The following is a 230,686-nucleotide window of genomic DNA, read 5'->3' as shown; positions in this document are numbered from 1 at the left end:
CAGCGAGGCGAACGTCCATGCCTTGGCACTTGCGCTTCAGAACCTGATGATCGGCCTCAACGTCCTGTCCAAAGTGATCCGATCCGAGGAGGAACTGTGGCTTTTAACTGAGACGACGCTTAGGGGCCTCGGCCTTTACTCTGGGCCGCACGGTGATCACCCGGCATGATGCACGACATCTACAACTCAAGCCCCTCATCACCGGCAATCCCTTCAGGGTAGCCGTTCTCTAGTTCCCTGGTCAAAGCAGGGAGTTCATGTCCTAGAAAATCGAGGAAGGCACGGACGGCAGGGACGAGGCCACGCCGCGATGGGAAGATGGCATGCAACTGGTGGGCCGGGAGACTATGGTCCGGTAAAAGCCTGACCAGCCGACCATCGGCGACAGCACCGCCGCAGAGGTTGCGGGGTAATTGCGCAATGCCCAAACCCGAAAGAGCCGCCTGCGCGAGCATATAGACATCGTCGGTTGCCAACACGGGAGTATACTCAATTCCTACCCTTTCGCCCTCAGGTGTCAGAACGTGCCAGAGGTTCCGCTCACCTCTCACACCTGCCGGTCCCAGCCCTGGCTGCTTTTGCAGATTCTCCGGTAAGGAGAGAGGGCCGTTTTCGGCCACGAAAGAAGGGCTAGCCAGCAGCCATTGCTCGCTCGTTCCAAGCCGTCGTATCATCAACTGCGAGTCATCGACCGTTGAGCGCACGCGCAGGGCAACATCGTAGCCCTCCGCTATGAGATCGACTTTCCGGTTTGTCAGGTCCAGATCCAGCCGCACCGCTGGATGCGCCCGCATGAATTTCCAAAGGACCGGAGCGAAAAAAATGTGGGCGACGCCAACCGGGCAGCTCACCCGCAAGCGTCCGGCGGGAGCTTCGCCGGAACGTTCAGCGACCTCGAAGGCCAATTTGGAGGCGCCGATCATATCGTCGCAATGCACGAGGAATTCACGACCAGTATCGGTCAGCTGAACGACACGCGTCGATCGCTGCAGAAGCCGTACCCCAAGGCGTGTCTCGAGATCTGCGATACGTCGGCTCACGCGCGATTTCGGAATGCCGAGCGCTAGAGCCGCAGCGGAAAAGCTGCCATGCCGCGCGACAGAGGCAAACATCACCAACTCGTTGAGATCGTCCATACAGGCTCCGCAAATTGTCCTATTGATGGAACAATCTGTGCCAAAAGCCCCGCTGGCGCAACATAGGGCGGACATCGTAAATGTGGCGCCATCATTTGAAGGAGCTATAAGTCATGCAGATTCTTCGTCTCGACTCCAGCATCCAAGGCGACGGTTCCTCGTCGCGAGCGCTTACTCAGGCAGTGGTCTCTGATCTTATGAAGAGCCGGCCGGACGCAATCTCTATTTATCGCGATCTCGTTGAGGAGGCCATTCCTCACCTCGACGGCCCGATCGGCGCAGGCTTTCGCCCGCTTGCGTTCACTGAGTTCGACGCGGCGACCCGCAGCGAACATGTGCGCTCAGACGCACTCGTCGCCGAGCTTGTTGCGAGTGATATCGTGGTTATCGGCGCACCGATGTACAATTTCTCGATCCCCAGCCAATTGAAGGCTTGGCTCGACCGGGTCATCCAACCGGGCAAGACCTTTCGCTACACCGAAACAGGACCGGTCGGTCTCGTAAGCGGGAAGAAGGTGGTGATCATCTCGACCCGAGGCGGCTCCTATCTCGCCGGGCCGCTTGCACCTTTGGATTTTCAGGAAAACTACCTGAAGGCCGCCTTGGGCTTCATGGGGATCAAGGACGTCCAGTTCCTGCGAGCCGAAAATATGTCTCGCGGCGAAGATGCGCGACGGAATTCCATGGAAAATGCAGTCTCAGAAGTCCGTCCCCTTGTGTCTGCCCTTCTGGCAGCCTGAAAGCATTGACCGCATTTTTGCCGATCCTGCCGTATTGCACCCTGATCCAGCCATTGGGCCAATTCACACGCAATTGCAGGCTCGGCGCAAAGATCACGACAGGATTGAACGTTGTAACCAAGGCGGCTCGGCGTTGACCGTCGCCCCAGAGAGGACTCGTGTCCATGTTTTTGCTCAATAGAAGAAACTTTCTCGCTTTGACCGCCGCTGGAGCCGGCACCATTGCCACAAGCCGGCTCGCACTGGCCACGTCAAAAGAAACCAGCGTGTTCACCGCCGATGAAGCAGGCGTAATGGTCGACAGTACGGTCATCGTCGGCGAAAAATCGGTTGCGGTCATTGACGCACAATTCACGGTGCCAAGCGCCAAGGCCCTTGCGGATGTAATTGAGGCCACAGGCAAAAAGGTCGAGACTATACTGGTCACGCATTATCATCCGGATCATCTGCTCGGGCTATCAATTCTGCTCGAACGGTTTCCAAGTGCCCGACCCGTCGCCCATTCTACAGTGGTCGGAATGATCAACAAAGCATCGGTTCCAACGCTGAAAGCGCTGAATGAGCACGCCCCGAAGGGGGTTTTCCCTGATCGAGTCATCGTCCCCGATGGGTTGGCCAAGGACTTTTTATTGTTCGAAGGCGAACGGCTGGAGGTGTTAGATCCCATGCACGGGGATACCGAGTTTATCACGCCGGTCCACATCCCATCTTTGGACACGCTGATTGCTGCCGACGTCGGATATACCGACACACATCTCTGGTTGGAAGAGAACACGACGCCAGAGCAAATCGACAGGTGGCGCGATAGCACGAAGAGGCTGGAAGCCATTGGTGCCCGAACCGTCATTCCTGGTCACCGCAAACCGGACAGCAAATCCGACAACTCAATATTCAGCTATACACGGTCGTATCTCGATAGCTGGCAAACGGCTGTTCAAAGCGCAAAGTCGGCCGACGAGCTGAAGGCCGCTCTTTTAAAAGAACATCCTGGCGCAGGGTTCAACTTTGCGCTCGAACGATCAGTTGCGGCGATCTACAAGAAATAACGCCCGCTTCCAACATCGCATTCATAACCTTGGCAGCACATCAGCCTTGATACGCTGCCAAGGCATTTTCAGACAAGATAAGTCAACTGCGGGTGCAGGTTATCCCCTGCAGGAACGCCAGCGTAAGCGACGATTTCTCTAGTATGATCGGGACCGCATCCTTTGAAGAGACGTTGTGTGCTGAGGAAGGGCGTCGGGCCCGACCGTCTCTGCTGGCGGACCTGGTGGTGCGTGGCGAACACCCAACATAGTCCGGTTGGTGAGGCGTCATTGGTGCGCAGTAGAGCAATTACCTTGCGTTCGATACCTATTGCGGAGAAATAGTATCTACGACGACGCAACCTCTACGTTGCTGGAAAGGGTAGATACTTCTCAACTATGCGCGAAAGGGCGCCATTGCGCTTGCAATGATGTCTTCAGGCACGTCCGTGGCAAGCTTCCGCCTTTCGCCGATTACCGACGGCCTATATCCGATAGAATTGCGCCGCGTTGTCGTGGAACAACGCAATGCGTTCATCTGGAGAATAGCCGTCGGTGATGGACTTGAAACTTTCCATGACCTTGTCATAGCTGCCGAACAGCTTGTCTACAGGGAAATTCGAAGCGAACATGCATCGCTTGACGCCGAAGGCTGCTATCGCCTCCTCAACATACGGCTTGATGCTTTCGACGGTCCAGGTCCAATCGCCCATTCCCAAGCCTGAAATCTTGCAAGCCACATTGGGCGCCTGGGCGAGCGCCCGCATCCCATGTCGCCACCCCTCGAAATGGCTTGGGCCGTCAATTTGCATGCCCGTATGGTTCAGTATGATCTGTACGTCGGGAAAGTCGCGGGCCAGGTCCAGGAATTCTTCCATCTGCCAGTAGTAGAGCTGTAGATCGAAGCTGAGGCCCCTGCGGGCGAGCTCCTTGAAGCCCCTGCGCCATTCCGATGTCCGGCTAACTCCAGGCTCGGTCAGATATGTCTTTGCCGGATCGTCGTGGTAATTCATCGATTGCCGTATGCCGCGGAAGTTCGCGTAGGACATGTGCTCGTCGAGGAGGTTGCCGACGTCGGGCTTTCGGAAGTCGGCACATCCGACGATACCGTGAGGGAACCCGTGCTTGTCTGCCACGCCTTGCAGCCATCGCGTCTCGCCGGCCGGATCCTTCGGATCGTATCCAACGTCTAGATGGACTGCCTTTACGAGGTTCTGATTCCTGACGTCGGCGAGAAAGTCGTCGATGAGGTAGGTCTTGTTGATCGCGGTGTAGTCGCCGAAGGCAGACGGCTTCACACCGTCCGACAGCCATGGATAATAGTTTTTTTCGAGATCCCACAGGTGAAAGTGCGGATCGATGATCGGGAGGTCCTTCATAGTGCTGCCCTTCAGGAGATCGCGGAAAAAGGACACCGGCCAGAAGCCGGCGCCCATATACTTAGTTAGCCGGCGGGAATACCCGGGCGATGACGGCCTTCGCTTCGGGCGTGTCAACCTTGTCTGCCGTTACCAGCGGCATGACGAGTGCGAGATCCTTCTTGACTGCGGCGCCGGTGATCGCATTGAAGACCTGCTGCGTTCCGTCAATCCCCTGACCGACCGCCTCCTGGAAGAAGATGCCTTGGATCGCGTTCGCCTTTAGAAGGCTGATGGTCGTCGGACTACCATCCGCGACTGCGATGCCGACCTTTCCCGTCAATCCGCGCGTCTGTAGGACCTTCGCCGCGCCGGTCCCGGCTTCGTCGTACATGCCGTAGATCGCCTTGATGTCAGGATGCGCCGTAAGCATGTCGTTCGCCTGCGTCACCGCCTCGTTCACGGTGAGACCGCGCGTCTCCAACATCTGGGCGAGCGTGCATCCGCTTGCCTTGAAGGCCTCTTCCGCCCCCTTCAGATATTTCTGGGCGTTCTCGCGATCCTGCGGCAGAGATAGCATGCCGACCTGGCTGCCGCCGCGATCCTTGGCAAGCTTACACACGAAATCGCCCTGTGCCTTGCCGGTCTCGTAGTTGTTCGCCGTGACCGACGACGTGTAGTCGGTCTGGCCGGGCTGCGGCCCGATGCCGGCGAATGCGATCGGAATCTTCTGGGACTTGAGATAGGCGAGCAGCGGCGGCGTGCTGGTCGAGCTGACCGGCCCAATCACGATCGCCGAAACGCCTTTCGTGACCGCCGTCCGCGCATTGTCCATCTGCTTCGCGGGCGAATTTTCAGACGTGTACTCGACATAGTCCATGCCAAGTTCCTTGGCCTTCTGCTTCACGCCGTAACCGACCCACTGCCAATAGGAAATGTCGAGCGATGGGGCGAGATAGGCCACGGTCTTCTTTTCCTGCGCCTGGCCCGCCGCAGAGATCGCCAAGGTTGCGACGGCGACGCCGGCGAACAGCTTCAGCCGTTGTTTCAGGTTTTTCATTTTCGTTCCTCCTCCAAGAACCGACGACATGCCGGATTACGGTCAGACGGCTCCGCGCCGTGACTTGCTGAAGCGGTCGATGAGGACCGCGATAAGAATGGCAACGCCCGTGACGGACCCCTGCCAGAAACTGTTGATGCCAATGAGGTTCACGCCGTTCTGGATGACGGTGATCATCAGCGCGCCCAGCACGGCGCCGACCGCGGTTCCCGTTCCGCCCAAAAGGCTCGCTCCCCCGATCACCACGGCGGCGATGGCCTGGAGCATCAGGCTCGACCCTGCGGTCGATTCCGCATTGAGGATGTAGGAAATCGTCAGAAGCCCGGAAAAGGACGCGAGCAGCGAGGACGCGACGTAGGCCATGAATTTGGTGCGCTTCACTGGAATCCCCAGCAGATAGGCTGCCGTCGAACTGCTGCCGACCGCATAGAACCAGCGTCCCGCGACCAACTTCTTGAGGAAGAGTTCGATTACGACCAGCAGGACCACGGAGAACAGGATGTAGTTCGGAATTCCGGGTATCATGCTGCCGCTGTTGAGCAGCCAGAAGTCGGGATCGCCAATCGGCATCGATCGGCCATTTGTGACGATAAAGGCGAGAGAACCGGCGACGGCGAAGGTGATGAGCGTGACGACAAAGGGGGCGAGCCCGGCAATCGTCACGAGGAAGCCGTTGATGGAGCCGAACAGAAGTCCAACGCAGAGGCCGATGAGGCTTGCCGAGATGCCGCCGAAGCCGTGTGCCATCGCCTGCGCCGTCACCATGCCAGTCAGCGAAAAGACTGATCCGACCGACAGATCTATGCCGCCGGTAACGACGACGAGAAGGACGCCGAGGGACATAATGATAAGCGGCGCGCCTGCCTGCGTGATGTTCGCGAAATTGCCCCAAGTCAGCGCCTGGGGAACTTGGGAGCCGACCGCCAGCGCAAGAAGCACAATGGCCACGGCGATCGCGATCTCGGTTCGATACGCGCTGAAGAGGCTTTCCCTTCCCTTGATGTTAGGCGTTGTCGTATCATTCGAAGCGGTTGGTGCGTGCGTTCCGGTCATGCTGCCATTCCAGTCAATGTAACGAGTTTCTCTTCGCTGAAATCGTCCTGCTCCAGGACGCCAGCACATCGTCCTTCGGTATCGAAGGCGACGACGCGATCGCATACTTCCAGCAACTCGACGTTTTCCGTCGACCACCAGACGATGACGGTGCCGCTGGCAGCCATCTGCTGGATGAGCTGGTAGATCTCGCGCTTCGTTCCGATGTCGACGCCGCGCGTTGGTTCCTCGAGAACGAGCAGCCGCGAGGGAACACCCAGCCAGCGCGCGATCAGGAGCTTCTGTTGCGTCCCGCCGCTCAGCGTGTTCGGCAAGTCCCAGACGGAAGCCGCCTTCACTTTGAGGGCTTTCAGGAGGTTGAGGCACTCGGCGCCTTCCGACCCGCCGGCGATCGCGGCACCCCGAACGACGCGTCGCGAGGCCATGACGTTGTCGATGATGGGCAGACTGTGGAGCACGCCCTTGTGCGACCGGTCGCCTGTGATGTATCCGGCGCCAAGGCGAGCGGCCTGACGAGGAGACTGGAAGCGATCTGGCCATCCGGCCCGTATGACTGTCCATCTTTTCATCCGGGCTGCCCCGGTCAGTCCCTGGATCAGGGCAGCGGGTCCGGCCGGAGCTCCGGCGACCCCGAGGACGGTGCCAGGCCGCAGCTCCAGTTTGAACCCCTGCTCCTGGATAGTGATCGTGTCCGTCGCGGCGGAAGCGTCGAGCGTGGCCCGCGACGGGCGCGTCCGCTCGACCGCGTTGGAGGCCGCCATCTGGCCCATCTTCTCAACGATCGCCACGTCGGACAACTCGTCGATCGCCTGCCGATCCACGACCGTCCGTCCATCACGAATGATCGTGCAGACATTCGCGATCTGCCTGATCTCCTTCATTCGATGGGAGACGAACACGACCGACAGCCCATTTTCGCGGGTCAGTTTCCGCAATACCGTAAACAGCCTTTCGGTTTCGAGGGCGGTGAGATTGGCGGTGGGCTCGTCGAGGAGTATCAACTCCGCCCCTGAAGACAGCGCCCTGGCGATCTCCACCATCTGTCCCTCATGCAGGCTCAGGCTTCCGACCAATCTATGCAGAGATGTCGCGGCAAACTCCTGGTCGATCATTCGTAGGGCGTCGAAAGCCTGTTTCGCGGCAACAGAGCGCTTGAAGAGACCCATGCCTTTTCGATGATGCGGAAGCGAAATATTCTCGGCGACCGTCAGATGAGGCAGAAGCGCGAGTTCTTGGTGCACGACGGCGACCTTCGTCCTGCCCTCCGCCTCGGTCCGCTCCACACCCTGATTGTCGAAGAAACGGATCTCACCGTCGTTTCTCGAAGCCGCGCCGGTGATGATCCGGATCATCGTCGATTTGCCTGCTCCGTTTCCGCCAAGCAGGGCGTGGACCTCGCCCCGTGCAACCGAAAAGTCGACGCCTTTGAGAACCGATGTTGCGCCATAAGACTTCGTAAGCCCTCGCACAGTGATGACGTTGATTGACGTTTCGCTCATCGGCTTCTCCTCAATAGACCGTCAGGGCGGGCACGAAGCTAACCGCCAGCAGGAGCAGCATGGCCATGCCGAAGTATGGCCATAACTCGTTCGTCGTCGCCCCGAGCGGCGCCTTCGCGATGGACGACGAGATGAACAGCGTCGTCCCGATCGGCGGCGTGTAGAGCCCGATCCCCAGATTGATCACCATCATCAGGCCAAGCTGCACCCGGTCGAGACCGATGGAATCAGCGAGTGGGACGAAGATCGGACCGAGCAGGAGGATGGCTGGCGGCATGTCGAGCGGCATGCCTACGATCAGCATGATGATGTTCATCATGAGAATGATGACAATTGGGCTGGAGATGTGCGTTGAGACCCATTCCGCCATCTGCTGCGGCGCCTGATCGAACGTCAGCACCCAACCGACCGCGGCACTTCCCATAATTACGAGCATGACCACGCCCGTTGCTACTCCAGCCTCGACCATGTTGTCGCAGAAGCGCTTCCACGTGAGGTCGCGGTAGAAGATCAGGCTCAGAAGCAGCGAATAGACTACCGAAAGGACAGAAACCTCGGTCGGCGTCGCCAGACCGAAACGCAGGAAGACGATGATGAGGACCGGCAGCAGTACTGCCGGAAGGCTCTGGAGAGCCAGTCGAGCCAGCTCGCGCTTGCGCATCTTCACCGGCTGCGCGGCATAGCCCCGCCTGACCGAGATGAACCAGCATACGAACACGAAGCTGGCCGCCATGATGAGCCCCGGAATAATACCGGAGATGAAGAGGTCGCCGACGCTGACGCCACTGATCAGGGCGTAGAGGATCATCGGAATCGATGGCGGGATCAGAACGTCGATGACGGCCGAGGTGGCATTGTTTGCGGCACAGAGGGCGGGCGGGAAGCCGTGCTTTTTCTGCCATGGGATGAGAACGGAGCCGAGCGCACTCGCATTCGCGACCGCCGAGCCGGAAACGCCGCCGAATACGACCGACGAGACGACCGTGGTCGAGAGAGGACCGCCGCGCCAGCGCTGCATTGCGCGAGATGCGAGCTCCAGGAGCTGGCGCCCAAGTTCGCCGCCCAGCATTAACGTGCCCGCCAGCATGAAGAAAGGCAAGGCCAGCATGGGAAAGGACTGGGTCTGGTCGTAGACCTGCTGGGCCACGACGGAGAGAGGGACGTAGCCATTGAAGAATACGCCGAGACCGGCCGCGATGATGAGCGCGTATCCAACGGGGACGGCAAGCACCATGAGGACGCAGAAGGAAATGATCATGACCAGGGTCATAGGGCGATCTCCTCGGGTTTGATTTCGAGACGATGGTCCCAGCCCAGTCGGAGGACGCGGGCGGTCGCAGCGATCGTGACGACGGCGACAAGGACTGCACCGATCGAGAGCGAGTAGTACCCGATGCTATTCGGGAGCTGCAGGACGGCGCTCTGTTCGGCCCCGGCTATTTCGGCAACCACACTAGCCTGATAGGCCAGCGTGAGAAACGCAGCGACGCTGATCCCGTTCGCAACGATCAACACGATCGTTCTGGGCCGTCCGTCCAGCTTGTCGTAGAGCCACTCCACCGCCATATGCCCGCCAGCATGGGCGGCAATGACGATGCCGGCGATGATGAACCACGGGAACATCAGCATCGGCAGCTCCTGGGCGTAAGAAAGGCCTCCGCTTGTCGAGACATAGCGAATGACGACGTTGGCCGTTGTCACAACCGTCAGCGCGATACCGCTGAGGATGATGACAATACGCGCACACGCGACAATGGCGCCGCCGACCAGATCGACGGCAGAGTATAATCTGCTCATGAGGCCTCCGGATCGTTGAAAGAGCGTCAGCCCCGTGCTGCGGCTTCCACCTGCGCGACGAAATCGCCGAACGGCTTCTTCTTCCAAGTGTCCGCAACGGACGCCGTCGCCTTCCTGAATTCGGCCTGATCTACCTCGACGACTTCGACCGCGGAGTTCTTTTTGAAGTTCGCGAGCACCTCGGCAGATTTCTCATTCGAGAGCTTCCGTTGAAGGTCCCCAACTTCCTTCGCAGCCGCTTTGACGGCCTCGAGGTCCGCGCCCAGTCGGGCCTGTGCGATCTTCGACATCAGGAACGGCGTCGACTCCCATTTATGGGCAGTCAAGCTGACATACTTGTTCACTTCGTGAAGCTTCGAACTCTCGATGTTCGCGAGTGGATTCTCCTGGCCGTCTACGACCCCCTGCTGCAGGGCGATGTAGAGCTCGCCGAAAGCGATCTGCTCGGTCCCTGCCCCCAGTGCCTTGAAGATGTCGATCGTCATTGGGTCGGCCGGGGTCCTGATCTTCATGCCGGCTAGATCGGAGGGCACGGTGACCTTCCGCTTGGAATTGGTCAGGTGCCGGATACCGTTGTCCCACCAGTCCAGAGGCACGACCCCGACTGCCTCGAAGCGCTTGTTAAGCTCAGTTCCCACAGGGCCGTTCAGCGTGGCCATTGCCTTGTCCGTATTCTCGAACAGGAAAGGTAGTCCAAGGGCGCTCAGCTCCGGGACGATGGCCGAGGTAGCGCCCTGGCTGTTAGCCGTAAAGTCCAATGCGCCCGTTCTCAGGCTGGTCAGCATCGCGGAGTCGCTTCCAAGTGTCTCGGCACCTGCGACGTTGATCTGGATCCGGCCTTCCGTTTTCTGCTTGACGAGTTCCGCGAACTTGGCCGCGGCGACCGTTCTGGGGTTGCCGGGTGCTGCTCCATGACCGAGCGTCAGGGTCGTTGTGGCAGCACTGGCGGATCGGCTTGAGAGCACGATTGCCGGGGCCGCGAGCGCAGCAGTCGCGCTCGCCAGGAAAGATCTTCTATTCATCTGCAAGCTCATATTATCCTCCATCACAAGCTTGTTGACACGGGCCGGCTCCTCAACCGGCTGACTCTCTCAGATCGAGAGCCAGTTTTTCACTGCCTCCACGACCTTTAGAGTTGAGAGACCGTATCGGTCATGAAGCGTCGGCAATGCGCCGGCCTCCAGAAATTCGTCGGGCAGGCCGATCTGTCGGAAGGCCGGGGGTGCAACCCCGGCCCGCATAAGGGTTCCAGCGACCGCCTCTCCGAGGCCGCCAATCACAGTATGGTTCTCCGCCACGACCACTAGCCGTCCGCCCTTGCGGCACTCTGCGACGATGGTCGCTTCGTCGAGCGGCTTTATGGTCGGAACGTGCAATACCGCAACGTCGACGCCATCCTTCTGAAGCTGCTTCGCTGCCTCGAGCGCACGCATCGTCATCAAACCAGATGAGATGATGAGGGTGTCCTTGCCGTCGCGAATGAGCTTCGCCTTGCCGAGTTCGAACTTGTAGCCGTACTCGTCGAGGACCAGCGGCACGTTACCGCGCAGAAGGCGCATGTAGACCGGTCCCTTGTGGGCGGCGATCGCTGGGACCGCCTGTTCGATTTCGCTCGCATCGCACGGATCGAGGATCGTAAGGTTCGGCATCCCGCGGAACATTGCCAGGTCTTCCGTTGCCTGGTGGCTCGGGCCGTACCCTGTAGTCAGGCCCGGAAGAGCGCAGACGATCTTCACGTCCAGCATCTCCTCGGCGATCGCCAGGCAGATGAAGTCGTAGGCGCGCCGGGAGGCAAAGACTGCATATGTCGTCACCCATGGCTGGAAACCTTCGCGCGCCATGCCCGCCGCCGACATCATCAAGAGCTGTTCCGCCATGCCCATCTGATAGAAGCGGTCCGGATGGGCGGCGCGGAAGACATGTAGGTCGGTATATTTTGCCAGGTCGGCGGACATGCCGACGATTCGGTCGTCCTTGTGCGCCAAGGCGGCAAGTGCGTTGCCGAAGGGTGCAGATCTCGTCGGTTGATCCGGGCTGGCTATGGAGGCGATCATCGCCGATGTCGTCAGGCGAGGCTTGTCGCTGCCGCTTTCAAGATGCGTCGGCCGGATATACTTCGAACGCCTCATGCTTCCACTCCCGTATCGATTATCCTGAGGGCCTCCGCCCATTCGTGAGGTTCCACGCGAAGAAAATGGTTTCGATCGCGCGCCTCAAGGAAGGGCACGCCCTTCGCCATCTTGGTGTCGCAAATGATGATGCGGGGTTTCGCCTCCGGGTGGTGGCGAGCGGCGTCGAACGCCTTCACGAGAGCATCGACGTCGTTGCCATCGACCCGCTGGACGAACCAGCCAAAGGCTTCGAACTTAGGTGCCAGCGGTTCAAAGTTGAGTACGCCAATCGACGGGCCGTCGGCCTGCATCTGGTTGACGTCGACAACACCGATCAGGTTGTCGAGTTTGTAGGAGCCTGCCGACATGGCCGCTTCCCAAGTCGAACCTTCATCAAGTTCGCCGTCAGAAAACAGATTATAGACGAATGATGACGACTTCTTTCGCCGAAGTGCCAGAGCCATTCCGACAGCGATGCCAAGTCCGTGTCCCAGCGATCCGCCAGTGATTTCCATCCCAGGCGTGTATGCGGCCATGCCGGACATCGGCAGACGGCTGTCGTCGGTCCCGTAGGTTTCCAGCTCGTCCTCGGGAACGATCTTTGCTTCGATGAGGGCCGCGTAGAGCGCGATCGCGTAGTGCCCGATCGAGAGAAGGAAGCGATCTCGTCCCTCCCATTCCGGATCTTCTGGGCGGTACGTCGTGGCATGAAAATACGAGACGGCGAGCACATCGGTGACCCCAAGCGCCTGCGCGATGTAGCCCTGCCCCTGCACTTCGCCCATTCGCAGCGCGTGGCGCCGGATGCGGCGGGCGCGTTCGGTGAGACTGATGTTGTGGCCAATCTGGGTCATGTCGATGTTTCTCCTGATTGACCTCAATGGATCAGCATACCGCCGTTGACGTCGATGACAGCGCCCGTGACGTAGGCCGACAGGTCCGATGCGAGGAACAGGTAGATGTTCGCGACATCGGTCGCCTCGCCGAGGCGGCTGAGAGGAATGCCCTTGATGATGTCGTCGCGCATCTGATCGGTCAGCTTGCCCCCGGTGATGTCCGTCTGGATAAGACCAGGTGTGACGGAGTTGACCCGGATGCCGGCTGGACCGAACTCTCGCGCCATTGCCTTGGCGAGGCCGAGCACGCCGGCTTTGGCTGCGGAGTAATGCGGGCCACCGAAGATGCCACCGCCGCGCTGAGCCGACACTGAGGACATGCAGGCGATCGAGCCGCCGCCGTTATCGCGCATGTATGGGATGAAGGCCTGGCTGAGGAAAAGCACGCCGGTCATGTTGACGCCAACGACCCGTTCCCAGTCGCCTTCCGTAATGTCGAGCGTTTTGACAGGCTGGGTGATGCCCGCATTGTTGATCAGCGCGTTCACGGAGCCGAAGGACGCGATCACCTTGGATGCGGCGTCTTCACAGGAGCCTTTGTCCGCGACATCACAGCGCAATCCTACGTGGGCGCCGGCGGCCACGCGAGGCAAACTCGCCGCCGCTTCCACTGCTGCATCTGCATCAATATCAAGGATGGCGACGCGCGCGCCATGTTCGGCAAAAAGCTGTGCTGTCGCACGGCCAATGCCGCGCTTGCTCGCCGCGCCCGAAATGGCCGCGGTCTTCCCATTCAATAGCATGTAATCTCCTCCCGATGCTTCCCGCGCATCTGGCAAATCGTTGTCAAGTCAGTCGCCTTGCGGATTTGAACCTGGCCTACTTGATGAGCTCGGACAAACGCGAAGTTTACAACGGTAGGTGAATCTGCTTCACTAATCGAATGTTACAAATGGCTTCCCTATCCGCAGTTCGCATCTTCGAAGCCGCGGCGCGGCTTGCTTCCTTCCGTGCTGCCGCGGAGGAGCTGCACCTGTCGCCGAGTGCCGTCAGCCATGCGATATCAAAGCTGGAGCGAGACCTGGGCACGTCTCTCTTCGAGCGCAGCACACGCAAGGTTACGCTGACGCTCGCAGGGCAGACGCTTCTGTCCCACGCCTCCAACGCCTTCGAAGAGCTTCGCCGTGGTGTTGAGATGATTTCATCGAACAAGGCGCATCTTTTGCGCGTCCATTGCGCGCCGAGCTATGCCGCGCAGGTGCTGTCGGCACGGCTTCCGGACTTTCTCAGCAAGAACGAAGGGGTAGAAGTCAGGGTGGCGGCAAGCACGAACTACGCACGGTTTGTCGACGGCCTTTTCGACGTCGATATCGTTTACGGCGAGCCTTCTAACCGAGAGGATCTTATCGTCGTGCCGTTGGGAGAGGAAATAGTGTCGCCCCTGTGCTGTCCGAAGATGGCAGAGCGGCTGAAAACGCCTCGTGATCTTGCGCGCTTACCGCTGATCAGAAGCGATTTAAAGCGCATTCAATGGATCGACTGGTTCGAACTTAACAATCTCGGGCCCCCTCCTCTTCCCACCATGAGCTTTGACAGAAGCTTCCTTGCCGTCGATGCTGCAGCCAATGGTCTGGGAGTCGCTCTGGAATCCAATACTCTCGCACATCGGGAATTGGGAAGTGGCCGGCTTGTACGGCCGTTCAGTAACAGCCGGGACAATCGTTACATTGGGCACTATTTGGCCTATCCGAAAGCTGGTAGCCAGCGTCGCCACTCGAAGGTGTTTGCCGACTGGATTACTTCGCATCCCTGAATTTACACACCGTGGGCGACATGGGGAGCATAAGCTTTTGTGGGCAGTGCGGTTTTTGCTCTTGCAACCGGTCCAATTTGAAATGCGAAAAAGATCAAATAGTAGGATGACAACATCGTGGTCAGGCCGAGATTGATGCCGTCCGTCAAGACAGTCGTAAGGGGAGCAAACCTGTTCTGCAGTGCGTACGCCGCTTGACCCATGGGTATCTCCGACTCCGGCTATCCGAAGCGTTCCCGCCAAGCGCTCAATCAGCGAAAGCCACGAGCCCCATACCTCTGCTCACCGCCCCCTCGAAAAGGCCGCGCATCATGTCGAATGCAGCTAGCGCCTGCCGATCCCCTTGCAATTCGCGTACGTTCGCCGTGAAGGTCTCCAGCAACATCGTTACCTGCGCAGGCTTCAGCATCGAGTCTTCGAAGTATCTGAGATCGGCACCAGCCTGACGGCCCTTGTCGAACAGGGTGGCAAGCGAACGGTGCGCGCGGAGATCAATGGAACCTGCGAGTTCCAGATGACCGGGGTTCCGGGGCATGAGCGTGGTGAAGGGGCCTGCGTAGTAGATGTCCAGCATCTTCAGTCAACTCCAGAGCTTATGACGGCCAAAGCGGGAAGCATCAACCCATATGGTCGGCTGTTTCCCACGCTGCAACTGTCGTGACAAAGGCCAGCGTGGGAAGCGCGCGGTTCGCCATGAAGCGGAAGCACATGCAGAACTGAAGTCACTGCGCGCTGCGTCCGATACCTTCCAGTTCACAATCCACCGCACGTACACCTCGACCATGAAGTCCAGGTGAGCGAACAGGTGAGCGTCAGATCGGATCGAGATCTGAGCGGTCTTCCCATCTCAGCCCGCCAGAAAACCACCATCTGTTGCAAGAACATGGCCGATAACATAGCCGGCCTCGTCCGACAACAGCCAGACAACGGCTGCAGCCACCTCTTGCGGATGGCCCATCCGCCGCAACGGCAGGCCAGCGGCGACGGAACGCATGTCGGCAATACCGGCGCCAAGCATCATGTCCGTGACGACGCGACCCGGTGCTACGGCATTGATGCGGATGCCAGAGGGAGCATATTCCATTGCCGCCGTTCGCGTAAGCGAGATGGCTGCGGCCTTCGAGGCGCCGTAGAGTTGATAGGCCCGGATTGGGATTTCTCATACCGCTGACGCTGGTGTTGTTGACGATCGCGCCGCCGCCCGAACCGAGAAGTGCCGAGATTTCGTGGCGCATGGCATGGAAGAGCGCCCGGACATTGGTATCGAACACCTGCGTATAGACAGCATCGGTCTGTTCGGCGAGAGGCGCGCGCCGTTCCTGTAAACCGGCATTGTTGAATACGGCGTCGAGCCGGCCGAACCGCGCCATCGCCTGGCGAATCGTTCCGGCAATGTCTGCTTCCCGTGTCGCGTCGCCGGTGACGACTGTTACCGCCGAGATCAAGACGGGTAGACGGCGCATTCTGGAGTACGTGTTTTCGCCTGTGGTCGAAGTGGCAGAGACCGCCATGCATGAGAGATAGATCGTCTGGGTTGGACAGCAGCATTATCGGTGGTCTTGAACGGAATTGAACCAGCGACCCGGTGATCTTCAGGTATCGGCGTTCCTTCGCATCAGGGGTTGAAAGTCGATCTGTTTCCTCGAGCAGTTTGTTGGTATTCGTCTGGCTAGTCATCTTGGTGAAAGCCGGTTGACGTGAATGGTGCGAGGCACTTGCTAAGACGCCGCTCATATCGATGGATTGCAGGCTGAAGAAAATTAAACCCGATTTACCGAGCATTGCGGTAAATCGGTTTTGGCGACGCAATGGCACATAAAATCAAAATTGCTATTTTCGCGGCGACAAAATTAACTCGGTCCCGGAAATGAAACCAATAAGGGGACCACAATGAGCATGAAACTTTCATTGATCGGCGCAGGCACCGCGATTGCCTTGTTGCTTTCGAGCGAGGCTTTTGCACAGACGGCCGAGGTCATGCACTACTGGACGAGTGGCAGCGAAGCCGCGGCGATCAAGGTCATTGCCGACGACGTCACAAAGAAGGGCGGAACCTGGAAGGACAGCCCAGTCACGGGCTATGAAGCCGCCCGCGCCGCTGTTCTCAGCCGCCTTGCTGGCGGCGACGCGCCGACCTCGATGGTCGTGGACCTTGGCGAGATCAAGCCGCTGGTGGAACAGGGTATTCTTGCGCCGATCGATGACATCGCCTCCACCAAGGGCTGGCAGACATTCTTGCCCAAGCTCGTGGTCGATAAGGCGAGCATCGACGGTCACCTCTATGCCGTTCCGATCGATATCGGCACCGCCAACTGGATGTGGTACTCGACCAAGGTGCTGAGCGATGTCGGCGTCAAGCCGCCGGCAACCTGGGACGAGTTCTTTGCCTCGGCGGACAAGATCAAAGCCAAGGGCTATGTTCCACTCGCTTTCGGCGGCCAGGCTTGGCAGGAGGCGCTCGTCTTCCGGTCAATCATGATCGCAACCGGCGGCAACAAGTTTTACACGGACGTCTACACCAAGCACGACGTTGATGTCGCCGGTGGCCCGCTCATGGTGAAGTCTTTCGAGACCTTCGGCAAGCTGCGCGGCTACGTCGATGACGGCAACACCAACCGTAACTGGAACGATGCCACCAATATGGTTATTACCGGCAAGGCCGCGATGCAGATCATGGGCGACTGGGCCAAGGGCGAATTCCAGGCTGCCCACATGACGCCCGGTAAGGAATATGGCTGCGAGCTGGCGCCGGGCACGAACGGTGTGTTGAACATCGTCTCCGATACCTTCGTCTTCCCGGTTGGCGACAAGCCTGAACAGATCGCGGCCCGCAAGCTGCTGGTCGACGTGATGATCGCACCCGAAACCCAGCTTGCTTTCAACGCAGTCAAGGGCGCGCTGCCGCCCCGCATCGACGTGAACCTCGCCAACGCCGACATGTGCACGCAGAAGGCTGCGGGGCTGCTCAAAGACCCGAACGCACTCGCTCCGAACGCTGAATTATCCTTCACCAGTGAAACAGTCGGTGCCATCAAGGATCTCGTAACCCAATTCTGGAGCAACCCGTCGATGACGCCGGCCGATGCCGCCAAGCAATATGCCGACATCGTTGCACGAAACTAAGTCCTGCCGTTAGGTGTTTGCTGCTCCGGCATCGCTGCCGGGGCAGTTTCGTAATTGGTTGCGATATCGACGAACGGGGCAAGCAATGTTTAAAAAGAATCTGGCGGCCAAGCTGACGCTTGTGCCCAGTGCGGTAGTCATCGCCGTATGCTTTTACGGCACGATCCTCTGGACATTTTATATTTCGCTCACGCATTCGACGATGCTGCCGAACTACAAGTTCTACGGGTTCAGTCAGTATGCGACGCTGCTGTCCATGCCACGCTGGCACACGGCCTTCGCCAACATGCTGATCTTCGGCAGCCTGTTCATCGCCGGCTCACTCATCATCGGCACGACGCTGGCAGCACTGCTCGATCGAAACGTCAAAGCCGAGGGACTTTTCCGCGTCTTCTTCCTTTATCCGCTTTCCATGTCCTTCGTCGTGACCGGCCTTGCCTGGCAATGGCTACTGAACCCGACAACCGGCGTTGAAGCACTCGTACGCGGCTTTGGCTGGGAAAGCTTCCAGTTCAATTGGCTGGCAAGCCCAGAAAAGGCGATCTACGCCGTTTCGATCGCCGCGATCTGGCAGTCCTCTGGCCTTGTCATGGCCATCATGCTCGCCGGCCTTCGCGGCGTCGACAGCGACATCTGGCGGGCCGCAAAGATCGACGGCATTCCCGTCTGGCGATCCTACATAAGCATCGTGCTGCCCATGCTTCGTCCACTTATCCTCACCTGCGTCATCCTGCTGGCAACCGCCGTGGTCAAAAGCTATGACCTCGTCGTCGCCATGACGGGCGGCGGGCCCGGCATCAGCACCGATGTGCCCGGAAAGTTCGTCGTCGATCTGCTGTTCCAGCGGGCCAACATCAGCACGGCGGCAGCCGCGGCGATCCTGATGTTGCTGTCCGTCATCTGCGCCCTTTCTCCCTATGTCTATATCGAGCTCAAGAGGCAGAAGCGATGACTGTGCCCCCTCTCGTCCAATCCGGCGCTTCGGTAGTCCATGTGCCTCGCGCAAGCAAAACAAAGCCCGGCCGTGTCCTTCTCTATGTCGTCCTTTCGCTCGCGCTGGTCTATTACGCGATCCCATTGCTGCTGGTGATCTCCACATCACTGAAGACGGCTGACGAACTGCGCACCGGCAACATCTTCACCCTGCCCCAAAGCCTGAATTTCGATGCGTGGACGAAGGCATGGCTGACGGCCTGCACGGGTATCCAGTGTAACGGCATTCACGGGAATTTCTGGAATTCCGTCGAAATTGTCGTGCCCAGTGTGATTTTCTCGATCCTGTTCGGCGCGCTTACCGGTTTTGCGCTGTCGCAATGGCAGTCGAAACTGAGCCGCCTCATCCTGCTGTCGCTGATGCTCGGCGCCTTCATTCCCTACCAGGTCATTCTCTATCCGCTGGTCCGGATCTTCAGCACCGTCGGCCTTTACGGCACGCTGCCGGGGATCATCCTGATCCACATCATCTTCGGCCTGCCCTACATGACGCTGCTGTTCTTCAATTTTTACCAGGGTGTGCCGCCGGAGCTTTCGAAGGCGGCGAAGATGGATGGCGCCGGCTTCTTCACGATCTTCTTCGAGATCATGCTGCCGATGTCGGTCAATGTCCTCGTCGTCGCCATCATCATGCAGGCGACCGGCATCTGGAACGACTTCCTGCTAGGTCTGATCTTCGCCGGGCGGGATCACCTGCCGATCACGGTACAGCTCAACAATATCGTCAATACAACAACTGGCGTCAAAGAATACAATGTGAACATGGCCGCGACATTCCTCACCGCGCTGCCGCCGCTTCTCATCTACATTCTTTCCGGACGCTATTTTGCGCGCGGCCTCGCCGCCGGCGCGGTGAAGGGCTGATGCAATGACACAGATCTCCGTTATCAACGCAAACAAGTCCTTCGGGCAGCAGCATATCCTCCGCGATATCAACCTGTCGGTTGCCAGCGGTGAATTCATCGTCCTGCTTGGTTCTTCGGGCTGCGGAAAGTCGACGCTGCTCAACGTCATCGCCGGCCTTGAAGATCCCGACACAGGCAAGATCATCGCCGGCGACCGGGATGTGACCAACGTCGATTCCAGCCGGCGCAACATGTCGATGGTCTTCCAGTCCTATGCGCTCTACCCGACGATGACCGTTCGCAAGAACCTCGGCTTCGGGCTGCGCGTCAACAAGGTTGCAAAGGCCGAAATTGCCAAGCGTGTCGAATGGGCGGCCAACCTGCTCCAGCTGACGCCCCTTCTCGACCGCCGCCCCTCGCAGCTCTCCGGTGGGCAACGCCAGCGCGTCGCCATCGGCCGGGCGCTCGTACGCCGTAGCCCGATCTGCCTTTTCGACGAGCCGCTTTCAAACCTCGACGCGAAGCTGCGCACCGAAATGCGGCTGGAGATCAAGAAGCTGCACCAGGAGTTGCACAGCACCATCGTCTACGTCACCCACGACCAGATCGAGGCCATGACACTAGCCACCCGCGTTGCTGTCATGAAAAGCGGCAAGATCGAACAGTACGCGTCGCCGGACGAGCTCTACGAGAAGCCCGAAACCCTGTTCGTCGCCGGATTCGTCGGATCGCCCAGCATGAACCTGATATCGTCCCGCGTGAAGATCGAGGATGGCGAGCCTATGGCTGCCTTCGGCGATTACCAGTTGCCCATCGATGCATATCCGTTCCGTCAACCTGCCGTCGATGGCCAGGAGATAGTGATCGGCTTCCGGCCGGAAGACATCCAGCTTGCCGACGATCGGACGACGCTGCCGACGCTCTTCGCGCCGATTACCTTTATCGAGCCCATGGGCGCCGATACGCTGGTCTGGTTCGCGCTGGGAGAACAGAAGTTGTCGGTCCGCCTTCCCGCGGCCAAGGCCCGCGGCCTGTCCGGAGAAGTCCGCCTGGCTTTCAATCCCACCATCGCCTCCATCTTCTCGAAGGAAAGCGAGCAGCGCCTGTAGGGCGCAGTCGCAGCCGTCGCCGGATGCGGCGGCGGCCGCTCGACACCTAGCAGAGTTCGCCGATCAGACGATCCATCATGGCGTCGCAGCGCTGCAATTCCGCTTCCTCGATATATTCGTCCGGCTGGTGGCCTTGGTCCATGTTGCCAGGACCGATCACCACCGTATCAAGCCCGAGCCTCGAGGCGAACAGCCCGGCCTCCGCCCCGAACGAGACCTTTGTCAATGGTGCCTTGCCGAGCAAACGCCCTGCGAAAGCTGCTGCGGCGCTCGCGGCTGAGGTGGCGAGACCCGGATAGGCGTTGCAAACCTCGATTTCGGTCAAGGAGCCGACAGAGGCGCGGATGCGTCCCAGGATGTCTTCGACATCGTCCTCCGCCAGGTGGCGAATCTCGAAATCGACCGAGGCGCGCTCTGCTACGATATTGAGAACTTCGCCGCCGGCGATCTTGCCGGCATGAACCGTCGTGTAAGGGATGTCATAGTCCGCATCTCGGAACCCCACGCTGGCGATCTCGTCCTGCACCCTGCGCAGGACGCCGACGAAATCGCAGGCCAGATGGATAGCATTGACGAAACGCGGGGCGAGCGAGGAATGGCCTGCCTCCCCGCTGAAACGCGCCTGGGCCGCCAATTTGCCTTTATGACCCAGGGCGATCGACATGGATGTCGGCTCTCCGACAATGCAAAGCGAAGCCTTGAACTGTTCCTTAGCCAGGACATCGATCAGCGAGCGCACGCCGACGCAGCCGACCTCCTCGTCATGCGAAAAGGCGAAATGCAATGGCCGCTTCAATAACTTGCCATCGATGCGGTCGGCAGCGGATAGCGCGCTTGCAAGAAACCCCTTCATGTCCGTCGAGCCACGGCCATGAAGACGAGAGCCGCGGCGCGTCAGCCGAAATGGGTAGGAGGTCCAGGCCTGCATTGCGACCGGCACCACATCGGTGTGGCCGGAAAGGACAATGCCGTCATCCCGCCGGGGGCCGATGCTGGCAAACAGGTTCGCCTTTTTGCCAGTCTGGTCAGCAACCAGCCGGCACTCGAAACCGCGGTCGCGGAGATAGGTTTGGACAAAATCGATCAGCGGTAGGTTGCTGTCGGCGCTGACGGTGGAGAAGGCGACAAGACGATCAAGCAGGTCAAGCGTATTCAAGAAATGATACTCCCAAAACGGGCGAAGGCCCGCATTGCAGCGAGCCTCCATTATTCTCTGTCTTTGACGGCCCTCAGCGGGCTATCGTCTCTTCATCAGCCATAGTCTGGTTGATATCGGCAAGCAGTGCCGCGATATCACCCTTCGGGAAGGCTTGGCGGAAGCGCCGGTCGAAAGTCGTAAACATGCCGAAGAACGAGTTGGCGCAATGTTCGAGCATCCGGTCCGCCTCACCCTTGTCGATCGACAGGTGCTTCTGAAGGAGTTGATTGAACTTGGCTCGTGCGATCGGATTGGCGAGAATAAAGACGGGCTGCGTGTCCCACTTCACTTCGCGGTGGCGCGAGGCGCGCGAACGGATTTGCAGTGGCGCTGCCAGACGAATGTCGCGCGAGGACGAACCTATTTCGATCTGCACGGCGTCATCATCGAGGATCCAGCGACGCTTGCCAGAATCAAAGAGCGCGAAATCCGCGGCAGGGATCGTGAGTGACACGCGCTTCGATTCGCCCGGCGCCAGATGCACCTTGGCAAAGGACTTTAGTTCGCGCTTCGGGCGCTGCAGCCGCGGCTTGCCGTAGCTTACGTAGAGCTGAGCGGCTTCCTTGCCGGCAACGGCACCGGTGTTGGTAACAGTGAAGCTCGCGACCACCTCTTCGCCGACATTCAGCGTCGAGCGATCCAGCTTCAGATCGGAATAGGCGAAGCTCGTGTAACTCAGGCCGAAGCCGAAGGGGTATTGCGGCTCGATCTCGCGCGCATCGTACCAGCGATATCCGACATGGATGCCTTCGCTGTAGTAATGGCGACCATTCTCGCCGGGGTAGCTGAGATAGGAAGGCATATCCTGCATGCGCTTCGGGAAGGTTGTCGTCAGCTTGCCGGAGGGATTGGCGACCCCGAAGAGAATGTCGGCGATGCCACCGCCGGTCGCCTGGCCGGAGAAGAACATCTCGACGATCGCCTTCACTTCCGGAACCCACGGCATGACGACTGCATCAGGGCTGGCGATGGCAACGACGACATTCGGATTAACGGCTGCAACGGCGCTGACGAGCGCATCGTGACCCGGTGCAAGGTCGAGCGTCGTACGGTCAGACCCCTCGCCGTCGTAACCATTCTCCGTGCAAACAAAGATGACGACCACGTCGGTGCCCCGCGCGCCCTCGACAGCCTCGGCAATGAGTGCAGCGCGCTCACTCTCGACTTCGCTGGTACCACGATACTGATCGACCTTGATGGTGTCGCCAGCCAACTTGACGATCTCGTCGATCGGCACATCCACGAGCGTTGGCGTCGTGGTCGCGCAGCCCGAGCCCTGAATGACCGGAACGCCGGCGCCTTCGCCGATGACGACCATGCGCTTGACCTTGCCGGGTGTGATCGGCAGCAATTGATCATCGTTCTTCAGGAGAACCATGGATTCGCCTGCCATGCGGCGGGCGAGCTTATGATGCGCATCGCGGTCGAACACGATGTCGCGTCGCTCGCCGAGCTTGCCGGCACGTACCAGCGCCAGAACGCGAACACAGGCCTCGTCCACGACGGCCATATCGACCTTTCCGGCTTCGATGGCTTCAAGCAGGTCGCTTTTGCGGGTTTCGCTTTCCGGCATGTCGAGGTCGTTGCCGGCTGTGAGCGAGGCAGGGCGATCCTTGATGCCGTGCCAGTCGGACACGACGAGGCCTTCATAGCCCCATTCCTCGCGCAACACCTTGGTCAGCAGCCAGTGATCCTCTGCCGCTTGCACACCGTTCAGCCGGTTGTAGGAGCTCATGACAGTCCACGGCTTGCTCTTTTCGATCGCGCGCTGGAAGCCCTTAAGATAGATTTCCCTCAGCGCACGCTCGTCGACGACAGAGTCCATCGAGGTCCGCTCGACTTCGGAGTTGTTACAGGCGAAATGCTTGAGCGATGCGCCCACTCCATTTTCCTGCAGACCGTTGATGACGCCTGCGGCGAAGTCGCCGCTGATGACGGGATCCTCGCCGTAATACTCATAGGAGCGGCCGCCCAGTGGCGTACGGCGAATGTTGATGCCGGGCCCGAGGAGCAGGTGCACTCCGAATTCCTGGCATTCCATCGCCAGCGCGGTGCCGAGTTCATGGGCAAGATCGACATCCCAGGAGCAATCGAGGCTGGAACCGTTCGGGAAGCAGGTCGCCTGCTTCATCGCACCCCAGGCTACCTCGACATGGCTTGCCCGCTGGCCGACGACATTGAGGAAGGCAGAGAAGTCGACGCCACCGGCCTGGTCGTTGTCGATCTGGTGGATGGAATAGCGTACGCCGTAGGTGCCATCGGTCATCACCATGTTCGGGATTCCTAGGCGCTCTATGGCCTTGGTCTTCCACATCCGGTGCCCTGCCAGAAGGGCGACCTTCTCCTCATTCGTCATTTCCGCGATGAGCGCCGCGAAGTCGCCGTTCATAAGCTTGTCTGAATTCACGTCATGTCTCCAAAATGCCTTATGCCGGTGTCTATGCCGAACGGGCCGTCTTGGCCGTTCGATAACAGACCACGGCCAGGTATGGGTTGCATTGAGTAATCATGGCATTCACCCAACCGCAGAGAAATAATGCATTTCCGAGGCGACGCTTCGTCAAAAGCTTGGTAGATCCTGTCATCGAGCCTTGGCATAAGATGCTGCTGGTGGATGTCACTTCTGAAATTACGCCGTGCCTCTATAGCTTGCGCCGCTCCATAATAGGCGCGACCATTCCTGGAATGTAGGAATCCGACACAAATGACTTGCAGTGTTGCTCGAACATCTCGATGAGCCGAGGCCTGCGATTCTGCTTCAGCGTTAGGACGCCGATGACCATGGGTTTTTGGTTACCAGAAATTGGGACGCGCACGACGGTCCGACCATCCATAGCCAGTTGCGACCGCGGCCTAACATTGGCGATTGTGTAGCCGTAGCCATTGGCCACCATAGTGCGGATGACATCCTGATACGCAGAGCGCATTATGATCGTCGGCTCCACGCCCGATTTTGCAAACAGGCCAAGGAAATATTCACGGCTGATGGGCAGATCCAGCAAAATGAGTGGCTCGCTGGCCAATTCGTCTAAACTGATAGAGGAATAGTGTGCGAAGCGATGGGATTCGCCAATGAGGATATGCGGCGGCAGCGTTGCGAGTGGCGCAAACTCGAAGTCGTCCGTGATAAGAAGGTCATAGCTGATCGCAACATCGATTTCGGCGCGCTGCAGCTTTTGCAGCAGCTCCTCATGGTCGCTAACGGTCTGGATGATGCGGGTTTCAGGGAACGCCGAGGTGAAGGAGTGCGAAAGCTCTGGCATGATCATCGAGGCCAGCGTGACCATGCATCCGAGCGAAAGCTGGCCGCGAATCTTCTCATTGACCTCGGAAGCGACGGTGTAGATATTTTCGGCCTGCTCGACCAGTTGCTTGGCCTCTGCCAGCATCAGGCGGCCGGCAGGCGTCAGCGAAAGGCCCTTCGCATGATGGCGTACGAAGAGCTGTGTCTGCAGCTCTGTTTCCAGATGGGTGATGGCCGTCGAAATCGACGGTTGGGAGATATTCAGTCGCTCGGATGCGAGCGTGATGCTTCCTGTCTCCGCAGTCGCAATGAAATATTCGATCTGGCGGAGCGTGTATCTCATTGCCTTTTTATATCTCTGCTACCTGAAAGAACAAGCAGCGGGCGACGTATTATTCATCGCCCGGCACCCCGAAGGATGGGGCCGCGTTGGGGTCGAGAGCGCGCCTGACGTAGTCTTCCATCTGGGGCTCATAGACGGCCCAGAGATCCTGGAGAGCCCGTATCGGCTGCTCATGCCAATCGACGCGGAGATCGGCAATCGGCCAGGCCACGTTGCGAACGACCTTGAGCCCTGCCGAGCGGACGGGCCCCGCCTCGCCGCCTGCATCGAGGCCGGCGGCGAGGGCCTTCAGCAGCCTCGAAGGAAGGTCGCCGACGGATGCCTCGAACGCGGCGACCATACGCTGCGGGACATCGGTATTGGAAAGAAGATTGCCGGCGGCGATACAACCCTCGCCCTTTGCCATCGCATGGATACCGAGCGTGCGCTCGCCGGAGTGACCGGCGACGTGTCCGCGTGCATCGACGATTGCCAGTTGCCTGTAGGCGGCAAACGGGGTCGATGCCACCAGCCGGCCAAGCGCCTCTTCCGCCGTCGCCCCCATTCCGAGCATCTCCAGACCCGAAATTCCAAGGCCGGGATCCGTGATGTTCTGGCTGGCCACCACCCCCGCGCCTGCTCGGGCATGCGAACAGCGTGCGGCGACTGCCGGAGAGGAGGAGGAGATGGCGATACCGAACATGCCGGTTTCGGCGCAGCGGGCGGCGATGGAAAAGGTCATGGTCTCATGGCACCTTATTCGGGAATGACGGCGATGGCGTCGACTTCCACCAGCCACTCGGGCCGGGCAAGCGCGGAGACCACAATACCCGTCGAAACCGGGAAGACGCCCTTCAGCCACTTGCCAACGACGCAATAGACGGCCTCGCGATAGCGCGGATCCACGATGTAGATCGTGATCTTGCAGACGTGATCAAGGGACGAGCCGGCTTCATCGAGAAGCATCTTGATATTGGCCATAGCCTGTTCAGTCTGGCCGGTGACATCGCCGATGGCAACGCTGGCGGAAGTGTCGAGGTCCTGGCCGATCTGGCCACGCACGAACACCATCGTGCCCTTGGCAACGACAGTCTGGCAAAGGTCGTTATCCAGCTTCTGTTCCGGATACGTATCCTTGGTATTGAACTTGCGGATGCGGGTATGGGCCATGTCGAATTCCTTGAATTGGGGGATCTGTATTAATGGACTCCGGGAGCTGGCCTCAGCCAACCTTCTGACTCGAAGGCCGGTATTCGTGATACTTGCGCTGTGTCGAGATACGGTCGGCAAGATACTTCGCATCATGCCAGACGCCCCAGATGAAGCTCGAGCCGCGGCGCGACTGCCAAGGCAGGCCGAGAAAGTATATGCCGCGCTCACCCGATACACCGCGCTGGTGCTTCGGACGGCCACGCTCGTCGAAGGCATCCAGCTTCAGCCAGCTGTAATCAGAGGAAAAGCCAGTTGCCCAGATGATCGTCGTGATGCCGGCCTGCGCCAGGTCGAGATTAAGGATCGGGTTCGCGACGCAATCCGGCTGCGGCTCAATACGGCGCGCTTCCGGATCCTCCGGCAGGTCGAGGCCGTTTCTTGCCACGTAGGCATCCGCCTCATCAAGCAGCGCCGTGTAATTGGCATCGCCACGATCCAGATTCATGGCAAGATCGTCGGAGAAGCTGAGGCTTGTTCCGTTGAAGCCCGTTGTACGGCCGAGCAGGGTCATGCCCTTTCCGGCGAGACGGCGAAAATCGATCGTATAGCCCCCCCGCGCGCCACTGACGGCGATGGTCACATGCTCCGTGTCCGGACCGGGCGTTTCCATGTCCCATTTCCCTAGAACGCCGAGCCACCAGCAGAAATCACGACCGCGGTAGGCCCGCGGCGGACGCTCATGCGGGCCGACGGAGAGATAGACCTTGCGGCCGGAAAGCATAAGCTCCTCCGCAATCTGGGTTCCGGAAGAACCGGCGCCGATGACGAGAACGGCTCCCTCGGCGGTCTGCCCTGGATTGCGGTACTTGGTCGAATGCATCTGGGTGATGCCGGGCGCATTCTCGATCAAGTCGGGAATGACAGGCACCTGGAAAGCGCCCGTCGCTGCAACGACGTTCTGCGCCTCAATTATGCCTTCCGAGGTTTTTATCCGGAAGCCGGGGCGGCCGACGTGCCGCTCGACACTCTTTACCTCGACGCCACAGCGGATGGGCGCATCGATCTGGCGCGCATAGGCCTCGAAATAGTCGGCAACGGCTTCCTTAGTAGGAAAGTCGTCCGGGTCGAGGTCCGGAAACTCCATTCCGGGGAAACGATCGTGCCACGCAGGGCCATTGGCAACGAGCGAGTCCCATCGCTCGGAACGCCAGCGCTCGGCGATACGGCTTCGCTCAACGACGAGGTGGGACACTCCGGCCTTGCCCAGGTGCTCGCTCATTGCAATGCCGGCTTGACCGGCGCCAACCACCAGAGTGTCCACGGTTTCAACTGACATTGCTTGCGTCCTTTTCCCATCAGGGCTGTGTGCGGGTCGTGACTTCGGGTGTAATTCACACTTCCGGCAGGGAAAATTACGTTTTTAGTTTGCGTTGATTAGGCTGCCGCTAAGCTGTTGAATTTGGATGGGGCTCCAGCGGATCAGAAGGCTCTGTTGCAATAATTCTAATTGGCCGTGAAGAGGCCTTCCTACGCGACGGTCAAGCGGTTTTTGCGTCGAGATTCTGCGCGAGCATTGCCACAATTTCGATGAGCGCGCTGGGCCCAATGCCGAAGGCTCGTTCAACGATGCGAGCTTCGCCACGGACGCCACCGGTCAGGCTGAAGATCGCAGCCTGCCCCTTGCGCAAAGCCCGCATCACCTCGAATCCCTTGATCGTCGCATATGCCGTTTTCAGCGTCTTGAATCCTCTGACCGGCTTGATCAGCTGTTTCAACTTGCCATGATCAGCCTCAACGACGTTGTTCAGATATTTGACCTGTCGGTACGCAAGTCCTTTCGGGCATTTGCCTTCAGCTTTCAGTTCTGAAATCGCAATGCCATAGGTCGGCGCCTTGTCAGTGTTGATGACTGTTGGCTTTTCCCAATCCTTCAAGCCATTCAGAGCCTTGCCCAGAAATCGCTTGGCTGCTTTGGCATTGCGCGTCGGCGACAGATAGAAATCTGATCGTGTTGCCGAACTTGTCGACGGCTCGATACAGATATGTCCATTTACCTCGAACCTTCACATAGGTTTCATCAACCCGCCAACTCGTCGATTGCGGCCGGCGCCAGTGCCAACGCAACCGCTTCTCGATTTCCGGCGCATATTTCTGGACCCAACGATAGATCGTGGAATGATCCACTGACACACCCCGCTCGCCCATCATTTGTTCAAGATCGCGGTAGCTCACCCCATAGCGGCAATACCAGCGAACCGCCCATAAGATCACTTCGCCCTGGAAATGCCGCCATTTGAAATCGCTCATCAGAAGTCTCGCTGAAAATTGTCAGCGCTCTTTCGGCCTTCAATCGATTTTTTGCAACAGAGCCGTCGAGTATCTCGACACCAGTGACGGACAGAGCATCCACATTCCGTCAATTCTTGCAGCTTGAGATATCGCACGCGACCAAAAGATCAAAGTGCTCTCAAATAGAAAAGATTGGGGGCCAATTTCATGGCCCCCGTTTTCTGGTTGTTGTCGAACTGATCAGACTCGTCTGCATAAAGTCAAGCTACGCAGTCGCATCAACGCCGTTCTGTTGCCCCGCTAGAAAGTTCGCCCGCTGCTGCTTCAGGTTTTCGAGCTGCTTATACCAAGGGTCATTTTTCATAGCCTCGTAGTCGATCTTGGGTTCTGGTGCTGCGGTTGGCGGAAGTGCGTTAAACTGGCTCTGCGTCATGGCCGTGGAGGCTTTTTCCACCCTGCCGCCAGACATCTTCGCGATGACGTTTGAAATGGCCTGTGCCAGGTCCGGGCCATTTGTGCCGTTTAAGCTCTCAGGCAAGTTGCCCTGAATTTTCTTGGCGAGTTCATCGGAGCTTGTTACGACGCCTTGGTTGTCGATCGTGGCAATGACGACCCCACCAGCAACTACCGTTGCATAAGGCTGCGTAGCGGGGCTCACAGGCATTCCCTTAAGCGACCCTTCAATGGTATCCGTCCAAGACCAGTCACTATATTGATTTTTTAAGTTGGCCACCATGCTTTCCATGGCAGACAAATGTTCCTGGTACTCTGCTTCGGGGAGTTCCGAAATCTTTGTCGCCTTGAGGTCTGAGACGTCGATGCGACTTGTAGTGAACAGCTTTCCTTGCAACATCACGGTGGCAGTCGATGGCCGGCTGTCAACAATGGCCTGGGAATGATCGGTGGCCGCCTTGTCGGTCTCGGTTTCTTGCTGTTCAGACAGAAGAGCAAATGCGTCGTCGGCATCGGCGGTATCTGATCGATCATCGCCGGTGTAGCGAGTGGCTGAAGTATAATATGATGTCGACGCGATTGTCGTCATGGCAAATCCCCCACGGTTGCTCTCGCTATCTGCCACGGCATCCTTGTGCCAACCTAACCTTGCAGCGAAAGATGGCCACAATCTAAAGATTGCAGCAGCGACCGCAAAAATCGGTAAAACTAATATTTTGCACGGATCACCCCCCGAGGCGGAGTAAATGTGGCTTCCAAATCTGGAGTCGTCAACGAGCCATGGAGGTAGAGGTTTGCAATTTCCTTCGATGTCGGCAGAGACATAATTTTCTCCAAATTGAAATCGGACTAATCTATGGGCGTCCAGTGGCTTAAGCAGTTGGGTGCATAGAAATATCCGTCAGGGTGCAGGCTGCGACCGTCGTCCATCCACGGATTGTAGAAATGAATTAAGGTGGCTGATCGCCCCATTAGTTTGTCTAAAAAGCTGGCGTGACTGTAATGGTCGCCTGGAACCGGCCAGAGTTCCGGAATTGAATAAATAGTCTTAACCCCTGCCTTCGATCCGCCCTTCAGCGTGAGGTAATCAAGGAGTTCACCGCTGGTTACCTGATGCCATTTCGTGACATTTATGCCTACGGTGCAGACACCCGCATAATTCAATCCAGCTTTGAATAAAAGGATTGCCAGAACCACGATCCCGGCCAAGCTGAGCCCCAATGAAGCTTTTGAAAACATCTCGACCTAGCATAGCAACTAATAGCCTTTGAACGGTAGAGATGCTTATGAAAAAAAGCAGCTCAAGACTGTAGAAAGTGCGATTGTTTATTAACAATGAACGAACGCTCGATCGTCGTAAATTGATATGACATGGGACCCTCTGCGTGTGAAATTTAATTCAAATAGAATTCGATGATGTCTGCAGAAAAGCTCTTGAAATCTTCCAAGTCTTTTGGATTTTCATTTCGTCTGTACAGGTCTATCGACGCCAAAAAGGTGTTATCGATAAGAAAATTGTATGAGCATACCCGACCTTCCGGGAGACATTTAAGAAAACCATCCTGTCGAAGTTCTTGTATTTTAGTTCCACTTTTTGTAATTACGCCGTTTCCAATTGGATTTATCCATGCTTGATCATTGTTATCCTGCGAAAAATTGGAGAGTTTCTTATTCAATTTTCCAGGTATACTAAGACGGACATTGTAGATGTGAAGACTTTTGCCGTCACCCACTCCAACAAATTGGCACCACGGCTTTCCGCGAGCTATGGCGTTGCAATCGATCGGGATGTCAAAAGAAACGTATTCCAGAGGGAGAGAAGCGACTTGTTCATAGCGCGAGAAGTATTTCTCAAGTGCCTTTGAATTTTGGTCTGATGATGTGCCAATTGAGACCGTTTGATCCGGCTCGGCAAGGGTGATTGACAGGGCCCCTTCTGCGCGAAAATTGAACCTCACGCCATTCATCGTAGCATCGAAAACTCCGATGTGCGAGCCCAAATCACGTAGCTTTGCAATGCTCGCCGCTGTCACTTTCCAACTGAATAATGCGAACGGAGCTGTCAAAACGATGATCGCAATAGTTGCCCAACCTCTCAAATTTATCTCCGTATAAAATCAGAAGGAATGGCCTGCTGCCGGTCTATCGGACACGAGGTTGAGCTAACCCCACCTTGGTTCCAAAATCATTGGGGCTGAGATAGCCCAGTGTCGAGTGGCGCCGCTTTGGATTGTAGAAGCGCTCGATGTAATCGCACACATCCGCTTTGGCGTCATTCCTCGTGCGATAAACCTTCCGTGCCGTTCTCTCCGTTTTCAGTGATGAGAAGAAGCTCTCCATGGCGGCATTGTCCCAGACATTTCCAGAGCGGCTCATCGAGCAGGTAATTCCGTGGTCTCCCATGAGGCGCTGGAACTGCTCGCTGGTATACTGGGCAGATTCAACCGGTCGTCGCAACGCCTTGAATTAGGAGGTTACGATGCATTCCAAAAATCGACGCTCGGCGCGATGCACTCGAAGCAAATTGGCTTCACCTGCCCTTTTCCAGGAAAGGACTGGCTGGGACTGACCAGCTTCACCGCTTCAAGCTTATACTCGCGGCTGAATATTCGTCTTTGCATTCATGCTCTCCGGTTTCAGGAAAAACACCTTAACTCGATGTCCATGAAACCGGCAGTGGGCCAAATACCTTGGTCTTGATGCGAGTCAAACCCGCGATCCGCCAATTGAATTGTGAGGCGTGATAAATACTAACCATGACAATTTGGTATATATTGTTTTATAATCAATGAATTATCGATGAAATCGACACGATTGGAAATTTTCATATTTGAAACTATCGCGTATCTGAACTACGCGAAAGTTACATATATGCCTCTTCATCTCGTCGGCGAAAACATTGATAAAATGCGTGGTCACCGCCAAGCGGAGGCCGGTAAGCTCGTGCAGCTCATGCGCGGCATCTATGTCGACGCCGACGACGATATAGACCAGACAATACGGACCCATGCTGTACAAATCGCCAAATATCTCTATCCGAATGCCTACCTGTCGGCCGCCAGCGCCGTCCTGCTCGGCCCGATGCGCGATGGCCGCCTATTCCTGACTGGCCGCCGTGTGCAGCGACAGCGCACCAGGACGCTCGAAATCATTCAGAACAAAGCGCCTGACCACCCTTCCATCGCGCAGGCGGCGATCGGCGACGACATGGGCGAGTTCCGCGTGGACGTGTCTTCGCTGCGCCAGCGTTTTCTGGAAGCCTTCCGCATCCGTAGTGAACATGCGGCCTCGTTCAACGAGGACATGAAAGAGGCAATCGCCGCGCGGCTGATCGAAGAATACGGGAGTCCGCAGAACGCAGCCGATGCAGTCTTCAAGCTTGCGCGCGACAATGACTGGCTTGACGAAGGGAGTGCTGCTGAACGTTTCCTCAAACGGAAGCCGGCGACCGCCGTCGCCGTTGCCAACCAGGCCGCACTCGACCTGATCGTGGCATGGCACGGCGTGCCAATCGGCAACCTGGCGCATGATGGCTTCGAATGGCGATGGAAGGCGTCCGATCCGGACAGCCCACCGCTTGTGCGCAAGACCACGCCGAGCAGATTGCCGCCCTTCATTGAAGCACTGCTCCCGGAAGGCTGGCTCAACAGGGTGCTGAACAGTCCGGACGAGCGGGCGGAACTGCGTACCGCTAAGCGGTACATGTCAAACATCGCAATTGTGGAGCGGGCAAGCGAACTGGCGGCCTTACCACCCGATATTCTGCTGACAAGGCTGAGCAGCTTCACGGCAAATCACCTGTTCACAGGGACCTATGCAGGTCCCGGCCGCGGTGACATCCAGGACACGTTCGAACAGAACCTGGCAAGAATCTTTGCGACTGGCGCCACACCACGACTGTCGGGCGTACAGATCAAGGCGCCAATGTTCCTCGATGCGGACGGCACCCTGATACCGAGCATGAACAAGCCGTTCACGCATATTCTGAAGCCCGCCGGCACGTCAGGATTCGAGGCGCTGCCGGCAATCGAATGGCAATCCATGGAGCTTGGCCGAGCGGCTGGATTCATTGTGCCCGCCATTGCGCTCGTCGTTATGCCAGATGGCATGCCGCATGCGCTTGCGGTTGAGCGCTTCGATATCCGCACCAGTCTTGACGATGTCCGCCGTCTGGCACTCGAGGACATGACATCCGTTCTGGGCGTGCGTGCGGAAGACAAATACACGGGCACCATGGAGCGGATCGCGGCCGCCCTGCGCCCGCTCTCCACCGACGCCGGCGCTGATCTGCTGCTGGTCTTGCGGCGGGCACTGTTCGCGTGGCTGATCGCGGATGGCAATATGCATTTGAAGAACATGGCTGTCCTGAAAATCGCAGAGCCAGGCAGGGGAGATTTTAGCTCGGTCCGCCTGGCGCCCCTCTATGACGCGGTGACGACGCGGGTGTTTCCGAATCTGCAGAACGACCATATGGCGCTCAAAATGAGCGGTAAGGACGAACGGCTGAAAAGAACGGATTTCAGGCGTTTTGCGGCGACGGCGGGTATTCCCGCGGCGCTGGCAGATACGGCAGTTGATGATCTGGTCGCGGCGCTTGCGCACGGCCTGGACACTCTCGCTCTGCCGACGCCGCTGACGGACGGTTCAGTTGGCGCTGAACGGGCGGCGCTGATGCGGGAAGTTGTCCGCGAGCGTCTGGCCACGTTTGAATAGCGTCGAGCGATTGCAGTTCGGCTTGACCGTGTTGCACGGATCGTGTTGGGGAGCTATTGCCGAATTTTTCTACACTGCGAGCCGGTCCGATGCCCTACAAGTTTCACGATAGCCATCGTGGCAAATTCCAGAAGGGGCGTTACCGGGTTACGAACTGGCGGACGTATAACGAAAGCCTTCGCCGTCGAGGCGATCTGACGATCTGGGTTTCGGAGGATGTGGCGCAAGAATGGATGGCGGCACGGCGCCGGACGCGAGGCGGACAGCGCAGGTATTTCGATCTTGCGATCGAGATCTGCCTGACCCTGCGAGTTGCGTTCCGCTTGGCGCTGCGCCAAACTCAGGGCTTTATGCAGTCGATTGCCAAGCTGATGGGGTTGGCCCTGCCGGTGCCGGATTTCTCGACCCTTTCACGGCGCGGCAAGAGCCTGAAGGTGGCACAAAAGGGCCGTGTGTCCGACAAGCCGATCACTTTGATCGTGGACAGCACAGGACTGAAGGTTCACAGCGAGATTGGTTGGAACGGTCACAAGCACGGTGCCAAAGGCGCTCGTAAGACCTGGCGAAAGCTGCATCTTGCCCTCGATCCTGACAGCGGAGACATTCTCGCATCCGAACTGACGACCGAGCACGTTGGCGACGAGACTGCGCTGCCAATCCTTCTTGGACGTGTCGACGCACCAGTAGGTCGGTTTCTGGCAGACGGCGCCTATGATGGCCCTGGCGTTTCAGATTGCCTGGCGGCCGCTTTCGGATACGAGGTCGATGTCGTCGTCCCGCCTCCGAAGAACGCTGTTCCCGGCGGCAATTGCCAGCGGAACCAGCATATCGAGCATATCGCCAAACACGGCCGGATGACCTGGCAGGCTGCGACCGGCTACAACCAGAGATCCCGGATCGAAACTCAGATAGGGCGCTGGAAGTCGGTCATCGGCGATCGCCTGCATGCCAGGAACATCGAAAGCCAGACCACCGAAACGCACATCGCCGCCAACGCGCTGAACCGCATGTCCGACTTCGGACGGGCAAACTACGAGCGTGTCAGTTGATCATTTGCTGAAAGGCTAAATGCTGATTACGACCTGATCCGTGCGACACGGTCGATCGACGATGCCATTGACACCGAGCTCACGGCAATAGTGCGTTTCGCCAGCGTTTTGCGCCGGGACATTGATGCCGTGAAAAATGCAATCGAACTCCCTTGGAGCAACGGTCAAGCCGAAGGGCAGATCAACCGCCTCAAGATGCTGAAGCGAGCAATGTACGGCCGCGCCGGCCCAGAACTGATGAGGGCGAGAATGCTGCCACTGAATCACAGAAATTGAGGATGAACCGTTAAGGATGAGAGCCGTTTTTCAACAAATTCAATCCGTTAGTTACGGTTCCAAGTTCATGAGCTCAAACGTTTAACGGCTCGCGCGGCAATTCCTCATGCTCTCCCAGCTGATTGTTCCAAAATCAAGCTCTCGACGTCTTTTGTCGTCGGTAATGCGGTTCGCGCACCGACTGCTGACACGGCAATGCTTGCGGCCGCGCAGGCAAAGGCGAGGCTATCCTCAAGTGTGCGGCCGTTGAAGCAAGCGGCGAGGAAAGCGCCGTTGAAACAGTCGCCCGCACCTGTCGCATCGACCATTTTGACCGGAAAGGCCGGATGTTCGGCCGATGCGGTACGGCTGCAGGCGATAGCGCCGGCAGCACCCATGGTAACGACGACCAGTTGCGGTCCTTTGTCCAGGAGTGGGCGTATGGTTTCGACGGCGATGTCCGCGTCCGACGTCGCGCGAAAGCCGCCTTCATTCATGAAGACGATATCGGTGCATTCCAGCAAGGCATCAAGACGTTCGCGGGTCGGCGCAACAGCCGCCTCGATATCGATGGCAATGGCAACGCCGGCGGCACGCGCGAGGGCCGTGACCTGCCGGAACTCGGCAAGATCATAGGGCATGGCGTAAAGCAGCCGACTTTGCTGGAGCGCCGTCGAGAGCGCCACCTCGTCTATCGGTTCGCCAGGCATCGGCGCATAGACCAGAGCCTTTTCGCCGGAAGCATCGACGATGATCGTTGCCGCCGCCGTCGGCTGCTCGACGACGCGCAGGAATGTATTCGAGATACCAGCCTCTTCGTTGGCCGTCAGCAGCAGCTGGCCATCCGCATCGCGGCCGACGCGTCCAAAACCCGCGACACGAGCACCCAGCCGGCTCGCGGCGCAGGCAACGTTGGCGGCAGTACCGCCGGCAAAAGTGCCAAGACGGCGGCCGAGAAGTTTTTCGTCAGCCAGAGGCACCCGCGCGGTCTCGAAGACATAATCGATGTTCGGATCGCCATAGGCGAGCATATCGAAGGGGCGGTCGGCATTTTTCGTGAAGAATGTCGCGGGCTCGGTGCGGCTGTTAGCCATGGCTGGCATTCTCCAAGGCGATATCGGCCAATCCGGCCGCCAGGCTCTGCAAATGATACTCGGCATCATTGACCGCGATGAACTCGCGGTAAAGCATTTGCGGCAGCTTTGCCGTACCGGCCATGGCACCCGCCATCGCCCCGGCCATGGTGGCAACCGTGTCGGTGTCATTGCCCGCACTTGCCGCCAGCGCCACCGTGCGCAGCGGATCGCCCTTCGCATAGGCAAAAATGGCAATGGCCGTCGGTACGGATTCGCAAGCGAGCATTGACGCGCCGATGGCGGCATCAAGATCATAGAGAAACCGACGGCCATCCGTGGTGCGTGCTGCAATCTCCAGTGCCATATCCAGCCGGGTCGAAAAACGCGGACCCGGCGGCACGCGCGCATGTTCGGCCGCCAGTCGCGCGCCGATCACACCGCCCTCTCGGCAAGCCTGGATGACTGCGCCGGTATCGCGCTCCACAAGGGCCATGGCTGTGCCTGCGGCAATCGCGCAGGCTGACGCAATAGCAACATCGGTGTCATGCGACGGCAGGCACGTCACCAGCGCCTGTTCGCAAGCAGCAGCGATATTGCCAGGATGCACGAGACCGGCGGGGGCAACGCGCATGGCGGCGCCATTAGTATTGCCCATGGCCGGCAACTTGCGTTTGGATGTACCGACGACGCCGACACGGTCCAGGCTCTCTCCTGCCCGCAAGGCGGCGACGATCGCCGCTGTCGTCGGGCCCATGAAGCCCGCCTTCGGCGACGTGTCGGCCCAATCAAGCAGGCAGGCGATCCAGCCCCTCTGATCGAGACGCCCGCCGGCCTTTATCAAAGCACGGGCGAGATAATACATCTGACTGGCATCGTCCGTGACCTCGCCGCGCTTACCGCTATTGGCGCCCGCGAATGTATCCGGTGTCGGCTCCTCGAAGCGTTCAGCGAGGCCGCCGTAACGCGCGAAAATCTCATCTATCCCCCAAAGCTCCGTCGGCGCGCCGAGCGCATCGCCAATACCGGCGAGCGCAAGAGAGGCGAGGATCGGATCGTAATACTTGTTTGTTGTCATCCCTTGTCCGTTTCTTATTGTTTATTTTGTGAAAACTCTCGGCATCAGGTGTGGCGCAAAGCGCCCGCTGCCCGGGTGATCCGTCTGGCTATTCGGCGTCTCTGCTGGATGTTGAAGAACACCAGAGCGAGGATGGTCAGCGCCGGCGGGATCATGAAGACGATTTGGCTCGGCACATTGTAGCTGCCAAGCTGAGCGGCAAACACGGTAGATGCACCGAAGACGACAGCCGCAATTAGCGTGCCGAGCGGGCGGCGACCGCCGAGAAACACCGCAGCCAGAGCTAGGAAACCACGCCCGCCAATCATGTCGGCCTGGAACAGGGTGAGATAGCCCATGCTCAGGAACACACCGCCAAGGCTAGCCAGTAGCCCACTCAACAACAGCGCCGCATACTGCACGCGCTTGACCGAGATGCCGGCGGCAAGGGCCGCATCCGGGTTCTCCCCGACGGCACGAAGCCTCAGCCCGAAACGGGTGCGATAGAGCAATAGCGACAAGAGCGGTGTGGCGAGAAGCGCTGCGTAGACGACAATGTTGTGGCCGGCAAAGCCGTCACCGTTCAAGATCGTCCCGATGACCGGGATGTTGTTGACCAAGGGAACATGCAGCGACGGCAAGGCGTAGCTGGTCAAGGTCGCGGTCGAGCCTTTATCGCCGGTGATCGAGACGAGCAGGAAAACCGTCAGACCGGAAGCCAGAATATTGATGCCGACGCCAGCAACGATGATGTCGGCGCCCAGCTCAAGGTGAAATACCGCGAGCAGTCCGGCGATCATGCCGCCCGCGAGCAGTCCGGCAAGGCAACCGATCCACGGATGCAGCCAGAGCGGTGCTTCGGGAAACCAAATCGCCGAATAGGCCGACGCGACGACGCCGAAGAAGGCGGCCACCAGCATGATACCTTCCAGCGCGATGTTGACGCTGCCGGCAAGGTCAGAAATCAGGCCGCCAAAGGCGGATAGGATGATCGGCGCGGAGGCCCTCAATATGGCGGCAAGCAGCGTTCCAAGGAATGTGCCCCAAAGGACGAGTTCGGTGCTCATATACGCACCTCCTTCCCGGCCCTAGCCGATGATCGCGCCCGCAGCCAGCCTGTCAGCAGAGCCGGGCCGAAGCGCTCGGCAATGACGAACAGGATGATGAAGGCCTGAATGATCATGACCATCTCGCGCGTGACATCGGAGTTGCGCTCCATCACCTGCGCCCCGATCCGGAGATAGGCATAGAGGATCGCCACGATCGGAATGACGAGCGGATTGTTGCGGGCAAGCAGCGCCACGACGATGCCTTCGAAGCCGAGACCCGGCGTCAGATCGACCGGCAGGGCTTTCAGAAGCGCATTCGATGTATGGAAGCCGGCAAGACCGGCGAAGATGCCGCCGAAGGCCATGGAGAGTGCCGTCGCGCGTTTCACGGGGATGCCGGCCTGTTCGGCAAATCGCGAATTCTCGCCGACAAGGGTGATCTCGTAGCCGGCCGTCGTCCGATTGATCAGGAACCAAGCGGCCACGGCGGCCAGTATCGCCACAAAACCCATGACCGTCACATTGGTGCGGGCGAGTAGCGCCGTCAGCACCGCCGCGTCTGGCAATGGCGGCGTGGTGATGAAACCGGCGGATTGGTCGCGGAGCCAATAGGTGATGACCAGGCGATAGAACTGCACGGCGATGACGTTCAGCATCAGGGTAGTGACGATCTCGCTGGCGCCGAAGCGGGCTTTCAGCACGCCCGGCAGCAGACCCCAGAGGAAACCGGTCGTCATCGCCGCCAGGCAGGCAGCGGGAATGACGATGATCGCCGGGCCGCCCAGCGCAAGACTGACGGCCGCGGCTGCGATCGCGCCGAGGAAAAGCTGACCATCCGCGCCCATGGAGAATTGCCGGGCGCGAAAGGGAATCGCAACGGCAAGACCGAGCAACGTCAAGGTGGTCGCGTCTTCAAGCAATGAGCCCAGCCGGGTCATCCGGCGGACGGTGAACTGTCCCGCGCTGTTCCAGCCGAAATCCGGCCATGCGCCGGTGAGCAGCGCACCATAGGCCTTCAACGGCTCGGCGCTGACCAGAGCCGTCAGCACGAAACCACAGCCGAGAGCGGCGACGAGTACGAAGACGAGGCGCAGGATCTGAGTGCCGAGGCCGGAGGCAGAGCTTGACGATGCACTCATGCAATTGCCTCCAATGGATCGGAGGCAAAGGCGGCGTCGAGCGTCGCTGCCGCATGCGGCTGACGCTTCAGGCCGGTCATATAGAGACCGATCTCGCGTTGATCGGCCGTGTCGGCACGAACATGCGCAACGATCTCCCCCTTGAAAAGCACGGCGATCCGATCGGAAAGGCTCAAGATTTCCTCCAGGTCGGCGGAGATCAACAGCACGGCCGCGCCGCGATCGCGCAGTGCCACCAGTTCGTCCCGCAGCGAGCCGGCAGCACCGACGTCGACGCCGCGCGTCGGTTGCGCGGCGACGAGGAATTTCGGCTCGCCCGATATTTCGCGCGCCATGACGACCTTTTGCATATTGCCGCCGGAAAGCGCGCCGACTGGCGTCTTGGCTGAGGCTGTCTTGATCTCGAATTGCTTGATCAGATCCTTGGCCCATTTGCCGATCGTGCCGGTCTTCAAGCAGCCGAAGGCGGAGAAAGACGGTTGGTAGTAGGTGGTCGCGACGACGTTGTTCTCGATGTCGAGATTGACCGCGACACCCTCGGTCAGACGATCCTCGGGAACCGTCGCCACACCGGATTTCCGCGCGACCCGAACGCCCCGGCCGGTAAAGGTCACGCCATCGAGGTCACCTGTTCCCGCATGCGGCGCGGCCAGTCCGCTCAGGACGCGTGCCAGCGAATTCTGCCCATTGCCTTCCACGCCGGCAATGCCGACAATCTCGCCGCCGGCGACATCGAAATTGATATCGGACAGACGCACGCTGCCCTGCGCGTTGACATAACCAAGCTGGCGCACCCGCACGCGCGGCTGCCGATCGCGCGCATCGACACGCTTGACGACCTGCGGCGCCAATGGCCGGCCGACCATCATTTCGGCAATGGTCCTGTGATCGATGTCGGCGGTATCGGCATACCCGGTCACGCGGCCATCGCGCAGCACCGTCAGCCGGTCGGAGATCGCCTTCACCTCTGAAAGCTTGTGGGTGATAACAATGACCGTAACGCCCGATGCCACCAGTCGGCGGATCGCCGCGAACAGCTCGTCCGTCTCCTGCGGTGTGAGAACGGCGGTCGGTTCATCCATCAGCAAGATCTGCGCGCCGCGATAAAGTGTCTTGAGGATCTCGGTGCGCTGCTGCATCCCGATCGAAACATCCCCCACTCGTGCAGTCGGATCGACATCGAGCCCGAAGGATTTAGCCAATTGCTGGACCGCCGCAACGGCAGCGTCCCGGTTCAAGAGCCCGCCTCGTCCGGCTGGCTCCTGACCGAGCACGACATTCTCGGCGATGGTAAAGGAGGGCACGAGGTTCAGATGCTGCGCGACCATGCCGATGCCGGCGGCAATTGCCTGGCTTGGATGGGTAAAATGACGCTCAATGCCGTCAACAAGGATCGTGCCGGCGCTCGGCTGGATCAGGCCGTAGATCATCTTCATGATCGTCGACTTACCGGCGCCGTTCTCGCCGCAGATCGCGTGAATCTCCCCGCGCTCGATCGTCAGCGACACGTCCTCATTCGCCAGGGTGCCATTGCCATAGCGCTTGCTGATATTGCGCAGCTCTATGGCTGGCGCCGTTCTGTCGGCGCCAGAAGGATGATGCTCCATCGAAAGAAGCTCCTCGCAAGAGATGAAACCACACCCTATCAGAAGGCGGTCGGAACCTTCACCTTGCCGGCGATGATATCAGCCTCGACCTTGTCGACCTCGCTCATGACAGCCGGCGGAACGATGGCTTGGGTGAACTTGTTGTCCGCCAGACCGATCGCGCCTTCCTTGAGGCCAAGCGATTCCGCCGTGCCGAGCGGCAGCTTCCCGTCCTTCATCAGGGAGATCGAGCGGACGACAGTATTGTCGACATTCTTCATCACCGACGTGACGATGCGCTTGGCCGTGTCCGGACGGGAGGTTTCGTAGATCAGAGCCTGATCGGAATCGACACCGATGGCATACCGTCCGGCCTCGGCCGCCGCCTCTATGACGCCTTGTCCGGTCGCGCCGGCGACCTGGAAGACGATACTGGCGCCCTGGCCGAACTGCGCCTTGGCGACCTCCTTGCCGGTGGCCGGATCACTGAAGGAATTGGCATATTGCTTCAATACCTTGACATCGGGCAGAACGGATTTGGCCCCGGCCTCGTAGCCGACCAGGAAATCATCGATAACGGGGATCTGCATGGCACCGACGGTGCCCAATGGGCTATCGGCGGCGATATCGGCAATACCCGCTTGCGTCAGACGTGCGGACAGGACACCAGCCAGATAGGCCCCCTCATTCTGTCGGAAGAGAATGGAATAGACATTGCCGCATTTGCACTTGGAATAGTCCACCGCGCCGTCAAAAAGGATGAAGCGGATATCAGGAAATTGTGGTGCGATCTTCTCGACCATGGGCACCATCGTATAGGTGCCGAGCACGATCGTATCGTAGTCACCACCTTCGGCGAGGTCGATGATCGCGCTTTCCCAGCGGGTCGGATCGACACCGCCTTCAACCGTCTGGATCGAAACCGACAGCTCCTTCTTGACGCGCTGAATGCCGCGCTCCGCCGAGTCGAAGAAGGATTTGTCGCCGAGTGTGCCGTTGACGAAATAGACAATGTTCTGCGGCGGCCGGTTAAGGTCCTCCGCATGGCCCACCGTCATCGCGGCAAGGACCATGCCTCCAGACAAAGCAATAGCACGCATGCGCCGCAGAGCGGCGCCCAATCTGATCATTCCCATAATGTAACCCTCTGAGGTTGCTCTATTTTTATTTTTGACTGAATTTGTTGACGCGTGTCGTGTAGCGATAGCTCGACACGTATTTCATCTCGCAATATTCCATCGGCTGCCTGCGCTCGGAAAGCGTGATGCGCTCGCACAACAGAAGGGGGGCGCCGATGGCTACGCCGAGCTGGGTCGCATCCTCGGCATTCGCCGCAACCGAGCTGAGACTTTCAAGGCCCTCCGCCGCGTTTAGACCAAAACGATTGCTCAGCAGCCTGTAGAGCGACCCCGACCGAACCAGATCTTCGGCCGTAAAGGCGCCGCCCGGTGGAAGCGCCAGATAGGTATCGTGAATGCCGACCGGAGCACCGTCGATGGTGCGAATGCGCTTCACGCGCGTGATTATCTGGCGCGGCTCGATCTTGAGAACGCCCGCAATCGCGAGGTTGGCCGGTGCCTGCTCAACGAGGATAATGGCCTGACCGGCAACGCCACCGCGCTTTTCGGTGTCCTGCGAGAAGCTGTCGAGAAACCGCGACATTTCCCTGACCGACGACGGCGCGACGAATGTTCCTCGGCCATGTTCACTATAGAGCAGCCCCTGCTCTTCCAGCAGCCGGACGGCCTTGCGCACCGTGTCCCGGCTCATCGCATAGTGAACCGCGATATCACGCTCCGAAGGCAAAAGCTCGTTCGAGCCTCGCGAACCACTCTCGATTTCCGTCCTGAGCTTGGCCGCCAATTGCCGGTAAAGCGGCGCGCTTGACTGGATCACTGCCGACCCCGCCAGTTCAAGATCGCCCGTTTCGTCCAGCAAGTCTGACATCGCATCCAGTTCCGAAGTGACCTTCGATACAACTATATGGTACGTACCAGTGTGTCAACAAAAATTCACAAATCTGTCCTTTTCCAACCGTCCATGACCAAATTGACATATCTGGTACGTACCAATATGCTTCTGAGAAGCTTACATGCACGGGCACATGCTCGCACGAACAACAAATCGAGGAACATCCATGGCTCAGACCCCTGCCTTTATCGCCTTCACCGGATTAGATGACCCGAAACTCATCGGCGATCTGCAGAGTCTTTCAGTACGCTATCCCATTGAGTGGGGCATGCTTATCGATGATGCGCAGGAGGAAAAAACGCTGTTTCCGGATGCGGTAGCACGCAAAGCTTTTCTAACAGCAGGAAACCTGCGGCTCGCCGCCCATGTCTGTGGCGCGGAGGCATCAAAGATCGCCAACGCGCCCGACACCGTAACGCTCGACCTCACAGGCTTTCAACGCATTCAGGTCAATCACAGCTTCTCCGGCAGTTCACCCGCACAGGTCGACAATACCTGGCGCTTTGGTCGTCGGCTGGGCGTACGGATCATGCTTCAATGCAAGAATGCCTTTCCGGATGAAACTCGCCTGGACTGGCTGTTTGATACGTCTTTCGGCACCGGAACTGCGCCAAAGGCATGGCCGGCGCTTCCCAAAAACGGACCATTTTGCGGCTACTCCGGTGGCATAAAGCCAGAAAACGTTGCCGACGTCATTACAACCATAAGCGCATCTGCCAACGATCTATACTGGATCGATATGGAATCGGGTATCCGCACGAATGGCTGGCTCGACCTGGACAAATGCGAGGCTGTCTGCAAGGCGGTCTATGGATAATCGAGATTTTTGGCCGGAGAGCTTCACCTATTTGATCAGCGATCGCCACCCGAGCCTGAGCGGCATCTAGCCAGCCTATTGTCTGAGAAGACGCAAAGCATCCGCGTGAAGCTTTGGCGTAGCGGTCGCAAGAATTTGACCATCCGAATGAATGGACAGTGGATTTCCCTGCCAATCCGTAATGCAGCCTCCCGCGCCCTCGACCACCGGGACGAGAGCCATGTAATCGTAAGGCTGCAAACCGGTTTCCAGCGCGATGTCGCAATATCCTGACGCCAGGAGACCGTAAATATAGCAATCGCCGCCGAACCTCCGCATTCTCGCTGCCCGTGACACTGTCTCGTAAGCATTGATTTCAGAACCGCGGAACATGTCAGGTGAGGTCGTGTAGAAACACGCCTCCGAAAGGCTTTCGCAACCGCTTGCAATGGCGGGCTTGCCGGCAAACAGCGTTTGGCCGGGCTTCGCCTGCCATCGCTCGCCGGTAGCGGGCACATCGATCAGGCCGCAGAAGGGCGTCTCCCGATATGTCAGCGATATGAGCGTGCCGAAGAGCGGGAAGCCCGTGATGAAGCTCTTGGTGCCATCGATCGGGTCGAGCACCCAGGTGAAGTCGTCGCCTTCCTTAACGCCCATTTCTTCGCCGTAGATTCCATGGGTCGGAAACCGAGCCTCGATCATGTCACGGATCTGCTTCTCGATCGTTCGATCGGCGATCGTGACCGGACTCTCGTCCAGCTTCGAGATGACATCGAGCGGGGTACGGAAATACGAGAGCGCAAGCGGTCTTGCCGCATCCGCAAGTTCATTTGCAAACGCGATGAAGGTATCGACTTCGCAGGTGGGAATATCGAGAAGGGACATTATAGGGCTTTCAGATGAAGCGGCCAACGCGGATCCTGGATGATCGAGCGGGCGCGCATGTGTTTCCAGATTCCGTACTTGTAGAAGTCGAAATCCAGCGTCGAAATCCTGTTCTGGACCATCGCCCAGGTGCTCCATTTGATGTCGGCCAGCGCCTTATGAACCATGAAGCGGGCGTGCTGGCCCTTGTCGTAACGGCCGAAGTATTCCTCGATAATAGTGCAGTCGATGTCCTCGGAGAAGAACATCTCGCCGCTCCAAATGGCGAGATCATAGAGCCGTTCATTGTTTGAGGCATACTCGAAGTCGATCAGCTTGATCGATTTGTCCGTGCCGATCAGATAATTGCCCGGCATCGGATCGTTGAAGCAGGGCACGAGGTCGAGGCCCGAAGCCTCAAGCGCTGCTCGTGCCTGGGTGTAGGACCGATACAGATAGTCGTGATCCAGTGGCCAGTAGCCTCCGAGGTCGCGGACCTGTTGGTAGTGCTCCTCGATCATGTCGAAGACGGTCTTCGTCAGCGGCAGCGCCGGAGCGGCATGGAATTGCTTGTAGACTCTTACTGCCTCCATGCGGATGGCTGGATCCGTGAAGTCCTTATGGGTCGACACGCGCCGGTCGTCGATGAATTCCGCGATCTCGATCTCGAGGTGATCGAGGTAATCGAAGGTCCGCGGCCCTATGCCGATGGTCTCGGCTTGCTTGCTGGCTGCCGCGGCGGCCTTCCGGTCGATAAACATTTCCGTTCCTCGCCCTGGGATCTTCAGGAAGTAGCCGCGTGGATCGCCTTCGACCTCGATCCGGAAGTTGGTGTTGCTGATGCCGCCCGAAACCGGCCGGTAGCGAAGGCGACGCCCTTTCCAGGGCTCCACCTGCACGATTGCGGCTTCGACCGCATGCTCGGCGTCCGTCCTTGCCATCCCCAGTTCGTTCATGTCTTTCGTTCCCCGCATATTCTTGTTGTCTAGATTGCCCGCAGACGGCTTTCGAAATCCGGATGTCCCAGAAGCATGCGGCAGCGCAGGAAGCGCCAGCCAGCATACTTCAGGAACTCCACACCGCTGGGCGGGGATCGCAGCTCAAGCACGAGGCTGCGCAATGCCCAATAGAGATCATCCGCTGCCGCATAGGCGCGGCAGCGATTGAAAGTCTTCTGCGAGAATCCACCGTCGTGCATTTCCAGAAGCGGCTTCATCTGGCTGTCGAATTGGTAGAGCTCGTTCATCTGGACGCCGAGCTGGTAATAGGGGTCCATATCGCCGGCCATGTCGAAGTCGACGAGCTGTATCGCGCCGTCCGGTCCGAGCATGACGTTCGAGGCGTGCGGATCGCCATGAGCGGGCTTGTAATCCACACCCGATGCTTCGATGGCGTCGCGGATCGGCCTCATCCAGCCCAGCATCCAGTCCGCGTCGCCGGGAAGCTCCCCACCGCCCGCCTTCACGATCGGCCAGAGTTGAGCGATGCCGGCGAACACCGACCACCGCCGACCGAACGGATTCCCGCCGGCGACGGCAGTCTGCATTCCGATCAGCCGCCTGACCGTGTCCGGATCCATGAGATCATCGATCTTGGCCGTGCGCCAATCGTCGCCGAGGCGGCGAGACAATGTTCCGCGGGTTAAGGGGTCGAAGTGGAGTGGCTCCGGAGAGATGCCCAGTGAATGAAGCTGCCTGGCTGCAGCGAAAGCCGTTTCGGCGTCGACGAAGTCGGCGACCTCATCAACACCAAGGCGCAGAAAGTATTCGGGCTCACCCCCTGACGCCGAAACATCGAAGCTTCTCGACTCGACCGCGTTGTAAGAAGGTGAAGCAACTGCTGGCCTCGAAGGCCTATAGGTTGGCGTGCCGCCATTCAGAACTGGGAAGGCTGACAGCGCCGTCACAACCCTGGCTTCGATTGGATTATCCGGTGTTCTGACTGCTCTCATTCGGCTGCCTCGCTGAATTGTGCTGCCTGCACTCCCTCGCTGGCGAGTCTGTAGAGCATGTCGGCCAGGATCTGGGTGCCAAGTGCCTGGTCCTCGGGCGACGTGTACTCCGTCGGATGGTGGATCACGCCATCCCTGCTCTGAACTGCAAGTACGACCGACGGGCAGGCATTCGATAGGGCGACGGCATCGTGACCGCCGATCGTATCGAGGTGACGGGATGTCTGGCCGTGGTTAGCCGCAGCGTCCTCCGCCAGCCTGATGAGGCCTGGAGCAAAACTGCCCGCCTTGCGGCGATCAATCGACCGCACCTCGTGGGTAACGCCGGCCTTCAGCGAGGCCTCTTCAATCTTCATCTTCATTTTGTGCTCGGCTTCGGCCAGAACCTCTGGCGAGCCGGAGCGCAGTTCTATGAACAGAACGGCTTCCGCAGGCACCACATTGGGCGAATTCGGGAAAACCTCGAGACGGCCGACGGATGTATGGAGGTCGAGGCCATGCTCGTTTGCGATATCTTTTAGATCGACAATCAGATAGGCGGCCGCCAGAACCGCATCCTTGCGCTGTGCCATCGGCGTCGCACCGGTATGGGCCTGCCGTCCGAGGAACGCCAGACGGTACTTAGTTGCACCCCAGTAGCGCGTAAAAATGCCGAAGCGTTCACCTGCGTCGAACAGGTGGCTGTCGCCCTCGATGTGCAGTTCAACGAGCAGGTCCGGTATCTCCACCTTGTCCTTGCCTGCATATCCAATCGCCTCGAGCGACTGACGCACGGTGACACCGTCACCGTCCGCGCGGTCGAGCGCCCAGTCAAGTTCGGCCACGCCGGTGAAGACGCTGCTTCCCAGCAAGCTCGGCTGGAAACGTGCGCCTTCCTCGTTCGTCCAGTTAACGACCTGGAAGTTGCAGGCCGACAACTTGTTCTCGGCCTTCAGCCTTTCCGAAACGGACAGAATAGCCTCGCAGGCCGCGATGACGCCGAAAGCTCCGTCGAAACGACCGCCGTTCGGCTGGCTGTCGATGTGCGAGCCTACCATGACGACAGGTGCGTTCGAACCAGCCAGCGTCACTTTGCCGAACTGGTTGCCGATCGCGTCGACGGCCAACTCGAAGCCGTTTTGCGAGAACCACTGCCCGAGCCAGTCGCGTGCTTGGCCATCCTCCTTGGAGAGCGTTAGGCGGGTCATGGCGCCGTCAGGACCGCCGCCGAATTTCGAGACGTCTTCCATCATTATCTGAAGACGCTTGGCGTTGATCGGAGCTTGAGAAGGGGAAGAGACGTCAGGCATGTATGATTTCCACGTTGGATTGATTGAAGTGATCAGAAAATTCCTTGGCGATAACGCCGCTGGTCACAACGGCATCGATCTCGTTGAGGGCAAGCGTATGGATGGAGCCAAGGCGACCGAATTTCGAGCTGTCGGCCACGATGACCGAGCGCTTGGCCTGGGTCCTTGCTATACGACGCAGGATGGCTTCATCCTCGCCAAAGTCCATAAAGCCGCGCTCAATATGAATGGCGCTGATCGCGATGATGGCCAAGTCGAAGAAGTGCTCTTTCAACGCTGCAATCGTCTCGTGCCCGTAGGTTGCCTGGTACTCGGGACGCAGCCGTCCGCCAAGAACCCGCACGCTGGCCTGCGGGACGCTGAAAAAATGGGAGGCGACCGCCAACGAGTTGCTGACGACGGTGATGTCCTTGCGAGCTTCCAGATGCTTCAGGCATGCGATAGTGGTCGTGCCGGTATCGATGAAGACTTTCATCCCATCTTCAACGAGCGCTGCGGCCGCCTCTCCGATGCGGGCCTTTTCACGGGCGCTGACGCGAAGACGCTCCGGAAACGGCTGGTCGCTTTCCTGCTGATCGATGACCGCGCCGCCATAGACCCGGCGCGCGTAGCCTCGCGTCTCAAGCTCCTTGAGGTCACGCCGGATAGATTCCTGGCTGACGTGGAGTTGATCGGCAAGGTCCTTCACGTGGACACGCTGGCTCTGCTTCAGCATATCGAGGATGACCTTTAGTCTATGTTCCGTGAAACTCATGGATGTCCCTTGAATCAAGAAGTTCACTCCGGCCTCGATGTGTCTGGGCCGGAACTGTGGCTATGCCGGAGAGAGCTGGCGCGCAGCAGTCTCGGTCACAGGTGCCTCGATAAGATGGCAGGCCGCGAAGTTCGCGCTGCCGCGCACGGTCAGGCTGGGGTGCAAAGCTCCACATTTTTCCATCGCACGAGGACAACGAGATTTGAAGGTGCAACCTGCTGGGATATTGATCGGGCTTGGCGGCTCGCCCTCGAGCAAACAGTCTTCAGGCTGATACCGCCGCTCTTCAAGGGTGGGCATCGCACTGAGAAGAGCCATCGTGTAGGGATGGCCGGGATCGAAGAACAGCCGCTCGTTATCGGCAAGCTCGAACAGCTCGCCGAGATACATGACCGCCACACGGTTGCACACCTTCCGGACCATCGCCAGATCGTGGGAGATGTAGATGTAGGTCAGATTGTACTCGCGCTGCAGCCTTTGAAAGAGATCTAGCAGCTTGAACTGCTCGGTTTGATCGAGCGCCGAAAGGGTCTCGTCCATGATCAGGATTTCCGGCTCGAGCACAAGCGCACGGGCAACGTTGATACGTTGACGTTGCCCCGCGCTCAGGCCGAGCGGCAGTTCTCCATAGAGTTCGGCCGGCAGCCCTACCTCACTCATGACTTTCAAAACACGCTCTCGAATCTTTGCTGCATCGCGCCATCCATGTGTGCGGAGAGGATCAGCAAGCATCTTGCCGATCGAGGTTCGAGGCGGAAGCGAGCCGAATGGATCTTGAAGAACCATCTGCAGCTTGTTCCGGAAGGAGAGAAGAGTCTTTCCCTTCAGGGCGCCGATATCTCTATCGCCGTGCAACACCTGCCCCCCACTTGGCATTTCCAGTCGTGACAGGAGCCGCATGAGTGTGGACTTGCCGCAACCCGACTCGCCTACGATCGCAAAACTGTCGCCGCGTCTGATATCGAACGAGACGTTGCGCACAGCGCGAACCAAATTGACGCCGCCAAAGCTGTTCTTCTTCTTAACCTTGTAGGTCTGCGACACATCGCGAAGGCTAAGCACGACTTCCTGCAGCTCACCGGGCGTCGTCGCCACGGCGCCGTCAACCCAGATTTTCGGGGTCTGCCCAACGAGCTCCTTCGTGTACGGATAAATCGGATGACTGATCAGCTTCTCGGTGGCCTGTTCCTCTACGATCCGGCCCGCTTCCATCACCAGAATGCGCGAACACGCCTCCCGTGCCACCGGCAGGGACGAAGAGACGAACAATACAGCCGTGTTGAAGCTGTCGGTCAATTCCTTCATGAGCCGGATAACCTGGGCGGCCACAGTGACATCGAGCGGCTGCGTGACATTGTCCGCGACGAGCAGCGCCGGATTGGTGATCAGCGCATCGACGATCAGAGCCCGCTGCATCATGCCGCCGGAAAATTGCGACGGATAGTCGTGGAAACGACTGCGTGCGGAAGGAATCCGGACCGCTTCCAACAATTCGATCACCCGCTTTTCGGCATCCGCCCTTGATGTACCTGGAATAACGGCCCGCATCTTTTCAACGATTTGAGCCCCGACCGGAAGGGTAGGATCGAGAGCTCCCATGGGATCGGCCCCGACATAGGATACCCGACGCCGCAGGACGCGCATCTCGCCCTCGTTCATGGCATAGATATCGCGGCCCTCGATCAGGACCCCGCCCGAGGTTCGTATCAGAGGCGCTTCCAGCCAGTTCACCACTGCTTTCGAGAGGACGGTCTTGCCCGCTCCGCTCGCTCCGACGATGCCAACAATCTCGCGAGGCGCGAGCGATAGGGAAACATTGTTCAGAATGATCCGTGGTGCGCTGGCTCGCCCCACCGCGACGGTCAGATTTTTGAGTTCCAACAGGGACGACGCCGTCATTCCGCACCTCCATGAATGCTGTTGCGCGCGCGTTCGAGCGAAGCACCAACGAGGTTGATGCTGGTCAATGTCAGGCCCAGAAAAATCCCGGGCATCGTAGCGATCCACCAGGCGTTCAAGAGATACTTGCGGCCGTCGGCTATGATGTTGCCGAAGGTTGGCGTCGGCGGTTGGACGCCGAGTCCGAGGAAGCCAAGGACTGACTCAAAGATCATCATTCGCGCAATATCGAGCACGGATGTGAAAAGAACCGGCGGCAGGAGCAAGGGAGCTAGCAGAGAGAGGATGATGCGGACGTCTGTCGAACCACTCAGCTTCGCGGCCCGCACGTACTCCCGCTGGCGCTCCGTCATAACGATGCTGCGCATGATGCGGGCGTAGATCGGCCAGCTCGATACGCCCAGAACGAGGATGATGGCCGGAATTGTCGGTCGGGAAACCCCGAGCACCGCAATTGCGAGGATGATCATGGGAATCGACAATTGTGCGTCTGTCAGACGCATAATGACGGTATCCGTCCGTCCGCCGAAATAGCCCGCGATTGTTCCAAGAGCACAGCCGATAAGCAGCGTCACGGCGACTGAGCTTACACCGATCAAGAAGGAGTACCGTAGGCCGACCAGCGACCGGACGAGCATGTCGCGACCAATCTGGTCGGTACCCAGCGGATGGATCCAGCTCCACTTGTCGCCGATGAACAACGGGCCGAACAGACGTGCTTTTACGTCCATCTTGGTAGGATCGATACCACTCAGTTCCGGATAGGTCGCTGTTGCGACTGCAAGGAGGATGAATATTACCAGCCCGATCTTGAAACCGGGTGTCGCGGTCGCGCGGTGGATGATGCGGCTCGCGAGCGAACGCGACACTTCTTTTTGGGGAACGGGAGTGCTGGTTGAAGTCATGACGGCCATCAGTATTCGAGCCTCGGGTCGATGAGGGTTGCAACGAGATCAACTGCGATGTTGATCAGCACGAAGATCGCGCTGGTGACGATTGCAATGCCCTGAATGAGTGGAAAATCGCGCTGCAGCACCGCGTTGATGGTCAACAGGCCGAGACCTGGGTAGTCGAAGATGTACTCGACGATGATAACTCCGCCGAGGAGGCCGGAGAACTGGACGCCGAGCAGGTTGAGCAGGGGGACAGAGGCGTTGCGAAGCACATGGTTGGCGATGATCCGTGTTCTGCTCAAGCCGCGGACACGGCCGACCAAAGCATAAGATTCCATCATCTGCGTTGACACTGAGGTCACCAGCGTCCGGATCAGGACCGGAGACAATTCCACAGCGAGTACGATGGCCGGCAGGATCGTGTAGCTGAAACCACCATAGCCAATTGCCGGCAGCCATCCGAGTTTCACAGAGAGCAACAGCGCCAGGACGATACCCAGCCAGAAGTTTGGCAGGGAGATAAATATCGAGGAGATGTAAAACGCCAGTTTGTCAGGCCAACGTCCAATCGCAAGGCCACCCGCGATACCGATGATCGACGAGAAAACGAGAGCAATGACCAGGGTGACGGCGGCCAACTGGAGCGTCATTGGAAGTGCGTCGACGATGAGATCGAGCACCTTTGCACGTTCGCCACGCGTCGTGTCGTTAAAGGACGAGCCGCCCGTCGCTGCGCCATTCGCTGGGCGCACGAAAGACTGACCGAGATCGCCCCGTACCACACCGCCCATATAGCGTCCAAACTGCACGATGATCGGGTCGCGCAGACCCATGTCCTTGGCGATCTTTTCGATCAACTCTTCGGGTGCCATGCCACCCGCCATAAGGCGCACAGGATCGCCCGGAACAACACGCAGCAGGGTGAAGATCAGCAATGAAACAACGAAGATGATGCCAACGCCCTGGATCAGCCGCCTCACCAAAAAACTCAACGCGAACATCAATCCGCTCCACTTCGAAAGTCAGGGAAGACCGCACGCCACCTGGCGGCGTGCGGTTGTCGGGTCAGGCGGTCTGCGACGCGTCGATCGAGCCATCCGGATAGATGTAAATGCCCTCGAATTCCTTCTGCATGGCGTGGATCATGACGGAGGTGAAGAGCGAGAGGGCCGGCATCTTCGAGGCGATGAGCGGCATCGTCTCTGTCTGCAGGATCTTCTTGCGCTCTTCGAGCGTTGGGGCACTGCGCTCCTTGTCGAGGCTGGCATCGATCTCCTTGTCCTCGATGCCGCAGATGCGGTGCGAGGTCGAGTAGAAGTGCGTGCGAAGGATCAGATCCGGCTCTGGCGAACCGGTCGACCAACCGCAATCGACCATGTGGCCAGGACCGCCGCCCGGACGATGGTACAACTGCTCGTTCCAGGCTGCGGGCTCTAGCACGGTCAGGCTGACGTTAAAGCCCTGATCGTTGAGCATCTGGGTGATGACTTCACCGTATTCCTTGGTCTTCGGGTAGAAGCCGACCGAGGTTATGTACTCGAGCGGCGGCAATCCCTGGCCCTTAGGGAAGCCGGCTTCCGCCAGCAGTGCCTGGCACTTGTCTGGATCGAACTTCGGATAATTGTCGAGATCTTCGTAGCCGAACTTGACCGGCGAGACAAAATTGGATGACGCGTGGCCAGCGGTGCCGAGGAGTTCAAGTACCTGATCACGGTCGATCGCGTGGCAGGCAGCAAGACGTAGGCGGGGATCGTTGAAGGGCGCTTTGGAGCAACGAAACCAGAGATACTTGTTTTCGACCGAAACGACCGTATTGACATGGATATTGGGCTTATCCTTGATTGAATCGACCTGCTCGGGCTCGAGACGCTCGACGATCGATGCTTCACCGTTCATCAGCGACAGCATGCGGGTGGTGGAATCGCCGGTGAAGGTGAAGTTGATGCCAGGAATTGCTGGCTTGCCTTTGAAGTAGGTATCAGACGCCAGCATGACTGTCGTATTGCCGCGCTGTTCGACGAACTTGAACGGGCCGGTACCGTTCAGGCGCTGGGACAGAACGCCGCCGGAACCGCCTGCGATGTCCTTGGCGGACATAATCGGCAGGAATGCCGCGAGGAAGATGAAGAGATGGGCCGGGTATCCACCCTTCGTGGTATCGACAATGACCGTATAATCGTCCGGCGTTGTGATCTCCAGTGTCTCGGTCGGACCAGGATACCATTGCGCTGGGCGATCCGCTCTGGAGCCGTATTCGAATGTTGCCTTGACGTCTTCTGCCTTGAACGGTTTGCCGTCATGGAAGATGATGCCCTGCCGGAGCTTGATCTGCAGCTTGTGCGGATCGAGAAGCTTGATCTCTGTGGCAAGCTCGTAGTTTGTTGCGCCCGGATCTTCGAGCTTCATCGGCGTCCGTGTCAGGAAGCCCATGACATAGCCTTCGATGTTCTTCTGCGACAAGGTCGTATGGGCCGTCGGATCCCAGTTGCCTGTGATGTTCTCAGCCGACAGGAAGGTCATCGTCTTCCTGGTCGCCGCGTAGGCCGACGAGATGAAGAAGTCCGGATTGATCTGTGTAAACCCGGCAACGGCCGCAGCGCCCGCGGCTCCCTGCAGAAAGCGGCGACGATTGATTTCTGAACACATGAAGTTCCCCTTCTTATAATTCACAAAACCGTCAGAACGGTCAGAACGGTCAGAAGCAAACGTCGTGCCAATTACAATTTCGCCGGTTACAGTGAGCTTTGCCCACAAAGATATGTGGTTTCTGACCTGTTTGTGGCTTTCTGTCTAAGTTTTCGGCATAGACTGGATGCTTTAGCGCCAGGAGGACTTGCGGGGGCAATGCATCCGCGCGGATCCGGGCTCAGTGACCCATGATGAAACTCATCCCCTCGCCCACCTGCAGCGCCCTTTCCCGGCAAAATGCTTGTCATCGTCGAACCGCCTTGCTCCGTCTCCGGCAGAAGCCTTGCTGTTGTCACGTATCGCTCGTTTCAGAGGCCGCCGAGGGAATGCCACCGAAATCGCTGAGATCGTGGGGTTGTTGCTGTCCCCGATGTTTCCCGTTCAGAAGGGAGATCGATTACTTGGCGTAACACTTTTGTCTCTCGATGCGGTCGACAATGAAAATGAACCGCAGCTCGCTCTTGCCCTGTGACGCAATCAGCCCAGACGCATACGTCTTGCCAACCGGAAAACCCGTCAGTCAAAGACTGCCGCCGATCGTTTTGCTATGCGTTCGGGTCGACGTAAAGCATCCACAATTGATCTTTGCTTCACGGAGGCGCCAATTCCTGACACATTTGTGCGAAGGCGGTTCACGCCATCGTGGAAATCGCTTCGTGGATTGACCAGCATGGAGGAATGCAACATGCGCGCGCCGGCAGGTTCCGTTACAGGGCTTTGCTCTGCCTCTGCAACCATGTTCGCAGTGGGGATGGCGTTCCTGGGGTACTGGGGTGTCTATGAGCCAGGCCACTGGCGCGGCTCCGATTTTGTCGTCGTGATTTTGGCACTCGTCGGATTTGCGGCGCTTGGCTCGGTACCCTGGATTGTGACGACCCCTGTTGCAGAAGAAGGCGAAGAGAAGGTCGTAGCCGCCAGGCGAGCATTGGCGGTGGGAGTAGCCTTGATCTGGCTGTCCGTTCTCATCGCGGTATTTGCCTAGCCTCGTCCCGGTACTGGTTAGGGTGACCAAGGTTCAAATCATAGGGCATCCATCGAGTTGACAGCTTTAGCGGTCTCATATCCGAGGCACGTCTGATCTGCCATGGAACTTTCATCCACCAGCGAATAAAGCCCCCGGTTCTGACTACTCAAGTCAGGTCCACTCCTCGGAGCCATCATTTCGGTGTTGTCATGTCTGGATGGCGCCCGTTTGGCAATGTGATTTCTAGTCGAAGCGGCCGCCGTCGCCGACGCAGTTGACATCACTGCGCTACGGTGGATGGCGTGGCAATATAGCCGACAGTCAATGACGCGCCAGCCCAGCAAGCCTGTTCGCGTTGCCTTTTCGGCAACCAAAACATCGAAAATCAGCGCTTTTTCGCAACGCTTCCGTTTGTCATACTCGTTTCAAACTGAAATCGAGGTGCCGCTGGATGGCTTATGTCATTACCGATCCCTGTATTGACGTTAAGGATGGCGATTGCACCACCGCCTGTCCCGTAGACTGTATCTATGAAGGGGGGCGTATGTTCTATATTCACCCTGCCGAGTGCATCAATTGTGGCCTCTGTCTGTCGGTCTGTCCGGTCGACGCAATTTCCTGGGACGAGGAAATTCCGGAGGGCCGGATTCAGTTCAAATCCGTCAATCAGGATTTTTTTGGCCCCGATGTGACCAATTGGGGCTCGCCCGGCGGTTGGGACAAGAGCTACACGACGGAGCGGGACCATCCGCTCGTCGCCGCCTATGAAAGAACCTGACTAGGCGAAATTTAGGCCTGGGGTCACCCACCACCGCTTCTTGACCGGGGCAGAGCTACGACATGATCGATGTGCTCATCCTCCTTATCTCTGGATCACAGTCTTGATCTTGTCGCTGAACTTCTTCAGCTCGACGCTCATAGACTCGATTACCACCTCGGTTGCATGCGTAAGCTGGCGATGACGCGGCACGACGATGCCGACTTGAAGATTATGCAATCGTGAGCCCGCAATCGGCAAAGCGACGACTTCTCCGGCCTCAAGCTCTTCCAAAAGGCCAAGCGGCGTGAAGAAGGCGATGCCCTCACCCGACAGGATCAATGGCTTCAGCATCATCTGATTGTTCGTTGCCACCAGCGTGCGCCCAACGCGATTGAGCGCGCCGAGCTCGACGGCGATCATCGAACTCATGACCTCATTGTCGAGCTGCAGCAGCAGCTTGAACTGCGCGCATTCCTGCAGCGTGACGGATTTCTGCCGCGCCAGTGGATGATAACGCGATACCATCGCCATCAGCGGCATCGGAACGCCATAGACCAGCTTGATGTCATGCGGCCGTGCAAGATCGAAGGTCACGCCGATATCGGCGTCACCGTCGGCGAGGAAATGGAAAATACTGGTGTAATTGTCATAGCGGATGCGGAAATCGACAGCCGGGTGCCACCTGTGAAAACCCATCACGAATTCCGGCAGGAACTGGATGGCGAGACTGTCGAGCGAGGCGATATGGACCCGGCCGGCGCACTTGCCCTGCAGATCGCCGAGATCGGATTTCATGATCTCATATTTCAGCAGCGTATCCTTGGCGTGTTTCAGCACGATCTCGCCTGCCGCCGTCAGGCGCAGGCCATCGGAGAAACGTTCGAACAGCGGCGTGCCGAGCTCGTCCTCCAATTTCTTGATCTGACGGCTGACGGCCGAGGTTGCCACATGAAGTTCATCAGACGCTTTGCGGATCGAGCCTGAACGTGCGACTTCAGCGAAATATTTCAAGATACTAGCGTGCATGGGAGCCTCTCGATATGCCGGAAGCTATATCACGCTCATCGCCCCCGCCAAACGGGCGCTCTCTTCTGCTGGAAGGCAGCGACACCCTCCAGCGCATCCTCACTTTGCAGCGCCTTGATCAGCGCCGGCGTACGCAAGGCTTGCGCCTCCGTAGGGCTCAGATGACCAGTCCGGTTCACAGTCTGCTTGATGGCGCGCAGTGACAACGGCGCGCAAGCGACGATATCGGCAACCCAACGATCGACGGCAGCGTCGAGTTCGGCACTAGGAACGACTTCATTGACAATCCCGAACCCAGCCATTTCAGCGGCGCTGAACTGCCGGCCCGTCAGCATGACGGCCATCGCCCGGTTGAACGCGATCTTTCGCTGCAGGAGCACCATGCCGCCATCCAGCGGCATGCGCCCGACGCGGGCTTCCGGCAGGCCGAAGCGCGCGGTTTCCGCCGCAATGACGATATCGCAGCCGAGCACCATCTCAAAGCCGCCGCCGAGCGCAAAGCCGTTGACGCGGGCTATGACAGGCACGTCGAGAGACCGGCGAAACGCCAGTCCACCAAAGCCGTTTTCCCGGCTCGCCGCCCAATAATCGAGGCCAGAACTCCCGCTCCCGCCCTTCAGATCGGCGCCGGCGCAAAAGGCACGCTCACCCGCCCCGGTCAGGACGACGCAACTGATGTCGTCGCGCGCTTCGATCTCACGCCAGATCCCCTCCAGCTCCTGCTCTGTCGCGGCGTCCACAGCATTCATGCGATCGGGACGATCCAGGGTGACGCGGGCTACGCGATTTTCGACCGAGAAGCCGACACTCATGCCGCATCCCCCCGCAGGCTGCCGAGAAAGCCGAGAATCTCGTCATTGTGCTGGCCAAGCTGCGGTGGCGAAATACGCACCGTCACCTGCGCTGCCGACATGTCGATCGGCGAGCCGATCAGACGGATCGGTCCGGCCGCCGTTTCACCAGCTTCCAGGATCATCTTGTTGATGATCGTCTGCTCGTCCTTGAGCGCTTCCGGCAGGGATCGAACCGGTGCGCAGAGAATGTCCACATCCTCCAGCCGTTGCAGCCAATGCGCCGTGGTGTGCCTGGCGAAACTATCGCGGAAGATCGCTTGCAATTCCGGCCGCCGCACCATCTGCGCGTCGAAATCCTTGTAATGCGGATATTGCGACAGGTCCTCGATCTCCAGCGCGTTGCAAATATCCTGCAACGGGTTCTGCTTGAAGGCGCCAACCATGACGATGGCGCCGTCGGTGGTTTCGAACACGCCGGTCAGCGGGAAAGCACCCCAGTTGAGATCCTTCTGGCGCATCAGGTGCGTGGTACCTTCCTGCATCTGCATGGCAAGCATGGAGTTGTAAAGGCTAACGGCGACCTGCTGGCCTTCACCTGTCTTATCCCGTTGCAGCAATGCCAGAAGAATACCCTGAACTAGGTGCATGCCAGCGGAATAATCCGCAAGCGGCGTGGCATAAATCGAGGTCGGGTGGCTGTTGTCCGACTTGCGGCGCATGACACCCGACACGGCCTGTGCCAGCACGTCTTGTCCGCCCTTGTGCTGGTATGGGCCGGTGAGGCCGAAACCGGTACCGACGGCGTAGATCAATCGCTTGTTGATCTTCTTCAGCTCCTCGAAGCCGAAGCCCATACGCTCCATGACACCAGGACGGAAGTTGTTGACGACGACATCGGCCGTCTCGAGCAGGGTGAGCACGGTATCGCGTGCCTCGGGCTGTTTCAGGTCGAGCGCCAGGCTCTTTTTGTTGCGGTTCAGCGAGCAGAAGACCGGGTTGTTCAGGCCATCCGGATCGGAGCCGAGCGACCAGCGGGAGAGATCGCCGATGCGTACCTTCTCGATCTTGATGACCTCGGCGCCGTAATCGGCCAAAACCTGGGTGCAGGATGGTCCCAGCATGACCTGGGTGAAATCGATGACGCGGATGCCGTCGAGGGGAAGACTGGTCATTCTGCGGCCTCCAAATAGGTAGCGTTTTCGGACGGTACGTCGCCGGGATCGGCCCCCTGCGCTCGCATCTGTTTCTGAATTGCCTTGATATCGGCCCTGCGCACGGTCGTGCCGGCATTGAGTGCGACAACGGCGGCAACACCCGCCGCCTCGCCCATCGCCATGCAAGGCGGGATTTCGCGACTGGATTTCTGTGCCTGCGGTGTCGCCGAATAGTGGCGGCCGGCGACGATCAGCTGATCGATCTCCTTCGGCAGCATTGCGCGATAAGGTGTGTAATAATCGCGGCCACGGCAGACCGTGTCGGCAAAATGTCTCCTGGTCATCACATCGTCTTTGGTCACGACATAGTCGCCTTCCAGAAGCCGGGTTTGGCGCACGCCGGTCTGAGGCGCGAAATCAACGACATAGGCTTTCTCAAAGCCGGGCATCTTTTCACGCGCGAAATCCAGCAAGCGGGCGATGCGGGCACGGCCTTCCAGCTCCGCCTGGGTCAAATCCTCAACCCTGAGGCCGCTCAATTTTGGCATATGCGGGCAATTGAGCCAGACGATACCGGGCAACGGCGTCTTCAGCCACCAGAAGGACCAGCAACCGCCGATCAGGCGCTTGGCCTCGTGATCGACCAGCTTGAAGGCCTCCGGATCCTCACGCTCGAACCGCTCCGCCGCGTCTGTGTCGACACCGCCCCAGCGCGATACCGTCGTCAGGATGAAGTTGGATTCGACATGCGAAGCGCCGGCGCTGGCGGCAACATCGAGATCGCCGGTGGTGTCGATGACGACATCGCCGAGGATCGCCTCCATCCCCGCCTTGGTCTGGCAGATCACACCCTTGATGGTCTTGCCTTCGACGATCGCCGAGGAAAACCAGCTATGGGTTCTGAGCTTGACGCCGGCAAGCCCCAGAATGTCATAGGCTGCACGCTTGAAGCCATCCGGATCAAAGGCGGCCGAAAAGCAGATCGGATGCGGCATGGACTGCGTATGGAAATCGAACAGGCCCCAGCGTGCCCAGCGCTGCCAGGCTTCCGGCGTTTCGCGAAACTCGATCAGGCGATCGCGGTCTGTCGGTGTGACGCACAAGCCCCAGACCTTCATGCGCTCGATCATTTCCATGCAAATGCCTCGCACGGTGACCTCAAGCTCGTTGATCATGTCGTCTAGCACGAGCACCATGCCGCCGGCGGCGAGACCGCCGACATAAGGATAGCGCTCCAGTAGGGTTACGCTGGCGCCGTTGCGGGCCGCCGACACCGCCGCGGCAATCCCGGCAGGGCCGCCGCCGACCACAACGACGTCGGAGCGATCGACCACTTTAATGTCGCGCGCGGGCTGATGGATTATCTCAATCATTGTTTTTCTCCTGGTTACGCGCTCAATGCGATCCGGCAGGCTTCCAGCGCACCACTTTTGCCTCGACGATCGAGACAAGGACGAACAGGATCACCGCCAGAAGCGCTGCGATCACCACGGTTGCGTAGAGAAGCGGCGAGCGGAAATTATAGGTGGCCTCGATGATCAGGGCGCCGAGACCGAAACTTGAACCGATCCATTCGGCGACGATCGCCCCCATGACGCTGCTGGTTGCAGCAATCTTCAGGGCTGCGAACAGGAAGGGCAGCGAGCTTGGAAGCCGCACTTTCCAGAGAATCTCCGAATTGGTGGCGGAGAGAACGCGCATCAAGTCGAGCATGGCGGGACTTGCCGCCCGTAGACCCTGCACCATGTTGACCAGCGTCGGAAAGAAACAGATCAGGCCGGCAATGATGATTTTCGGCGCCAACCCATTGCCGAAGATCAGCACGAGAATAGGTGCAAGCGCGATGATCGGGATCGCCTTGATAAAGACAGCAATTGGGTAGAACGCCTTTTCCGCCGTTGTGCTGTGCACGAACCAGACGGCCAGCAGGATGGCAACGAGATTGCCGAACAGAAAGCCGAGAGCAGCCTCCAGCAGGGTCGGCAGGAAGTTCCGCCACAGCGTCGCGGCATTGTCACGGAAGGCAAGCACGACATCGGCCGGGCTCGGCGCCATGAAGGTCGGAATCTTGAAGATCCAGATCACCAATTGCCACAGTACCACCAGCCCAATACCGGCCAGGATAGCCGGCAGGTTCTTGGACAATATGCCGACGGTGGCGTCGAGGATCGCGAGTTTGCGCGGCATGGATGGTGGCGCGGAGCGCGCTCCGGAAGAGACCACATTGCTCATAGGCATTCCTCCAGCAAAGCACGCAGATGCGCCGTCACCCGAATGAACTCCACCGTGTCGCGCATGGCGAGCGAACGCGGATAGGGAAGATCGACCTTCATGAACTCCTTCACACGGCCCGGATGCGCCTGAAGCATCAGCACATGCTGACCGAGAAAGGCAGCCTCGGGAATAGAATGGGTGACGAAGACGATCGTCGTGCCCGTCTCCTGCCAGAGCCGCAGCAATTCTTCGTTCAGCTTGTCGCGGGTGATTTCGTCGAGTGCGCCGAAGGGCTCGTCCATCAAGAGGATGCGCGGCCGCGTGACCAGCGCCCGGGCGATGGCGACGCGCTGACGCATACCACCGGAAAGCTCATGCGGCAGGGCGTTTTCACGTCCCTTGAGGCCAACCATCGCCAGCAGCTCCGCCGGATCGGCAAAAGAGCCGGCCGCATGCTTGCCGACCTCTATCGGCAGGCGAACATTGTCGATGACGCTGCGCCAGGGCAACAGCGTGGCGTCCTGGAACACGAAAGCGAAATCGCGTCCTTCTCGTGCCTCGCGCGGCGGGCGCCCGAGCACTGAGATCGAACCGCCGCTGATGTGCACGAGATCGGCGATGCAGCGCAGCAGGGTCGATTTTCCGCAACCCGATGGGCCGAGCATCGTCACGAACGCCCCCTCGGGAATATTCACCGACACATTGGAAAGAGCGGTGATCTGATTGTCCTTGTCACCGAAGCGGACATCCAGATTGGCGACGGATACGGCGAGCGGCGATATGTTTGATAACGCATCGGGCCGTTTGACAGTGGCAGCGGCAATCATGACCATTTACCCAACCTGTTTGCGGATATCAGCTGTCGCGTCGAGAATGGCGAAACTCGCGACGTCGTCCACGGTTGGGACCGTACCGGTAAACTGTTTGAGATCGGCATAGGCCTTGATCTGCGCCGCCCAGTTTTCCCTGTTCATCGCGCCCCATCCAAACTGCTTGGTGGTGTCGCCGAAGGAGAAGTTCGCGATCGGTCCGACGGCTTTGAGTTCGCTCGCCTTGTCGAGGTTCGGATAGGTCTCGACCAGCAGGTCGACGGCCTCTTCTGGATGGTCGCGAACATAGCCCCAACCCTTGGCGGCCGCCGTGGTGAAGCGCATCAGCACGTCGGCATGTTTGTCGAGCTGTTCGTCAGTGGTGTAATAGACATTGGCGTAAAGCTGCAGCCCGGCGTCCCAAAGCATCATGTCAATACGGTCGTCACCCAGGACCTGCAGGGCATTGATGTTGGTGACCCAGCCGGTGACAGCGTCGGCCTGACCGGTCAGAAGCTGGTTCATGTCCGAGCCCATATTGACCATCTTGACCTGATCTTCTGCGATCCCGTTCTTGGCGAGCAGGGCGCGGAGCAGAATGAAGGCCGTCGGCTGCGTGGCGATCGTCTTGCCAATCATGTCCTTCGGCTCGCGGATGGGCGCTTTCTTCAGCGAAAAATAGGTAAAGGGATGTTTCTGATAGCCGGCGAGGAAGGCTTTGACTGGGATGCCCGCGGAGCGCGCCAGCATGACCGATGGGCTGGAGGAGATCTGTCCGAGCGTCGATTGCCCGGCGGCGACACCGGCGACGCCGTCGACATTCGGGCCGCCTGGAACGATCTCCAGCTCGACACCCTGCTCCTTGAAGAAACCCTTCTTCTGCGCAACCACTTCGCCGATCACGCCGTTCGAGGCCAGCCAGCCCAATTGCATTCTCACCTGGGCGACGTCCTGAGCTAGGCCAGCCCGCACGCCGATCAGGGTCTGCGCTGCGGCCAGACCGCCCACCGTTGCAACATTGGATATGAAGCGACGGCGGTTCATCATGAAATGAGACATAATAGTTCCCCTATTTGTTCCCGCGGCCCGACTTTATCGTCGTGTACCGAAGCTCATTTGCCGAATGAGAGGGAGGATGGGGAATTTTTGCGTTCTAATAAAGAACAATTATTCGCTATATGAATTGCTAAAAAGGCAACGCAATCGGACAGGATGCACGGAGATCACTGCTGTTGATTTCCACTGAGAGCTAACCCAGCGGTGGATGCCGGAGATTGATTTTTTGGATAGCCTGCAAAGGGCAGCAACAAAATAAGCGGCCTATCAAAGACTGAATTCCGCACATTTGCTGATCCCCGCACCACCGCTGAGCTGAAGCTGATTTGTCGTCTTGCAGTTAACCAGGTTCTGCCTCAATTCGTGTGACGCTGTTATCCTATGGGCTCAACGCCGGGCAAGGATGGTCATGCGCCCGATTAAATGCAAAACGACATGCGTGTTGGCTCACCCCCAACCACTGACGGACTTCGTCTCCAGATATTCTTCGATCCCCCAGATGCCGCCTTCCCGGCCGTTGCCAGATTGCTTGACCCCGCCGAAAGGGCTGCCGGACGCCCTGGATGCGCCGTTGATCTGCACCATTCCAGACCGGATCGCGCGAGCCACCCGGCGTGCCCGCACGAGGTCTTTTGACTGGACCTGCGCGTTGAGGCCGTAAGGTGTGTCGTTGGCGATCCGGATGGCTTCCGCCTCACTATCGAAAGGTATGATGCACAGCACGGGGCCAAAGATTTCTTCGCGGGCGATCGTCATGTCATTGTCGACATCGGCAAAGACCGTCGGGCGAACATAAGCGCCTGTGGCAAGCCCCTCCGGTCGACCGGGGCCGCCGGCTGCAAGCCGCGCACCCTCGGCAATGCCTGCCTGGATCAGCCCCTGGATCTTGTCGAACTGCTTCATCGAAATGACCGGACCTATATGCGGCCCCTCGGCATTGGGCGCTCCAACCGCAAGATCATGGGCCACCTTCACGGCAAGCGCCACCGCTTTTTCATAAATCGGTCGCTCGACGAGCATTCTCGTCGGCGCATTGCAGGATTGCCCGGCGTTTGAGAAACAGGCTCTGGCACCGCGCGTGATCGTCTCCTCGATATCGACATCGGCAAAGACGACGTTCGGCGACTTGCCGCCAAGCTCCAGCGTCACGCGCTTCACGGTCTCGGCCGCCCGCTTCATGACGGCAACGCCGGCACGCGTCGAGCCGGTGAAGCTGACCATATCGATGCCGGGGTGACCGGAGATCGCCTCCCCGACGGTGGCGCCGTCGCCATTCACAAGATTGAACACGCCTGCCGGATAGCCGGCTTCATCGATCATCTCCGCAAACAGCATGGCCGAAAGCGGGGCGATTTCGGACGGCTTGAGGACGACGGTGCATCCGGCCAGCAGGGCCGGCACGACCTTCAGCGTGATCTGGTTGATCGGCCAGTTCCATGGCGTGATCAGCCCGCAGACGCCGATCGGCTCGTGCAGGATCTGATCGCCGGAACCGTCGGCGCGCATGGCATGCTCGAACTGATACTCCTTCGCTGCTGCGAGGAAATTGCTGATCTGACTGCGCCCGGCATCTGCCTGCGACTGGCGTGCAAAGGTGATCGGCGCACCCATTTCGAGCGAAATTGCCTGCGCCATCTCCTCGGAGCGAGCGGCATAGATCTGTTGCAGCCGTTCGAGCAGCCCTACCCGCCGTTTGAAATCCGTCTGGCTCCAGTATTCGAAGGCACGACGCGCGGCCGCGACTGCCCTGTCGACATCATCGGCGCTCCCCAGCGAAATGGTCGCGGAAATCGTTCCGTCCGACGGCGAGACGATATCGTAGGGATGAGGCCGCGCGGGCTGAACCCAGGCGCCGTCAATATAGAAGTCGGTCTTCTGCATGGGAATGATACCTCGATTTCCGCCGCTCATTGCCAGCGGGAGCGGAGACGATTGATAGGCCCGCGCAACAACGGCACGAGGGTGGACAAAAGAGGAGCGGTCGAAAGGCTTTTCAGCTCCGAAATCTCCATGGGCAGTTCCCGCGCCGCCATTCCGCAGCCCGCTTCGCCCAGCACTTCGCCGAGCGCGGTTGCCGTCGGCACGCCACGTCCGGAATAGCCGACGAGCGCGAAAAGACCCTCGGCTGGATTGTAGAGATGCGGTGTGCGATCCAGGTTGATCGCAATCTTGCCGCTCCAGTGGTGGCGCCATTTCAAGTCATGAAGTTGTGGAAACAGATTTTTCATCCGTTTTGCCATGAAGGCCGTCGTCTTTTCGAAATTAGTTCCCAGCACAGGCTCCACGAGCCCGCCGAGAACAAGACGATTTTGCCTGTCGAAGCGGAAATAGCGCACATCGGGCCGCGTATCGCCGACACTCTGGTTGCCCGGAAGGATCGTTCGTCTGAGCTCTGGATCAATCGGTTCGCTGGCGATCGCATAGGACGACATCAGGAAGAACGACCGCCCAAGTGGTGCAAACAGCCCGCCCGTATAGGCGTTAGTGGCAATGCCGACACGCTTTGCCCGCACCCTGCCTGCCGGGCAGGTCACCACCCATACGTCGCCATTACGCTCGATCGATGTTACGGGCGAGTGCGTATAGATCCCGGCGCCCTCGCCTATCGCGGCAGCAGCGAGGCCGCGGACGAAGGCGAGCGGATTGAGATGACCGCCATCCGGGTGCATCCAGCCGCCGTGAAAGCTCTCGGAACCGGTCATCGCCACCGCTTGGGCACGGTCGAGCAGAACCGGATTCTTTCCCAGGCGCTCATAGAAGGCATGCTGGCGGGCCGAGACAGACATTGCCTCAGGACTATGGGCAAGCTGCAACGCGCCCGTCTGTGCCGCCTCGCAATCGATGCCGTATTCTCGCACCAGCGAGAAAACCTTCGCGGCGGAATCCGCGACGATCTGCGTGAAGCGGCCCCCGCGCTCCTTGCCCAGTGTCTCGACCGCTTTCTCGGGATTGATGAAGCCGAGAACCGGAACGCAGTGGCCGTGATTGCGGCCGGAACCGCCGTGACCCACACCATTCGCCTCGACCACGATCGTCCGGACACCGCGCTTGGCGGCATGGATGGCGGCATTGAGACCGGTGTAACCAGCACCGATGACGACGAAATCGGCGTCATGGTCGCCCTGCAGGCGCTCCGTTGACGGCGGTGGCGGCGCCGTGTCTTCGTACAGGCTTCCGATCTTGGTCATAGCGTGCTCTCGTCAACTTGTGGAAAGGTGGCGCGGCGAGGAGGCTCGCTCGATACCATTGTGCTTGTTCCATATGCTTGCACGCGCCGAGGCGAGGTCGCCCAGAGCGTCCGTCAAACGGTCACTCCATTCCGATCGGCCTTCCGGGGTTGAGAGAAGGTCGTTGGTGACTTCGAGCCCGCAAGCGGGAATGCCCGTGCTCCAGCTGTGGTAGTCGATGGTGAAGGTGCCGCCGATCCCGGAATAGGGTTGATTGTCGCCGAGCTTCAGGTCGCCGCGTTGCGCAAGTGCCGCGATCAGTGCATCTGAGAGGACATTGCTCTCGTGCCATATGGTGCCTGCATCCCAAGGGCGAAGCTCTTGCCCCAGCCTGCGCGTGCAGCTGTGCAAGGAGACGATGAAGGGATGCTGTTCGCGGACGACGAGGTTCGTCAGCGCTTCGCTCACCGCTCCATGATAGGGCCAGAAGTAGGCTTCAGCACGCTGCGCTTTCTCCGCCTCGGTCACATCGGAGTTCCCCGGAACGAGGATCCCATCGCTCTCCGCAAGGATCAGCCTCGGGTCCTCGATCCAGCGATTGCAGTCGAGCAGCAGCCGCGAATAGCGGGTGAGCACGGCGGTCGCATCCAGCCTTTGGCAAAGCGTTCGGACGACGTCCGCAATGCCGATATCGATCCCGATATGCTTGTCGAGATCCTCTTCGCCCAGACCGAGATTCCGGTATTTTGCAGGCACTTCGCTGCTTGCGTGGTCGCAGACGATAAGTCCTGGAAACGAACCGCCGGGATTAAGCACTTCAAAGCTGCACTCTGTTGGCGCCGCATTGTCAGGTTTTCTTGTCATCGTTTACTTCTGTCTGGTGTATTTGCGTTTCGCCCTTGCGGCGAAGGGCTTCGATCGTCGCAAGCCGCTCGCGGATCTTGTCGGGGCTGCGCTTCACAAGAGAGGCGATGATCGCTTCGCATTGCGCGAAGGCCACGACCTTGGAATCATAGGCCGACAGCGTCTCGACCGGCGAGACAAGCACATGGTCGGCAAAATTGCTGATCGGCGACATCCAGCGATCGGTGAACAGGACAATCCGCGCCCGCGCTTCCTTGGCAAGCCGGGCAAACTCGACCACATCGCTCTGATAGCGGCGGTAGTCGAAAACGATGAGCGTCGTTTGGCTGTTGAAATCGATGACACGATCGAAAAGCCGCGCCGAAAGCGTCTCGATGAAAGAGACACCGGGGCGAAGCTGGCTGAGATGCATCCAGAGCCTCTGCGCGAGAACCGAACTGAAGCGTCCACCAATACAATAAACGGCGAGCCGTTCGTCGCTGAGCAGATCGAGAAGCGCATCGAAATCCTGCTTACGATACGCCGCCGCGGTCTGGCGTAGCGCATCGGCCAGATTGTGCATGATGCTGACATAGATGTCGTCGGAGCCTGCGGCGGCAGCGCGGGTGTCGATCATTGATAGCGGCGAATTCAGCTGCTCACTGACATCCTCGATCAGGTCTTTCTGGAACGCCGCATAACCGCCATACCCCAGCTTGGTCACGAGACGAAGGATCGTGGGAACGCTGACGCCTGCGCGCGATGCAAATCCGGCGACCGTCCCCAGGCCGGCGGCCGGATAATTGCCGAGCAACGCCCTGACGGCCTTTTTCTCGGCCGACGTCAGCTTCACTTCGTTACCGCTGAGAATATCCTTGATTGTCACGCTCGCCTCATTTTCTTTTAGAATATGATAGATTTTCGCATCGTCAATCGATTTTGATATTATTTGCTACAGAAATCCGTTGACGATGATGCAAACTCTCTTACTATAATCGCAAAATATAGGAAAATATCCATCGGTGCGGCCCTGTCCGCCACGGTGCAGATGTTTCCGCAAAGAGGGGAATGCGAAATGCAGAAATTCAGAATTTACGCCATATTGGCGGCCAGTCTGCTTGCCAGTTCAGTCCTGCCCGCGCATTCCGCGACATTGCGTTTCGGCGCACAGGGAGACGTCACCTCCTTCGATCCCTACGTCATCGACGAGACCTTTAGTTCGGGCTTTCTCGGCAATGTCTACGAGGGCCTTGTCCGGCGCGCAGCTGACCTATCGATCGAGCCGGCACTGGCCGAAAGCTGGGAAACGCTTTCACCAACTCATTGGCGCTTTCATCTCCGCAAGGGTGTGAAGTTCCACGACGGCAGCCCGTTTACAGCCGATGACGTCCTTTTCTCCGCGGCGCGCATCCGCGCCCCCGGTTCGGATTTCAAGAACCGTCTTTCGCCGGATACCAAAGTTATCAAGGTGGACGATTACACCGTCGATTTCGTCACAGATGTGCCGAACCCGATCATCTATTATCAGTGGGGCAACTGGTACATGATGTCGAAGGCCTGGGCCGAAAAGCACAACGACCATGGCCCGCAAAAGGCCGGCGGCGAGGAAAGCTTCGCAACGCTGAACGAGAATGGAACCGGAGCATTCAAGCTTACCTCGCGCGAACCGGGCATCAAGACGGTGCTGGTTGCCAATCCCGACTGGTGGGGGGCATCGTCGCGACAGGATAATGTGACGGATGTGATCTTCACGCCGATCCCGAATTCAGCGACACGCGTCGCGGCTCTGCTTTCCGGCCAGCTGGACATGATCACGCCGGTTCCTCTCCAGGATATCGACCGCATCAAGGCCAATCCCGGCACCACGGTGATCACCGGTCCGGAGTTGCGCACGGTCTATCTCTTCATGGATCAATTCCGCCCCGAACTTCTCTATTCCAACATCAAGGGCAAGAACCCGCTCAAGGACCATCGCGTCCGCGAGGCGCTTTACCGCGCAATCGACATCGAGGCGCTGAAGAGCAAGGTCATGCGCGGCATGTCCACCCCGACGGCCCTGATGGTCGCGCCCGGCATCAACGGTTCGGACCCGAGCTTCAAGCGCATCCCTTACGATCCGGCAAAGGCGAAGGCGCTTCTGGCCGAGGCGGGTTATCCGGATGGCTTCGAAATCGGACTGGATTGCCCGAACGACCGTTACGTGAACGACGAAGCGATCTGCGTCGCCGTCGGCAACATGTTCGCGAAGGTCGGCATCAAGGTGAAGGTCAACGCGCAGACCAAGACGAAATTCTTCGACAAGGTTCTGGCGCCCAAGCTCGACTTCAGCCTCGGCCTCATCGGCTCGACACCCCCGAGCTTCGATAGCTGGGCGCCGATCAACTCGCTGCATCAGTGCCCGCGCGTGTCTCCATCCTCCGAGGTTTGGGCCGAGGGCGAACGCGACAAGGTGACGAACGGCAAGTCGAACTATGGCGGCTATTGCAATCCCGAAGTCGACAAGCTCGCCGATCAGATCCTCAAGGAGACCGATCAGAAGAAGCGCAACGACCTTATCAAGCAGGTCTGGACGATCACGACCGGCGATATCGCCTATCTGCCGCTTCATCAACAGTGGCTCGCCTGGGGCGTGCGGGACGGCGTCGAGCTCAAGCAGCGCGCCGACGATGTCTTCGACTGGCGTTACGTCAAGATCACCAAATAATGCCTCAAAGCTTCCGCCCGGACTTTTACCCCGGGCGGAAGCCGCCGCTTGATTTGCTTCCCATTCCGCCTGACGACAGGCAAGGAAGCGCTACACAGCGAGGCTGTGATGATGAACTACTTTCTCCGCCGGCTCCTGCAATCCGCCATCGTCCTTTTGGCGGTCGCCATGCTCGCCTTTCTGATGTTTCGCTATATTGGCGATCCCGTCGCGCAAATGGTCGGGCAGGAGACAACGCTGGCCGAGCGTGCGGCGTTGCGTCAGCAGCTGGGTCTCAACGATCCCGTGCCTGTCCAGTTTGCTCGTTTCGTCCTGCAGGTGTTGCAGGGTAATTTCGGCATATCCTATCAGATGGGCCAGCCGGTGGGGTCGCTCCTGGCCGAGCGGCTGCCAGCTACCCTCGAACTTAGCGTCATGGCTTTTCTGTTTGCCGCAGTCGCGGGAATTCCGATGGGGATCTATACGGCGCTCTATCCCACAGGCTGGCTGAGCCGCGTCTTTCTCGTCGTCTCGCTTGCAGGCATTTCGCTGCCGACCTTTTTCATCGGCATCATGCTCATCCTCCTCTTCGGCGTCGAACTCGCCTGGCTACCCACCTTTGGGCGCGGTGAGACCGTTCATTTGGGCTGGTGGACGACCGGGTTGCTGACCTTGTCCGGATGGAAGTCGATCCTGATGCCGGCCTTCACGCTCGCTCTTTTTCAATTGACCTTCATCATGCGGCTCGTCCGCTCGGAAATGATTGACGTGCTGCGGGCGGATTTCATCAAGTTCGCCCGCGCCCGGGGATTGAGCGAGCGGTCGATTAATTTCGGCCATGCGCTCAAGAATACGCTCGTGCCAGTCATGACCGTCGCCGGCATGCAGCTAGGCTCCATCATCGCCTTCGGCATCATCACGGAGAGCGTATTTCAATGGCCAGGTATCGGCCTGCTTTTCCTACAGTCCATATCCACCGCGGACATCCCGGTGATGTCGACCTATCTGCTCATGGTGGCGCTGATCTTCATCGTCATCAACCTCACCGTCGACCTTCTCTATTATGCCGTCGATCCGCGCCTACGCGTCGACAATGCTGGCGGGAGGGCATCGTCATGATCGCGCGACGCATGAGCGGACTTCTAGGCAGGCTCCGGCGCTCATCCGCATGGCACAAATTCGTCTTTTCTCCGGTGACCGTCGCAGCGGCGGTCGTGGCTGGGACCATGATCATCTGCGCTCTGTTCGCCCCGCTCGTCGCCCCCCATGATCCCTTCGACCCGCTGTCGATCGATCTCATGAATTCCCTCATTCCTCCGGTGTGGTCGGCCGATGGCAGCTGGAGCTTCATCCTTGGCACCGACGACCAGGGGCGCGACCTGCTCTCGGCAATCATCTACGGGACGCGGATCTCGATGATTGTCGGCTTCGTATCGGTCAGCCTTGCGGTGCTGATCGGATTGGCTGGCGGACTGGCCGCCGGCTATTTCGGCGGCATCTGCGACGCTATCATCATGCGCCTGGTCGATATCCAGATGACGTTTCCGGCGATCATGGTCGCCCTGCTCGTCGACGGCATCAGCCGTGGCATTCTGCCGAAGGACCAACATGACGCACTCGCACTGTTCGTCATCGTTCTTTCGCTGGCTCTATCGATATGGCCGCAAGTGGCCAGAACGGTTCGCGCGTCCGCCATGGTCGAGAAGAACAGGGAATATGTGCAGGCCGCTCGCGTCATGGGTTGCTCGTCCCCTGTCATCATTTTCCGCCATGTCATGCCCAATGTGCTTGGACCGGTGCTGGTCATCGCAACGATCAATCTCGGCACCGCCATTCTCGGCGAGGCCACGCTGAGCTTCCTGGGCGTCGGCGTGCCAATAACCGAACCGTCGCTTGGGACCCTCATCCGTATCGGCAACAATTTCCTGTTTTCCGGCGAACGCTGGCTCGTGTTCTTTCCCGGCATCACGCTGGCGTTGCTGGTCGTGGCGGTCAATCTGCTCGGCGATTGGCTGCGCGACGTGCTTGATCCGAAACTGCGTTGAAGGCTTAAGATGACCGCAGAAATCTCAGACAAGCCTCCGCTGCTCTCCTTGTCCGGCATCAAGGTCGAATATCCCGCCTGGAACCGCACCTTCGTCGCGGTCGAGAACATCGACCTCGTGGTTCGCCGCGGCGAGATCCTTGGTCTCGTCGGGGAATCCGGCGCGGGAAAGAGCACGATCGGCAGCGCTATCATGGGCCTGCTCGACCAGCCGGGCCGCATCACGGCCGGAACGATAAAACTCGACGGCGAGGTGCTCGATCCTTCCAATGAGCGGCGCATGCGCGCGATCCGCGGCACGCGCATTTCGATGATCTTCCAGGATCCGATGACCAGCCTGAATCCGCTCTATACGATAGGACGGCAACTAGTGGAAACCATTCGCGCCCACAAGCCGATGAGCGCCAAAGCCGCCAAGTCGAAGGCGGCCGAGCTTTTGACTGCCGTTGGGATTTCAGGTGCCGAGACGCGGATGCGGCAATATCCGCATCAGTTTTCAGGCGGTATGCGTCAGCGCGTGGTGATCGCACTCGCTCTCTGCACGGATCCGGATCTGATTATCGCAGACGAGCCGACGACGGCCCTTGATGTATCGGTGCAGGCGCAGATCCTTGAGCTGATCAAGCGACTGGCCACCGAGCGCAATGCCGGCGTCATCCTTGTGACGCACGACATGGGCGTCATCGCCGAGACCACGAACCGGGTCGCCGTGATGTATCGAGGCAACATCGTGGAGACCGGCGAAACGCACCAGATCATCCACGCGCCCCGCCACGATTATACCCGCAGCCTCATCGGCGCCGTGCCGCGCGCCGATATCAAGCTGCACCGTTTCCCGGAAACGAGCTATGGAAAGACCGAGACTTCGCAGCCTACTGGTTTCGACGTCAGCACCCATTGGCTCGGCCGTAAAACGGATGACGCCATCGAACAGGCGGACAACAGACCGCTGATCTCCATCGAGAACCTGGGCGTGACCTTCGTCACCCGCCGTGCGCTTCTGGCGCGCGACAGGACCGTTTTTGATGCGGTGAAGGAATTCAATCTCGATATCCGCACAGGCGAGGTTCTGGGGCTGGTGGGGGAGTCCGGCAGTGGCAAATCGACGGTCGCGCGCGTTCTTTCCGGGCTCTGCCGCCCCTCCTCCGGGAGAGTAACATTCAAGGGCGAGGATTTGACGGCTATCGGCGGGGGCAGCGTGCGCCAGGCCTTTCATCGCCAGATCCAGATGATTTTCCAGGATCCCTACTCCTCGCTCAATCCCCGCATGCGGGTGGACGCGATCGTCGCCGAACCGATCCAGCATCATCGCCTCGCGGCGAATGGCGCCGAGACCCAAGCCATGGTCGCCGACCTCCTCGATCTTGTCGGCCTCGGCAAAGAGGCGGGCCGGAAATTCCCGCACGAATTCTCCGGCGGCCAGCGCCAGCGCATTTCCATCGCCCGCGCATTGGCGACGAGACCGCGCTTTCTGATTTGCGATGAACCCACCTCGGCGCTCGACGTATCGATCCAGGCGCAGATCCTCAACCTCCTGAAAGACCTTCAGGAGACGCTAGGTTTGACGATCCTGTTCATCAGCCACGATTTGCCCGTGGTCCGCCAGATGTGCGACCGGATCGCCGTCATGAATCAGGGGCAGCTCTGTGAAACGGCCTCGGCGGATGACCTCTTCCAGAACCCACAACACCCCTACACGAAGCAACTTTTGCGTTTGATACCCAAACTGTGAAAACCGCCATACTCGTGCCCTCTTGATGAGGGTTCGGTGTTGAGTTCTTCGTGATTTTCACCTGGATTCTCATTTCACAGTGACCCGCTAATGGAGTGATCATGTGGTATTCCATACTAAACTCACCCCGTATCTCCGAAACCCCTGCCGTTGCAGGGAACAGACCGACGTTGGCGTCTGAAGAAGCCCATGCCGATTTCGCAGCGACTCTCAGATGGATGGGATTCTTGTCATCCGGTCAGTTCACCACCACACCAAGCCGCAGCACCGCAGCCGTGTCGGCTCTGTTACAAATTTCCCTTTTGGTTATGATGGCCGTTGGTTGGGACGTCGATTACTTGGCAGCCTCGCTGTTTTCGAGATTCTGAGCGAGCAGTGCTATTGCCTCCGTCAGTGCGCTCGGTCCGAAGCCAAAGGCTCGTTCAACGATGCGTGCTTCTCCGCGGACGTCGCCCGTCAGGTTGAAAATCGCAGCCTGTCCTTTGCGCAAAGCGTGCATGACCTCAAAACCTTTGATTGTCGCATAGGCCGTTTTCAGCGTCTTGAACCCTCTGACTGGTTTGATCAGTTGCTTCAGCCTGCCATGATCTGTCTCAACGACGTTGTTCAGATATTTGACCTGTCGGTGCACAAGCTCTCCGGGGCATTTGCCTTCGGCCTTCAATTGCGCAATCGCAATGCCATAAGTCGGAGCTTTGTCGGTGTTGATGACAGTTGGCTTTTCCCAGCCCTTCAGGCCATTCAAGGCCTTACCGAGAAAGCGCTTGGCCGCTTTGGCATTGCGCGTCGGGGACAGATAAAAATCTGATCGTGTTGCCGAATTTGTCGACGGCCCGGTAAAGATACGTCCATTGTCCGCGGACTTTCACATAGGTTTCATCAATGCGCCAGCTCGTTGACTGCGGCCGATGCCAGTGCCATCGCAACCGCTTTTCAATCTCCGGCGCATATCGCTGAACCCAACGATAAATCGTGGAATGATCGACTGGCATACCCCGTTCGCCCATCATTTGTTCAAGGTCACGGTAGCTCACCCCATAGCGGCAATACCATCGCACCGCCCACAAAATCACTTCACCCTGAAATTGACGCCACTTGAAATCGCTCATCAATAGTCTCGCTGAAAATTCCGGCGCTCTTTCGGACGTCAACGCGATTTTTGCAACAGAGCCGATCCTAGGCCTGCTGCCCGATCCACGAGACCTTAAGGGCATACGGCCGCTGCTGCTAAGAACAATTTTTAGCCATAGCCGATGCCCGTTTGGCATCATCATCATACAAAGTTGAAGTGGTCAGCTCGGATCGCTGTGGCCTTTTGGGCAGACGGTCCCAGAGCGCGTTGCACAAGCAGTGGAGGTCGCCGACTTCATGTCCCTCGCTCGCCATGCGAAGGTTTTGGATGATGGAACGAAGCCCGCAGGACGCGAAAGGGAGATCGATCCTGAACGAAAACCAATTAGAAGCGAAGGCACGTGGGGCTTCAGGGCGTCTGGCATCGTGCCGGACAACGGCGAACATGCCCTTCCGGAAGACGTTTAAGCGCGGAGACTACCCACCTCAAGCCAGTGGTCGGGCGCCCACTCAAGGGTAGCATTGCAGCGGGCAGTTCCTCGATACCGCTACATTTTGTCGATGACAGACGGAGTGTCGTTGCCGGACATATCAACTTCCTCGGCCGCCGCCACGATGGCGGGAATGATCGCCTCGACGCGATCAACTACAATGGGCTGCATCAGATGGCCGCTATGGATAAAACCCGTACGGCGCAAATGATCAAGCATGCCAAGCATAGGATCCCAAAAGCCATTGATGTTGGCGAACACCATCGGCTTGCGGTGTTGGCCGAGTTGGCCCCATGTCATGATCTCAACGATCTCTTCTACGGTGCCAATACCGCCCGGCAAGGCCACGAAGGCATCGGAGCGCTCAAACATCTTGTGCTTGCGCTCGTGCATGGTCTCGGTGATCGTTACATCACTGAACGTGGTCAGCGCCGCCTTGGTCGTTTCGCGATTGATAAGAAAGCTCGGAATGATCGCACCGACCTGGCCACCAGCACGCAATGTTCCATCAGCGACGGCACCCATAACGCCGGTTGTTCCGCCGCCATAGATCAGCTTCACTCCAGCGGCTGCCAGGGCAGATCCCAACCGCTCGCCTGTCTCGACATAAGCCGCATCGTTACCAGGGGAGGATCCACAATAGACGCAGATTGCACGTATTTTATTCATGCGGGCAGTTAAATGACATGCGCCCACCTCGCGTCAAGGCCCTTTACAGAACCGCGGCAAGTTACGCTCGAGAGGTCACTGGCATTGGAATAACGCCCGGTCTTTGCTTGCGCCCCGTCCCAATGTTTCATCGGGTCGGAAAAAGATACGTTCGGCGTAACTCGAGCCTCCATAGTGGGTTAGCTGGACCTGGCAAAGTTGTTAAATCAATCTCTTTGGGTGCAACCACACAGCAACTAAGCTGATGCTGCATTGTACAGACCTCACTAAGACGCTGTCGGTGGAATGCGATCTCCAAATGACCGCCTTGAAGGGATCAGAACCGACGACCCAGTTGTTGCAAAAGCCATCAGTCTGAAATTCCTCAGGTGCGGCCATCAGCTTTGCCTGGATAGAATGACCGCTTTGGTGCCGACAGCAGACCGTCCGCTCTTGGTGACACATATCAGAAAGCTGCCTTTGAACTGGCTATATTTGGCCAACGGGTGTATCCAACCCCATTCCAGCGGGGCGCGCTTTGGTTACTCGAATGGCAAGCAAGCGTCACGAGAGTCACCGAAAAAGCGACTGGAATCTTCATCCCACCGCAGACGTGGAATTGGGCTGGCGCAAAGCCCACTCCTCCTTTGTCTGTGTCTTGATATCGAACTGATCACGCGTCCTGGCATAGGTGTGACCTCCCATCCGTCCGACGGCGTCCATCAACTGCTGATCGATATGCAGATTCGACGGGTCAATAGCATCGCTGCGAACATAAACACCAAGAACTTCGCCAAGGATAATCTCGCGGGCCGGGCCAACCTGCAAGGTGGTGTGGCGACGGCATTCGAGTGCTGCCGGCGCTGCGAGGATGCGTGGGCTCTTGACCATCTGGCCGGGCGCGGTTGCCAGACCGGCCTCCTCGAGCTCGTCGACCTCGGGGCCGAACTTGATGGCGCAGACCTCCATCTGATCGACGAGCGCGTCGTCGCAGATATGCACCGTAAATTCACCAGTCTCGCGGATGTTGCGGGCGGTATCCTTGAAGCGCATGTCCGAGTAGTTCTCGACGCCGATGGCAACGATCGCCGGATCATGGGTCAGCACGTTGAAGAAGCTGAACGGCCCTGCGTTCGGCCTGCCGTCCCTGCTCACCGTCGTCACCAGCGCGATCGGCCGGGGAATGACCGTGCCGATCAGGATCTTGTAACGCTCGCGCTCCGTCAGTTTGGCGAAATCGAAGTGCGTGTGAGATTTGTTGTTGGTCATGTCAGGCCTCGGCAGCGATGCGGTGAGTTTCAAGCGGGGTGTGACGGCTGAGGTTCTCGAAGCCATCCTTCGTGACGACATACATGTCGCCGATATTGCAGCCGGCCGACAATGGCTCCAGCCACTGCGTGTGCAGCACGAAGACCATCCCCTCCTCCATCGCGTCGTAGTTGTGCGAGGAGATGTTGAAACTGTTCTGGCCACCGGCCATGCCGACCGAGTGGCCGAGGTTGGGATTATGCGGTCCGTGAGTGGCTGGATAGACATGCATGAGCTTGCGGCCCTGCGCTTCCAAGTCGATGTCTTTGACATATTGCTGCGGGATAAGGCGGGCGCCGCCGTCCTCCATCGGAGCCCAGTTATAGGGCATGGTTCGCGCTTCCGGCGATGTCAGCATCCCCCGCTCGATCATCGGCTCGAAGGCGGCATTGTTGACATCGCGCATCAGTGCGCCGGGCCTGATCAGTTTTTCGGCGCGCTTCACTCCCTCGGTGCAGGCGGCAAGCACCTCTTCTTGCCGCTTGGTGATATCGCCGACAGCGATCATCCGCGCCGTCTGCGCCGTGTAACCGCGATAGGTCACGTTGGAGATATAGAGGTTGATGAGGTCTCCCGGCCGGACAATGTGGCCATAGGGCTTGCCGCAATGGGTGCCGAACTCGTTGATGCCGATCTGGTAGCCGTCGCCGGTCTCGCCGCCGAGCGCGAGCTGAGCAAGGGTGAAAGCCGCGTAGATTTCGTGGTCGGTCACACCAGGCTTTGTCACATGATAGGCGGCCTGCGTGCCGATGCTAATCAACTGGGCGGCAGCACGGAAGATTTCGATCTCGCGCGGCGACCTCACCTTCTGCATGCGATCCAGAATGGCATTGTCGGCAACGAACTTGTTCTTCGGCAGCAGTTCCTCGAGCGCTGCCCAGAAAGTCAACGATGTCCGATCGCCGATCCTGCCGATCTGGGCCTTGGCGAGACCGAGATTGCCCAGAACCTCGGCGCATTTCTCGGCTGTCTTGATGACGGAATCACCAGGACGGTCGGAATATTCCCGACCGATCGGGCCGATCTGCCAGATGTCGTCGACGAGAACAGGTTCGCCTCCGGGTGGCAAAAGAACGGACTGGGTGAAGAAGGATAGCAGAACCAGCGCCTTGTCGGCGTCGGTCGGAATGATCAGCACGCCCTCGCGCATCCAGTCGCAGATATAGCGGAGATAGGCATTCGAAGCGTGGAACCAGCCAACGCTGCCGGCGTGGACGATGATCGCGTCATGACCGGCTTCGACAGCCTGCCGACGGATTCTCCGAAGGCGATCCTCGAACTCCTCAACGGGAAGCGGCAGCGGGGCGGAGAAGTCGAAATCCGGCTGGAAATCGGCCAGCAGCGATCCGATGCGATAACCGCCTGCTGGTGTTGAACGCATGTTCATGGGTCTATTCCTTACAAGTTCAAATATCTTGGTGGGTTCGGGCCGTTCAGGCCTACCGGGGTGGTGCCAGAACGCGCCGGGCGACGAGCAGTCCGACCAAAGTCACAGCGATCAAAATTCCGGAGATCGCCGCGACCCGGACATCGAGCGATTCTTCGATCAGTGCGAACATGCGCAGTGGCAGCACCGTCGTTCGAGCATCCGCGAGGAAAAGCGAAACCGAGACGTTGTCGAGCGACTGGATGAACACCAGAAACGCGCCGGCAAGGATGCCCGGCATCAGCAGCGGCAGGATCACGCGCCGCAGCGTCATGAACCAGCTCGCGCCCATGACAATGGAGGCTTCGGCAAGCGACGGATTGAGACCCTGCGCAACGACGGACGCCGCGCGATACATCAGCGGCCCGAAGACGACGATATGGCCTGCTACCGTGAGCCAGAGCGAAGGCCGCAAGCCGATGAAGTTGGCGACGATCAGGGCGGCAAGACCATAGACGAGGCTCGGCAGAACGAGCGGAGCCAGAAGCAAAGGCTCGATCGTGCCAACGGTGCTACGCTTCATTCGCGTCATGCCAATGGTCGCCGGCACCGCAAAGAGCAGCGATCCGAGAACGGCGAGGCCGGCGATCTTCAGCGAGTTCCAGGCGGCGATGTGTTCCGTTGCAGACTGCACAGGGTCCAGCAGAGCTTCATACCATTTGAAGGAGAAGCCCTGTGGCGGATATTTCAGCGTCTGGCCCGATGTGAACGACATCGTCAGGGCGATCACGATGGGCGCGACGAGGTAGAGCACGCATAGGCCGCCAAATCCGAAGACAAATGCCTTGTAGAGCATGGTCGGAACGGGACTCTCCCCGATTGGACCCTTATTGGGATCACGCATGACCGACCAACCTTCTGTGACGGGAAATCATTGTGAGGGCCACCAGTAGGCAGCCTGTCGATAGCAACAGCACCACCGCGATGGCGGATGCGAGTGGCCAGTCGAACAGCGTACCGACTTCGCGATAGATCAACTGCGGAACATAGACGTTTCGAGCACCACCGATCACGGCCTGGGTGACGAAGGAGCTGCTGGTGCTGGCAAAGACCAGAATCCAGCCGGCCAAGAGACCCGGCAGCATGAGCGGCAACAGCACCGTTACCAGAACGCGCCATGGACCGGCGCCCGAGACCTGCGCCGCCTCGGTGAGCTGCACCGGCGTGCGCGACAGGATCGCAATCAACGGCAGGATGATCAGCGGCAGATCGATCTGACACATGGCCATCAGCAGACCGAGTTCGGTGAACAGAAGGCTGGTCGGCATTACGGTGAGGCCGAGTGCCATCAACGTTTCACTGATCGGCCCCTGGCGGCCGAGGATGACGATCCAGGCGAAGGTCCGAACAACGTTGCTGGTCAGCATCGGAATAAGGGTCAGAAAAATCAGGACCTGACGCAGGTTCCGGCCGCCGTGCCAGTAAAGCAGCGCGATCGGCACGCCGAGTAGCGTGGTGCCGACAACAGTCTCAAGCCCAAGCCGCGCGGTGTTGACGAGAGCACGGAAATTGAACGCATCCCCGAAGAAGCGGGCATAGTGCTCGAGAGTTGCTCCGCCGGGATCGGCGAAGCTGAAACCGACGAGAACAGCGAGCGGCGTCGCGAAGAACGCCACGGACAGCAACAGCATCGGTACGACGTATGGGAAGCCGCTCGCCTTCATCATCTCACCTCAACCAGCCACCAGCGCATCGAACTGGCGAATCCAGTCGGGACGGTGCTTGTTGATCGCGACCCAGTCCGGATAGACCATCGTCTTGATCTGATCGCGGGTGACATAGGCTTCGATGCCGGTCGTCAGCGCGACGTCCTTGTTCGTCGGGAACATCTCCGTCGGTGGCTCCTTGAGCTGATCCTGGGCTGCCTTGGAGATGGCGGCATCCATATAGGCATAGGCCGCGTCGAGATTGGCTGTGCCCTTGGTCAGATGGATGTTGACCGGGGCTGCTGGCGATCCGGTTTCGGGGTGGGCGAATTCGGCGTTGAGACCAAGGCTCTTGAGGCGGGCAACGTTGCCGGTCGAGCACATGAAGACGGCGATTTCGCCCTGCTGGAACAGCGTCATCTGGTGATTGGTGCTGTCGACGACGCCCTTCAGGTGCTCCGGATGATCCTTGAACAGCTTGAAGACGGCATCCATGTCGTCGGGACCGGAACCGAAGATCTTGGCGATTTCCGTATAGGCCATGACCGCGGTGTTCGAGGCAAAGCCGGTCCACGATACCTTGCCGCTATAGGCCGGGTTCTCGAAGAGATCCCGATAGCCCTTCGGCTTCGGAACGAGATCGGGATTGTAGGCGATGCCGTTGACTTCGATGGTCACGGTCGGCCCGTATTCGCCCTGAAACGGCGGATCGAGCATCCCCCAGTTGCTGAGCTTACTCGGATCGATTTTCTGGATCAGATCGTTCTCGATGGCGACGGCCATCTGGCCCGGCGACATCAGCAGCGTGTCATAGGGCGGGTTGCCGGGGCTCGCCATCACCTTTGCGAGTTGGTCCTGCGCGAGGGCCGGTGCGATCGTGAGATCATAGCCAGCCTTCTGCACCATCGGAGTGAGGACGGTCCGGTAAGCGTCCTCCCAACTGCCTGGGAACGTGGCGGCAACCACCCCGCCGCCTGCAGCGCGCGCGGAAAGAGGAAGCATGGCTGATACGGCAGCACCGGCGGCTAGAAAGCCGAAGCCACGACGGCTCATCTGAAAATCTTTCATCATCATGTTCACCTCTGTTGATCTGTTTCTTTACGGGGTGCTGTCCGGTTCAGCCGGAAAGGCGTGACACCTTGCAGTGTCGATCTCGGCAAATAATTGCGCTCCTGGCTCGGGGATGGTGGTGGACGGTCCTCTCACCTCGGAGGCGCGCAGACCCGTGCCGTCTTCGAGGACAAGGTCATGAACGAGAGATGGCCCCAGAGGCACGGATACCGTCATGTGCACCGGCAGCGCGGTTCCATTCGGCCGCGTCGACAGGCGAACCTCTTCAGGCCGGAACGTGATCGTGACCTTCGAACCGATGGTGAAGTTCAGGCGACGCGGCAGCGCGAGTGTCTTTTCGTTCGCAAGGCCTATCAATGTGGTCTCGCCGTCGAACCGGAGTACTGTTCCATGCAGCAGATTGGCCTGTCCGATGAACGTGTTCACGAAAAGGGTCTTCGGCCGATCGTAGACGGTCATCGGCGTGTCGATCTGCTCAACATGTCCCCTGTTCATAAGCACCAGCCGGTTCGCCAGGCTTTGCGCTTCTTCCTGATCGTGGGTGACGATGAGCGTGGTGATGCCCAGCGTCTTCTGCAGATGAAGCAGTTCGACCTGGAGATCGAAACGCAATGCCCGATCGAGAGCACCGAAGGGCTCGTCAAGCAGCAGAAGTGATGGACGGCCCGCAATCGCTCGCGCAACGGCGACGCGCTGCTGCTGTCCGCCCGACAGCTCCCGCGGCAGGCGGTTGCCATAGCCGCCGAGCCTGACAAGAGACAGCATCTCCTCGACGCGAGCTTTCCGCTCAGGCCGTGGAAGCTGCTGGCAGGCAAGAGGATAGGCGATGTTTTCGGCAACGGTCAGGTGCGGAAACAATGCGTAGTTCTGAAAAACCATGCCGACACCGCGCGACCTGGCGGAGACATTTGCGAGGTCCTTGTCTCCGAGGGCAATCTTCCCGGTCTTCGGCTGGATCAGCCCCGCGATGGCGCGCAGGACCGTCGACTTGCCGCAACCGCTTGGGCCAAGCAGAGCGACGATCTCACCGGCTTCGATGTCAAACGAAACGTCGCTAACCGCATTCTGCCCACCGTAACTATGCGTGAGGCCGTGAACGCTCAGCCGCTTCCGTCCGACAAGATTCTGGGTGTCTGGCATCTGGTTTCCCTGAGGTTGCGACGAGTACACGGATGGATGCGTGCTCTCCGGCATGAGGCGGAGACACGACTTGGAGAGGAGTGTTGCGTCGATCTTGTTCATGAGAGCTGAGGAGCAAGCTGCGTGCCAACTTTCGCAACTAGCCATCAATCAGATCATAATCATCTGAAAACAATGCGGTATTTTTGATTTATAAATATTCGAAACTTTATAATTATTATATTTCGTCATCATATTCGAATTTCGAAATAGGGAATATTCCGCCCATCGAGCATATTTATTGAGCATGCCTGTGAACGTTTTTTGATCGATCGGGTGGGCTGTCCGTTGTCGAGAGACATGGAATTGGGCGCGATCTGCGAACGGAAAGGTGCCTACGTCGGCGTATCGCCGGAACTACGGTCGCCTGTGATGCCTACAGAATCGGAAATGAGCGTAAAAAATACGCAGATAATGTTCGAAATATAATTCGCACAATCATACGAATTAATGTTCGAATGATTCTTATTCGTAAATATCCTTTCAATATCAAGCAGATATTATAAATCATCTGCATTTGGCACGGCAATTGCGTGAAAGACCCCGAGAATTCATGGGAACAAAAATGAAAATGGGGATCACATGAAAAGCCTTGAGGGAATTTTGAAAGCGGGGCTTGCCGCGACTATCGCCACGCTGATCGCCGTCTCTTTGCAGAGCAGCGCTGGCGCGACAGAGATAGCCCCCGGCACCGATGTTTCGAAGATGCCTGGCGTCGTGCTGACGAAGAAACTGGCTGAAGCCTTGCCGCCGGCCATCAGAACATCTGGCATCCTGAAAGTCGCGACCGACTTGACCCCACCGATCAGCTTCCACGCCGACGACGGCAAGCTCGTCGGCATCGACGCAGACATCGCTGCCGCGCTGGGCATCATTCTCGGTGTGAATGTTCAAATGACCGATGTCGGCGCTGGAGCGGCAATCGTCCCATCGATTTTGTCCAAACGGTTCGACATCTCGATTTCCGGGATCAACGACGATCCGGAACTGGAGAAGCAGGTCGATGTCATCGACTACATGTATGACGCGACCACGATCATGACCATCAAGGGCAATCCTCTCCGCATCAAGAGCATGGCTGATTTGTGCGGCAAGAAAGTCGCGGTTCCGGTCGGCACCTTCCAGGCGAAGCTGGTCGAAACGGCTTCGGCCAAGTGCCCGGCTCCGATCAATATCATGGCGATCCCGAAGATGCCCGATGTCCTGCAGGCAGTTCGCACCGGCCGGGCGGACGCAACCGTCAACGGCTATGCCACCAGCGTCTACACGACGGAAAACCAGACGGGGAACGGCAAGGGCCTGGAGGCGCTTCCCGATATCCGCCTGGCCGTCGGCTACCTCGGCATGCTGATAGCCAAGGACAATCCGCAACTGCGTGACAGCGTCGTTGCCGCCTTGCAGCAGATGGTGGACTACGGAGCCTACGAGACCATCATGAAGAAGTGGAGCCTCGGACCACTGGCCGTGAAGACCGTCAAGGTCAACGACGCCGTAAGCATGCCTGTGGATTGACGGTCATGGCGCTGTTCACCGCTCAACCAATCACCCTTTCCCATGCCCCACGCGGCACGCGGCCGATCCAGTGGGGGCAGATCGCAACCGGTGCCATCGCGATAGCTGCGATGGCCTTCTTTACCCTGATCGTGGCCCAGAGCCAAAGCATTCAATGGTCCGAGATTCCTCACTACCTCGTGCACCCCTCCATCCTCAGTGGCGTCCTGCTGACGCTTGAGCTGACGGCGGGTGCCATGGTGTTCGGCATTGCGCTTGGGTGCGTGCTTGCCGTGATGGCCACGAGCCAGAACCTGGTCCTCAAGGCCATGGCGGCCGGTTTTGTGTGGTGGTTTCGCGGTGTGCCGCTGATCGTCCAGATATTCTTCTGGTTCAATATCGCTCTCTTCATCCCACAGGTTGGGATAGGGAGCTTCACCATTTCGATCAACGATCTGGTGACGCCTTCGCTCGCAGGGTTTCTGGCGCTCGGGCTTCACGAAGCGGCAAACATGTCCGAGATCATCCGTGGCGGCCTTATGTCCATCGATCGCGGACAGCGCGATGCGGCCGCAGCATTGGGGTTGAGACCGGTGCAGCGATTGCGCGCAGTCATCCTGCCGCAAGCGGCTCGCCTCATCATTCCGCCAACCGGAAACCAGGCCATCGGCATGCTGAAGGCCAGCGCCATCGTCTCGGTCATCGGCATGCAGGATCTGCTGACGCAGGCGCAGGCGATCTACGCCCGGAACTTCCTGGTCATCGAACTGCTGTTCGTCGCCTCGATCTGGTACCTCGCAATCACGTCAGTCGCATCGATCGGCCAGCATTTCCTTGAACAGAGCCTTCAGCCGAAGGGTCACGGCGCTGCAAATAAAGCGCGCGGATGGTGGCGACGCACATCGTGAACGCCGCGACATCGGCAATCACGAACCGACCAATAGCACCAAGGATCGCCAGTGAAGCGCATCCGATCAGGAAACAGCAAAGGAAACGACATGAGATTGGGAATCGACGGCATAAAGCTGCCTGAGGCGAAGAAACGTGGCCCGTTGGCAAGTCTTGATCACGTCAAGGAGCTTGGGCTCGGCGGCATCTTCTTCAGCACGGCGCTGGACATGAGCCCCACGCTTGACCTCGGTGCCCTCAAGAATATCCGTGCGAAGGCCGATGAGCTTGGGCTTTATCTCGAAAGCGGCATCGGCAAGATCAATCCCTATTGCAGCGCCGAGGAACCGGCGCTGCGGGCAGCCGGCGGCGGCGATATCATTGCCGGTTTCACGCGTATGATCGAGGCCAGTGCCGCGATCGGCTGCCATGAGCTCTGGGTCGCACCAGGCAATTTCAAGAGCGAATATCGCGGCCGGCTGGCCAATGACCGCTTCCGCACCGACGTGACCTGGGAAGAGCAATTGCTTGCGATGGAGAAGGTGCTCCGGAAGCTGGCTCCCGTTGCCCGCGCCCATGGCACGCACATGAATATCGAGACCCACGACGAAATCACCTCTTTTGAGATCTTGCGATTGATCGAGAAGGTTGGGGCCGATTGCGTTGGTGTCGTCTTCGACACGGCAAACGGCCTGCAGCGAGGCGAGCACCCGGTCCTCGCCGCCAAGCGTCTGGCTCCCTATATCCGCCAGACGCATATCAAGGATGCCTATGTCGGCCGCGCTCCAGGCGGTCTCGACTTCCAGACCAGACCCGCGGGCGGCGGTATCGTCGATTTCGCGACGATCCTTCCGATCCTTGCAGAGGCCAATCCTGCCCTGAACCTGTCGCTGGAGGTTGCCCAGTCTGTCAACGACAAGCCCCGCAAGGCCAATCCACGCCAGTGTATCGAGATCGACGACCCGATCTGGAGAGCCGGCCACCCCGACCTGTCACTGGGCGAACTGGGCGCCTACATGGCCATGATCGACGCTTACGAAAAGCGCGTCGCATCCGGTGAGGTTCCGGATTGGGAAGCCTACGAAAGCACCCAATACGGCTACCCGACCTACGAAAACCAATCCTATGGCTTCAACGAGGCGATCGGCTTCATCAAACGATCGGCCCGCCACATCGAGGCGCTTTGCGCGGAAAAGGGGATCGTCCTGTCTTCGTCGGCAACGAAACAGAAGGCGGCTTAGTCGTGAGATACAAAGCGCTGGCGAAAATTTCCGCCAGCGTTTCCAATTCGCGTCGCCGTCCAAATTCACAGGTTGCGCAGAAACATTCTTATGGAAATAATTACGGCGCAAAGATATTCAGTGCGACGGGTTACCGGACACGCAAGAAATGCTGAGGCTTGAAGTGGTGAAGGCAATGAGGAAGACGCGCCGTCAAAGCGCCAAGGCGATCCCGGCGGCCAACGGGTCGGCAGAGAGTGCCGATAACAACGACGACGTTTCGGAGCGCATCCGCGCCACGCTGGCAGCCGCCATCGGCGAAGGCGCACTCAAGCCGGGCACGAAGATTCTGGAAGAGGCAATCGCAGAGCATTTCGGCGTCAGCCGAACGGTTGTGCGCGGTGCACTCGGCGTTCTTGAAAGCGACCATCTCCTGGAACGGAAGAGAAACCGCGGCACCTTCGTCGCGGAGCCAAGCATCGCGCAGGCCAGGAACCTGTTCGAGGCCCGCCGAAAGCTCGAGGGACTTCTGCTGGAACTCGTAATCGCGCGGGCGACCGCCGAACAACTGGATGCTCTTCAAAAGCTAACGGACGAGGAAGAGCACATCCATCACCATGGCGATGAGAAGTCCAAAACGGTTCTCTCCGGCAAGTTTCACATAGTGCTCGCCGAAACCGCCGGAAATCCCGTGCTGACGGAAATGCTCTCGAAGATCGTCGCACGGCTCTCACTGGTCATGGCCCTGTACGAGGAAGAGCGCAAGGACGACTGCGGCGCAGACCACCATCGAATGATCGTTGCAGCCTTGAAGGCTAAGGACTTGGCTAAGGCGCAGCAACTGATGGATCACCACTTGGTTGATATCGAGGGCCGGGTGCGGCTGACCGAAGGGCAAGGCGATAGGCATACGTTCTTGGCGGTGTTGGAGAGCTTCTCCTGACGCTGGCGAATGATTGTTCAGGGTTGGGGGTCTTGAACCGATTCGAACCTGAGACACACTAAATCCCACAGCTCCGTCCGAGGGGCGCTAAATTGAATTACTTGCCCAATCTTCATGCCCGTGGCGAATTCGTATTACAAAAACTGTCTCATCGTCTTCGATCCGATAAACGATTAGATGTGCTTTGAAGGGATGAATTCTAACGGGCGGATCAACCTCATCCCGTTCGCGCGCGATGCGTGGATTGACAGCTATCAGATCAAAGAATGCGAAAAGTTCATCGTGGTAGCGCTGTGCCTGGCCTGCCCCGAACATACGGACACCTTGCTCGGCGATCGCAATAATGTCCTCCTCCGCCTCGACAGAAAGCTTAAAACTCATGACTTGCTGGCACGAACCATCGCTTCAGCAAAGAGTTCATCCTTTGATCGGCTGCCAACACCACTTTGGAGCCCCGCCTCGACGAAGCTTTGCATGGCGGCAATCTTGTCGTTTCGTGTCTGGTCGCGGCGGATCAGGTCGCGCACGTAGTCGCTAGCATTCGAATATCGCCCGGTCCTAGCCTGGGCCTCCACCCAATCCTTCATCGGGTCTGGAAGAGATACGTTCATCGTGGCCATTGGTAATCTCCATTTGAAGGCACCATAACCAATTTTGGCAAAGTTTGTCAAAGACTCGAACGCCTTGATGAGATTCGAACCCAGACCCACCTTTGAACACCGTCGCCAGTCACTCAATCGTCCCATTTAAGTTCAACCGCGAGAGTTTGGCCTATCTCTGCAAAGTGCCCATAGACACTCCGTACCTCGCCTGACGATCAAATGATCTTGCGAACTTCGACTTCAAAACTCAGGACGTGGTTCATGGAGATCTTCTCTGCGTCCTCGCCATTACCGCTGCAGACAGCTTGAAGCATCAGAATCTGCTCACGCAACACGTCCTCCAGACGTGGAACGAGAACGGGGAAACGCTTCGTTGCGACATAGAGGATCCGCAAGGAAAGATTGTGGTAATGCTCCAGTGTCTCAAGCAGATACGGGTTTTTCGCTACCCGATAAATGAACCGATGGACCCGGCGGTCGAGGGCCAGGACGTCGTTCAACTCCATTGGACCAGTCGTGCCCTTCAGTTCATCAATGAGTGCTAGGGCCTCTTGCCGCTCGTATTCACGCAGTCGTTCCGCAGCGAGACGGGTCGCGTATGATTCGATGCGTGCTCGGGCCTCATAGACTGCCGTCAGATCCGTTATGTCTACCTTGCTGACAAACGTACCCCGCCGAGCGCTCACGACCACGAAGCCGTCACGCTGCAACCGTTGAAGAGCCTCTCGAACAGGGGTCCTCCCGCTTTGTAACCTCTCCATCAGTTCAGTCTCCCGAAGCAGTGTGCCAGGGGACAACTCGGCGGTGATGATCTCTTCGCGCAACCGAATATAGGTCCGATCGGCAAGTGTCGGCTCCGGATCGGCATATTCGGGTTCGATTGCTAGCATTTCTTCATTCCCTTTCGACCAACCCAACGGCTCCAACACCGAGGTTAGCTTATAAAATAGGCAGACACGAAACCTGCTTGACAACGCGCTATAGACGGATATCGTTAATATATCACCAATATATAACAGGGGAACTGGCGATGAAAACTGGGTTTTTGAAAAAGTCCGTCGCATACGGATTTTCGACGCTGATGGGACTGGGACTGACCGCGCTGACATGGGCATACCCCGGGCCCGCGAGGGCCAACGACTTTGAAGTGATCAAGCCGGGAACGCTTACCGTAACAATCGAGCCTTATATGCCATATACGGCAGCCAAGGACGGGAAGCTCGTAGGCCTCGACAGCGATATTCTTGCAGCCGTTGCGGACAAGCTCGGCCTCAAGGTCGAATTCAACGTCACAGACTTTGCCGGCATGCTTGCGTCCGTGCAGTCGCAGCGGGCCGACATCACGATCGGCGGCATTGCCTGGTCGGATGCCAGACAGAAAGTCGGCCTCTTCACCGATCCACCATATTATTCACCGCCCGCAATGGCTGTTCTCGAAACAGCAAGTTTTCCGAACGTATCGAGCCTTGAAGGCAAGAACCTTGGCACCGTGACGGGCTACGTCTGGGCGAAATCGATCGCGCAGGTCCCGAATGCGACCCCGCATACCTTCCCTTCGGCAGACAGCGTGTTTTCGGATATCGCATCGGGACGGCTGGATGTCGGGTTCCTTGATCCGCTGCTGATCACCTACCAGCAGCAACAGCGCCCGGACATGAAGATCAAGATCGAATACCTGAAGCCGCCAACGGCCGACGAGGTCGCGGCCCATCCCGACTATCAATATTTCCAGCCCTACATGACCGGGTTTTACCTGCCGAAGCAGGCTCCGAAGCTGGCCAGGGCCGTCTCAGACCAGATCGACCTCATGTATAAAGACGGCTCCCTTGCCGCTCTGGTCACCAAATGGGGCGGCGATCCCAAGCAATTCCTCACTCCATCCGCGGAAATGGCAGCTCAGCGGCGCGGTATCGATCGACCGGCAGACTGGTCGCCTCCGTCCATCGGCAATTGAACCTGCAAAGTGAGGAATGCCCGTGTTCACAGCCATGAGCAATCTGTTCCAGGTACCATGGAACGACTATGTCGGAAACATTGCTGAGGGTCTCATAAGGACCCTCGGCTACACGATCACGAGCTTTATCGGGGCATCGATCCTCGGGCTTCTGATCGCACTGATGCGGCTCAACCGCTCGACGCTGGTTCGCGTTCCCGCAGCGTTCTATACCGAGCTTTTCAAAAACGTGCCGCTTCTGGCCATCATCTTCCTGACCTATTTCGGACTTCCATCCGTCGGCATCAGATTGCAGGTATTCGAAGCCGGCGTACTGAGCCTGGTCCTGTTCTACGCGGCATACCTCTCGGAAATCTTCCGTGCCGCCATCTCAGGCGTCCACCGCGGGCAACAGGAAGCGTCGCAAGCGTTGGGTCTCGGCCGGGGCAAGACGTTCACGCATGTGGTTCTCCCGCAGGCGGTCCGTTTGGCGCTTCCCGGAACGAACACCATGTTCGTCGACCTGATCAAATCCACGTCCCTGCTTGTGACTATCTCAGCGGCCGAGCTGATGACAAACGCTCAGCTGATCGCCTCGGAAACATTCCGTTCACTGGAGGTCTACCTCGTCATCTCGGCCGTCTATTTCGCCATCTGTTACCCCCTTTCTCAATCCTTGCTTCTACTGGAACGAAAAATCCAAGCGGGCGTGCCGTTGTCCTTCGCCCGAAGACGCCGGTTGAGACTGGCAGCAACATTCCTGGCCGAGGGGAGAGGCTGACCCATGATGCCCGAAAAAATCCATATCTTGACTAACACGACACAAACCGCGGCACGTCCTGCGATCAGAATTTCCGGACTCCGAAAATCCTTCGACGGGCGGGTGGTGCTGGACGGCGTGGACCTTGATGTACTGACAGGCAAGATTGTCAGCATCATCGGCCAGAGCGGTGGCGGCAAGACCACCCTCATGCGCTGTGTCAATCTTTTGGAACAGCCTGAACACGGCACGATTGCCATCGGGGACGAGGAAATCTTCAACCAGGGAAAAGTCGTGTGCAGGGACCTTGCCAGGCTGCGCCAGCGGGTGGGCATGGTTTTCCAGCGTTTCAATCTGTTCCCGCATCTGACCGCGGTCGAGAATGTCGTTCTTGCGCAGATGCATGCGGCTTCGATTTCCGAATCCGAGGCGGTGAAGCGTGCGGTCCAGCTTCTGACACGGGTCGGGCTGGCGAAACGCGCGATGGCCTATCCCGAACAAATGTCTGGTGGCGAGCAGCAGCGCGTAGCAATCGCCCGTGCGCTTGCGCTCGGGCCGACGGTTCTCCTTTTCGACGAACCGACGTCTGCGCTCGATCCGGAATCGACCGGCGAAGTGCTTCGTGTCATGCGGGAACTTGCTACCGACGGGATGACCATGATCATCGTCACGCATGAGCTTCCCTTCGCAAAAGAAGTCTCGGATTGGGTCGTGTTCATCGATAGTGGCAAGATCGTCGAACAGGGCACCGCCGTGGACGTGCTGGAGCGTCCCAAGGAACCGCGAACGGCCGCCTATGTGGCTCGTTACGCGTCTTTGGCCTGATCTCATCATCTCTGGTTTTCGGCGCAGCACGGCCGAAGGGACACGTCGTGCGCTCCGGCAAACCTCTCTTTTTAAGTGAATATCAAAGCAATGAATATATTGACGACAGACATCGCTGTCATCGGTGGCGGGGTGATCGGACTCGCGACAGCTTTGCGTCTACGGACGGAAGGACGTGACGTCGTGCTGATTGAGCCCAACCCGCCGGGATCGGGCGCGTCCTACGGAAATGCCGGAACAATCGCAGACTATGCTGTCATTCCAGTAGGAACACCGACCGTCCTCAGAAACATCGCATCGTTGCTTCTGAATGCCGACAGCCCCCTTGCCATCCGGAAAGCGGCTCTGCCTACGCTATTTCCGTGGCTCGCAAGATTTGCCTACGAGTCATTGCCGCATCGCTATCGAGAGAACACGCGTCAACTCGTGCACCTGCTATCCGACGCTTCGGCAGAATGGCTGGAACTTGCTGCGCAGATCGGGGCCTCCGAGCTTCTTAGCGCAAAGGGATGTCTCTACCTCTATCAAACGGAAAAGGCTTTTAAGGTGGCGGCATCGGATGTCGAGCTTCGTCGACAGGCCGGGATCGCGCAGCAACTGATGGCGCCTGACGAGATCAGTCGTCTGGAGCCGAACCTTCCCCATGTCGACGGCGGTGGGTTGTTTTTCCCGAATGCGATCAACTTTACCGATCCGGGCACAGTGATGGACCGGATGGCGAAAGCCGCCGAAGGGGCCGGCGTTTCCTTCGTGGGTGCCTTCGCGTCCGACATTGTGCGCGAACCCGGCGGCGTCCGCATTGCCGCCGGGCGCTTCGCCATCCGTGCCAGGACGGTCGTGATTGCCGCAGGCGCCCACTCGGGCAGACTTGCGGCGCAGATCGGCGATCCGGTTCGGCTCGACACCGAGCGTGGTTACCATCTCGAGTTCGATATGGAGACGCTGCCCATCGAACGGCCGGTCTGCCCTACGCATCACGGTTTCTATTTCTGCCCGATGAACGGACGATTGCGTATTGCCGGGACCGTGGAGCTGGGCGGACTTTCGGCGCCTGCAAACCCGAAACGGCTGGACGTCCTTCTGGCGAATGCACGCCGCATCTTCCCCGATCTTGGAGAACCCACGCGGACATGGATGGGCTTTCGTCCGTCCATGCCGGACTCGGTGCCCGTCATCCGGCGGTCCCGGGGTGGCAAGGATGTGATTTTCGCCTTCGGCCACGGGCATATCGGGTTGACGCTCGCCCCCCGCACGGCGCGCATGGTGAGCGCCATTCTTGCCGCATAACCAACCGGAAGGGGCGCAATCGTGACCTACAGAATGACAATGTCCAACACCACCTGGGTCTTCGAAGACCTCAAGGAATTGATGGCCAAGGCAACGCCACTGCGCTCGGGTGATCTGCTGGCGGGCATCGCAGCCGGATCGGCCGAGGAGATGGCGGCCGCGCGCATGTGCCTGGCAGAGGTCCCCTCAGGACCTTCCTGACCGAGTTGCTTATTCCCTACGAGCAAGACGAAATCAGCCGGTTGATCGTCGATACGCACGATCAGGCGGCTTTCGCTCCGATCTCCCACCTTTGCGTCGGCGACTTCCGCGACTGGCTTCTGTCAGACCAGGCGACGACCGACAGGCTTGCCCGACTTGCTCCGGGCCTCACGCCGGAAATGGTCGCCGCCGTCTCCAAGCTCATGCGCAACCAGGACCTGATCAAGGTTGCCGGCAAGGTCAGGGTCACCACCGGGTTTCGCAATACGATCGGTGAGAGCGGCACTCTGGCGACCCGGCTGCAACCGAACCACCCAACGGACGATCCGAGAGGCATTCTCGCCTCGACACTAGAGGGGCTGACCTATGGGTGCGGCGATGCGGTGATCGGGATCAATCCCGCCTCGGACTCTCCCGCCGCTGTTGCCGACATCATTCGCCTCTTGGACGAGCTTATTAGCCGTTTCGAGATTCCGACCCAGTCCTGCGTGCTGACGCATGCGACCACATCGATCACGCTCATCGAAAACAACGTTCCTGTAGATCTCGTCTTTCAGTCCGTGGCCGGAACGCAGGTGGCGAATGCGGCTTTCGGTATCTCGCTGTCGACCCTGCGAGAGGCTCACGATGCCGGACAGTCCATGGGACGGGGCACGGTCGGCCGGAACGTCATGTATTTCGAGACCGGCCAGGGCTCCTGCCTGTCCGCCAATGCGCATCATGGCGTCGATCAGCAGACATGTGAAGCACGAGCCTATGCGGCTTGCCGGCCATTTGCGCCGCTCCTGGTCAATACCGTTGTCGGCTTCATAGGGCCCGAATACCTTTATGACGGAAAGCAGATCATTCGCGCAGGGCTTGAGGATCACTTCTGCGGCAAGCTGATGGGGCTGCCGATGGGATGCGATATCTGCTACACGAACCACGCGGAAGCCGATCAGGACGATATGGACGTTCTTCTGACACTTCTCGCAACTGCGGGGATCAATTTCATCATTGCCGTTCCCGGCGCTGACGACATCATGCTGAATTACCAATCCACGTCCTTCCACGACCAGCTGTACGTTCGCGATCTCTTGAAGGTCAAACGTGCGCCGGAATTTGCCAAATGGCTCGAAGACATGGAGATTGCCGATCACGACGGCAGCCTTCGGCCCCTGCGGAGCGACCACCCGCTGAAATATGGATTGCCGAGGCTGACGGCATGACGAGCGACGCGATACCAGAGCGTAAAGTCTATGCACCGGCAACGGTGATCCGTGAGACCATTCAGATCTTCCCTGAAGCAACTGCCGCGCGGCTTGGATTGGGCAGAGCAGGCTCGAGCCTGCCGACACAGGCCGTCCTCGACTTCAACCTCGACCATGCCCGAGCGCGCGATGCCGTGCACACGCCATTGGATTTCGAGGCACTGGAGCGGCGCTGCTCAATGCTTGATCTGGAATTATTGAGAGTGGAAAGCGCCTCTCCCGACAGGCAGACCTATCTCAGGCGCCCAGACTTGGGGCGCCGTCTCTCTCCAACATCGCGTGCGAACTTGGCAGCGCGCATGCTTGTATGCCCCGACGTGGTGATCATTGTCGGCGATGGCCTTTCATCGACTGCGGTTCAGAACGGTGCAGCAGTGCTGCTCATGCACCTGCTTCCAATGCTGCAAGCCATGTGCCTTTCTCTGGGGCCACTTGTGTTGGCAAGCCAGGCGCGCGTAGCGCTCGCCGACGAAATTGGAGAATTATTGGGGGCGCGAATGTCGATCATCCTGGTGGGCGAAAGGCCGGGACTTTCGGCCGCAGACAGTCTTGGCGCTTACCTAACTTTGGTGCCGATGCGAGAACGCACGGATGCGGACAGGAACTGTGTGTCTAATATCCGGCCTGGAGGACTGGATGCGGAGCGGGCGGCCTTCAAACTAAGCTGGCTTGTTGAGCGCGCCTTTCGAGCCGGGGCCACCGGAGTGCAGTTAAAGGATGAGAGTGACCCAGATGACTTTCTTGCGCGCCATCTGCTGTGAAGATGGCGAAGGTTCGGTGCAAGAGGTAACGTGTGCTCTTGATAGGAATCGAACCCACGACCCGATAGTTACAAAGCCTTCCGTCTCAAATTTTCCTATAGCAGACTTCGGCCTGACCTAGATGGAATGACCGATTTGGAGTCGTGAGCTCTCAGTTCGCCGACGCGAAAGATCTTGCCGTCACTAGCTGGTGCATCCAGATGACCTACCTTTCCGCCCGGAAGATCAGCGGAACTTATTTAAGGTCGACGAAACGAAATCGATGGCACCGATTGTTGCTTGACTACAATGCGACGCACGTGAAAGTTGCTGCATCCGAGAGGACGCACATCCTTTCGACCAATAACAAGGTTGCTCGCGATGGCCTCACTTCAAAACATAGTTGTCTCTCTGCGCTTCCAAGGTGATCACCTTGATCCGGATGAGATATCCCGCTCCTTGGGGACCGATGCGACATGGGCCTACAGAAAGGGTGCCACGCAGCTATCCCCCAGGGGAAGGCAGGTCATCACGCAAACTGGGATTTGGTTGCTGACCGTGGTCAATCCAAGCCCTATTGGCCTCGACGAGGAGGTCGCGAGAATGTTCTCCGGCTTAACAAGCAACCTCGATCATTGGAACAGCATTGCGAGACATTTCGAGGGTAGCCTCTTCTGCGGCCTTTCCGTGCCTGACTGCAATGAAGGCGTTAGATTTCTTCCGACCACGCTCAAGGCCGTTGGAGAACGTGGACTGGTCCTCGACCTGGATATTTACTGCGAGAACGATGACATGGACGAAGGCATTCTGCAGCCCCCGAGACAACGATGGCTACATGGCTGACGTTGGTCGCCGCACCAGGAATCGCCCGGTCGTTTCGGATTTGTCGCTGCTCGGAAACGTGCTCGCGCGCCACGTAACGGTGTTGATAAATCGAGGACTGCTGAATGCGTCACCGGCTTTTGCAATGCCCATGCGGTCCGCCCCCATCGAGGCAGAGCTGACGTATTCCCAAGACGTCTCGCCCGTCGAGTGCACGGCGGCTCAATCTGAAGATTGCAACACCGATCAGCGGTATTAGTCGAATTGCAAAACGATCCTCTGGAGTCCCCCACAGCCTCGTGACCTCTGAAATCCGCCGGTTTGACGGCATGGCGAGGTGCAATAGTCGCAAAATTAAAATATGAGAATAACAGTCAACAATGACTAGACGGGACCGTCCCGTTTGATTATAACCCGTGTCGAAATCTCGATACGGTCCACCGGCATCCGGTGCGGCGACAGCAGAAGAAGCCATGGGCTCTTCTGCATTCAAAACATGAATTTGCTTTGACGGCTCCCATCCCCAGGCTGGGAGCCGATTGGAACTTTGCGCCCGCCACGCGGGCACTTGCGAAAAGATACTTCAGGGCCATCAGAAAGGCTATTTATGCCAACGACACAGCAGCGCGTTGAATCCGATAACCTGACAGGTCGAGTAACGCATGGGGTTATGCCAAACCAAGTAGATGTCCTCGGAATTGGATTCGGGCCCACAAATCTTAGCCTCGCGATTGCGATCGAGGAGAGCAACCAGAATCTGACGGGAAGCCGGAAATTGTCGGCGCGATTTGTCGAGGCCAAACCTCAGTTTGGCTGGCACGACGGCATGCTTCTACCCAATACCACGATGCAGATCAGCTTTCTCAAGGATCTCGTTTCTTTGCGGATGCCCACCAGCCCCTACACGTTCGTGAACTATCTTCACGAAAAGCAGAGGTTATCCGATTTCATCAATCTCAAGACGTTTTTCCCTTCGCGCAAGGAGTTCCACGACTACCTTCTCTGGGCGGCAAAACGTGTATCGATACCGGTTTCCTACGGCGTTGCGGCGAAGCACATCGAATGGCGCGCTGGACGATTTATGGTCAGGACGGCCCAGACCGCTGGCGCAGATGCCGCAACAGAGACGATTTTCGCGCGCAATATCGTGATCGGCATGGGGTACCGGCCTGTCTTGCCAGAAGGCATTGTTGCCAGCTCGCGGATATTCCACAATCATAATTTGCTCTCGAGCCTCAAGACATTACCGTCTCGGCCGAACATGCGCTTCCTTGTTGTTGGAGCCGGACAAAGCGCCGCCGAAGTTGTGGCGTATCTGCATGAAACCTACGGCGATGCGGAGGTTCATGCATCTCTCAGACGTTTCGGCTACTCGCCCTCGGATGACTCGCCATACGTCAACCGCATCTTTGACCCAGCATCCGTGGATGAATTCTATGCGGCACCTCCCGAACTCAAGAAGCGACTGCTGACTTATCATTGGCCGACTAACTATTCCGCGGTCGACGCAGAATTGATCAACGAGCTCTACCGTCGAGAGTATGATGAGACGGTCGGTGGCGCGCGACGCCTCCATGTGCACCGTACGACTGAAGTTGAGCGGGTCGAGGAGGCTAGTGATGGCGTTGCCGTTGTCCTTCGCGATCTCGGTGGTCGGCCTAGCAGTCAATTAAAAGTCGATGCCATTGTATTCGCCACCGGTTTTCAATCTTTCGATCTCCGCGATCTGCTCGGTTCCACCATCGAGACTGCAACAGCCTTCGATGGATGCCTTCCCGTTGTGAATCGAAACTACTCGTTGGATCTCCCGAACATATCGGGGCGTATCTACTTAAACGGGGGGGTGCAGCACAGTCATGGATTGACCTCGTCGCTGCTGTCCAATGTCGCGATGCGATCTGCCGATATTCTGGATGCTGTTGCCGCCGATATGCAAGGCGATCTCTACGAACAATCCCAACTAGCCGCGTCAATCTAGGAACGCTTTGATGACTGTAAATCCATTCGACGATCCCAACGGCGTTTTCTACGCTCTCATCAATGACGAAGAGCAATATTCGCTCTGGCCGGCTTTCAAAGATGTTCCGGAGGGTTGGAGCATCGTCCACGGCGCACCCGACGGCGCGCCACGTCAGGAAGTACTCGACTGGATCGACAAGACGTGGACGGATATGACGCCCAGGTCCCTGCGCAGCCGACCAAGCCCTCAAACATCGAGTTCTGGCACTCTATAAAAAGGGGAATGTCGAGATGACCGTGTTCACCTCTGGCATAGCGCAATCCAATATATCACATGTGGTGCCCCTGGCAGTCGATACGATCACTGCGGCAGGTGCGCTCGCTTCAGCCATGGACGGTGCTAACACGCTTTTGCTGCGGCCGCAGCAAAGTCGTGATGGCGCAACACCAAGCCCTTATATTCTCTACGAAAAAGACGGAGAAATCTCGTTTGCAGCGGGTTGCGCCATGGAAATCAGGCTCGATCGGACTGGTCTTCGGCTAACAACGCCCGCGGGATCGCTGACCGAACCCTTGACCGATCGTCCGCTTCATCAGGTTCAAGCGATGCTGGCGAGCGTGTTCGGGAATGATCAGGCCTCGGCATCACACGTCTTCGGGTGGGCTGCCTTCGAGCTTTCCTACCTGCTGCAAGGGCTGCCGATCGCGGATGACATCGGAACGCTGCTATACCTGTTTATGCCGCACCACGAAGCTCGGATACGCCCTGGTGCAGCGGAGCTGCGAGTCTCGGATCCGGAGATTGCTGAACTATGGGAGACAGTGCTGCGCAATGCAAAGCCGAACCAGCCGTCCGAGCGTGTTCACGTTGATGAAGTAAGCGACACCACCGGTTATGTGGATGCGGCAAACGAGGCGATCAAGGCGATCGACGGCAGCAAACTTCGCAAGGTAATCCTTTCCCGCTCCGTCTTCGTGACACAAGAAATCGATTTGGTCGGCAGCTATCAGGTCCTACGCCGCAACAATACGCCGGCACGATCTTTCCTGCTGAAGCTTGGCGGAATTGCTGCCGCGGGCGTCAGCCCAGGAGCGATAATCGAAGTTTCATCGACTGGCGCCATCGTGACGCAGCCGCTTGCCGGAACGCGAGCATATACGGGGCAGCCTGAACTCGACGCTTCGCTCCGCGATGAACTGCTCAGTGATCCGAAGGAGATCTATGAGCATGCCCTGTCCGTGAAATTGGCGCAGGATGAAATTGCCGAAGTCTGCGAGCCAGGCACCGTATTCGTCGAAGACTTCATGGATGTCGTTTCCAGAGGCAGTGTCCAGCATCTGGCCTCGCGTGTCCGCGGCCAATTGAGATCGGGCGCCAGTTGCTGGGATGCTTTCGGTAGCGTTTTTCCGGCAGTGACCGCATCCGGCATTCCCAAGCACGACGCGTGCAGGGAAATTGGCCTTCGCGAACACTCTCCTCGCGGGCTTTACAGCGGTGCGGTCCTGGCTGTCGACAGCCGCGGCGAACTCGACGCGGCCCTTGTTCTTCGCTCGGTCTATCAAGTGGAGGGAGCCACCTGGCTTCGTGCCGGCGCCGGTCTTATCTCGCAATCCGACCCCGAACGCGAGCTGGAGGAAACGCGCGAGAAAATGCGGAGCGTCAGCCGCTTCCTCGTGCCGCGATCCGGGAGCATGGCGTGATCAAAGCTCATATTAACGGCATTCGCATCGCTTACGAGGACACCGGCGGTTCAGGCGACACGGTCCTGCTGGTGATGGGCACAGGAAGCCCGGCTCGTGTTTGGGAAGTGCATCAAGTGCCCGCGCTGAGAGCCGCAGGTTTCCGCGTCGTCTCCTTGAACAATCGGGGCATTCCGCCGACCGACGAATGCCCGGACGGGTTTACGATCGATGACATGGTCAACGATGTTGTCGGACTGATCGAGCATCTCGGCTGCAAGACCGTCTCTCTCGTCGGCACATCGCTCGGCGCCAGGATCGTGGTCGAGACCGCGCTTGCAAGACCCAATCTCATCTCCCGTGTCGTTGCCCTTGCCGCGCATGCTCGCCTGGAGCCGGTGCAACAAGCAATGACGCGCGGCGAGATCGAAATCGCGGAGCGCGCTTGCCCTCCGCCTGCCGACTATCGCGCCGCCGTCATGGCATTGCAATATCTGTCGCCCGCCACGCTTCGCAATGAAGGTCAGGCTCAGGACTGGCTTGATATGTTTGCATTTGATGACGGACGTATCAGCGCCGGACACAAAGCTCAGCTGCAGATATCGCAGGTCCTCGGCGACCGTCGCCCCGCTTACCGAAACATCTCCCTCCCGATGCTGATAGTCGGCTTTTCCGACGATGCAGCTATCCCGCCCCGATTGAGCCGTGAAGTGGCAGACGTTGTCCCGGGCGCGGAGTACGTGGAAATCGCCGACGCAGGCCATTTCGGGTACCTCGAGAAGCCCGCAGAGGTCAATCGCCTCATCATCAACTATCTCCGACGGCCGTTCGCTTCGACCGGCACGATCGCAGTCTCAGAAGATACTAGGGTGTGACATGCCTGAAACGACGTTAAGGACGTGGCCAAGCGAACTGGCCAAACGATATAGCGAACTTGGTTATTGGCGAGGGAGCGAACTTACGGCCCCTGTTCGTGAGCAGGCACGGATCAATCCCGACAAGGTCGCGCTCATAGATTCTTTTGGGCAAAGCCTCACCTATGCCGAGCTCAATCAGACGGCAGACCGGGTGGCGTCGGCATTGCGGAAATGGGGCTTGCGTCGCGGCGATCGCTTTATTCTTCAACTGCCGAATGTCGTCGAACTCGTTACCCTGCTGCTTGGCTCGATCAGGGCAGGCATCATCCCCGTCATGGTGCTGCCGACGCATCGCCAACAGGAGATCGGCCATCTCGCCAAGGGGTCCGGAGCCGTTGCGTATGCGATTACCGACATCGAAGCAAGCTACGACTTCCGCTCCCTTGCGTGCCTCGTACGCGAAGCGGTGCCGTCCCTGAGCAAAGTCCTCGTCATCGGCGACCCCGGCGACGACCCCATGGCCATCAGCTACAGCGCGCTTGTCGGCTCGGGAGGCGATCCCGTCAAAACCGACGATCTGGATCCTTCATCTGTCGCGCTCTTCCTGCACTCTGGAGGAACGGGAGGGCTTCCCAAGCTTATTCCTCGAACCCACAATGACTATGAATACAATGCGCGGGCCAGCGCCCAGCTTTGTGGCTTCGATGAATCGACCGTCTATCTTGCCAGCCTTTCGGCCGCCCATAACTTTCCACTCGCCTGCCCCGGCATATTGGGCACGTTTATCGTTGGCGGCACAGTTGTGCTTGCGCGCGAACCCAGCCCGGCAACCGTGTTCGACTTGATCGCAAAACATAGGGTGACCGTAACAGCTGCGGTTCCGACCTTGGCCGCGCTATGGCTGGAAGCTCGCGAATTCGACGACACCGATCTCTCCAGCCTTCGCGTTCTTCAGGTGGGTGGAGCAAAGCTTGCCCCGTCTGTCGCTACTCGGATCCATGGCTTCATGGGGGTGCGCGTTCAACAGGTCTTCGGAATGGCCGAAGGATTGCTGAACTTCACACGAGACGACGATCCGATTGACATTGTGGAAACGACACAGGGTCGGCCGCTATCGCCGCATGACGAAATTCGCATCGTAGACGACACGGGCGCGGAGGTCGCGGATGGAGAAGTCGGCGAGCTGTGGACGCGTGGACCCTATACGATCCGCGGTTATATTGCCGCGCCCGAAGCCAATGAGCGCTCGTTTACCGCTGACGGCTTCTATCGAACCGGAGATCTGGTGCGTCGTCTACCAACAGGCCATCTGGTCGTGGAGGGCCGCGCCGGAGATCAGATCAATCGTGGGGCAGAGAAATTCTCGGCAGTCGAAATCGAAGAGTATCTGCTCGATCATCCGGCTGTAAGGGAAATTGCAGTGATTGGAGTGTCCGATTCAAACCTCGGCCAGGCATCGTGCGCGATCGTACGGCCGGTCGAGACGCCGCCGACCCTTCGAGAGCTGAGGGATTTCCTGAGGAATCGTGGCGTGGCGACCTATAAATTTCCCGATCGAATTCGCATCGTTGATGAAATACCTCTGACCCGTTTCGGTAAGATCGACCGCAAGCGCCTCCTGGCACAGTTTGACCAAGAGGCCGCAATCGATCCGGCCCCCGCGCTTACCTAGCTCGTTAGGCCCGCACACAATCGCAGCCTGTCTAAGCCGATTTATGATGTGGTGCCGCAACCGCCGGCACCGCGCCTTGGGGCACGATTGAGCACCAAAGCGTGCTGCCACAATCCTGGGCTCGATAGATAGGACAGGTTCGGTTCGGGCCAAAGACGAGCCAGCTTGGAGCGAGAGAACGATTGTCCCGTTCTCGCTCGACAGGCTCTTCTGCGACATGGCTGACAATCGCAGCGGATGCATTTGAAGAAAAACGACATGTCTACCAGATGACAGACGGAGATGGTTGTATGAATGCCCGGTTTGACTTGACAACGCCCGGATATCGGCTGCGCACCCGAGGTGTGGCTCAAAGAATTCATCCTGAGCGTTGGGATGGCACTTCTGTCGCCGCTGCCGTCGAGGCGGCATTGGCGGCGGCGAACGGAAAGACGCGTGAGGGTAAGAAACCTATCGTCGTCGGCCTTGTTCCTTTCGATGCCAACGCGAAGGCCGTTTTCTATATTCCCGAGGAGGTGGATTTCAGTACGGATCGTTCAGTTGCATCGCTTCCGAATGACGAACAATCCAATGTTTTCGAAGTCCATGGCGCCGAGTCGCCCTCTTATCGAGAAAACGTCACGGAAGCTCTCAAACGCATCCAGTCAGGTGCATTGGACAAGGTCGTGCTTGCCCGCAGCGTGACAGTCGACTCCAGCTCACCAATCGATATTGATGCGGTTTATGCACGCTTGTGCGCTCGAAACGGCAGTGCCTATGTCTATCGCGCGGATTTGCCGGATGGTCTTGAACAATCATCTTCGGTGTTGTTGGGCGCGAGCCCAGAGCTGGTATTGAGTTGCGATCAGGGCAAGATCCGGAGCACACCTTTGGCAGGTTCGACGCCCCGAGCTGCAAACGCTATCGCAGATGAGGAGGTTGCGCGCGCGCTACTGAACTCGAAGAAAGACCTGGCAGAGCATTCATTGGTCGTCCAAGCCGTTGGAGAGACATTTCGTCAATTCGCCGACATGGTCGACGTGCCTGGAGAACCTCAACTGGTGCAGACGCCCGTGATCTGGCATCTGGGAACTTACATCACCGGGATGTTGCGCGCCAATGTATCGCCCATCGCCCTTGCATATGCCCTTCATCCGACTCCGGCCGTTGGCGGCTGGCCTCAGGCCGCCGCTCGGGAGACGATTGCTGAACTGGAGGACTTTGACCGAGGGTTCTACGCTGGTCTTATCGGATGGATGGATGAGGACGGAAACGGCGAATGGGTCCTCACCTTGCGATGCGGCATCGTGAACGGAAGCAAGGCGACGGTGTTCGCGGGCGCAGGTATTGTTGCTGGCTCGGACCCGGAAACGGAGCACACCGAGACGAGAACGAAGCTGCAAACATTTATCAATGCCTTGGGATGAAATGGCGGCTGAAGCGTCACAATGACCCTGCGAAATACCGCGACAAGATGTACGCATCCCTCCTTTCGCATAGCTAGCTAGCCGAACACGATAGCCGCCTGCCTTCACAATCGATCATGATAGCGGATTAAAATATGAGAAAAATAGTCAACAATCACTAGACGGGACCGTCCCGTTTGATTATAACCCGCATCGAGATCGCGGTGCCGCCCACTGGCATCCAGTGCGGCGATAGCAGAGGAAAGCATCAGCTCTTCTGCATCCAAAACATGAATACGCTTTGCCGACTCCCATCCTAACGCTGGGGGCCGCTCCAAATGTCGTGTCGAAGACGCGGCACTTGCAACCGGTTATTTCAGGGCATCAGAGAGGCTATGTATGCCGACGATACAGCAGCGCGTTGAATTCAAAGAAACTGAAGGGTCCAACATAGCGGAAGAGCATGGCAAACCAGCCGGTCATGCCGGCTCTTGCCGGGATCAGGCGCCTGGGAGGCTGATGTGAACACTCTTCCAGATAGATTCACGCATTTTGCCACCCTCTCCCCGGACGCGATTGCTGTTACCGCCGGCGAACAATCGCTGAGCTATGCGGAACTCGAAGCAAGAGCGAACCGGCTGGCACGAAGGCTTGTCGCAGCGGGTGCTGGCCCGGATCGCATAGTGGGTGTTTCCTTGCCGCGTTCTGCCGATCTGATCGTCGCCCTTCTCGCGGTATTGAAGGCCGGCGCAGCCTATCTGCCTCTCGATCCCTCATACCCTACTGCGCGCCTCGAATATCTTTTGTCGGACGCGAAACCGGTGACAATAATCAGTGCGCCAGACGTCCGGATTCCCGATAACGGTCTGCCCCGGATCGAATTGATACCAGAGGAAAATGGTGAGGCCGACGACGCTTCTGCCATCGGAGATGCCGACCGCCTTTCCAGCTTACATCCCGATCAGCCGGCCTATGTCATCTACACGTCGGGCTCCACGGGGCGGCCGAAGGGAGTCGTTGTTTCCCATCGCTGCGTCCTCACGCTTCTCGATGCCACGGTGCCGCTCTTCAATCTCGACACCAATGACGTCTGGACCGCGTTTCACTCCTACGCATTCGATTTTTCGGTCTGGGAAATTTGGGCTCCCTTGCTGACGGGAGGAAGAACAGTCGTCGTTCCCCCGGAAGCCACATGGTCGGGTGAGGAATTTTTGGGTCTGTTGGAAACCGAGCGGGTCACCGTTCTCAACCAAACTCCTTCTTCATTCGCATCGCTTGAGCGTGCTGACGCCAACGGCTCGAAATCGCTCAGCGAGCTGAGGCTTGTGATATTCGGCGGTGAGGCATTGGATCCCGCACGATTATCGAGCTGGTTCGCTCGTCGAGCGGGCCGGCCACGCATGGTGAATATGTATGGAATTACTGAGACCACCGTGCATGTCACAGCCATCGATATCATACCGGAAATGAGCCACGCCTCCAGCGAGAGCCCGATCGGCCAGCCTTTGCCGGGTTTTCGCGATCATGTCTTCGATGATGGTTTGAAGCCCGTTGCCGATGGCCAGGTCGGAGAGCTCTATCTGGGCGGCGCGCAGGTATCTCGCGGGTATCTCGGCCGTCCCGGATTGACCGCCACACGGTTTGTGGCCGATCCGGATACTCATGGTGGCCGCCTCTATCGGACCGGAGACCTCGTGCGACGTCTCAGCGACAAGCTCAGCTTCATTGGCCGGGCCGATACCCAGCTTTCCTTGCGAGGATTCCGGATCGAGCCTAACGAGGTCGAAGCGGCGCTGGATGCATATCAAAGCGTCACGGCAAGCGCGGTCGCAGTAAAACCTGATCCCGATGGAAGCGACGGAGACGATTGCCTCGTTGCCTATGTCGTCACAACCGACGGAAAGCTTGATGAGCGTGGCTTGCGGGCACATTTGACGCGCCTCCTGCCGACGCATCTGGTTCCCAGTCACATCATGCTGTTGTCTGCGCTTCCCCTTACGCCCAATCGGAAGCTCGACCGAGCCGCGCTGACCCCGCCTCCCCGGCGAAAGACTGCCAAAGCCGGCCTTCGCGAAGAATTGCTGCGGCAGCGGCTGGGCAACCGTCCCCAATAATCACCAGAGGAAACGACAGATGAACATAAGCAACGAGCGGTGGATACGTGATGCCGTTGTCGAAATTCTCGGCGAGGAACCCGCAGCCATCTCCGACGGAGAAAATCTGTTTGAAGCAGGGCTGGATTCAGTAGGACTGCTGCGGCTTGTCAATCGTTTGCGGCGGAGCGGGCTGCAGGTCAGCTTTGCGGATCTGGCGCGAGAACCAACCCTGGCAGCATGGGATAGATTGGTCGGCAAGGACAAAGTTGCTGAGATCAAGGCCGATCCCGCGACCAGCCGTGCCACGGACGCAGCCGATACGGGGCAAGCCGATGATGAAGCGACCCAATTGGGTGTGATGCAGCATGCCTATTGGGTAGGACGAAGTGCCGGCCAAAGGCTCGGCGGCGTTGCCGCGCATCTCTATGCAGAGTTTGACCATGCGCCCACCGACGCGGATCCGGCAATCGATCCCAACAAGCTTAAATTTGCCTTGGAACGATTGCTGGAGCGCCATGAGACACTGCGCACACGCATCACCTCCGATGGCAAGCAGGAAGTATTGCCGAAGCTTTCCGTACCATTCATTGTGCACGATATGCGCGGACAGTCTGCTGCCGTCGTGCAGGACCATCTGGCAAACATACGCGACATCTTCTCCCATCAGGCGCTCGACATCGACAGCGGCGAAGTGATGTCGGTCGCGCTCACCCTGCTGACTGATGGTGCGACGCGCCTTCATCTCGATGTGGACATGATCGCCGCCGACGCTGTCAGCTATCGTATTCTGCTTACGGATTTAGCGGCTGTCTATGGCTCGCCGTCGCTAAACCTTCCGACCTTGGGCTTGAATTATCGCGACTATCTTGCTGGTACCAAATCCGGACAGGAACAACGCACACGCCTCGCCGCCGAAACCTGGCAACAACGCTTGCCCACGCTGCCAGGAGCACCGATCCTGCCGGAAAGGATCGAGGCAACGCCTGAAAATGCAACTCCAAGGGTTGCGCGTCGGCATCTTTGGCTGGCCCCCGAGCAGAAGCACAGGCTGACGGACATTGCCCGCCAGAACGGGGTAACCGTGGCCATGACAGTGGCGACGGTGCTTTCCGAAGTTGTCGGACATTGGAGCGCAACCGACCACTTCCTGCTCAATGTCCCCATGTTCAATCGCGCTGGGGACCATCCCGACATCGATCGGATCGTCGGCGATTTCTCCAGCTCGGTCATGCTCGAGATCGACTTGCGCAAGCCGCTTGCATTTGTCGACAGGGTTCGAGCGCTGCAGAATCGGATGCATAGTGATGCCGCGCATGCGTCCTACACCGGCCTCGACGTGCTGCGCGACCTCAGCCGGCAACGGGGCGAAACGGTTCTGGCGCCTGTCGTGTTCACAAGCGCACTGGGTCTCGGAGAACTTTTCCCGCCGGCAGTGACCGCCGTGGTCGGTCGACCGGTATGGGTCATCTCGCAGGGACCGCAGGTTCTTCTCGATGCACAGGTTACCGAATTCGAAGACGGGCTGCTGGTGAATTGGGATACCAGGGAGGATGCCTTGGCGCCGGGTGTCGTCGACGCAATGTTCAAGCTGTTTGAGCATGTGTTGCGTGAGGTCATCGACGAGACGGAAGCTTGGAACCGGCCCGTTGAGATCTCAAACGCCAATCCGCCTCACCGCCGGCTCGACGATCGCAATGTACGCATTGTCGATGGCGCTGGGAGAGATCGTCCTAATCACCTCGCGGGTCGCTTGCTGTTTGTTGGCGCAGAACAGCAGGATACACGGCAATGGGGTCGCGCCGACGAGAACGGGCAAGTCAAGCTGCTCGGTGACGACAGCGAGCGCGTCGACGTTCATGGGATCCCGGTATGGCCCATCGAAGTGGAAGAAGCGATCCGCTCCGATAAGCGTATTCGTGATGTCGCCGTGGTGCGGCATGACGATAGCCTTATTGCAGCGGTCGCGTTTGAACCGTCTGCGGAAGCAGACGATGCACCGACGGGCAAAGCATTCCGTGCGCAGCTCGCAAGACAAATCCCGTCCCACCTGTTGCCGAGCCAGATTATCGTTGTCGATCAGTTGCCGCGGGATGGCGACGGCAAGGCGAAATCCGACATCCTACGCCAATTGATTTCGGCCCATTCTGAACAGTCCGATCATGTTGCCCCCCGCACCGATCTCGAGCGTGTCATCGCTGGTGTGTGGGAAGAAATTCTGGGCCTTGCCGAGGTCGGCGTAAATGAGGAATTCATTGCGCTTGGAGGCGATTCCCTGCTGGCGGCAAGAGTGGTCTCACGATTGCAGGAAGAGCTCGATACAAACGCAGTCACCCTCCGTGCTCTGTTCCGGTCGCCCACCATCGCCGAACTTGCCGAACAGCTCCGCAAGGATGACGACCCTGCCAGACTGGACGAAGTTGCGGCCATCGTCCTCGAAATCCGCTCCATGTCCGATGAGGAAGTTGCAAACTATCTCGGTGAGCTGACGCCTGGCGCGGCCTCCGCACAGACTGGAACGGCGGCATGATTGCGGACCGCCAAACGCTGCTTCGGCAGCGGCTCGTATCGGCGGGACTGGGAGGGGCAGCGAAAGCCGGAAGTATTCCGGCTCGCACCAATCCTCAACAAGCCCGCCTTTCCTTCCCTCAACAGCATGCCTGGCGATATCAGCAAGCTCACCCAGACAGCGTCAGCAACAATCTGGGCTTGCTTATAACGTTCACCGGAAGGGTGGACGAGAACGCGATAGCCGCGGCCGTGGATCGCATCGTGGAACGACATGAAATTCTTCGCACTACCTATCACCTTGGAGCGGATGGCATTCCCTTCCAGCGCATAGAGCAATCCATGAGGGTGCCGAGGTCTTTCGATAGCGTTTCGGGCGATGAGGCCACCGAACTGGCAAAAGCCGCATTGCGAATTCCGTTCGATCTGGAAACGGAGGCGCCCCTCAGGTTGCAGTTCTTTCGCACCGGTGCAGATGAGGTGATGCTTGCGCTCATCGTGCATCATATCATCTGGGATGGAGCCACCTTTGACGTTCTCTCGAAAGAGCTCGAAAGAGCTTACGAGGCAAGCTCCGTCACCCTTCCCGACCTAGCCATTCAGTATGCCGATATCGCGCAATGGCAGCGAGACAATCAAACGCAGATCGTCCCCGATGATATGGAATACTGGACCGAGCGTCTGGCCGCTCCCTACCCACCGAAAACACTGGCGGTTGGCGCCGGGCTCGCCGCTGTCGATCCGGAAGCGGCAGGCCGTGTCGATTATCGGCTGACGTCATCGCTTGAACTGACGCGCCTGGCCTCGAGACATAGGGTGACTCCATTCGTGGCGTTCATAGCTTGCTGGGCCTCGGTACTGGGCAAGAAGAGCGCCGATGAGGTGACGATCGGGACAACGGTGTTGACCCGCGATCGACCTGAAGCGGAAAATCTCATCGGCAATTTCGCCAACCACATCGTACTTCGACTGCCAGTCGGCCACCACCCTGCATCTGCCGCATTGATCGCAGCGTCCGCGGCGGAATTCGACGCAGGCTTCACTCATCGGAACTTGCCTTACGAAAGCGTCGTCGAGACCCTTGGTGGGCAGGAGATTAATGCCCCTCCAAATCTATTCGATTCACTCGTCGTTTTCATTCCCAGCGGAACGGACGGTCCGCGCCTTCCCGGCGCAACCACGCAATGGCAACGTCTTCACAACGAAGCGACCCAGTTTCCTCTCGTTCCCCTGGGGCTGGAGATATTCGTGCGCGGTCGCGGCGCGGAAACCACGATCAACATCGAGGCCACCTACGCCCGAAACGCGTTTGACAGCGAAACCATCAGCGAACTCCTTTCGCGTCTAGACAGCGCCATCCACGATGCAGTCCACGAGGTCTGGTAAAACCCATGAATTCGCGAGTTGAACTTTTGCGACGACGGCTTGGTCAAAACGGTGCTGCACGAGCGACTGTTCCAAGGCGTCCAAACATCGAGATTGCGCCTCTGTCGGACGCACAGCACCGGATGTGGCTGCACCAGAAACTGCATCCTGCCAGCGGCGCCTACAATGTCTGCATTCGCATCGACCTGGCGGGCGATCTCAACGAGGCTCGGCTGCTTGATGCGCTAGCCGCGGTTGTGGATCGACATGAGGTCCTGCGTACGACCTATCCGGCGGGCGCGGACGGCCAACCCTATCAATATATACAGGCTCGATTGCAGCCACCGGTGCATATCGTCGAACATGGCGACCCAGAGCAGGTGGCGCGCGAGGCTGCCTGCGAACCCTTCGATATCGCCTCATCCGGCCCGCTACGCGTGCACCTCGTCAAGGCCAGTGCGACGCAATGGTCTTTGGTGCTGACCATCCATCACATCGTCTGGGACGGTGGATGCTTTGGCGTGTTCAGTCAAGATCTCAGCCTTGCCTATCGCGGCTTGGCCCTGGAGCCGCTGGCCATCCAGTATGCTGACATAGCGGCACAACAGATTCTGCCGGATTCCAGATCCGCGGCATATCTTGACGCGCAATTGGACTACTGGCGTCAAACTCTCAACCCACTTCCGCCAGCCTTGCCCCTGCCGACCACGCGCTCGCCCGGTCCCCGCATGAGCGAGCGGGCTACGCGCCTGGATCGGGTCATGCCGCCGGCCTGTGCCAAATGCTTGCGCACGGCTGCCGCCACTTTGCGGACAACACCTTTTGCGGTGTTCATCGCTGCATATGCCCTCTTGCTGCATCGCTGGACCGGAGCGTCCGACATCACTATCGGCACGATGGTTTCCAATCGACACCAACCGGGAAGCCGCGAGCTCATTGGCAATTTCGGAAACACGGTACTGCTGCGCCTTGATTTATCGGCGGATTCAACATTCCGACAGTTCGTGGCGCAAACAGCGCAGGTCGTCACAGAGGCCCTGAGCAATGGCGATGTTTCCTTCGAGCGCGTCGTAGCGGACCTCGCGCCTCCGCGCGAGTCGGGCCATGGCTTCTTTACCGACACGCTCGGGCTGTTTCTCGATCGCGACATTGGCGGGCCGGACCTGCCGGATATGGACGTTCGATGGACCAATGTTTTCAACGGCTCGTCGCCGTTTGCATTAACGTTTCAAGGTTTCCTGACCGGCGACGTTTTACAGGTGGAAGCAACATTCCGCAGCGAGCTGTTCGCCCCTGCCACCGTGCTCGACATGCTTGAGCATCTGGAATCGATATTGATCGCTGCGACCACCAGCCCGGAGCAGCCCTGCTCGGCCGTCAGCCAGTTGCCAGCGCGGCAGCGCGACCATCTTGTCCAGCTAGCCCGCGGGGCCGAGGTTGATCAAAGCACGGATTCCGTACTTGAATATTGGCGCCGCCAGGTAAAGAGCAAACCTTCGCGAGTTGCGCTCGTCCACGGCCAGGATCGATTCCGCTTCATCGAAATAGACGAACAAGCCAATCGGCTGGCGGCACGCCTGATTGAACGCGGTATCGGAGCGCAGGATGTCGTCGCAGTGGCCGCGAGCCGGGGATTGATCACCATCGTCGCGCCTCTGGCGATCTGGAAATGTGGAGCGATATACCTTCCGCTCGATCCGCGTCATCCCGCTCCACGTCTGAAGACGTTGATTCATACAGCAAATGCAAAGCTTCTGATTTGTGATTTCAGCTTCACGATGGACGATGTTCCTATCGTCGCCGTCCAGGAATTCATGGCAGCGCCGCACGATCGTACGGCCGACCCTGGCTATAGCCCTCAGCCTCTGGAAGCAGCCCATATAGGCTTCACATCGGGATCGACCGGCCAACCTAAAGGCGTCGTGACCACGCACGCTTCCCTGACAGCACGCACCTCCTGGGTTTCAGACCATTGGCCCGGCGGTCTAGGCGGTGCTCGCCTTGCCAAGAGTGCGCCCACGGCGATCGACGCGACAGCGGAGCTTTGCGAAGCGTTTGTTACCGGTGAATACATCGTGCTCGCGACGGATAGCGAAGCGAGAGATGCGGCGGCACTCGCCCGTCTTCTGAAGACGCATGGCATAGGTCATTTCATGGCCGTGCCGGGACTGATCGAGGCAGTAGCGATCGCGGCACCTGACGTCATATCTGACGGAGATCGCGTTCTTTCGACCGGCGAGCCCTTACTTCCTGGCGTTGCCGCATCCATTTATCGAACGGCCAAAGACCTGCCGCTGCACAATTCCTACGGATGCACGGAGACCACGGGAGATGTCACCGCCGGGAAAGTGAGCGGCGCGGATGCCGAAAGCGGCATCATCTCGATTGGTCAGCCGCTCCCGGGATCTCGCTGCTACGTGCTGGCGGCCGATCTCACGCTCGCACCGCCCGGAGCACTCGGCGAGCTCTATGTTGAGGGAGCGCAGCTCGCGCGCGGCTATCTGGCGCAACCGGCATTGACCGCCGCGCGGTTCGTCGCCAACCCGTTCAGCAAGAATAGCCGACTCTACCGCACAGGAGATCTCGTTCGCTGGCGTGAAGATGGGCGGCTTGAACTTGCTGGCCGCATTGACGATCAAGTGAACATACGCGGTCACAGGGTAGAACCGGACGAGACCGTCGCGGAGTTGTATGCCGCTCCCCAGGTGAAAGAGGCGGCCGTGCTTCCCCGCACCGTCGGATCCACCATGGAACTCGTCGCTTACGTCTCGGGCGATGGCCTGCGGCCGCAGGACGGTCCGCGACTTCGCGCGCGGCTGGCGGACCGTTTGCCAGGACCGCTTGTCCCGGCCGAAGTGATTGTGCTGCCTTCATTGCCGCGGCTCGACGGTGGTAAAATTGATAGGCAAGCGCTGCCGCAAGGCACCGCGGTGTCCGATATGCCATCAAGGCCGCCGCGCAATGACCGCGAAGAAGGCTTGGCCCGTCTCTTGGGCGATCTTCTTGGGGGCAGATCCATTGGCATCGACGAAAACTTCTTCGCTCTTGGTGGAGATTCGCTGATGGCTGTGTCTTTCGCGGCCCGCGCCAACGCAGCCGGATTTGATTTTCCGGCGGCTGCGGTTTTCCAGTATCCAACCGTCGCGCAACTGGTGGAGCAACTTCCGCCACCGATCGAAGAACAGGCCAAGCCGTTTCCGCTTCCGGCTCAGATTCACCGGTTCCGTCTTTCCGGCCTGCCTATGCAGGAATTCGTGACCTGGGAAGCGCTTCGCGGCCCCGCAAAACCCGATCAATTGCGCGAGGCACTCACGGAAACCATTTCAAGGCATGCGACGCTCCGGCAAACGATCGCTGTCAGAGGGCGCCTGTGGCGTGCCACGCAGACGCCCGGACCTGCTCGCACTGCCAAGGTAGTCGAGGTCTCGAGTTCTGACACCGCCGAGATCATTGAAGCTGCACGCGCGGCGATCGATATCGCGGCAGGCGATGTGATTGCCGGCGTCATCACGCCCGATGCATCTCTGCTGGTCGCGCATGCCGCCGCAATTGACGGCGCCTCATTGGCTCGAATAGCTGAAGACATCGATGCGCGTTTATGGATGGGACAGGTCACGCCACCGCGTCGCGGCGAAGCACTCGGCCCTGGCCAATCCACAGATCATCCTTTCAAGGCAGTCGCCGTTTCGGACCCCTATGATTGGCAATCGATCCTTGAAGCAGGACCGAAAAGTCCATGGTGGGTCGGGCCTGACGAGATCCTGCCCAAAGGTCCCGATGTCCGAGTGAGAGCGACAATAGAGGGCGCCGATGAGACGGCCATCACAAGCGCTTTCCTGTCTGCTGCCCGTGATGTCTCCAAATGTGACTTTGTGGCTGCCGATGTCGAAGTCGAGTCCGCTGATATTGGTCCGCTTCTTGCCGTGCCCGTCTCCACGCAAGCAGACAACCAGACAGCAATCGGTGATGCCGGCTCATATATTGCGTATCTAAATCGCCGCCGGCCGATAGCGAGCGGCTCGGGAGTTCTCGTCCGGCGAACTGTCATGCCTCAGCATTGGACAGACAGTGGACTCGTCCGGGGCGCTGATCGCCTTTATCGAATTGTTGCCTCCTGGCAAAAGTTCGAGGATCGAACCGTATTGGAGGTCGCCGCCGGCGAAGCGGGCATCGCACGAGAACTGCTGGACGCCTGGATGGCTGCGGTCTCCCGTCAGGATCCAGCCAATGCGTAGTCAGGATCTGGACGCTCCTCTCGCAATGCACCTTGCTCAATTCACGCGCAAGGGACGCTGCCACAACTTCCATGCGGTGCCTTGGCCATCCGTCCTGGACGCCGCGTCTTGCGAACTTGCACAACACTATCGAACGCTTCTTGGAGCAGACCTGTCGCGGATCGACGCCAGCTGGTCGGGCAGCGCCGTGGATTCATTTTTCACGCCACATGGGCCTCTTGCCGACGCGCAACGCAAAACTGCGGATGCATTCGGAGCCGATGCGACGTTCTTCGGCACCAGCGGCACGACGACAAGCAATCAAATCGCACTGGAATCGCTCCGCTACCGGGGCGCCGATGTGCTGATGGACTGCACGGCTCACCAGTCGCTGCTGTTTGCCGCCGAGGCAATGAACGTCGTGCCTACGCCTTGCGCCGGTACGATAGAAAACCCCTGTGTGGATATCGAAGAGACCGCAAACCTGCTTGCGCAGCGCGTCTCCGAGGGCCGACCGTTCGATATCCTGGTGCTCGCAGCGACAGGTTACGATGGCCGAAAGTTGCGCCTTGATGACGCTTTGCCGCGTCTGGTCGCATCATCTCCGACGACAGCGCTCGTCATCGATGAAGCCTGGTCCGCGCTGCACGCATTCATTCCCTCACTGGCCGGTTCTACAGCCCTTGCTGTCGCTTCGCGGCTGTCACTGCGCGCACCTGTTCTGGTCACGCACTCGGCCCACAAAACAATGGCGGCACTCCGTCAAGGTTCATACCTTCATGTGCTGGGCTCTTCCACCGATATCGAGAACGTACGGTTGGCGAGGTATCGCATTCACACCACTTCTCCGTCGTGGCCAATCCTCGCCTCGCTCGATCTTGCACGCGTGCATGCGGAGCAATTCGGGGCAGGCGAATTTACGCGCGCTGTTACCCTCAGGGCGAAACTCGAAGCCGCATTGCGCGAAAACCCGCGGACCGCAGACATGCTCGCGTCACCGAGACAGGATCCTTACTACGACATGGATCCGCTGGTGCTGCGCCTCTATGTCGGGCCTCGCTCGCGCGCCATAAAGGATTGGCTCCTGGGCGAACATCACGTGCTCGTCACGATAGCCGGCGATCATCTCGTCGTTCGCCTGCACTTCGGCGTTACCGACAATGACCTTGATGCGCTGATAAACGGCCTGTCATTGCTAGCATCGGGATCCGGGCCGTCAGCGCTCGGTCCACGGGTAACCAGCCCACAAGGTTTCGAGCCTGCCATTGGTTCGCACAGCTGCGAATACATCATTCCCTATCCTCCTGGCGTTCCACTCGCCTGGCCCGGAGAACTTTGGACAGACCGACACGCAACGGCACTGGCACAGGAAAGAACCCGGGGTGCGGAGATTTATTATCTGGCCGCGGGTGGTGGCACGCGCCGCACCGCAAGTTCGGACAGCATGGCGCTTGGCACCGTTCTTCATCCCGGTGCCGAGGACAAGCCGACATGAATAGGCAGCTTTTCGCAACAGTTCGCCAACAACCATAAGTTTGGTCCGCGCGCATGGATGCGATGCGGACGCCAGGAAAGACAACCGTCCACCCGTATTTGGAGCGCGCGCTTTGGCGGCGTGACCGTGATAGAACAGGAGAAGATAGATGACGTTTTCGGATCGTAAGCAACAGCTTTTGCTGCAGAGGCTCGCGGGTGCCGGTCTCCTCCAGGCAGAGCAATCCGTTGCGACCGACCGCCCCAGGCGCGAACCGCGAGACGGGCCTGCGGTCCTTTCGTCTGCCCAGCGCCGAATGTGGTATCATACCCAGCTGGCCGAAGGGTCTGCCGCCTACAATTTCTGCCTGATACTGCGGCCAGATAAGAGCTCATCCTTTTCCGTTGCGGCCTTGAGCGAAGCGCTGGAGCAAGTCGTGCGCAGGCACGAGATACTCCGTACGCGATACCGGGCCGGAGCGGCCGGAGTACCGGAGCAGATCGTGGAACCCTACGTCGCTCCGCGCCTGACGGAGATCGATGTAACCTTGGCATTGAAGGATCGTTCGCAGACGCTTGAGGAGAAGTTGGACGATCTTGCGTGCCAGGCGCGGGATGAACCTTTCGACCTGAAGACTGATGCGCCCCTACGCGCGCTGGTCGTCCGAAGCGGGTCGGCAGCGGTCGCCGTCATACTCGTCCTGCCCCATATTGCCGGGGATGGCGGATCTTTTGGAATCGTTCTTGCAGACCTGGAGCGAGCCTATGGGCATGGCGCAAAACCGGATGCGCTGCCGCCTGCATCCAGCATCCGCTACACGGATTACGCCTTATGGGAGCAACGACACCTCGGCGATCCCAAGAACCCCGCAAGCCTGCATGCAAAACAGCTGCGTTTCTGGGAGATCCAGCTGGGCGATCTCCCCGTGGAAATCGCGCTCCCGTTCGATCGCCCTCGCCCGGCAGTGCCGAGCTTCTCGGGATCCCAGATCAGGCGTTGGCTCGGACATGGGTTGTCCACTGCCTTGCGGCAGACGGCAAAGAGATATGGTGGTACGCCGCTCGTGGCGCTCCAGTCTGCCGTCGCGATAGCGCTTAAACGCGTCGGCGCCGGGCAGGACATTCCCCTCGGCACAGCTGTGGATTTGCGCCATGATTCCGCGCTCGACCAACTCGTCGGGTTTTTCAGCAACACGGTGGTCGTGCGCGTCGATCTTGCGGAAGATCCTGAATTTTCCGAGCTGTTTCAACGGGTGCATGACACAGGCCTCAAGGCACTCGACAATCGCGACGTGCCATTCGAAAGCGTTGTCGAACATATCAACCCGCCGCGTGCCGCAGCGCGAAACCCGCTGTTCGGGGTTATGGTCACCGCTACTCGACCATGGCCGGCGCTACAGTTTGGTGATGCGGCCATGGTTCTTGGCGAGCCCCGGCAGACGCAGGCAAAATTCGACCTGACATTCGTCGTCCATGATGAAGGATCCGACGGCAGGATTGGCGTGTCTTTGCTTTATGCCTGCGATCTCTTCGATGATGCCACGGCTCGACATCTGCTCGAACTGGTGATTGGCATCCTCGGGCAGGCTATGCATCATCCGCAATTGCGATTGTCTCAGCTGGCTGAATTCGGTCACAGGCGTTTGGGCGCTGAAGCGTCGTCTCTGGCGACGGTACTGGCGGAACGCAAGGGGGCATCACCGACGGCGACGCGCGCCATCCGGCTGGCCGAGATTACTCACGATACCGATGTGGTAGCCGCCCTGGTCGGATTGCTGGAGCGGCACGACGCACTGCGCCTGCGGCACGATCCGGAAAGCGGACAATGGAACCTCGCCGACGCCGCCGAGCTGTGGGAAACCCCGGTCCTGCGGGACCAACCGGCAAATTCCGAGGATTCCGAGCGCTTCGCCGCATGGTTTGGGATGCCGGATCCCCTTGCGCCGGGACGCATTCTCGAGATGCAGGCCCCCGGTCGCTGGATCGATGATGAGTCGTGGAGCATGCTGCTCGCGGAACTCACCCCCCTTCGGTCAAATGGCGGTCCTGCCGCACCGTATGCCGCTGGATCTTACGCCGACTGGTTGACGCGAACTGCCGAATTCGCGGCACAGACAGACATGGTTGCCCATACCGAGTCCTGGCTGGATGTGTTGGAAAAGGCAGAGGGTCGAGTATCGGCCGGCAGCGTTATCGAAAACCCGTTCAGCTCGACGGAACGCACCTTGGCACTTCCCGATCTCGGCGGTTGGCCAAATCAGACAGCGCTCCGTACCGCCGCCATAGCGGCCATGCTCTGGGCACAACGTCTGTCACCGTCACCCCTTTTGATCGAGATCGACGAACCTGATCGGGACCGCTTCCAAAAAGGAGAGTTGGAGACCGTCGTGGGATGGTGCAGACGAACATTTCCTGTTCTCGTGGCTGCCCCACAGGAGGGTTTTGCAGAGCAACGTCTCACCCCGCAGCTTGCCGATCGTTTTACCCGTGCTGCGCGTGAGGTTCTTGGTCTCGACAGCGCTGAGGGAGTGACTGGTGACTTCGCGGTAACCTATTTCCTCGCGCGAGACGTCAGCCCCGATGTGGCTGGAGCGCTCGATGATACGCCTGCGCCGGATGTGACGCTTTCCATTGTCATTACCGATGAGGGTGACGGTCCGATGTCGCCTGCGCCGGCGGCGGAAGCAGAGGGAGAGCATTGGACGGTACGAATAGATCCACGACGCAATCAGGCATGCCTTGGCATTCGTGCACGACGCGCGACAGCTGAAATCGACGCGCTCATCGAGGCGTGGAAGGGGGGGTTCCCCCAATTCGCAGCTGCCGTCGTCCCTGCAAATGGCGGGAAGCAGCCCGAAGAAGACAGCCTTGTCGACCTTTCTCGTTGGGATCAGCGGCGCCTCGAGGAATCCTTCGGCACGGTGCGAGAGGTGCTGCCGCTCTCACCCCTTCAGGAAGGCTTGCGCTTTCACGCCGTTGGCGCGGCAGAGGGCTCGAACGAGGTCTATATATCCCAAACTTCGTTGGACCTCTTTGGCGAGCTCGATGCCGAACGTCTCCATCGAGCGGTGAAAAAGGCGATCGAGCTCAGCCCGACAGTCACCGTCGGATTCGCCGAGATTGGTGGCAGGATGGTCCAGGTCGTGCCCGCCGATGTCGACGTTCCCTGGCGCTGCGAGAAGGCGTCTGACGAAGACCAGGCCAGGATGATCGCCGACCAGGAGTACGGTGCCCAATTCGATGCGACCCGTCCGCCATTGATACGGTTTGCGCTTATTCGCTTGCCGGAAAGCGAGGCTGGTGTTCTCCATCGACTTCTATTAACCGCTCACCACATCCTGCTTGATGGCTGGTCGATCCGTCTGCTGTATCGCCTCGCAATCCAGCTCTATCTCGATCCTGCGAGCACTGCGGCACCCCCTCCATTTGGTCGCTATTTGCGATGGCTCACGCGACAGAACATGACCGACGCCGAAACGGTGTGGCGCGAGGTGCTGACCGGTACCGAAGCCACAATCTTGTATCCAAACGCACGCGGCCTTGAGGCAAGTGCCGAGCACAGCGAAGAATGCACGGCGTCAATCGGAACCGAAACGACCTCGGCACTTGCCAGGCTTGCTCGTTCGGCCTCTACGACCTTGAGCACGGTTCTCGAGCTCGCATGGGGCACGCTGCTCATGCGACTAAGCGGGACACCGAATGTGGTATTCGGAAATGTCGTGTCCGGCAGGCCTGCTGAAATCGAAGGTGTAAACGAGATAATCGGCCTGTTGTTCAATACGGTTCCGGTGCGCGTACAAGCGCACGGGCAGGAATCGATCAGAACAGTACTTGGCGCCCTGCACGGACAAAAGGCCGTCTCTCTTCGGCACTCCCATGTCAATCTCACGCGCCTGCAGCAGATCGCAGGACATAGTCCTTTGTTCGACACTCTCTTTTCGGTGCAAAATCTGCCTGCGTTCGATTTTCCCGATCAGCACGGTATCCGCATCGGCAACGCGGACGTTCGTGACGCAACCCATTATCCCTTGACCATGTCAGTCACGCCCAAGCATCACGCCATTGATCTGCGCCTGATGTTCCGCAGCGACGTGATCGCGCCGGATCAAGCCGAAGCGCTTATCCAGGCTTATGTGCACATACTGGATGCCTTTGCCGGTGACGCGGATATTCCGCTTCTGGCGATGAATGCACTGCCGGACGCCAGTCTTCTGCTACCGCGCTCCATCGCGGGAGAGGACATGGAGATCGGCTCCCTCTCCGTTGCGGATCTGCTCGTTCAACAGGCGGCGGCCACGCCGAACGACAATGCCGTAACGGCGGGTGAAACCAAGCTCACCTTCGACGAATTGGCGACGTCGGCGCACCGGCTGGCTCATCTTCTCCATTCGCGCGGCGTTCAACCGGAACATCGGGTCGCGTTGCTTCTGCCCCGCTCGGAACTGATGATCGTAGCGCTGTTCGGGGTTTTTGCGGCGCATGCCGCTTATGTTCCGATCGATCTGGAGACGCCCGTCAACAGAATTCGTTCGATGCTGGACCAGTCGCAGCCGACAGTCATTCTCAGCGTCGGCGCTCTGACGGAGCTTCTTCCGCCTGAGTACAGGGCCGACTCCCGCGTGATCCTGCTCGACGCACCCGCCACGCAGACAGAACTTGCACAGCTCCCGAAAACCCTACCGGTGACCGAGCGTCCGGCGGGCCTGAGGCATCTGGCCTATATCATCTTCACGTCTGGATCGACCGGTGAGCCGAAGGGCGTTGCAGTACCCTATCTCGGGCTGACCAACATGTTCATCAATCACAAGAAGGCCATTTTCGCGCCCGTCCTTGCGTCCCAGGGCGGCCGCCGTCTTAAGATCGCGCATACGACCTCCTTCGCCTTCGACGCCTCCTGGGAGCAGCTTCTATGGCTCCTGGCAGGGCATGAAGTCTATGTGATCGACGATGAACTTCGGCGAGATCCGGACCGCCTCCTACCGCTGTTTGATCGCGAAGAGATCGATGCCTTTGACGTCACCCCGACCTACGGCGGATATCTGGTCGAACACGGTCTTCTCGAGCGGGACCGACCGCAAGGACGAGACGGAACCGGCGTGGTCTTTGTCTCCCTTGGGGGCGAGGCAGTCGGCCAAGATCTGTGGACACGCCTGCGAGAAGCGCCGGGCGTCGGGGGCTATAATCTTTATGGCCCAACCGAATATACGATCAACGCCCTGGGAGCAGACCTGTCCGACAATCCCGAGCCGACCGTCGGCCGACCAATTGCCAATACGCACGCCTACATCCTCGGCCCGGGCCTGCATCCGTCCCCCGTGGGTGTCACCGGAGAGCTTTATCTCGGCGGCGTAGGCTTGGCCCGCGGCTATGTCGGGCGTACCGCAACCACGGCGGAGCGCTTCGTCGCAAATCCCTTCGGCAAGGCCGGCGAACGCATCTATCGCACCGGGGATTTGGCCCGTTGGCGGCCTGATGGCGGCATCGACTACCTTGGCCGCTCCGACAACCAGCTGAAGATCCGCGGCTATCGCATCGAACCTGCCGAAGTCGAAAACGCTCTTGTCGCGCAAACCGGGGTGAAACGCGCGGCGGTCGTCGGAAGGGCCACCCAGGACGGTTCCATCCGCCTCGTCGCCTATGTGGTGTGCGACGAGCAGTCGGTGGACGCGGACGGACTGCGGGAGCTGCTGCGGTTGCAACTCCCGTCCTATATGGTTCCTGCCGTCATCGTCTTTGTGGACGACCTTCCGAGAACCATCAACGGCAAGCTCGACATCGCATCACTGCCTGACCCGGCGATGACGGAGATCAAGACGGCGCAGCCAATCAATGCCACGGAAAAGATCATTTGCGACCTGTTCGCAAGCGTTCTCGAGCGCCAGGCGATTGGCCGGTTTGACGACTTCTTCGAGTCCGGTGGCCACTCCTTGCTCACGGTACGGCTTGTCAGCCTGCTTCGTGAGGCCATAAGCCCTGCCATCAACGTCCGGCAGATCTACGATCATCCGACACCGGCTGCCCTGGCGATCTCTCTTGGGCATGTTGATAGCGTGGCGAATGAGCAAGAAAACTCCAGCAACGGCGATCGCGAGACAAACCTCATGCTCGCGGACGTGGTTCTACCGCCGGATATCGCGCTCCCCGACCATGCTTCCGTTCCGGCCAGACCCGCTCTCGACGCGATCAATTCGGTATTGCTCACCGGCGCGGCCGGCTTCATCGGCTCGTTTGTTTTAGCGGAACTGCTGAGAAACAGCGCTGCCGATATCTACTGCCTGGTCCGTGCGAAAGATGAAACCGCGGCGGCAGAGAGGATACGCAAGGCGCTTACGTCATATGGCCTATGGGACGATGCCTTCAAGCATCGACTTATCGGGCTTCCAGGCGACCTGGCGCAGCCTCGCTTAGGTTTGACAGCGGAAAGATTCGCCGCTCTTGCCGACGAAATCGACGTGATCATGCATAACGGCGGCGCAACAAACGAATTCGACCCGTATTCGCGTCTTGCCGCGATAAATGTTGGGGGAGCGAAGGAGATATTGCGGCTGGCGTCCAGCGGCAGCCGTGTTACGCCGGTCCATTTTGTTTCGACAGCCTCGGTGGTCGCGCGGCGCGGTCCAAATCCGTCCATCATCACGGAGGAAACCCGTCTTGCGATCCATGAAGTGGAAGATACCGGCTACGTTCAAAGCAAATGGGTGGCCGAGGAGCTTATGCACAAGGCCGCGGCGAGAGGTCTGCCCGTCACGATCCACCGCCCCGGCCGCGTCAGCGGACATAGTTTGACGGGAATCTGCAGCACGAGCGTTGGCTTCTGGCATTTCATCCGGTCAATGCTGCTGCTTCAAGCAGCGCCTGATCTCAGATCCGATGGCCTTACTCTCGCTCCCGTCGATTATGTTGCGCAAGCATTGGTCGCTCTCATAGAACTTGGCGATCCGGGCGCGACCTATCATCTCTCCAATCGCATGCAGACAAGCATCAGTGCCATTCTGGAAGCAGCACGAAAGGCTGGGCATCATCTGGAGGTCATGCCATTCGACGCCTGGCGTGAGCGCCTGACGCGGGCAGCGGAGGAGCGAGCCAAACAGGGCGACGACTCCTTGTCACCCATTCTGCTCCTTGCAGATCATCTCAACAAGTACGATGGCCCGACGGCGGAATCGGCTCTCGGCCAGGGCAAAATCGAGGCAGCCCTGGCTGGATCGGGCATTTCACCGCCGCCTGTGACAGATGCCGTGCTCGGTCGCTACGTCGATCACTTTGTCAAGGTGGGCTTCTTCCCTGATCCAATCAGCCGCCGGGGATCGTCCACCGGCATTTAATGGGCTCTGCGATCATGTTCAAAACCCTGGCCGTCAGCATATGCTGACGGCCAGAACCATTGTGGGTGCAGGCAAGACGGCAGGCACCTTGGAGACAGGCAAGGCTCGGCAACTATCTCCCAGGTCAAGGATACGTTTGGCACCGGTCGGTTGGCGTTGGACCAATCTCGACCCAGACACAGGCCTCGCGCTCTTTCCTTCAGTTGCGAATATCTCTTCCCGACATCCGGGAGGTATTAGGCCTTCTCGCCAGTCACGCCGTTGATGAGCCAATGCCATGTCCTGTGAAAATGCGCTTCGACATCTCGGCGCGCACTGAATTCGCTGCTGCCCATCATCGCCGCGGCCGTCGGCAACGCGACCATACAGTGAATCAAATGACAGGCAATCTCAGTTGGGTCTCCCGCGCGGATTGCGCCTACTTCTTGCGCTTCCGCTACCATCTCGATCAACGTCGACATAATCGGATCAGGCTGCGGCGGTATCGGTCCATTCTTCTCAAAGACAACAGCTTCGCTGAACGTGATGCGCTTTAACGCGATCAGTTCCGGCTCCATATTGACGTGCAAAAGCTCGAGCATAAGGGATTTCAGCCGTTCAAGCGGGTTGCCGGCGACCGAGGGCAACTTCGCTAGTCTCGCGACGGCTTGCTTGTGCGCGTGGTCGACGACCGCTTCGAACAGGGCGACCTTCGATGCGAACCGGCGATAGACGGTGTCCTTACCCGCTCCACAGTGTGAAGCAACCTGTTCCATCGAGGTGCCGGCAAAACCCCTGCCCGCGAAGAGTTCCGTAGCGGCCAATATAATTCTTTCGGCCGCGGCATCCTGATCTGCTTTCGGAGGGCGACCTATTCTTGTTACGGCACTGACGCTTCTTGATACCATCATTTTCTCCGATTTATCACCCCCGCAACTAGTCTTAAGGGCCTGCACCTGCTTGCCAACATAAAAGTTGACGAACACATTCATATTAACTGGACAGGACGTACCCGTTTGATTTAATCAAGTATCAAAACTTGATAGCTTCTACCATGGGGATAATTCGTGAAGCACAGTCTTTCATTAAAACATATTTTGCTGATATCCACTTTCCTTGTTCCAGTAACGCAAGTAGTTGCCCAGGAAACGAGCACACAACTGGCGCCGATCGTTGTCCAAGGTGGAGATGACCTCAATGACACATCCGGCAAAATCGTAGCCAAATCGACCCGATCCGCAACCAAGACCGTGACGCCGATCGGGGAGACGCCACAATCGATCACTACGGTGACGCGCAAACAGATTGACGATCAGAACCCACAAACCGTCAGCGAGGCGCTGCGTTATACATCCGGAGTCCTCTCGGACAGGGACTCGAATTCCCGCTATGACTCTGTGTTTCTGCGCGGGTTCGGCTCTTTCGGCACTGCGACCAACTATGTCAGCTATCTCGACGGCCTGAAGCTGCCACGCGGACAGGCCTTTGCCACACCATCGATTGATCCGTTCTTTCTCGATCATATCGACGTCCTGAAAGGGCCATCTGCCCTTCTCTATGGGCAGATCAGCCCGGGCGGCCTTGTCAATCAAGTCAGTCGCGAACCCTCCGATGTTCAATCGAACGAACTGCGGATTGAAGGCGGGACCGACGGCCGAATTCAGAGCGGACTTTACTCCACCGGCCCAATCACAAAGGATGGAACCTGGCAGTATGGACTTGCGACTGTCGGCCGTTCTTCCGGAACCCGCTACAACAATGTCGACGAAAAGCGCATCGGCGTCGCACCATCGCTCAAATGGGAGCCGGATAAAGATACTTCGCTAGTCATTTCCGGCTATTATCAGCGCGATCCCGAAGGCGGCTATTTCAACTCGCTCTACCCGAAATTCCTCGCGCCGGCAAACCTGGCTAAGTATCTCGGGCGCGACTTTGACATCGGCGATCCGTCCTACGACTCTTTCGAGCGCAAGCAATATGGCGTCGGATACAGGTTCGAGCACAGTTTTGACGATCAGGTGACGATCCGGTCAAACTTCCGGTATTCCGGGGTAGATGTGGACATGCGTTCGCTGCAGATGGCAGGCGCGATCTCATCTGCGGGCATCATCCCCCGCTATGCCGTCCACTCGATCGAGGATGCCAAGGGCTTTTCTTTCGATAATCAGGCCGAGTTCAAATTCGACACGGGTGCAGCCAAGCATACCTTGCTTGCCGGAGTAGACCTTCAGCACTCCAGCAGCAGCTGGGAATATCTGATGGGCGCGGCGACCTCCATCGATGTCACGAACCCTGTATACAGCCAGGCCGTCGGTCCGCTTGCTTCCGTGATCAAGAGCGATCAATCTCTCCGCCAGACGGGTGTCTATCTCCAGGACCAGATTGAATTGGGCCGGCTGCGCGCTGTCCTGGGCGTGCGCCACGACTGGACGGATCAGGATTCGGACAATCTGCTGGCCCACACGTCGTCCGATCAGTCGAGCGACGCGACGAGCTATCGCGCGGGGCTGCTGTATCTGTTCGACAATGGTATTGCGCCATATGCAAGCTATTCGACATCATTCGAGCCGGTCATCGGCACCGATGCGAACGGCAATCCGTTTACGCCCACGAAAGCGCGGCAGTATGAGGTGGGGATCAAATACAAGCCGACTAACCTTGACGCGCTTTTTACGATCTCAGCCTTCGACATTCGACAGGAGAACGTTCTCTCTCCTGGCAGCCTGCCCGGCTTTTCCGTCCAGCAGGGCGAGATTCATTCTCGCGGGCTGGAGTTTGAAGCACGCGGCAACCTTACCGACAATCTGGAATTGATTGGCGCGATTTCCTTGCTCGACACGGAAGTCTCGCGATCCACCGACACGTCGATCATCGGCAATCAACCCCAGGCCGTGCCGCGCTACTATGGCTCTCTATGGGCCAACTACGCTCTCGATTATCCAGCGCTCGAAGGTTTGACAATCGGCGGCGGCGTCCGCTTCGTCGGTTCGAGCTACGCCGACGATGCCAACAAGGTGAAGGCTGAGGGGTACACGTTGCTCGATGCAGCGCTCAAGTACGATTTCGGCGTTAAAAATCAGAAACTCAAGGGACTTGAGGCAACGCTGAACGTCACGAACCTGCTCAACAAGGAGTATTATTCCAGTTGCAGCTCCAACTACTATTGCCAGTATGGAAACGGCCGGACGGTTCTGGCTGGCCTGAGGTACAAGTGGTGAAGCGGTGATGACACTAACGAGACGCCGGTTCTGCACGTCCATCGCCGCTACGGCAATCCTTTCAGGGAGCCGGCCGGCCCTGGCAGTACCTTCGCTTAAGGTCATTGATCTGGCGGGGCGCGAGTTGCAACTCGCCGCCCCTCCGAAAAGGATTATCCTGCTCGAAGCCGACGATCTCTTGACCATGTCTCTCTTGCACCCCGATCCAGCATCGCTGGTCGTGGGCTGGGCTGCCGTGGATCGTATCGATAGCGGGCTTCTGCAGACACGCCTTCTGAACGGTCATTCGATCGCGGTCGTGGGAAATCAATCTCCCGATACCGTCTCCCTGGAAGGGCTGATCAGTCTCTCGCCCGATCTCGTGGTGACAACAGCTTTCATGACGCCAGATGCCGACAGCAATCCGATGGTGGAAAGGCTGAAGCAGCTGGGCATCCCGGTGGTCTATAGCGACGCCGCGAGTAACAGCACAGCCAATGAGCAGGCAAGCGATCCGGTCGCTGAGCTCAAGGCGTCCATGCAACTGTGGGGCACGCTTCTCAACGCAACGGCGAAGGCGGAGGCTTTCACCTCCTTTTTTGACCGGGAACTGGGAAAGATCGCTGCTCTCGTCAAGGATGGGCCGCCCGTGACGACCTATCTGGAGGTCCAGTCCACGCTGGATGACTGCTGCTGGGCAGCCGGCCGGAAAGTCTGGGGCGAATTGCTGGCGCTGGCCGGCGGACAACCCCTGCCCGGCGTGACAGCGCCGTGGTTCCAGCAACTCTCCCTCGAATATGTCCTATCGACACCGTACGAGGTTTACATCGCTTCGGGCGGCGGCTGGGCTTCGGGTAGCCGCCCCGCCATCGGCCCGGGAATCGATCCGAAGCTCGGCCGCGAAGGTCTGCAACGATTGATCGACGGCAGAGCGGGCTTCGACCAGCTTTCGAGCGTCCGCGGCAAACGCGTATACGGCATATGGACCGGGCTGATATCCAATCTGCCCCTGAATGTCCTGTTTGTGGCTTTGGCTGCCAAATGGCTTCATCCCGAGCAATGCGCCGATCTCGATCCACAAGCCATCCTGGACGGGATCAACAAGGACTTCGCGGCGTTCCCGATCGAGGGGCCGTTGTGGACCTCTATCTGATTTTATGAGGCCGACTTCAATGAACTCAACTGCCAACCGACGCTATAGCGCGAGCGCGGACGTGCAATTCGCCGAAATCGACGAATATGTCGATCCGATCGTGGAAACCATCGCAAGCCACGACATGACCGTTGAGAAGCTGGGGACAGTCCATCACATCCGGTCGCCGTTCGGCGACGCCACATTCGAGGCCCGCCAAGGCGGCTTCAAACTGACCGTGGACGCTGCCGACCCCGGAGGGCTCAATCGTTTGAAGCACGCTCTGGTGGGGCCGATCTGCTTCATCGCTGCACGCGAAAAGCTGGACATCCAGTGGCAAGGCGACCACGCGGCGCCGGCCCTTCCCGACGATCTTCGGATGCTGCATGTGAAATCCATCGAAGACATTTCATCCCGTTTCCGCCGGATAATCTTCAAGGGTGAGAATCTGGATCGATATGACCGCGACGACCAGCTTCACTGTCGGCTCATCTTCCAGTCTCGTGGGGTTGCAGAACCTCTGTGGCCGATGCTTGACCATCGGGGCCAAGTCGTCTGGCCGGAAAATGCCGCCGCCCCGACCCGGGTCTACACGATCCGCCGGATCGACACCGAGCGACAGGAAATCACAGTAGACTTCGCTCTTCATGCAAACGCCGGCCCCGCGACCCGATGGGCATTGGATGCGCGACCCGGCGACCTGGTGGGTGTTTTAGGCCCGGCCGCCAATGGGCCAAAACATGCAAAATTCTATGTGTTTGCCGGTGATGAAACCGCATTGCCGGGCATCGCCAGAATTCTCGAATCCTTGCCCTGCGAAGCCACCGGCCATGCTTTCGTTGAGATAGACACCAAAGCCGACGAACTGCCGCTGCAATGTCCTGTGGGCGTGACGATCCATTGGCTTCATCGCAATGGCGCCGTTGCGGGCACCACGGCCTTGCTGGCAGACGCTGTACGCTCGATACGGTGGCCGCAAAACCGGGAAGAGGCGTTTTTCTGGGGTGGGTGTGAGCATAAGACCTTCAGCGCAATTTATCGTCATCTGCGAAAAGACATAGAATTGCCAAGAGAACGCTTCGTGCTCTATTCATATTGGCACAAATCCCTCAGTGAAGAACAGATAATTGCGCAGGGTGCCGAGGCATATCTCCCGCGGTAGGCCGCAACCGTTGCAAAGTATTCGCCTTGAGCGGATGCGGATTGCCGACGCGGTCATACCGTTGACCCGACGGAGTTTCCTACGGAAGCCGCAAACGGCGGTTTTGAGAGGATCTGAACCGTAGATCCGTGTCTCGCAAATGTCGGATGCTCCTGATAAACAATCAATATCTTTCTGCCTGTCCGCAGGGCAATTGATTGATTGCGTTATGATTGAACTAGTTGCGGGGCAGGATTTGAACCTGGCATCGTAACGTCTGCCTTTCGTCCACCGACGACCCATCAATCGAGATTGGCATGTTCATATTGCTTCGATCAGCTTTGACGGAAGCATAGGGAAGTTCTACTGCCGAATTTTCCTTTAAAATCAGCATCATAACATTTTGGCGCATAGCATTCGGATCTCCCAACTCTCGGAGAAAATTTCCATTTTTATTTCAATGATTTACCTAAAGCTTTGACAATTGAGTGGGCACCGATTGGCACTCGGGATTCGACGTGGCGGTGGTAAAGAGCGGAACGTCGTTCCAAAGGGTTCCGTTCAATGTCTCGCGTGCACCCAAAGTGAATACGGCCCGCATATAACGATCGTTGAAGGGGTCAGCGATGTCATAGGGAATTTGGCAATCGATCGACGCAGCATGAAATGTCGCGCCGGTTCGGCGTGCCCAGCCGTATAGCGCCATCAACGCATCGCGCTCCTGTGCCTTTATCAGCGTGGCATATGCCCGCGCCATGACGGGCAATGTCCGTTCTGACGTGTTGGAAAATTCGGGCATGAGCGCATTGTTGACGAGCACGAAAATATCGAGTTTCCGGGCCTTTGATCGAGGCGCGCGGGATGCAGAGGCCAGCACGGTGCTCGGGAAGGTCAGAATTTGCGAGGAAGAGCCGCCATCGGAATGGAGCTCCTGAAAATGCCGGTCTCCCGCCTGCACTTTGATCAACACTGGCGGATATACGCCGGGAATGCTTGCAGACGCGACAAGTACGTCCCGGAATAGCTGAAGGGCACCCGGCCGGCCGCTTGCCGCGATCGCGCCCATGTTCCAGACCACCGCTCTTTGCGAGTCGAGATTGGAGGTGAGCACCAGGAGCCTGCGCCCGTTTCGATGTTCTCTCGCAACCGCGTCGAGGACGTCCTGCGTGATGTACTGATCCACCATGCTGCGAAGCGTCCGTCCGCGCAAAAGGCTCTTTCCGAGCATCTGGTTTGGCAGCAGCCTGCGGTCGACGAGGTTTTTTGCGACGCCGCTCGTGTAGAGATGCGCGATCAGATCGTCATAGGACGATCCAAGAAAAGCGAAGGGAGCGATGAGAGCGCCGGTGCTGACGCCGCTGACGATATCGAAGCGTGGGCGTTTGCCTGTCTTTGTCCATGCCGATAGCACGCCGGCGCTGAAGGCGCCTCCAGCCCCGCCTCCCGAGATTATCAGGTAGTTGACGTCTCCTTGCGCGGCGGCCGGTTGCCAGTCAAAGGCGTCTTCCCATGAGCTGGAGCCTTCATCGAGATAGGATCTTACCCCCGGAAACCCCGGAACCTCCGCAGCAGAGGATTGGTCGGCGCGGTATTGCGGGCGCGATACGGTCATGCAGCCCGCAAGGGGAAGAAGCAGGATGATCAACAGGCAAAGATGCCTGTAATAGGTTTGGTCGCGGTTCGGCAACGCGGATACTCCGGGGAAAGCTGTCGCGTCATGTGTGAACCGTTCTCTAGCGCCGGCTGTTGGCGCGGATATGTTCCGCATATTTCCATGGGTGAATGCCGTGTGACCAAACCATGGCCAAACTCGGCAAACCGGCGCTGGTCAAAAGGATCCGTCAGGTCAGCTCCCCGTGGAAAAACTATCCCCCATGGCGCGCAGGATGATCACAGCCGATGCCGCGCCCGGGTCGACGTGGCCCAGCGAGCGCTCTCCCAGCCTTGCCGCCCTGCCGCGCGCGGCAATCATCGAGCGGGTCGAATTCGCGCCGGTTTCCGCAGCCTCGACAATGCTGTTCCAAAGCTCCCGCGTCCCGCATTGCCTTGCCCGGGCATTGACGGCCGCTTCCGTGGCGGGAATCCAGGCGTCCAGCATGGTCTTGTCGCCGCGTTGGCCCTTGCCGCGCTCTTTTATCCCGGTCGTCATCGCTTCGACGATTGCAACCTGGCCAGCGTCCGAAAGGGACTCGTCCTGCTTGAGGGCTTGCGCCGCCTTTCGGAATGCGGTCGCATAGAGCGGGCCGGTGGAGGCGCCGACGGCATCCAGAAAAGCGGAGGCGGCAACCGTAAAAACCTCAGAGGGAAGCGTTCGCTCCAGGTCGAGTTTTGTCAGCTCGGCATTCACGGCCATGAAGCCGAGCGCCATGGTGATCCCATGGTCGGCATCTCCGATCGCGCCGTCGAGCTCCGAGAGATGATCCTTCTCCGCGGTGATCGCTATGGATATGCGCTGAAACATGCTGCTCAAATGTCGCGCCGCGTTTTCCGGCATAATCTTCCTCCCAGTCCAGGAGATCGCGGCCGGTTTTCTCCGACCCGCGTCTCGTATCTTCATCCCACCTTCAAGGCGGCGGTATCGCAAGGATGGTACAGCAGCTCGGTCAATTCCTGATCGAGGTGCAAAATCGATATGGACGCGCCGACCATGTCGAGCGACGTGCAGTAGTGCCCCACCCAGCTCGCTTCTATCCTGATGTCCTTCGCGCTCAGCCGCTGTTCGACGCGCCTGAACAGAATGTAGAGCTCCATCAGCGGCGTTGCCCCGAAGGAATTGATCAACACCGCGACACGGTCGCCGGGCGTCGGCTTCATTTCCGCGAAAATGCGGTCCATCACCCGGTCGGTGATTTCATCCGCAGTCATCATCTTCTCGCGGATGACGCCCCGCTCGCCGTGGATGCCCATGCCAAACTCGATATCATCGGGACCGATCTCGAAATTGTGCCGCCGTGTCTGGGGCAGCGAGCAGGGCTCAAGCGCAACACCCATCGTATAGGTTCGATCATTGGCCTTGCGCGTCGCGGCCTCGCAGGCATCAAGCGACAGCCCCCGATCACAGGCGGCTCCGGCAATCTTGAAGATGAAGAAGTTTCCCGCAACGCCACGGCGGCCTTCCCTGTCCTCCACGGGAGAGGAGGCGATATCGTCCGTGGTGAGGATGGTGCGGACATCGATCCGCTCCTCCTGTGCCATCTCGGCGGCCATCTCGAAGTTCATCACGTCGCCGGCATAGTTGCCATAGACGAAAAGTACGCCCTCACCGCCGGACGCCGCCCTGGCGCATTGAAGGATCGGCGTGGGCGGCGGTGACGAAAAGATGTTGCCGACGGCAACCGCATCGGCGAGGCCCTTGCCAACATAGCCGACGAAGCAGGGTTCATGGCCGGTGCCGCCGCCGATGACGAGCCCGACCTTCCCCGGCCTTGGTCCTGTCCGCGCAACGAGTGCTCGATTGGATCCCTTGATGGGCGCGACATGGCCGGCATGCGCCTTGACGATACCGTCAAGCATCTCATCGACGACATCATCAGGATTGTTCAGGAACTTCTTGATGTGGGTGCGAAAGCTGCTGGGTAGTGGCACGGTATTGTCGGTTCTGGAGCGCTGCGAAATCTTCTGGTCGATCTCCGTTACGCCGTCGGCATTGAGGATGCCCCGGCCGGTGGCGGCGTCGGTGATCAGCACATTGATATAGCCGCCACGCAGCGCCGCGAGGATCGCCGGTACCTTGTCGAAGCCGCCGGCAACCGCGATGCGCAGCCCGATCGCCTTCAGCATGTCGAGGGATATGCCGATGGTCCGGTCGTCGAGCGGACCGGCAACCGGCTCTCCCTTCGGATCGATGAAGCGGCCGGCGACGACCCCGACGGCGTTCTTCGCGAGATAGTCCTGGAGCGAGACGGATTCAAAGAATCCGCTGCTGTGGATTGTCGAATTCGGGCGCAGCGACGAGATGCCGAATAGCGCCTTGTTGGCTTTGGAAAGCGTTGCGAACTGGTCTTCCACCAGCGGCTCCCGCAGCAGGATGTCACGCACCTCTCCGGTCGAGACGATGGCCGGCGCGGTGATATTGATCAGCTTTCCGCCGACTGCATTGGCAAAAGCCGCCGCACAGAGTTCGGGCGTGTAGGCAAAGCGCGCCCGCGTGCCGCCGGTCGCCTGGACAATGGTGACATCCTGCAGATTGGGCACGGACGCCTGCTCGGCGATCGCCAGGACCGTTCGCCCCCAGGCGACTGCCAGCGTATCGCCCGATTTCAAGAGCTTGGCGATCGCCTGAGCACCCGCTGTCCCGAGACGATCGATCAACGGCCGCGTTCCGTCGTCGCTGGGGACGACCAGACAGTCGTGCAAACCGAAATGACGTTTCAGTTCCATGGCGATCGAAAGCGAACTCAGCCGTGAAGGCTCAAGGGAGATGTTCACGATCCCCCGGCTGCGCGCATCGGCCAGATAGCTGTTCACCGTCGCGCGCGAAATGCCCATGATCTCCGCGATATCGCCCTGCGTCCTGCCATCCTCATAATAGAGCCAGCAGGCCCAGACGTAGGGATCGTCGCCGTAGCGCAACGGCATGGCGTCGGATGTTTCCGGCACGCCCGCCTTGCCCACACCGGTTTTTCCGACTGAAGATGTCTTGCCTGTCATGACTGTCCGCGGTTCCCTTTTGTCGTCCGAAGATGGAAGCAATAGAGCATGTTTGCAAATGCTTCTTCAGAGAAAGGGGCGGCGCGCGACCCCATCGACGATAAAGGGATCGAGCAGCCTTGGGAGGTCGGTCTAAGGGCGAACAAAGCCCTTGAGATTACGATGCCGATTGAAGCCTTTCGCGCGCTCCGAAAGAGAGTTCTTTCAATATGATCGCGCAGGAGGTCGCCCCGGCATCCAGCACGCCCAGCGAGCGTTCGCCAAGACGGCTCGCACGGCCGATCTTCGCCACCAGATTGAGCGTCGAATCCCGGCCCGCGTCGGCCGCCGCCACCAGTGCATCGAGCGCATCGACAAACGACTTTCCAGCAGCAATCGCGCCATCGAAGGCTTCGATTGCCGGAACGAGCGTGTCGAGGAGCGTCTTGTCTCCGACCTTCGCCGAACCGATTGCCTGGATGCCTTCAAGGCCCGCATGCAGCATCCGGCTATAGGTTGCGCTATCTATGGCGTCGACACCCTCCAGTTTCTCGGCAAACTCTATGAACATCATACCGTAGAGCGGCCCCATCGAGCCGCCGATCTCGGTCATCAGGACGGTGCCCAACGTATCGAGCGATGCGGCAAGCGACAGATACTTGCCCTTCATGCGCTCCGCGGCCATGCCGAAGCCCTTGGCCATGTTGACGCCGTGGTCTCCGTCGCCGATCTTGCCGTCGATCTCGCTGAGATAGGCGCGATTTTCGACGATCCGGTCGGCCATTGCCAGGACGATGTCGCCAGCCGTTGCGTTGCTAAATGTCTGCATGGACCTGTCTCCCTCAAAGCAATGTCGTGCAATGGACTTCGACGTCGAGAAGCTCTTTCATCTCGTCGTCAAGAGCCAGTACCGTCAGTGTCGCACCGACCATCTCGAGCGAGGTGAAATAGTTGCCGACGTAAGTCTTGTAGATCTTGAGGCCACGCGTGGTGATCTGCGTCTCGATCGTATCGTTCAGAATGTAGAGCTCGTTGACCGGCGTGGCGCCGAGACCCGAGACCAGCACCGCCACCTCGGTACCGGCGGCGAGATTGTGATCGTCCAGAACGATCTGGCTCATGGTTTTGGCGATTTCCTCGGCCGTTTTCAGCGGCTCCACGCGAACCCCAGGCTCGCCATGATGACCGATACCGACCTCCATGGTGCCGGGCTCGATCTTGAAATTCGGATGGCCGACGGCCGGCAGCGTGCAGGGGCCGAGACCGATGCCGACGGAGCGGCAATTGTCGATCGCCCTCTGGGAAATGGCGCGTACTTCTTCGAGACTGGCGCCCGTCGAAGCCTTGGCGCTGCCGATCTTCCACATGAAGATTTCGCCGGCGACGCCGCGACGCTTCTCGCGCTCCTCAGGCGGAGCCGAGCAGACATCATCATTGGCAACGACGGTTGCAACCTCGATGCCATCCTTGGCCGCGAGCTTGATCGCCATCTTCACGTTCATGTTGTCGCCCGCGTAATTGCCGTAAAGGCAGATCACGCCGCGCCCGCCATTGGCTTCGCGAACGGCATCGTAGAAGCTCTTGGCTGTCGGCGAAGAGAAGAGCTCGCCGACGGCGACGGCGTCGAGCATGTTCTTGCCTGCATAACCGATGAAGGCGGGCTCATGGCCGGAACCGCCGCCGGTGATGACGCCGACCTTACCGGCCTGAGGCGCGTTTTTCGCAACGACGACGCGCGGGTTTTCAGCAAGGCGTACGGTCCCCGAATGGGCCTTGACGAAGCCCTTTACGGTGTCTTCGACGACTTCATCGGGATTGTTGATGAACCGTTGCATAATGTCTCCTGTGGGATGCCCGAGCGCCTGCGCTCAGAGAATTGTGTAGCCGCCATCGATCAAGAGATCGGCGCCATTGATCATGTCTGTTCCCGAAGAGGAGAGGAAAACGGCCGCCGCCGCGATCTCCTCCGGAAATGCGAAACGGCCCACGGGAATGCGCCTTTTCGCCGCCTCGCCCTTTTCGCCGGACCAAGCCTTTTTGCCGAGTTCGGTCAGGACGATGGTCGGGGAGATGGTGTTGACGCAGATGCCGTGCTTGCCCCATTCGGCGGCGAAGGTCTTCGACATGCCGATGACACCGAATTTGGAGGCGCAATAGGCGACGTGCTCCTCGATCGCGACAGTGCCGGCCTGCGATGCAAGGTTGATGATCTTGCCACCCTTGCCGGCAGCGATCATCGCCCGGCCAACCGCCTGGGTCACCAGGTAGGTGCCTTTGAGATTGATGTTGATCGTCTTGTCCCAATGGTCTTCCGACAGGTCTTCGGCGGGCGCGAGAAAGACCACGCCGGCGCTGTTCACCGCAATGTCGATATGGCCGAAGTGCGACACGACATCGGCGATGGCCTTATTGACGGAGGCGCTATCTGCAACATCGCAGGCGAACGGCTTGGCATCGCCGCCGAGTTCGGCGGCCTTTGCCGTGGCAATATCGGCATTGATATCCAGAACCGCAACTTTCGCGCCCTTGGACGCAAAGGCAGCCGCGACCGCGGCGCCAATGCCGGATCCACCGCCTGTCACGACCGCGACTTTGCCGGAGAGCGGGAAATTCAAATCAATGTCTGGAGCTTTATCGGTCATCTTGTTCAAGCCTCGATAGGGTGGAGTGGGGCGAACATGCCGCCCCACCGGATCGATTTCACTTACGGGTTTCAAGCAGCTTATCGACGTTCTCTGTGGTCACCGGGGTCCACGGAACATTGTAGTTCTTGTCCTTGCCGTCATTGAACGGCATTTTCGGATACTCGGCCCAGATCGGGGATTCCGGCTTGTAGGCGCCCTTCTTGGCGTTGAAGATGGCGAGATCCAGCGCACCCTGCGCCTGCGCGGTGGCGTCCTGCAGGATGGACGTCATGGTGCCCTGTTTGACGGCGTGAAGCGCATCGGTGATGCCGTCGATGCCTGCGATGGCGAAATCTCCGACATTGAGCTTTGCCGCCTTGATCGCTTCGATCGCGCCGAGCGCCATTTCATCGTTCTGGCCGATCACGCCGTTGATCTGGCCCGGATGCGAGGTCAGCCAGTTTTCCATCAGCGTCTGCGCCTCGGCACGCGACCAGTTCGCGGTCTGGTCCTCGATGACCTTGACGTTGGGGCACTCGGCAAGCGCCTTCTTGTTGCCTTCAAGGCGGGAAATCTGCGCCGACTGGCCGATCGGGCCTTCGAGGATCACGACATTGCCCTTGCAGCCGATCTTGTCGAGCACGGTCTTGGCTTCCATGTAGCCGGAAATCGTATCGTCGGAACCGACATAGGCGGACAACAGGTCGGAATTCACCCTTGTATTGGAGCCCACGACCGGGATACCGGCATCATGCGCCGCCTGAACCGCCGTCGCGCCCGCTTCGATATCGATCGGCACGAAGATGATGGCGTCGAATTTCTGCGTGATCATCGTGTTGAACTGCTCCTGCTGAACGAGAGCGTCGTAACGGCCGTCGAAGATCGTCAGCTCGACTTCGCCGCTCTTGACGGCTGGGTGCTGCTGGAGCGCGGCGGACCAGATCTGCATAAATTCGGCGTTGAGGCCGTAAGGGGCAGCGCCGATCTTCAGTTTCTTGTCTTGCGCCAGGGACGGTGAAGCCAGCAACGCGGTCGCGGCGGCAAGCGCAATCAGTAATTTCTTCATTGTAAATCTCCTCCGTTGGAATTCCGGCGACCATTGTGGCGCGCCGTTTGGTTTCCAGGTGCACGGCACCCGAATGTCTTCAGGCTCAAGCGCCCAGATTTCGCTTCTGATCGAGCATCACCGCCCCCACGATGAGCGCGCCCTTGAGGACCTGCTGGTAGTAGGACTGGATCCCCATGAGATCGAGGCCGTTGTTCATGACGCCGATGATCAGCGCCCCGATGAGCGTGCCGGTGATGCGCCCGACACCGCCGGAGAGGCTGGTGCCCCCGATGACGACGGCAGCGATTGCATCGAGCTCATAGGCGATGCCGGCCTGGGGCAGCGCGGAGCCGGTACGCGCGGAAAGGATCATGCCCGCGAGGCCGGCAAGACCGCCAGAAATCACATAGACGAGGAAGCGCAGCCGGGTGACGTTGATGCCCGACGTGTTGGCCGCATGCGGATTGCCGCCGACGGCATAGATATACCGGCCAAATCGCGTGCGATTGAGCACCCACCAGGAGACCGCGAAGACGATGGCAAGCAGGATCACCGGCATCGGAATGGAAAAAACCGTCCCAGTGCCGATCCAGCGAAAATCGGGGGTCAGTGCCGGAACCGGTTTGCCGCCGCCATAGATGAGCGTCAGACCACGGGCCGCCGAGAGCATGCCGAGCGTTGCGACAAAGGCCGGAACGGCAAAGCGCGAGACGATCAATCCCACCACCGCACCGCATGCGACGCCGACCAGCAGCCCGACCGCGAGCGCCACATAGGGCGGATAGGGTGCGCCCACAATGCCTGCCGTCGCGGAGGTTGTCGCAAAGCTCGCACTGATGATACCGGTAAGCGCGACGACGGAGCCGACCGAGAGATCGATACCCCGCGTCAGGATGACGAAGGTCATGCCGATCGCCAGGACGCCATTTATCGCGGTCTGCAGCAGCACGTTCGATATGTTGCCCGGCGTCAGGAAATATTCGTTCGAAACGGACAGAATGACGGCAAGCAGCAGGAATGCCAGGAAGATCCCGTATTCCTGCACGATGAGCCGGCGCCGGTCCGAACTGAACCATGCACTGGACCGATTATTGTCTGTGGCGGACATATGAAACACCTCTTGTTGCCGGACGCGATCCTGTCGCTCGTCGTTGCCTGTCGTGGTCATGTCGACAGGTGGACGAGCGCTTGGGCGTCGGCCTCTTTCCGTTCAAGGATCCCGGCGGAGCGCCCCTGACGCATCACCAGGATGCGGTCGGACATGCCGAGAACCTCATCGATCTCGGACGAGATCATGATGACCGTGCCGCCTTCGGCGGCGAAGTCGCAGATAATGCGGTAGATCTCGCGCTTGGCGCCGACATCGACGCCGCGGGTGGGCTCGTCCAGCAAAAGCACCTTCGGTTTGCGCAGGAACCATTTGCCAAGCACGACTTTCTGCTGGTTGCCGCCAGACAGGCCCGAAACCGCCATGCTGTCGCGCGCCGCCTTGATGCCGAAGCGCTCGATCATCGCCGCGCTGGCAGCAGCCTCGGCGCGACGGTCCATCGAAAATTGCGGGCTCATTTCCGGCAAGCTGGCAAGGCAGATATTGTTGCGCACGCTGTCGCTGAGATTGAGCCCCGTCAGCTTGCGGTCTTCGGTCACGAAAGCGATACCATGCAGCATCGCCTCGGCCGGCTTTCTGACCGATATGGACTGTCCGGCAAGCTTCATATTGCCGCTCGTCGGTGCATCGAGGCCGAAGATGCAATCGAAGATCTCGGTTCGCCCGGAGCCCATCAGACCGTAGATGCCGAAGATTTCCCCCTTGCGCGCCACAAAGGAGATATCGTCGATCTTGCCGGGTGCCGTCAGGCCGGAGACCTCGAAGCCCGCAGTCGCGGTCGGCGTGTTGGTCTTGATATATTCCTCGCCGAGTTCGCGGCCGACGATCATGCGGATCAGACCGGCCCTGTCGATATCGGCGATGGTACCGCTGCCGACATAGGATCCATCGCGGAACGCCGTGTAGGAATCGGCGATCTGAAAGATCTCCGACAGCCTGTGCGAGACATAGACGATGCCCTTGCCTTCGGCCTTCAGGCGCTCGATCGTCGCGAATAGCTGCTGAGCCTCCTTCTCGCCAATGGCCGACGTCGGCTCATCCATGAAGATCACTTCCGCATCGTGGCTGAGCGCCTTGGCGATTTCCACCAGCTGCACCTGCGCGACGGAGAGGTTCATCATGAATTGCGTGGCGCGGATATTGAACTCCAGCCGATCGAGCAGGGCCTGGGCGCTACGGTTCATGGTCTTGAAATCGATGCCGCCGAAACGGGCCGACGGCTCGCGGCCGAGATAGATGTTTTCGGCCACCGTCATATGCGGGATAGGGCTAAGCTCCTGCTCGATAATGGCGATGCCGGCCGCCAGCGCCTCCGCGGGGCTTGCATAATCGACCTCCTTGCCACGACGGCGGATCAGGCCTGCATCCCGCGTGTGAATACCCATCAGGATTTTGAGGAAGGTCGATTTGCCGGCGCCATTACCGCCGCAAAGCGCATGCACCGAGCCCGCCCGCAGCTGAAAACGACCATCGCGCAATGCCGCGACGCCACCAAAGGACTTCTGGAGCCCTTCTACTTCAAGCAGGAATTCCACCACTTCGCCTCCTCAAACCCAACCCGGCACAGGGGATCCAACGATCCTCACCGCCTCCTCGATTGGCATATTTGACAATATTCGACTCGATATCGACAAATGTCAAGTTGCCAAATGAAGATGCGATATGTCGGGCGCCGATCGCACGAAAAAGCCTCCGCTCCACGGGAGTTCGGCCCGTGTGAGAGACAAGTCGAGCGGGATCATGCCGAGACTTCGAAGGTCAGGGCGAGAGAGCTATCGATGGAGAAATGGTCGCGGCTTGCCGTTTTTGGCGAACCGGCATGGGAGCCTCAGCACCCGCCAATATGTTGGCGAACTCAGCCGCTGCGCTGCGCAGAATCCTCTATCCGGGCCTGCCAGAGGAAGCGGAGCGCGATCAGTGCGACGCACAGGACCGAGATTAGAAATATGGCGCCGGACATGGCGTAGATCACCGGCGACGCGCCGGAGTTCATCTTGCCGAACAGCACCACCGGCAATGTGTTCTGCCGTCCCGCCAGATAAAAGGCGCGCGTGAATTCATTGAGCGACAGCAGGAAGGAAAAGATGAAGGCGCTGATCAAGCCGGGGCGGATTAGCGGAAGGATGATATCGAAAAACCGATGCCACCAGTCCGCACCCAGATCGGCCGCCGCAACGAGATAGGATCGCCGCACGGCCGCAAAGCTCGTCAGAATGACGATAAAGGCGAACGGCATGGCCCATAGCAAATGGCCCGCGATGACCGTCAGCATCGATGCCTTGACGCCCGCGCGCGCAAACACCGCCGACAGAGCCAGCCCCTGGATCACACCCGGCACGAACATCGGCAGGATCACCGTCAAAAACCATGCTGTCCGGCGCGCGCGCAATTCGAAATAGGCGAGCGCCGCCAGCAGCGACATGAGGGTTGCGAGAACCGCCGTCACCGTGGCGATGATCAGCGATTGCTCCAAGGCGCCGATCAGCGCCGCCTCCTGTGGCAGCGATGCGTACCATTTGAGGCTGAGTTCGGAGATATTCGGCAGGCCTGGCTGCAGGGCGGGATTGAACGAGATCGCCAGCAGATAGAGCGGCGGCGCATAGATCACGAGCAGGCCGGCGATCGTGACGACCCAAAGCAGAACCCGGTTGGCAAGACCTTCGCGCAGCATCATGGCGACTGGTCCTCGAACAGCGATGCAAGGCCGAAGATGCGGTTGCCGACCAGCACGAGGCCGAAGATCACGACGAGCACGATGGTCGAAATGGCGAAAGCCATCGGATAATTGGCAACGCGCATGACATCGTTGATCATCACCGACACGATCGATGCACCCGCCCCGCCCAGCATCTGCACTTCCGTGGATGAGCCCACCACCATGACGAAGACGAACAGGAAACCGGCGAAAATGCCCGATTTTGTCAGGGGCAAAAGGATCGTCGTCAGGCTCTTCCAGAAGCCGGCGCCGAGATCCTGCGCGGCCGCCAGATAAGTCGGATCCACCCGGCGCATGGATAAGAGCAGCGGGAAGATCGCGAACGGCAGATAGGATGCAACCAGCCCGACGATGACGGCGAAATTGCTAAACAGCAGCCAGTCGAGCGGCGCATCGATGATCCCGATACCCTGCAGCCACTCGTTGATAATTCCGGTGCGCCCGAGCACGAGCCGCCAGGAAAAGGACCGGATCAGATAGGATGTGAAAAAAGGAATGGTGATCAGCGCGAGGAGGATGACGTTCAGCCGGCGCCCGGCCAGAAAGTGGATCGCATAGCTGGTCGGATAGGCGATGAGCAGGCATAGCAACGCCGTGCCGAACGCCTTGATCAAGGTCGAGACGACGACCGTCCAACGCCCGGCCTCAAGGATGCCGGCATAGCCTGCAAGGCTCAGGTCCGGCTTGATCCAGTATGTCACCGGATCCCAGCTCCAGAAACTCCAGACGACGACGACGATTAGAGGCACCAGTCCGAACGCCAGAATCGCCAATAGCGGCGGCGCCATCAGCATCGACGAAATCGGCAAGCGTGCTTTGGACATGGAGGCCCTTCAGGAATGGACGGCAGCGGCGACCAAGAGACGTCGCCGCTGCCCAATTTTCTAAAACTCAGGCATTCCGTAGCTTCTGCCACCACTCTTCGTAAAGCTGGAAATTATCCGGCCGGGTGTTCTGCCAATAAACCTTGCCGGCAAACTTGGCCTTGACGTGCTCGGCCAGCTTCTCGACCTCGTCCGCCTTGTATTCGTCCGGATGGGCCTTGGCATAGGCCAGGTTGTTGTCGGTCGGCACCAGATAGCCACGGGCCTGGCCGAGTTCGCAACCATAAAAGCCGCCGAGCAGGCCGTTGACGAATTTATGCGCGGTATCGCTAACGCCGCGATCGCCGGCGCCCTTGAGGAGCACCGTATTGTTGCCCCAGGCCTCATAGCCTTCGACAGGCGCGGCATATTCGACCTGAAGGCCACGCTTGCGCCCTTCGTAAACGATCGGCTCCCAGCCGGTCATGGCGTCGACTTCCTGATCGGCCACCAGCTGGACGCCCTGCTCCCAGCCATTCCAGAAGGTGCGGAACTGGCCGTCCTTCTTGTGCTTGATCAGGAATTCCATGACCAGGCCGAGTTCGGATTCGGTCAGATTGCCCGGCTCGACGATCGGCTTGTTTTCGCTTTCCTTCAGATACATCGCGGTGAAGATGGCGCTGTTGATCCAGGCATCCTCCATGGCCACGCGACCCTTGAGCTTGGGATCGAAGATTACGCCGTAGCTATCGACCTTACCGAGCTTGTCGGGACGATAAATGATCGAGTCGGCATTGACGACCGTCGGGATGCTGTACTGCTTGCCGTCATGCTTGAGGTAAGGAATATCCTTGGCCCACTGCCAGACGCTCTCGTAATTCGGGATCTTCGTCAGATCCCAGGGGATGATAACACCCTGGCGCGCCAGTTCCTTTTCGGCACCGCCCTGGAAGCCGCCGACGTCGAAGAGATCATTGGCATTGCCGGCGGCAAGACGCGCAATGACGGGGCCGATGTCGTTGCCGTTGTCGGTGAACTCGGGCGCTACGCCGTTCTGGGTGGCGAAGGCCTTCCATTTGTCGCCGATATCCAGCGTCGCGGTTGCCCAGAAAGCGACCGTCGCGGCATCCTGCGCAGCAGCGCTCGAGGCCAACCCAAGACTACCGGCAGAAAGGGCGACACTTCCCGCTCCCATAAGCTTCAGAAACTCGCGTCTCTGCACATTGCTGTGCCGTGCCGATGAAAATATTCCACCATGCTTTGCCATTGTCACTCCCCTTCGTGGCTAGGTTGAATCACTACTTACTCTCAACACACCACAAAGCAGCCATTCAGCTCGTAGGCAATAGTCCTGCATTGGAAATCAGAACAGCGGCATCCTGCTTCAAGCCGACCCGAACGGATCTTCCGGCCTCAAGCCCGCCCAATCCCGTCTCTTCCTCAATCGCCATCGTCAACGTCTGGCCATCCCAGAAAGCGAGCTTGAGTTCGTGATACAAGCCGCGGAACGTCGTTTCGACCACGGTCAGCATCAGCGTCCCTGGCGCATCCGCAGCCGCGAGAAACAGCCTGTCCGCGCGGATGGCGACGACAGACTGAAGCGGGTCCGTCGGACCGGCGACACGCACCGGCACCCTTTGTCCGGCAATGACCGCGTAGGTCTGTCCTTCGGACGTCGTGATCTCCTCCGGACGCACCAGCGTATCGATGCCGACGAAACGGGCGACGAAAGCATTGGCCGGGGCCTCGAAGAAGCTGGCAGGCGCACCCACCTGTTCGATGCGCCCCTTGTGCATCACGGCCATGCGATCCGAGAGGCTGAGCGCTTCATCCTGATTGTGAGTGACGAGGACGAAGGTCGCGCCGGTGCGCTTGTGCAATCGTCCGAATTCGTCGCGCATCTGCTGGCGCAAGCGCTCGTCGAGGCCGGTCAGCGGCTCGTCGAGCAGCAGGATACCGGGCTCCATGACCAAGGCCCGTGCAAGAGCGACACGCTGGCGTTGACCGCCGGAAAGAAGATTGACATCGCGCGGGCCGAAACCGGAGAGTTCGACCAGATCGAGAGCATCGTTGATCCTGGTCGCCAGCGCACTTCCCGACACCCCACGCAGCCGTAAGCCGTAGCCGACATTCTGCGCGACCGTCATGTGCGGGAAAAGCGCAAGGCTCTGGAAAACGGTATTGACCGGACGCTTATTGGCCGGCACGTCGCTCATATCCTTGCCATCGAAGGAAATACGACCGGAGGTCTGCCTGTCGAAACCGCCGATGAGCTTCAACAGCGAACTCTTTCCGCAACCCGACGACCCGAGCAGCGTGAAGAATTCACCGGCGGCGATATCAAGCGTTACATCGTCGAGAGCCTTGACCGGCCCGTATTCCCTGCTGACCTTTTCGATCTGAATGGATATAGCCACTAGCCTGCCTCGGAGACGCTTTCGCGAATGATCAGGACGCCGTTATCGGCGACGCTCAGTTGCTGTTTCTCCTGTACGAGCGTCGTCGCCGTTGCCTCCTCGACAATCATCGGACCCTCGATCGACTGACCGGGCGCCAGCAGGCTGCGCTCATAGACCGGGCAAGAGACCCAGCCAAGAACAGCACCAAAATATACATTACGCTGCCCTGTCAACGCAGCTTCGAGACTCCGTCCGTTTTTGGACAAGGCCGGCAGTGCGATTACCGGGCCGTTCAGAACCGCTTCGAGATGCAGCGTGGTGATCTCGATGGCCGCGTGCGGCAGGCGGAATGAATAGGCGCGCTCGTGGACGGCATGAAAGCGCTCGGCAAAGACCTCGCGATCATCGCCACGGTGGAACTGGGCAAAAACCCCATGTTCCTGCCCGCGATACCGCGCCTCGACCTGATAGGTGAAGCGGATATCGGCGTCGTGGCCCTTGGCGAAATAGGCGATCGCTTCCTGTTCGAGCTTGTCGAAGCGCGCCAGCAACGCCTTGATCGCCTCCGCGGTCAAGGCCGAGAACCAGGTATGGCGAAAATCGGCGCGCGGTTCGGCGGCAAGCATGCCCCAGGCGGAAAAAAGACCGGGATGGAGCGGGACGACCGTCGACTTGACGCTCAGATCCCGTCCGAGCCTGGTCGCAAGCGCCGGGCCGGCACCGCCGCTGATGACGAAGGCCACTTCGCGCGGATCATGCCCGCGCTGGACCGTCACCAGTTTCAGCGCATTGATCATGCTTGCATGAGCGATATCGATAATTGCGATCGCGGCATCCTCGATGCTCAAGCCGAGCGGCGCGGCGATGGTGGCGATCGCTTCGGCGGCCTTCTGCTTGTCGAGGTGCATGGAACCGCCGGCGAAATTGGTGGGATCGAAGATCCCGATCGTGAGAATGGCATCCGACAGCGTCGGTCTCGTGCCGCCGCGACCGTAGCAGGCGGGGCCTGGCATGGAACCGGCGCTTTCCGGGCCGACACGCAGGACGCCGCGTTCGTCGAGCCAGGCAATCGAACCGCCGCCGGAGCCAATCTCGACAATATCGACCACCGGCACCTGAATGGGATGACCCGGCTCGATGCGGGTATGCTCGAGCTTATATTCGACGTTCAGCGTCGGGCGCCCGCCGTGGATCAGCGAGCATTTGGCGGTCGTTCCGCCGACATCCAGAGATAGGACTTCGCTCTCGCCGAGAGCATTGCCGATCCGCGCCGCACCCGCAACGCCGCCCGCCGGCCCGGACTCGACCAGGCTCAACGGACTGCTGACCGCCTGTTCGAAGGTGGCGATGCCGCCGTTCGACTGCATCGCATAATAGGGGCATGTCAGGTCGCGCCGCATCAACGCATCTTCCAGCCGCGCAAAGTAGCGGCGGATGATCGGCTGGACATAGGCATTGAGCACGACGGTGTTCGAACGTTCATATTCGCGCCATTGACGCGAGACTTCATAGCTGGCGCAGACGGTCGCATCCGGCAGGGCCGCGGCCAGAATATCGGCGCAAAGAATCTCGTGCTCGGGATTTGTGTAGCTGTGGAGGAAGAGAATCGCGACCGCTTCGATCCTTTCCGCCTTGCACTGGGCGATGATCGGCTTGAGGTCTTCGACGTGCAGCGGCGTGATGATCTTTCCCGAAGCGTCGAGCCGTTCCCGCACCTCGAAGCGTAAGCTCCGGGGAACAAAGGGGGCAGGGCTGCGGAATCGCAGATTGTAGAGATCGGGACGGTTGCCACGGCCGATTTCCAGAACGTCGCGAAAGCCCGCGGTCGTCACCAGCGCGGTTCGCACACCCTTGCGCTCGGTAATGGCATTGATGACCGTCGTGCCGCCATGGGCAAAAAACGTAACATCCCTCGTGCGAAGCCCGTCCTTGGTTTCCGCCGAGGCGATCGCGTCGAGCACGCCAATAGACTGATCGGGCACGGTCGTCAGGCTTTTGGCCGTAAACAATTCACCGCTGCGCTCATCATATCCGACGAGGTCGGTGAACGTGCCACCGACATCCGTTGCCAGCCTGATCATACTGCCACTTTCGTTTGGTAACCGTAAAGCTTCACGGCCTGTGCTTCGGTAATGAAGCCGTTGCGCAAATCGCGCTCAATCAGATGCGGTTCGCGCTGGCGCGCGTCGCCCCACCCTCCGCCGCCGCCGGTGATGACGCGCAGGATATCGCCGGCATTAAGATCGATATGGGCAATCCTGCCGTAAGTCCGCACCCTGCCATCGCTGGCGGATGCGATCTGCAGCGCATTCACCGTTCCGCTGCCGCCGCCATCCATACCCCAAGGGCGGGTGCGGGTACGACCGAAGCTGCCATAAGCGGACGCATCCTTGCTGAGGATTTCATACTCGCGCACGATACCAAATCCCCCCCGCCTGCGACCGGCACCAGTGCCAGCATTGATATTGTATCCGTAACTCTTGACCCGCAAGGGAAACCGCGCCTCGATGGCTTCGACGGAATAATTATAGGTATCTCCATCCGTCAGCGCTATCAGCGCGCCGGCGCCGTCGGCCTCTTCGCTCGCGCCCCAGCCGCCATGCTGCGGCTCGATGTGGATAAAGGGCTGGCCGTTGCGATCCTTGCCGGAGATGTAGACGACGCAGAGGCTGGAATAGGAACCGGCGGAGAAGCGCGACGGCACCAGGGGCGCAAGCGCCTTCCACACAAGCTCGGACGCATGCACCGACCCCTCATAGTACCAGCCGGTCGGCGAAGGCTTTTCCGCGGTGAAGATCGTTCCGGGCGGCGCAATCACGGTCAGCGGCCGGAACCATCCCTCGTTGGACGGCTCCTGCGGCCCGACCAACGCCTTGACGATGGTTCTGACTGCAGACTGCAAGGCGCCGCGCGCGCAGTTGATGGGGCCAGGCACGGCCGGCGGACAACCGGTAAAATCAGCGATGATGCTGTCACCGTCGATGGTGACCGCCACCTGCACGGGGATCGGCGCGTCAGTGATGCCATCGCCATCGATGATATCGCTCGCTTCGTAGCGGCCGTCGGGAAGAGCGGCAATCGCTGCCCGACTGCGCTTTTCGCTGGCCGTCAACAGGTTGGCAAAGGCGGCCCTGACGACATCGGAGCCGTATTTCGCCGCAAGTTCGGTGAGACGCCGCGCAGCGACCCGAACCGTCGCCACCTGCGCATTGAGGTCGCCGAGAGCGATTTCCGGCAGGCGCACATTCTCGCAAATAATACTGAGGATATCGTTCGAAAACACGTCGGAGCGCGCGATCTTGACGCCCGGCAGACGTATTCCCTCCTGGAAAACGGAGGTGGCATTCGGAGCCAGGCTGCCCGGTACAGAGCCGCCGACATCGAGATAATGAGCGACATTGATGGCGTAGCCGAGAATCTCGCCATCGACGAACAGCGGCTTGACGATGGCGAAATCGCAGGCATGGGTGCCGCCGGCATAGGGATCATTGGAGAGAAGGACGTCACCATCGGCGAGATTGCCGGCGGATTTCTCGATCAGCGCCTTCACCTGGACACCGAAGGTTCCGGTAAACAGCGTGATGCCGTTCATCTGCGCGACGAGTTCGCCCTCGGAGGTGAGAAGCCCACAGGCAAAATCGAGAACCTCATAGATCACCGGGCTCATGCTGGTGCGCGCCATGACGATCCCCATTTCGTCAACGACGGCCGTCAGCTTGCCCTCGATGATTTCCTGAGTCACGGGATCGACGGAAATTTCCTCAATGGTCATCGTCTCAGTCACCCTCATGATTGACGTTGCGGGTAGACTAGGCGGGATCCCCGGAGGCAGGTAGCCTGTCAGAAGGGTGGGTTGGGTTTGCCAACCCTACCCATTCGGGTAGGGTTGGGTCAGAGAAGGATGCCGGTATCGCGCGCCATGGTCACCGCCGCCGTTCGGGTCGTGACGTTGAGCTTGGCGTAGATATTGCGCAGGTGGAACTTGACCGTGTTGTTGCTGAGGTCGAGCTTGCGACCGATTTCCTTGTTGCTGAGACCGGCACTTAGCAACCGGAGGACGCTGCGCTCGCGGTCGGTCAGCCCGCCGGTCGCGGCGGTCGGCACGGAGAGCAGATCGCTGTCCTGGGCGCTTGCCCCCGCCACGACATCCTGCAGGCGCTCCAGCCGCTGCATCACGACATCTGGCACGCCTCGGCTGGCGGCCAGCTGACACAAGCGGCGGCCGAACTCCGGGCCTTCGATCAGCAGAATGGCGCGGTAGTCCGCCACAGGCAATGACAACATCATCTCGGAAAGCCTGGCTGCGGCTGTCGCCTCGTCGCCTTCGGCGAGCAACAGGCGTATATCGAGGAAACCCAACTCGATGCGCCGCGGCACATGCAATTCCCGCGACTGGCACTTGATCAGGCGATCGAAGGTACTGCGCGCGCGGGCAATCTCGCCCTGTGCGAGATAGATCCGCGTCCATAACAAGGCGGGCACATTGCCACGCAGATTGACGGCAAAATCGTTGGCAGTATCAGAACTGATACTCTCAGCACCGAAACCGCTGACCTCGGCATAGCGCACCGCCTCGTTAATGTCGCCCGAGGCAAGAAGAAGCGCCGCCCGTTCACCGTCGATCAACCGGATCAAGCGATCGAAACCACGCCGCTTGGCGGCTGAGCGCGCACTGTCGATCGCCGCGTGAGCCGCCATGATCTCCCCGTTCAGCCGCAAGATGCGCTGTTGCGCCATGATGCCGGCCGCAAGAAGATCAAACCATGTGTCATGCCGCTCCAGATGCGGCAGCGCCCAGGCAAGCACGGCGGCGGCAGCCTGCCGGTCGCCGTTCATCGAAAGCAACTCGCTCTGCAAGACGTGGCTGATAGCATCAAGATCGCAGCCCTTGCCGATATTGGCCTGCGCTTCGGTGATGAGGCTTCGATAGGCATCGGCAGCGCTGGCGCTATCGCCGCTGAAGAAGGCGGCCTGTCCGATATGAGTATAAAGGTGCATGGCGCCGAAATCGGCACCCGCATCACGGAAGGAACGGATGGAAAGCTGGCCATAGTGCAAAGCGCGCTCCAAATCCGTGCGGATCAGGAAATTGTAGGACAGCATGTTGAGTGCCAGCGCCCGATGGATCGGCTCCATGCCGCTGTCCTGAGACAGATCCGCCTCGAGCGCCGAGAGATCCGCCGTCGTCGCCCATCTATCCGTATAGAGCGACAGCAGCACGCGAACGACGCGGAGATCCTGCGCCAGCTTTTCGCCCATCGTGGCTGCGGCGCGCTCGGCGAGCGCAAGATAGTGGTTGGCGGCATCAAGCTGGCCGGCCTTGGCGTTGATCACCGACAACCCCAATGTCGTCAGGGGGAAGTCCGCCAGATTGATATCGGCCGCCTTGGCGATCAGCGTCTGGAACAGCGCCGTGCCGCCGCGTGTCTTCGCATAGACTCGCCGCCAGCCGCCCGCTCTTTCAATGATCTGGGCGGCAAGCGTCGCGTCCGCCGCCAGGAGCGCGTGACGCACAGCCGCATCGCAATCACCGCCAGACTCGAACCAGTGCGCCGCCTTTCGCAATATCTGTCTCGTATCAATGCCGAGACGCTCCGCCTCTTCCTTGAGGTAGCTGTTGAACACCGGATGATACCGGATCCAAGTTCCCTGCCCATCGAGAACGGCGATGGGCAGTGCGTGGTCGCCGAGCCGGTTGAACAATGCCACCGCGTTGTCCTGGGCCGATACAGCGCCGATAAGTGGGCGACTGACGGCGGGAAGTGCCGCACTTTCGGTCAAGAAATGCTGGATGTCCTCCGGCAGACTGGAAAAGACCTGCTCCGAGAGATAACGACCCATCTCGGCATTGCTGCCATCGAACGACGAAAGGATGGCACTGCTGTCCATATTGTCGTTGACCAGAACCCGGACCATCTGCAGCGCCACCGCCCAGCCTTCCGTGCGCTGGTTAAGCTCGCTGATCTGCTCGCTTGTCAGCTTCTTTGCCCGGCTACCAAAAAACTCCTGGGCCTCCATGTCGGAAAAGCTGAGATCGGCGACGCCGATCTGCTTCAATTCGCTGTTGAGCCGCAGGGCAGATGTCGGAAATCGGGGCGGGCTGCGCGAAATCAGCACGAACTTCACATGCCCTAGGTCGCTCGCCGCCAGCAATTTTGCCATCAGTGATTCGGTGGCATCGTTCTGGGCGAAGTGATAGTCGTCGAGGAAGAGAACGATCGGCTCCCTTATCCGGCGCAGCCGCGTGACCAGCGCCGAGAGAAGCGAAGCAACCGGCATGCTGTTGGCATCGGACCCCTTCCTTTCGTCGGGAAGCAGTTTCTGAAGCGATTCCAGCAAGGCCAGAAGGAAGCGGCTCTGGTCACCATCCTCGGGATCAAGGGGAATCCAGACCGCCTGAGCACCCTGGCTCTTGAACATCTCGTACCACTGCGCGGCAAGCGAGGTCTTGCCATATCCAGCCGGGGCGACAATCGTGGTTAGCCGCCTTAGCCCCGAACGCTGCAGCAGCGCCAACAGGCCGCGGCGCCTGACATGTTCATTGCCGGCACTCGGCGGTTGAAAACGAGTTTGACTGATGATCATTCCTTATGATTGCGGTGGTAAAGCAAGTTTGCAAGTTGCGGAAATCAAAAAGACGATAATTTTAATAGATTTGCGCACCAAGATTTAAGCAACTGCTGTTCCCTTACGCAAGCGATAGCTGCTTCGTCGCTTAACCGATCAGGGGTTGGAACGAACGACCTGCTCGACGGCAAGAGCAGCCGCCAACAGTGTTTCATCCCTATCCCTCTTAGCCGACAATAGGAAGCCAACCGGCATGCCGCCATCGCCAGTACCACAAGGCAGAGATACGCCGCAACCATCAAGGAAATTGCCGATCAACGTGTTGCGCAGGGTCTTTGCGTTCGTCTTTACGAAAAGATCATCATCGCGCAGAGGCGCAAGCGGCGGCGCCACATGGGCGACCGTTGGATAGGCGATGAACTCATTCGGCGCGGTGGCCGTCGCAAATTCCTCGATCAGCCGTTCTCGCCCCTTCAGCAGCGCGATATAATCGATCAGGCCAATCTTCTGTCCCAGCGATGTGCGGGCCACCACGCGGCGATCCATGGCCGTGGCGTCAGGCCCGGAAAGCCGATCATAGTGGAGTGCGTAAGCCTCGGCCGTCACCATCGGACCATGCTTCGCCATCAAGTCGAAGACGCCGCTGAAGGTCGGGAATGCCGCCCGGCGCACCCGTACGCCGGCTTGCTGCAATCTCCCGATAGCGGCGTCAAAGGCCTGGCGAACGCCATCTTCGATATCGTCCATGACAATCGTTTCGGGCACGACCAGCGAAATATCCTTCAGGCTGGCGCGAACGATCTGAGGCGCAGTAAGCCGCCGCATCGCCGCATCGACCCAGATAGCGTCCTGAACGCTGCGGCAGAGAGGACCGAGCGAATCGAGACTAGTCGCCAGGGGAAAAACGCCAGCCATGCTGTAGCGACCACGGCTTGCCTTGTAGCCGACCAGACCATTGAAGGCGGATGGAATACGCACCGACCCACCCGTGTCCGTTCCAATCGATACCGGCACGAGGCCGGCAGCTACGGCAACGGCCGAACCCGACGAGGAGCCGCCCGGCACGCGCTCGACATCCTTGGATAGCGGGTTGAGCGGCGTGCCATAATGCGGGTTGAGGCCAAGGCCGGAAAAGGCGAACTCGCTCATATTGACCCGGCCGACACTCACCATGCCAGCCTCCGCCAGCGCCTGGACGATATCGGCGTCCTCGCTTGCAGGGGCTTCACGCGCGAGAACGGTGGATCCTGCCGTCGTCGGCAGCCCGCGGATGGCGAAGAGATCCTTCCAGGCGATGGGAATACCGTCGAGAAGCCCGCGCGACCGTCCGTCCCGCAGCCGCTTCGAGGCGGAAGCAGCCTCTTCGCGCGCCCGCTCCTCAAGCAGGCTGATAAAGATGGCCTGATCCTTATGGGACCGGATCGCGTCCAGGCTCTCCTCGGCCAGCGCGACGGGATCGAGCGCTCCCGATTGCAGCAGAACGGACAGCTGTGCGATCGATTTGCCCAGATGTGAATATGCCATGACCCTCTTCTCCTTATCGACCGACGAGCTGCATCCATCGGCGGACGAGATAATTGTGCTCATCCATAGTGGTATTCCAGACCGCAATGCAATTGGCACGCTGCCAATAGGATCCGCCGCTCCTGACCGAGCCCGCCTTTATCCGCGTCAGACCATCAGGGCCGGGCAGATCTTCGGCGGCGGCAAGACCCTCATACCAGTAATCCCATTCCGACGACGTCATGTACTGGCGGGAGCGCTGCGGGGTGGAGATATAATAGCCCTGGCGGGCAACGACCGCCCCCGGCCAGCCCGAGAGCCACCAGTTCAGATAATCATAGGCGACATCGAGCAGGCGCCCACTCAGGCTCTTCGAAAGGCATAGACCACCGTGCCATGCGCGATAACCCTCCGCCGGCACCGCCTGTTCGACCGGAACGCCCTTGGAATTCAATATGCCGATGCCCGGCGACCACATGCTTTGAACTGCGGTATCACCAGCCATCATCAAGCGGGCCGCATCCTCCGCCGTCTGCCAGAAGCCACGGAAGAAGCCCGCCTTCTTCCGCTCTTCCAATAGGTCGATCAACTGGTCGATTTCCGTAATCGACATGTTGCCGATATCGTCGAAGGACATCAGGCCGGCGGCCTGCGCGGCCAATGCGGCATCGAAGATGCCGATGGCCGGTTCATCCACCAGAGCGACCCGGCCCGCCCATCGCTCATCGAACAGCGCGCCCCAGGAATGCATGGCGACGTCATTTTGCGCCTGATCGGTTCGGTAGGCGAAACTGTCGAAATTATGGGTGGTCGGCAGCATGGAGATGAAACGGGAGGGCGTGTCGCCGAGCGCCAGGTTCGGCTGCACATACAGCTTGCGCGCCGGCACATCGCCGAGCCCCAGCCGCGGGTTGGGGCCGATATGGCCGGTCTTGGTCAGATCGTTGATCTCGTCCCACAGGACGATGCGCTTCGTATCGACCGGCTGGATCGCGCGCCAATGCCAGACGATATCGAGATTGTGGAAGCACTGATCATAGATGTCGTAGGTCTCGGGCTCCTTCGCCGCCTTGTACTGGGTGGTGAGGAAATCATTGTTGTCGAATGTTACCTCGATGCCGAGATCGTCCTGAGCCCGAATGCGCAGTTCCTCGAGCAGCGAAATGGCTGTCCCCAGAATGCGCAATTTCGGCCGGCCGGCCAGATGCAGCGCGGGTGTGGAAGTGGCCTTTGCCGGAGACTGATGCTTGTTCATGAAGGAATGACTTATCCTATTCCGCCGGGATGGCCAGACGTGGCCTGGTTACCGCATCGCCTACCATACCCGCCAGCGTAAAAGCCTCGAAGGACCGTTTCAACACCTCTCCGTCGAGCCCGTCCAGAATGAAAACCAGACGGGAGCTTCGATCATCAGACGGCCAAGCTTCCATGTGAACCGGCGTGTGGACAAGGTGCTGCACGCCATGAATGGCAACCGGCCGTTCCTCGCCCACAAGATTGAGAATACCCTTGACCCGTAGGACCCGCTCGCCATGGCGATTAAGCAGCATGGTCAGCCATATGCCGAATGCCGTCCAGTCGATCGGGCGGTCCACCATCATCGTGACGGAAGAGATCGCGGCACGGTGCGGAGCGCCGTCGGCATTGGTAAGCCAGACCGGCTCCTCGCAATAAAAACCGCTCGGCGACTGGACATGATCGCCGCGCATCGTGGTAGCGTCCTGTAACAGCGAGGACAAATCCAGATCGTCATCCCCAGCACAGACGAGGAGCGCATCGGGATTGATGCACCGCAGGCGGCTTTCAAGCGCAGATCTCTCGCTGTCCGTGGCGAGATCGGTCTTGGTGATGACAAGCCGGTCGGCAATCGCCGCCTGCCGGTTGGATTCGATATAGGTATCGAGCTGATGCTGCCCGTTGACGGCATCCACCGCCGTCACGACGCTTCCGGGCCGAAAATGATGTCGGAGGATCGGATCGGCCTTGATGGTCGAGAGGACCGGAAAGGGATCCGCCAGCCCGGTGCTCTCGATGATGACGCGCCGGAACGGCGGGACCACTCCCCGTTCGCGCTTGGAATAGAGATCCTTGAGCGCCTCGGCGAGCTCGCCACGGACGGTGCAGCATACGCATCCAGAGCGCAGCAGCACGATCTCATCATCGATCCGCTCGATCAGGTGATGATCGAGGCCGATCTCTCCGAATTCATTGATCAGCACGGCGGCATCGGCAAAGGCTTCCTCCGCAAGCAGCCGTCTGAGCAAGGTCGTCTTTCCGGAACCGAGAAAGCCGGTGAAGAGGTTGACGGTTACGAAGCCAAGCTCGTCATGCGTCACGGCTGGCCTCCATACGGGCGATGAGGCCGGGATCGAGCGGATCGCAGGGGCGGCCGACAAGCCGCTCGGCCGCCGGCCAGAGATGCCCCAGATCCTCGACGATTTCGCTCTTGCCGGTCTTGGTGGAAAGGACGAGCGAGGCGCCCTGCCAATCCGACAGAACAAGGCCGAAGGCCGAAAGCATGCGATTGGCGGCGGCGACACGGTTGGCCCGCTCCCGCCGCCGGTCGAGACGGCTGTCATTGCGCGTAAACACACCCGGCCGCGCCGCAGCGTCGGTCCAGTGTTCATTGCCGCCGAGAACACCGCAGAGCGAGCACATGATGGTGTCTACCTCCTGACGAGCCTGGCGTGACTACTTCTTGCGCGGGAAGCGCGCGGCGAAATCGTCGGCGATTTCGTTCATGGTAACGAATTTCACACCGGGATGCTTGATCATATGGGCATAGAGCCGCTCGAGCATCATCAACACCTGCGGGCGCCCGGCAACGTCGGGATGGATGGTAATCGGGAAGACGGCATAGTCCATCTCGCGATAAACCCAGTCGAACTGATCGCGCCACATCTGCTCGATATCGTGCGGATTGACGAAGCCGTGGCTGTTCGGGGCCTTCTTGATGAACATCATCGGCGGAAGGTCGTCGAGATACCAGGAGGCGGGAATTTCGATCAGGTCGGTTTCCTGTCCACGCTTCAGCGGCACCATCCAGTCCGATGGCTTCTTCGAATAGTCGATCTTCGTCCAGCTATCGCCGACACGCACATAATACGGCGTGAAATCCTTATGCATCAGCGAGTGGTCGTACTTGATGCCGCGCTCGAGCAGCAGCTCGTTGGTGACGTTGGAGAATTCCCACCAGGGCGCGACATAGCCGGTCGGGCGCTTGCCGGAGAGCTTGGTGACAAGCTCGATGCACTTGTCGAGGATCTCGGTCTCCTGCTCCCGCGTCATCGCGATCGGATTTTCGTGGCTGTAGCCATGGATGCCGATTTCATGGCCGGCGTCGGCCACGGCCTGCATCTGCTCGGGAAAGGTCTCGATCGAATGGCCAGGAATGAACCAGGTCGTCTTGATGCCGAAGCGCTCGAACAGCTTGACCAGCCGCGGGCTGCCGACTTCGCCGGCAAAAAGGCCGCGGGAAATATCGTCCGGCGAATCCTCGCCGCCATACGAGCCAAGCCAACCGGCCACGGCATCAACGTCGACGCCAAAACTGCAGAGAATTTCTTTCGCCATGGGAAGTACCTCCTTGGGTTTCTATGGTTTTAGTAAGCGGGAATGACGGTTGCTTCCGCCGGGTTCCAGGCGAGCAACACGCCGGCGCCGACCGCAAAGGTGCCGGGCCGGTATTTGTCGACATGCGCCTCAAGCGCGAGCGAGCGTCCGTCGGGAAGACTGGCGGTCAGGTGCGAGATATGGCCGACGACGTCGAAACGCTCGATCCGGGCACCGACGACATTGCCGCCGAAAGCACTGGCGATGCGCTGGCGGTCCGCGCCTTCGCTGGCATGCACCTCGATCGCCTCGGACGGGATGACGATTTCGACCTTCCCCTTACCGGCAACCGCGCCGTTGGGGCGACCCGACAACAGGCCGAGCGGGGTAGTCACGACAGTGTTCTCCCCTTCGATGCCGGCGACCTCGCCATGAAAGATCGTGTTGCGGCCGATGAATTGCGCGACAAATGGCGTGTTCGGCCGGGTATAGAGCTGATGCGGCGGGCTGATCTGCTCGACCCGGCCCTGGTTCATCACCACGATCCTGTCGGAGAGCGCTAGCGCCTCGGATTGGGCATGAGTGACAAAGACGAAGGTCACGCCAAGCCTCTTTTGCAGAAGCTTCAGCTCGTTCTGGATCGCCTTGCGCAGATTGGCGTCAAGGGCTCCGAGCGGCTCGTCCAGCAGCAGAACGTCGGGCTCTACGACGAGACCGCGGGCAAGCGCGATGCGTTGGCGCTGGCCACCCGAAAGCTTGTCCGGCTTGCGCTCCGCAATATCCTCCAGCCCGAGCGTCGCCAGAATCCGGTCGACGCGGGCATCGCGCTCAGGTTTTGCGATACCCTTGACCTCAAGGCCGTAGCCGACATTGCGGCGAACGGTCATGTGCGGAAAGAGTGCGTAATTCTGAAAGATCATCGACGTCGGCCGGTTCTGCGGTCGGACATCGTTCATCCGCTCACCTTTGATCATCATGTCGCCGGAGGAAATCGTCTCGAAGCCGGCGATCATGCGCAGCGTCGTCGTCTTGCCGCAGCCAGACGGACCCAGGAAGGCGATGAATTCGCCCTTGGTGACCGTCAGATTGAAATCGGCGACGGCCGGCGTGCCGTTGTCGTAGACCTTGCCGACATTGATGAGTTCCAGGTCGTAAATCATAACCATTCTCCAGGCGCGGGCGAGAAGACCGCCAGCCGGTCTCCTCGCGTTTCAGGTCCGGAGCGGTAGACCGCTCCGGCATTGCGTCAGGCGTTCAGGAACTCGTCCCACTTCTGGACGAGATGGTCGTATTCGTCGGGCCACTGGTGCCAATAGGCGACGTTCTTGGCGCGTTCTTCCAGCGAGCCGCCGTCGCGCAGATCGCCTTCCTTGATGCCGCGCTCCGCCGCACCGACCCAGGGCTTGCCCTCGTACCAGAAGGCATATTTGTCGGGTGCCATGACGTTCTTGATGTTGGTGGACGGCGAGTAATAGCCCTGCTCGGAGACGGTGATACCCGGCTCCCCCGAGAGCCAGTAATCGGCGTAGGCGATGACGGCCTCCTTGTTGGTCGTACCAGCGATCATCGACGGGCCGATCGCCCAGCCGCGATAGCCTTCCTTCGGCACGGCGTATTTGCAGGGCTTGCCCTGCGCCTTGACGGCCATGACGGCCGGCTGCCAGGCGTCGCAGACAACCATCTCGCCGGAGGCCATCAGATTGACCAGTTCGCCGAAATCACCCCAAAGCGCACGGAACTGGCCGTCCTTCTTCTTGGAAACGAGGAACTTCGCGGCTTCGTCGATTTCCGCCGTGCTCGGATTGCCGGGGTTCTTCACGTTCAGGAGACCGAGCGTGTTCATCGCCATAATGGCCTGACCGAAGGCGATCAGCGGGTCGGTGTTCAGACCCGACTTGCCCTTCCATTTGGGATCGAAGAGTGCCGCCCAGCTATTGGCTTCCTCGGCGCTGAGGACATCGGGATTGTAGCCGATGGAGTCGTAATTATAGACAGCCGGAACCATGTTCAGGGTCGTCTGGGCGTCGTCGGCCCAGATCTGGCCGACGATCTGCTGCTTGGCCCCCCACTTGTCGGAAGGCTTGGTGAAGGTGTCGCGGATATTGGCCCAGTTCTTCAGCGAGGCCGCCGGGACCGGCTCGACATTGTTGGTCATGACGATCGACGGCAGGCGCTCGGCGATGATCTCCCAGCAATCGTAATCCTTGGAGCCGGACAGGATCTTCGTCTGCGCATCCGGGAAGGTCGCCGCCGTGCCGGAGGTCTGGCCAACACCGCTTGCCTTGCGGAAGTCGGCGAGGATGCGCTCCTGTACGGTGACCGACAGGCCGATTGTGCGCAGCTGCTCGCCGGCAAGATTGGCGGCCTGCGCAAAGGCGGCACGCGACGAGAGCAAGGACGTCCCGCCACCAATGGCGGCAAGAGCCATCACGCCGGCGGAATGCTTCAACAGAGAGCGTCTATTCATTTCCATTTTGGACATTTCTGTTCTCCAGTGTTGTTTGCTGTTCCCTGAAGCCGCTGTGGGCTTCTTTCATTGTCGTATCGCCAGCTGCTCGGCGGCAGGTTGCCGCCGGGATCTCCGCGATTCAGTAACGGCCCACGAGGAGGCCGCCATCCACGACCAGAACCTGGCCGGTCATGTATCTCGCGCTATTCGACGCCAGGAATGCGATGACGTCGGCGATATCATCGGGAGCGCCGATCCGACCCAAGGGGACCAATTCCGGAACCTTCTCGGCACCTTCGGCACCCAGCGAATTTTCTTCGGAGAGCAGTTGCGCGGTGCGGATGTAGCCAGGCGCGACGCCATTGACCCGCACGCCGTCCCTGGCGAGTTCCACCGCCAGCCCTCGGACGAGCCCAACGACACCCGATTTCGCGGCGGAATAATGCACATGCTCATCCCAGCCATAGGCGACGCCCATGATGGAAGAGAGTGCAACGATGCTCCCCGACTTGCGGCGCTTCATGCCGGTTGCGGCAGCGCGTACCAGCCTGAAGATGCCCTTCAGATCGATGTCGAATGTCAGATCCCACTTGTCGTCGCTGAGGTTTTCGAGCGGCGTGCGATGGGCAATGCCCGCATTCGCGACGATGACATCGATCCTGCCGAACCGCGCCTCCAGATCCACGACCAACGCATTGGTGGCCTCCGTCGAGCGGACATCATAGAATTGGAACTCGGCCGACCCGCCGGAGGCGACGATGTCGCGGACAGTTTCCTCGCCTTCCGCCGTCAAAATATCCGTCACGACGACATGATCCCCAAGAGCAGCGAAGGCCTTCGCCGTCGCCTGGCCGATCCCGATGCCGGCGCCGGTGACGATCACGATGCGTTTTTCAGTCATTGTCATATCCATCTTCCTTTCAGAGCATCACATCGCCGGAGTTCGGCCCGAGCGTCTGGCCGACAAAAAGGCTGGCGGCGGGAGATGCGAGAAAGGCAACTGTCGCGGCCACCTCCTCCGGTTCGCCGAACCGGCCGAGCGGCAGTTCACGTTTTTTGCGCTCGCGCCATTCGTCCGAAAGGCCCAGCACCAGCGGCGTGTTGATTGGCCCGGGGGCGACGGCATTGACGCGCACCCCGCGGCTGGAAACCTCACGGGCGAGCGCCTTGGTCATGCCAATGATCGCCGCCTTGGCGCCGGAATAGTGAACCAGCTCGATGCCACCGATCTGACCGAGTTGGGAGGCGACATTGATGATGCCGCCCTCGCCGCGTTCAAGCATCGACGGCAGAACCGCCTTGGTCATCAGGAACGTGCCGCGCACATGCACGGCGAACATCCGGTCGAAATCCTCAAGCGCGAGGTTTTCGAAGGATGCCTGATGCACGATGCCCGCATTGTTGACGAGGAGATCGACCTCACCATGTCGCGCCACGGCAGCGGCATGGATCGCGGCCACATCCTCGGGCCGGGAAACGTCGCCAGCGGCGGCACTGGCCAAGCCGCCCGCCTTGCCGATTTCGTCCGCAACAGCCTGCGCGCGATCGAGCGACAGATCATTCACCAGCACCGCATAGCCGTCAGCGGCAAGCCTATGCGCGATCGCCCGGCCGATGCCGGAACCCGCACCCGTGACAATCGCCGAAGGTTTTCTCGTCATTATGCGTCCTCCTGAACACGGATGCGCCTGGCGCGGCGCACCGAGAGCCCCATGAGGGTGGCGTAGGTGCCAAGCAGCGCGAAGGAAAACAGGGTCGTCAGGACGCCGAAGGCGAAGACGTTGGGATGAACCTCGACCGAGAAGGTGCCGTAGATCGCCAGCGGCAGCGTCAATTCACGACCGGACGCAAACAAGGTGCGCGAGAATTCATCATAGGAGAGCGTGAAGGCAAACAGCATGGCCGAGAGCACGCCGGGGAAAATCAGCGGAAAGGTGACCTTGCGGAATGTCCGCGCCGGCGTCACGCCGAGCGACCAGGAGGCTTCCTCCATGCTTGGATCGAACCTGTTGAAGATCGCCAACATCACCAGGAAGGCGAAGGGGAAGGTATAGACGACGTGGAGGACGAATGCCGTGCTCCACCAATGCCGATCGATGCCGAATGTATTGGCAACCAGCGCCATGCCGAGCCCCACCAGAACGCCAGGCACCATCATGCCGAGGACGATCAGGTAGAAGACGACACCGGAGCCGCGGAATTTGCGCCGGAAGGCCTGGGCGGAGGTCACCCCGAGCACGGTGGAGACGATCATGGTCATCACCGCAAGCGCCAGCGAGCGGATCAGGGACTGATCGATCGGCAGCGGCGCGATGCGCGAGGGCGGCGTCAGGCCGAACAGATGCCGATACCAATAGGTCGACCATTCGATGATCGGGAATTGCGGGCCGCCTTCGGGGCCTGTCTGGAACGACAGGATCGCCAGAACCACCAGCGGTCCGTAGAGAAAGACGAGGAAGAGAGTAGTGTAGACGCCGAGGCCGAGCTTGATGCCGCTTGCGTTCATGATCAGAGCTCCTTTCTCAGATCGACGATCTTGAGAAGCACGGCGACAACCGCCCCCATGATGATCGTCAGCACGACGCCGGCGACCGCCGCAAAGGCCCATTTCAACGAGCCGACCTGGGTAACGATAATGTTGCCCAACAGGTTGACCTTGCGGCCGGACAGCGCCGCCGAGGTGGCGAATTCGCCGAGCACCATGACCGATACGAAAATCGCGCCGACGACGACACCCGGCAGAGAAAGCGGCAGGATGATCGTGCGGAAGATGCGCCAGAAGCCCGCGCCGAGATCCTGGGCGGCTTCGATGACGGAAGCATCGATACGACCGAGCATGAAGGCGATTGGGCCGACCATGAAGACGCAATAAATCTGCGTCATGCCGATGATCACCGACAGCTCGGAAAACAGCAGCACCTCGATGGGCTGACGGATGATGCCGAGGTTCATCAGGATCATGTTGATCGCGCCTTCGGTGCCGAGCATCGGGCGCCAGGCAAGAACGCGGATCAGGAACGACGTCCAGAAGGGGATCACGCAGAGGACGAGGAGAACGGTCTGCAATGTCTTGTTCTTGACGAGAAGGCCGACGAAGAGCGCCGCCGGATAGCCGACGACGAGCGTCGACAGCAGCACGAGAAGCCAGATGCGGACGGTTGTCCAAAGCGCGCCGAGGTAGGTCGGGCTCGTCAGAAATGTGATCCAGCTTTGCAGGGTGAGCGTCGGCTCGATCTTGAAGGTCGTCTGGGTCCAGAAGGAGACATAGACCATCATCAGGAGCGGCAGCACCAGGAAGAGCAGCATCCAGAGCACGCCCGGCGCCAGCAGCCACAGGGCCCTTCTCGATGGACGGCGCGTGATCGTCGTCTCCTGCACGGCATCCTCGCTCGTTGCGACCATGGTCATCTCTCATTCTCCTGGACAGGTCCGTGGGGTCGGTGCAGGAAGCGCGCGTCAGCCGAAGACAAGGGCATCCTCCTTTTTCCAGACCAGCGCGTAGCGGCTCTTCTCGACAAAGGCGGGCGGGCGCGAATGGCTGAGATGCGACTCCACCTCGAAGACGCGCCCGTCATCGAGCGCAAAGAAGGAATTGATGGCCGCGCCGGAATATTCGCTGGCGATGAAATCCCCGTCGATGCGGATTTCTTCGGTGGAAATTGCCGCATCGAAAGGGCGGATGGCGACGCGATCATGGCGGATGGCATAGCCCGGCTGCGGCGCTTTCCTGAGCGAAGCGTTCAGCGGGAAACGTCCGGTCTGGCTGACGAAGTGATCGTCGACGACATCGCCGGCAAACAGATTATAGCAATTGAGAAAGCGCGCCACGGCCGCCGAGGCCGGACGATTGTAGATCACGTCGGAGGTCGCCGCCTGCGCAATGCGACCCTGATCAAGCACCAGAACCATGTCGCCCATCGCCAGCGCTTCGGACTCGCTGCCCGTCACATGCAAAAAGGTGACGCCGCAGCGTTCGCGGATCGTCTTCAGCTCGGTTCGCATGCGGCTGCGCAAATTGGCATCGAGCGCGCCCAGCGGCTCGTCCAAAAGCACCATCTTCGGCTCCGTCACCAGGGTGCGCGCCAATGCGACGCGCTGGCGCTGGCCACCCGATATCTGCGTGACGGCGCGATCCTCCAAGCCCTTGAGCCCGACGAGGGCCAGCATATCGCGAACCCTTGCGGCGACGATGGCGGGATCCGTGACCGGATCAACCTTCCTGTTACGCAAGCCGAAGGCGACGTTGTCGGTGACCGAGAGATGGGGAAAGAGAGCAAAATTCTGGAAGACGAAACCGATGCCGCGCGCATGCGGCTGAACCCCGTCGAGACGTTCGCCATGAAACAGGATCGAACCGGCATCGGGCTCCTCGAAACCGGCGATGACGCGCAGCAGCGTCGTCTTGCCCGAACCGCTGGGGCCAAGCAGCGAGATATAGGCGTCGCCTGGCAGGGAAAAATCCACCGAGGCCAGCGCCGGTACGCCACCATAGGACTTGGCGACTTGTTTGAGTTGAAGAACGGTCGACACCGAATTCCCACCAGTTTCAGGCAAGGACCATCCTCCGGACAAAGCTCCGCCGCGGCTCGGAATCGGATCGATACGAGCGCTGGGCGTCAGCCGTCACGCATGCATCACATGCGCTTCAAAGAGATGTTCCTTGGCGTTTCAACGAGTTCCACCTGTAGCGCTTCTGACGAGCGCCTTGATGTCCCGAAGCATTACATAAATGATTTTTGTATTCAATAGACTTTTTCGACAAAATAAAATGCGGCAATGGTTAAAACTGCAAACGCTGAACCAAAGGTGCTGCGGCGGACCGCGCCACACGAGCTACGGCCGGTGAATTCGCCAGAATTCAGCACGCACAGCACCCGCCGAAGAGTCGATGGACCGCGACCTTCGTGCAAAGATTCCGTAAAATCGGGCACATACCGGCATGGCACCGCAATAAGATCGCGCCATCCACTCGCATAAGCACCGAAGAAAAATCAAACTTTGTATTCAATAATCATTTATTTTTGAGCTATTTTACCGCTACAAATAGCGTAAGAGTGAGGCATCGGAATGGTGTGGGCACATTGACTGAGATGATAGAATACGACGCACGACCCAACGCGCAGAAGCGCTATGAGATCGCGGAGGATGTTCTGCGCAGCAACATCGAGGACAGCACACTGCCGCTTGGCGTCGTGCTTCTCGAGGGTCCGATCGCTGAGATTCTTCAGATTTCGCGCGCGCCTGTTCAACGGGCCCTCCAGGCCCTTGAAAGCGAAGGGCTCGTGCATCGCTTCAACGGCCGCGGCTATCTGGTCGGGCCCGCCAATCGGGGCATCGAGCCGAACCGCACCGACATCAAGACGCTGGGCCTGACCATCCCGCGCCATGCCGACGAGGCGCTGCAAAGCCGCTCCTCCTGGGAACGGATCTACAACACCGTCGAGGCCGACGTGGCCGGCTGCGTCGTCTTCGGGCAATACCGTATCATCGAGATCGAGCTGGCCAATCATTTCAACGTCAGCCGCACCGTGGTGCGCGATGTGCTCACGCGCCTGCGCGAGCGCGGTCTCGTGCGCAAGAACCAATCGTCCCATTGGATCGCCGGTCCGCTGACGGCGCAAATGATCAAGGATCATTTCGTGCTGCGCGGAATGCTGGAACCCCAGGCGCTGATCGCCGGGGCCGGATGTGTTGATCGCAGCAGGCTGAGCGAGCTTTTTCAGCGCCTGTCCGAACTGGAGAAGCACGACACAGCCGATCATCTCAAGGCGCTGGAAGCCATTTATGCGGATTTCATCGACATTTGCATCCTGGCAACGCCGAATGAGCGATTGAAGGAATCGATCCGTAACAATCTTCTGCCGGTAACGGCGACCGAGCGGCTGTTGCGGCGGCTTGGCCTGCCGGGCGATCCCGCTGTCATCACCGAGCTTCGCCTGGTGACGGAACTGCTGCTGCGCGGCGCCGTGAGCGCCGCCGCCGCTATGATGGAAAGCCACCTTGACGCCTCGGTGAAACGCATGATCGCCCAGATGAAGATTGTCGCGATCATTCCCGGCCCGAGCGTGACGGCCGCCTATCTGACGCGCGTTCTCGAGTAGGAGCCGGCGGCCGCTGAACGGCTGCGTGCTCTGTCGTGGACGCAGGGCGGAGAAGACGGCCATCGCTTTTCTCCTTACATCAGGCAAGCGCGCATGCGCTCGATCAGCGCCTGCCGCTCGGCCCTTGCCGCGAGCGCCTCTTCCATCGTCACCTCGACGAAACGGGTCGGCGTATGCGGCTGCAACTGTCCGATCAGATCCATGTCGGCGGAGATCACTGTGCCGAGCATGAAGTAACCGCCACCGGAGACGGCATCGCGGTGCAGAATGATCGGTTCGGTGCCGCCGGGCACCTGGATCGAACCGTAGGGATAGCAACTATCGACGATGTTGGAGGGATCCGAGCCGGCGCCGAAGGGTTGCTTGCGCTCAACGAATTCGAGCTTGCGGCCACCACGGAAGCGATAGCCCATGCGGTCGGCTTCGGGTGCGACCTTCCATGGATCGGCAAAGAAGCTCTTCTTGGCCTCGTCGGTCAGCCGGTCCCAGTAGAGCCCGGGCAGGACTCGTAGCTCAGCGGGTGTGCCCGGTTTGCGGCGCAGACCTTCTTCGACCGATCTGCCTTCCTGCGCCACGGCGCCTTGCCCAACCGAAAGCTCGTCGCCCACCGCCAGCGCCCTGCCCTTGTAGCCGCCGAGCGCGCCGATCGGATAGGTCGAACGGCTGCCAAGCGCCAAGGGCACATCGATGCCGCCCGACACCGCAATATAGATGCGCGCGCCGGACTTCAGGAAATCGAAGCTCAGGACCTGGCCGGCCTTGATCTTCAGTGCGGTCCATCCCGGCTGGAGAATGCCATCGATCTTGGCCGGCATGTCGGCACCGGTCACCGCGATCACGGCGTCATGCAAGAATTCCAGCTGCGGCCCCATGAACACAGCCTCCAGGCCGGCAGCCCCCTCGTCATTGCCAACGAGACGGTTTGCGGCGCGCATGGCATAGCGGTCCATCGCTCCGCCGACGGGAATGCCGAGGTGGAAATAGCCCGGCCGGCCCAGATCCTGGACGGTGGTCGCCAGGCCATGATGAAGAACCTTAATGGCCATAGAGCACGCCCTCCAGCTTGGCATTGTAGCCGTCGATATCGGTCTGATACTGCCTGAGATCGAAGCTGACCTCGCGGATCGGCGGGCTGAAGAGGCCCTTGTCCACCTCCTCGACCGCCTTATCGTAGCCGTCACGATCGATCGGCTTAAACTTGACGATATCGCCCGGGCGGAAGAACACCATGAAGTCGCGGAGATAACTCGTCGTCTGCGTCGGGTCGAAGATCGGCATCGGCGTGATGCCGAACATCTGGTAGCCGCCCGCGCCGCGCACCGAATAGATGCAGCCGAAGCAGCCGCCATGGCCGACCGTCAGCCGTGGCGTATCGGTGCGGGGGCGCAGGTATTTCGGGACCTCGATCTGCCGCTGGCGCTCGACCATCTGGTACATGAACGGCAGACCGGCGACGAAGCCGACCATCGAGACGAACCAGGGCGAGCCGGCATGGGCCGCGATGAACTCGTCGACCGCACCGTAGCCATTGATCCCGGCGGCGTAGTCGAGATCGGTGCCGGACGGCTCCTGATGGCGCTCGCGAAAGCGCATCAGTGTCTCGTGCGTCCAGGGGTCATTGTAGAAGACTGGAATCTCGACGATGCGCGTCTTGATCACCGGCTCGGCCTTCTCGGCCGCCCCCTCGATCGCCTGCACCTCCTTGAGAAGATCGTCGGGCTTGATCAGGTCCGGGTTGAACTTGATCTGGAAAGAAGCATTGGCCGGGCAGATCTCAGTGACGCCCTTGATGGCACTGTCCCGAACGCCGGTTGCCATCGACAGGCTCTTGAAGAAGGCCTCGAGCGACATCTCATCGCTGCATTCGACGAAGAGATGTTCGTCACCTCCGAATGTATAGCGTGCAGGCATCAGACAACCTCCTGGGTCCGGCCGGCCAGAGCAACGAAATCGTTCTCCAGCCAGTGTTCGAGAAAGCGGGTATGGAATGCGCCCTTGGCAACGCTCGCGTCACGCGCCAGTGCCAGGTGCAACGGCACCGTGGTCGGCACGCCTTCGATGACGAGCGCCTGAAGCGCGATGTCCAACTTTGTAAGACAGGCCTCACGCGTCTCGGCATGCACGATCAGCTTGCCGAGCAGGGAATCGTAGAAGGGCGGGATCGTGTAGCCCTCATAGAGCATCGTATCGAACCTTATGCCCTCGCCCTCGGGAACGGAGAGTTTCGTGATCGTTCCCGGCGACGGCTGGAACGCCTTGAACGGGTCCTCGGCGTTGATACGGCACTCGATCGCATGGCCGCTCGGCCTGATATCGTCCTGAGATACCGAAAGGGCCACGCCACCCGCCACCTTGAACATTTCCTGCACCAGATCGAAACCGGTAATCATCTCGGTCACCGGATGTTCCACCTGGATGCGGGTGTTGACCTCTATGAAATAGAAATCGCCCGTCTCGTCGTCGTAGAGATATTCGACCGTGCCGGCGCCGCGATAGCCGACCTCGCGGGCGAGCGCCACGGCGCTTCCGCAAAGCCGCTCGCGTACATTGGCGGGCAGCAGGAAGGCAGGCGCCTCTTCCCAGACTTTCTGGCGTCGGCGCTGCAGCGAGCATTCGCGTTCGAAGAAATGCACGAAATTCTGCCCGTCTCCGAAGATCTGCACCTCGACATGCCGGGCGCGGGTGATGACCTTTTCCATATAGAGGCCACCATCACCGAAGGCGGCGAGCGCCTCGGCCGAGGCAAGCGGAAATTGTTGTTCCAGCTCGGCAATGTCGGCGACGATGCGAATGCCACGCCCACCGCCACCGGCCGCCGCCTTGATCATCACCGGAAAGCCGATCGTTGCCGCAAGCGTCCTCGCCTCGTCAAGGCCGGCGACCCGCCCGTCGCTTCCAGGCACCGTCGGAACGCCGGCTTTTGCCGCCACCTGTCGCGCCGCCACCTTGTCGCCGAGCGTGCGGATCGCATCGCCGGAGGGGCCGATGAAGACCATGCCTGCCGCCTCGACGGCATCGGCGAAATCACCGTTTTCGGACAGGAAGCCGTAGCCCGGATGCACGGCGTCGACGCCGGATGCCTTTGCGGCGGCGATCACCGCCTCGATGTTCAGATAGGATTTTTTCGGCGCAGGCGACCCGATATCGATGGCCTCGTCCGCAAGCCTGACCGCCAGCATATCCGCGTCCGCGGCGCTATGAACCTGGACCGAGCGGATGCCGAGTGCCTTTGCCGCCTTGATGATCCGCACGGCGATTTCGCCGCGATTGGCGACAAGCACGGACCGGATGGTCATGCTTCGACCTCGGCGATGACCTGCCCGGCCATGACGGGCTCTTCGTTGTCGACGAGAAATTTGATGTTCTTGCCGTCGAGGCCGGCCGAAATTTGCTGGAAGGTCTTCATGACCTCGATAAGGCCAATCGTGTCGGCGGCCGAAACGGCATCGCCATCTGCCTTGAAGACTGGCGTGTCCGGAGAGGAAGCCCTGTAGAATGTTCCCGGAAGGGGCGATTTGATCTCAAGCTTACTCATGTGGCCTCCGCGCTATCTCATTGTTCAGGAATTGGGAAACGGGTGTTATCCGGACCCCCGCACCGACGAGGGCCGCTCTTATCTCACCGGCAATCTCCAGCGCTCCCAGCGTGTCCGAGTGAAAACAGATGGATTCGAACTCGATATCGATGTCGGCGCCGGTCACCGTGCGGACCTTGCCTTCGGTGCAGGCACGCAGAACCTTCCTCGCAATGGCCTTGGGATCAGGGCGTCCCGCGTCGCGGGTGAAAACAATCCAGCCATTGTCGCCATAGTCGCGGTCCGCATAAAACTCGCGCACCGTCGGCTGTCCGACTTCCTTGGCGGCTATATGCGTTGCCGAGGCTGCCATGCAGAAGATGGGCGTACTCGGAGCTACCGTGTGCATATACTGGATGAAAATCCGAGATAACTCGGCGTTGGCCGCCATCTCCATATAGAGAGCGCCATGCGGTTTCACATGCTGAACCGGCACGCCATGACGGCGGGCAAATTCCCGCAGCGCGCCCACCTGATAGATCAGGTCGTTGACGATTTCCTTGCTGGTCCCGTTGATTTTCCGCCGGCCGAAGCCCTGCAGATCGTTGTAGCCCGGATGCGCGCCGACGCCGATCCCATGTTCGGCGGCCAATCGCACCGTCTCATCCATGAGGTTCGGATCGCCGGCATGAAAGCCGGTAGCGATATTGGCGGAACTGATGAGCGGGATGAGATGTTCGTCGCGCGTATCGCCGATACGCCACCGGCCGAAGGCCTCTCCCATATCACAATTGATGTCGACGACTTCTTTCAAGCGTATTTCCTCATGCATGTTCGGAGCTGCGACCGCAACAAAACGCTAGGAGGAAAAACGGAATTTGAAAAATACAATTTTCAATATGGCATTATCTGATAAATTGATATTGCCGCACAAAAAGCCGGCAGAATTATTCAAGTTAATTCAGCTTGTTAGTCAGACTGCATTGAATTACATCGTTGTCCGCCAGCAGTTGCGGCGGCGATATCTGATTTAGTTCGAGAATTTTTCAGATTAACCGATAGAGGAAAAGACGTTGAGCCTCAGCCTGCGCCAGCTTCGATACTTCGTCGCGACCGCCGAATACGGTCAGATCTCCCATGCCGCGATGAACCTTTCGATCTCGCAATCTGCTGTGACGGCGGCGATCAAGGATCTCGAGCTGACCGTGGGCGTCATGCTGTTCAACAGAACGCCGCAGGGAATGGAATTAACGGCCGCCGGTCGGCAGTTTCTCTCCCATGCCTATGAAATATTGGCGAAGGTCGACGAGGCCACGCATCTCAATCTCGTCAGCAGCGATATCGAAGGCGAGCTGGTCGTCGCCGCGACCTATACGGTGATCGGATACTTCCTGCCTCTCCATATCGAGCGGATGCGACGCCTGTATCCGCGGCTGCGTATCCAGCTCTACGAGGTCAATCGCGAGACCATCGAGGAAGGGCTGCTGTCCAACCGCTACGATATTTCCGTGCTGCTGACCTCGAATATCCTGAACCCGATGCTGACCACGGAGACGCTTCTAAGTTCCGTTCGCCGCCTTTGGGTGCCGGCGCAACATAATCTGTTGAGACGCGACGGCGTCGGCCTTCGCGAGATCGCCGAGGAACCTTACATCATGCTGACCGTCGATGAGGCGGCGCACTCGTCGCTGAAATACTGGAGCGGCACCCCCTATCAGCCCAAGGTCCTGCTGCGGACGAGCTCCATCGAGGCTGTTCGATCGATGGTTGCCAACAGCCTCGGCGTCGCCATCCTCTCCGATATGGTCCACAGGCCCTGGTCGCTGGAAGGCCGGCGTATCGAAACGGTCAATATCCAGGACCCCGTTCCACCGATGGATGTCGGGCTGGCATGGCGAGCCAACAGCGAATTCTCGCCACAGATGCTGGCCTTCAGGCGATATTTCCAACAGGCTTTCGGGCTGCCGGGAACCAACGCTTAGGTCGTGTAAGGTCTGGCGCGCTCGCACGCCTCCATCCCACATCAAAAAAGAATGAGGCCTGCCGCGCGCCTGGCGAACGGCAGGCCTTGGCTTTTCAGCCTTCGATCACCAGCCCCTTGGCCTTCAGGACGGCTTCGAGATTGCTGACCTCGACGACCGATTTTCCGGCCTTATAGGCTGCAATGTAGCCCGCTTCGGCGTCTTCCCGGGCCTGCGCCAGTTTCGCAACCTCGACGGCCTCCGACTTGCGCACAACGACCAGACCATCGGCATCACCGACGATGATGTCGCCCGGATGGACGATCTCGTCGCCGATCAGGATCGGCTCGTTGGTGGCGCCGAGCGTTTCCTTGACGGTGCCCTTGATGCAGACACTCAGCGAAAACACTGGGAAACCCAGATCGCGCAGTTGCAGCGTGTCACGCACGCCCGTGTCCGTCACCAGTCCGCCGATGCCCTTGGCGAGGCAGGCATTGGCGAGCACGTCGCCAAATGAGCCGGCCTCTTCATATTCGCCGGCAGAGACGACGATGATGTCGCCGGGCTGGGCGTAGTTGATCGCCACTTGAAGCATGATGTTGTCACGCGGCGCGCATTTGACGGTAAAGGCGGGTCCGCAGAGCTTCATCCGGTAGTCGATCGGCTTGATCCGGGAAGACAGAGCGCCGCGACGCCCTTGCGCTTCGTGAAGGGTCGCTGGCGAAAATTTCGCGATGGCCGCGATCTCTTCCTGGCTGGGACGATCGATCTTCTGCTTCAGTATCACCACTTCATGGTCCTCCAGACAAATTAGCAATTGCACGCCTGCTTCATCGGGCAGGCTGAAAACGTCGTGCGGTCGCGATACGGCGCGGCGAGAAGCCGGCTGCATCGCCAAGAGCGCCGGGGCATTCGCGCCCCGTTCGCAAAATTACGGGATCGGATCGAACTTCAGTTCGGTGATCGGGACGACCTTGTCCGTGCGGGTCATCTTGTACTCGGTATTCGGGCCGAGCCACTTGTCCCAGATCTTGTTGATCTCACCGGACTTGTCGAGCGAGACCAGGACTTCGTTGATCTTCGCGGTCAGCGCCGGCTCGTCCTTTTTCATGCCGATGCCGATCGGCTGATAAAGCATCGGCTCGTCGATCATCCTCATCTCGGCGCCCTTGGTCTTCGACTCGTTGACGATCTTCGTCGTCGTCATCGTGTTGGCGACCATGCCGCGTGCCTTGCCCTGCTGGACGGCAAGATAGGCCGACCCGGTATCCTGGAAGGTCAGCGGCTGCGACTTGTTGAGGCGGATGGAGAGTTCCGAGGTCGAGCCCTTGGTCGATGCCAGGCGAACGCCGGCAAAATCGGCCTTCTTCTGGCCGGCATCGCCGACCTTGACGATCAGCATTTCCTTAGCCAGGTAATAAGGGTCACTGAACTGGATCTGCTCGGAGCGACTGACGGTGTAGGCGAGATTGGCAACCGCGATATCGACATGACCGAGCTTGACTTCGGGAACGCGCGCTTCGACGGAAACCGGCTTGATCTCCGGCTTGACGCCGAGTGCTTGGGCGATCGCGCCGCAGAGATCGACGTCGAAGCCGACCATCTCGCGCGTTTTCGGATCCGGAGATGCAAAAGGAGGAACATCGGCAAAGGTTCCGCAACGGATCACCTTCGCTGCCATGATATCGGCCAGCTGATCCGCATTCGCCGACCCGGCTAGCGCTGTTGCTGCGAGCGCGATGCTTAGGGTCCATGACGTCATGTTCATTGCAAGGTCTCCTGTGGGTTGGACGAAATTCAATGCCGCAAATCAGCGAGAAACCGCTGAGCACGCGCATGTTGCGGGTTGGAAAAGAATTCTTTCGGTGGCGCCGCCTCGAGGATCAGCCCGTCATCCATGAACCAGACGCGATCGGCCACATCGCGGGCAAATCCCATCTCATGGGTGACGCACATCATCGTCATGCCGTCGGCTGCCAGGCTCTTCATGACCGCGAGCACCTCGCCGACCATTTCCGGATCCAGCGCGCTTGTAGGCTCGTCGAAGAGCATCACCGGCGGCTCCATGGCCAAAGCACGCGCAATCGCGACCCGCTGCTGCTGCCCGCCGGAAAGCTGGGCGGGAAAAGCGCCTGCCTTGTCGGCCAGCCCCACCCTGTCGAGAAGCTGCTTTGCCTTGTTGCGGGCGACATCACGCGCAACACCCTTCACCCGGATCGGCGACATCGCGATGTTGTCGAGAACCGACAGATGCGGAAACAGGTTGAAATTCTGGAACACGAAACCGATGCGGCTGCGTCGGCGGTTCATCTCGCTGGCGGGCACCGAGCCGTGCATGTCATTGCCGTCGCAGGTGATCGATCCGCTGGCGATTTCCTCGAGACGGTTCACCGTCCGGATCAAGGTGGATTTTCCCGAACCGGACGGGCCGCAGACGACAACCACCTCGCCCCGCGCCACTTCAGCATCAATCCCCTTGAGGACTTCGAAATGGCCATAGGACTTGCGCACCGCGGACAGCCGGATCATGGGCGGATTCTGGGAGGACTGGGCGAGGGTCATAGCGACTGATCCGTAAGAGCTTTGAGTTGCAGGACGTTCTCGGGCTTCTGTGCAGCCGTACCGGCGCGCTTGCGGGTGATCCGACGCTCCAGAACCGATGCCACCTGGGTCAACGACCAGCAGATCACGTAGTAGACGGCCGCCAGGATGAAGAAGACCTGGAATGGCTGGGTCAGGAGCTGGTTGTTGATCTGGTTGGCCGCGAAGGTGAGGTCCGGCACGTTGATCACGTATCCGAGCGTCGTGTCCTTTATCGTCGACACCAGAACCGAAAGGATGCTCGGGATGACGTTGTACAGCGCCTGCGGCAGGACGACGTAGCGCATGGCGCCGAAATAGCTGTGTCCAAGCGCGCGTGCCGCCTCCAGCTGGCCGTGCCCGAGGGCAAGAATACCGCCGCGCACGACCTCGCTAAGGAAGACGCCCTGATAGACGACCAGCGTCACGAGCATGGTGACGAAGCTCGGAACGTCGGCGCCCGTCATGAGGGGAACGAGGAAATAGCCCCAGAGGATGAGCATCAGCAGCGGCACGCCGCGCGTGAAATAAACCAGCGTCGTGACGGGCCAGTTCAGAAGCGGCGACTTCGAAAGCCGGGCGAGCGCCAGGAGGATGCTGACCGGAAAGGCGAAGGCGATTGCCAGGACCGAGAGGATCAGCGTCGCGGCAAGCCCGCCGATCGGGCCGTTCGGATATTGTCCGACGAGCAGCAGCAGCCAGTAGTCGTGGATGATCTGGATGATGTCGCCAATCATGCCCGTCCACTCCTGACCGGATCGGTTCTCCGGGTGACGTATCCCCCGGCAGTCATGATCATCAGCGAGAAGGCAAGGTAGAGAACCGTCGCCAGCAGATAGGTCTCAAAAGTCAGGAAGCTGAGATTCTCCACTTCCTTGACGGCATAGGTCAGTTCCGCAACGCCGATCGCGACCGCCAGACTGCTGTTCTGGAACAGAGAAACGCTATGATTGATCAGCGCGGGCAGCGCATTTCTGATCCCCTGCGGGATCATCACGAAGCGCATGGCGGAAATATATCCATGCCCGAGCGCACGCGCCGCTTCCATTTGACCGGGGTTCACCGAGCGCAGGCCGGAGCGAAGATCCTCGCTGAAATAGGCGGCCTGACACAGGCCTAGCCCAATGATCGCGAAGGTCGCCTCGGCATTGTGATCGTTCAGCCAATCGGTGACCGGCTGCGGCATCAAGGCGAAAATGCCGAAATACCAGAGCATCAGCTGCACCAGCGTCGGGACGTTCCGGTGATAGGAGACGTAGGCGGTGACGACGGCATTGCCGACCGGGCCGGGCGCGTATCGCAGGCCGAGAAGGAGCATGGCAAGGGTCATCGCCAGAAGCCAGGAACCGATCGCCACGACAAAGGTCATCTCGACCCCGTGCAGCAGCATCGAGACATATTCTGGATTGCTCAGGATCGCGGAGAGATCGAGCTTGCCCACCGCCTCATTCCCCTTGCTTGGAAGACAGGGGCTTCGGAGACTGGGGCTTTGCCGTCTGCAAGCCGCCCATCACCTGAAGGGTCGGCGTGATTTCCATATGGCCGATGTTCACGGCGACCGGTGCTGCGATCGCAAAGGCGATGGCATCGGCGATATCTTTCGCCTGGGGGAGTTCGAAACCATCGATGAAGCGTTCGCGTATCTCGGGGCTGTCACCATGCACATGCGCGAAGATATCGGTGGCGACGCGGCCGGGGCAGATTTCCGTCACGCGCACCCGCTTGCCGAAAGCATCCAGACGCAGCTGGTTCGACAGCATGCTGATGCCCGCCTTCGTCGCGTGATAGGAGGAGTTACCGCCAAAATTATAGACGCCGGCGATCGACGAGATATTGATGACGTGACCGCAATCGCGCGCCACCATCCCCGGCACCACCATGCGGCAGAGATGAAGGACCGCGCGCAGGTTTACGTCGACAAGGAGATCAATGTCGCCGTCTTCAGCTTCCAGGAATTTCTTGGGACGATCGACGCCGGCATTGTTGACGAGTATGTCGAACGGAACGCGTTTTGTCAGATCCGCAAGCGCCGCCCGGTCAGTGACGTCGATCACATGGGCGACGCAGCCGGTGCGCTCCGCCAGCTTCTGCAAAAGATCGCCATTGCGCGCAACCGCATGCACCTCAAGCCCCTCGGCACAAAGGCGCTCGACGATAGCCGCCCCAATTCCGGAGGAGGCACCCGTGACCAGTGCGGTCTTATAATCGGAGAATGGCATCACTGTTCCCTTTTGTTTGCGGAACCTTAGCCGACCTTTCCGTCGCGCGATAATTCCGATTATCTTTGGAGGGATAAGCCTATCTTATGAGGGGTATTGAGCTGCATCGAGACATTGATTCCATTGGATGAATCCACATGTTTTCATAGCCGATGGCCGGTGAGCGGCGCTTCCGCCACAGCGTTTTCCGCGTAAAAAGTGCTTGGGAGGGGAGCTGTTGTAAACTAACAGTCAGGCTGTAACATGCCGGTCGGCTGCAATGGTGAGCATCAATCTCGAATGGATATCAGGCGTTTCAAATCGTTCGTTGTGATCGTTGATACCGGCAGCATCACAAGAGCTGCCGATATACTCCACATCGCGCAGCCAGCACTCAGCCAGCAGCTCGCCGCACTCGAGGAACACTTCGGAACGAAGCTCCTCATACGAAGCCAGCAAGGCGTCGTCATGACGGATGCCGGCGCCGAGCTTTATCGGCACGCCCAGATCATCCTGCGTCAGATGGAACAGGCTCACGCCGATGTGGTCGCGGCGGGCAAGCACCTCGCGGGCCGGGTCTCCGTCGGCCTCACGCCGTTCAGCGGTGCCGCAACGCTCTCCTTCGAGCTTTTGGCGGAAACAAGGCGTCGCCATCCGGGCATCATGCTTCACCTCACCGAGAGCGTCGGGCAGACATACAGCCAGATGCTGATGAACAACCGGCTTGAAATCGCGCTGATCCACGGCGCCGGCCCGATGAAAGGCCTGCGGTTCTCCCCCCTTCTCCGGGAGGATTTCTACCTTGTCGCGCACGAGAAATTCGGCATCGAGGCCAGCGACGCCCCGATTGCCATTTCAGCGCTCGAATCCCTGCCGTTTCTGTTGCCGCCGCCCTACAATTTCGTGCGCCGGGCGGTGGAGACCGCCTTCTCGCGAAGCCGTACCAATCTGACGGTGATCGGCGAGGTCGAGGTCATCCGGACGCTGGCGCGTGCCGTCGGCACCGGTCTCGGCGCGACCATCATGCCCAAGGCAGTCGCCGACCGCATCGTGTCCGAGGGCACCGGCCCGATTGTTTCCCGGAGTATCTCGCCGAAGATCGAGGAGACGCTGTCGCTCTGCGTGTCCGAACACGCATCGCTCTCCGATCCCGCCGCCGCCGTGCAGGACATTCTCCGGGAGCTGACCGAGCGGCTGAAGCAGTAAATGCCCGTCGCCGCCCTGTCTGCCTCATCATACTATTTCAGGTCATGGCAGAACTGCGCGATACGCGCGCAGCCCTCGGCGAGCTTCTCCATGCTGGTGGCGTAGGAGATGCGGAAGAACGGGCTCATGCCGTAGGCCCCGCCCTGCACGGTCGCCACATGTTGCTCTTCGACAAGTCCCATGACGAAGTCCGCATCGTTTTCTATTTTGCGGCCGGATTTGCTGGTCTTGCCGATAAGACCGGCAACGCTGGGGAAAATATAGAACGCCCCTTCCGGCTTGTGGCATGTCAGCCCGTCGATACCGGCGAGCCTGTCGAGCACGAAGTCTCGGCGCTGCTTATAGATCGCCGCTCTCTCCTTCAGAAGGTCCTGCGGGCCGTCCAGCACCGCCACTGCGGCAGCCTGGGTGATCGTAGAGGTTCCGCCACTGTTCTGGCCGTTGACGTTGCTGATGGCGGAGATCAGATCCTTCGGTCCGCCGCAGAAGCCCAGCCGCCATCCCGTCATGGCATAAGCCTTGGACGCGCCGTTGACGGTCAGCACCCTGTCGTAAAGGCGTGGCTCGACTTCGGCGATCGTGCAGAATTCGAAATCGTCGTAGATCAGATGCTCATAGATGTCGTCGGTCATGATCCACACGTCCGGATGGCGCAGCATGACCGCGGCGATCTCAGCCATTTCGGCCCGCGAGCAGGCAGCACCCGTCGGATTGTTCGGAAAATTCAGGAACAGCCATTTCGTCTGCGGCGTGATCACCGCCTCCAGATCCTCGGCACGCAGCTTGAAACCGTTCTCCTGCTTGCATGCAACGGGGACAGGCACGCCACCCGCGAAGCGGACGATGTCGGCATAGCTGATCCAGCCCGGCGCGGGGATCACCACCTCGTCACCCGGGTTGCAGGTCGCCATAATGGCGTTGAAGATCACCTGCTTGCCGCCACCGGCCACGACGATCTGGCTCGGATCATAGTCGAGACCGTTCTCCCGCTTGAACTTGCGCGCAATGGCCGTTCTCAGGGCAAGCGTGCCGTCGAGCGGCGGGTATTTGGTATCGCCGGCCAGGGCCGCGGCATGGGCCGCCTCAATCGCGTGGGATGGCGTTGGGAAATCCGGCTCGCCCGACGACAGGGAAACGACATTGATGCCCTGCGACGCAAGATCGCGGGCGCGCTGTGTCATGGCGGCGGAGGCGGATATGGAAACAGTCTTGAGGCGATCGGCTAGGGTCGGCATTGTTTTGCTGCTTTCGGTGATCGTTGAAATGTTGGGTTGCGGCCGGGCTGTTCAGGCAAGAACGTCGCGGGCAGGCGCGATCGTCGCTCCCGTCGCCTCGATCTCGCTGCGGACGATCCTTGCCAGTTCGAGCGAGCCCGGCGTGTCGCTATGGACCAGGATCGAGCGCGCCCGCACCTCGATCGTCCGGTTGTCGATGGTCGTGACCGTTCCGCTCTCCAGGAATTGCCGCACACGGGCGCGGACCTTGGCTTCTTCCTTGATGACGGAATTCGGCAGCTTGCGCGATACGAGCTGGCCGGCGGCGTCATAGGCCCGATCCGCGAGGAAGAGCGTCAGCGTCCTCAATCCCGCGCGTTTCGCCGCCCGCTCTATCTCCGTGTCGGGCATGGAGAAGACGATGAGATCGGGATCGACAGAGCTGATCGCTTGCATGATCAGGTCGGCAAGTGCTGCATCGCGGTTGATCATATTGCCCATGGCGGCGTGGAAGCCGATATGGGCAACCGGAACCCCCTCACCCCTGGCGATCGCCGTCAGCGCACCCAGTTGGTAGAGGACCTGCTGGCGCATCTCGTCCGCTTCGACCGGCATTTCCCTACGCCCGAAACCGAGGCGGTCGGGAAAGCCCGGATGCGCGCCGACACCGACGCCGCGAGCCTTCGCCAGCCGCACCATGCGGGCCATGGTCTCCGGGTCGCCGGCGTGGAAACCGCATGCAATATTCGCCGACGAGACCACGTCCATCAGCGCCTCGTCGTCACAGAGCCGGTAGGGTCCGAAACCCTCGCCCATGTCCGAGTTGAGATCGATCTTCATCGTTTCCTCTCCTGTCTTGCCTTGCTCCATTTGAACGCTATCGGCGCGACATCACCGCAAGCGCCTGGGAGAGCATCGGTACCGTACGTCTGATGTCGTCGAGATAGGATTTTACCGCCTGTTCGGCAGCGCGCGCCTCGGCGACATCGGAGCGAATGAACCGGATGCGGCTGCCAATGCGCGCCTGACCCAGCCGCCAGAGATCGACCTCCGCCACGCCGGCAATCTTGGGATAGCCACCGGCCGTATTGGCGTCGCTCATCTGGATGATCGGCTCTCCCGCCGGCGGCATCTGCACGACGCCCGGAACAACGCCGTGCGAGCGCATCTCCACGGGCGAAGCAAGCATGATCGGGTCGCCCGAAAGCCGGTAGCCGGTGCGGTCGCTCTGGGACGAAATCTTCCATATCTGCGTCCAGAAGCGTTCCGCCTCGTCGCCGAAAAGCGCATATTCTCCGGCCGGAATGGCCCGGACGGGAAGCACGCCGTCTTCCGGAGCCGGGAAATGCGCGGCAAGTGCCGCTTCCGGCGGCATGGCACCGAAGCCGCCATCCGGCACTGCGCTGATCTGCGCATCGGCGATACCCAAGCGATCATTCGCCGCCAGAAAGCGGCCCTCCAACCCACCAAATCCGCCGCGCAACGAGGTGCTGCGCGAGCCCATCACCGGCTCGACGTCCAGTCCGCCAGCAAGGCAAAGGTAGGCGCGAGCAGACTGGAGGGGCGTACCGAGCTCCAGCACCTGTCCCGCCGATACCGGCATGGCCCACCAGGGCGGCAGCGGGCGCCCATCGAGACGCGCGTCGCAATCCGCGCCGGTGACGGCAACGACCGTGTCTTTCTCGAACCGAAGACAAAATGGGAAGGTCTGGATCTCAAGGGCCGCCGCCCCTTCCTCATTGCCAAGCAGCAGATTGCCGACGGTGAGTGCCAGCCTGTCCATCGCACCGCTCGACGTGACGCCGATGTTCCGATAACCGAAGCGGCCGAGGTCCTGCACGGTGTTCAAGGGTCCGGTCTGAAGAATTTCGATCACAGCTCGATCCTTTCGGGCAGGAAGCGAACCCTGTCGCCGGGGGCCAGCAGCGCCGGCGGCGTCCTCGCGGGATCGAATACCGAAAGCTCCGCGAAACCGATGGAATTCCAACCGTTCGGCCCCGTCAGCACCGAAACACCTGTCTGCATGCCGCCGATCGTTACCGTGCCCTTGAGCATTCTCAACGACGGGACCGTCTTGCGCGGCATGTAGATGCGCGGATCAAGGCCGTGCAGATAGCCAAAGCCCGGAGCGCTTCCGAGTGCGAAAACGGTGTAGCTGCCTTCCGAATGCAGCCGGACGACCTCACGGTCGCTGAGGCCGGAGAAATCACAAACGGCCGCGAGATCCGTCGCATGCTCACCGCCATATGTGACCGGGATATCAATCGTCTTGCCGGCAAGATCGATACCGCGGACACGATCCCATTCCTGCCTCAGTCGGGCCTCCACTTGGTCCGGCTCCTCCGGCGTCCGCCTGAGGATCACCAGAAGGTTGGTAACTCCTGGGACGATTTCACGAACCTCGGACCATGTCTCCACCGCCTTTGCTAAAGCCCAGATCCGCCGCTGCGTCGGAAGATCGAAATCCCCCGGTGCTTCCACCAGATAGGCGCTGGTGCCGATGACGGAGATTTTCGGAGCAGCGGCAAGGGCAGGAGAGATGAGCCCCGGTGTTGAGAGAGCTGTTGCTTGCATGTCGGTCATTGTGCTGGCTCGATCGAAAAAATGGTGTCGCCATAGCCGACAAGATCGCCGGCCTTGATCGGGCATTCGTTCAATGTGCCGGCCCCGGGCGTGCGAACCGGCAGCAGGAGCGGCCCCACCTTTACGAAGCAGACGATATCCCCGACGGCAACAGCGGTATCTTGCGCCGCTGCAGGCGTGCCACGAGCCGGGTGAGCGTCGAGAAAATGTCCAGCGAACGGCGCTTTGGCGGCCTTGACACTCGCCGGCGACGTCGCAACCGTGTCGCGCGGGCCGTCGTCGGCGCGCAAAGAGGCCGCTTGGTCCATAACGATCCGAACGTGACGACCGTCCCCCGTCTCGATCTCGATCGCACTTGCGCCGGCGCTTTCCAGCCAGGCGGCGATTTCCTGCATGACGGCTGGATCGGTGAAGTCTTCGGTCATCGCCTTGGCCTGTCGCTTTGCTCGTTTCATCATGGCTTCCGCTCGCTCAACCAGTGCTCAAGATGATGAATGTCGGTTCCGCCGGCACAGAAGGCCGGGTCCTCGAAGATCTCGCGATGGAGGGGAAGATTGGTGGCGATCCCCTCGATCCTCGTATCCGCCAGTGCGATCTGCATGCGGCGGATCGCCTGGTCGCGCGTCGGCGCATGCACGATCAGCTTGGCAATCAGGGAGTCGTAATGGGGCGACACCTTGTAGCCGGTCGCGACATGGCTATCGACGCGGACACCGGGACCTGCCGGAAACAGTGCATTGGCGATCCTGCCCGGAGACGCGGCGAAGGTGAATGGGTCTTCCGCATTGATGCGGCATTCGAAAGAATGACCCGATGTCTGAACGTCCGCCTGGGAAATCTTAAGCGGCAGCCCTTGAGCGACGCGAAGCTGCTCGCAGACGATATCAATGCCTGAGGTCATTTCCGTCACCGGATGTTCGACCTGAAGACGCGTATTCATTTCGATGAAATAGAATGCGCCGTTCTCATAGAGAAACTCGAATGTTCCGACGCCCCGGTAGCCGATCCGGCGGCAAGCCTCGACGCAACGCTCGCCGACAGCCGCCGCGATCTCCACCGGCATGCCGGGCGCTGGTGCTTCCTCCACCACCTTTTGATGGCGTCGCTGCGTCGAGCAATCGCGGTGACCGAGCCACACGGCATTGCCGTGGTTGTCGCAAAGAACCTGGATCTCGACATGCCTGGGATGTTCGAGGAATTTCTCGAGATAGAGCTCCGGCGTACCGAAGGCTCTTCTGGCTTCTTCCCGCGTCACCGATACGGCGTCTTCCAGCGCCGAAGCGTCATGGACGACGCGCATGCCGCGTCCCCCACCGCCGCCCGCCGCCTTCACGATCACCGGATAACCGATGTCGCGGGCGATCTCCCTGATCGCGGCGATGTTTTCCGGGAGCGCCGTATCCGGACCAGGCACGCAGGGCACGCCGGCCTCGATCATCGCCCGCTTGGCGGCGATCTTGTCGCCCATCATGCGGATCGCCGAAGCGGGCGGCCCGATGAACACCAGGCCGGCATTCTCCACGGCTTGGGCAAAGCCCGCATTCTCCGACAGGAACCCGTATCCCGGATGGATGGCCTCTGCACCCGTGGTTCGCGCGGCAAGCAGGATGGCTGTCTGATTGAGATAGGTTTGACCCGGCGCCGAAGGCCCGATGCAGACGAATTCATCGGCCGTCGCCCCATAAGGCGCATCCCGATCCGCTTCGGAGCAGATCATCACCGAACGGAGGCCCAGCTCACGGCATGCCCGCTGAATGCGCAGCGCGATCTCGCCGCGATTGGCGATCAGCACCGTGTCGAACCGACGTTTACTTTCGCCCGACGACATCAGCCGATCTCCATCAGCGGCTGCCCGGCGTCCACTTCCTGACCGTCATCGGCCAGGATACGCAGAATCGGCCCCGTTTTGTGCGCCGACACCGTATTGAAGACTTTCATCGCCTCGATGATGCAGAGGCTCTGGCCCGCTTCGACGACATTGCCCACCTTGACGAAGGGCGGCGCACCGGGACTTGGCGAGCGATGCAGCAGCCCGAACACAGGCGCAACCACCATCAGGCCACCTTTATCGCCTTCACCCGCTACGGCATCCTTGACGACGGGTGAGCGCGCGGGTTGCTGCCGCGCAACGGTCAAATCTTCCGTCGCAGTCGCCTGCCTGGAAATGCCGTTCGAGATCCGCACGGTCGTGCCGTCCTGGCTTACCACCAGTTCGGAAATGTGCGATCGACCGACAAATTCGATCAGCGTTTTGATCTTTTGCAGATCCATGCTCTCTCCACCATCCACGACGTTCGACTTGCCTCTCCGCGTCAGACTGGAGGTAAGTGCAAGGCGTGGCCGGCCAGTCGAAGCATCAGGATAGTTACACAACGCCTCGTCTGATGGGGGCAAACAAAGTTTCAATGGAGCACCAGCTGGCGCATCGAAACAAAATGTCACAAATAATGTGATTTTGTCATTTTACATTGTTATCTATCTGGATATGTTGATGTGCGCCTGAGTGGGATTTCGTATGTGGGGAATTGTCTGAAGACCTCTAAGCAAGCGCCTATAGGGTGTCGTCAGTTTGCGAAATCACCGTTCTCATGCCGTCGAAAACGCCGATATTTCAGGCGATATTTGGAATGAACATCGCTACTTACTGTGACCAAAGGGGAGTTGAATGGCACGCATTACGCTGAGACAGTTGCTCGATCACGCTGCGGAAAATGGCTATGGCGTGCCCGCTTTCAACATCAACAACATGGAACAGGCGCTGGCGATCATGGAAGCGGCCGATGCCGCCGATGCGCCTGTCATCATTCAGGCGTCGCGCGGCGCCAGAGCCTATGCCAACGACATCATGCTGAAGCATATGATGGATGCGGTCGTCGAGATCTATCCCCACATTCCGGTCTGCGTGCATCTCGACCATGGCAACGACGCTTCGAGCTGTATGACGGCCATTCAGGCCGGCTTCACGTCGGTGATGATGGATGGCTCGCTCAAGGCGGATGCGAAGACGCCGGCCGACTGGGACTACAATGTCGGTGTCACCAAGACGGTCACCGAGATGGCGCATCTCGGCGGCATTTCCGTCGAAGGCGAACTCGGCGTGCTGGGCTCGCTGGAGACAGGCATGGGCGAAGCCGAGGACGGCCACGGCGCCGAGGGCAAGCTTTCGCACGATCAGCTCCTGACCAACCCCGACGAAGCGGTCAAATTCGTGCGCGAGACCAAGGTCGATGCGCTAGCGATCGCCATGGGCACCTCGCACGGCGCCTACAAGTTTACCCGCAGGCCGGATGGATCGGTGCTGGCGATGGAGGTCATCGAGGCGATCCACCGCAAGCTTCCGAACACTCATCTGGTGATGCACGGCTCCTCGTCAGTCCCTGAGGATCTCCAGGAGATCATCAACAAGTATGGCGGCCAGATGAAGCCGACCTGGGGCGTCCCGGTCGAGGAAATCCAGCGCGGCATCAAGAACGGCGTGCGCAAGATCAACATCGACACGGATGGCCGCATGGCGATGACCGGCCAGATTCGCCGTGTGCTGCAGGAAGACCCGAGCGAATTCGATCCGCGCAAATATATGAAGCCGGCCATGGCCGCCTTGACGAAGCTCTGCAAGGAGCGGTTCGAGCAGTTCGGAACGGCCGGTCACGCGACCCGGATCAAGCCGCTCCCGGTCTCGGACATGGCGAAGCGCTACAAGGCCGGCTCGCTGGACCCGATTTTCTCATAAGGAATAGTCTCGGTAGGAAGCCGGATCCGCTCAGATCCGCGCTTCCGCTGGCTGGCGCCCGCTCGTGTCGGACAAGCGCAGGCCGTGGAACTTCGCCAGCGATGTAACCACATCGTCGATCTCCGTCCGCAGCTTTTGCCCGTTCCATCCGAGGGCCGCACCGGCGATCATGGCGATCTGGCGCAGGCCTTCCATCGTCAACGCCCCTTCGATCGCAAGCGTCGTGCGGCGGAAGACGATGTCCGAGAGATGCACGACCATTTCCTGCCGCGTGATCCAGTCGATTTCCAGATGGCTATAGTGGGACGCGCCAGACAGGCGTTCCGTGTCGCTATAGGTTGATACACAGCCCAGGATCGCCGAAGCAGTGGTGCCGTAGCGCGCCAGAAGCTCGTCGACCCTTTTCGGGTCCACGCCGGTCTTTCCGGCGACCGCGCGCACCCACTCCGCTCTTGCAGCGGGATCAGTAGGGAAATTGCGTCCGCCGCCGATCGCCAATTGCTGCGTCGACTGGCTCCTGACGCGCTTGAAGCGCGCCAGAACGGTGTCAGCGACCTCCTCGGCGAAGCCTCGAAAGGTGGTCCACTTGCCGCCGACCTGCGAGATGATCGCAAACGGACGGCCTGGCTGCGGCTCCATCACCGGCGCGGAATGATCACGGCTGATCAGCCCCGGCGAAGAGGCGTCGGAGGCCGGCAGCGGGCGGATGCCGCTGTAGGTATAGACCACCTGCTCCGGCCCGAAGCGAAGCCCCGGCAGAAGCGATCTCAGGCTTTCCAGGAAATATTCAAGTTCCGGCTCTTCACAGCGAACATTGTCGGGGTCGGCGCTCGGAATGTCCGTCGAGCCGACCAGCGCCAGGCCGAGATAGCCGTAGACCAGGCAAATGCGCCCGTCATCCGCTTCGAAATAGATCATATGGCCGTTCAGGCTGCGCACGAGCTCGGGATGATCAAGCAGAATATGCGACCCCTTCGTGCCGCCGATCAGGTGCGACGGCGCCCCGAGCGCTTCGTTGATATGGTCGATCCACGGGCCGCCGGCATTGACAACGAGCTTCGGCGTCACGGAAAAAGTGCTGTCATCGGAGCGCCGGAAGGTCAGCGTTCCGTCCGATGACGAGATCAGCGTCGTGGAGTTCGCTGCAAGCGCATTGCCGTTGGCCTCCAGCCCATCCTTGATCAGCTCGTAGACGAGCCGCTCGGGACGGCTGATCTTGGCGTCATAATAGATGCCGCCGGCGACGATTTTCGGCGTGACATGCGGCATTTCCTTCAATGCCCGTTTCTTGAAGATGAACCTGTGGCGCGGCATGACGCGGCTGCGCGAGCCGAAGAAGTCGTAAAGCGCGAGCCCGATCTTGATGAGGACGGCGCCACGGCTTCTCGGCGCAGTGGTCGAACCCGTGAGCGTCCGGAGCGCCGCCCAGATGCCGCGCGTCCAGGAAAAAATGGGCACGAATGTCGGCAGCGCCTCGACGCAATGCGGCGCGTTCTTGAGAAGCAGATTGCGCTCCAGCGTCGATTGGGCCACCAGCCCGAACTCGCCCGTCTCCAGATATTTCAGGCCGCCGTGAATGAGCCGCGACGGCGCGGCGCTGGTGCCCGAGCCGAAATCGGACTTGTCGACGATGAGACAATTGACGCCCTGGACGGAGAGATCGCGAAACAGTCCGGCGCCATTGATGCCCGCACCGAGGATAACGACATCGATGTCCCCGTCCTTCAGTGTCGAAAGGCGCTGTTCCAGGTCGGCGGCGGTATCGGTCATGGCATGATTGTCCTGCTGCATGTCTAGTCTTGGGCTTCCGCCGGCACGAGGCTACCGATCCTGGGCCAAAGCGGCGTCATCGCATCGGCAATTTCCCGGAAGACGTCATATCGGCGCCGATAATCGGCACTGCGACTCGCATCGGGATGGCAGGTCTTCGCAATCGCGCCGACATCACGGGGATCGCTCTGCGGATCGGCATAGAGACCGATGCCGGCGCCGGCACACAGCGCCGCACCCCAGGCCGCCGCCTCGTCCGTTTCGGTCACCGTCACCGGCATCCCGAGCACGTCGGCAAACATCTGGACAACAACCGGGTTGCGAGAAATCCCGCCGGCAAGCCTCGCCTCGCTGAAGGAAAAGCCGTCGCTCAACGCGTCGACATGGATCTTGTGATTGAAGGCAATGCCCTCCAGCACGGCGCGCAGCATATCGCCGCGATCATGCCAGCCGCCGAGGCCGAAGAAGCCAGCGCTCGCCGAGGCGCCATAGGGAGAGCCAAAGAGATAGGGGTGGAAGAGCGCCGTCGAGGGCCGGTTGAAGGCCGCCTCGATCTCGGGTGCGAGCAGCGCATGAATGGACTGTCCTGCTGCCTCTGTAACCGCGCGCTCGCCGGCGCAGAGCGTGTCGAGAAACCAGTCATAATTCGCCGTCGACGCCGGCGAGATCGACATATTGTTCCACTGGCCGGGCACGATCGCATTGCGGCAGAACCACCGCTTGTCGACGCGCGGCTCTGAAGACAGCGTCTCGTTGATCGAATAGGTCCCGGCAATCACCGCGACCACGCCGGACGCATAGCCCCCGGCACCCAGAGCCGATGCCGTGACATCGTGGAGCCCGGCAACCACCGGCGTTCCCTCGGCAAGGCCGGTGCGGATTGCGACAGCGCCGGTGACACGGCCGATGACTTCGTCGGAACGCGATGCAAGCGGAAGGGCATCCTTGAGTTTATCGAGCCCGAAGAGCTTCAGTGCATCCTCAGAATAACCCTGGTCCTTGACGTTGGTGAAGGACGTGCTCGCCTCCGTCCGGTCGGTGCCGATCACGCCGGTCAGGCAGAAGCGCAGCCAATCCTTGCAGCTCAGAATATGGCCTATATCCGCGAAACGGGCGGGCTCCTTCTCCTTGATCCAGGCGAGAAGCGCGGAAGGTGCAGAGACATGCGGAAGCTGGCCGGTGAGGCGAAGGGCCTCATCGGCGGCCGGGCTTTCCAGCCAGCGATCGACAATAGCTCCTGCCCGGCTGTCCAGCGACAGGATGGCGCGGCCGAGCGGCTTGCTCGACCGGTCGAGCAGATAGATGCCGTCACCATGGGCCGTTGCCGCGATCGCCTGGATGTCGCTCGCCGGACGCCCGCTGAGGCTGATCGCCTCCGCAATCGCGTCGGCGGTTGCGGTCCAGAGTTCGTCCATGTCCCGCTCGATGTGGCGGGCCTTGGGCATGAATTGCGTCACCCGCCGCCGCGCCACGGCAAGCTGCGTGCCGTCGACATCGAAAATGACGGCCTTGGTGACGGTGAGACCGCTATCGATTCCGAGCAGACTCGGCATTCTGATTACTCCGACTGATAGAAGGGCCGCTCAGGCTTTGCCCTCATGACCGATCTCCGTCGCTCCTGGCGACGACCACATTGATATTCTTGTTTCGCATCCGATCGAGATGATCGGCCGGCGTCTTCTCATCGACGATGACCACATCGAACTCGCTCAAGGCCGCAAAGCTGTGCAAAGCGCGCCGCTCGAATTTCGTGTGATCGGTGAGAAGAATACGTTTGGCGGCGCTATCGAACATCGCCCGCTTGATATCGACGATTTCCGGGGACTGATGAAAGACGATATCATCGGTGATGGCGGACATGGAGATGAAGGCGACATCCGCCCTGAGCCTGTTGATCTCATTGATTGTCATGCGCCCCATGAAGGCATTGCACCAATTGTAGTACTGGCCGCCGAGAGCCAGAAGCGTGACGTCATGCATGTCCTTCAGCGCGTTCATCAGCGTCAGCGAATTGGTGATCGCGGTCAGCGGAACCTTGGCCGGCAGATGCGCCGCCATTTGCAGCACGGTGGTGGAATCGTCGAGGAAGATCGCCTGCCCCGGCTCGACGAACTGCATCGCCGCTGTGGCAATCATCTTCTTTTCCGCCGACTGGCGGTTCGCACGATAGACGTCGCTCGATTCGATCAGGCTAGTGGCAGCCGCCGTGACGATGCCGCGCGTCTTTCGGAACAGGCCCCGGCTTACCAGCTCATCAACGTCGCGGTGCGCCGTCATCAGGCTGATGCCGAAGCGATCCGTGAGATCCTCGATGCGCATGGAGCCCTCCGCCATGACGGCTTCGGCGATCATCTGCCGGCGGGCGAGCTGGCGGCTATGCCGGCTGTCGCTTGGCAGTTCGTCGGACAGGAATGCTCCGATATTCGTCTTCTGTGTCACTGTGGCCTCTGATGCTGACTCTGGGGGTATCAGCTTCGTACTGCGAATGCCGAGCGAAGGCAAAAAGTGGAGATGGAACAATCCTTTGCTACATCTGCGAAACGGCAAGTGATGGGGGACGCCGCTTTCGGCGTCCCCCCGCCTTGTTATTGGGACAGAACGAACGGGCCTGTGTACTTGTCGACATTGTCCTTCGTGATCAGCAGGCAATCGAAGAGCTGCTTTTCACTCGAGGCACCGGTCTTGCCGGTCTTGATGAAGCTATCGGCCTGCTTGACCGCCTCTTCCGAGAAGACGGCAACCGGCTGAAGAACCGTGTACTGAAGTTCACCAGCCTTGATGGCAGCAACGGCATCCGGAGAACCATCGAAGCCGCCGACCTTGATGTTGGCAAGCTTGCCGGCTTCCTTCAGTGCTGCGATCGCACCGAGTGCCATTTCGTCATTGCCGGAGATCACGCCGATGATATCCGGATGGGCCTGCAGCATGGACTGCATCTTGTTGTGGCCCTGGGTACGGTCCCAGTTGGCAACTTCCTTTGCGACCTTCTGCAGATCCGGATACTGCGTCAGCACCGTTTCATAACCGTTGGAACGGGTTGCAGCATTGTTGTCAGAGGGAGCGCCGAACAGTTCGGCATACTTGCCCTTGTCGCCAACGGCTTCCACCCATTGCTGCGCACCGATTGCTGCACCCTGGGCGTTGTTGGAGACGAGCTGCGCCTTGGCGAGACCTTCCTGGTTGATCTCGGCATTGACCAGGAAGACCGGGATACCGGCAGCCACGGCCTTTTTCACCGCACCGACCGAACCATCGGCATTTGCCGGATCGAGGATGATGGCAACCGACTTGTTGGTGATCGCGGTGTCGATCAGGTTGCTCTCGGTGTTGGTGTCGCCCTTATGGGCGCTGACCGAGGCGGTATAGCCGAGCTTTTCGGCTGTTGCCTTGGCGACATTGCCTTCCGTCAGCCAATAGGGGTTGGACGGATCGTTGACGATGATCGTCATCTGGCCGGCCGCCCAGGCGGAGCTTGCGAAGATCGGGGCAACGGCAACAGCCGCCAGAATTAAGCGCATGCCTTTCTTAAACATAGTCTCTCTCCCTTTTTGATGAGCTCTGATGTTACCGGCGAACCGGTCGTGCTTTCCGCAATCGGCTGGCTGTTCGAACCAGATCCGCCGTCGTGGACAAGTTTAGTTCGACTGTCAGCTCGCTTTGACCCGACGTCCGTATTGAATGCTGTTCATAAGGACCGCCAGAACGATCACGGCGCCGGTGAAGACGGTCTGCCAATAGGCGGACACACCGATGATTACGAGACCGTCCGAAAGGAAGCCGATGACGAAGGCGCCGAGCATGGTGCCGCGCACTGTGCCGCGTCCGCCGGTGAGCGCCGCCCCACCGATGACGACGGCTGCGATCGCCGTCAATTCATAGGTGGTGCCGGCGGTCGGGCCAGCCGAGGTAAGCTGCGAGGACAGGACCAGACCGGCGATTGCGGCGCAGACGCCGGAAAACACGTAGACGAGGATCTTGACGCGCTTGACCGGTACGCCCGAAAGATCCGCCGCGCGCTCGTTGCCGCCGGAAGCATAGAGCCAGCGGCCGAAAGCGGTCTTGCTCAACACCAGGCCACAGATGATCGCCAGGGCCGCAAGCACGATGACGCCGATCGGGATGCCGGCCAGGCGGTTGAAGCCCAGCCAGTCAAAACCGGTATTGCCAAGCTCTGGACGGCCACCGAGATTGTTGTAGGTGAGGCCGTTGGTCATCAACAGCGCGATGCCGCGCGCAACATAGAGCACGCCGAGTGAGGCAACGAAGGCCGGAACCTTCAGGTAGGCGATGAGCACGCCGTTCACCGCGCCGACGATGGCGCCGACGGCGCAGGTGATGACGACAACAGCCCAGACCGGCGGATAGAGGATGACGCCGAAGCTCGAGAGCGTGACGCCCTGCATCAGGAAGCCGGCGATGCAGCCGGCAAGGCCGAGTGTCGAGCCGACCGAGAGATCGATGCCGCCATTCAGGATCACCAGCAGCATGCCGATTGCCAGGATGCCGAAAATCGCGACATGCGAGGCCATGGTCAGGAAGTTGCTGAGCGAGAAATAATAGGGCGACAGGAAGGAGAAGACCGCGATGATGACGATCAGCGCGAAGAAGGCGCGACCTTCCAGGATCAACCGCACGAGACTGAAGTTCCGCCGCTGGCCGTTCGAAATTGATTTCTTCTCAGTGATATTCGTGACTGACATAATCAGCGCTCCATGAATGCGGCTAGTGCGCGACCACTGCTTCGCCAGAGGCGGCCATGATCTTCTCTTTGGTGACGTCGGGACCGAATTCGGCGGATATCTTGCCGCGGTGCATGACGATGATGCGATGGGCAATACTGAGGCATTCGGCGACTTCCGATGTCGAATAGATCACCGCCAGGCCCTGCTTGGCGCGTTCGGCGAGCAGCTTGAACACTTCCGCCTTGGCGCCGATATCGATGCCGCGGCTCGGTTCGTCGAGCAGGATGACCTGAGGGTTGGTGGCAAGCATCTTGCCGATGACCACCTTTTGCTGGTTGCCGCCGGAAAGCGAACCGATCACCGCCTCGCCGCCATCGGTCTTGATGTGGACCTTGCGGATCGATTCACCCACCAGTTCCCGTTCACGACCACCGGAGGTGAAGAGCCCCTTGGTGAAGGCACCGATGCTGGCGAGCGACAGGTTGGAGCCGACGGTCATGGTCTGGACGAGACCGTCGCGCTGACGATCCTCGGGCACCAGGACGAGACCATTGGCGATACGGCCGGCGATGCTGAGACGCGCAACGTCGCGGCCGCCGAGCAGAACCCGGCCGCCGCTCGATCGCAGGCGTCCGGCGACACATTCGAGCAGTTCGGTGCGGCCGGCACCCATCAGGCCATAGATGCAGACGATTTCGCCCTCACGGACCTGCAGCGACATATGGTCGACCGCGTTATAGGCAGCGCCCGAGGGGCCGGGGACAGTCAGATTGTCGATGGTCAGCGCGACATCGCCGATGATGTGACCGGTGGGTGGGCTTCCGAGATCGAAATTATCGCCGACCATGTTGCGCACGATCCATTCGAGATCGATGTCCTTGCGCTCGGCATAGGCGGTCATGGCGCCGTCGCGCAGCACCACGGCGTGATTGGTGATCTGCAACGCTTCTTCGAGATGATGGGAAATATAGACGATCGACACGCCGCGGCCCGTCAGGTCGCGGATGACCTTGAAGAGAACCTCCACTTCGGTGGCGCTCAGCGCCGAGGTCGGCTCGTCCATGATGAGGATGCGCGAATTGACCGAAAGCGCACGGGCGATCTCGACGATCTGCTGCTGGCCGAGGCGCAGATCCTCCACCAGGGTCAGCGGGTCAATGTGCTCTTCCAGCTCCTCCATGAGGGCGCGCGTCTGGCGCTCCTCCTCGGCGAAATCGACGACGCCGCCCTTGATGATCTCGCGACCCATGAAGATGTTGTCGCGGACGCTGAGATTGGGCGCGAGGCTCAATTCCTGATGGATGATGGAAATCCCGCAAGCCCGCGCATGCGTGGACGAATAAAACGCAATCGGGCTGCCATCGAGGACAATCTCGCCACCGGTCGGCTGGACGACGCCGGATAGAATTTTCATCAGCGTCGACTTGCCCGCCCCATTCTCGCCGAACAGCGTGGTGACCTGGCCGCGATGGATGTCGAAATTCACGCCCTTCAGGGCATGAACATTGCCGTAGGATTTGCTGATGTTGCGGGCGGCAAGAACAACCTCGCCGTTTGCGCCCTGATTCTGCGCCGCCTCAATCATTTGACATCGACCTTGACGGGAGTGACGAGCCAGTTCTTCGGGTTGATGAGCTTGAAGACACCGACGACGGTCGCGGTCTTGCCCGTCAGCGTCTCGGCATCGAAGCCCGAGAGGACAGCCTTCTTCATCTCGTTGTTGATCGCCGAACCGGCATCCTGATACTCGATCTGATTGGTGAACTGGCCGAACTGGATAGCGCCGGTGGCGTCGCGCAGGTCGGTGCCGTTGATCGCCGGACCGGTCTGGACGCGGACGGTGACGTCGGCCGGCAGTCCATCGACCTTGATCTCGTTATAGTTGGCCTTGCGGGCGCCGAAAGTGCCGGAGAGGGAGACAGGCATGACCGCGCCGGTGCTCGTCGCCACGCCGTATTTCTCACCCGCCGCCTTTTTATCGGCAATGATGGCGCCCGACAGCGTCGCGGCATCGACCGCGCGCTTCTCGACATCCGCCTGGATCTTCGGGAATTCCTGGGCACCAAAGGTTTCGGGCGAGAAGGACTGCTCGCGCACGTCATGCGCGGAACCGATCTTCACCACCTTTGTATCGGCGGCAATCGCGCCGATGACGATCACGGCCGCCGCAACGCTCGCCAGTATCGTGAGCCTTGTGCCGCCGGATTTGAAAGCTGCGTATTCCGTCTGTGTATTCATATTCGAAAGACCTTCGGCGCTTTTGGCCGGATTGCCCGTTTGCTGGAAAGAAAGGAGGACGCGCGGGTGCGATCTCGATGAAAATCTATCGGCGACCCGGCCGAGCACCGCGCATGGAAACGCATAAGGGCTGCCCGAAGCGCTGCCGGCGCAAGACCAAACCATGGTCTGGGAAGAGAGTGTTCATAGGAGCCTCCTCAGTGCGGGCGCTCGTTTCCTCCGCCACCCGCCGTCGCCGTTTACCACCCGATCCACACGGATAATGATATAAGCGCGTTATTAACTTCGAAATATATGTTATAATTTAACAGCCCTGTCAACAGGCCTCTATCGCTCCGGAATTTCATTTTGCGGCTGCCGGCTCAGCAGGAGAGCACTTCACAAAACCCCAGCTGGCAACCACCGAAGGCGCCAACCTCGGGAAGAGCGGTCTTGCGGATCGAAAATCGCGTGAAATCAATCGCTATTAAGCCATTGAATGTTCATGATTTAAAAAAATCGGTTGCGGACCGAGCACTCAGCTACATCTTGATCGCGATATTCTTGCGATCGTTGCCGCACGCCATGCACCGGCAATGATCTACCTGCCTCCCCGAGGTTGACACCGCTTATTTTATATGAAAAAAATTACATTGCTAGAAAAATATTACACATCTATGATATCTCTATGTTATAATTTAAAGATGATCTGAGCGCGTGAATCGGGACGGCTCGCCTGCCCGGAATGAAGAGTGCTCTGAGAGAGTGAGCGGTGGGGGGTAGAATGGCGTGGATGACGGGAGCCCGACGCATGGGGTCTGACAATCGCACCATGGTGAATGTCCGCTCGATCTCGACCGGATGTCTGTCCGATGTCGATCTGGGAGGGAGGAGGAGAATGTTTTTGACGGATGCATCGCACGCGAGGGCTTGCCCCATCGCGGCAGGACTGATCCACGATGTCTAAGAGCGACAAGATCATCATCGGCATCGACGCGGGAACCTCGGTCCTGAAAGCCGTGGCTTTCGAGCTGCCCGGCCGCCAGATCGCGTCGGCATCGGCGCGCAATCACTATGCGATGGGCGAAGACGGCTCCGCCACGCAATCTCTCAGCCGCACCTGGGCCGATTGCGTCAGTGCCTTGCGGGGCTTGAGCGACAAGGTGCCAAATCTTGCCGGCCGCACCGCCGCTATCGCCGTGACGGGTCAAGGGGATGGGACCTGGCTCGTCGGCTCCGGCAATGCACCGGTCGGCGACGCCTGGCTTTGGCTCGACGCCCGCGCCGCTGCGACCGTGACTCGTCTCGGCGGCCACCCCGAGAGCCGTGCACGCTTCGAGGCAACGGGCACTGGCCTCAACACCTGCCAGCAAGGCGCGCAGCTTGCCCATATGGATCGCTTCACGCCGGAGGCCCTCGACCGGGCCGAGACGGCGCTGCATTGCAAGGACTGGCTCTATCTCAACCTCACCGGCGTTCGGGCGACCGATCCGTCGGAAGCAAGCTTCACCTTCGGCAATTTTCGCACCCGCCAGTATGATCCCGTCGTCATCGACACGCTCGGGCTCAACCATCGGCGATCCCTTTTGCCCGAGATCATTGAGGGAACGGAGATCACCCACCCGCTATCGCCCAACGCGGCGATGGCAACGGGACTACTGGCCGGCACGCCTGTCTGCCTCGGCTATGTCGATATGGTGATGACCGCGCTCGGCGCCGGCGTTCGCAGCGGTGGCGAAAACGCGGCTTGCTCGACCATCGGATCGACGGGCGTGCACATGCGCGCAAAACCGGTATCCGATGTCCAGCTCAATGCCGAGGGAACGGGCTATGTGATCGCCCTGCCCATCCCCGGCATCGTCACGCAGGTCCAAACGAACATGGGCGCGACGATCAATATCGACTGGATCCTGCAGGTCGCCGCCGAACTGATGTCGGAGGCGGGTAAGCCAGTCGCGCCTTCGGATCTCATCTCGCGGATCGACGCCTGGTTTGGCGAGAGCAAGCCGGGGGCGCTGCTCTATCACCCCTATATTTCCGAGGCGGGAGAGCGCGGCCCCTTCGTCAATGCCCATGCACGCGCCGGCTTTACCGGCCTTTCAACGCGGCACGGCTTTGCGGACATGCTGCGGGCCGTCGTCGAGGGGCTCGGCATGGCGACCCGTGACTGTTACGCCGCCATGGGCAGCATGCCCGCCGAATTGCGGATCACCGGAGGTGCAGCACGCTCACGTGCGCTGCGCGGCTCCCTGTCGGCCGCCGTCAACGCCCCCGTCCGTGTCTCGCGCCGCGAGGAAGCGGGTGCTGCCGGCGTCGCCATGATGGCGGCGGTCGCCATCGGCGCCTATTCGAACATGGACGACTGCATCGCCGAATGGGTGACGCCGCTGCTCGGCGACGCCGAGGCGCCGGATGCCGACCAGGCTCGCCGCTATGACCGATTGTTCTCAGCCTACGTACAGGTTCGGCAGGCGATCGCGCCTGCCTGGGACACGCTCGTCGCGCCCTGAGCGGCGAGCGTGCGCCCGTTAAAGCAAATGACGTGACGATGCAGGAAGCATCCCAAGGAGCATGAAATGACTGATTCCGAAATCTTGGATCTCTTCGTGATCGGCGGCGGCATTAATGGCGCCGGGATCGCGCGCGATGCCGCGGGTCGGGGCCTTTCCGTCATGCTGTGCGAAAAGGGCGATCTGGCCGAGGGAACGTCGTCGCGCTCCGGCAAACTGGTGCATGGCGGCCTGCGCTATCTCGAATATTACGAATTCCGCCTGGTCCGCGAGGCGCTGATCGAGCGCGAAGTGCTGCTGAATTCCGCAAGCCACATCATCTGGCCGATGCGCTTCGTCCTGCCGCATAGCCCAACGGACCGTCCCGCCTGGCTCGTTCGTCTCGGTCTTTTCCTCTACGACCATCTCGGCGGCCGCAAGCGGCTGCCCGGCACGCGCTCGCTCGACCTTCGTCGCGATCCGGAAGGCGCACCCATCCTCGACCAATATACCAAGGGCTTCGAATATTCCGACTGCTGGGTCGATGATGCGCGGCTTGTCCTGCTCAATGCGCTCGATGCCGCCAGCAAGGGTGCGCAGATTCTGACGCGCACGGCCTGCGTCAGCGCACGACGTGACGAGGGCTGTTGGGTCGTCCAGATGCGCGATCAGCGGTCCGGCGAGGTTCGCACCGTGCGGGCGCGGGTGCTGGTCAATGCCGCCGGCCCCTGGGTCAACGACATCATTGGCCGTGTTGCCGGCTCCAACAGCCGCCGCAATGTCAGGCTCGTCAAGGGCAGCCACATCATCGTTCCGAAGTTCTGGAGCGGGCAGCAAGCCTATCTGGTCCAGAACCACGACAAGCGCGTCATCTTCATCAATCCCTATGAGGGCGATATGGCCCTGATCGGCACGACCGACATTCCCTATGACGGCAAGCCGGAAGAGGTGAAGGCCGACGAGCAGGAAATCGACTATCTGATTTCCGCCGTGAACCGCTACTTCAAGGAGAAGCTGCGCCGCTCCGACGTGATCGAAAGCTTCTCCGGCGTTCGCCCGCTGTTCGATGACGGCCAGGGCAATCCCTCGGCGGTCACCCGCGACTATGTCTTCGATCTCGACGAGACCGCCGGCGCGCCCCTCCTCAACGTCTTCGGCGGCAAGATCACCACCTTCCGCAAGCTTTCCGAACACGCCTTGCAGAAGCTCGCCAAGTTCTTCCCGAAGATGGGCGGCGACTGGACGCGCGCGGCGGCGCTGCCGGGCGGCGATATTGCGAATGCCGACTACATCGCCTTTTCCGACAACCTGCGCAGCGCCTATCCTTGGATGCCGCGCCAGCTCGTGAACCATTACGGCCACCTTTACGGTGCGCGAACCAAACTGGTCGTTGGCAATGCCACATCGCTTGCCGACCTCGGGCGTCATTTCGGCGGCAATCTCTATGAGGCCGAAGCCCGCTATCTCGCAGCTTCGGAATGGGCGCAGTCGGCGGAGGACGTTCTCATGCGGCGCACCAAGGAAGGACTGCATATGACGGCGCAGGAAAAAGCGAATTTCTCGGCCTGGTTCGAGAGCGAACTGGCGCTCGCCGCCTGAACCATCCGCCCTTCAAGGAGCAGACCTCTATGCCGTTGACGCTTTCCCTCAACACCAATCCGCTCGTGAACCGCTTCGCAGACCCCGACGACCTGATCGAGACGGTGGCGCAGGACCTGAAAATCCGTGATCTCCAGCTAACGCACGAGTTCATCAATCCGAGCTGGCAGGCGCCCGTCATCCGTCGCCTCACCCGGACGATGCAGGCAGCCCTTCGGCGCACCGGCGTTCGCGTGACATCCGGCATGACCGGGCCTTACGGCCGCCTGAACCATTTCGGCCATCCAGATGCCGACGTCCGGCGCTATTATGTCGACTGGTTCAAGACCTTCGCCGACATCACCGCCGATCTCGGCGGCCATTCGGTCGGCACGCAATTCGCGATCTTCACCTACAAGGACTATGACGATCCGGCCCGGCGCGAGGAACTGATCAAGATCGCCATCGATTGCTGGGGCGAAGTGGCCGAACATGCAAAATCCGCCGGTCTTTCCTACGTCTTCTGGGAGCCTATGAGCATCGGGCGCGAATTCGGCGAGACCATCGACGCCTGCCTGAAGCTGCAATCCCGCCTGACGGCTGCCAATCTCGCCGTGCCGATGTGGATGATGGCGGATATCGATCATGGCGACGTCACCTCGACCAATCCCGATGACTACGACCCCTATGCCTGGGCGCGCGCGGTTCCGAAGATTTCCCCGATCATTCACATCAAGCAGAGCCTGATGGACAAGGGAGGTCACCGGCCGTTCACGGCGGAGTTCAACGCCAAGGGCCGCATCCAGCCTGCTCCCCTGCTCGCAGCCTTTGCCGAAGGCGGCGCACAGGACAATGAAATCTGCCTCGAACTGTCGTTCAAGGAGCGCGAGCCCAACGACCGCCAGGTCGTCTCGCAGATTGCCGAGAGCATCGCTTTCTGGGCACCGCACATCGATACCGGCATTGACGACTTGCATATCTAGCCGCAAGCGCCGATCAAGCTGTCTTGCGGTAAATGCATGACCAAGTGGAAAGGAAACCATTGATGGCGGATGCGGATGAGTCGCTTGCGGTGCGCGCAGCCTGGCTACACTATGCCGGCGGCTTTACGCAGTCCGAAGTGGCCAAGCGCCTGGGTGTGCCCTCGGTCAAGGCCCATCGACTGATTGCAAGGGCAGTTGCCGATGGCGTCGTCAAGGTCACGATTGATGGCGATATTGTCGAATGCGTCGAGCTCGAAACGAAGCTCGCAGCAAGATTCGGTCTGCAATATTGCGAGGTCGCTCCCGATCTCGGCGAAGAGGGTTTCGACTTTCGCGCCCTGGGACAGGCCGGCGCCAGCTTCCTGCGGCGGGAAGTCGAAAGCGGCAAGCACAAGATCATCGGCCTCGGGCATGGTCGAACGCTATCGTCGGCGGTTCATCACATGTCGCGCGTCAATGCCAAGAGGGTGCGCTTCGTTTCGTTGCTCGGCGGACTGACACGGAACTATGCGGCCAATCCCTATGACGTCATGCACCGCATCGCCGAAAAGACGGGGACGCAGGCCTATGTGATGCCGGTGCCGTTTTTCGCCAATACAAGGGAAGATCGTGATGTGCTCCTGGCGCAGCGCGGCGTGAAGGAAGTCTTCGACCTTGCCAACAATGCCGAACTCAAGCTCGTCGGTCTCGGCACCGTCGATATCGACGCCCAGCTCGTCCTGTCGGGCATGGTGGAGCCGCGCGAGATCAAGGAGATCGCCGCCATGGGTGGCGTCGGCGAAATCCTCGGGCATTTCTTCGATGCCGACGGACGCATCCTGGAAACGATGCTGTCAGCCAGAACTCTTTCCGCCTCTTTACCGCGATCGAAGAAGGAAAAGCTCGTCGCCCTGTCCGGCGGCCTGCCGAAAGTGGACGCCATCCGCGCGGTCCTCAACAGCCACTGTCTTTATGGGTTGATCACTGACGAGCGCACGGCGCAGGCACTGCTGAAGAGCTGAACTCACCACAATCAAGAAACATAAATTCATCTCAACATAACAATCTTGATGTTGAATTATGTGATATTAATGTTATGTTTGATACGTTCAATCCTGCCCAAGACCGGAGCGCAAGGTGAAACGGGAAGAGCGTCAACAATCGATCATCAACCTGCTGGTGGAGCACAAGACCGTCGACCTCGACGACCTGGCCGATCGTTTTGTCGTGTCGAAGATGACCATTCACCGCGATCTGGACGATCTCGAACAGGCCGGCGTCCTGCGCAAGGTTCGCGGCGGGGCGACGATCGACGCGGGCACGCAGTTCGAAAGCGATTTCCGTTTCCGCGAGCGCCAGGGGCATGAGGAAAAGCTCGCTATGGCGCGAGCCGCGCTCGAGCTTGTCGAGCCCGGCATGACGGTCATGGTCAACGACGGCTCGATGGCGGCGGTCCTCGGAGAAATGCTGCTCCAGAAGCGGCCTCTGACGCTGATCACCAACAATGCTGCGATCATCGACCGGCTGAAGAACGAAAGCGGCATTACCCTCATCGCGCTCGGTGGCATCTATTCCGCCAAGTTCAATGCCTTCCTAGGCGTGGTGACGGAAGAGGCGCTGTTTCGCCTGCGCGCCGATATCGCCTTCGTCTCGACGCCGGCCGTGTCCGGCGGGCTCGTCTATCATATGGACGACAACATCGTGCGAACGAAACGGGCGATGATTGCCTCTGCGGCCAAGACCTGCCTGCTGGTCAGCCACCAACGCATCGGCCACACCGCCCTGCATGTGATGGCTGATCTCTCAGATTTCGACGCCGTCATCACCGATCGCGCGCCCGACGCCGCCATTCTCGAACAATTGAGCCGCGACGGCATCACCCTGACCATTGCCTCGACCTAGGATTTGAAATGACAGCATCACCGCGCTACTGGATTGGCACCAGCTGGAAAATGAACAAGACGCTGGCGGAAGCCCGCGGCTTCGCCGAGGCGTTGCGGGACGCGGATGCCCTGCGCGACCCCGCGATCCAGCGCTTCATCATCCCGCCCTTCACCGCTGTCCGCGAGGTCAAGTCGATCCTGTCGGACACCTCGGTCAAAGTTGGCGCGCAAAACATGCATTGGGCCGATCAGGGTGCATGGACAGGCGAAGTCTCTCCTCTGATGCTGAGGGATTGCAATCTCGATATCGTCGAGCTTGGCCACTCCGAGCGCCGCGAACATTTCGGCGAGACCAATGAGACCGTCGGCCTAAAGACCGAGGCAGCCGTCCGCCATGGCCTGATCCCACTCATCTGCATCGGCGAGACATTGAGCGACCGGGAAAGCGGCCGCGCTGCGGAAATCCTGAGCGAACAGGTTGTCGGCGCGCTCTCCAAACTCTCCGGCTCCCAGAAACAAGCTCAAATACTGCTCGCCTACGAACCTGTCTGGGCCATCGGCGAGAAGGGCATTCCCGCCGAGCCCTCCTATGCCGATGCTCGCCAGGCCGAGATCATTGCCGTCGCCGAGAAGGTGCTTGGCCGCCGGATTCCCTGCCTCTACGGCGGATCGGTCAATCCCGACAATTGCGAAGAACTCATCTCATGCCCGCATATCGACGGGCTTTTCATCGGCCGTTCGGCCTGGAACGTCGAAGGTTACCTCGACATTCTCGCCAAATGCGCCGCCAAACTTAGAGGAGACACGAAATGAAACTTGCCATCGCAGGAGACAGCGCAGGCGAAGGCCTGGCAAAGGTTCTCGCCGATCATCTGAAGGACCGTTACGACGTGAGCGAAGTTTCGCGCACGGACGCCGGACCGGACGCGTTCTATGCAAACCTTGCCGACCGTGTCGCTTCGGGCGTCATTGACGGAACCTATGACAAGGCCATCCTCGTCTGCGGCACCGGCATCGGCGTCAGCATCTCGGCCAACAAGGTGCCGGGCATCCGTGCGGCCCTCACTCATGACACCTATTCGGCGGAGCGCGCCGCGCTCTCCAACAATGCGCAGATCATCACCATGGGCGCCCGCGTCATCGGCACCGAACTTGCCAAGGCGATTGCCGACGCTTTCCTAGCGCAGACCTTCGATACGAACGGCCGCTCGGCCGGCAATGTGAAGGCCATCGACGAAGTCGACGCAAAATATAACGCGCGCTGAGGTTTGCGAACAAACAGCAAATGGTCGCTCCGGTCGCAAGATTGGCGACCTCTGAAATAAAAGACCGGCAGCTGGAAACCAGCTGCCGGAATTCATCCGACTAGGCCGGATTAAGCGGCGAACGAGCTGTCAAAGCTGAACGAGCCGGAGGCGTTGCTGAAGGAGAACGTCCCGGCCTTCTGCACGACTTCTGCCGGCAGCGTTGCCGAGAAGGTGCCCGAGCGGCTGCCGAAGGTGTAGCTGCCGCTGACGGCGCCGTCGGCGCCAATGGTGACCGTCGAAGCGACCGTGGAAGCGCCGCCGCTGACGAGATCGAGCATGTCGGCATTGATTTCAGTGATGTTGCTCATGTTAGTCTCCTATTGGGTTAGGTTCGAGGGATTGACCGGGATGGTCCTCCCCTCCTCTTGTTGTCACCGGCTGCCTATGGCCTTTAAGGGGTCCAGTACCCAGTCGGTGAAGTGCCGGCGATCCGTTATGACATCGCCGATGAGGGTCATACCGGGGGTCAGTGGGCGCTCTTCGCCGTAGGCGGCGATGCTGGTGCGCTCCAGACTGACGGTCACGCGGTAGACGGGATCTTTAAATGCGATGGGAGCAAGAAGCTCACCCTCACGATAAGTGGCGCGGGATACCTGCACGACATGGCCCGACACCACGCCGAAGCGCTGATACGGGAAGGCGTCGACCCGGAGCCGCACTTCCTGCCCCGGCTGGATCAGGCCGGCCGCGCGCGGCGGCACCAGCAGGTTGGCCTCGAGATTGCTGCCGGCCGGCACCAGAGCCGCAAGCGGCGACTGTGCCACGGCCGTCTGCCCCGGCTGCGCCTGAAGTGCCGCGACCCGACCGGCTACCGGCGCGACCATGACGTAGGCGCGGTTGACCTGCAATTGCGCCAGGGACTGCTCCAACTCGCTACGAAGACCTTGCAGTTGCGCCAGCTTGTCATCGCGCTCGGCAGGCAGGCCTGCGAGTTGCGACCGGGCATCGTTGAGATCGCCTTGCCGCTGCTCCTTCTGCCGCTCCAGCTCGTGGATGACGCTTTCCTGGGCAAGGATCTGCTGCTGGCGGCGCGACAGCTCGAAGCGCGTGCCGCTGCCCTTGATCTGTAGCTGCGCATAACGGCCGGCATCGTCGGTTTGCAGGGCTTGCAGGCGGCGTTCCGATTCCAGGCGCTGTTCCTGGCTCGCCAATTCGCCGCCGAGCCCTTCGACGCGCGCCGACAGACGCCGCCCCTCTTCGTCGAAGCGGGCTTTCGCCGCCGTGATCTGGATGTCGATCGACTGGATACGGGCTTGCGTCTCTGAGCGCAGCTTCTCACCGACCTGGCCGTCGGCACCGGTTGTTTCCAGCGATAGCTCGACCATCGGCTGGCCCTGGGTGACCACGTCCCCTTCGTGGACGAGCACCCGCGTCACAATACCGCCCTTGGTGGCGTAGAGCTGCGCCAGTCCGCCGGTCGGGGCGATGTAGCCCTGCACGGTCTCCTTGCGGGCATAGGTGCCGGTCATGAGATAGGTCGCACCGACGACCACGAAGACGCCGAGGATCGCCGTCATCACCCCATGGCTCACCGGCTGCGCGATCATCACCTCGCCACGGAGCCGGCGGCGGTGTTCTATGGCTTGCGTGCGGAACAATGTCTCGCTCATGGCACCACCTGCAAAGGCTGTGCCGGCACATCGCGCATCAGCTCGCGCACATGCCCGTTCTCCACGGCGAAGACGCGCGCCGCACCCTCAATGGCTCCGGGGCGATGAGCCACCATCACCTGGGTAATGCCGAGCCTGCTCAGCGCCTGCATGACGCGGCGTTCGGCAAGAATGTCGAGATTGGCCGTCCCCTCGTCGAGGAACAATATGGAGGGGTTTCGGTAGAGCGCCCGCGCCAGCAGCGCGCGCTGTTGCTGACCGCCCGACAGGGTCGATCCGAGATCGCCGACCAGGGTCATGTAGCCCATCGGCATGCGCAGGATTTCGTCGTGAAGGCCGACAAGCCCGGCAACCGCTTCGACGCGCGCCAGATCCATGTCGGGATCGAAGAAGGCGATATTGTCGGCGATCGTGCCGGCGAAGAGTTGGTCATCCTGCATCACCACGCCGATCCGCGCGCGGTAAGCCCGCATCCCCAGGGCGCTAAACGGCAGACCGTCGACAAGCACTTCACCTTCACTCGGCGGATAGAGGCCCATCAGCAGCTTCAGAAGCGTGGATTTGCCACCACCCGAAGGCCCGACAAACACCACGGACTGCCCCGGCTCGATGCTCAAGGAAACATCCTTCAGCACCCAGGCTTCGCGCTCGGCATAGCGGAAGGAAAGATTGCGAACGTCGAGCGCACCGGCGAGCGGACGATCCTTGCGCGCCTCGGCATCCAGGTCCGGCTCAGGGTCCTGGTGCACGGCATCGGCCAGGCGCTCCAGATGCAGGCCCGTCATGCGGAACTTGAAGTATTGATCGACGAGCGACAGGGCGGCGGTGCTGAACTGGCTGCGATAGGACAGGAACGCCAGCAGCATGCCGAGCGTCATCTCTCCGCGGATGATGGCGCCGGCGCCCAGATAGAACACCAGCAGCATCTCCGCTCCCGTCAGGAAGGAGAGGCCGGCCGTTCCTTTGAGGCTGACTTTCTGGAGGCGCACATTGTTGTTGATGCTGTCAGCATAGGCGTTCTGCCAGACACCGTGGCGCTCCAGCTCCCGGCCGAACAGCTTGAAGGCTCTCGCACCCCGGATGGTTTCGAGAAAAACGCCATCCACCTTGGCCTGATATTGGATGCCCTCATTGGTCAGGCTCCGCAGCCAGGGGAAGGTGCCCAATCGGACACACACGACAAGCGCCAGCGATACCAGCACCACGCTTGCCAGATAAGGTGCGTAGATCAGCATCACCGCCAGGGTGATGATGGCCATCAGCCCGTCCAGAGCGCCAGAGACAAGGCCGCCCGTCAGAAGGTCCTGCACCGGCTGCAGGGAGTTGAAACGGGACAGAATATCGCCGAGACGCCGCTTTTCGAACCACGGCACCGGCAGGCGCAGTGCATGACGCAACAGGTTGCCGCGCATCTGGAAAGTCAAAAGGGTGCTGAAATGCATCTGCACGTAACCGCGCAACAGCGTCGTCGCGCTCTGGATCAGCAGTAGCAATCCGGCGCCGATAACGATCGCGTTCAAAAGGCTGAGATCGCCCTTGGATATCGCCTCGTCGACGATCATCTGGTTGACGAGCGGCGACAGCAGGGCAAAGAATTGCAGCAGGGCGGAGAGGACCAGGATCTGCAGCAGACTCGGAATGAAGCCGGCGCTCCTCGACCACAGATCAGCCAGGCGTACCCGCTCGACCACCTTGCGCTTGCGGAAGGTGGCGGCCGGCGTCAGTTCCAGCGCCACACCGGTAAAATGCCTGGATGCCTCCGCATGGGACAATCGTCGCTGGCCGCTTGCCGGGTCATGAACCTCGATCCGGCTTGGCGTTACCCGGCTCAGCACAACATAATGCGACATGTCCCAGTGCAGAATGCAAGGCATCTTCAGCTTGCCGATGTCCTCCATCTCCAGCTTCAGGGGCCGGCTGGTAAAGCCGAGATCGTCGGCAACCGAGATGAGGCTCTTCAGCGTCGTGCCCTTCGAAGACACGGCATGGCGTCGCCTGAGTTCGGATAACGTCACGCGATGGCCGTGATAGCCCGCCACCATCGTCAGGCAGGCAAGTCCGCATTCCGCAGCTTCCGACTGCAGCAACGGCTCGATCCTTGAGCGATTATGAAGGGCTGTCAAAAGCAATTGGCTATCCCTCGCTGGAGGTACCGAAGTTGTCGCCGGCGTTCGATCGCGGCATCCATGATTTGCGGCGCGGCCATCGAACCCGACGCGAGGAAATACATGCCAGATCCAATTATTGTGTTGGGTCTCGTTATGTTGAGAGATGTTACAACGCGCCGCGAACCGGCCACATTTGGTCAAAGACCGGGGCCGGTCTGAGGGATACGTCCATGACGGATGCGGGAGCATCGCTCTGTTTTGACCGCATGGCGCCGCACCAACAAAATGCAGCGATAACGCAAAAATGGATTCACCCCGCCACCGCCGAAGGCTATAGCTGTCCATGGCTGGCGCACACAGATTGGACCGAATTCATGACCGACACTGTCACCGATCGCTTCCTTCGTTATGTCGTTATCGACACCCAATCCGACCCCACTTCATCGACGCAGCCTTCCACTGAGAAGCAGAAGAACCTCGGCCGTGTCCTGGTGGAGGATTTGCTGGCGATCGGTCTCGCTGACGCGCATCTCGACGAGCACGGCTATGTCTATGCGACCATTCCATCCAACGTAGACAAGCCTGTCCCAGTCATCTGCTTTTGCTCGCACATGGACACCGCACCCGACTTCACGGGAACGAACCTGAAGCCGCAGATCGTGCGCAACTATAACGGCGGCGACATCCAGCTTCCGGGCGATCCGCAGCAGATCATCCGCGTCAGCGACAATCCGGAGCTCGGCAACCAGATCGGCAACGACATCATCACCTCCGACGGCACGACGCTGCTCGGCGCCGACGACAAGGCGGGGTTGGCCGAGATCGTGACGGCGGCGCAGTTCCTCCTCGACAATCCCGACATCAAGCATGGAACCATCAAGCTCCTATTCACCACCGACGAGGAAATCGGTCGCGGGGTCGACAAGGTGGATTTGGCAAAGCTCGGCGCTGCGTTCGCCTACACCATGGATGGCGAAACAGCCGGCCATGTCGAGGACGAGACCTTCTCGGCCGATGGCGTCGAGATTTCCATCCAGGGCGTGGCCATCCATCCCGGTTTCGCCAAGGACAAGATGGAAAACGCCATCAAGATCGCCAGCGCCATCATCGACCGCCTTCCCAAGGATACAGCGCCGGAAACCACGGCGGGACGGGACGGTTTCGTTCATCCGACCGGCGTGACCGGCTCGATGGAAAAGGCATCCCTCGGCTTCATCATCCGCGACTTCAACGATGAGGGGCTGACGACGAAGGAAGCCGTGCTCGAGGCGATCGTCAAGGATGTGATGGCCGGCTATCCCGGCTCCACCTACACCTTCAAGGTCAAGCAGCAATACCGCAACATGAAGACCATCCTCGACCAGCATCCAGAGATCGTCGATTATGCCATGGAAGCCGTCCGGCGTGCCGGCATGACGCCCGTGCGCGGCAGTATTCGCGGCGGCACCGACGGCTCGCGTCTGTCCTTCATGGGCCTGCCCTGCGCCAACATCTTCGCCGGCGGCCACGCATTCCACTCGCCGCTCGAATGGGTCAGCAGCCAGGACATGGAAAAGGCCGTCAAGACCATCGTCGAACTTTCGAAAATCTGGGCGGAGCGCGCTTAGGATTGACACAGATGCTTATCCGACACGAAACGCCTGAAGATGTGGATGCGATCCATGATCTGACATGGACCGCTTTCAAGCCAATGCCCTTCAGCGACGATACCGAGGTGGACATTCTCCGGGCGCTGCGCGCATCGGGTGACTTGGCGATCTCGCTGGTCGCCGAGGAGGATGGCAAGATTTTGGGGCACGTCGCGTTTTCGCGGGTGAAGATCGATGGCGTGGACAATGGCTGGTTCGGGCTCGGCCCGATATCTGTCGCGCCTGAAAGACAGCGCCAAGGTATCGGCAAAGCGCTCATCGCCAAGGGATTGGAGCTCCTGGATGGAATGGGCGCAAGTGGATGCGCCCTCATCGGTAATCCGGATGTCTACAGGCACGCGGGCTTCGAAAGTGATGGGCGATTGACCTATCAGGACCTGGATACGAAATACGTTCAGAGGTTCGTTCTTCGAGGCCCTATCCCGAGCGGAGCGCTGCAATTTGCGCCGGCATTCGGACATTAGTTCAGCGCCTCTTCCCAGTCTCCGCGCGAACCTCAAGTGACCGTCCGGCCTATCGCATTCGCTAGGCCTGCGGGGTTATCCCATGCCATGGAACGGCCCGCATCCGGCATGATCTCTATGTTTACCCCGTCCCGCGGCAATGCTTCCGCGTCGGGATCGGACAGGGTCTGGGCTGCCGAAGATCAGCGTCTTCGGCAGGGGCAAGGCATGATTGGTTCTCATAAAGCTGTGCCGTCTCGTCGATGTTCTTGACACAGATGACCGGTCTTTGGCGCAGAACATTGTTTACCTTTTATATAGCGATGATCGATCAGCAAGAATACATATAGCTGTCTTCAAGTTTAATTAATACTATTTTTAACTAAAGAAACACCGATCCTTTTTGCGCCCGATAGATTGTTTCCGACCACAATATTCAAAATCGCCCGGCCTATTGCCAGCATCGCTTGTACTCTACAAGCCATCCGTGAAATTTTTATTGCCGAGTTAAAAAATAAGACTATCCTAATGTGTAGTCTTGGGAGGAAAGGCTCTAAAACTCGTCCGTTCATTCCAACTCTACGGTGCGCGCGCTCCGGCATCAGAAACTGGCCCGCTTTGCTGGCCTGAACTGAAACGGAGACAAGTCATGAGAATACAATCTTCACGGATAGCGGTCGCCGCATCCGCATTGTTACTATTGGCCTCGACGGCCTATGCAGAGCCCGGTGGCGGTACAGATCATGGCGGAGGCCAATCCACAAGCGGACGCGGGCTCGGCGTAGGCCTTGGCGTTTCCGTCGGCGGCATCAAGGCGGGAGCAGGTCTTGGCTTGAATTCAACCGGCCTCAACACCGGCGCGGCCGCATCCATCGGCGGCACCAATGGCGTGAATGCCGGCGTCGGCGCGTCTGCATCGACCAGCCGCGGCGTCAATGCCGGAGCGGGAGTATCGGTTGGCGGCGCCAACGGGGTTAACGCCGGTCTCGGCGCGTCTGCAAATACCACCAGTGGCGTCAATGCCGGTGTAGGCGCATCTGTCGGAGGTTCCGGCGGGGTCAATGCCGGCGCCGGCGTATCGCTCGGCGGTGGCGGCGCGAGTGTGGGTGTCGGCGTTGGTATCGGCGGCGGCTCCGGCAGCGGTGGCGGCGGGACCGGAGGCGGCGGAACAGGTGGTTCCGGCGGCTCGGGTGGGTCAGGTGGATCCTCTGGAGGGTCTGGCGGATCCGGTGGTTCCGGCGGCATTGGCAGCGTTGGCAGCGGAAACGGCGGCCTTGGTGGCTCCGGATCGGGCAATGGCCAGGGTATCGGAGCGAGCAGAAGCACGCTTGCAGCGTTCCGCACCATGTCCAACGCCGAGCAGAGGCGCATGCTCATAGCCTGTCGTCAGGTAACGGCTTCGGGCAATTTCGATGCCGGTCTTGTCAGTCTCTGCAAACTCTTGCGCAGCACCGCGAGCGCAGGCGGCTTATGAAAGCCTCGCGCAGCTGATATCCGGACCGTCCCGTCAGGGACGGACCAATAGCCAACGACACCCGCTGCTTCCTCTCAGACAGGCGGCGGGTGTTGCCGGCGAAACGTCGGCGGTAGCGCGGATATAGCAATCCTCCGCAGCAAATCGGCACCAGATCCTGCCGCAGACATTTCCGAACATTGCTGAACAAAGGTATTATCAAGGAATTTCTTATCGCGACATTTCCAGGAGCAGGCCGTTTCTCCAAGGGAGATATTGCGCGCTTCGTCGCCAGAAATCTTATCATCATGATTTCATAGACTTTTATCGTCGGAAATCACAATAAAGCCGCCCGAATTTCCGGATTGCGACGCCGTTATTCTACCATTGGCACCGGGTCGTACGCAAAAGGCCATTTACGGCCGCTTAATCTAGCCGCTGCCACAATTGTACATCCGCACGACACAGCAATGGGCAACATCAAAATGGTTACCGCAATATCCTCCTCCACGGCCTCATCCTTGTTTGGCACATCGTCCACCACATCATCGAGCTCGTCTACCGCAGACGACGCTACGAAAATACAGGTGGAAATCGCGGCAAAGAAGGCGGAGCTCGCCAGCACGAAAGACCCGGACGAAGCAGCCACGCTTCAAAAGGAACTGACCACCCTTGAGGCCAAACTGGCCAAGCTGCAGAAATCCTCCAGCAGCCAGTCGAGCGCCGCCGGTCAAACCGCGAAGGCGAGCACAGCCTCCGGTTCCAGTTCGTCGCAGAGCAACGCGCAATCGCCGCTGTCTGGCGAAAGCGATCGCATCGGCACGACGAATTTCGACGAGAATACGGATTTCGGCGCTCGGGCCGCCTACGTCTGACAATTGACATCGTGTTGCACGGCATCTGATCGTGGGTAGGCTACTCCTTACCCACGAGATGTCTCATGCGATACGTGGCAGAAAAACAAGTTTAAACTTGAGACCTATCGCGTCCGATCAGCTCCACCACGCCTCGCGCCGGCGCCAGGAGAGATCGCTCTTGCGGCTTTTCCCCGCGGCTTTCCTGTCGCCCTTGAGGTGATCCATATAACCTCCAAGGACGCTGTTGATGAAGACATGGGACTTGGTCCGGTTCGAGCCCAGAAACTTGAAGCTTGCTTCTTTATCCTGCTCCATTTGCTGGACGATCTTCCAAAAGACGAAACTGTCGTGGCTTTCCTTCAGCGCCAGGAAATAGCCGGACGAATAGGCGCTTTCGAAGCGCTCGACGAAGGTCAATATTTCGCGGTGGCGAAGATTGTATCCCACCCATCCGCATTCCGGATATATTTTACGGTTCAGATAGGCGGCGAGCTGATTGCCCCTCGGGGCAATTCTATCGATCAGGCTACGCGGAATTTCGCTGTGCGTGACCGTATCGGCATCGAGCCATATCAGCTGATCCGCCTCGGTCCGATATCGCTGGATCGCATCGGTGACGGCGAAGACCTTGTTGGAAAAACGAACGGCATCCCAGCGGTAGTCCCGTTCCAAACTATTCGTAGATAGACGGACTCCGTTGGCCAGCGGGTTCTCGCCAAAGTCTTTGCGAAATTCGAGCAAGCGCGGCAGGCTCTCATTATGGTCGAAAATCTGGAGCCGCTCATCCTTCTCCTCGACCTGCACATTCTCGGCATAGACCACAAGCGAGATATCCTTGGGCCAATATTTGAGAAATGTCTCGATGCACTTCTTGCCATAGTCGCGATACCCCTTTTCATGAAAGGTCGTCACGACGATATGCTTTAGTTGTTCTTGCCGCCAGAAATACGGAAAAGGCATGGAAGATGATGCTCCGCGACAAAATTGATATCGATCGGCACCGGCTAGGGGTGAACCGTGTCGTTTCAGTGGCTCCTGCTTAGAAACGACAGGATGATAGCTAGCCCCAAATTGTGTCTGAATATTTCTACCCGGTGGAATTTATGGGAAATGTTATTTCGAAATGTGACGACACGACTGCGACGGTGGCGGGCGATCCGTCTTTGGATGCCGCCTGTTCCATGCTGCACCGTCAGGATCCTGGTTCCAGCGCGCAGCTTCGGTCCCTCCTCCTCAGGCGAGTAGGCAAAGATGAGACAGCGCCGTCAGGAAATGGAAATACCAAAAGAAAAAGCCCGGCGCGATCGCTCGCGCCGGGCTTTTCTTCCGTCGTTACTTGATGGCGTTGAGATCGACGCCCTTGGTGTCGCGGATGAAGATAAGACCGATGACCAGGGTCATCGTCGCAATCGCAATCGGATACCAAAGGCCGTAATAAATATCGCCCTTGGCAGCGCTCATCGCAAAGACCGTTGCCGGCAGCAGGCCGCCGAACCAGCCATTGCCGATATGATAGGGCAAGGACATACCGGTATAGCGGATGCGGGTCGGGAACATCTCAACCAATATCGCGGCAATGGGGCCATAGACCATGGTCACGTAAATGACGAGAATGGTCAGAATGGCGATGGTGAGCGGCCAGTTGATCGCGGCGGGATCGGCAACCATCTTGAAGGCACCGCCGTTCGCCACCGTGTAGACCGGCATATCGGTCGCGCCGGCGGCCTGTTCCGCTGTGAGCAGCTTCGCCTTGATCAGATCGGCAACCGGCGTGACCGTCTTGTCACCGGCCCGGACCGTTGCCGCGTTTAGGCTGAGCTCGGGGTTTGCGGCGATGAAACCATCCAGCTTGGCGTCCGGCACCTTGGCCGGATCGCGCGCCAGCGGGAAACCCGCCTTCTGCAGGGCAAGGTTCAGGTCATGCGTGAAGGCGGCGCTCTTTGCCGTCGCCGTCGCCCCGGCGGCGACAGCGTCATAGGAAGTCACGATGGCGTCACCAACCTTGACCGTCGCCGGCTGGCCGGCGGGACCGTCGACAACTGCGTAGGGCACCGAGCTCTTGGACAGGAACGAGGTGGCAATATCGCAAGAGTTGTTGAACTTCGCCGTGCCGACCGGGTTGAACTGGAAGGTGCAATCGCCGGGTGCCGCCGTCACGGTGGCGCGGATGGTTTGCTCTGCCTGGGCAAGCGCCGGATTGGCCGCATGAGTCAATGCCTTGAACAGCGGGAAATAGGTGAGGATCGCCAGGGCAAGTCCGGCCATGATGATCGGCTTGCGGCCGATCTTGTCGGACAGCCAGCCGAAGAACACGAAGAAACCGCTGCCGAACAGCAGCGCGATGGCGATCATGATGTTGACCGATTGACCATCGACCTTGAGCACGTTCTGCAGGAAGAACAGCGAATAGAACTGGCCCGCATACCAGACGACGGCCTGGCCTGCCGTGAGACCGAGAAGTGCCAGCAGCGCGATCCGGGCGTTCTTCCATTGTCCGAAAGCTTCCGACAGCGGCGCCTTGGAGCCCTTGCCTTCTTCCTTCATCTTCTTGAAAGCCGGGGATTCACTGAGCGACAGCCGGATCCAGACGGAGATGCCGAGGAGAACGAAGGACAGGATAAAGGGAATACGCCATCCCCAGGCAGCAAAGGCTTCCTTGCCGAGCCAGTTCTGCACCACCAGGATCACGATCAGCGACAGGAAGAGCCCGAGCGTTGCCGTCGTCTGGATCCAGGACGTATAAAAACCGCGCCGGTCGTTGGGTGCATGCTCGGCGACATAGGTTGCCGCGCCACCATATTCGCCACCAAGCGCCAGGCCCTGCAGCATGCGCAGCGCAATCAGAATAACCGGGGCAGCGAGACCCCAGCTGGCCGAGCCGGGCAGGATACCGACCAGGAAGGTCGAAAGGCCCATGATCAGGATGGTGACGAGAAACGTATATTTGCGGCCGACGAGATCGCCGATCCGTCCGAAGACCAGCGCACCGAAGGGCCGGACCAGGAAGCCTGCCGCGAAGGCGAGCAACGCGAAAATATTGCGGGTCGCTTCCGGATATTCACTGAAAAAGGCCGCGCCGATGAAGACGGCCAGGGAACCATAGAGATAGAAGTCATACCATTCGAAAACAGTTCCGAGCGAAGAGGCGAAGATCACCTTCTTCTCTTCCCTGGTCATCCCTCGACCAGAAGTCTGATCCACAGACGTGGCTACCATTCCTAATTCCTCCCAGTTGCACCTAGGACATGACGGCAGTGCCCGCGTCATGCCCCCCCAAACTCACATTGCGCGTGGGTCTCCCGGCCCTTCTGGCGCGGGAAACCTGCGCCGATGGATGCCCTCCAGATTTCCTCCCCGAGAGGTCATGCATCCGATGCAGAGGAAGTGTTGGCTAAAAATTGAAAAATGCAATGGCTGCAACTTGCGTCCGCCGTCTAAAATTGTGTGTAAGGTGCCAAAAGACGACAGGATTACCCCAAAGCGGGGCTCAGGCTCCATCGTGATGCTGACAGGGCAGCGATCACACTGTGGGATCTGGTGGCATGGCCAGGTTTATGGCCGAGCGCAGCGTTGCCGTTGACCATGCGACGCTGAACAGATGCGTTGTGAAATATTCGCCCTTGATTGTCTGCTAGGGCTTCAATGCCATCCAGTCTGTATCAGCAACACCGAATGGCATCGAAGTGGCCGACATGATCCGCAAACACCAATTTCAAACCAGTGGCCAATCGGCATTTCGGCAACTCACGTCACAGCCTGTGTCTTATGGGTTTGCACGCATTTCACGATGCGAACCTAGCGAGCCCTGTGGCCGTGGTCATGTCCGCCATCGTGATGCCCTTCACTTGAGGTGGATGCCGGATCCACGCCAACGCTGCCGGCATCAGTCCAGACCCAGTTAGGAGCGGCAGAGGCAAGTACTGCGGAGGCCTTATTCAGGTCTCCCACGCATTGTCTGTCCTGGCCATTGGAGCGCGCGTTGATCGCCGAGGAATAGAGCCCCATGGCTTCAGCCTTTTGGACACTGGCTGGGGTTCCGTCCAATTCCGTTCTGGTGAGCTTAAGGTCTCCCGCGCAGGTGGTTGCGGCAAAGACAGGAACGGTTGAAACCGCAAGAGTCGCAAGGGTCGTTCCCAAGAGAGCGAATACGATTGTTGGTTTGGGCGTTTTGAACATCTCAATCTCCATTAGGAGCTGTTGCCGGTCTGCTTGAACCGGCATGGTTCCATGTTTCCAAAAGTGTGCCGGTTTATAGAAACTCTCGCACGCCTCAGTCATGACCCGTTTCACGCGACCTCGATATGATCTCAATCAATGTATCCGATCACGTCTGCTTCACTAAGAAGTGCGCGATCGGTGAGACAGTGTGGAAGAGGCAAGCGGATCTCTAACATATTATAAAAATTGAAGAATCTATGCCATTGGAGATACAGGGATCCTTGCCTCCCTTACCATTTGTTAATCCGGCTAAACTTGTGAGGAGAGTGCTTCTGCACAATATGTCGTCGAAGGGTGGGTGCATCGATCTTGATCAATCGCAACCTAAAAGGCATCGTCCATGCCGCATGATCTATCTCTGCTCGGGGCCAAACCGAGATCTCTTCCTCTCCTGACAAGCCCGATCGCGCGTAAGCTTGAGACGCATATCGCCCTCTTGCCTGAAGACAAGGCGGCTCTCGCCTCGCTCGAAATCCGCAAGCGCGTCTTTGCGAAAGGAAGTGACATCACCCATGAGGGGCAATCACGCCAAAGCGCATATATCCTCTGTGCGGGCTGGGCCTGCTCCTACAAGCTGATGCGCAATGGAACGCGACAGGTCATCAATTTCCACGTCCCCGGCGACCTCATAGGCATCCGACGAATTCTGCTTCCCAATTGCGATGACAGCCTTTGCGCCATAACTCGCGTCGAGGTCGGAGAGATAAATCTCGAAGAGCTGGCCGAAGCATTTCACGGCAACGGCCACCTCGCCATGTCGATACTCTGGTCCACCTTGCGGGACGAGGCCATTCTCGTCCAGCATCTGGTTGACGTCGGCCGGCGGCGACCCATCGACAGGGTGGCCCATTTTTTCCTTGAGCTGAGCTCGCGATTGAACCTCGTCGGCCTAGGCACGAAGACGGCATATCAATGTCCCCTGACCCAATCGCTGATCGCCGACGCACTGGGTTTGACCGCAGTTCATTTCAATCGTGTTCTCAGGCAATTACGCGAGCTGAACGCGATGAGATTTCATGAAGGATGGGTCGAACTCCTCGACCCCAAAAGACTGGAGCGTCTGGCTGATTTTGATTCGTCGTACCTGCAATAGCGAAGCGGCAGAAGGGCCGCCCTGCGCCCTTATGCCGCCCTTTTTTTTATCCCGTAGTCACGCCGGCAGGAGCCTGAGGCGTTGCATCGGTGGAAAGGCAAGCGCGATAGCCACCGCCCCAAGCCCGACCATGGACGACCCGATGAACAGCCAGGAATAATTCCCGAACGTATCGAAGATCCAGCCGCCGGCCAGCGGACCGAATGCCATGCCGATGCTCGACAGCATCGTCGCCGCGCCAAAGACGGTGCCGATGACGCGCGGGCCGAAATATTCGCGCGCCAGCACCGCATAGAGCGGCATGACCCCGCCATAGGCGCTGCCGAAGATGACGGCGAGCGCGTAGAATTCGCCGAGCTGGCTGACGAGGAGATAGGTCGCAAGTGCCACTGCCTGGACCAGCAGCCCGGCGACCAGCACCGGCTTGACGCCGATCCGGTCAGCGAGCGTGCCATAGAGAAGCCGGCCGCCAAGCCCCGCCAGCCCCTCGACGCTGTAGATGCTGACGGCCGCCATCGGCGCGACACCGCAGATCGTCGCGTAGCTCACCATATGGAAGATCGGCCCCGAATGGGCGGCACAGCAGGCAAAGAAGGTGCCGCCGAGAACAAGAAACTGCGGCGAACGGAATATCTGCCCGAACGGCACGCGGGGACCATCAGTCGCCGCATCGACCACGGGATCGTTGGCGCTCACGGGCGGGCCTCGCACCAAAAGCGCTGCCGGCACCAGCAGGACCCAGGCGAGGATACCGATCAGCATCATCGCCGTCTGCCAGTCATAAGCGGAAATCAGCCAGCGGGCGAAGGGCGAGATCGTCATCGGCGCAACGCCCATGCCGGCGGAGACCAGTGATACAGCGAGACTGCGATTTGTATCGAACCACGCCGTCGTGGTCGCGATCATCGGCGCAAAGAAGGCGCTGGCGGCCAGCCCGACGAGAATGCCGTAGGTCAATTGAAACTGCAGGAGCGACGTCGCCCGGCTCGCAAGCACGAGCGCCAGCCCCAGCAATATTGCTCCGATCAGGACAACGATGCGGGGTCCGAAACGATCGCTTGCCGCTCCCCACATGAAACCGCCAAGACCCATTACCAGGAAATTGAGGGTCATCGCGCTTGCGATGCCGGCATGCGACCAATTGGTGGCGGCCACGATCGGCACCTGGAAAATCGCCAGCGAAAACATCGCGCCGAGTGCGACACAGGTCATCAGCGCACCGGCGCCCACGATCACCCAACGATAGGAAATGCTCATCCGCTCAACTCCCCTGCCCACGAGATCAACCCTCGGCTCGGCAACCGCCGTACCGACTATGATCTAATGACGTTCGACCCCACCCGATTTCGACATCTCCCTCTCAAATTTTCTCGTACGGGCCATTTTTTTCGACATGCCGTTCATTCATGAACTCAGTTCATAGGCCTTATCAAAAATCGATCCCTAATCGACGGGGCTACCGCACCCTACTTCTTAAGTCGGGTCAGTAGTCCGTTCAGGTCCCTTGGGTCGAGCGGGTGCACCCGACAAGTGTCGAAGCTGTTGCAACAGCGTTTGCCGCATGAGCCGCGCTTTATGCGCTTCACCTCATCATGACATGGAGCTTGATATGCACAATCCTGTCGACCTGGAAATCTCCCGACGCGACCTTCTGGTGGCAACTGCCGCATCCGTTGCGATCACCGCCGCACCGTCTGTGGCGGGCGCTCAAACGCCCACCCCCGAAACGCCCTTCTCCTCGAAGGTCTCCTTCACCGTGAACGGCGAGGTTCGCGATCTCGATATCGACACACGCACCAGCCTGTTGGACGCCTTGCGGGAACATCTGCATCTGACCGGCACCAAGAAGGGCTGCGACCATGGCCAGTGCGGCGCCTGCACCGTCATCGTCGACGGCCGGCGTATCAACTCCTGTCTGACGCTTGCCGTCATGCATGAGGGCGACACCATCACCACCATCGAGGGGCTCGGCAAACCCGGCAACCTCCATCCGATGCAGGCCGCCTTCGTCAAGCATGACGGCTTCCAGTGCGGCTATTGCACACCCGGCCAGATCTGTTCGGCCGTCGCGGTGCTCGAAGAGATCAGGGCCAACGTGCCGAGCCATGTCAGCGGCGACCTGACCGTCGAGGCCAGAGTGAGCCCCGACGAGATCCGCGAGCGCATGAGCGGCAATATCTGTCGGTGCGGCGCCTATTCCAACATTCTCGATGCCATCAGCGAAGTTGCGGGGAGACAAGCATGAAAGCCTTCAGCTACGAACGCGCCTCCTCGGTGGAGGCAGCCGCAAAGGCCGCGGCAGGCACCAAGGGTGCCAAATTCATCGCCGGCGGCACCAACCTGCTCGATCTGATGAAGTTGCAGATCGAGACGCCGACACATCTGATCGATGTCAATGGCCTGGCGCTGGACAAGATCGAGGCAACGCCCGAGGGCGGGCTTCGTATCGGTGCGCTCGTGCGCAACACGGATCTGGCGTCCGACGAACGGGTCCGCCGTGACTACGGCCTCCTGTCGCGCGCCCTGCTTACCGGCGCCTCAGGCCAATTGCGCAACAAGGCGACGACCGCGGGCAACCTGCTTCAGCGCACACGCTGTCCCTATTTCTACGACACCAACCAGCCGTGCAACAAACGCCAGCCCGGCAGCGGCTGCGCGGCCATCGGCGGCTTCAGCCGCCAGCATGCGGTGATCGGCGTCAGCGACGCCTGCATCGCCACGCATCCGAGCGACATGGCGATCGCCATGCGCGCGCTGGACGCGACCGTCGAAACCGTGCGGCCCGATGGCGCCACACGCCGCATCCCGATCGCCGATTTCCATCGCCTGCCGGGAGATACCCCGCATGTGGAGACGGTACTCGAGCCCGGTGAATTGATCACCGCTGTGACGCTCCCCAAGCCGATCGGCGGCAAGCACATCTACCGCAAGGTCCGCGACCGCGCATCCTATGCCTTCGCACTGGTTTCGATCGGCGCGATCGTGCAGCCGGATGGAACCGGCCGTGTTGCCGTCGGCGGCATCGCGCACAAGCCCTGGCGCGTCGAGGCGGCAGAAGCCGATCTGCCGAAGGGCGCAAGAGCGGTCACGGACACACTGCTCGCCGGCGCACATCCCACCGAACAGAACGCCTTCAAGGTTACGCTCGTCGAGCGCACGCTCGGCGCTGTTCTTGCCGAAGCGAGGGGATAAGAAGATGAGATTCGACACACCAGCCACCACAAACCCGATCGACCAGCTCAAGGTCGTCGGCCAGCCCATCGAGCGTATCGATGGCCAGCTGAAAACAACGGGCACGGCCCGTTATGCCTATGAGCAGCATGATGTCGTGCCCAACCAGGCCTATGGTTATGTCGTCGGCTCGTCCATCGCCAAGGGACGGATCACATCCTACGATCTCGCCGAAGCGCGCGCGGCACCCGGCGTCATTACCATCGTGACGGCGGCCAATGCCGGCAAGCTCGGCAAGGGCCGTTTCAACACCGCCAAATTGCTGGGCGGGCCCGATATCGAACACTACCATCAGGCCGTTGCCCTTGTCGTCGCCGAGACCTTCGAACAGGCCCGCGCGGCGGCGCAGCTCGTTCGCATAGGCTACGCAGCCGAAAATGCCTCCTACCTGCTTGCCGGGGCAAAGGACAGGGCGGGGACACCGGACCGAGGCACGCCCGATACCGCCGTCGGCGACTTTGCCGGCGCCTTCGCAGCAGCCCCCGTCAAGCTGGACGAAACCTACACCACACCCGACCACGCGCATGCGATGATGGAGCCGCATGCCTCGATCGCGGTGTGGAACGGCGACGATCTGACGCTGTGGACCTCGAACCAGATGATCAACTGGAGCAAGGGTGACGTGGCGACGACGCTTGGCATTGCACCGGACAAGGTTCGCCTGATCTCGCCCTTCATCGGCGGTGGCTTCGGCGGCAAGCTGTTCGTCCGCACGGATGCCATCCTTGCCGCACTCGGCGCGCGTGCCGCCCGCCGGCCGGTCAAGGTGGCGCTGACGCGGCCGTTCATGTTCAACAACACCACGCATCGCCCGGCAACGATCCAGAGGATCCGGATCGGCGCAACGCCGGACGGCAAGATTACCGCGATCGGCCATGAGGGCTGGTCCGCCAATCTGGAGGGCGGCGGGCCTGAGAACGCCGTGCAGCAGACGCGGTTGCTCTATGCCGGCGCCAACCGGATGACGGCAACGCGCCTTTCCATTCTCAACCTTCCGGAAGGCAACGCCATGCGCGCGCCGGGCGAGGCACCGGGCCTGATGGCGCTCGAGATCGCCATGGACGAGATGGCGGAGAAGCTCGGTCTCGATCCGGTCCAGTTCCGCATCCTCAACGACACGCAGGTCGATCCGGAAAACCCGGAGCGTCCTTTCTCGCAACGTCGATTGATCGAATGCCTGCAAACCGGCGCCGACCGCTTCGGATGGAACGACCGCAATGCCAGGCCCGGCAGCCGGCGCGACGGACGCTGGCTCGTAGGAATGGGCGTCGCCGTCGGTTTCCGCAACAACCTGCTGATGAAGTCCGGCGCGCGCGTCCGGCTCGATAGCCGTGGCGTCGTCACCGTAGAGACCGACATGACCGACATCGGCACCGGAACCTACACCATCATCGCCCAGACGGCTGCCGAGATGATGGGCCTGCCCATGCACAAGGTCGAGGTCCGGCTGGGAGATTCCTCCTTCCCCGTCTCCGCCGGTTCCGGCGGGCAATGGGGCGCCAACAACTCCACCTCGGGCGTCTATGCCGCCTGCGTGAAGCTGCGCGAAGCCGTGGCCCAGAAGCTGGGCTTCAATTCGGCCGATATCGTCTTTGCTGATGAGCAGGTCCGCTCGGGCAACCGATCCGTTCCGCTCACAGAAGCCGCCGGCGACGGGCTGGTCGGGGAGGACAGCATCGAATACGGCGATCTCGACAAGACCCACCAGCAATCGACCTTCGGCGCCCACTTCGTCGAGGTCGGCGTCGATATGGCGACCGGCGAGACACGCGTCCGGCGTATGCTGGCCGTCTGCGCGGCGGGGCGCATCCTCAATCCGATCACGGCGCGCAGCCAAGTGATCGGCGCGATGACGATGGGCGTCGGCGGGGCACTGACGGAGGAACTCGCCGTCGACACGACAAGGGGCTTCTTCGTCAACCATGATCTCGCGGGCTACGAGGTGCCTGTCCATGCCGACATCCCGCATCAAGACGTCATCTTCCTCGACGAGACCGACCCGATGTCATCGCCGATGAAGGCCAAGGGCTTCGGCGAACTCGGCCTTTGCGGCGTCGCCGCCGCCATCGCCAACGGCATCTACAATGCAACCGGCGTCAGGGTGCGTCATTATCCCATTACCCTCGACAAACTCATCCACGACCTACCCGAGATGAGCTGACCGACCCTTCGGACAGGCGGCGGAAAGCTTCCGCTGCCTGTCCTTTCTCCAACAGCAGACCTGCGGCCGTGAGGCCGTCGGCCCACTCATGAACTGGTCGCATAAGCCCATGCGGTCCGAGCGATATAATCGCGGGATCGGGCGCGCGCTATACTGCTCGGCGGAACGGACGGAGCAGGATATCCGGACACCCAACGAAAGGACTTGTCGATGAAGCATCTTATCGCCACCGCCGTAATCATGGGACTGCCTGCACTGGCCATGGCCCAATCAGAACAGTCAACAAATAGGTTCGACATGCCGACGACATCGATCGAGGAAATGAAAGCCGTCTCTCCTGCCCTGGAACATTATGCTAGAGAACGGCTTGCCGCCGATCTGTGGAAGCGCACGGACCTCAGCCCACACGACCGGAGCCTCGTTACAGTGGCCGCGCTCATCGCCACCGGCCAGTCGGGCGAGCTGCCGCAATATATGGATATGGCCTTGGAGAACGGCGTGAAGCCGGCCGAGATTTCCGAGACCATCACCCATCTCGCCTTCTATACCGGCTGGCCGAATGCGATGTCGGCGCTCAAGGTCGCCAGGCATGTCTTCCAGAGCCACGGCATCGGCGCCGACCAGCTTCCGCCGGCCCAGGATGCCACCCTCCCCCTGAACGAAGAGGCGGAAACACGGCGGGTCGCGATGGTCGATCAAGCACTGGGGCCGGACTTCAAGGATCTGGCGGGATATACGACTGACGTCCTGTTCAAGGACCTGTGGCTACGCCCGGCGCTTGCGCCGCGTGACCGCAGCCTTGTGACGATCAGCGCCTTGGTCGCTACCGGCCGCGTCGCCCAGCTCACGGGCCACACCAATATCGGCATGAACAACGGCCTGACGAAGCAGGAAATTTCCGGCGTAGTCACGCATCTGGCATTCTATTCCGGTTGGCCGAACGCGATGTCGGCAGCACCGGTTGTGAGGAAAGTATTCGAAGAACGCGGAAGCTGAGCCGGATACCAGATCGTCCGAATCGAGCCTACCCTCGGTCCCGATAGCGCAGCGCCTCCACCAGCAATGCGAAGGCGGCCGAGGGCTGGCGCCGGCTCGGGTAATAGAGATGATAGCCGGGAAAGGACGGGCACCAGTCCTCCAGCACACACACCAGGCTACCGTTGGCAAGATGCCCTCTGACATGGTCCTCCATCACGAAAGCCAGCCCGAAGCCTGCGACAGCGGCGCGCATCATCATGTCGCCATTGTTGAAGACGAGCTGCCCCTCGACACGCACCCGCACCTCGCGCCCATCTTTCTCCAATTCCCAGGCGTAAAGACCGCCGGCACTGCGCAGACGTAGATTGATGCATTGATGGTCGGCCAGATCCTGCGGCGTAAGCGGGATTTTTCTCTGCTCGAAATAGGCGGGCGAGCCGACCACAATCATGCGGATATCGGGGCTGATGCGTGTCGCGATCATATCCTTGGCGAGCGCCTCGCCAAGCCGGACACCGGCGTCGAAGCGTTCCGTCACGATATCGGTGAGCCCGGAATCGATGCTCAACTCGACATGGATATCCGGATAGTTCGGCAGGAACTTCTCAAGCGCCGGCCACAGGACGGTGTTGGCGGCATGTTCGGAGGTGGTGATGCGGATCGTGCCGGCCGGCTTTTCGCGCAATTCGCCGAGCGAGGAGAGTTCCGTGCCGATACTGTCGAGCGCCGGCTTCAACGTGGCAAGCAGCCGCTCCCCGGCTTCGGTCGGCGCGAGGCTGCGGGTGGTGCGGGTCAACAGACGCACGCCAACCCGCGTTTCCAGTCGCCGGATGGTATGGCTCAATGCAGATTGAGAAGTGCCGAGCTTGGCGGCGGCACGGGTAAAGCTCCGCTCCTCGGCCACGATCAGAAAGGCATTGAGATCGACCAGTTCCTCGCGTCGCATTCATGAACTCCAGACATGACTACATGCGACTTATAGTGGCTAATTGTCGGAATGTCCCGCGACTAAACTGGCTTTGCGATTTTTGGAGGCTGGCGGCCATCGACGCAGCCGGCCGTTTCATTGCAAGGAAACTGAAAATGCAGATCAAACACAGCGGCGCGCAGCCTTCGCGAAAGGGACCCGAGGACTACTTCACCGGGATCGTACGCGTCGACGCACCGTTCAACGGCAGCGGCAATCTGAGCGGAGGAACCGTCACCTTCGAGCCGGGCGCGCGAACCGCATGGCACACACATCCGCTTGGCCAGACGCTGCTGGTGGTGTCCGGTATCGGCCGGGTTCAGCGGGAAGGCGGACCTGTCGAGGACATCCGCCCCGGCGACATCGTCTGGTTCGAGCCCGGCGAAAAGCACTGGCACGGCGCCGCGCCTGATTGCGCGATGTCGCATGTCGCCATCGTCGAAATGCTGGATGGCAAGGCCGTCGACTGGATGGAGAAGGTCACCGACAGGGAGTATGGCGGCTGACGGCACAATTCGACGAAGCGTGAAGAAGATCAGCCGCGGGTGCAGTAGCGCCCGCGGCTGATTTTTTGTTTTCGCTCGATAGCGATGCGGATTGATGTCGATCAGATCTTCCGGCTTGAGGCGAGCGACCGTGCGCAAACGAAGCTGCCGATCCCGGCAAGGGCGATCACCCAGCCCATTGGCCAGGGCGTACCGTCGGCAAAGGTGCCGACCAGTGCCGAGCCGAAGATGCCGCTGCCGTAATGGAGCGCACCGACCAGGGCGGACACGGTGCCGGCACGTTCCGGGAAATCGGTCAGCGCGCCGGCAATCGAGTTGGCGACGATGAAGCCGGTTGCGGAGATGAACAGGAAGAGCGGCACGACCAGGCCCCAGAGCCCACCCCAGTCCGTCCATGCCGCCATGGCAAGCACGACGCCGGAAAGCGCGGCGGCGGCGCTGCCATGGAGCAGCAGGCGGTCACCGCCGAAGCGGGACACCAGCCGCGAATTCGCGATATTGGCGATCATGATCCCGACAATGCCGATGGCGAATAACAGACCATAAAGCCCGGCCGGCACATGATGATAGGTGATATAGGCAAAGGGCGTGCCGGCAATGTAGGCGTAGATGCCGCCATAGAGGAAGCCGCCAGTGCCCGCATAGCCGAGCAGGCGGCGATGACGCAGAAGCGTACCATATCCGATAATCGCGCGCCCAAGCGGCTGGAGGTTACGCCGCTCGGCCGGCAATGTCTCCGGCAGCGTGAAGAGCGCCGCAAGGGTCAGCAGCCCGACACCCACCAGTGTCCAGAAGATTGCCCGCCATCCGGCAAACGCAAGGATCTGCCCACCCACGACCGGCCCCAGCAAGGGCGCGATCGCCATCACGGTCATCAGCGTCGACATCATCTGCGCCGCACGGCTGCCTTCGTAGAGATCACGCACCATCGCCCGCGACAACACGACACCGGCACAGGCCCCGACCGCCTGCACGATACGCCATCCGATCATTGTCGAGGCGCGGCCGGCCATGGCGCATCCGGCCGAACCGATGACGAACAGCACGAGCCCGATCGCCACCGGCAGGCGACGGCCGTAACGGTCGCCGACCGGACCCCAGAGAAGCTGCCCGAGGCTGAAACCGATGAGGAAGCCGGAAATCGTCAACTCGATGGCGCCCGTGTCGGCACCGAGATCCCGGCCCATCGCCGGCATGGCCGGGAGATAGAGATCCGTCGAGATCGATGCGAAGCCCATGAGCGCGCTCAGGACCGCGAGCACACGCCATCCGTGGCTTGCGGCCCCAACGATCTTTCCCGTGTCTGGAGCATCTGCAACGGGAGTGCCGGCAGTTCCTGTTGTTAACTTGACTGCGGTTTTCGCCTGGTTGGGCATCGGATTACAGTTCCTGTGCGATCGAGAGGAAGACAGTGCCGTTGATGTGCTCAAACCCGGCATGCTTCAATCTTGAAAAGGATGGAGCCCGCGCGGCAGGCGCACGGGCTCGGATCACAATAGGGATTGCTGGCGTCTCAGAGACCGACGGTCTTCAGCAGGTGCTCGGGATAGCGCTCGCCCTCAACGCCGATCTCGGCTGCAGCAAGCTGGATCCGCGCCAGATCGTCCGAGGTCAGTTCGATATCGGCGGCAGCGAGGTTTTCCTCCAGCCGGTGCAGCTTCGTGGTGCCGGGGATCGGCACGATCCAGGGCTTCTGCGCCAGGAGCCAGGCGAGTGCGATCTGGGCAGTCGTCGCGCTCTTCGCGTCGGCGATGGTCTTGAGCAGGTCGATCAAGGCCTGATTCTTCTCCATTGCCTCCGGCGTGAAGCGCGGCAGGATCTTGCGGAAGTCGTTCTCGCTGAGCTTGGTGTCCTTGCCCATCGCACCGGTCAGGAAGCCCTTGCCGAGTGGGCTGTAGGCGACCAGGCCGATGCCGAGCTCTTCGCAGGCCTCAAGGATACCGTTGGTCTCCGGTCCGCGGGTCCAGAGCGAATATTCGTTCTGCAGCGCCGTGATCGGCTGTACGGCATGCGCGCGGCGAACCGTCTGCGCGCCGGGCTCCGACAGACCAAAATGCTTGACCTTGCCCTCGGCGATCAGCTCCTTGACGGTACCGGCAACATCCTCGATCGGCACGTTGGGATCGACGCGATGCTGGTAGAGAAGATCGATGACCTCGACGCCCAGCCGCTTGAGCGAGGCTTCGGCTACCTTGCGGATGTTTTCCGGCCGACTGTCCAGGCCGTTCGACTTCCTGGTCTCCGGATCGATCGCGAAGCCGAATTTCGTTGCGATCACCACTTGATCGCGGACCGGCGCCAGCGCCTCGCCGACCATCTCCTCGTTGGTGAAAGGGCCATAGATCTCCGCGGTATCGAAGAAGGTGACGCCGCGTTCGACCGCTTGGCGGATCAGCGTGACGCCTTCCTGCGTGCCCAGTGCATGACCGTAGCCGAAGTTCAGGCCCATGCAGCCGAAGCCGATGGCCGAAACTTCCAGGCCGCTTTTGCCAAGTATACGCTTTTTCATTGTTCTTCCTCTTGCGCCCACCCGTCGTGAGCGCTCAATTGTTATGATGAGGAGAAAATAGGCCGCGCCGTGCGTCGCGATTAGTCGGCGGAATTGGCATGACGTTATGTTCCCAGTTCATGAATGCTTCATGAGATTACATGAGGCACATGCAGAGAAAGAGAGAACAATGAAGAGAGCGTATTTCCTGGCGACTATGTTCGCGGCGCTGAATTTGACAGCGAACATGGCCATCGCCGAAGACGGCGCGCTGGCGGAGATCCAGAAGGCGGGCGTGATCAAGATCGGCACGACGGGCGACTACAAGCCTTTCAGCTACAAGGGCGCGGATGGCAGCTTGACCGGTGCGGATATAGCCATGGGCAAGGATCTGGCCACAAGCCTCAACGTCAAGCCGGAATTCGTGATGACGACATGGAAGACCATGCTGGACGATTTCAAGGCCGGCAAGTTCGACGTCGCGCTCGGCGGCATTACGGTCAACCCCGCGCGCGCCGAAGTCGGCGATTTTTCCCTACCCAACGTCAGTGACGGCAAGCGCCCTATCGCCCGCTGCGCAGACAAGGACAAATATGCGACGCTGGAGGCGATCGACCAGCCTTCGGTGCGCGTGATCGTCAATCCGGGCGGCACCAACTACAAGTTCGCCCATGAGCATTTCTCCAAGGCGCCGATCGAGGAGTTTGCGGACAACAAGGCAATCTTCGACGAGATCGCGGCTGACAAGGCCGACGTCATGATCACCGACGGCATAGAGGTGGATATTCAATCCAAGCTGCATCCCGGCGTGCTGTGCCCGGTTGCGGTCAAGGAGCCCTTCACCCATTTCGACAATGCCTATCTGCTGCGCAAGGACCCAGCATTGAAGGCGGCCGTGGACGCATTTATGCGCAAGCAACTGGACAGTGGCGATTGGAAGAAGAAGCTCGACGCCGCGATCCAGTGAAAACACCCAGGTCGGCTCAAGCCCTATTTTTTGCAGTGACCGCGTACTACGAAGGGAAGACGACCGTCTTCCCTTCGCCAGTGCCTGCAATGTAATCGCCGATAACGTCTACCGGCAATTTCTTGTCGTTCAGCTTGCCATCTTCCGCGTATCCGCCGCCTGCTCGTAATAATGGCCGAACTGGCTTTTCAGGAACAGGTCGAGCCCGATATCCTCCTGGCGGACAAAACCGCGATTGGGCAGATGTCCGTGGCTGAGCATGTCGAGCACCGCGCAAATGCTCGACGCAGTGGTGATCTGGATGGCGCTCATCGGGCGGCCGGCAACCACCGCGCTATAGACCTTGTTCGCATAGGTTTCCTGCACGAGGCGGCCGTTTCTCCAGCCGGAAACGGTGACGAAAATGATGACGACGTCCTGCAGGGTGGACGGCAAGGAATGCTCAAGAATGTCCTTCAGGACTTCGCGGCGATGACGCAGGCCGAGGTCGTTCAGAAGCGCTTTCATGATCGCCGCATGCCCCGGATAGCGGATCGTGCGGTAGTTCAGCGTCCTGACCTTGCCCTCCAGCGTTTCGCAAAGGGTACCGAGCCCGCCGGATGTGTTGAAGGCCTCGTAGGTGACGCCGTCCAGCGAGAATTCCTCCCGCTCTTCCATCGCCGGAACCTGAACAAGCTTCCCCTCGACGATCGCCTCGCATGGCTCGATGTATTCGTTGATGACGCCGTCAGTGCTCCAGGTGAGATTGTAGTTCAGGGCATTGGACGGATATTGCGGCAGAGCGCCGACGCGAAGGCGGACGCTGTCGAGGCTGTCGAAACGGCTGGCGAGGTCGTTGGCGACGATCGAGATAAATCCCGGCGCAAGCCCGCATTGCGGAATGAAGGCGGTATTTGCGGTTTGCGCGATGGCCTTGACCCGTCTGGTCGATGCGACATCCTCGGTCAGGTCGAGATAGTGGACGCCAGCCTTTGCCGCCGCTTCCGCAATGGCTATCGTCAGATGGAAGGGGGCGGCGCTGAGAACGGCGAAGCTGCCGGAAAGAACTGCGGTGAGCGCCGAGGCGTCAGTAATGTCGACCTGGGCGACGCTCAGCGCGGTACTCGTCTCGATTTGCGCAAGATGTTCCTCGCTACGGTCTACGACCGTCACGCGGTATTCGCCGGAATGAACAAGCAGGCGGGCAATCGTCGATCCGATCTTACCAGCGCCGATAACAACGATGTTTTTCATATCAGTTCCCAAACATTGATCGTAATTTTTATACTTTTTTTATTCTCGACAGCTTGGTTGATTCACAGCGCTGGAATGATAAAAATGAATGGCACTTTCCTACAAAATGCCGTTGGATTTGATCAGAATGACGTTATCGGAAAAAGATCGGCAGCTCCTGTCCTTCCTCAGCGAAAATGCCAGGATTCCAACCGCCACGCTCGCCCGCAAACTCGGGCTTTCGCGCACGACCGTGCAGACGAAAATCGAGCGTCTTGAGCGCGATGGCGTGATCGCCGGTTACGGTGTTCGGCTGTCTGATGGCTTCGAAAGCGGCCTCGTGAAGGCGCATGTGCTTATCACATTGACGGCCAAAATGCTCGGCCGCGTGACGCAGGAATTGCAGGCGATCCCTCACGTCCGGTCGGTCTATTCCGTCAGCGGCAGCTTCGATCTGATCGCGATTATCGCCGCCGCGTCGATCAGCGAACTGGACAAGGTGATCGACAAGATCGGCGAGATGGATGGAGTCGAAAAAACGCTGTCATCGATCATATTGTCGACCCGCATCGACCGCTGACGGCAAGGCCCTATCGGAAGCGCGACGCCGCGAAAGGCCCGATGTCGATCGGCGGTGGCCGTCTGGAAAACGAGGCAGCGACCAGCTCTCCGGTCTTCGGGCCGGCCGCAAGCCCGACATGGCCATGACCGAAGGCATGCATGATGTCGGCCGTCGCGCTCGAGCGCGAGATGACGGGCAGGCCATCGGGGGTCGAGGGGCGGTTGCCCTGCCAGCGCAGGACCGTCATATCCTCCGGGTTCTTCCCGAGATCCGGATAGGTGCTGAGAAGCTGCCGCAGCAGGATATCCGCCCGCCTCCAGTCAGGTGCCGCATCGACGCTGGCAAGCTCCACCTGTCCCGATGCCCGCAGCCGGCCGGGCATCATGGTATTGGCCATCTTGCCGTCGCTCGGCATGATCGGAATGCGCGGCCCTGTCTTGGGATCGACGACCTCGACATGATAGCCTCGCTCGCTTTCCAGTGGGATACGATCGCCAACCATTCTTGCCAACGCCTTCGAGCGAATTCCAGCCGCGATGACGGCACCGTCGCATTCGATCGGACCGGCATCGGTATCGACAGCCGTGAGGCGACCGTCCTTTATCCTGAAGCCGGTTGCGCCCGCCTTCACCAGTCGAGCGCCTTTGCCAAGCGCGCGCTGCACTAGCAACGAAACATAGGCGCCGGGATCCACGCAATGCCCACCAGCCTCAACGAACGCGGCAAATGTATAGCGCCGATTGAGAGAGGGTTCGAAAGCATGCAGCTCCTCGCCCGACAGCTCCCGCCATGCAACGCTATTGTCGCGCCGCAGCCCCCAGGCGAAAGCATCAGCCTCAAAACTTGCTCGGTCGGGATAGACATAGAGCAGGCCGTCCTGCCGGATCATATCCGCCTGTCCGCAATCGGCTGCGATGGCGCGATGGCGCATCGGCGCGTCCGACAGCAGCGAGGACAGGATTTTCGCCGTTCGCTGCACCTTGGCGAGCGTTGAGCCCGCGCTGAGGAAACGCAGCAGCCATGGCGCAAGCGGCAAAAGATGTCCCCAACGGATGGTCAACGGTCCCTCAGGATCGAGAAGGTAAGCCGGCACTTTCTTCCAGAGGCCCGGAACCGACATCGGGATGATCGAGGCCGGGCTGAGGAAGGCTCCGTTGCCATAACTCGCCGCCTGCCTGTCACCCGGCTCGCCAGGTTCGATGATCGTCACACGATGCCCGTCCCTCAGCAGCGCGAGTGCGCTGCAGGCACCAACGATGCCACATCCGATGACGGCGATGTGCTTTGGGGCGGTGTTCGGCATTCTGGTCCCTCGAAGGAGTAATGGATGATGTTGTCCCATGCGGCAGCGTGCAGCGCATGACTGCGCGAGGCAGGAGCGATGTCCTGCGTCAAACTCATGCTTTGAATTGCTGCGCCAGGGCCGCTCGCCGAGACTCGGCAGGCACGGTCAGCTTGGATGCGGCGGGCCTGCAAGCCCGGTATGAAAGTGGCTGAGAAAGCTGCGTGTTGCCGGATGGTTCGGATTTTCGATCATCTGCCGGGCATCGCCCTGTTCGACAACGCATCCGTCGCGCATGAAGATCACCTGATCGGCGACATCGCGGGCAAAGGCCATTTCATGCGTCACCAGCAGCATGGTCATGCCTTCGGCAGCCAGCGAGCGCACCACCGCGAGAACCTCGCCAACCAATTCGGGATCGAGCGCCGAGGTCGCCTCGTCAAACAGCATCACTTCCGGCTGCATGGCAAGAGCGCGGGCGATGGCGACACGTTGCTTTTGCCCGCCGGAAAGCTGCTCGGGCTTTGATTTGGCCTTGTCCGCCAGCCCGACCTTCTCCAGCAGCGCATGGGCACGCTCGCGAGCCTCGGCCTTGGTCACGCCAAGCACCGTGACCGGCCCTTCCATCACGTTTTCCTCAACGTTCATATGCGGAAAGAGGTTGAAGCTTTGGAAGACCATGCCGGTCCTCGCGCGGAAGGATGCAAGCTCCCTATCGCGCGGCAGCGTGGTCGAGCGTGAGAAATCCATCGTGTGGTTTCCCACCCGGATATAGCCTTTGTCGGGCACGGTCAGCAGGTTGATGCTGCGCAATAGCGTCGATTTCCCCGAACCGCTGGGGCCGATCAGCGCCACGACGCTGCCTTTCCCGACACTCAAGGTAATATCCTTGAGGACCTCCACCGGTCCGAAGGACTTCTTGACGCCCACGAGCTCAATCATCTTGTCGTCAGACATGGCTTCATTCCTTCTCGGCGCGCGTCATTTTGCCATCCGTGCTTCCAGCCCATGCGCGAGGCGCGTGAGCGGAAACAGGATGATGAAATAGATCACCGCAATCATCGTATAGGTTTCCAGCGGGCGATAACTCGCCGAGGTGATCAACTGGCCCTGATAGAGAAGATCCGGCACGGCAAGCACCGACAGCAGCGACGTGTTCTTTAACTGCAGAACACTCTGGTTCACGAGCGGCGGCAGCATGCGTCTGAGCGCCTGCGGCATGATCACCCGGCGCATGAGTTGGTGCCGGCGCATGCCGATGGCTCGCCCGGCATCCCATTGTCCGGCATCGACGGAGACGATACCGCCGCGAATGATCTCGCTGTAAAACGAAGCGCCGTAGAGCGTCAGCGTGATGAACGCCGCCACCGCCGGCGTGAGTTCGATACCAGACAGGATCGGCAGCGCGTAATAGCACCAGACGAGCTGGACCAGCACCGGCGTACAGCGGAAGATCTCGATGAAACCGGTCAGGAGCACGCTGACAATCTTGAAGTTGGAAAGCCGCGCGAGCGCAATCACACCGCCGACCGTAAGCCCCGAGACCACCGTTATGATGGTGAAGCCGCAGGTATAGAGCGCACCGATCCAGATCAGCTTGCTATATTGCAGCAGAAAGCCGAAATCCCATTGATAACCCACTGAGCAATATCCCTCTTTTATTCTATTCTGCGGCTATCCGGCCTGGGTTCCCGCAAACAGCCAACGGCCCAGCGTCAGAATGTCGAAGACCGGAAGGCCGAAACGTCTGGCAATTGCCCCGGAAAACGGAGGCAGGTTGGTGCACTCGAAAACGATCGCGCCGATATCGGCCTCGCGCGCAAGCAGGTCTTGCACCCCCCCGGTCAACTCCATTTCGAGATTGCCCCGATCATAGGCCTCTCCACGCTCGATCAAGCCGTGAAAATATCCCTCTTTCGGCAAGCCCACCGTCGGTGTTTCGGGATCGGCGCCGGCCTCGGAAAAATGTGCTGGTGTCAGCGAACTGCGTTCATAGGTCACCACTCCGACCCGCTTGCCCGCCGGCAGGCATCGCATGACGAGCGGGATCTGCATCAGGCTCGAGGTCGCCACCGGCAGCGAAAGCCGGCTTGCCAGCAGCGACTGCCTGAGCACGAGAAAGCCGCAGGAGGTGGTGAGCGCGCGGGCACCCTGCCGCTGCAACTCCTCGCCGGCTTCAACAAAGGCTTCGAGGAGGCTCTCATCCCGCCCCGCAACCACGGTTCGCGCGGTTGCGCCGGAGACTTTCCGATAAAGAACCGGGAAGGGCCAGCTCTTAGCGTTGCCGACATCACCGACCGGACGTTCGAATGCCGTGTCCAGCATGATGATACCGAGCGCGTTGGCAGGGTCAGACATGAATTGGCAACCTTTGTACCAGGAAGGGCCGAGCGAGCAGTCGGGCCGGGCGTTGCCGCACGGCCCGACTGCTCACGTTAGAATTGAATCTCGGCGGGAATTTCCTGCTTTTGCACCCCAACCAGTTCAAGGCTGGAGGTGATCCAGCTCGTGACCACGCCCGAGGAGCGGTTATACTCCAGCCAGTTGTCGACGAAGGTGCGAAAACGGGCGCTGTCCTCGACACGGACGCCGGCACAGGTCGGTTGCCGGATGATCGGGGTCGGAACGAAGATCTTGCCAAGATTGGGGATCTTCTTAATCGTCACGAGCGATAGCATGGCCACCTGGATCACCAGGTCGGCGTGACCTGCCTGAACCGAAAGCGTTGCCTCGTCTGCCGTCTTCAGCGCGACCAGTGTCGCCTGCGGCAAGACGCGGCGCGCAAAAAGGTCATGGGTCGAGCCGATATCGACAGCGACGCGGATCTCCGGCTTGTTCAGCTCGTCCCAGGTCTTCGGCTCCAAACCGGGCTTGGCGATGACCGTGAAGGTGTTCTGCATGATCGGGCGGGTGAATTCGACGACCAGCGCCCGGCTCGGCGTGGGGCTTAGGCCGAACATGATGTCGATCTTCTTCGACTGCAGATCAAGCACCGCATTGCCCCAGGTCGTCTCGCTGATCTCGACCTCGGCTTCCATCGACTTGGCGAGATCGCGCGCCATGCTCATACAGAAGCCGGACCATTCGCCGGTCGCGATGTCCTTATGGTAATAGGGCTCGGTCCCCACGATGCCGGCGACGCGCAGCTTCTTGCTGTTGCGGATCCGGTCGAACGTCGATTCATCCGGCGCCGTCTGCGCCAAGGCGGGAGTGGACAATGCCACCGCTGCGGCTCCCGTCGCGGCGACCCCGATGAGGCCTGCGAAATCTCTGCGTTTCATCATGTTCATTCCCCTTTTTTGTTTGATGATTGATGATGTGCTTGAATGCAATAGGAAGGAGCAGCTCCCGCGCTCCGATGCCTAAAGCTCGGTTTGAAGCTCTTGTCCAACGGTCGAGGAGGTGCGTTTTGCAACGCATCCGACGCCTGTCGTGTGAGCTTCGCCGTCGCAAAAGCGGGCTTGCAAGTTTCTCGTTCCTTTGCGGGCGTCTATTTTTCGCGCACCTATTACAATTGCCCGATTAATGGCCTGTCGCGCGTGAAAACACAAAACTTGAAAACTCGGTTCGTCATGAGTATTTGTCATGCCGAAGACATAATAGGGACTCCATGCGTCGCTTCCTTCCTTCATTACCGGCCCTGCAAGCATTCGAAGCTGCTGCTCGCCACATGAGCTTTACGAAGGCGGGAGAGGAGCTTGCGATGACGCAAAGCGGCATCAGCCGCCATATCCAGAATCTCGAACGCTATCTCGGCGTCCGGCTGTTCGAGCGCTCCGGATCGCGGCTCGTGCTGACCGATCCGGGCGCCAAATATTTTCAGGAGATCGAACAGACGCTCAACAAGCTTGAGGAGGTCTCGATCGACGTCGTGCGTGGGCGCAAGGCGGATGCATCGCTGATGATCGGCGCCTATCCCACGCTTGCGGCACGATGGCTCGCACCCCGGCTCGAAGGCTTTGTACAGGGAAATCCCGATATGCCGATCGAGATCATGCTGGTCGATCCCAAACTGGATTTCGACCACAGCCGGATCGATATCGCCATCCTGCGAGGGGTGGGCTCCTGGCGGAATGCGCGCGCCTCCTTGCTGTTTCCAGAGGAGCTTGCCGTCGTCGCCTCCCCGAAGCTGATCCCGGCGACGACGAAGCTCGACTGGCTCGATTTCGCCCGGTTTCCCACGCTTCAGAATGCCAGCAGGCCGAGCCTCTGGCTCAACTGGTTGCGGGCCGCCAATCTGAGCTATAGCGGCGCCATCCAGGGGGTCCGCTTTGCCCATAGCGAGATGCTCATCAACGCCGCCGTCAGCGGTCTCGGC

Annotated in this window: 194 protein-coding genes and 8 pseudogenes (2 of these 202 cut by a window edge); 70 read left to right on the top strand and 132 right to left on the bottom strand. The window is 59.7% G+C overall.

Translation table 11 applies throughout. From position 1 onward, the window contains the following. Window positions 1-169, top strand: partial view of a TetR/AcrR family transcriptional regulator gene (locus PMI03_RS02840; protein ID WP_039973572.1) — the end only. Its footprint begins 431 nt before the window's first position; only the last 169 of its 600 coding nucleotides appear in the window; its start codon lies off the left edge, out of view; the stop codon is at window positions 167-169. A gap of 10 nt (window positions 170-179) precedes the next feature. Here PMI03_RS02840 and PMI03_RS02835 read toward each other — a convergent pair whose 3' ends face one another. Beyond that, window positions 180-1,136, bottom strand: coding sequence for a LysR family transcriptional regulator (locus tag PMI03_RS02835; protein ID WP_007689655.1), 957 nt, complete (start codon window positions 1,134-1,136; stop codon window positions 180-182). 113 nt (window positions 1,137-1,249) lie between these two features. Between PMI03_RS02835 and PMI03_RS02830 the strand changes: the two genes are divergently transcribed. Further along, on the top strand, window positions 1,250-1,876 hold the full coding sequence (locus PMI03_RS02830) for an FMN-dependent NADH-azoreductase (RefSeq protein WP_007689654.1): 627 nt from the start codon (window positions 1,250-1,252) through the stop codon (window positions 1,874-1,876). A gap of 164 nt (window positions 1,877-2,040) precedes the next feature. Beyond that, window positions 2,041-2,922 carry an MBL fold metallo-hydrolase gene (locus PMI03_RS02825; protein ID WP_007689652.1) on the top strand — a complete coding sequence of 294 codons (882 nt, stop codon included), beginning with the start codon at window positions 2,041-2,043 and terminating at the stop codon, window positions 2,920-2,922. Between the two features lie 464 nt (window positions 2,923-3,386). Here the strand turns inward: PMI03_RS02825 and PMI03_RS02820 are convergent, their stop codons facing one another. The 10 genes from PMI03_RS02820 to PMI03_RS02775 form a co-directional block, all read right to left on the bottom strand. Further along, complete coding sequence (locus PMI03_RS02820; protein WP_039973602.1) at window positions 3,387-4,280, bottom strand: amidohydrolase; 894 nt, start codon at window positions 4,278-4,280, stop codon at window positions 3,387-3,389. Between the two features lie 61 nt (window positions 4,281-4,341). Then, window positions 4,342-5,319 (bottom strand): substrate-binding domain-containing protein, encoded by a 978-nt coding sequence (locus PMI03_RS02815; protein ID WP_007689647.1) that lies wholly within the window; start codon window positions 5,317-5,319, stop codon window positions 4,342-4,344. A gap of 42 nt (window positions 5,320-5,361) precedes the next feature. Continuing rightward, the gene (locus PMI03_RS02810) at window positions 5,362-6,372 is read right to left on the bottom strand and encodes an ABC transporter permease (RefSeq protein WP_007689645.1); all 1,011 of its coding nucleotides are present in this window, start codon (window positions 6,370-6,372) and stop codon (window positions 5,362-5,364) included. Beyond that, complete coding sequence (locus tag PMI03_RS02805) at window positions 6,369-7,871, bottom strand: ATP-binding cassette domain-containing protein (protein WP_007689643.1); 1,503 nt, start codon at window positions 7,869-7,871, stop codon at window positions 6,369-6,371. Before PMI03_RS02805 ends, PMI03_RS02810 begins: the two co-directional genes overlap by 4 nt. Before the next feature lie 10 nt (window positions 7,872-7,881). Then, window positions 7,882-9,141: a TRAP transporter large permease subunit gene (locus PMI03_RS02800; RefSeq protein ID WP_007689641.1), complete on the bottom strand. Its 1,260-nt coding sequence runs from the start codon at window positions 9,139-9,141 to the stop codon at window positions 7,882-7,884. Beyond that, window positions 9,138-9,668 carry a TRAP transporter small permease gene (locus tag PMI03_RS02795; protein WP_007689640.1) on the bottom strand — a complete coding sequence of 177 codons (531 nt, stop codon included), beginning with the start codon at window positions 9,666-9,668 and terminating at the stop codon, window positions 9,138-9,140. Before PMI03_RS02795 ends, PMI03_RS02800 begins: the two co-directional genes overlap by 4 nt. 26 nt (window positions 9,669-9,694) lie before the next feature. After that, on the bottom strand, window positions 9,695-10,702 hold the full coding sequence (locus PMI03_RS02790) for a TRAP transporter substrate-binding protein (RefSeq protein ID WP_007689638.1): 1,008 nt from the start codon (window positions 10,700-10,702) through the stop codon (window positions 9,695-9,697). A gap of 57 nt (window positions 10,703-10,759) precedes the next feature. Continuing rightward, window positions 10,760-11,797, bottom strand: coding sequence for a transketolase family protein (locus PMI03_RS02785; RefSeq protein ID WP_007689637.1), 1,038 nt, complete (start codon window positions 11,795-11,797; stop codon window positions 10,760-10,762). After that, complete coding sequence (locus tag PMI03_RS02780) at window positions 11,794-12,633, bottom strand: transketolase (RefSeq protein WP_007689636.1); 840 nt, start codon at window positions 12,631-12,633, stop codon at window positions 11,794-11,796. Before PMI03_RS02780 ends, PMI03_RS02785 begins: the two co-directional genes overlap by 4 nt. Window positions 12,634-12,656: 23 nt before the next feature. Then, entirely contained in the window at window positions 12,657-13,418 is a 762-nt protein-coding gene (locus tag PMI03_RS02775) for an SDR family NAD(P)-dependent oxidoreductase (RefSeq protein ID WP_007689635.1), read from the bottom strand. A 140-nt stretch (window positions 13,419-13,558) separates the two neighbouring features. Here PMI03_RS02775 and PMI03_RS02770 point away from each other — a divergent pair, with 140 nt between their 5' ends. Then, on the top strand, window positions 13,559-14,428 hold the full coding sequence (locus tag PMI03_RS02770) for a LysR substrate-binding domain-containing protein (protein WP_039973571.1): 870 nt from the start codon (window positions 13,559-13,561) through the stop codon (window positions 14,426-14,428). 247 nt (window positions 14,429-14,675) lie between these two features. Here PMI03_RS02770 and PMI03_RS02760 read toward each other — a convergent pair whose 3' ends face one another. The 3 genes and pseudogenes from PMI03_RS02760 to PMI03_RS31445 all read right to left on the bottom strand — a co-directional run. After that, entirely contained in the window at window positions 14,676-15,002 is a 327-nt protein-coding gene (locus PMI03_RS02760; protein WP_007689629.1) for a hypothetical protein, read from the bottom strand. 273 nt (window positions 15,003-15,275) lie between these two features. Further along, complete coding sequence (locus PMI03_RS31450) at window positions 15,276-15,536, bottom strand: SDR family oxidoreductase (RefSeq protein WP_309574313.1); 261 nt, start codon at window positions 15,534-15,536, stop codon at window positions 15,276-15,278. Window positions 15,537-15,639: 103 nt separating this feature from the next. Continuing rightward, window positions 15,640-15,891: pseudogene (locus tag PMI03_RS31445) on the bottom strand (SDR family NAD(P)-dependent oxidoreductase); the annotation flags it as partial. Between the two features lie 427 nt (window positions 15,892-16,318). Here PMI03_RS31445 and PMI03_RS02750 point away from each other — a divergent pair. The 4 genes from PMI03_RS02750 (at window position 16,319) to PMI03_RS02735 (ending at window position 20,498) form a co-directional block, all read left to right on the top strand. After that, window positions 16,319-17,551, top strand: a complete 1,233-nt coding sequence (locus PMI03_RS02750) for an ABC transporter substrate-binding protein (protein WP_007689624.1) — start codon at window positions 16,319-16,321, stop codon at window positions 17,549-17,551. A gap of 85 nt (window positions 17,552-17,636) precedes the next feature. Next, on the top strand, window positions 17,637-18,503 hold the full coding sequence (locus PMI03_RS02745; RefSeq protein WP_007689622.1) for a carbohydrate ABC transporter permease: 867 nt from the start codon (window positions 17,637-17,639) through the stop codon (window positions 18,501-18,503). Continuing rightward, complete coding sequence (locus PMI03_RS02740) at window positions 18,500-19,408, top strand: carbohydrate ABC transporter permease (protein ID WP_007689620.1); 909 nt, start codon at window positions 18,500-18,502, stop codon at window positions 19,406-19,408. Before PMI03_RS02745 ends, PMI03_RS02740 begins: the two co-directional genes overlap by 4 nt. 4 nt (window positions 19,409-19,412) lie before the next feature. Next, on the top strand, window positions 19,413-20,498 hold the full coding sequence (locus PMI03_RS02735) for an ABC transporter ATP-binding protein (protein WP_007689618.1): 1,086 nt from the start codon (window positions 19,413-19,415) through the stop codon (window positions 20,496-20,498). A gap of 46 nt (window positions 20,499-20,544) precedes the next feature. On the opposite strand, the gene argE is transcribed toward PMI03_RS02735, so the two are convergent. The 11 genes and pseudogenes from argE to PMI03_RS30845 all read right to left on the bottom strand — a co-directional run. Beyond that, window positions 20,545-21,654 (bottom strand): acetylornithine deacetylase, encoded by a 1,110-nt coding sequence (gene argE / locus PMI03_RS02730; RefSeq protein WP_007689610.1) that lies wholly within the window; start codon window positions 21,652-21,654, stop codon window positions 20,545-20,547. 73 nt (window positions 21,655-21,727) lie between these two features. Then, window positions 21,728-24,085 carry a glycoside hydrolase family 3 C-terminal domain-containing protein gene (locus PMI03_RS02725; protein WP_039973570.1) on the bottom strand — a complete coding sequence of 786 codons (2,358 nt, stop codon included), beginning with the start codon at window positions 24,083-24,085 and terminating at the stop codon, window positions 21,728-21,730. Between the two features lie 253 nt (window positions 24,086-24,338). Next, window positions 24,339-25,283, bottom strand: coding sequence for a LysR family transcriptional regulator (locus PMI03_RS02720; protein WP_007689606.1), 945 nt, complete (start codon window positions 25,281-25,283; stop codon window positions 24,339-24,341). 49 nt (window positions 25,284-25,332) lie between these two features. Then, complete coding sequence (locus PMI03_RS02715; RefSeq protein WP_007689604.1) at window positions 25,333-26,004, bottom strand: DUF1028 domain-containing protein; 672 nt, start codon at window positions 26,002-26,004, stop codon at window positions 25,333-25,335. A 14-nt stretch (window positions 26,005-26,018) separates the two neighbouring features. Further along, window positions 26,019-26,432, bottom strand: a complete 414-nt coding sequence (locus tag PMI03_RS02710) for a RidA family protein (protein ID WP_007689603.1) — start codon at window positions 26,430-26,432, stop codon at window positions 26,019-26,021. 52 nt (window positions 26,433-26,484) lie between these two features. Then, window positions 26,485-27,750, bottom strand: coding sequence for an NAD(P)/FAD-dependent oxidoreductase (locus tag PMI03_RS02705; protein WP_007689596.1), 1,266 nt, complete (start codon window positions 27,748-27,750; stop codon window positions 26,485-26,487). A 202-nt stretch (window positions 27,751-27,952) separates the two neighbouring features. After that, window positions 27,953-28,721, bottom strand: a pseudogene (locus PMI03_RS30850) (IS6 family transposase). 247 nt (window positions 28,722-28,968) lie between these two features. After that, entirely contained in the window at window positions 28,969-29,745 is a 777-nt protein-coding gene (locus PMI03_RS02695) for a hypothetical protein (protein WP_007689593.1), read from the bottom strand. A gap of 260 nt (window positions 29,746-30,005) precedes the next feature. After that, complete coding sequence (locus PMI03_RS31440) at window positions 30,006-30,365, bottom strand: hypothetical protein (RefSeq protein WP_309574308.1); 360 nt, start codon at window positions 30,363-30,365, stop codon at window positions 30,006-30,008. 185 nt (window positions 30,366-30,550) lie between these two features. Next, complete coding sequence (locus PMI03_RS02690; RefSeq protein ID WP_007689591.1) at window positions 30,551-31,255, bottom strand: hypothetical protein; 705 nt, start codon at window positions 31,253-31,255, stop codon at window positions 30,551-30,553. Between the two features lie 43 nt (window positions 31,256-31,298). Continuing rightward, window positions 31,299-31,598: pseudogene (locus tag PMI03_RS30845) on the bottom strand (IS3 family transposase); the annotation flags it as partial. Between the two features lie 429 nt (window positions 31,599-32,027). Between PMI03_RS30845 and PMI03_RS02685 the strand changes: the two are divergent. The 3 genes and pseudogenes from PMI03_RS02685 to PMI03_RS30840 form a co-directional block, all read left to right on the top strand. Further along, window positions 32,028-33,869 (top strand): type II toxin-antitoxin system HipA family toxin, encoded by a 1,842-nt coding sequence (locus PMI03_RS02685; protein WP_039973569.1) that lies wholly within the window; start codon window positions 32,028-32,030, stop codon window positions 33,867-33,869. 89 nt (window positions 33,870-33,958) lie between these two features. Continuing rightward, window positions 33,959-34,918 carry an IS5 family transposase gene (locus tag PMI03_RS02680; RefSeq protein WP_007689582.1) on the top strand — a complete coding sequence of 320 codons (960 nt, stop codon included), beginning with the start codon at window positions 33,959-33,961 and terminating at the stop codon, window positions 34,916-34,918. 54 nt (window positions 34,919-34,972) lie between these two features. Then, window positions 34,973-35,194, top strand: a pseudogene (locus tag PMI03_RS30840) (transposase); the annotation flags it as partial. 104 nt (window positions 35,195-35,298) lie between these two features. Here PMI03_RS30840 and PMI03_RS02675 read toward each other — a convergent pair. From PMI03_RS02675 to PMI03_RS02645, 7 genes are all read right to left on the bottom strand, one after another. Continuing rightward, the gene (locus tag PMI03_RS02675; RefSeq protein WP_007689580.1) at window positions 35,299-36,267 is read right to left on the bottom strand and encodes a carbohydrate kinase family protein; all 969 of its coding nucleotides are present in this window, start codon (window positions 36,265-36,267) and stop codon (window positions 35,299-35,301) included. Then, on the bottom strand, window positions 36,260-37,324 hold the full coding sequence (locus tag PMI03_RS02670; protein WP_007689578.1) for an ADP-ribosylglycohydrolase family protein: 1,065 nt from the start codon (window positions 37,322-37,324) through the stop codon (window positions 36,260-36,262). The genes PMI03_RS02675 and PMI03_RS02670 overlap by 8 nt, the downstream gene beginning before the upstream one ends. Before the next feature lie 44 nt (window positions 37,325-37,368). Then, the gene (locus PMI03_RS02665; protein ID WP_007689576.1) at window positions 37,369-38,370 is read right to left on the bottom strand and encodes an ABC transporter permease; all 1,002 of its coding nucleotides are present in this window, start codon (window positions 38,368-38,370) and stop codon (window positions 37,369-37,371) included. Continuing rightward, a complete protein-coding gene (locus PMI03_RS02660; RefSeq protein WP_007689574.1) occupies window positions 38,367-39,491 on the bottom strand; it encodes an ABC transporter permease in 1,125 nt (374 codons plus the stop codon). The genes PMI03_RS02665 and PMI03_RS02660 overlap by 4 nt, the downstream gene beginning before the upstream one ends. Beyond that, a complete protein-coding gene (locus tag PMI03_RS02655) occupies window positions 39,488-41,098 on the bottom strand; it encodes an ABC transporter ATP-binding protein (RefSeq protein WP_007689572.1) in 1,611 nt (536 codons plus the stop codon). The genes PMI03_RS02660 and PMI03_RS02655 overlap by 4 nt, the downstream gene beginning before the upstream one ends. A gap of 38 nt (window positions 41,099-41,136) precedes the next feature. After that, the gene (locus tag PMI03_RS02650; RefSeq protein ID WP_309574307.1) at window positions 41,137-42,150 is read right to left on the bottom strand and encodes a BMP family ABC transporter substrate-binding protein; all 1,014 of its coding nucleotides are present in this window, start codon (window positions 42,148-42,150) and stop codon (window positions 41,137-41,139) included. Window positions 42,151-42,241: 91 nt separating this feature from the next. After that, complete coding sequence (locus PMI03_RS02645; protein WP_007689568.1) at window positions 42,242-43,024, bottom strand: GntR family transcriptional regulator; 783 nt, start codon at window positions 43,022-43,024, stop codon at window positions 42,242-42,244. Window positions 43,025-43,214: 190 nt separating this feature from the next. Here PMI03_RS02645 and PMI03_RS02640 point away from each other — a divergent pair, with 190 nt between their 5' ends. Then, a complete protein-coding gene (locus PMI03_RS02640) occupies window positions 43,215-43,865 on the top strand; it encodes a phosphoribosylanthranilate isomerase (RefSeq protein WP_007689567.1) in 651 nt (216 codons plus the stop codon). A 75-nt stretch (window positions 43,866-43,940) separates the two neighbouring features. Here the strand turns inward: PMI03_RS02640 and hisN are convergent, their stop codons facing one another. The 9 genes from hisN to PMI03_RS02595 form a co-directional block, all read right to left on the bottom strand. Beyond that, window positions 43,941-44,729: a histidinol-phosphatase gene (hisN, locus tag PMI03_RS02635; RefSeq protein WP_007689566.1), complete on the bottom strand. Its 789-nt coding sequence runs from the start codon at window positions 44,727-44,729 to the stop codon at window positions 43,941-43,943. Further along, window positions 44,729-45,664: a choline/ethanolamine kinase family protein gene (locus PMI03_RS02630; RefSeq protein WP_007689565.1), complete on the bottom strand. Its 936-nt coding sequence runs from the start codon at window positions 45,662-45,664 to the stop codon at window positions 44,729-44,731. The genes hisN and PMI03_RS02630 overlap by 1 nt, the downstream gene beginning before the upstream one ends. A gap of 29 nt (window positions 45,665-45,693) precedes the next feature. Then, the gene (locus PMI03_RS02625; RefSeq protein ID WP_007689564.1) at window positions 45,694-46,659 is read right to left on the bottom strand and encodes a phosphotransferase; all 966 of its coding nucleotides are present in this window, start codon (window positions 46,657-46,659) and stop codon (window positions 45,694-45,696) included. Then, the gene (locus tag PMI03_RS02620) at window positions 46,656-47,948 is read right to left on the bottom strand and encodes a Zn-dependent hydrolase (protein ID WP_007689563.1); all 1,293 of its coding nucleotides are present in this window, start codon (window positions 47,946-47,948) and stop codon (window positions 46,656-46,658) included. Before PMI03_RS02620 ends, PMI03_RS02625 begins: the two co-directional genes overlap by 4 nt. Further along, window positions 47,941-48,702: a DeoR/GlpR family DNA-binding transcription regulator gene (locus tag PMI03_RS02615; RefSeq protein ID WP_007689562.1), complete on the bottom strand. Its 762-nt coding sequence runs from the start codon at window positions 48,700-48,702 to the stop codon at window positions 47,941-47,943. Before PMI03_RS02615 ends, PMI03_RS02620 begins: the two co-directional genes overlap by 8 nt. 60 nt (window positions 48,703-48,762) lie before the next feature. Continuing rightward, window positions 48,763-50,601, bottom strand: a complete 1,839-nt coding sequence (locus tag PMI03_RS02610) for an ABC transporter ATP-binding protein (RefSeq protein ID WP_007689561.1) — start codon at window positions 50,599-50,601, stop codon at window positions 48,763-48,765. Then, window positions 50,598-51,515, bottom strand: coding sequence for an ABC transporter permease (locus PMI03_RS02605; protein WP_007689560.1), 918 nt, complete (start codon window positions 51,513-51,515; stop codon window positions 50,598-50,600). The genes PMI03_RS02610 and PMI03_RS02605 overlap by 4 nt, the downstream gene beginning before the upstream one ends. Then, complete coding sequence (locus PMI03_RS02600) at window positions 51,515-52,495, bottom strand: ABC transporter permease (protein WP_007689559.1); 981 nt, start codon at window positions 52,493-52,495, stop codon at window positions 51,515-51,517. The genes PMI03_RS02605 and PMI03_RS02600 overlap by 1 nt, the downstream gene beginning before the upstream one ends. Before the next feature lie 64 nt (window positions 52,496-52,559). Next, window positions 52,560-54,140, bottom strand: coding sequence for an ABC transporter substrate-binding protein (locus tag PMI03_RS02595; protein WP_007689558.1), 1,581 nt, complete (start codon window positions 54,138-54,140; stop codon window positions 52,560-52,562). Between the two features lie 223 nt (window positions 54,141-54,363). On the opposite strand from PMI03_RS02595, the gene PMI03_RS31995 reads away from it, so the two are divergent. The 3 genes from PMI03_RS31995 to fdxA all read left to right on the top strand — a co-directional run bounded on the left by PMI03_RS31995 (window position 54,364) and on the right by fdxA (window position 55,924). Then, on the top strand, window positions 54,364-54,654 hold the full coding sequence (locus tag PMI03_RS31995; protein ID WP_409033792.1) for a hypothetical protein: 291 nt from the start codon (window positions 54,364-54,366) through the stop codon (window positions 54,652-54,654). Window positions 54,655-54,867: 213 nt separating this feature from the next. Then, the gene (locus PMI03_RS02590) at window positions 54,868-55,164 is read left to right on the top strand and encodes a hypothetical protein (protein ID WP_007689557.1); all 297 of its coding nucleotides are present in this window, start codon (window positions 54,868-54,870) and stop codon (window positions 55,162-55,164) included. A 433-nt stretch (window positions 55,165-55,597) separates the two neighbouring features. Continuing rightward, window positions 55,598-55,924 (top strand): ferredoxin, encoded by a 327-nt coding sequence (gene fdxA, locus PMI03_RS02585; protein WP_007689556.1) that lies wholly within the window; start codon window positions 55,598-55,600, stop codon window positions 55,922-55,924. 84 nt (window positions 55,925-56,008) lie between these two features. Here fdxA and PMI03_RS02580 read toward each other — a convergent pair whose 3' ends face one another. The 11 genes from PMI03_RS02580 to PMI03_RS02530 form a co-directional block, all read right to left on the bottom strand. Continuing rightward, window positions 56,009-56,932 (bottom strand): LysR family transcriptional regulator, encoded by a 924-nt coding sequence (locus tag PMI03_RS02580; RefSeq protein ID WP_007689555.1) that lies wholly within the window; start codon window positions 56,930-56,932, stop codon window positions 56,009-56,011. Between the two features lie 35 nt (window positions 56,933-56,967). Continuing rightward, window positions 56,968-57,744, bottom strand: coding sequence for an enoyl-CoA hydratase-related protein (locus tag PMI03_RS02575; protein ID WP_007689553.1), 777 nt, complete (start codon window positions 57,742-57,744; stop codon window positions 56,968-56,970). After that, window positions 57,741-58,898, bottom strand: coding sequence for a CaiB/BaiF CoA-transferase family protein (locus PMI03_RS02570; RefSeq protein WP_007689551.1), 1,158 nt, complete (start codon window positions 58,896-58,898; stop codon window positions 57,741-57,743). The genes PMI03_RS02575 and PMI03_RS02570 overlap by 4 nt, the downstream gene beginning before the upstream one ends. After that, a complete protein-coding gene (locus PMI03_RS02565; RefSeq protein WP_007689550.1) occupies window positions 58,895-60,253 on the bottom strand; it encodes an FAD-dependent oxidoreductase in 1,359 nt (452 codons plus the stop codon). Before PMI03_RS02565 ends, PMI03_RS02570 begins: the two co-directional genes overlap by 4 nt. 22 nt (window positions 60,254-60,275) lie before the next feature. Continuing rightward, complete coding sequence (locus PMI03_RS02560) at window positions 60,276-61,112, bottom strand: ABC transporter permease (protein WP_007689548.1); 837 nt, start codon at window positions 61,110-61,112, stop codon at window positions 60,276-60,278. Beyond that, a complete protein-coding gene (locus PMI03_RS02555) occupies window positions 61,109-61,921 on the bottom strand; it encodes an ABC transporter ATP-binding protein (RefSeq protein ID WP_034517407.1) in 813 nt (270 codons plus the stop codon). Before PMI03_RS02555 ends, PMI03_RS02560 begins: the two co-directional genes overlap by 4 nt. Window positions 61,922-61,927: 6 nt before the next feature. Further along, entirely contained in the window at window positions 61,928-62,962 is a 1,035-nt protein-coding gene (locus tag PMI03_RS02550) for an ABC transporter substrate-binding protein (RefSeq protein ID WP_007689546.1), read from the bottom strand. A 444-nt stretch (window positions 62,963-63,406) separates the two neighbouring features. Further along, window positions 63,407-64,840: an aldehyde dehydrogenase family protein gene (locus tag PMI03_RS02545; RefSeq protein WP_007689545.1), complete on the bottom strand. Its 1,434-nt coding sequence runs from the start codon at window positions 64,838-64,840 to the stop codon at window positions 63,407-63,409. A 26-nt stretch (window positions 64,841-64,866) separates the two neighbouring features. Next, on the bottom strand, window positions 64,867-66,147 hold the full coding sequence (locus PMI03_RS02540; RefSeq protein ID WP_007689544.1) for an FAD-binding oxidoreductase: 1,281 nt from the start codon (window positions 66,145-66,147) through the stop codon (window positions 64,867-64,869). Window positions 66,148-66,159: 12 nt separating this feature from the next. Continuing rightward, entirely contained in the window at window positions 66,160-66,990 is an 831-nt protein-coding gene (locus PMI03_RS02535; protein ID WP_007689543.1) for an N-formylglutamate amidohydrolase, read from the bottom strand. After that, the gene (locus PMI03_RS02530; protein WP_007689542.1) at window positions 66,974-67,855 is read right to left on the bottom strand and encodes a MurR/RpiR family transcriptional regulator; all 882 of its coding nucleotides are present in this window, start codon (window positions 67,853-67,855) and stop codon (window positions 66,974-66,976) included. The genes PMI03_RS02535 and PMI03_RS02530 overlap by 17 nt, the downstream gene beginning before the upstream one ends. 189 nt (window positions 67,856-68,044) lie before the next feature. On the opposite strand from PMI03_RS02530, the gene PMI03_RS02525 reads away from it, so the two are divergent. The 4 genes from PMI03_RS02525 to PMI03_RS02510 all read left to right on the top strand — a co-directional run bounded on the left by PMI03_RS02525 (window position 68,045) and on the right by PMI03_RS02510 (window position 73,428). Beyond that, window positions 68,045-69,673, top strand: a complete 1,629-nt coding sequence (locus tag PMI03_RS02525) for an ABC transporter substrate-binding protein (protein ID WP_007689540.1) — start codon at window positions 68,045-68,047, stop codon at window positions 69,671-69,673. A 108-nt stretch (window positions 69,674-69,781) separates the two neighbouring features. Continuing rightward, window positions 69,782-70,771 (top strand): ABC transporter permease, encoded by a 990-nt coding sequence (locus tag PMI03_RS02520; protein ID WP_039973596.1) that lies wholly within the window; start codon window positions 69,782-69,784, stop codon window positions 70,769-70,771. Next, a complete protein-coding gene (locus PMI03_RS02515; RefSeq protein ID WP_007689536.1) occupies window positions 70,768-71,697 on the top strand; it encodes an ABC transporter permease in 930 nt (309 codons plus the stop codon). The genes PMI03_RS02520 and PMI03_RS02515 overlap by 4 nt, the downstream gene beginning before the upstream one ends. A 9-nt stretch (window positions 71,698-71,706) precedes the next feature. Next, complete coding sequence (locus tag PMI03_RS02510) at window positions 71,707-73,428, top strand: ABC transporter ATP-binding protein (RefSeq protein WP_007689535.1); 1,722 nt, start codon at window positions 71,707-71,709, stop codon at window positions 73,426-73,428. 334 nt (window positions 73,429-73,762) lie between these two features. On the opposite strand, the pseudogene PMI03_RS30830 reads toward PMI03_RS02510, so the two are convergent. From PMI03_RS30830 to PMI03_RS02465, 8 genes and pseudogenes are all read right to left on the bottom strand, one after another. Continuing rightward, window positions 73,763-74,537: pseudogene (locus tag PMI03_RS30830) on the bottom strand (IS6 family transposase). Between the two features lie 510 nt (window positions 74,538-75,047). Next, window positions 75,048-75,659: a TIGR00730 family Rossman fold protein gene (locus PMI03_RS02495; protein ID WP_007689530.1), complete on the bottom strand. Its 612-nt coding sequence runs from the start codon at window positions 75,657-75,659 to the stop codon at window positions 75,048-75,050. Between the two features lie 576 nt (window positions 75,660-76,235). Beyond that, the gene (locus tag PMI03_RS02490; protein WP_007689528.1) at window positions 76,236-76,907 is read right to left on the bottom strand and encodes a flavin reductase family protein; all 672 of its coding nucleotides are present in this window, start codon (window positions 76,905-76,907) and stop codon (window positions 76,236-76,238) included. A 1-nt stretch (window position 76,908) separates the two neighbouring features. Further along, the gene (locus tag PMI03_RS02485) at window positions 76,909-78,333 is read right to left on the bottom strand and encodes a Xaa-Pro peptidase family protein (RefSeq protein WP_007689526.1); all 1,425 of its coding nucleotides are present in this window, start codon (window positions 78,331-78,333) and stop codon (window positions 76,909-76,911) included. A 52-nt stretch (window positions 78,334-78,385) separates the two neighbouring features. Continuing rightward, complete coding sequence (locus PMI03_RS02480; protein ID WP_007689524.1) at window positions 78,386-79,216, bottom strand: ABC transporter permease; 831 nt, start codon at window positions 79,214-79,216, stop codon at window positions 78,386-78,388. Then, window positions 79,209-80,039 (bottom strand): ABC transporter permease, encoded by an 831-nt coding sequence (locus PMI03_RS02475; protein ID WP_309574305.1) that lies wholly within the window; start codon window positions 80,037-80,039, stop codon window positions 79,209-79,211. The genes PMI03_RS02480 and PMI03_RS02475 overlap by 8 nt, the downstream gene beginning before the upstream one ends. 6 nt (window positions 80,040-80,045) lie before the next feature. Then, window positions 80,046-81,086, bottom strand: coding sequence for a PotD/PotF family extracellular solute-binding protein (locus PMI03_RS02470; RefSeq protein WP_039973595.1), 1,041 nt, complete (start codon window positions 81,084-81,086; stop codon window positions 80,046-80,048). An 8-nt stretch (window positions 81,087-81,094) separates the two neighbouring features. Further along, window positions 81,095-82,331, bottom strand: a pseudogene (locus tag PMI03_RS02465) (ABC transporter ATP-binding protein). A 519-nt stretch (window positions 82,332-82,850) separates the two neighbouring features. Here PMI03_RS02465 and PMI03_RS02460 point away from each other — a divergent pair. From PMI03_RS02460 to PMI03_RS02445, 4 genes are all read left to right on the top strand, one after another. Beyond that, on the top strand, window positions 82,851-83,780 hold the full coding sequence (locus PMI03_RS02460; protein WP_039973567.1) for an ABC transporter substrate-binding protein: 930 nt from the start codon (window positions 82,851-82,853) through the stop codon (window positions 83,778-83,780). A 5-nt stretch (window positions 83,781-83,785) separates the two neighbouring features. Further along, the gene (locus PMI03_RS02455; RefSeq protein WP_007689510.1) at window positions 83,786-84,667 is read left to right on the top strand and encodes an amino acid ABC transporter permease; all 882 of its coding nucleotides are present in this window, start codon (window positions 83,786-83,788) and stop codon (window positions 84,665-84,667) included. A 90-nt stretch (window positions 84,668-84,757) separates the two neighbouring features. Beyond that, on the top strand, window positions 84,758-85,888 hold the full coding sequence (locus tag PMI03_RS02450; RefSeq protein ID WP_007689509.1) for a sugar phosphate isomerase/epimerase family protein: 1,131 nt from the start codon (window positions 84,758-84,760) through the stop codon (window positions 85,886-85,888). A gap of 175 nt (window positions 85,889-86,063) precedes the next feature. Continuing rightward, window positions 86,064-86,810 carry a GntR family transcriptional regulator gene (locus tag PMI03_RS02445; protein ID WP_039973594.1) on the top strand — a complete coding sequence of 249 codons (747 nt, stop codon included), beginning with the start codon at window positions 86,064-86,066 and terminating at the stop codon, window positions 86,808-86,810. Between the two features lie 87 nt (window positions 86,811-86,897). Here the strand turns inward: PMI03_RS02445 and PMI03_RS02440 are convergent, their stop codons facing one another. The 3 genes from PMI03_RS02440 to PMI03_RS02430 all read right to left on the bottom strand — a co-directional run bounded on the left by PMI03_RS02440 (window position 86,898) and on the right by PMI03_RS02430 (window position 88,302). Continuing rightward, window positions 86,898-87,191: a type II toxin-antitoxin system RelE/ParE family toxin gene (locus PMI03_RS02440; RefSeq protein ID WP_007689507.1), complete on the bottom strand. Its 294-nt coding sequence runs from the start codon at window positions 87,189-87,191 to the stop codon at window positions 86,898-86,900. Further along, window positions 87,188-87,430, bottom strand: coding sequence for a type II toxin-antitoxin system ParD family antitoxin (locus PMI03_RS02435; protein ID WP_007689505.1), 243 nt, complete (start codon window positions 87,428-87,430; stop codon window positions 87,188-87,190). Before PMI03_RS02435 ends, PMI03_RS02440 begins: the two co-directional genes overlap by 4 nt. A gap of 197 nt (window positions 87,431-87,627) precedes the next feature. Next, window positions 87,628-88,302, bottom strand: a complete 675-nt coding sequence (locus PMI03_RS02430) for a GntR family transcriptional regulator (protein WP_007689503.1) — start codon at window positions 88,300-88,302, stop codon at window positions 87,628-87,630. Window positions 88,303-88,442: 140 nt separating this feature from the next. Between PMI03_RS02430 and PMI03_RS02425 the strand changes: the two genes are divergently transcribed. The 20 genes and pseudogenes from PMI03_RS02425 (at window position 88,443) to PMI03_RS30675 (ending at window position 121,761) form a co-directional block, all read left to right on the top strand. Continuing rightward, window positions 88,443-89,366, top strand: a complete 924-nt coding sequence (locus PMI03_RS02425; RefSeq protein WP_007689502.1) for an ABC transporter substrate-binding protein — start codon at window positions 88,443-88,445, stop codon at window positions 89,364-89,366. Between the two features lie 34 nt (window positions 89,367-89,400). After that, on the top strand, window positions 89,401-90,126 hold the full coding sequence (locus PMI03_RS02420) for an amino acid ABC transporter permease (protein ID WP_409033795.1): 726 nt from the start codon (window positions 89,401-89,403) through the stop codon (window positions 90,124-90,126). A 3-nt stretch (window positions 90,127-90,129) separates the two neighbouring features. Beyond that, the gene (locus PMI03_RS02415) at window positions 90,130-90,930 is read left to right on the top strand and encodes an amino acid ABC transporter ATP-binding protein (RefSeq protein ID WP_007689498.1); all 801 of its coding nucleotides are present in this window, start codon (window positions 90,130-90,132) and stop codon (window positions 90,928-90,930) included. A gap of 90 nt (window positions 90,931-91,020) precedes the next feature. After that, the gene (locus PMI03_RS02410; protein ID WP_039973565.1) at window positions 91,021-92,217 is read left to right on the top strand and encodes an FAD-binding oxidoreductase; all 1,197 of its coding nucleotides are present in this window, start codon (window positions 91,021-91,023) and stop codon (window positions 92,215-92,217) included. Between the two features lie 21 nt (window positions 92,218-92,238). Continuing rightward, a pseudogene (locus PMI03_RS02405) lies at window positions 92,239-93,626 on the top strand (ethanolamine ammonia-lyase subunit EutB). Next, complete coding sequence (eutC, locus tag PMI03_RS02400; protein ID WP_007689489.1) at window positions 93,623-94,429, top strand: ethanolamine ammonia-lyase subunit EutC; 807 nt, start codon at window positions 93,623-93,625, stop codon at window positions 94,427-94,429. Before PMI03_RS02405 ends, eutC begins: the two are co-directional and overlap by 4 nt. Before the next feature lie 360 nt (window positions 94,430-94,789). Next, window positions 94,790-95,251, top strand: coding sequence for a DUF4279 domain-containing protein (locus tag PMI03_RS31990; RefSeq protein ID WP_131596164.1), 462 nt, complete (start codon window positions 94,790-94,792; stop codon window positions 95,249-95,251). A 586-nt stretch (window positions 95,252-95,837) separates the two neighbouring features. Continuing rightward, on the top strand, window positions 95,838-97,208 hold the full coding sequence (locus PMI03_RS02390; RefSeq protein ID WP_007689485.1) for a lysine N(6)-hydroxylase/L-ornithine N(5)-oxygenase family protein: 1,371 nt from the start codon (window positions 95,838-95,840) through the stop codon (window positions 97,206-97,208). A 10-nt stretch (window positions 97,209-97,218) separates the two neighbouring features. Beyond that, window positions 97,219-97,464 (top strand): MbtH family protein, encoded by a 246-nt coding sequence (locus tag PMI03_RS02385; protein ID WP_007689484.1) that lies wholly within the window; start codon window positions 97,219-97,221, stop codon window positions 97,462-97,464. A 16-nt stretch (window positions 97,465-97,480) separates the two neighbouring features. Next, a complete protein-coding gene (locus tag PMI03_RS02380; RefSeq protein ID WP_007689481.1) occupies window positions 97,481-98,890 on the top strand; it encodes a salicylate synthase in 1,410 nt (469 codons plus the stop codon). Next, window positions 98,887-99,744 carry an alpha/beta fold hydrolase gene (locus PMI03_RS02375; RefSeq protein ID WP_007689479.1) on the top strand — a complete coding sequence of 286 codons (858 nt, stop codon included), beginning with the start codon at window positions 98,887-98,889 and terminating at the stop codon, window positions 99,742-99,744. Before PMI03_RS02380 ends, PMI03_RS02375 begins: the two co-directional genes overlap by 4 nt. Before the next feature lies 1 nt (window position 99,745). Next, entirely contained in the window at window positions 99,746-101,398 is a 1,653-nt protein-coding gene (locus tag PMI03_RS02370) for a (2,3-dihydroxybenzoyl)adenylate synthase (protein WP_007689477.1), read from the top strand. A 182-nt stretch (window positions 101,399-101,580) separates the two neighbouring features. Next, window positions 101,581-102,804, top strand: a complete 1,224-nt coding sequence (locus PMI03_RS02365; protein ID WP_142692228.1) for an isochorismate synthase MenF — start codon at window positions 101,581-101,583, stop codon at window positions 102,802-102,804. 500 nt (window positions 102,805-103,304) lie between these two features. After that, the gene (locus PMI03_RS02360; RefSeq protein WP_007689470.1) at window positions 103,305-104,897 is read left to right on the top strand and encodes an amino acid adenylation domain-containing protein; all 1,593 of its coding nucleotides are present in this window, start codon (window positions 103,305-103,307) and stop codon (window positions 104,895-104,897) included. 19 nt (window positions 104,898-104,916) lie between these two features. After that, window positions 104,917-105,105, top strand: a pseudogene (locus PMI03_RS31985) (phosphopantetheine-binding protein); the annotation flags it as partial. 21 nt (window positions 105,106-105,126) lie between these two features. Next, window positions 105,127-107,406: a condensation domain-containing protein gene (locus PMI03_RS02355; protein ID WP_309574304.1), complete on the top strand. Its 2,280-nt coding sequence runs from the start codon at window positions 105,127-105,129 to the stop codon at window positions 107,404-107,406. Further along, a complete protein-coding gene (locus PMI03_RS02350) occupies window positions 107,403-108,770 on the top strand; it encodes a condensation domain-containing protein (RefSeq protein WP_007689466.1) in 1,368 nt (455 codons plus the stop codon). The genes PMI03_RS02355 and PMI03_RS02350 overlap by 4 nt, the downstream gene beginning before the upstream one ends. Window positions 108,771-108,775: 5 nt before the next feature. Then, window positions 108,776-112,984, top strand: coding sequence for a non-ribosomal peptide synthetase (locus PMI03_RS02345; protein ID WP_081500780.1), 4,209 nt, complete (start codon window positions 108,776-108,778; stop codon window positions 112,982-112,984). Then, window positions 112,977-114,458 carry an arginine/lysine/ornithine decarboxylase gene (locus tag PMI03_RS02340; protein ID WP_007689462.1) on the top strand — a complete coding sequence of 494 codons (1,482 nt, stop codon included), beginning with the start codon at window positions 112,977-112,979 and terminating at the stop codon, window positions 114,456-114,458. The genes PMI03_RS02345 and PMI03_RS02340 overlap by 8 nt, the downstream gene beginning before the upstream one ends. Before the next feature lie 148 nt (window positions 114,459-114,606). Continuing rightward, the gene (locus tag PMI03_RS30675; RefSeq protein ID WP_007689460.1) at window positions 114,607-121,761 is read left to right on the top strand and encodes a non-ribosomal peptide synthetase; all 7,155 of its coding nucleotides are present in this window, start codon (window positions 114,607-114,609) and stop codon (window positions 121,759-121,761) included. A gap of 236 nt (window positions 121,762-121,997) precedes the next feature. On the opposite strand, the gene PMI03_RS02330 is transcribed toward PMI03_RS30675, so the two are convergent. Continuing rightward, window positions 121,998-122,648 (bottom strand): TetR family transcriptional regulator, encoded by a 651-nt coding sequence (locus PMI03_RS02330; protein ID WP_039973586.1) that lies wholly within the window; start codon window positions 122,646-122,648, stop codon window positions 121,998-122,000. A 159-nt stretch (window positions 122,649-122,807) separates the two neighbouring features. On the opposite strand from PMI03_RS02330, the gene PMI03_RS02325 reads away from it, so the two are divergent. The 3 genes from PMI03_RS02325 to PMI03_RS02315 are packed head-to-tail and all read left to right on the top strand — an operon-like array spanning window position 122,808 to window position 127,231. After that, window positions 122,808-124,958 carry a TonB-dependent siderophore receptor gene (locus tag PMI03_RS02325; RefSeq protein ID WP_007689456.1) on the top strand — a complete coding sequence of 717 codons (2,151 nt, stop codon included), beginning with the start codon at window positions 122,808-122,810 and terminating at the stop codon, window positions 124,956-124,958. 7 nt (window positions 124,959-124,965) lie between these two features. Next, window positions 124,966-126,090, top strand: a complete 1,125-nt coding sequence (locus PMI03_RS02320; RefSeq protein ID WP_039973564.1) for an ABC transporter substrate-binding protein — start codon at window positions 124,966-124,968, stop codon at window positions 126,088-126,090. Window positions 126,091-126,109: 19 nt separating this feature from the next. Continuing rightward, window positions 126,110-127,231, top strand: coding sequence for a siderophore-interacting protein (locus PMI03_RS02315; protein WP_007689453.1), 1,122 nt, complete (start codon window positions 126,110-126,112; stop codon window positions 127,229-127,231). A gap of 448 nt (window positions 127,232-127,679) precedes the next feature. On the opposite strand, the gene PMI03_RS02310 is transcribed toward PMI03_RS02315, so the two are convergent. The 28 genes from PMI03_RS02310 to PMI03_RS02170 form a co-directional block, all read right to left on the bottom strand. Next, window positions 127,680-128,897, bottom strand: coding sequence for a patatin-like phospholipase family protein (locus tag PMI03_RS02310; RefSeq protein ID WP_007689451.1), 1,218 nt, complete (start codon window positions 128,895-128,897; stop codon window positions 127,680-127,682). Between the two features lie 159 nt (window positions 128,898-129,056). Next, window positions 129,057-129,704, bottom strand: coding sequence for a dihydroxyacetone kinase subunit DhaL (dhaL, locus tag PMI03_RS02305; RefSeq protein WP_007689449.1), 648 nt, complete (start codon window positions 129,702-129,704; stop codon window positions 129,057-129,059). 59 nt (window positions 129,705-129,763) lie between these two features. Then, window positions 129,764-131,860 (bottom strand): bifunctional sugar-binding transcriptional regulator/dihydroxyacetone kinase subunit DhaK, encoded by a 2,097-nt coding sequence (locus tag PMI03_RS30825; protein WP_007689447.1) that lies wholly within the window; start codon window positions 131,858-131,860, stop codon window positions 129,764-129,766. Between the two features lie 157 nt (window positions 131,861-132,017). Beyond that, complete coding sequence (dhaL, locus tag PMI03_RS02290; RefSeq protein WP_007689445.1) at window positions 132,018-132,668, bottom strand: dihydroxyacetone kinase subunit DhaL; 651 nt, start codon at window positions 132,666-132,668, stop codon at window positions 132,018-132,020. 13 nt (window positions 132,669-132,681) lie between these two features. Next, window positions 132,682-133,674, bottom strand: coding sequence for a dihydroxyacetone kinase subunit DhaK (locus PMI03_RS02285; RefSeq protein WP_007689443.1), 993 nt, complete (start codon window positions 133,672-133,674; stop codon window positions 132,682-132,684). A gap of 33 nt (window positions 133,675-133,707) precedes the next feature. Further along, complete coding sequence (locus tag PMI03_RS02280; RefSeq protein ID WP_007689442.1) at window positions 133,708-134,481, bottom strand: SDR family oxidoreductase; 774 nt, start codon at window positions 134,479-134,481, stop codon at window positions 133,708-133,710. 58 nt (window positions 134,482-134,539) lie between these two features. Continuing rightward, the gene (locus PMI03_RS02275; protein WP_007689441.1) at window positions 134,540-135,529 is read right to left on the bottom strand and encodes a substrate-binding domain-containing protein; all 990 of its coding nucleotides are present in this window, start codon (window positions 135,527-135,529) and stop codon (window positions 134,540-134,542) included. An 85-nt stretch (window positions 135,530-135,614) separates the two neighbouring features. Beyond that, window positions 135,615-136,619 carry an ABC transporter permease gene (locus PMI03_RS02270; protein WP_007689440.1) on the bottom strand — a complete coding sequence of 335 codons (1,005 nt, stop codon included), beginning with the start codon at window positions 136,617-136,619 and terminating at the stop codon, window positions 135,615-135,617. A 56-nt stretch (window positions 136,620-136,675) separates the two neighbouring features. Then, complete coding sequence (locus PMI03_RS02265; protein WP_039973563.1) at window positions 136,676-138,154, bottom strand: sugar ABC transporter ATP-binding protein; 1,479 nt, start codon at window positions 138,152-138,154, stop codon at window positions 136,676-136,678. Window positions 138,155-138,474: 320 nt separating this feature from the next. Next, entirely contained in the window at window positions 138,475-139,293 is an 819-nt protein-coding gene (locus PMI03_RS02260) for an ABC transporter permease (RefSeq protein ID WP_007689436.1), read from the bottom strand. Continuing rightward, window positions 139,290-140,159: an ABC transporter permease gene (locus PMI03_RS02255; protein WP_007689434.1), complete on the bottom strand. Its 870-nt coding sequence runs from the start codon at window positions 140,157-140,159 to the stop codon at window positions 139,290-139,292. The genes PMI03_RS02260 and PMI03_RS02255 overlap by 4 nt, the downstream gene beginning before the upstream one ends. Window positions 140,160-140,226: 67 nt before the next feature. Further along, complete coding sequence (locus PMI03_RS02250; RefSeq protein ID WP_007689431.1) at window positions 140,227-141,405, bottom strand: PotD/PotF family extracellular solute-binding protein; 1,179 nt, start codon at window positions 141,403-141,405, stop codon at window positions 140,227-140,229. 64 nt (window positions 141,406-141,469) lie between these two features. Next, window positions 141,470-142,555 carry an ABC transporter ATP-binding protein gene (locus PMI03_RS02245; protein WP_007689429.1) on the bottom strand — a complete coding sequence of 362 codons (1,086 nt, stop codon included), beginning with the start codon at window positions 142,553-142,555 and terminating at the stop codon, window positions 141,470-141,472. Then, window positions 142,555-144,618 carry a hydantoinase/oxoprolinase family protein gene (locus PMI03_RS02240; protein WP_007689427.1) on the bottom strand — a complete coding sequence of 688 codons (2,064 nt, stop codon included), beginning with the start codon at window positions 144,616-144,618 and terminating at the stop codon, window positions 142,555-142,557. The genes PMI03_RS02245 and PMI03_RS02240 overlap by 1 nt, the downstream gene beginning before the upstream one ends. Further along, the gene (locus PMI03_RS02235) at window positions 144,615-146,309 is read right to left on the bottom strand and encodes a hydantoinase B/oxoprolinase family protein (protein ID WP_007689425.1); all 1,695 of its coding nucleotides are present in this window, start codon (window positions 146,307-146,309) and stop codon (window positions 144,615-144,617) included. Before PMI03_RS02235 ends, PMI03_RS02240 begins: the two co-directional genes overlap by 4 nt. 119 nt (window positions 146,310-146,428) lie before the next feature. Beyond that, on the bottom strand, window positions 146,429-149,122 hold the full coding sequence (locus PMI03_RS02230) for a LuxR C-terminal-related transcriptional regulator (protein WP_007689423.1): 2,694 nt from the start codon (window positions 149,120-149,122) through the stop codon (window positions 146,429-146,431). A gap of 138 nt (window positions 149,123-149,260) precedes the next feature. Beyond that, window positions 149,261-150,628: an amidase gene (locus tag PMI03_RS02225; protein WP_007689421.1), complete on the bottom strand. Its 1,368-nt coding sequence runs from the start codon at window positions 150,626-150,628 to the stop codon at window positions 149,261-149,263. A gap of 13 nt (window positions 150,629-150,641) precedes the next feature. Continuing rightward, window positions 150,642-151,862, bottom strand: a complete 1,221-nt coding sequence (locus PMI03_RS02220) for a PotD/PotF family extracellular solute-binding protein (RefSeq protein WP_007689419.1) — start codon at window positions 151,860-151,862, stop codon at window positions 150,642-150,644. Window positions 151,863-151,878: 16 nt separating this feature from the next. After that, window positions 151,879-152,943 carry a GTP-binding protein gene (locus PMI03_RS02215; RefSeq protein WP_007689417.1) on the bottom strand — a complete coding sequence of 355 codons (1,065 nt, stop codon included), beginning with the start codon at window positions 152,941-152,943 and terminating at the stop codon, window positions 151,879-151,881. Beyond that, a complete protein-coding gene (locus PMI03_RS02210; protein ID WP_007689415.1) occupies window positions 152,933-153,265 on the bottom strand; it encodes a hypothetical protein in 333 nt (110 codons plus the stop codon). Before PMI03_RS02210 ends, PMI03_RS02215 begins: the two co-directional genes overlap by 11 nt. A 33-nt stretch (window positions 153,266-153,298) precedes the next feature. Continuing rightward, window positions 153,299-154,180 (bottom strand): polysaccharide deacetylase, encoded by an 882-nt coding sequence (locus PMI03_RS02205; protein WP_007689414.1) that lies wholly within the window; start codon window positions 154,178-154,180, stop codon window positions 153,299-153,301. Between the two features lie 29 nt (window positions 154,181-154,209). After that, complete coding sequence (locus PMI03_RS02200) at window positions 154,210-155,319, bottom strand: ABC transporter ATP-binding protein (RefSeq protein ID WP_007689410.1); 1,110 nt, start codon at window positions 155,317-155,319, stop codon at window positions 154,210-154,212. 86 nt (window positions 155,320-155,405) lie between these two features. Next, window positions 155,406-156,641, bottom strand: a complete 1,236-nt coding sequence (locus PMI03_RS02195) for a PotD/PotF family extracellular solute-binding protein (RefSeq protein ID WP_007689408.1) — start codon at window positions 156,639-156,641, stop codon at window positions 155,406-155,408. Window positions 156,642-156,747: 106 nt separating this feature from the next. Then, window positions 156,748-157,515, bottom strand: a complete 768-nt coding sequence (locus PMI03_RS02190) for an SDR family NAD(P)-dependent oxidoreductase (protein WP_007689406.1) — start codon at window positions 157,513-157,515, stop codon at window positions 156,748-156,750. A 13-nt stretch (window positions 157,516-157,528) separates the two neighbouring features. Beyond that, on the bottom strand, window positions 157,529-158,269 hold the full coding sequence (locus PMI03_RS02185) for an SDR family NAD(P)-dependent oxidoreductase (RefSeq protein ID WP_007689403.1): 741 nt from the start codon (window positions 158,267-158,269) through the stop codon (window positions 157,529-157,531). After that, complete coding sequence (locus PMI03_RS02180) at window positions 158,269-159,114, bottom strand: ABC transporter permease (protein WP_007689401.1); 846 nt, start codon at window positions 159,112-159,114, stop codon at window positions 158,269-158,271. Before PMI03_RS02180 ends, PMI03_RS02185 begins: the two co-directional genes overlap by 1 nt. Before the next feature lie 2 nt (window positions 159,115-159,116). After that, the gene (locus tag PMI03_RS02175) at window positions 159,117-160,010 is read right to left on the bottom strand and encodes an ABC transporter permease (RefSeq protein ID WP_409033794.1); all 894 of its coding nucleotides are present in this window, start codon (window positions 160,008-160,010) and stop codon (window positions 159,117-159,119) included. A gap of 54 nt (window positions 160,011-160,064) precedes the next feature. After that, the gene (locus PMI03_RS02170) at window positions 160,065-161,138 is read right to left on the bottom strand and encodes an ABC transporter ATP-binding protein (protein WP_039973562.1); all 1,074 of its coding nucleotides are present in this window, start codon (window positions 161,136-161,138) and stop codon (window positions 160,065-160,067) included. A gap of 560 nt (window positions 161,139-161,698) precedes the next feature. On the opposite strand from PMI03_RS02170, the gene PMI03_RS02165 reads away from it, so the two are divergent. After that, on the top strand, window positions 161,699-162,709 hold the full coding sequence (locus tag PMI03_RS02165; protein WP_039973561.1) for a GntR family transcriptional regulator: 1,011 nt from the start codon (window positions 161,699-161,701) through the stop codon (window positions 162,707-162,709). 74 nt (window positions 162,710-162,783) lie between these two features. Here the strand turns inward: PMI03_RS02165 and PMI03_RS02160 are convergent, their stop codons facing one another. The 5 genes from PMI03_RS02160 to PMI03_RS02140 are packed head-to-tail and all read right to left on the bottom strand — an operon-like array spanning window position 162,784 to window position 167,037. Beyond that, the gene (locus PMI03_RS02160) at window positions 162,784-163,755 is read right to left on the bottom strand and encodes a biotin-dependent carboxyltransferase family protein (RefSeq protein ID WP_007689393.1); all 972 of its coding nucleotides are present in this window, start codon (window positions 163,753-163,755) and stop codon (window positions 162,784-162,786) included. Next, entirely contained in the window at window positions 163,745-164,620 is an 876-nt protein-coding gene (locus PMI03_RS02155; protein ID WP_007689392.1) for an allophanate hydrolase subunit 1, read from the bottom strand. The genes PMI03_RS02160 and PMI03_RS02155 overlap by 11 nt, the downstream gene beginning before the upstream one ends. Beyond that, window positions 164,620-166,005, bottom strand: a complete 1,386-nt coding sequence (locus tag PMI03_RS02150) for an acetyl-CoA carboxylase biotin carboxylase subunit (RefSeq protein WP_007689391.1) — start codon at window positions 166,003-166,005, stop codon at window positions 164,620-164,622. Before PMI03_RS02150 ends, PMI03_RS02155 begins: the two co-directional genes overlap by 1 nt. Continuing rightward, window positions 166,002-166,244: an acetyl-CoA carboxylase gene (locus PMI03_RS02145; RefSeq protein WP_007689390.1), complete on the bottom strand. Its 243-nt coding sequence runs from the start codon at window positions 166,242-166,244 to the stop codon at window positions 166,002-166,004. Before PMI03_RS02145 ends, PMI03_RS02150 begins: the two co-directional genes overlap by 4 nt. Continuing rightward, window positions 166,237-167,037 (bottom strand): 5-oxoprolinase subunit PxpA, encoded by an 801-nt coding sequence (locus tag PMI03_RS02140; RefSeq protein ID WP_007689389.1) that lies wholly within the window; start codon window positions 167,035-167,037, stop codon window positions 166,237-166,239. The genes PMI03_RS02145 and PMI03_RS02140 overlap by 8 nt, the downstream gene beginning before the upstream one ends. Before the next feature lie 259 nt (window positions 167,038-167,296). On the opposite strand from PMI03_RS02140, the gene PMI03_RS02135 reads away from it, so the two are divergent. After that, window positions 167,297-168,205: a LysR family transcriptional regulator gene (locus PMI03_RS02135; protein WP_007689388.1), complete on the top strand. Its 909-nt coding sequence runs from the start codon at window positions 167,297-167,299 to the stop codon at window positions 168,203-168,205. Between the two features lie 94 nt (window positions 168,206-168,299). On the opposite strand, the gene PMI03_RS02130 is transcribed toward PMI03_RS02135, so the two are convergent. The 6 genes from PMI03_RS02130 to PMI03_RS02105 form a co-directional block, all read right to left on the bottom strand. Further along, window positions 168,300-168,974: a 4-carboxy-4-hydroxy-2-oxoadipate aldolase/oxaloacetate decarboxylase gene (locus tag PMI03_RS02130; protein ID WP_007689387.1), complete on the bottom strand. Its 675-nt coding sequence runs from the start codon at window positions 168,972-168,974 to the stop codon at window positions 168,300-168,302. Window positions 168,975-169,115: 141 nt separating this feature from the next. Beyond that, window positions 169,116-169,952 (bottom strand): ABC transporter substrate-binding protein, encoded by an 837-nt coding sequence (locus PMI03_RS02125; RefSeq protein WP_007689378.1) that lies wholly within the window; start codon window positions 169,950-169,952, stop codon window positions 169,116-169,118. 29 nt (window positions 169,953-169,981) lie between these two features. Beyond that, entirely contained in the window at window positions 169,982-170,746 is a 765-nt protein-coding gene (locus tag PMI03_RS02120) for an amino acid ABC transporter ATP-binding protein (protein WP_007689376.1), read from the bottom strand. Continuing rightward, entirely contained in the window at window positions 170,743-171,501 is a 759-nt protein-coding gene (locus PMI03_RS02115; protein ID WP_007689374.1) for an amino acid ABC transporter permease, read from the bottom strand. Before PMI03_RS02115 ends, PMI03_RS02120 begins: the two co-directional genes overlap by 4 nt. Then, on the bottom strand, window positions 171,498-172,205 hold the full coding sequence (locus PMI03_RS02110; RefSeq protein ID WP_007689367.1) for an amino acid ABC transporter permease: 708 nt from the start codon (window positions 172,203-172,205) through the stop codon (window positions 171,498-171,500). Before PMI03_RS02110 ends, PMI03_RS02115 begins: the two co-directional genes overlap by 4 nt. A 4-nt stretch (window positions 172,206-172,209) precedes the next feature. Beyond that, window positions 172,210-172,983, bottom strand: a complete 774-nt coding sequence (locus PMI03_RS02105; RefSeq protein ID WP_007689365.1) for an SDR family oxidoreductase — start codon at window positions 172,981-172,983, stop codon at window positions 172,210-172,212. Between the two features lie 279 nt (window positions 172,984-173,262). Here PMI03_RS02105 and nac point away from each other — a divergent pair, with 279 nt between their 5' ends. Next, the gene (nac, locus tag PMI03_RS02100) at window positions 173,263-174,168 is read left to right on the top strand and encodes a nitrogen assimilation transcriptional regulator NAC (RefSeq protein ID WP_039973560.1); all 906 of its coding nucleotides are present in this window, start codon (window positions 173,263-173,265) and stop codon (window positions 174,166-174,168) included. 32 nt (window positions 174,169-174,200) lie between these two features. Here nac and PMI03_RS02095 read toward each other — a convergent pair whose 3' ends face one another. From PMI03_RS02095 to PMI03_RS02065, 7 genes are read right to left on the bottom strand one after another with little or no spacing between them, the layout of a single operon-like run. Continuing rightward, entirely contained in the window at window positions 174,201-175,403 is a 1,203-nt protein-coding gene (locus PMI03_RS02095; protein ID WP_007689361.1) for a pyridoxal phosphate-dependent aminotransferase, read from the bottom strand. A gap of 51 nt (window positions 175,404-175,454) precedes the next feature. After that, on the bottom strand, window positions 175,455-176,222 hold the full coding sequence (locus PMI03_RS02090) for a 5-oxoprolinase subunit PxpA (RefSeq protein ID WP_007689359.1): 768 nt from the start codon (window positions 176,220-176,222) through the stop codon (window positions 175,455-175,457). A 37-nt stretch (window positions 176,223-176,259) separates the two neighbouring features. Then, window positions 176,260-177,258, bottom strand: coding sequence for a biotin-dependent carboxyltransferase family protein (locus PMI03_RS02085; protein WP_007689354.1), 999 nt, complete (start codon window positions 177,256-177,258; stop codon window positions 176,260-176,262). After that, on the bottom strand, window positions 177,255-177,965 hold the full coding sequence (pxpB, locus tag PMI03_RS02080) for a 5-oxoprolinase subunit PxpB (RefSeq protein ID WP_007689353.1): 711 nt from the start codon (window positions 177,963-177,965) through the stop codon (window positions 177,255-177,257). The genes PMI03_RS02085 and pxpB overlap by 4 nt, the downstream gene beginning before the upstream one ends. Continuing rightward, window positions 177,962-178,420, bottom strand: coding sequence for a hypothetical protein (locus PMI03_RS02075; protein WP_309574299.1), 459 nt, complete (start codon window positions 178,418-178,420; stop codon window positions 177,962-177,964). The genes pxpB and PMI03_RS02075 overlap by 4 nt, the downstream gene beginning before the upstream one ends. After that, window positions 178,420-179,793, bottom strand: a complete 1,374-nt coding sequence (accC, locus tag PMI03_RS02070) for an acetyl-CoA carboxylase biotin carboxylase subunit (RefSeq protein ID WP_007689349.1) — start codon at window positions 179,791-179,793, stop codon at window positions 178,420-178,422. The genes PMI03_RS02075 and accC overlap by 1 nt, the downstream gene beginning before the upstream one ends. Beyond that, window positions 179,793-180,236, bottom strand: coding sequence for a biotin/lipoyl-containing protein (locus PMI03_RS02065; RefSeq protein WP_007689348.1), 444 nt, complete (start codon window positions 180,234-180,236; stop codon window positions 179,793-179,795). Before PMI03_RS02065 ends, accC begins: the two co-directional genes overlap by 1 nt. Before the next feature lie 394 nt (window positions 180,237-180,630). Here PMI03_RS02065 and fba point away from each other — a divergent pair, with 394 nt between their 5' ends. Beyond that, the gene (fba, locus tag PMI03_RS02060) at window positions 180,631-181,695 is read left to right on the top strand and encodes a class II fructose-bisphosphate aldolase (protein WP_007689346.1); all 1,065 of its coding nucleotides are present in this window, start codon (window positions 180,631-180,633) and stop codon (window positions 181,693-181,695) included. Between the two features lie 30 nt (window positions 181,696-181,725). Here the strand turns inward: fba and PMI03_RS02055 are convergent, their stop codons facing one another. The 7 genes from PMI03_RS02055 to PMI03_RS02025 all read right to left on the bottom strand — a co-directional run bounded on the left by PMI03_RS02055 (window position 181,726) and on the right by PMI03_RS02025 (window position 190,385). Further along, the gene (locus PMI03_RS02055; RefSeq protein WP_007689344.1) at window positions 181,726-183,465 is read right to left on the bottom strand and encodes a glycerol-3-phosphate dehydrogenase/oxidase; all 1,740 of its coding nucleotides are present in this window, start codon (window positions 183,463-183,465) and stop codon (window positions 181,726-181,728) included. A 23-nt stretch (window positions 183,466-183,488) separates the two neighbouring features. Further along, the gene (locus PMI03_RS02050; protein WP_007689341.1) at window positions 183,489-185,018 is read right to left on the bottom strand and encodes an FGGY-family carbohydrate kinase; all 1,530 of its coding nucleotides are present in this window, start codon (window positions 185,016-185,018) and stop codon (window positions 183,489-183,491) included. A gap of 43 nt (window positions 185,019-185,061) precedes the next feature. Next, window positions 185,062-185,904, bottom strand: a complete 843-nt coding sequence (locus tag PMI03_RS02045; protein WP_007689336.1) for a DeoR/GlpR family DNA-binding transcription regulator — start codon at window positions 185,902-185,904, stop codon at window positions 185,062-185,064. Window positions 185,905-186,050: 146 nt separating this feature from the next. Then, window positions 186,051-186,998, bottom strand: a complete 948-nt coding sequence (locus PMI03_RS02040; protein ID WP_007689334.1) for a D-ribose ABC transporter substrate-binding protein — start codon at window positions 186,996-186,998, stop codon at window positions 186,051-186,053. 114 nt (window positions 186,999-187,112) lie between these two features. Then, window positions 187,113-188,165 (bottom strand): ABC transporter permease, encoded by a 1,053-nt coding sequence (locus tag PMI03_RS02035; protein WP_007689332.1) that lies wholly within the window; start codon window positions 188,163-188,165, stop codon window positions 187,113-187,115. 22 nt (window positions 188,166-188,187) lie between these two features. Further along, complete coding sequence (locus tag PMI03_RS02030) at window positions 188,188-189,732, bottom strand: sugar ABC transporter ATP-binding protein (protein WP_007689330.1); 1,545 nt, start codon at window positions 189,730-189,732, stop codon at window positions 188,188-188,190. Continuing rightward, a complete protein-coding gene (locus PMI03_RS02025; protein WP_007689328.1) occupies window positions 189,729-190,385 on the bottom strand; it encodes a DUF2291 domain-containing protein in 657 nt (218 codons plus the stop codon). Before PMI03_RS02025 ends, PMI03_RS02030 begins: the two co-directional genes overlap by 4 nt. A gap of 938 nt (window positions 190,386-191,323) precedes the next feature. On the opposite strand from PMI03_RS02025, the gene PMI03_RS02020 reads away from it, so the two are divergent. The 7 genes from PMI03_RS02020 (at window position 191,324) to PMI03_RS01990 (ending at window position 198,541) form a co-directional block, all read left to right on the top strand. Next, complete coding sequence (locus tag PMI03_RS02020) at window positions 191,324-192,874, top strand: FGGY-family carbohydrate kinase (RefSeq protein ID WP_007689327.1); 1,551 nt, start codon at window positions 191,324-191,326, stop codon at window positions 192,872-192,874. Between the two features lie 66 nt (window positions 192,875-192,940). After that, the gene (locus tag PMI03_RS02015; RefSeq protein WP_007689325.1) at window positions 192,941-194,452 is read left to right on the top strand and encodes a glycerol-3-phosphate dehydrogenase; all 1,512 of its coding nucleotides are present in this window, start codon (window positions 192,941-192,943) and stop codon (window positions 194,450-194,452) included. A gap of 29 nt (window positions 194,453-194,481) precedes the next feature. Further along, a complete protein-coding gene (locus PMI03_RS02010; RefSeq protein ID WP_007689323.1) occupies window positions 194,482-195,414 on the top strand; it encodes a sugar phosphate isomerase/epimerase in 933 nt (310 codons plus the stop codon). 62 nt (window positions 195,415-195,476) lie between these two features. Continuing rightward, complete coding sequence (locus PMI03_RS02005) at window positions 195,477-196,415, top strand: sugar-binding transcriptional regulator (protein WP_007689320.1); 939 nt, start codon at window positions 195,477-195,479, stop codon at window positions 196,413-196,415. A 115-nt stretch (window positions 196,416-196,530) separates the two neighbouring features. Further along, entirely contained in the window at window positions 196,531-197,295 is a 765-nt protein-coding gene (locus PMI03_RS02000) for a DeoR/GlpR family DNA-binding transcription regulator (RefSeq protein ID WP_007689318.1), read from the top strand. 8 nt (window positions 197,296-197,303) lie between these two features. After that, the gene (locus PMI03_RS01995) at window positions 197,304-198,089 is read left to right on the top strand and encodes a triose-phosphate isomerase (protein WP_007689316.1); all 786 of its coding nucleotides are present in this window, start codon (window positions 197,304-197,306) and stop codon (window positions 198,087-198,089) included. Beyond that, window positions 198,086-198,541, top strand: a complete 456-nt coding sequence (locus tag PMI03_RS01990) for an RpiB/LacA/LacB family sugar-phosphate isomerase (protein WP_007689314.1) — start codon at window positions 198,086-198,088, stop codon at window positions 198,539-198,541. The genes PMI03_RS01995 and PMI03_RS01990 overlap by 4 nt, the downstream gene beginning before the upstream one ends. Window positions 198,542-198,651: 110 nt before the next feature. On the opposite strand, the gene PMI03_RS01985 is transcribed toward PMI03_RS01990, so the two are convergent. The 3 genes from PMI03_RS01985 to PMI03_RS01975 all read right to left on the bottom strand — a co-directional run bounded on the left by PMI03_RS01985 (window position 198,652) and on the right by PMI03_RS01975 (window position 202,322). Beyond that, a complete protein-coding gene (locus tag PMI03_RS01985; RefSeq protein WP_007689312.1) occupies window positions 198,652-198,891 on the bottom strand; it encodes a Blp family class II bacteriocin in 240 nt (79 codons plus the stop codon). A 63-nt stretch (window positions 198,892-198,954) separates the two neighbouring features. Beyond that, window positions 198,955-200,193: an HlyD family secretion protein gene (locus PMI03_RS01980; protein ID WP_007689310.1), complete on the bottom strand. Its 1,239-nt coding sequence runs from the start codon at window positions 200,191-200,193 to the stop codon at window positions 198,955-198,957. After that, window positions 200,190-202,322 (bottom strand): peptidase domain-containing ABC transporter, encoded by a 2,133-nt coding sequence (locus tag PMI03_RS01975; RefSeq protein WP_039973559.1) that lies wholly within the window; start codon window positions 202,320-202,322, stop codon window positions 200,190-200,192. Before PMI03_RS01975 ends, PMI03_RS01980 begins: the two co-directional genes overlap by 4 nt. A 353-nt stretch (window positions 202,323-202,675) precedes the next feature. On the opposite strand from PMI03_RS01975, the gene pepT reads away from it, so the two are divergent. The 4 genes from pepT (at window position 202,676) to PMI03_RS01955 (ending at window position 206,721) form a co-directional block, all read left to right on the top strand. Continuing rightward, on the top strand, window positions 202,676-203,908 hold the full coding sequence (pepT, locus tag PMI03_RS01970) for a peptidase T (RefSeq protein ID WP_039973583.1): 1,233 nt from the start codon (window positions 202,676-202,678) through the stop codon (window positions 203,906-203,908). 11 nt (window positions 203,909-203,919) lie between these two features. Further along, window positions 203,920-204,414 (top strand): GNAT family N-acetyltransferase, encoded by a 495-nt coding sequence (locus PMI03_RS01965; protein ID WP_007689304.1) that lies wholly within the window; start codon window positions 203,920-203,922, stop codon window positions 204,412-204,414. 628 nt (window positions 204,415-205,042) lie between these two features. Further along, window positions 205,043-205,867, top strand: coding sequence for a hypothetical protein (locus tag PMI03_RS01960; protein WP_007689302.1), 825 nt, complete (start codon window positions 205,043-205,045; stop codon window positions 205,865-205,867). 566 nt (window positions 205,868-206,433) lie between these two features. Next, window positions 206,434-206,721 carry a hypothetical protein gene (locus PMI03_RS01955; protein WP_229202667.1) on the top strand — a complete coding sequence of 96 codons (288 nt, stop codon included), beginning with the start codon at window positions 206,434-206,436 and terminating at the stop codon, window positions 206,719-206,721. 117 nt (window positions 206,722-206,838) lie between these two features. On the opposite strand, the gene PMI03_RS01950 is transcribed toward PMI03_RS01955, so the two are convergent. Then, window positions 206,839-207,615: a hypothetical protein gene (locus PMI03_RS01950; protein WP_229202666.1), complete on the bottom strand. Its 777-nt coding sequence runs from the start codon at window positions 207,613-207,615 to the stop codon at window positions 206,839-206,841. Between the two features lie 420 nt (window positions 207,616-208,035). Then, window positions 208,036-209,919, bottom strand: a complete 1,884-nt coding sequence (locus PMI03_RS01945) for an MFS transporter (RefSeq protein ID WP_007689295.1) — start codon at window positions 209,917-209,919, stop codon at window positions 208,036-208,038. A 1,438-nt stretch (window positions 209,920-211,357) separates the two neighbouring features. Between PMI03_RS01945 and PMI03_RS01935 the strand changes: the two genes are divergently transcribed. Then, on the top strand, window positions 211,358-212,014 hold the full coding sequence (locus tag PMI03_RS01935; protein WP_229202665.1) for a Crp/Fnr family transcriptional regulator: 657 nt from the start codon (window positions 211,358-211,360) through the stop codon (window positions 212,012-212,014). 57 nt (window positions 212,015-212,071) lie between these two features. On the opposite strand, the gene PMI03_RS01930 is transcribed toward PMI03_RS01935, so the two are convergent. Next, on the bottom strand, window positions 212,072-213,271 hold the full coding sequence (locus PMI03_RS01930; RefSeq protein ID WP_007689290.1) for an MFS transporter: 1,200 nt from the start codon (window positions 213,269-213,271) through the stop codon (window positions 212,072-212,074). Window positions 213,272-213,623: 352 nt separating this feature from the next. On the opposite strand from PMI03_RS01930, the gene paoA reads away from it, so the two are divergent. The 4 genes from paoA (at window position 213,624) to PMI03_RS01910 (ending at window position 218,402) form a co-directional block, all read left to right on the top strand. Then, window positions 213,624-214,259: an aldehyde dehydrogenase iron-sulfur subunit PaoA gene (gene paoA / locus PMI03_RS01925; protein ID WP_007689289.1), complete on the top strand. Its 636-nt coding sequence runs from the start codon at window positions 213,624-213,626 to the stop codon at window positions 214,257-214,259. Next, window positions 214,256-215,206 carry a xanthine dehydrogenase family protein subunit M gene (locus PMI03_RS01920; protein WP_007689288.1) on the top strand — a complete coding sequence of 317 codons (951 nt, stop codon included), beginning with the start codon at window positions 214,256-214,258 and terminating at the stop codon, window positions 215,204-215,206. The genes paoA and PMI03_RS01920 overlap by 4 nt, the downstream gene beginning before the upstream one ends. Window positions 215,207-215,210: 4 nt before the next feature. Further along, window positions 215,211-217,406 (top strand): aldehyde oxidoreductase molybdenum-binding subunit PaoC, encoded by a 2,196-nt coding sequence (gene paoC / locus PMI03_RS01915; RefSeq protein ID WP_007689287.1) that lies wholly within the window; start codon window positions 215,211-215,213, stop codon window positions 217,404-217,406. Between the two features lie 210 nt (window positions 217,407-217,616). After that, window positions 217,617-218,402 (top strand): carboxymuconolactone decarboxylase family protein, encoded by a 786-nt coding sequence (locus PMI03_RS01910; protein ID WP_007689285.1) that lies wholly within the window; start codon window positions 217,617-217,619, stop codon window positions 218,400-218,402. Between the two features lie 28 nt (window positions 218,403-218,430). Here the strand turns inward: PMI03_RS01910 and PMI03_RS01905 are convergent, their stop codons facing one another. Further along, window positions 218,431-219,330 carry a LysR family transcriptional regulator gene (locus tag PMI03_RS01905; RefSeq protein ID WP_007689283.1) on the bottom strand — a complete coding sequence of 300 codons (900 nt, stop codon included), beginning with the start codon at window positions 219,328-219,330 and terminating at the stop codon, window positions 218,431-218,433. A 137-nt stretch (window positions 219,331-219,467) separates the two neighbouring features. On the opposite strand from PMI03_RS01905, the gene PMI03_RS01900 reads away from it, so the two are divergent. After that, window positions 219,468-219,857: a cupin domain-containing protein gene (locus PMI03_RS01900; RefSeq protein ID WP_007689281.1), complete on the top strand. Its 390-nt coding sequence runs from the start codon at window positions 219,468-219,470 to the stop codon at window positions 219,855-219,857. 101 nt (window positions 219,858-219,958) lie between these two features. Here PMI03_RS01900 and PMI03_RS01895 read toward each other — a convergent pair whose 3' ends face one another. Further along, complete coding sequence (locus PMI03_RS01895; RefSeq protein WP_309574298.1) at window positions 219,959-221,119, bottom strand: multidrug effflux MFS transporter; 1,161 nt, start codon at window positions 221,117-221,119, stop codon at window positions 219,959-219,961. Window positions 221,120-221,370: 251 nt separating this feature from the next. Beyond that, window positions 221,371-222,366 (bottom strand): aldo/keto reductase, encoded by a 996-nt coding sequence (locus tag PMI03_RS01890; RefSeq protein ID WP_007689278.1) that lies wholly within the window; start codon window positions 222,364-222,366, stop codon window positions 221,371-221,373. A 169-nt stretch (window positions 222,367-222,535) separates the two neighbouring features. On the opposite strand from PMI03_RS01890, the gene PMI03_RS01885 reads away from it, so the two are divergent. Further along, entirely contained in the window at window positions 222,536-223,312 is a 777-nt protein-coding gene (locus PMI03_RS01885; RefSeq protein WP_007689276.1) for a transporter substrate-binding domain-containing protein, read from the top strand. Between the two features lie 129 nt (window positions 223,313-223,441). Here PMI03_RS01885 and PMI03_RS01880 read toward each other — a convergent pair whose 3' ends face one another. Then, a complete protein-coding gene (locus PMI03_RS01880; RefSeq protein ID WP_007689274.1) occupies window positions 223,442-224,545 on the bottom strand; it encodes a saccharopine dehydrogenase family protein in 1,104 nt (367 codons plus the stop codon). Window positions 224,546-224,672: 127 nt separating this feature from the next. On the opposite strand from PMI03_RS01880, the gene PMI03_RS01875 reads away from it, so the two are divergent. Next, the gene (locus PMI03_RS01875; RefSeq protein WP_007689272.1) at window positions 224,673-225,104 is read left to right on the top strand and encodes an Lrp/AsnC family transcriptional regulator; all 432 of its coding nucleotides are present in this window, start codon (window positions 224,673-224,675) and stop codon (window positions 225,102-225,104) included. 10 nt (window positions 225,105-225,114) lie between these two features. On the opposite strand, the gene PMI03_RS01870 is transcribed toward PMI03_RS01875, so the two are convergent. The 5 genes from PMI03_RS01870 to PMI03_RS01850 all read right to left on the bottom strand — a co-directional run bounded on the left by PMI03_RS01870 (window position 225,115) and on the right by PMI03_RS01850 (window position 229,652). Further along, window positions 225,115-226,389: an FAD-binding oxidoreductase gene (locus PMI03_RS01870; RefSeq protein ID WP_007689270.1), complete on the bottom strand. Its 1,275-nt coding sequence runs from the start codon at window positions 226,387-226,389 to the stop codon at window positions 225,115-225,117. A 147-nt stretch (window positions 226,390-226,536) separates the two neighbouring features. Next, window positions 226,537-227,325, bottom strand: coding sequence for an amino acid ABC transporter ATP-binding protein (locus PMI03_RS01865; protein ID WP_007689268.1), 789 nt, complete (start codon window positions 227,323-227,325; stop codon window positions 226,537-226,539). Window positions 227,326-227,349: 24 nt separating this feature from the next. After that, the gene (locus PMI03_RS01860) at window positions 227,350-228,009 is read right to left on the bottom strand and encodes an amino acid ABC transporter permease (RefSeq protein WP_007689266.1); all 660 of its coding nucleotides are present in this window, start codon (window positions 228,007-228,009) and stop codon (window positions 227,350-227,352) included. A gap of 33 nt (window positions 228,010-228,042) precedes the next feature. Continuing rightward, window positions 228,043-228,726 (bottom strand): aspartate/glutamate racemase family protein, encoded by a 684-nt coding sequence (locus PMI03_RS01855; RefSeq protein WP_007689264.1) that lies wholly within the window; start codon window positions 228,724-228,726, stop codon window positions 228,043-228,045. Window positions 228,727-228,803: 77 nt separating this feature from the next. Continuing rightward, window positions 228,804-229,652, bottom strand: coding sequence for a transporter substrate-binding domain-containing protein (locus PMI03_RS01850; protein WP_007689262.1), 849 nt, complete (start codon window positions 229,650-229,652; stop codon window positions 228,804-228,806). Between the two features lie 326 nt (window positions 229,653-229,978). Between PMI03_RS01850 and PMI03_RS01845 the strand changes: the two genes are divergently transcribed. Beyond that, a protein-coding gene (locus tag PMI03_RS01845; RefSeq protein ID WP_039973558.1) for a LysR substrate-binding domain-containing protein crosses the window boundary here: on the top strand, window positions 229,979-230,686 show its 5' portion. The gene runs 210 nt beyond the window's last position; 708 of the gene's 918 nt are visible here — the first part of the coding sequence; it begins with the start codon at window positions 229,979-229,981; its stop codon lies beyond the right edge, outside the window.

This window comes from Rhizobium sp. AP16, assembly GCF_000281735.1.
GTDB classification, from domain to species: domain Bacteria; phylum Pseudomonadota; class Alphaproteobacteria; order Rhizobiales; family Rhizobiaceae; genus Rhizobium; species Rhizobium rhizogenes.
Note: the sequence above shows the minus strand (reverse complement) of the source record. Positions and strands in the feature narration are given on the sequence as shown.

What these genes read in the sequence shown, in the direction of transcription:
- PMI03_RS02835 (WP_007689655.1), bottom strand. Translation starts at nt 1,136, where the DNA reads ATGGACGATCTCAACGAGTTGGTGATGTTTGCCTCTGTCGCGCGGCAT.
- PMI03_RS02830 (WP_007689654.1), top strand. Translation starts at nt 1,250, where the DNA reads ATGCAGATTCTTCGTCTCGACTCCAGCATCCAAGGCGACGGTTCCTCG.
- PMI03_RS02825 (WP_007689652.1), top strand. Translation starts at nt 2,041, where the DNA reads ATGTTTTTGCTCAATAGAAGAAACTTTCTCGCTTTGACCGCCGCTGGA.
- PMI03_RS02820 (WP_039973602.1), bottom strand. Translation starts at nt 4,280, where the DNA reads ATGAAGGACCTCCCGATCATCGATCCGCACTTTCACCTGTGGGATCTC.
- PMI03_RS02815 (WP_007689647.1), bottom strand. Translation starts at nt 5,319, where the DNA reads ATGAAAAACCTGAAACAACGGCTGAAGCTGTTCGCCGGCGTCGCCGTC.
- PMI03_RS02810 (WP_007689645.1), bottom strand. Translation starts at nt 6,372, where the DNA reads ATGACCGGAACGCACGCACCAACCGCTTCGAATGATACGACAACGCCT.
- PMI03_RS02805 (WP_007689643.1), bottom strand. Translation starts at nt 7,871, where the DNA reads ATGAGCGAAACGTCAATCAACGTCATCACTGTGCGAGGGCTTACGAAG.
- PMI03_RS02800 (WP_007689641.1), bottom strand. Translation starts at nt 9,141, where the DNA reads ATGACCCTGGTCATGATCATTTCCTTCTGCGTCCTCATGGTGCTTGCC.
- PMI03_RS02795 (WP_007689640.1), bottom strand. Translation starts at nt 9,668, where the DNA reads ATGAGCAGATTATACTCTGCCGTCGATCTGGTCGGCGGCGCCATTGTC.
- PMI03_RS02790 (WP_007689638.1), bottom strand. Translation starts at nt 10,702, where the DNA reads ATGAGCTTGCAGATGAATAGAAGATCTTTCCTGGCGAGCGCGACTGCT.
- PMI03_RS02785 (WP_007689637.1), bottom strand. Translation starts at nt 11,797, where the DNA reads ATGAGGCGTTCGAAGTATATCCGGCCGACGCATCTTGAAAGCGGCAGC.
- PMI03_RS02780 (WP_007689636.1), bottom strand. Translation starts at nt 12,633, where the DNA reads ATGACCCAGATTGGCCACAACATCAGTCTCACCGAACGCGCCCGCCGC.
- PMI03_RS02775 (WP_007689635.1), bottom strand. Translation starts at nt 13,418, where the DNA reads ATGCTATTGAATGGGAAGACCGCGGCCATTTCGGGCGCGGCGAGCAAG.
- PMI03_RS02770 (WP_039973571.1), top strand. Translation starts at nt 13,559, where the DNA reads ATGTTACAAATGGCTTCCCTATCCGCAGTTCGCATCTTCGAAGCCGCG.
- PMI03_RS02760 (WP_007689629.1), bottom strand. Translation starts at nt 15,002, where the DNA reads ATGCTGGACATCTACTACGCAGGCCCCTTCACCACGCTCATGCCCCGG.
- PMI03_RS02750 (WP_007689624.1), top strand. Translation starts at nt 16,319, where the DNA reads ATGAGCATGAAACTTTCATTGATCGGCGCAGGCACCGCGATTGCCTTG.
- PMI03_RS02745 (WP_007689622.1), top strand. Translation starts at nt 17,637, where the DNA reads ATGTTTAAAAAGAATCTGGCGGCCAAGCTGACGCTTGTGCCCAGTGCG.
- PMI03_RS02740 (WP_007689620.1), top strand. Translation starts at nt 18,500, where the DNA reads ATGACTGTGCCCCCTCTCGTCCAATCCGGCGCTTCGGTAGTCCATGTG.
- PMI03_RS02735 (WP_007689618.1), top strand. Translation starts at nt 19,413, where the DNA reads ATGACACAGATCTCCGTTATCAACGCAAACAAGTCCTTCGGGCAGCAG.
- PMI03_RS02725 (WP_039973570.1), bottom strand. Translation starts at nt 24,085, where the DNA reads ATGAACGGCGACTTCGCGGCGCTCATCGCGGAAATGACGAATGAGGAG.
- PMI03_RS02720 (WP_007689606.1), bottom strand. Translation starts at nt 25,283, where the DNA reads ATGAGATACACGCTCCGCCAGATCGAATATTTCATTGCGACTGCGGAG.
- PMI03_RS02715 (WP_007689604.1), bottom strand. Translation starts at nt 26,004, where the DNA reads ATGACCTTTTCCATCGCCGCCCGCTGCGCCGAAACCGGCATGTTCGGT.
- PMI03_RS02710 (WP_007689603.1), bottom strand. Translation starts at nt 26,432, where the DNA reads ATGGCCCATACCCGCATCCGCAAGTTCAATACCAAGGATACGTATCCG.
- PMI03_RS02705 (WP_007689596.1), bottom strand. Translation starts at nt 27,750, where the DNA reads ATGTCAGTTGAAACCGTGGACACTCTGGTGGTTGGCGCCGGTCAAGCC.
- PMI03_RS02695 (WP_007689593.1), bottom strand. Translation starts at nt 29,745, where the DNA reads ATGACGACAATCGCGTCGACATCATATTATACTTCAGCCACTCGCTAC.
- PMI03_RS02685 (WP_039973569.1), top strand. Translation starts at nt 32,028, where the DNA reads ATGCCTCTTCATCTCGTCGGCGAAAACATTGATAAAATGCGTGGTCAC.
- PMI03_RS02680 (WP_007689582.1), top strand. Translation starts at nt 33,959, where the DNA reads ATGCCCTACAAGTTTCACGATAGCCATCGTGGCAAATTCCAGAAGGGG.
- PMI03_RS02675 (WP_007689580.1), bottom strand. Translation starts at nt 36,267, where the DNA reads ATGGCTAACAGCCGCACCGAGCCCGCGACATTCTTCACGAAAAATGCC.
- PMI03_RS02670 (WP_007689578.1), bottom strand. Translation starts at nt 37,324, where the DNA reads ATGACAACAAACAAGTATTACGATCCGATCCTCGCCTCTCTTGCGCTC.
- PMI03_RS02665 (WP_007689576.1), bottom strand. Translation starts at nt 38,370, where the DNA reads ATGAGCACCGAACTCGTCCTTTGGGGCACATTCCTTGGAACGCTGCTT.
- PMI03_RS02660 (WP_007689574.1), bottom strand. Translation starts at nt 39,491, where the DNA reads ATGAGTGCATCGTCAAGCTCTGCCTCCGGCCTCGGCACTCAGATCCTG.
- PMI03_RS02655 (WP_007689572.1), bottom strand. Translation starts at nt 41,098, where the DNA reads ATGGAGCATCATCCTTCTGGCGCCGACAGAACGGCGCCAGCCATAGAG.
- PMI03_RS02650 (WP_309574307.1), bottom strand. Translation starts at nt 42,150, where the DNA reads ATGGTCCTTGCCGCGATGACGGTGGGCCATGCGGAGGACCTTAACCGG.
- PMI03_RS02645 (WP_007689568.1), bottom strand. Translation starts at nt 43,024, where the DNA reads ATGTCAGACTTGCTGGACGAAACGGGCGATCTTGAACTGGCGGGGTCG.
- PMI03_RS02640 (WP_007689567.1), top strand. Translation starts at nt 43,215, where the DNA reads ATGGCTCAGACCCCTGCCTTTATCGCCTTCACCGGATTAGATGACCCG.
- hisN (WP_007689566.1), bottom strand. Translation starts at nt 44,729, where the DNA reads ATGTCCCTTCTCGATATTCCCACCTGCGAAGTCGATACCTTCATCGCG.
- PMI03_RS02630 (WP_007689565.1), bottom strand. Translation starts at nt 45,664, where the DNA reads ATGAACGAACTGGGGATGGCAAGGACGGACGCCGAGCATGCGGTCGAA.
- PMI03_RS02625 (WP_007689564.1), bottom strand. Translation starts at nt 46,659, where the DNA reads ATGAGAGCAGTCAGAACACCGGATAATCCAATCGAAGCCAGGGTTGTG.
- PMI03_RS02620 (WP_007689563.1), bottom strand. Translation starts at nt 47,948, where the DNA reads ATGCCTGACGTCTCTTCCCCTTCTCAAGCTCCGATCAACGCCAAGCGT.
- PMI03_RS02615 (WP_007689562.1), bottom strand. Translation starts at nt 48,702, where the DNA reads ATGAGTTTCACGGAACATAGACTAAAGGTCATCCTCGATATGCTGAAG.
- PMI03_RS02610 (WP_007689561.1), bottom strand. Translation starts at nt 50,601, where the DNA reads ATGACGGCGTCGTCCCTGTTGGAACTCAAAAATCTGACCGTCGCGGTG.
- PMI03_RS02605 (WP_007689560.1), bottom strand. Translation starts at nt 51,515, where the DNA reads ATGGCCGTCATGACTTCAACCAGCACTCCCGTTCCCCAAAAAGAAGTG.
- PMI03_RS02600 (WP_007689559.1), bottom strand. Translation starts at nt 52,495, where the DNA reads ATGTTCGCGTTGAGTTTTTTGGTGAGGCGGCTGATCCAGGGCGTTGGC.
- PMI03_RS02595 (WP_007689558.1), bottom strand. Translation starts at nt 54,140, where the DNA reads ATGTGTTCAGAAATCAATCGTCGCCGCTTTCTGCAGGGAGCCGCGGGC.
- PMI03_RS02590 (WP_007689557.1), top strand. Translation starts at nt 54,868, where the DNA reads ATGCGCGCGCCGGCAGGTTCCGTTACAGGGCTTTGCTCTGCCTCTGCA.
- fdxA (WP_007689556.1), top strand. Translation starts at nt 55,598, where the DNA reads ATGGCTTATGTCATTACCGATCCCTGTATTGACGTTAAGGATGGCGAT.
- PMI03_RS02580 (WP_007689555.1), bottom strand. Translation starts at nt 56,932, where the DNA reads ATGCACGCTAGTATCTTGAAATATTTCGCTGAAGTCGCACGTTCAGGC.
- PMI03_RS02575 (WP_007689553.1), bottom strand. Translation starts at nt 57,744, where the DNA reads ATGAGTGTCGGCTTCTCGGTCGAAAATCGCGTAGCCCGCGTCACCCTG.
- PMI03_RS02570 (WP_007689551.1), bottom strand. Translation starts at nt 58,898, where the DNA reads ATGACCAGTCTTCCCCTCGACGGCATCCGCGTCATCGATTTCACCCAG.
- PMI03_RS02565 (WP_007689550.1), bottom strand. Translation starts at nt 60,253, where the DNA reads ATGATTGAGATAATCCATCAGCCCGCGCGCGACATTAAAGTGGTCGAT.
- PMI03_RS02560 (WP_007689548.1), bottom strand. Translation starts at nt 61,112, where the DNA reads ATGAGCAATGTGGTCTCTTCCGGAGCGCGCTCCGCGCCACCATCCATG.
- PMI03_RS02555 (WP_034517407.1), bottom strand. Translation starts at nt 61,921, where the DNA reads ATGATTGCCGCTGCCACTGTCAAACGGCCCGATGCGTTATCAAACATA.
- PMI03_RS02550 (WP_007689546.1), bottom strand. Translation starts at nt 62,962, where the DNA reads ATGTCTCATTTCATGATGAACCGCCGTCGCTTCATATCCAATGTTGCA.
- PMI03_RS02545 (WP_007689545.1), bottom strand. Translation starts at nt 64,840, where the DNA reads ATGCAGAAGACCGACTTCTATATTGACGGCGCCTGGGTTCAGCCCGCG.
- PMI03_RS02540 (WP_007689544.1), bottom strand. Translation starts at nt 66,147, where the DNA reads ATGACCAAGATCGGAAGCCTGTACGAAGACACGGCGCCGCCACCGCCG.
- PMI03_RS02535 (WP_007689543.1), bottom strand. Translation starts at nt 66,990, where the DNA reads ATGACAAGAAAACCTGACAATGCGGCGCCAACAGAGTGCAGCTTTGAA.
- PMI03_RS02525 (WP_007689540.1), top strand. Translation starts at nt 68,045, where the DNA reads ATGCAGAAATTCAGAATTTACGCCATATTGGCGGCCAGTCTGCTTGCC.
- PMI03_RS02520 (WP_039973596.1), top strand. Translation starts at nt 69,782, where the DNA reads ATGATGAACTACTTTCTCCGCCGGCTCCTGCAATCCGCCATCGTCCTT.
- PMI03_RS02515 (WP_007689536.1), top strand. Translation starts at nt 70,768, where the DNA reads ATGATCGCGCGACGCATGAGCGGACTTCTAGGCAGGCTCCGGCGCTCA.
- PMI03_RS02510 (WP_007689535.1), top strand. Translation starts at nt 71,707, where the DNA reads ATGACCGCAGAAATCTCAGACAAGCCTCCGCTGCTCTCCTTGTCCGGC.
- PMI03_RS02495 (WP_007689530.1), bottom strand. Translation starts at nt 75,659, where the DNA reads ATGAATAAAATACGTGCAATCTGCGTCTATTGTGGATCCTCCCCTGGT.
- PMI03_RS02490 (WP_007689528.1), bottom strand. Translation starts at nt 76,907, where the DNA reads ATGACCAACAACAAATCTCACACGCACTTCGATTTCGCCAAACTGACG.
- PMI03_RS02485 (WP_007689526.1), bottom strand. Translation starts at nt 78,333, where the DNA reads ATGAACATGCGTTCAACACCAGCAGGCGGTTATCGCATCGGATCGCTG.
- PMI03_RS02480 (WP_007689524.1), bottom strand. Translation starts at nt 79,216, where the DNA reads ATGCGTGATCCCAATAAGGGTCCAATCGGGGAGAGTCCCGTTCCGACC.
- PMI03_RS02475 (WP_309574305.1), bottom strand. Translation starts at nt 80,039, where the DNA reads ATGATGAAGGCGAGCGGCTTCCCATACGTCGTACCGATGCTGTTGCTG.
- PMI03_RS02470 (WP_039973595.1), bottom strand. Translation starts at nt 81,086, where the DNA reads ATGAAAGATTTTCAGATGAGCCGTCGTGGCTTCGGCTTTCTAGCCGCC.
- PMI03_RS02460 (WP_039973567.1), top strand. Translation starts at nt 82,851, where the DNA reads ATGAAAAGCCTTGAGGGAATTTTGAAAGCGGGGCTTGCCGCGACTATC.
- PMI03_RS02455 (WP_007689510.1), top strand. Translation starts at nt 83,786, where the DNA reads ATGGCGCTGTTCACCGCTCAACCAATCACCCTTTCCCATGCCCCACGC.
- PMI03_RS02450 (WP_007689509.1), top strand. Translation starts at nt 84,758, where the DNA reads ATGAGATTGGGAATCGACGGCATAAAGCTGCCTGAGGCGAAGAAACGT.
- PMI03_RS02445 (WP_039973594.1), top strand. Translation starts at nt 86,064, where the DNA reads ATGAGGAAGACGCGCCGTCAAAGCGCCAAGGCGATCCCGGCGGCCAAC.
- PMI03_RS02440 (WP_007689507.1), bottom strand. Translation starts at nt 87,191, where the DNA reads ATGAGTTTTAAGCTTTCTGTCGAGGCGGAGGAGGACATTATTGCGATC.
- PMI03_RS02435 (WP_007689505.1), bottom strand. Translation starts at nt 87,430, where the DNA reads ATGGCCACGATGAACGTATCTCTTCCAGACCCGATGAAGGATTGGGTG.
- PMI03_RS02430 (WP_007689503.1), bottom strand. Translation starts at nt 88,302, where the DNA reads ATGCTAGCAATCGAACCCGAATATGCCGATCCGGAGCCGACACTTGCC.
- PMI03_RS02425 (WP_007689502.1), top strand. Translation starts at nt 88,443, where the DNA reads ATGAAAACTGGGTTTTTGAAAAAGTCCGTCGCATACGGATTTTCGACG.
- PMI03_RS02420 (WP_409033795.1), top strand. Translation starts at nt 89,401, where the DNA reads ATGAGCAATCTGTTCCAGGTACCATGGAACGACTATGTCGGAAACATT.
- PMI03_RS02415 (WP_007689498.1), top strand. Translation starts at nt 90,130, where the DNA reads ATGATGCCCGAAAAAATCCATATCTTGACTAACACGACACAAACCGCG.
- PMI03_RS02410 (WP_039973565.1), top strand. Translation starts at nt 91,021, where the DNA reads ATGAATATATTGACGACAGACATCGCTGTCATCGGTGGCGGGGTGATC.
- eutC (WP_007689489.1), top strand. Translation starts at nt 93,623, where the DNA reads ATGACGAGCGACGCGATACCAGAGCGTAAAGTCTATGCACCGGCAACG.
- PMI03_RS31990 (WP_131596164.1), top strand. Translation starts at nt 94,790, where the DNA reads ATGGCCTCACTTCAAAACATAGTTGTCTCTCTGCGCTTCCAAGGTGAT.
- PMI03_RS02390 (WP_007689485.1), top strand. Translation starts at nt 95,838, where the DNA reads ATGCCAACGACACAGCAGCGCGTTGAATCCGATAACCTGACAGGTCGA.
- PMI03_RS02385 (WP_007689484.1), top strand. Translation starts at nt 97,219, where the DNA reads ATGACTGTAAATCCATTCGACGATCCCAACGGCGTTTTCTACGCTCTC.
- PMI03_RS02380 (WP_007689481.1), top strand. Translation starts at nt 97,481, where the DNA reads ATGACCGTGTTCACCTCTGGCATAGCGCAATCCAATATATCACATGTG.
- PMI03_RS02370 (WP_007689477.1), top strand. Translation starts at nt 99,746, where the DNA reads ATGCCTGAAACGACGTTAAGGACGTGGCCAAGCGAACTGGCCAAACGA.
- PMI03_RS02350 (WP_007689466.1), top strand. Translation starts at nt 107,403, where the DNA reads ATGATTGCGGACCGCCAAACGCTGCTTCGGCAGCGGCTCGTATCGGCG.
- PMI03_RS02345 (WP_081500780.1), top strand. Translation starts at nt 108,776, where the DNA reads ATGAATTCGCGAGTTGAACTTTTGCGACGACGGCTTGGTCAAAACGGT.
- PMI03_RS02340 (WP_007689462.1), top strand. Translation starts at nt 112,977, where the DNA reads ATGCGTAGTCAGGATCTGGACGCTCCTCTCGCAATGCACCTTGCTCAA.
- PMI03_RS30675 (WP_007689460.1), top strand. Translation starts at nt 114,607, where the DNA reads ATGACGTTTTCGGATCGTAAGCAACAGCTTTTGCTGCAGAGGCTCGCG.
- PMI03_RS02330 (WP_039973586.1), bottom strand. Translation starts at nt 122,648, where the DNA reads ATGGTATCAAGAAGCGTCAGTGCCGTAACAAGAATAGGTCGCCCTCCG.
- PMI03_RS02320 (WP_039973564.1), top strand. Translation starts at nt 124,966, where the DNA reads ATGACACTAACGAGACGCCGGTTCTGCACGTCCATCGCCGCTACGGCA.
- PMI03_RS02315 (WP_007689453.1), top strand. Translation starts at nt 126,110, where the DNA reads ATGAACTCAACTGCCAACCGACGCTATAGCGCGAGCGCGGACGTGCAA.
- dhaL (WP_007689449.1), bottom strand. Translation starts at nt 129,704, where the DNA reads ATGCCGGAAAACGCGGCGCGACATTTGAGCAGCATGTTTCAGCGCATA.
- PMI03_RS30825 (WP_007689447.1), bottom strand. Translation starts at nt 131,860, where the DNA reads ATGACAGGCAAGACATCTTCAGTCGGAAAAACCGGTGTGGGCAAGGCG.
- dhaL (WP_007689445.1), bottom strand. Translation starts at nt 132,668, where the DNA reads ATGCAGACATTTAGCAACGCAACGGCTGGCGACATCGTCCTGGCAATG.
- PMI03_RS02285 (WP_007689443.1), bottom strand. Translation starts at nt 133,674, where the DNA reads ATGCAACGGTTCATCAACAATCCCGATGAAGTCGTCGAAGACACCGTA.
- PMI03_RS02280 (WP_007689442.1), bottom strand. Translation starts at nt 134,481, where the DNA reads ATGACCGATAAAGCTCCAGACATTGATTTGAATTTCCCGCTCTCCGGC.
- PMI03_RS02275 (WP_007689441.1), bottom strand. Translation starts at nt 135,529, where the DNA reads ATGAAGAAATTACTGATTGCGCTTGCCGCCGCGACCGCGTTGCTGGCT.
- PMI03_RS02270 (WP_007689440.1), bottom strand. Translation starts at nt 136,619, where the DNA reads ATGTCCGCCACAGACAATAATCGGTCCAGTGCATGGTTCAGTTCGGAC.
- PMI03_RS02260 (WP_007689436.1), bottom strand. Translation starts at nt 139,293, where the DNA reads ATGATGCTGCGCGAAGGTCTTGCCAACCGGGTTCTGCTTTGGGTCGTC.
- PMI03_RS02255 (WP_007689434.1), bottom strand. Translation starts at nt 140,159, where the DNA reads ATGTCCAAAGCACGCTTGCCGATTTCGTCGATGCTGATGGCGCCGCCG.
- PMI03_RS02250 (WP_007689431.1), bottom strand. Translation starts at nt 141,405, where the DNA reads ATGGCAAAGCATGGTGGAATATTTTCATCGGCACGGCACAGCAATGTG.
- PMI03_RS02240 (WP_007689427.1), bottom strand. Translation starts at nt 144,618, where the DNA reads ATGATCAGGCTGGCAACGGATGTCGGTGGCACGTTCACCGACCTCGTC.
- PMI03_RS02235 (WP_007689425.1), bottom strand. Translation starts at nt 146,309, where the DNA reads ATGACCATTGAGGAAATTTCCGTCGATCCCGTGACTCAGGAAATCATC.
- PMI03_RS02230 (WP_007689423.1), bottom strand. Translation starts at nt 149,122, where the DNA reads ATGATCATCAGTCAAACTCGTTTTCAACCGCCGAGTGCCGGCAATGAA.
- PMI03_RS02225 (WP_007689421.1), bottom strand. Translation starts at nt 150,628, where the DNA reads ATGGCATATTCACATCTGGGCAAATCGATCGCACAGCTGTCCGTTCTG.
- PMI03_RS02220 (WP_007689419.1), bottom strand. Translation starts at nt 151,862, where the DNA reads ATGAACAAGCATCAGTCTCCGGCAAAGGCCACTTCCACACCCGCGCTG.
- PMI03_RS02210 (WP_007689415.1), bottom strand. Translation starts at nt 153,265, where the DNA reads ATGTGCTCGCTCTGCGGTGTTCTCGGCGGCAATGAACACTGGACCGAC.
- PMI03_RS02205 (WP_007689414.1), bottom strand. Translation starts at nt 154,180, where the DNA reads ATGGCGAAAGAAATTCTCTGCAGTTTTGGCGTCGACGTTGATGCCGTG.
- PMI03_RS02200 (WP_007689410.1), bottom strand. Translation starts at nt 155,319, where the DNA reads ATGATTTACGACCTGGAACTCATCAATGTCGGCAAGGTCTACGACAAC.
- PMI03_RS02195 (WP_007689408.1), bottom strand. Translation starts at nt 156,641, where the DNA reads ATGTCCAAAATGGAAATGAATAGACGCTCTCTGTTGAAGCATTCCGCC.
- PMI03_RS02190 (WP_007689406.1), bottom strand. Translation starts at nt 157,515, where the DNA reads ATGACAATGACTGAAAAACGCATCGTGATCGTCACCGGCGCCGGCATC.
- PMI03_RS02185 (WP_007689403.1), bottom strand. Translation starts at nt 158,269, where the DNA reads ATGACGAGAAAACCTTCGGCGATTGTCACGGGTGCGGGTTCCGGCATC.
- PMI03_RS02180 (WP_007689401.1), bottom strand. Translation starts at nt 159,114, where the DNA reads ATGAACGCAAGCGGCATCAAGCTCGGCCTCGGCGTCTACACTACTCTC.
- PMI03_RS02175 (WP_409033794.1), bottom strand. Translation starts at nt 160,010, where the DNA reads ATGGTCGCAACGAGCGAGGATGCCGTGCAGGAGACGACGATCACGCGC.
- PMI03_RS02165 (WP_039973561.1), top strand. Translation starts at nt 161,699, where the DNA reads ATGATAGAATACGACGCACGACCCAACGCGCAGAAGCGCTATGAGATC.
- PMI03_RS02160 (WP_007689393.1), bottom strand. Translation starts at nt 163,755, where the DNA reads ATGGCCATTAAGGTTCTTCATCATGGCCTGGCGACCACCGTCCAGGAT.
- PMI03_RS02155 (WP_007689392.1), bottom strand. Translation starts at nt 164,620, where the DNA reads ATGCCTGCACGCTATACATTCGGAGGTGACGAACATCTCTTCGTCGAA.
- PMI03_RS02150 (WP_007689391.1), bottom strand. Translation starts at nt 166,005, where the DNA reads ATGACCATCCGGTCCGTGCTTGTCGCCAATCGCGGCGAAATCGCCGTG.
- PMI03_RS02145 (WP_007689390.1), bottom strand. Translation starts at nt 166,244, where the DNA reads ATGAGTAAGCTTGAGATCAAATCGCCCCTTCCGGGAACATTCTACAGG.
- PMI03_RS02125 (WP_007689378.1), bottom strand. Translation starts at nt 169,952, where the DNA reads ATGAACATGACGTCATGGACCCTAAGCATCGCGCTCGCAGCAACAGCG.
- PMI03_RS02120 (WP_007689376.1), bottom strand. Translation starts at nt 170,746, where the DNA reads ATGACCCTCGCCCAGTCCTCCCAGAATCCGCCCATGATCCGGCTGTCC.
- PMI03_RS02115 (WP_007689374.1), bottom strand. Translation starts at nt 171,501, where the DNA reads ATGATTGGCGACATCATCCAGATCATCCACGACTACTGGCTGCTGCTG.
- PMI03_RS02105 (WP_007689365.1), bottom strand. Translation starts at nt 172,983, where the DNA reads ATGCCATTCTCCGATTATAAGACCGCACTGGTCACGGGTGCCTCCTCC.
- nac (WP_039973560.1), top strand. Translation starts at nt 173,263, where the DNA reads ATGGATATCAGGCGTTTCAAATCGTTCGTTGTGATCGTTGATACCGGC.
- PMI03_RS02095 (WP_007689361.1), bottom strand. Translation starts at nt 175,403, where the DNA reads ATGCCGACCCTAGCCGATCGCCTCAAGACTGTTTCCATATCCGCCTCC.
- PMI03_RS02090 (WP_007689359.1), bottom strand. Translation starts at nt 176,222, where the DNA reads ATGAAGATCGATCTCAACTCGGACATGGGCGAGGGTTTCGGACCCTAC.
- pxpB (WP_007689353.1), bottom strand. Translation starts at nt 177,965, where the DNA reads ATGACCGACATGCAAGCAACAGCTCTCTCAACACCGGGGCTCATCTCT.
- PMI03_RS02075 (WP_309574299.1), bottom strand. Translation starts at nt 178,420, where the DNA reads ATGAAACGAGCAAAGCGACAGGCCAAGGCGATGACCGAAGACTTCACC.
- accC (WP_007689349.1), bottom strand. Translation starts at nt 179,793, where the DNA reads ATGTCGTCGGGCGAAAGTAAACGTCGGTTCGACACGGTGCTGATCGCC.
- PMI03_RS02065 (WP_007689348.1), bottom strand. Translation starts at nt 180,236, where the DNA reads ATGGATCTGCAAAAGATCAAAACGCTGATCGAATTTGTCGGTCGATCG.
- fba (WP_007689346.1), top strand. Translation starts at nt 180,631, where the DNA reads ATGGCACGCATTACGCTGAGACAGTTGCTCGATCACGCTGCGGAAAAT.
- PMI03_RS02055 (WP_007689344.1), bottom strand. Translation starts at nt 183,465, where the DNA reads ATGACCGATACCGCCGCCGACCTGGAACAGCGCCTTTCGACACTGAAG.
- PMI03_RS02050 (WP_007689341.1), bottom strand. Translation starts at nt 185,018, where the DNA reads ATGCCGAGTCTGCTCGGAATCGATAGCGGTCTCACCGTCACCAAGGCC.
- PMI03_RS02040 (WP_007689334.1), bottom strand. Translation starts at nt 186,998, where the DNA reads ATGTTTAAGAAAGGCATGCGCTTAATTCTGGCGGCTGTTGCCGTTGCC.
- PMI03_RS02035 (WP_007689332.1), bottom strand. Translation starts at nt 188,165, where the DNA reads ATGTCAGTCACGAATATCACTGAGAAGAAATCAATTTCGAACGGCCAG.
- PMI03_RS02030 (WP_007689330.1), bottom strand. Translation starts at nt 189,732, where the DNA reads ATGATTGAGGCGGCGCAGAATCAGGGCGCAAACGGCGAGGTTGTTCTT.
- PMI03_RS02025 (WP_007689328.1), bottom strand. Translation starts at nt 190,385, where the DNA reads ATGAATACACAGACGGAATACGCAGCTTTCAAATCCGGCGGCACAAGG.
- PMI03_RS02020 (WP_007689327.1), top strand. Translation starts at nt 191,324, where the DNA reads ATGTCTAAGAGCGACAAGATCATCATCGGCATCGACGCGGGAACCTCG.
- PMI03_RS02015 (WP_007689325.1), top strand. Translation starts at nt 192,941, where the DNA reads ATGACTGATTCCGAAATCTTGGATCTCTTCGTGATCGGCGGCGGCATT.
- PMI03_RS02010 (WP_007689323.1), top strand. Translation starts at nt 194,482, where the DNA reads ATGCCGTTGACGCTTTCCCTCAACACCAATCCGCTCGTGAACCGCTTC.
- PMI03_RS02005 (WP_007689320.1), top strand. Translation starts at nt 195,477, where the DNA reads ATGGCGGATGCGGATGAGTCGCTTGCGGTGCGCGCAGCCTGGCTACAC.
- PMI03_RS01995 (WP_007689316.1), top strand. Translation starts at nt 197,304, where the DNA reads ATGACAGCATCACCGCGCTACTGGATTGGCACCAGCTGGAAAATGAAC.
- PMI03_RS01990 (WP_007689314.1), top strand. Translation starts at nt 198,086, where the DNA reads ATGAAACTTGCCATCGCAGGAGACAGCGCAGGCGAAGGCCTGGCAAAG.
- PMI03_RS01985 (WP_007689312.1), bottom strand. Translation starts at nt 198,891, where the DNA reads ATGAGCAACATCACTGAAATCAATGCCGACATGCTCGATCTCGTCAGC.
- PMI03_RS01980 (WP_007689310.1), bottom strand. Translation starts at nt 200,193, where the DNA reads ATGAGCGAGACATTGTTCCGCACGCAAGCCATAGAACACCGCCGCCGG.
- pepT (WP_039973583.1), top strand. Translation starts at nt 202,676, where the DNA reads ATGACCGACACTGTCACCGATCGCTTCCTTCGTTATGTCGTTATCGAC.
- PMI03_RS01965 (WP_007689304.1), top strand. Translation starts at nt 203,920, where the DNA reads ATGCTTATCCGACACGAAACGCCTGAAGATGTGGATGCGATCCATGAT.
- PMI03_RS01960 (WP_007689302.1), top strand. Translation starts at nt 205,043, where the DNA reads ATGAGAATACAATCTTCACGGATAGCGGTCGCCGCATCCGCATTGTTA.
- PMI03_RS01945 (WP_007689295.1), bottom strand. Translation starts at nt 209,919, where the DNA reads ATGGTAGCCACGTCTGTGGATCAGACTTCTGGTCGAGGGATGACCAGG.
- PMI03_RS01930 (WP_007689290.1), bottom strand. Translation starts at nt 213,271, where the DNA reads ATGAGCATTTCCTATCGTTGGGTGATCGTGGGCGCCGGTGCGCTGATG.
- paoA (WP_007689289.1), top strand. Translation starts at nt 213,624, where the DNA reads ATGCACAATCCTGTCGACCTGGAAATCTCCCGACGCGACCTTCTGGTG.
- PMI03_RS01920 (WP_007689288.1), top strand. Translation starts at nt 214,256, where the DNA reads ATGAAAGCCTTCAGCTACGAACGCGCCTCCTCGGTGGAGGCAGCCGCA.
- paoC (WP_007689287.1), top strand. Translation starts at nt 215,211, where the DNA reads ATGAGATTCGACACACCAGCCACCACAAACCCGATCGACCAGCTCAAG.
- PMI03_RS01910 (WP_007689285.1), top strand. Translation starts at nt 217,617, where the DNA reads ATGAAGCATCTTATCGCCACCGCCGTAATCATGGGACTGCCTGCACTG.
- PMI03_RS01905 (WP_007689283.1), bottom strand. Translation starts at nt 219,330, where the DNA reads ATGCGACGCGAGGAACTGGTCGATCTCAATGCCTTTCTGATCGTGGCC.
- PMI03_RS01900 (WP_007689281.1), top strand. Translation starts at nt 219,468, where the DNA reads ATGCAGATCAAACACAGCGGCGCGCAGCCTTCGCGAAAGGGACCCGAG.
- PMI03_RS01890 (WP_007689278.1), bottom strand. Translation starts at nt 222,366, where the DNA reads ATGAAAAAGCGTATACTTGGCAAAAGCGGCCTGGAAGTTTCGGCCATC.
- PMI03_RS01885 (WP_007689276.1), top strand. Translation starts at nt 222,536, where the DNA reads ATGAAGAGAGCGTATTTCCTGGCGACTATGTTCGCGGCGCTGAATTTG.
- PMI03_RS01880 (WP_007689274.1), bottom strand. Translation starts at nt 224,545, where the DNA reads ATGAAAAACATCGTTGTTATCGGCGCTGGTAAGATCGGATCGACGATT.
- PMI03_RS01875 (WP_007689272.1), top strand. Translation starts at nt 224,673, where the DNA reads ATGACGTTATCGGAAAAAGATCGGCAGCTCCTGTCCTTCCTCAGCGAA.
- PMI03_RS01870 (WP_007689270.1), bottom strand. Translation starts at nt 226,389, where the DNA reads ATGCCGAACACCGCCCCAAAGCACATCGCCGTCATCGGATGTGGCATC.
- PMI03_RS01865 (WP_007689268.1), bottom strand. Translation starts at nt 227,325, where the DNA reads ATGTCTGACGACAAGATGATTGAGCTCGTGGGCGTCAAGAAGTCCTTC.
- PMI03_RS01855 (WP_007689264.1), bottom strand. Translation starts at nt 228,726, where the DNA reads ATGTCTGACCCTGCCAACGCGCTCGGTATCATCATGCTGGACACGGCA.
- PMI03_RS01850 (WP_007689262.1), bottom strand. Translation starts at nt 229,652, where the DNA reads ATGATGAAACGCAGAGATTTCGCAGGCCTCATCGGGGTCGCCGCGACG.